The following is a 223,740-nucleotide window of genomic DNA, read 5'->3' as shown; positions in this document are numbered from 1 at the left end:
ACCCCTGCCTGGCCGACCGGATCGGAGAGCTGGCCGACGCGCTGTGACGCGGGGCGGGGAACGGCCCCGCCCCCTCTCCGCCGGCTCCCCACCAGCGGAAATCTCCGCGCTGCGGCGGCCGGGCCGATGGCATGCTGGGCCCGTGAAAGGACCCGACATCCCCTTCAGCTTCGCCCCCGCACTGCACCTCTTCCTCGCGGCGGGCCGCAGCGCCGACCGCACCCTCGTGACGACCGACGGATCGTCCACGCTCGGCCATGTCGTCGAGTCGCTCGGCGTACCCCTCACGGAAGTCGGACGGCTGCTCGTGGACGGCGCGGAGGTACCCGTCTCGCACGTGCCGCAGGACGGTGAGAGCGTCACGGTGCAGGCCGTCGCCAGGCCGCAGCGGATCCCCGGCGCCCCGCTGCGCTTCCTGCTCGACGTCCATCTCGGCACCCTCGCCCGGCGGTTGCGGCTGCTCGGCGTGGATGCCGCTTACACCAACGAGGACCCGGGCGACGCCGCACTCGCGAAGCAGTCGGCCCGGCAGCGCCGGGTCCTGCTCTCCCGGGACCGCGGGCTGCTCCAGCGGCGGGAGCTGTGGGCCGGCGCGTACGTCTACAGCGACCGCCCCGATGACCAACTCCGGGACGTAATCGGCCGGTTCGCGCCCGAACTCGCCCCCTGGACCCGCTGCACCGCCTGCAACGGCCCGCTCACGGACGCCGACAAGGACACGGTCGCGGAGCAACTCCAGGGCGGCACCCGGCGCACATACGACGTCTTCGCCCGGTGCACGGCCTGCGGACGCGTCTACTGGCGGGGCGCCCACCACAGCCGGCTGGAGGCGATCGTCGAGGAAGCGCTGCGGTACGGCGCCCGCTGAGGCCGGTACCTCAGGGCGCTTCTGACGGGTCTCCGCGGCGTCGCGGAGCGCCCTAGCACGGGGGCAGGTGCCGGTCGAAGAACGTCCGCACGTGCCGGCGGACCGCGGGCACCGATTCCCGCGGCGGGAGCGCGCCGACCAGCGCGGTCCGCCGGGCCGCGGACATCAGCCCGGCGGCCTGGAGTTGGGGCGCGACGGCGGCGTAGTCGGTGAAGACCCAGTGCGCGGCGTTGCCGATCAGTCCCCGTTCGGTGCGGCCTCCCGGCCGGGAGAGCATCGCCGACCAGGAACGTGCCAGCTGCGCCCGGCCGGCGAACCTCTCGGACCCGAGCAGCAGCAACGGGCGGTCCACCCCGTGCCGGGCGACGGGGAACAGCTCGCCTTCCTCGCCCGGCGCCTGCGGCGGATGGTCGAGGAAGCCCTCCAGGTTGACCGCGGCGCCGATCCTGCGGTCCTCGTACAGCGCCTCGGCAACCGCGGTGCCACCGGCCGAATGCCCGTAACCGCCCACCCGCCGCAGGTCCAGTGCACGCCCCAGACCCGTTGGCAGCGTGCGGCTGTCCGCGTCCGGATTCCGTCCAGCCGCCAGGAGTCCGAGCTGGTCGATGACGAACCGGAGGTCCGTGATCCGGGTGTCGATCGCGGTGCGGAACTGCCGCGGATCCGACCGGGGATCGCCCCGGAACACGGTCGGGCGGACCTTGTCCCGCTCCGCCGTCCCGGAGGGGAAATCGACCTCACTGGCGTCCCCGGGGTGGTCGACGGTGACCACCACGTACCCGTGGCTCGCCAGTTCCTCGGCGACCCCGGTGCCGACCGTGCGCGGATCGCCGCCCCCGGGGCTGTACAGCAGGACCGGCCGCCGCACCGTCTGCGCGGGCGTGCCCGGGTGCGCGTGCGTCAGAGTCGCCGCCCAGTCCACCCCGCTCCTGGGCAGCTCCGGGTGCACGGCGGTGTCGACCCGCGCGAACCACGGGGCGGCGTCCGCGGTCAACTGCGGTGCGCGCGGGCGGCCGTGGACGGTACGGGCCGGGTAGCAGACCGTCACCATCAGCTCGCGGACGCTGATGCCGTCCTCCCACGGGTCGCGCCGGGAGCGGTCGACGAGGTGCAGCGCGACGGACCCGACCGGGTGCGGCCCGGTGGGCGCGGGCAGCCGCAGGACCAGGCCGCCGACTGCCGGCGCCCGCCGGGCGCCACGGCCGGCGGCATCCGCCCGCGCACCGTCCGCACCGCCCGTGGCCAGCAACGCCGCGGCTGCGACCGCCGACGCGGCGACCGTACGGCGGCCCACCCCACCGCCCCGTGCCCCTCGCTCAGGCGCCGCCTCCCGGCCCTGCCGTCCCCTGCTGTCGCGCGCTGTGTTCCGCATGGTTCTCCTCCGACGCGTGAGCGGTGTGCTGCTTCCGGCGGCCCCTCATGGGAGTGCAGGGGCTCGACCTGCATGCTGGTGCCGAGCCGGTGGCCCGAGCGAGGATTCAGGGTCTGGCCGAAACGATGGCGCAGCGCGATGAGGGGGAGTAGTGATCCGGGTCCACGTCACGGCGGCCGATGTCGCGCGGGTCAGGTTCGCGCCCCGCCCGGCCCCGTTGCAGGAGTTGAACGTCGCCCTCGCGATGATGGTCAGCCGCGACGACGAACTGCTCTTCGGGCGCTGGCGCCGGCGGCTGCTCAGATCCCTGCCTGCCGCCGTCCTGCCGCTGCGGGACCTGGTACCTGGGCAGGAGGCGCCCGCCTTCTTCGACATCTTCGACGACCGTCTCGGCGACGGCCTCGACTCCGTCAGAGCCGCCGACCCGGCCTGGATACGCGCCGAGATCGAACGGGTCCACGCCGCGCGACCGGCCCCGCCGCCGCTCTGGATCCGCGACCTGCACCGGGGCGACCACGGCGCCTTCCAGCTGCTCCGCCGTGCCCAGCACGCGGCCTTCGAGACGGCGGTGCGGCCCGTCTGGCCGCAGGTCCAGGACCTGCACCACACGGAATTCACCCGCCACGCCCTGGCAGTCGCCGAGCACGGCATCGAGGCCGCCGTCGCCGAACTGCTGCCCGGCGCCCGGCTGCACGCCGGCGTGTGGGAATTCGACGGGCCCGACCGCGACGTCACGCCGGCGGGCCGCGGCCTGGTGCTGATGCCCACCTTCCACTGGCGGGGCCACCCCCTCGTCTCCGACCTGCCGGGCAGCCCGCCGGTCCTCACGTACCCGGCAGGTCCAGGACTGCCGCTGCCGCTCACGGGGGCGGGTGGCGCGGACGGGGCGCTGGCCGGGGTGCTCGGGCGGACCCGCGCCGACATCCTGCTGCTGCTCGCGGACGAGCACAGCACCGGCGGCCTCGCCCGGCGGCTGCGCGTCAGCAACGCCACCGCGTCGGCCCACGCCACCGCACTGCGCGGCGCCGGCCTGATCAGCACGGTCCGCGCCGGGCGCTCGGTGCTGCACCGGCGCACCGCGCTCGGCAGCCTGCTGGTCAGGGACGGCACGGCGCGGAGCACCGGCCGGTAGCCGCCCCGTCTGCCGACCGGCCGCTACGGCGTCACGCCGTGATGCACCGCGCACTGCTCGATCAGCTTGGCGCGGGTCGCCTCCAGGCGGTGCGCGAGGATTTCGGTGATCAGGCGGACCAGCGCGAAGCCGAGGGCCGGCTCCTCCTCGCACAGCGCCCGCACCGCGTCCGCGTCGAATTCGTAGGCGCGGACCGGGCTGAACGCCTCGGCGCCGAAGTCCCATTCGTGCGGCGGGAACAGCCAGGACCAGCCGAGCAGATCGCCGGGCCCCAGCGTGGCCACGGTGACGCGGCGGCGGCCCGGCACCTTCAGGTCCAACGAGACCGACCCCGAGCGCAGCACCCAGAACCGGTCGGCGATGCCCCGCTCCTCGAAGATCCGGGTGTCCTGCTCGAACAGGGCCTCGCGGGCCAGCGTCATCAGGCGGTCACGGTGGTCCTGCGGCAGCGCGGTCAGCAGTCGGGTCGCGAGGGTCATGGCCGGTGACCTCCTCCCCGGGGCAATCGCCCACGCCGGGCCGCGCGGGCGTGCGGACGTCCTCCTTCCATTGAAACCGTGCCGGGCCCTAGGGGCACCTTGAGGAGGCGGGGCCCGGTCAGAGCAGCGGAGCGGCGAAGAGTTCACGCAGCGAGCGGGCGCTCTCCGCGTCGCCAGGACGGCTCGTGCCGGACGCACAAGGGAAGAGCCGGCCCCAGGAACGGGCCCGGCCGATCGCGCCGAGCCGGCACGCCACCCCCGCGCCGCCCGCCGCAGCTCCGCCGCCGTGAGCCCTGCCCCCGTCCACGGCTCCAGATACGCGTCCCGCAGCCGCGGCAGCACCTCGGGCCCGCTAGGTCCTCTCGTTCGGGTCAGGCCGGGCTCGCGGGGGCCGGCACGCACATCTGCCGCGTTGTCGTCGGTCGCCAATGCTCCGCAGTGACTCCCTCCTCCGCCTTGCAGCTGCACGCACCGGCCCCTGCTCCCTGATCCGGCCTGACCCGAACGAGAGGACCTAGCGCTCGCGGGCCGCGAGAACAGGAACCAGCAGGCTGCAGAAGGGGTGGGACACCGCGGCGTCGCCCCAGTCGAAGAAGGTGAAACGGCCGGGACGCGAAGCGAAGAGCTGGCCGTCGTGCAGATCGGCGTGGTCGAGCGCGTCGGGGATCCCGGCGCCCGCCAGCTCCGTGCACCAGCCGACGAGCCGGGGCCGCTGCGCACGCAGTGCCGCGCGGCCGGCCGGACCCAGCGCGGTGTTCGCCGCGACGAGCCGGTCGAAGCCATCGGGCAGCGCTACCGTCGGGGCACCGGGCACGCCGAGCGTTCCGGATCTCCTCGGTGTACGGGACCAGAGCGCGCTGCATCTCGGCGTACTGCCCGAGCGGCGCTTCCCAGGCGCGCGGGCCGGATCCGCCGCGCCGGAGCACCTCGCGGAAGAGCGTGCCGCCGTCGGGGAGCAGCGACCAGCCGCGCCCGGCGTCGACGGCGAGCGGCTCCAGGACGTGCCCGGGAACCCAGCGGGCCAGCGCGGCGGTCAGGCCCGCCTCGAAGGCGCCGGCCGGCGGACCGGCCTTGAACCACACGGCGCGGTCCACCGCGACGGACATCCGCACCAGCACGGACCACGGCCGCACCCGCACCGCCCGCGGCCCCCGCTCGCGCAGCCCGTGCGCGTCCGCCCGCCAGTCCGCCCGCTCCCACGGTGTCACCGCGTCCCGGTATCGTCCCCGGTCCACCGTCTCGGGAATCTCATGTCGCATGCGGCCATCCCTACCACCGTGCCCCCGGAGCCGTCCGCCGCTTTTCCCGGGCCGGAGTGCCACCCGGCGCCCCGCCGGGACCGGTACGGAGACGGGCGGGGGAGCGGGCGGGGCCCGGCGCCCTGACGCGTGCAGGCCGGAGTCGGTTCCGTGAGGACCGTCACGCCGGTTTCTCGCGTCCGGTGTCGACCGGATGCCCCGTGCCGGGCGTATGAGGAGTGAAGCGAGAGATCCGGGAGTGGCTGTTGACCGTCGAGGAGTTCGAAGAGTTCTACGCCCAGGCGGTCGCGCGGCTCACGGGGCAGTTGTACGTGATGCTCGGCGACCTGCACGAGGCGCAGGACGTCGTGCAGGAGGCGTTCGTGAAGGGCTGGAGCCGGCGCAGGCAGCTAAACCGGGACGGCCGGCCCGAGGCGTGGGTCCGCACGGTCGCCTGGCGGCTGGCGGTGAGCCGCTGGCGGCTGCGGCGCCGTACGGCCGACGCCTGGCAGCGCAGTGGCGCCCCGCCCCATACCGAGGGGCCGGGGCCCGAGCAGGTGGCGCTGGTCGCCGCGCTGCGCGAACTGCCGGCCAAGCAGCGCCGCACGATGACCCTGCACTACGTCTGCGACCTCACCGTCGAGCAGATCGCCGGCGAGACCGGACTCTCCGCCAGCACCGTCAAGACACATCTGGTCCGGGGGCGGACCGCGCTCTCCCACCGCCTCCAGGATCCGCGTACGGAGGAGGAGCACGGTGCCTGAGTCCCACGACCCGCTGAGGTCCCTGTTCCGGGACGCCGCCGCCGCCGGGCAGTCCCACGCCCGCCCGGCAGCCGTCTCGGTCATCGGCGAACGCGGCAGGCGCGCGCGCCGGCACCGGCTGGCCGTGCTCGCCGCCGTGGCCTGCCTGGTTCTCGCGGGCGGCGGCGCAGCCGCGGCCACGCTGCTGCCCGGTAACCCGCCGCCGGTCCTGCCCGCCACCACTCCCGCTCCCTCCAGGCCCCCGGCACCCGTACCGACCGACAGCGCCCCGCCGACCGGTGCCCCGCTCCCGGGCACGAGCTGGAGCCCGAGCACGACAGGAGCCCCCACCGGGACACCCACCGCTTCCGACCCCCCGTACACCACCGGAGAGGCTTCCCGGGACACGACACCGCCCACGCTTCCCGCGCGCACCACCGCGCCGCCGACCTGACCCCCCACCGTTCCGCGACCCGCCCGCCGCCGGGCGATCCGGCACGCCCAGGAGAATGTGAAATGCCCGCTATATCCCACCGGTTGCGCGAGAAAGCACCGGTGCCCGCGCCACGGACCGCCGCACCGGAACACCCCCCGGCATCGCCAGGGGAGAGCACCGCAACCGGCCCCCGCCCCACCGGGACCGCATCCCCCGGCCACCGCATGTCCCGCCTCACCGCCCGCCTCACCCCCGCCGACCGCGAGGTGCTGTGGCTCTACCTCCTGAGCCGCATCGGCGTGGCCGTCACCGCCTACTGCGCCAGGTGGCTCTTCCCCAGCGACCGCGCCACCCGCACCGCCGCCTCCGTCCTCTCGCCCTTCGAACGGTGGGACTGGGGCCACTTCCTGCACATCGCGCGCGACGGCTACTTCCCCGGGCACGCGGGGCCCTGGCAGGCAGGCTGGGACAACCGGGAGGCGTTCTTCCCCGGCTTCCCGATGCTGCTCCGCGCCGTCCACGTCGTCGTCCCGTCCTGGGCCGCGGCCGGCCTGCTGATCTCCTTCGCCGCCGGTGCGGTGGCCGTCGTGGCGCTGGCCAGGATCGCCAGGCTGTACCTGCCCGAAGCGGGCGCGGGACGACGCACCGTGCTGTTCTTCCTGCTCTCGCCCTGCGCGATCTTCCTCGCCGCCGGATACACCGAGGCCCTCTTCCTCGCCTTCGCCCTGCCCGCCTGGCTCACCGCCCAGCGCGGCAACTGGCGCCTGGCGGCCACCCTGACCGCCCTGGCCACCACCGTCCGCATCAGCGGCGGCTTCCTCGCCGCCGCCCTCGTCCTGCAGTACGTACTCACCTTCCGCAGCCACCGCGACCTCCGCGCGCTGCCCTGGCTGGCGCTGCCCGCCCTGCCCGCCTTCCTCTACAGCTGGTACCTCCAGGCGCACACCGGCGACTGGATGGCCTGGAAGAGCGCGCAGGAACGCGGCTGGTTCCGGGACTTCCACACCCCCTGGGAGGCATGGCAGCACACCTGGCAGGCGGCCTTCGACCACACCCAGAGCACCGGGTACGCCGCGATGTTCCAGGCCGAACTCCTGGCCATGGCCGCCGGGCTGCTGCTGACCGGCCTGCTGATCAGGCGCCGCCGGTGGCCCGAAGCCCTCTACACCGGCCTCAGCCTGTGGGCGCTCGGCACCTCCTACTGGTACACGTCCATCCCCCGCGCCACCCTCCTGTGGTGGCCCCTGTGGATCGGTCTGGCCGCCTGGAGCCTGCGCAACCCGCGGATCAAGACCGTCTACCTGAGCCTGGCAGCACCCCTGACGACCGCCGTCGCCCTGACCTTCCTGACCGGCCGCTGGGCCGGGTGACGACGGGCCGGCCGGTGGCCTGCCGGACGGCGCCCGCTACGCGGCGACCTCATCCGGCAGGCCATCGGGACCGGACTCCTCGTCCTGCCCCAGCACCTGCTCCGCCCAGATGATCTTGCCGTCGGTGGTGTAACGGGTGCCCCAGCGGTGGGTGAACTGCGAGATCAGGAACAGCCCACGGCCGCCCTCGTCGGTCGTACGGGGATGCCGCAGATAGGGCGAGGTGCTGTTGCCGTCCCAGACCTCGCAGATCAGGGTGTGCTCCAGGATCAGCCGCAGCCGGATCGGCGCCGACCCGTACCGGATCGCGTTGGTGACCAGTTCGCTGACCACCAGCTCGGTGGTGAAGACCAGGTGCTCCAGGCCCCAGGCCGCCAGCTGCCCGGCGGCGGCCCCGCGCGCACGGGCGACGACCGAAGGATCGGCGGGCAGCTCGAACGAGGCCCAGCGGTCCGCGGCCAGCCCCCGGGTACCGGCCAGCAGCAGCGTGACGTCGTCGAAGGGCCGGGCGGACACCACACTGCCGATGACGCTCTCGCACAGCGCGGAAAGCGAGAGGCCCGGCGCTTCGAGCGCCCTGCGCAGCTGCCGCGCGCCGACCTCGTCGCTCCCGCCGGGTGCGCTCCCGGCGAGCAGCCCGTCCGTGTAGAGCGCGAGGACGCTGCCCTCGTCCACCGGGAACTCGACCGTCTCGAAAGGGAGTCCGCCGATGCCGAGGCGCGGCCCGACGGGCAGGTCGGCGAAGGCGGCGGTGCCGTCGGGGGTGACCACGGCGGGCGGCGGGTGCCCCGCGCTGGCCATGGTGCAGCAGCGGCCGACCGGATCGTAGATCGTGAACAGGCAGCTGGAGCCCAGCGCATCGGATTCGTTGCCCGGCCGGTGCGTCACCATCTCGCCCTCGGACACCCTGCCCACCAAGTCGTCCAGGTGGGCGAGGAGTTCGTCGGGCCGCAGGTCCAGGGCGGCGAGGGTCCGTACGGCGGTGCGCAGCCTGCCCATGGTGACGACGGCGTCGAGGCCGTGGCCCGATACGTCGCCGACCACCAGCGCGACCCGGGCGCCGGACAGCGCGATGACGTCGAACCAGTCACCGCCCGCGTCGGCCAGTTCGTCGGCGGGCCGGTAGGAGGTGGCGACGTCGACGGCCTCCTGCGGGGGCAGGCCGCGCGGCAGCAGGCTCTGCTGGAGGGCCAGGGCCGCCCCGCGCTCCCGGGTGTAGCGGCGGGCGTTGTCCATGCAGACGGCCGCGCGGGCGACGAATTCCTCCGCGAGCCGGAGATCGTCCTCGCCGAACGGCACGTCCTGCCGGCCGCGGAAGAAGGTGGCCACCCCCATCGTCACCTGTCCGACGCGGATCGGCACCACCATCGCGGTGTGCAGCCCGAGTTCACGGAACCTGGCGTGCCGGCTCGCGAGGCCGCCGACGGCCCAGTCGGGGCCCTGCGGATCCAGCCGCTCGGTCCGCCAGGACCGGCCGTCCGCCAGCGCGCGGACCGGCGGCGACCCGGCGCGGTAGGTGACCGGATCCCCGGTCCCCGCCACCGCCTCCGGAACACCCTCCCGCAGCGACCGCTGCCCGGCGCGCCGCAGCACCACCGTGTCCCCGTCGCCGGGCGGCCCGCCGGGCGGCTCCCCGCCGCTGGTCACCGCGTCCAGCAGGTCGACGGCGACGAAGTCGGCGAGGTGCGGGACCGCCACGTCCGCCAGGTCCTGTGCGGTCCGCAGGACGTCCAGGGTGCGGCCGATGTACCGCCCGGCCCGGTCGAGCAGCGTCAGCCGCTGCCGGGACCGGTAGCGCTCGGTGATGTCGATGACCGTGTAACAGACGCCGATGGCCTGCCCGTCGGCGTCGTCGAGGCGGACGAACGACATCGAGTACGCGCGCTCCTCGTGCGGGTCCGAACGGGGCCGCCCGACGTGCTCGTAGTCGAGCTGCGGCACCCCGCTCTCCAGGACCTGCCGCATCCGCGCCTCCAGGGCCTCGGTGTCGAGACCGGGCTGGATCTCGCCCAGCCGGCGCCCGATCCGCCCCTGCGGGCTCCCGCCGCCGAAGCGCTCCAGCGCGGAGTTGGACCACACGCACCGCAGGTCGGTGTCGACGACGGCCATGCCCACGGGCGACCTGTCCACGATCCGCTCCAGGACGGCACGGGTCATCGTCCACGCCGCTGCGGGCGGCGCCTCGCCCGCCAGGACCAGCCAGTGGGCCCGCCCGCCGCCGTCGGTGACCGGCGCCAGCTGCACGTCGACGCCGAGCGGGCTGCCGTCAGGACGCAGCGCCGACAGCAGCCCACGCCAGCCGCCGTGCGCCCGGCACTCCGCCGCCAGCGCCGGTACCCGGGCCGCGTCGTCCGGGGCGAGCAGCTCGCTGATGTCCGTACCCAGGACGCCGGCGGCCTCGCGGCCGAGCAGCCGTGCGGCCCCGGGGGACCAGCTCTGGATCAGCCCGCGCGCGTCGAGCAGCAGGACGGCGGCGTCGGCCAGGGCGAGTGGCCTCTCCTGTCCGGCGTCGCCGTTCGCCTGGAGCTTCACCATCACAGCTGCCCGTCTCTGCGGAATGCTCGCCTTTCAGTCTAGTTTTCCTATTTTGCTGGCGTTGTCGCGGTTCGGCACCTTACGCGCGGACCGGACCCCGGGACCGGGAGCGCCGGACGGCACGAGGCCAGGACCCCGGCTCTCAGCTCACCGCCGGTGGCCGCCGCAGCACGTACAGGCCGACGCACACCGCCACGGCGATGACGCAGCCCGCGAAGGTCAGGCCCGCGCCGCGCAGCCCCAGGCTCAGGGACAGCGCCCCGACCCCGACGACCGGCAGCGAGATGCCCAGGTAGGCGGCCAGGAAGAACGCCGAGATGGTGCCGCCCCGGTGTTCGGGCGGCGCGGCGTCGCTCACCGCGGTCAGTCCGGCGCGGAAGGCGAGGCCCTGGCCGATGCCGCCGCACACCGCCCCGGCGACCAGCACCGGAAGCGACTGCACCACGAGCGACGTGGCCACCAGCAACAACCCCGCCACCAGCACCAGGCATCCGGCGGGCAGCGCCCTGCGGACCCCCAGCCGCCCGGTCAGCGCCTGCCCCGCCGTCGACCCGAGGAACACCGTGAAGACGACCGCGCCGGAGACGGCCAGATTGCGCACGCCCAGCGTCTCGCCGACGAAGCTCGGCGCCACCGCGGTGAACAGCCCCAGCAGCGCGAATCCGGCGAACGCGGCGACCGCCGACGGCGCGAACACCCCACGTACCTCCGGCGGCAGCCGCAGCCCCTCGGGCCGCAGCCGCCGCGGTCGCCGGGGCGCCTCCACGGTCTCCGCCAGCCGCCAGGTCAGCACCGCTGCCACCCCCAGCAGCACCAGATGCACCAGGAACGGCAGCGTCAGCGGCCACGGCGCGTACTGGGCCAGCAGCCCCGAGAGCAACGGGCCGCAGCCGAGCCCGCCCATGTTCGCCGCCGTCGCGGCGAAACCGGCCCGCGCTCGGTGGCCTGGCCCGGCCAGCTCCAGCACGGCGGCGGTGGCCGCACCGCTGAACAGGCCCGCGGCGAACCCGGACAGCACCCGGCCGAGCAGCAGCAGCGGCAGCCCGCCCTCGCACACGAAGCACAGCGCACTGGCCGCGGAAAGCCCCAGCGCGCACAGCAGCACCGGCCGCCTCCCCACCTCGTCCGACACATTGCCGGCGAGCAGCAGCACGGTGATGACACCGACGGCGTACGCGGCGAAGACCACGGTCACCATCAGTTCCGAAAACCCCAGCTCGGCGCGGTAGAGCCCGTACAAGGGGGTGGGCAGTGTCGTGCCCGCCATGCCGATGGCGAACACGGCGGCGGCTGCCGCACAGCCCGGACGCCGGCCCTGACCTCTACGACTGATCATGGCCGCAACAGTAGGATCCACGCTCCGCGCCGTCGAGCGCCCGCCCGCGGACCCGGTGGCTCCGGGCCCGCGGACCGGGTCAGGCGGTCAGCAGCTCGTGCAGCGCCAGCGGCGTCACATAGCCGGGCCAGCGGCCGTCGTCGAAGAGATGCATCCCGGCGTCCTGGTAGCACTGGTCGACGAGTTGGGAGCAGATCATGTGCCCGGTGGCGGCGACGTAGCGGCGCAGCCCCGGGACGTTGAGGTGGATGCGGTGGGTGGCGATCGCCAGGTAGTCGAGGAAGCTGTACGGCACGCCCACGTACTTCAGGGCCGCGGCACAGACGTCCGCGCGGTGCTGCGGCGAGTATTCCGGCGGACTGACGTACAGCACGTCGGTGTCCGCGTACGAGTCGAGCCGGGCGATGCGCGCCCCGCCCGGTTCCGCTTCCAGGAGCTGTCCGTCGGGCAGCACCAGGAAGGCGTGCTGGTAGTCGGCGAAGCCGTTGCCGTTCAGCCACTGGCCGATGCGGATCAACCGGCCGGCCGTGCCGGGTATCTGGGTGAGCCCTATGTCGCCGGGCTGGGGTTCGGAATGAATCATGTGCGGCTCCGGGAGACCCGAAAAAGTTGGATTCCTGGAGGTCATACCCATATCCGTAGGTGATGGACCGTCATGGGAAGGATGGGGGCGTTGAGTTGGGCGGGCGCGAGGGGCCGCACGTGCCCGGCGTGACCGGTGAGGCCCGCCGCGCCCCCGCACCCCCGTGACCTGCGGATGCGGGCCCGGTGCCGCCGCCCTAGGCTCTCGATATGGTCATCGACCGGCGCATGCTGCTGCGCGGCATGGGCAAGGCGGTGGTGGTGGGCGCATCGGGCGCCGCTCTCGCCGTCGGTGCCTCGGCCGGGCCGTCCGGCGGCCGGGGCACGGACCCGGACCGCACCGGGGGCCTGCCCGACTCGCCGCTCGCCACGGCCCGCCCCGCCATCACGCCGCGCACGGCGTGGCAGGCAGCCGAACCGGTACGACGGGAGCACGCCGCGCTGCACGCCGACGCGGTGAAAGCCGTCTTCCTCCACCACACGGGCAACGTGAACGACTACGCGCGGCGGGACGTCCCCGGCCTCATCCGGGCCGTCTACGAGGACCACGTCGAGAGCCGCCACTGGGACGACATCGGCTACAACTTCCTCGTCGACCGCACCGGAACGATCTACGAGGGACGAGCCGGCAGCATCGAAGGGCCCGAAGTCGGCGCGCACACCGAGGGCTTCAACATCGGCACCGTCGGCATCGCGGCCATCGGCAACTACGCGGGCGACGCCGAGGTGCCGGGGGCGCTGCTGAACGCCGTGGCCCGGATCGCCGCGTGGAAACTCGGCATGTACGGGGTCGACGCCCGCGGCACGGCGGTCCTGTTCTCGTCGAACGACCGCAGCAGGTTCCCCAAGGGCAGCCGCTGCGTCTTCCACGCCATATCAGGACACCGCGACGGCTTCGTGACGACCTGTCCAGGCGCGGCCCTCTACGCACACCTGCCGCAGATCCGCGACCGGGCCGCCCGCCTCCAGCGGCGGGGCAGGCCGTCCGCCCGCCGCCCCGCCTGAGCGCCGGAGCAGGACCGGCGCCGGGGATCAAGACCCGGCGGTCACCGGTGAGTTGCCCTGGTCGCCCACCGAGTTCTTGCCCGCCGACTTCGGAATCGGCCGGTCCGCCCGCAGCGCCTTCCAGACCTGCTGCGACGCCTTGTCCAGCGGCAGCACCCGGTCCGGGTTCTGCGGGTCGTAGGTGACCGGCATCGTGACCATGTTCATGTTCTCGGGGCCGATGCCCTTGAGGTCCTTCGCCAGGCCCAGCAGCTTGCCGGTGGAGGCCAGACCTGAGTCGGCCCTGACCGTCCGGGTCGCCGTGTCCGCGAGGCCGTAGAGCTCGGCCGGGTTGCTGAACAGGCCGATGCTGTCGATCCGTTGGGTCAGCGCCTTGATGAACGCCTGCTGGAGCTGGATGCGTGCGAGGTCGCTGCCGTCGCCGACGCCGTGCCGGGTGCGGACCAGGCTCAGCGCCTGCTCGCCCTTGAGGTGGTGGGTGCCGGCGGTCAGGTCGAGCTTGCTGTTGGCGTCCTTGACGGCCTTCTGCGTGGTGACGTCCACGCCGCCCAACTCGTCGATGATCTTCTTGAAGCCGGTGAAGTCGACTTCCAGGTAGTGGTCCATGCGGACGCCGGACATCTTCTCGACCGTCTTCACGGTGCAGCCGGGGCCGCCCACCTGGTACGACTCGTTGAACATCGCCTGCCGGGCGGCCGGTGCGGTGCCGCCCTGCGAGGTCGGGCACTGGGGACGGTCCACCATCGTGTCCCGCGGAATGCTGACGACGCTCGCCTTGTGGTGGGACTTGTCGACGTGCAGGACCATCGTCGTGTCGGACCTGGCGCCGCTGACGCCGCTCCCGTACTCGCCGTGCGTGCCCGCCCGCGAGTCGGAGCCCAGCAGGAGGATGTTCATGGCGCCGTTGTGCGCCCCGCTGGGCCGGTCCTTGCCGAGTGCCGCGTCGATGTCGACGCCCTGGAGGTTGCCGTCGAGGTGCGCCCAGAGACAGGCGGCACCCGACCCTCCGATGACCAGGACACCCAAGGCGGCCCAGGCGGTGACCCGCAGTGCCTTGCGCCGCGGGCGCCGCCTCGTGTGCGGTCCGTCGCCGGCCGGCACGTGGCCGGCAGGCTCCGGGGTGTCGCTCCCGCTCTCGTGCGGCATCTGCAGTCCGTTTCTACGTACGCGTCACTGGGTGCGCGAAGGCTCAGTACGCCGAGTCGACGTTGTCGATGGAGCCGTACTTGTCGGCGGCGTACTGGGCAGCCGCGGTGATGTTGGCGACCGGGTCGGTCAGGTCGTTGGCGGTGCCGGAGACGTGGTACGCGTCGAAGGTCGGCTGGATGACCTGGAGCAGGCCCTTGGAAGGCGTGCCGTTCTGGGCGTTGACGTCCCAGTCGTTGGCCGCCTGCGGGTTGCCACCGGACTCGCGCATGATGTTGCGGTGCAGGCCCTCGTAGCTGCCCGGGATGCCCTTGGCCTTCATGATGTCGAGGGACTGCTGGATCCAGCCGTCCAGGCTGCCGGATGAGGAGCCCTGACCGGCCTTGGCGGCGGAGTCCGCCTGCGCGCTGACGCCGGCGGCGGAGACAGTGGCGGCGGCGACGCTGTGCGAGGCCGGCTCGGCGGCGTGCGCGGGGGAGGGCGCGACGGTGAGCGCGGCGGCTGCGGCACCCAGTGCGGCGACGCCGGTGACGGCGAGCTTACGGAAGCGCGTGCTGGTGGCGGTGCGGGTGGTGGCGGTCATGCAGCAGTACCTCTTCGTTCGGTGATGGGACGTGCCCCGGGTTCCGTGCGCCGGCGTCTTGCGCTGTACGCGGTGGGCCCGATCGGCAGCGGCGGGTGATTCCCGCCGGGTCCGGCGATCGGCTTCCCGGGACGTCAGCCATGGTTAGCGAACCGGACGGATCCGGGCAATGCCCGCCCGTACTACCCCATGACGTAGCGGAGGCCGTATGACGGACATCCACCCGCCGTGGGCCCCGGCGCCGTCCGCGCCCCGTCTACTACCGCGCTCCGTACGTGACGGACGACCTATGGGCGGGCTCACAGCCGACGGCCCCGACGAGCGTCTCCGGAGCCCCGGAATGTGGCCGTGCGTCGCTCCCTCGTCGCCCTCCGCATGCCGTGAAAGGACCCGGCAGCCGCCCCCGGGGCCACCGCTCGCCGACCCGCCCGCCGAACGAGGCGCGGGCCGGCCCCCGGGACGCCCCGGTGACCGGCCCGCACCCGGCGGATCAGGCGGTGGGAGCGCCGGAGACCCTGCGCTCGCCGCCGTTGCGCCGGTGCCACGCCCGGTACACGTCGGTGGCCGCCGTACGGGGCTCGTGCCGCATCGGCAGCCGCCGCTCGGTGTGGTCCTTGGCGAACTCGCCGTAGAAGGTGTCCAGTTCGAAGTACTTGCGGTCGTCGACGTAGTACGGCTCGTAGGCGTCGCGGGTGGTGAGGAAGACGACCTCGTCGGGGCTGCAGTAGTACAGCGAGCCCAGGCACATCGGGCACGGGTGGGCGAGGACATAGATCGTGCTGCCGGTCAGGTGCTCGGTGCCCAGGCTCCGGCACGCCTCGCGGATGGCGAGGATCTCCGCGTGCGCGGTGGGGTCATGGGTCTGGGCGACGAGGTTGGGGCTCTCGGCCAGGATCCTGCCGTCCTTGACGATGACGGTGGCGAAGGGGCGGCCACCTTCTTCGACGTTGCGGCGGGCGAGGTCGATGGTGCGCTGGGCGAAGTCCATGGGAAGTCTCCGGGATCGGGTCGTGGGGGCCGACCGGTGGCGGCCGGCGGCGGGGGAGCGGGCCGGGAGGGCGCCCGGCCCGCCCCGCATCGATCAGAACGGCTTGGTCGGCAGGTACTTGCCGTCGAGGGTGATCACCGCGCGCTCGCCGCCCTCCGGGTCGGCGACCTTCTTCACGTCGAGCTTGAAGTTGATCGCGCTGATGATGCCGTCGCCGAACTGCTCGTGGATCAGGGCCTTGAGGGTGGTGCCGTAGACCTGGAGCATCTCGTGGAAGCGGTAGATGGTCGGGTCGGTCGGCACGCCCGAGGGCAGCGAGCCGCGGGTGGGGATGGTCGCGAGCAGCATCGCCGCGTCCTCGTCCAGGCCGAGCAGCTCGGCGACGGCGGTGGCGGCGGGCGCGGGCAGGGCGTGCTGGCCCAGCACCGCGGCGGTGACGAACGCGACCGACAGGCCCGCGGCGTCGGCGAGTTGCTGCCAGGAGAGGTCCTTGCGGGTCTTGGCCTCCACGGCGGCGATGGCCAGGTTCTGCCGGGCGGTCGGGTCGAACTGTGCGTGGATCATGCCGGTTTCCTTTCGGGGTGTCCGGTCCGGCGGATCATGGTGCCGGGCCGGGGGTTCGGGGGGGGCGGAGCCGCGCCGTGGTCAGGGTGCGACGGGCTCCGGCCGGCCGCTCGCCGGGTCGAGTTCTTCGACGGTGCCGGTGGCGATGTCGTAGACCCAGCCGTGCAGGGAGACCGCGTGCCGCCGCAGGGCACGGGCCACCGAAGGGTGGGTGGCCAGGTTCGCGAGCTGGGCGATGACGTTCCGGCGTACCCACGCGGCCACTTGGTCCGCGTCGCCGTCCGGCTCCGCGCCCTCGGGTGCGGTGTCCGGCCGGGCGGCCTCCGCGTGACGCAGCCAGCCCGCGGTCATCGGCAGCGCCGTCATCTCGTGGCCGTCGGCGAGTGCGGTCATCGCGCCGCAGCCGGAGTGCCCGCACACCACGATGCCGGTCACCCCCAGCACCTCCACGGCGTACTCGATGCCGGAGGCCACCCCGTCCCCGCCCGGCGCATGGGCCGGTACGAGGTTGCCCACGGTCCTGATGACGAACAGCTCTCCCGGCTCGCTGTGCGTGATCAGCTCCGGTACGACACGGGCGTCGGAACAGCTGATGAACAAGGTGGTGGGCCGGTGCCTGCCGGCGAGCCCGGCGAACAGAGGGGCCTTGGCCGGGAAGACCTCCTGCTGGAAGGTCTTCACGCCCGCTGCGAGGTCGTGCACGGTGACTCCCTTCGGTGCGCACCGGTGGTGTCCGGTGGTTGTCGGCCCGAGCGGCTGACGAAATCCACCCTGCACGACCTGCGGCTATAGCGTCCAAGACGTAATAGCCATCGCACCTATTGATCGCATCTATGGCGAGGTCCGGTGCGGTCGGCTCCGGCCTGCCCGGCGCCGGAAGCCGCACGTCCGGTTCCTGGTTCACCGCCCGCTGTCGAGGCTTTTTCCCGTCTGGTCCCCGCCCGTCGAGGGCGGTGTGAAGGCACCTGTGTGCGGATGATCAAGGACCTTTTGCAGGTTTAAAACGATCACTGTCACTCGTCCGTGTTCATTGTCGCGGTGATCCCCGGATCCGTTTCCCGGGCGCCGGTTCCGGACCCTAGTGTGATCAACAGTTCAACGGGGTCCGCCCTGCCCGGCTCGCCCGCAGGCCCGCGCCCCCATACCCCCTACCTGCACATACTCAACTCCCGCCCGGTGTACGGGACTTGCCGTGCCCGCGGCACGGAGTGAGTGGTGCGCAATCGTCTTGAAGAGGAGCGTCGGATGTCGATCGATGCCGGCACCGAGGAACAGCACGGCCCGCAGCAAAGCCTGGGAACCGCGGCGGCGCGGAACCTCGCGACCACCACCAAGTCCGCGCCGCAGATGCAGGGAATCACCTCGCGCTGGCTGCTGCGGATGCTGCCCTGGGTGCAGACGGCGGGCGGCGCCTACCGGGTCAACCGGCGGCTGACCTACACGGTCGGCGACGGCCGCATCGACTTCAACCAGACCGGCTCCCGAGTCGCCGTCATCCCCCGCGAGTTGGGGGAGCTCGCCGCCCTGCGCGGCTACGACGAGGACGACGTGCTCGCCACGCTCGCCGGCCGGTTCGTCCAGCGCGAGGTCGAGCCGGGTGAGGTCCTGGCCGAGCAGGGCAGCCCCGCCGACCAGGTCTTCCTGGTCGCCCACGGGCGCGTCAACAAGCTGACCGACGGCCGCTACGGAGACCAGGCCGCCCTCGGCGTGCTCGCCGACGGCGACCACTTCGGCGCCGATGGCCTGCTCGACTCCGATGCGGTCTGGGAGTACACCGCCAAGGCGGCCACCGCGGGCACCGTCCTGACGCTGTCCCGCCGCGAGTTCGACGCCGTCCTGGACGGATCCCCGTCCCTCCAGGCCCACATCCGCGAGTTCCGCGCGCTGCCGCAGCAGCGGCAGAACAAGCACGGCGAGGCCGAGATCGCCCTGTCGTCGGGCCACGTCGGCGAACCGATTCTGCCCAGCACCTTCGCCGACTACGAACTCTCGCCCCGCGAGTACGAGTTGAGCGTCGCGCAGACCGTGCTGCGGGTGCACACCCGGGTCGCCGACCTCTACAACGAGCCGATGGACCAGACCGAGCACCAGCTGCGGCTGACCATCGAGGCGCTGCGCGAGCGCCAGGAGCACGAGCTGATCAACAACCGGGAGTTCGGCCTCCTCCACAACGCCGACTACCGCCAGCGCATCCAGACCCACTCCGGCCCGCCGACCCCGGACGACCTCGACGAGCTGCTCAGCCGCCGCCGCGGCTCGAAGTTCTTCCTCGCCCACCCGCGCACCATCGCCGCCATCGGCCGCGAGATGAACTCCCGCGGCCTCTACCCCGACCACGTCGACCTGAACGGCAACCAGGTCCCCGCCTGGCGCGGCGTCCCCCTGCTGCCCTGCAACAAGATCCCGATCACCAAGGAGCGCACCAGCTCCGTGCTCGTCCTGCGTACCGGCGAGGACGACCAGGGCGTCATCGGCCTGCACCAGACCGGCATCCCGGACGAGTACGAGCCCGGCCTGTCCGTCCGGTTCATGGGCATCAACGAGAAGGCGATCATCTCCTACCTCGTCAGCACCTACTACTCGGCCGCGGTCCTGGTCCCGGACGCGCTCGGCGTGCTGGAGAACGTCGAGATCGGCCGCGGCCGGGAGTAACCGGAGACCGCGGACGAGACGAACAGAGGTGAGGCGCAGATGACACAGCCCTTCAGGCTTCCGGAGTTCTACGAGCCGTATCCGGCACGGCTCAACCCGCATCTGGAGGCGGTACGCAGCCATTCCAAGGCGTGGGCCCGTGAGATGGAGATGATCGAAGGGTCGGGTATCTGGGACGAGCGTGACTTCGACGCCCATGACTACGCCCTGCTCTGCGCCTACACCCACCCGGACGCGCCGGCCGCGGAGCTGGCGACGGTGACCGACTGGTACGTGTGGGTCTTCTTCTTCGACGACCACTTCCTGGAGAGCTTCAAGCGGAGCCAGGACATGGCAGGGGCGAAGGCGTACCTGGACCGGCTGCCCGCCTTCATGCCGGTCGACCCCGTCGCCGCCGGACCCGAACCGGTCAACGCGGTGGAGCGCGGTCTGGCCGACCTGTGGCAGCGCACCGTGCCCGCCATGTCGCAGGACTGGCGGCGCCGCTTCGCCGAGAGCACCCAGCACCTGCTCGAAGAGTCGCTGTGGGAACTGGCGAACATCCAGGTCGGCCGGGTCGCCAACCCCGTCGAGTACATCGAGATGCGCCGCAAGGTCGGCGGCGCCCCCTGGTCCGCAGGGCTCGTCGAATACGCGGCGGGAGCCGAGGTCCCGGCCGCGGTGGCCGCCAGCAGGCCCCTGCGGGTGCTGAAGGACACCTTCTCCGACGCGGTGCACCTGCGGAACGACCTCTTCTCCTACCAGCGGGAGATCGAGGAGGAGGGCGAACTGTCCAACGGCGTCCTGGTCTTCGAGAAGTTCCTCGGCTGCACCACCCAGCAGGCGGCCGACGCGGTCAACGACCTGCTGACCTCCCGGCTCCACCAGTTCGAGCACACCGCGGTCACCGAACTGCCGCCGCTGTGCGCGGAGTACGCCCTGGACCCGGCCGCCTGTGCCGACATCGCCGCGTACGTCAAGGGGCTCCAGGACTGGCAGTCCGGCGGCCACGAGTGGCACCTGCGCTCCAGCCGCTACATGAACGACGCCGCGTCATCGGGTGCGGCAGCGCACCCCGGCGGGCTGTCCGCTCAGGGTGCCCGCGTACTGGGCGGCCCGACGGGTCTGGGGACGTCGGCGGCCCGGATCGCCGCCTCGCTGGCGGCCACGATGCCGGCCAGGGTCAGGCGCCACACCCACGTGCCGTTCCAGGTCGTCGGAGCGGTCGCCATCCCCGAACTGCACATGCCCTACACCACCCGGCTCAGCCCGCACCTGGCCGCCGCGCGCGAAAACGTCGTGGGCTGGGCGCATCGGATGGGCATGCTGGACGGCCTGCCCGGCACCACCGGGTCCGCCTCCGCCTTCCCCGAGCCCGGCATCTGGGACGAACACAAGCTCCGCGCCTTCGACTTCGCACTGTGCTCGGCAGGCATCCACCCCGACGCGTCCCTGGACGAACTCGACCTCACCACGGGCTGGCTCACCTGGGGCACCTACGGGGACGACTACTATCCCGCGGTCTTCGGACGTACCCACGACCTGGCGAGCGCCCAGCTCTGCACCGAACGGCTGTCGGCCTTCATGCCGGTGGACTCCGCGGGCGACGTGCCGCCACCGGCGAACGCACTGGAGCGCACGCTGGCCGACCTGTGGGCCCGTACGGCAGGACCCATGACCGTCGCGGCCAGGCGCACCTTCCGCCGCACCATCGAGGACATGACGGACAGTTGGCTGTGGGAGCTGGCCAACCACCGGGAGAACCGCATCCCCGACCCCGTCGACTACGTCGAGATGCGCCGCAAGACCTTCGGCGCCGACCTCACCATGAGTCTGTCGCGCCTCGGGCACGGCAGGACGGTCCCGCCCGAGATCTACCGCTCCCGCCCGATCCAGGCCATGGAGAACGCGGCGGCGGACTACGCGGGGCTGCTCAACGACCTGTTCTCGTACCAGAAGGAGATCCAGTTCGAGGGCGAGGTCCACAACGCGGTCCTCGTCGTCCAGAACTTCTTCGACTGCGGCCTCCAGGAGGCCATCGGCGTCGTCAACGACCTGATGACCTCCCGGATGCGCCAGTTCGAGCACATCGTCGGCGTCGAACTCCCGGCCCTGTTCGACGAGTTCCGTCTCGGCACCGCGGCCCGCGCCACGCTGACCGGTTACGCGGAGGAACTCAAGAACTGGCTCGCCGGGATCCTCACCTGGCACCAGGACTGCCACCGCTATGAGGAGGCGGAACTCCGCCGCCCCGTCGGCAGCCCGGTGCGCCGCCTCGCGGGACCGCGGGGCCTCGGCACCTCCGCCGCCCGCATCGGCAGGAGCACGCGGGTGCCGGTGCGGTGAGACCGGTGCGGATCCGCGGGCCCGGCAGGGCCTTACGGATCCGCACCCGCGGCCGGTCCCGGCAGCCGTCGCGGCACGGGGCGGGACGGCTACTGGCCGGCCGGGGCCAGCGGCGGGGGACCGGGCCGGGGTGCGGGCGGCGGCTGGTGAACGGCCGCCGCCCACGCCGCGAGCAGTTGCTCGTACTCGGCCTGTTCCTCGGGCCCCAGGGGCCGGCCTGCCCGGTCGGACATGAACGCCCTGATTTCGGCGTTCACGTCGGCCAAGGACCGGGAAGGAACCGGTCGCGATGCAGGAGTCGGGCACATGATGTGCATGGTATGTGGAGATTCGGTAAGAGGCCCAGTGGATATCGCGCCGAAGTGCATCGGCAATAACCGGCCTCGCTCACCGGCCCTGCCGATGGACCCGTCTCCCGCGCAACGAGCGACGCCCTAGAATGAGCGCTCCGGACGGACGGGGAGCGGCAGTGGTGATGGGCATCGAAGGCGAAGGCGGCACGGCGGACCCGTCCGCCGAGGTGCTGACCGAGGCAGCCGCGATGTTCGGGCTGCTGGCATCGCCCCCGCGGCTGCACATCGTGTGGGCGCTCGCGCAGGGGGAGAGCGACGTCAGCGGGCTCGCCGAGCGGATCGGCGGGGCGCTGCCCGCGGTGAGCCAGCACCTGACGAAGCTGAAACTCGCCGGACTCGTACGGTCCCGCCGTGAGGGCCGCCGGGTCGTCTACCTGGTCGACGACCCCGACGTCGTGGCGGTGGTGCGACTCCTCGTCGTGCAGCTGGCCGCCCGCGCCGGGCAGGCACTTCCGGCACCGCTCCGTGACGTCGGTGCCTGAGACATCCGAGGCGACCGGAACCGGCCCACCGTCCCGCGATCAGGCGCGGACGCGGCCGGTCACCGACCTGCCGGCCGACTCCGGAGCGAGCGGACCGGCCGCGCTCACCACCCACCACCTGATGCGGCTGCTGGACAGCGGGCCGCGCGGCCTGACCGAGCAGCAGGCCGACGAACGGCTGGTACGCGACGGTGAGAACACCGTCCCCGCCTGGCGGCCGATCTCCTGGCCGCGGCGCTTCCTTCGCAGCGTGCGCGACCCGTTCACCACGGTCCTGCTCTGCCTCGGCCTGGTGTCGGCGGCCGTCGCCTCCTGGGGCACCGCCTGCGTGATCCTGGTCCTCGTCGTGGTCAGCTGCGTCCTGCGCTCCGGCGGCGAGCACCACGCCAGCCGGTCGATGGCCGCACTGCGCGAGATGGTCGCCACCACGGCGTCCGTCCAGCGGCGCACGGGCGAGGCAACGCCGCCCGTGGCACGCGAGATCCCGGTGGAACAGCTCGTCGTCGGCGACGTGATCAGGCTGGGCGCGGGCGACCTCGTCCCGGCCGATGTGCGGCTGCTGCGGGCGAGCGGGCTGACCGTGCACCAGGCGGCGCTGACCGGCGAGTCCGTACCGGTGCCGAAGTACGCCGTCGACGATCCGGGGGGCGGCGACGCGGAGCCGGAGCCGGGGCACATGTGCTTTCAGGGCAGCAGCGTCGCGTCCGGGAGCGGGACGGCGCTGGTCGTGGCCACCGGCGCGGCCACCCGGTTCGCCGCCGCCTACCGCGGCGCCGCGCGGCGCCGCGGCGAGACGGCGTTCGACCGCTCGGTCCACGGCATCGCCTGGACCCTGATCCGCTTCATGCTGCTGACCCCGCCGCTGGTCCTGATGGCCGACGCCGCGGTGCGCGGGCGAGGGCTTGAGACCCTGCCGTTCGCGGTCGCGGTGGCGGTCGGGCTGACCCCCGAGATGCTGCCGGTCATCGTGACCGCCGCGCTGGCCAGGGGCGCGTCCGCGCTCGCCCGCACCAGCGCGGTGATCGTCAAACGGCTGCCCGCGCTGCACGACCTCGGGGCGATGGACGTCCTGTGCCTCGACAAGACCGGCACTCTGACGCAGGACCGGCCGGTGGTGGAACGGACCGTCGACGCACGCGGGTGCGCCGACCCCGGCGTGCTGAGCTGGGCGGCCGTCAACAGCTTCTGGACCCTCGAACTGGCCGAACTGCCCGCCCCCGACTCGCTGGACGAGGCGATCCTGGACGCCGCGGAAGAACACGGCGCCGACCCCTTGGCGTACGAGGGCGTGGCGGCCCTCCCGTTCGACCCGGCCAGGCGGCTCGCCACCGCCGTCGTCCGCCGCCCCGGCCGGCACGGCACCCGCACGCTCGTCGTCAAGGGCGCGGCCGAGGACGTCATCGACCGCTGCGGGCGGACCGCCGTCGACGGCGTGGAAGACCGGCTCGACGAGGCCGGGCGGGCGCGGCTGCTCCGCTTCGCCGCCGACGAGGCGGCCGGCGGCCTGCGCCTGCTCGCTGTCGCGCTCGCCGAACGGCCCGCCCGCAACGGCCCCTACCGGGACGCCGACCTGCGCGGCCTGGTCTTCATCGGCTTCGTCGCCTTCCGCGACGCCCTCGCGCCGTCCGCCGCCGACGCGCTGGGGGTCATCGCCCGGCGCGGCGTGACGGTGAAGGTGCTCACCGGCGATCACCCCGGTACCGCGGCGCGGGCCTGCCGGGATCTCGGCCTGGAGCCGGGCGAGGTCCTCACCGCCGACCGGCTCGGCCATCTGTCGGGGAAGCCGCTCGCCGAGGCCGTCGAAGGCGCCACGGTCGTGGCCCGCTGCACGCCCCGGGACAAGGCCCGCATCGTGGCCGCACTCCGGGAGAGCGGCCGGACCCCAGGCTTCCTCGGCGACGGCGTCAACGACCTGCCCGCGCTGCACGCGGCCGATGTCGGGATCTGCCCCCGGGGAGCGGTGACCGTCGCCCGCGAAGGCGCCGACGTCGTGCTCGCCGAGAAGGACCTCACCGCCATCGACCGCGCGATCACCGCCGGGCGCCGCAGCAGCGGCAACATCGCCGCCTACCTGCGCATCACCCTCTCGTCCAACCTCGGCAACGTCATCGCCATGCTCTCCGCCGGCCTGCTGCTGCCGTTCCTGCCGATGCTGCCGGCCCAGGTCCTGGTGCAGAACCTCTGCTTCGACGCGGCCCAGCTCGCCTTTGCCTTCGACCGCCCGGCGCCCGCCGCGGTCCGCAGGCCGTCCGCGCTGCGCCCGCGCCCCTTCCTCCGCTTCATCACCGCCTTCGGCCTGCTCAACGCCACCGCCGACCTGGCCACCTTCGCGGTACTCGCCTTCACCCTGCACACCACGGCGGGTTCCGGCGCCCCTGAGGTGTTCCACGCCGCGTGGTTCACCGAGAACCTCCTGACCCAGGCGATGGTGATGCTGCTGCTCCGCGGCGGGCGCCGTGCGGCGGAGGGCCGTACGGCGGGCCCGATCCAGATCGCCGTCACCGCCCTCGCGGTGATCGGCGTCCTGCTCCCGCTCTCGCCGCTGGGCCCGCTGCTGGAGATGGCGCCGCCGCCCGCGCTGTACTACCTGCTGCTGGCGGCGGTCCTCACGCTGTACGGCGCGGCGCTGGCGGCGGTCAGGGCCAGGTACGCGCGCCGCGAGGGCTGAGCTTGTGGAGACGTTCCCGCGTTTCGGCAGCGCTGGGCTCCGTCAGCGGCAGCGCTGCCGAGTTGCGGATCCGCGCTGCCGAGCCCGAGCTCAATCGGACGGCGCGACCGGGGACCACATGCCGAACCACTGCTCGGCGCCGTAGGCATCGAACCGCTCCACCTCGATGAACCCCAGCTTCGCCGCGAGGCGCATCGAGCGGACGTTGGCGGTCTGGGTGGCGAGCACCACTGGTTCGACGAAGGTGCCCCGTTTCTCTGGTGAGCAGGATCTGGCCGATCATCGGGCCCGTCAGCGATCAAGACTCGCGGACTGATCAACCCGCCGGCTCTGGCCCCGCCCTCACCAACAGACTTGCCTTGCCCGGCCCGTGCGCCGAACCCCACCAGACTCCGACCCTCACCAGTCGTCACCCCCGAAGCCGCCGCCGCTGTCACCGAAGCCGCCTCCGAAGTCGGCGGGATCGAAGCTCGCCCCGGAGAAGTCCCCGCCCTCGGTGCCGCTCTCCCCGTACGGGGAGTCGGCGAAGGCGGACGGGGCGCTGAGGAATGAGCCGAGCACGGTGCCGGCGACAAGACCGGTCAGCATGCCGCCGCCGAAATAGCCGCCGGCCCACGGTGTGTAGGCGGGCCCGGCGTTCCAGTAGGGCTGTGGTCCTTCCGGCGTCTGCACCGTGCGGGCCTGCGGCTCCTCGCCGGCGGACAGGCGGGTGGCGTCCGCGGTGCAGGCGGGCACGGTGCGCGGTGCGCCGCCGGTGGGCGCCCACTGCACGTCGACGGTGGACGGGCCGTGCCGCGGGTCGAAGAAGCAGGGGGCGCGGCGGACGGGCAGCGGTTCGCCGATGCGGCGCGAGGCGAGGGTCGCCAGCGCGAACCGCCCCTCGTCCAGCGCCTCGGTCACCGCCCGTACGTCCTCGGGGCGGCGCGCGGCGTCCATCGCGGACTTGGCGGTCTCGTACGCGTCCAGCGCGTGGGTGTAGTCCTGCCGCATGGCGTCGTCGGCCCCGGGCTCGGACGGATGGAAGTCGAGTCGTTCGAGCGCCTCGCCGAAGGCGGTGATGTCCTCGTCGACCACCAGCCGCAGGGCCTTGAGTTCGGCCTGCTCCCGCTCCTCGCGCTTCTTTCTGGTCCTGCGGTACAGCGCGTAACTGCCCGCGCCTGCGGCCACGATGATGGCGCCGCCGATGAGCAGCCCGCCCACGGAGTTCCTGTCGGTGTCGTCGTCGGCGTCCTCGCTCCACGAGGCGGGCGCGTGGCCGTGTGCCTGGGCGGCGGCCTGTCCGGCGAATTCGTCCACCGTGGCCCGGGTGTCGCCGGTGTGGGACCGCCGCGCCGCGCCCTTGAGGTTGGTCACCGCGTTGTGGGGCAGCACCTGCGGGTCGGCCCCGGCGTTGAAGCCGTCGTCGCCGAGGTGCACGGCGTACACACCGGCGATGCCGACCTTGGTGCGCAGGTCCTGGAGCAGGGTGCGGCGGGGGAACTCGGGCGCGTCCGGCAGCACCGCGACGAACACCGGCCGGTCCGCCTCCCTGATCTTCTTCGCCAGGGCGTCGGCGGCGGCCTCGGGGAACTGCCCGCCGACCCGCGGGTCGACGTACACCGGGCCCTTCTTGAGGGCGGCGGCCACCGCGTCGAGACCGCCCGCGGCGTGGGCGGGCCGCGGTACCACGGCGGCTGCGGCCACCAGTGTGAGGACGGCCAGGAAAACGGCCGGCAGGAGCCTGGGCAGCAGCGCCCGGCTGAGGGCAGACATGGACGGATCTCCTTCAGGAATGCGGGAGTTTGACGGCTGGGCCTAGCCGTACGACAGGTCCGAGCACGGGTTGTCGTCGGCGGAACGGGCCTTCTTGGCCAGGTCGGGCGGCACTTCGGTGGTGGAGGGTGACGGGCCCGCTGCCGGGGCCTGTGCGTAGGAGGTGCCGACGGTGACGTCGATGCCGGGGGTGGTGGCCTGCCGGGTCGTCGAGTCGGGGAAGAGGCGCGCGACGGTGTGGGCCTGGTCCTCCTGTCCCGGACCGTAGGCGATGACCGTGGTGGCGAGGTGCTGGGCCGAGGCGGTGGTGGTGCGGTCGACGGTGAAGCCGGAGCCCTTCAGTTCGTCGGCCGCGCGGGCCGCGAGCCCCGTGACGGTGGTGCCGTTGTAGACGCTGACGCTGATGCCCGCGCCTGACACCGAGGCGCTGGGGCTCGGATCGCCCTTGCCGCCGTCGTCCGCGTCCCCGCTCTTGTCCCCCCGGGCGTCCTCGCCGTCGATGGTGCGGTCCGCCCGCAGCGCCGCCCACAGCTGGTCGGCCTCCGGGTGCACGATGGCGACCCGCGCGCCCTGGTAACGCCAGGGCAGCGTCACGAACTTGGTGTTGTGCAGGTCGATGTCCCTCAGCTCCATCGCGAAGGAGATCAGTTTGTTCGCCGAGCCCAGACCGGGGTCGACGGTCAGCGACTCGGTGGCGGCGGTGGCCAGCGGCAGCAGCGCGGCCGGGTTCATCCCCTGCGACTTGACCTTCTTGATCAGGCTGGAGACGAACGCCTGCTGGCGCTTGATGCGGCCGATGTCGGAGCCGTCGCCGATGCCGTGCCGCAGGCGTACGTAGTCCAGGGCCTTCTGCCCCGAGACGGTCTGCGGTCCCTTCTTGAAGATGACCTTGCCGAGCGAGCCGCGGTTGGGGTTGAGATGGCCCTGGCGGACCTCGTTGGGCAGGCACACCGGGACGCCGCCGACGGCCGATGTCATCTTGGAGAACCCCTCGAAGTCGACCACCATGGTGTGGTCCACCCGCAGCCCGGTCAGCTTCTCGACCGTGTTCTGGGCACAGGCGGGATTGCCCTTCGGTGTCTCGCCGATGGTGAACGCGACGTTGAACATGGTGTCGGGCTTCGGCCGGCTCCACTGCCCGTCGGGGAGTTTGCACGCCGGTATGGTCACCAGCGTGTCCCGCGGTATGGAGACCGCCACGGCGTGCTTGCGGTCGCCGTAGACGTGCAGCAGGAACGCGGTGTCCGAGCGCCCCACCGCCCCCTCGCCGCCGCCCAGTTTGCTGTTGCCGCCCGAGCGTGAGTCCGAGCCGATGACCAGCACGTTGCTGCCGCCGGTCCCGGCGGCGGGCCGGTCGCGGCTCACCCCGTCGGCGCCGAACGTGGTGATCTTCCCGTCGAGGTGGACGTAGAACCACCCGGCGCCGGCGGCGAGCAGTACGAGGAACGAGACCACGGTGATCGCGGCTATCCGGACCTTGCTTCGCTTGCGCCGCCGCCCTCGGGCAGGCCCCTCGCCGCTGCGGCGTCCCACTCGTGCCGTATGGCTGCCTGTCACGTGTACACCCTCATCCGTGCGGGGTTTCTTGCAGGGGAAGGCGGCTGGCACCGCCTTGGTTATACAGTTGCGCAATGTAGCAAGTGAAATCCGGGGCCGGTTCCTGCGGGACGCCGGTCCACAACGAACTGGGAGGCGGGCACACGATGCTGCGCAACGGACTTGAGCCCTGGCACCTGCTGATCGTGGCGCTTGTGGTGATCCTGCTCTTCGGCTCGAAGAAGCTCCCGGACACCGCTCGCGCCCTGGGTAAATCGCTGCGGATCCTCAAGAGCGAGACCAAGGCCATGAAGAGTGACGGCACGGAACCGGCGGCCACGTACGAGTCCGGCGAGCCGGCGCGTCCGGAGCCGCACACGATCCACGCCATGCCGGGCGGTCCGGTCACGGGGCGCTCCGATGGAGTGGCCGATCCGGGGGCGTTCGGTTCCGGTGCGACGCGCGCGGGCGCCGGGCACCCGTCGCCGGAAAATCCGGAACGCCAGGAACGTCAGGAAACCGTGAACCGCCCCGGGGGGCACGCTTTCTGACGTTCCGTCATGAATGGCCTGATACGGGCTGCTCCCCGCCGGGCGCCGACCTGCTTCCGTCCATGGGTAATACTTTAGATATTGCGCAAGCAGGGAACCATCATGGAGGGCACCTCGACGGTTCCGCACGACGCCGGAGGGCTTGCCGTCCGGTCACCCATCGCAGGCAAGAGGAGAAGCAGCACCATGGGCGTCAGCCTCACCAAGGGCCAGAACGTCGTCCTCAACCAGGACGGCACCCCGCTCGCGGATGTCACGGTCGGCCTCGGCTGGGACGCCCGGCCCGTCGGGGACCGGGACGTCGACCTGGACGCCTCGGCAATAATCTGCGGCCCCGGCCAAAAGGCCGTGTCCGACCGGCACTTCATCTTCTACAACAACCTCGCGAGCCCCGACGGCGCGGTCCGCCACACCGGAGACAACACCACCGGTGACGGCGAAGGTGACGACGAGCAGATCCTCGTCGACCTCGACCGGCTGGACGCGCCGGGCGCCGAGGTCGAGCAGGTCGTCTTCACCGTCTCGCTGCACGACGCCGAAACGCGCGGCCAGAACTTCGGCCAGGTCGACGACGCCTACATCCGCGTCGTCGACAACCTCACAGGCCGGGAGATGTGCCGCTACGAACTCTCCTACGACGCCGCGGGCGAGACCGCCATGGTCTTCGGCGCCCTCTACCGCCGCGGCGGCGAATGGAAGTTCCGGGCCGTCGGCCAGGGCTACGCGTCCGGCCTGGCCGGCATCGCCACCGACTACGGGGTCGACGTTGGCTGACACCGGCGCCGCCCCACTCGCCCGCCCCTCTTCACCCGACTCGGGGGAACACGTGTATGAGCCCATCCGCTTAAGAGCGGAGGACGGACCCGACTTCGAGCAGCTGCTGGACCGCGCCCTGCGGACCCCGGAGGTCACCGACGCGCTGCGCCGCTGTGACGAGGGTGTCGACGCCGGGCAGTTGCGCGCCCAGGCGCTCGGTTCACAAGCCGCCATCGCCGCTGCGGCAGCGGCGGAGTACCGGATCTATCTCGCGCTCCGTACCGCCGGCGCCCGGCCTGGCCCCCTGCCGCATCGGCCCGGCCGGACGGCACGGGCCACCGGCGGACTGCTGCCCGCGCTGGGCGTGCTGGTGCCGGGACTGGCGGCCACCGCCGCCGCCATCTTCCTGCTCATCGGCTTCGGGCTACGCGCCGTCGGCATGTCGTCCCACCTCGCGGACGAGCTGGTGTTCGCCGGGGTGACGGCAGCCTGCATCGCGGCGGCGGCGACGCTGGCCGGGCTGTTCTGGATGCTCGTCGTGGCGGCGCGCAACCGCTCGGTGCCGGACGGCGGCGCCGAGCAGGACGCCCATGCGGCGCTGGTGCGGGCGCGTGAGGCGTGGCACGGTGCGCTGCTGGAGCGCGGCGTGCTGCCGTTCCTGCTCGGAAGGCTCGATACCGCACTCCCGTCCAAGAGCGCGGGCCCGGTCACCGGCCGGGTGCTGCCGGTGACCGGTGTGGACGACGCGAGGACGGCGGGCGCGGGCGACGGCCATCGGCGTCGGCGCGGCGGGCCCGGCTACAGCGCGCCCGACTTCGCGAGCCCCGACTTCAGCAGCCCGGACTTCACCGGGCCCGAGGCGCCGAGCCGGGAATGACCGGGCCGCGAGGCGGCAGGCGGCCGGCCTTCCGGCGGGGTGGGCGGCCGTGCGGCGGGCGGCGATGGACGGCCGCCTTCCTACTCGGCCGCCGGGGCCCGCTCGTCCTCGGGCACCGAGATCACCCAGTGCGTCGCCTGCCGCGGGCGGAGATAGGCCACCCAGTACAGGGCGGCCACGGCCACGATGACGCCGGTGATGACCAGGCTCTGGGTGCTCTGCTGACACAGCACCCACACGAGCACCGCGACGAGGGCCACCGGGACCACCGGCCACAGCGGCATGCGCCAGGCCGCCCGGTGCTTGTGCGCCCCGCGGCGGGACACCAGCGCGCCCAGCGCGACGAAGACGTACATCGCCGCGACCGCGACGCCGGTCACCTCGCTCAGGGTGTCGAGGTTGACGAAGCACAGGGCCGCACCGGGGATGCCCACGCCCAAGGTTGCCGCCCACGGTGACCCGAAGCGCCTGCCGACGTGCGAGAAGACGCGGTTGACCCGGTCCGGCCAGGCCGCGTCGCGGGCCGACGAGAAGACCACACGGGAGTTCTGGATCACCATCACGATCGCGGCGTTGATGATGGCCAGGGCGATGCAGAGGCTGACGAAGGTGCCGACACCCGAGTTGCTCCAGCCCGTCACCATGCCGGCGACGTCACCGGCGCCCAGGGTCGCCAGGTCCGGTGCGCCCAGCGTGATCGCGACCACCGGGATCAGGACGATGGCCGCGCCGATGCCGAGGGTCCACAGCACGGTGCGCGAGACGTTGCGGCGCGGATTGTCCATCTCCTCGGCGAGATACACGGCGGTGGAGAAGCCCTGGAGGATGAAGAGCGCGGTGGCCAGGCCCGTCACGATCAGGCCCGCGGTGACCGCGGTGCTGTGCCCGTGCCCCGCGTCGATCACGGGATGGATCAGCACCGAAGCGGGCCGGCCTGCGTGCCCGAAGCCGAGGAACGCGACGACCGCGCAGGCCACCACCTCAAGCACCAGGAAGATGCCGGTGATCCAGGCGTTGGCACGCAGGTCGAGCAGGCCCATGGCGGTCGCCAGCAGCATGACGGCGGCGGCGGTGAGCTGCGGATCCAGATGCACGAGCGGGGCCAGGTAGTCGGCGGTGCCCAGGGCGATGATCGGCGGAACGATCATGACGACGATCAGGGACAGCACGAAAACCAGCCACCCGGCGAGCCGCCCCATCAGCGTGCCGACCATGGCGTACTCGCCACCGGAGCTGGGCACCAGCGTGCCCAGCTCGGAGTAGGTGAAGGCGACGCCTATGCACAGCAGGGCCGCGACGGCGATGGTGAGCGCGGTCCCGGTGCCCAGGGTGGCGAACGAATCCGGCACGATCACGAACAACGACGACGCCGGTGTCAGGCAGGACAGGGTGAGCAGCGTGCCGCCCACCACCCCGATGGAGCGGTTCAGCTGGGGCGCTTCCCCGTCCGGCGCATGACGTGAATCCCGCTCGGGCGGCGTGGAAGCAACGGGTGCGGTGGGCGTCTGGGTCATCCGTGTCCCATCAGTGCTGGCGGCAGGAGGGGGCATCCTTTGGGGGGAGAGTGCCTCGAAACGGCCTTCCGGTGGATCGAGGGCGTCGCTTCGGTGACCGAATACAACCGCTGCCCGGCACATACGTCAAGGTCTCGTAAGGCTTCGCAGGCAACGAAATCCGTTGATGGGCGCCCGTCTTGAGGTCCTTATCCGTGCAGAGGATGTAAGACGCACGCGGAATCGGTTGCACTGCTGCCGTGTGGCCGGTCGCTTCGGATTCCTCCGTGGCCGGAACCAACTGCACGGCGCCGGAGTGTGAGTTCGCGATCCAGGCGGGTTCAGCGGGTGTCGTCCGGTGCGGGGACGCGGCCGGTCGGCTCGGTGCCAGCCGTCGGCAGGAAGACGCCGATGAGGTACTTGTACAGGCCGGCGCCGAGCACACCACCGATCAAGGGGCCGATGAGGGGCACCCAGAAATAGAGATTGCCCCACTGGTCCCGCCAGGCACCCCGGTAGCCGGTGAGGAAGCTGGCGAGCCGGGGCCCGAAATCCCGCGCCGGATTGATCGCGTAACCGGCGTCGGTCCCGAATGCCATACCGATCGCAACCACGACAAGACCGATGACGAATGCCGCCATATTGGCTCCGGGCGGCGTGTTCAGCAGGTCGGTGATCGCGAAGATGAGAAGCAACAGCAGGGCGGTACCGATCACTTGGTCGCGGAATGCGCCCCACTCGTGAATGCCCGCCGTGGTCGAGCCGTTCCCCGGCAGGGTGGAAAAGACGAACTGCGTCTTGAGGGAATGTGCCGGATCCGCCCTGGCCAGCACCTCGGTGTAATTCCAGCGCACCAGGAGCGCGGCGACGAAGGCACCGGCCGTCTGCGCGAGCGCATAGGGCACGACCTTGGCCCAGGAGAACCCCTTGAAGACCGCGAGTGCCAGCGTCACGGCCGGATTGAGGTGGGCGCCGCTGATCCGCGCCGCGACGTAGACACCGAGCGTGACGCCAAGCCCCCAGGCCCAGGCGATGCTGTCGTGGTCACCCAGACCGCCCTTGGGATCGGTGAGGGCGCCCCCGGCCACCACCTGGGCGACCACGCCGCACCCGAAGAGAATGAGCACCATCGTGCCCAGGAATTCCGCGGACATCTCGCGGATGATCCGGGACTGGGGAACCGGTTCGCTCATGGGATTCGGCGTCTCCTCGATGAATTCGGGGCCCGGCCTGCTCGCGTCGAGGCGTCCGCAATGATCGTCATTGCACCCCGGACCATCGCGCCACCCGGAATCCGTCCGGCCAGGCATAAATGATCCGGCCGGGTGGCGCGGCTGCGCCGTACGAGTTGCCGCACGGCAGAGGGAATCCCCGCCGACGTGGCGGCCCGCGAGCCACCCGAAAGCGAGGATTACGGTGCACAATCGCGGCGGAAGAAATCCCGCGACCCCCGCCCCCGCCCCCGCCGCCGCTCCCGGCGCGAAAAGAGAGCTGCCCGTGTCTCTGCTACTGACCCTGCTCGGCGGACTGAGCGGCGCCGCGCTCCGCTACGGCGCGGAACGCGGACTGCGCCGTAGCGGCCGTGACCTCGCCCGCTGGATCCCGTTCGCCCTGAACGCCGCGGGATGCTTCCTGCTCGGCGCCCTCGCGGGATGGGCGCATCTGCACCGGATGGTCAGTGGCCTGATCCTGCTCGCCGGCGCCGTCACCGCGTACAGCGTCGCCGGTGACGACAACGGGCGCCCGGTGCTGGGCGGCCGGCGCGGGCCCGCACTGCGCCACGTCCTGGCCGGGTGGTGCGTCGGCCTGCCCGCCGCGGCCATCGGCGCCTTCGTGACCCTGAACTGACGCCGCCCGCACGGCCGTTACGGGCGGGCCGCCCGCGCCGCCGACAGCCCGCCGACGCCTCTATGCGGCGGTGATGTCGATGCGGGCGTCATCCCGGGACACCTCACGCGGCAGCATCGCCACCATCTTCGGGTTCAGGGACCTGTCCCAGTACTGCCGGCCCGCATACCGCCCCGTGGACCATGACGGGAGAGTGAACGCCGGGCCCCGGTCATCGGCCGGAGTGAGCCGCCACAGCTCGTTCGGCGGGAACCGCGGCGGGAGGCCGGGCAGCGCGAGCAGCGGCCGGACCGTGAGCTGCTGGTCCTCCCCGTCACCAGGCGCCACCAGCCCTCCTTCGCCGGGCTCGGCCTCCACCGTGTGGACGTTCTGCCCCACGTGCGGCTGCCTCCTGATGATCCAGCGGGCGGTCCCGGGTGTGTCCAGCAGCCGTGCGTAGAGCCGCCCTTGGATCACCACCGCCGGAGCGCCGCCCACCGCGAGGATGACCTGCCGGTTACCCGTTCAACGAGGGCGGGGGCGGTGGGTGACCGACGCGTGCGGCGGCGCCCGGACAGGCCCGGCCCCGCCGTGACAGGTATCGCCGGCTGCCGCACCGCGCAGCCCACGGCACATCCGTCGGGACGCCTTCATGATTTCGACCATGTCGAAGACTTACGAACGCATCGACGGCCGGCTGCGCTCCTTCATCGAGGAGCAGCACATCTTCTTCACCGCCACCGCCCCCTTGGGAGGCGACGGCACCGTCAACCTCTCGCCCAAGGGCGTGACGGGATCATTCGCCGTACTCGACGACCGCACCGTGGCCTACCTCGACTTCGCCGGCAGCAACGCCGAGACGATCGCGCACCTCCGCGAGAACGGCCGCATCACCCTGATGTGGTGCGCCTTCACCGGCCCGCCCAACATCGTGCGCGTCCACGGCCGTGGCGAGCCGGTCTTCCGCGACGACCCGCGCTGGGACGGGCTGATAGCGCACTTCCGGGACATCGACCCGGCCCCGCACGGACTGCGGGCGGTCATCGTGGTGACCGCCGAACTCATCCGCGACACCTGCGGATACGCCGTCCCCTTCATGACCTACGACGAGGACCGCCCGCTCCACAGGTCACGCTTCGAGCGGGAGACCGACGCGTCGCTCGACACGTACTTCCACAAGAAGCCGCACATCGCGGCCAGCATCGACGGCCTGCCGGGGCTCCCCCTGCCGCTGCCCCCGCTGCCCGCCACGCACCGGGACTGACGGGCCGACGGCCGCCGCACGGTTCACCGGCGCCCGCACCCCGTCGCCGTGGCCCACCTTCCGTACCGGAGCGAAGAGTTGGTGCCCGAGGGACATGTCACGGCGGATGACGGGCATGGGGGTGGGTGACGGAGACCGAGCAACCGGCGGGAGCCACAACATGCGCCACACCGGAACGATCACGATGGACACCGCACACCTGGCGGGGCAGTACGCGCCGGAGACGGACGCCTTCGACGACCCGGTGGCACTGCCTCGCATCGAATCCCCCCGGACCGTCGCCCCAGCCGACGCCCGTGAGCTGTCGCGGTTGTTCTTCGAACGGCTCACGGTGCTGGAGGAGGGGACGCACGAGTATCAGTACGCGCGCAACACCCTCATCGAGATGAACCTGTCGCTGGTGCAGTACGTCGCACGCCGCTTCCGCAGCCGGGGGCAGGAGACGGACGACATCGTGCAGGTCGGCACGATCGGCCTGATCAAGGCCATCGACCGCTTCGACACCTCGCTGGAGAACGAGTTCACGACCTTCGCCGTCCCCTACATCAGCGGTGAGATCAAGCGGTTCTTCCGTGACACCACCTGGTCGGTGCGCGTGCCGCGCCGGCTCCAGGAACTCCGCGTCGACCTCGCCCGCGCCCGCGAGGAACTGGAGGGCGACGGCGTCCACGAGCCCGGCGTCGCCGACCTGGCGAGCCACCTCGGCCTGAAGGAGGAAGAGGTCAACGAAGGGCTCGTCGCCTGCAACGGTTACGACTCCGACTCCATCGACCGGCCCGTCCACACGCGGGGCAGGCAGCAGGCCGGGCTCGTCGCCGATCTCATCGGCCAGGAGGACCCGGCGCTCGCGCTGGCCGAGGACCTGCACGCGCTCAAGCCGCACCTCGCCAGGCTCGACGAGCGGGAGCGCACCCTGATCCGGCTCCGCTTCGGCGAGGAGATGACCCAGTCGGAGATCGGCGCGGAACTCGGCCTGTCCCAGATGCACGTCTCCCGCCTGCTCAGCCGCGCCTTCAGCACCCTGCGCGATGGCCTGCTGGCCGAGGAGTGAGCGACCGGGCCGGTCACCCTCGCCCGGTGCTCACCGGGCGAGGGTGGCCAGCAGGATCTTGCCGCCGCACGGGCGCGGCCGGATCGTGATGTCGCGGGCCAGGCTGCGCACCATGGGCCAACCGAAGCCGCCCGTCCGGCCCGTGAGGTCGGGACGGCGCTCCTGCGGGTGCGCGGGGCTGGGGTCCTCGACGCCGACCAGGATGCTGTCGAGATCCGCGGTCAGGTGCAGGGCCGTGACGGCGCCCGCGTGCCGCAAGGCGTTGGCGACCAGCTCGGACACCAGCAGGAGCAGGTTCTGGACGGTGGGCGCGGGCAGCTCGGGGCTGAGCGCGGCGACGAAGCCGGCGGCGAAGTCGCGGGCGTCCGCCGCCGTCCCGGGACGGCAGACGGGCAGGGCGGACCGGGCCGTGTGATCGTCCGTCGCAAGCTCATGCATCAGCGTCTTCACCCCTGTCGGCGGGGCCTCTCGTTCGGTTGCTTTCCCCCAGGCGTCCGCCTGCGTTCCAGGTCCGTCTACCCAGCGGAATCCGGGTGAAAAGGATGTGTGGCAGGCGCCCGTGAGAGATCCCCGGCACCGCCGTTCACGGGAGGTCCCGAACGGGACGGTGTGCGGCAGGGCCGGGATGTCGTCGGTGTCCAGAATATCGGTGCGCCGGGCCGCCGTGACGCCCGGCCCTCGGACAGGTCCGCCGGGTCGCCGGGCCGTCGGCCCGGCGCGGGAGAGGCCGTCATCGGCGCCGATGCGGGGAACGGAACCGGGTGCCACACTTGTCGTGCCGGCGCCGAGGCGGGTGGCGCACGCGGTCCGACGCGGGCGGGCGGTCCGCGGCCTGCTGGATCCGCGCCTCGCACCGGCGCAGACCCATGACCGCGACACCATCGGCGGGCCCGGATCAGCCGGTGGTTTCCCCACGCGTGGAGCGGACTTGTGATGCCTGATGGAGGGCAGTGGGACAGCGCCCTGTTCCAGGGAACCGCGGCCTACTACGAGCGCGGCCGGCTCCCGTACGCACCCGGATTCGCCGGGACACTGGTCACGGCCCTCGGTCTGGACGGCCGGGGCAGAATCCTCGACGTCGGCTGCGGACCCGGCACCGCGCTGCTTGCGTTGGCGCGGTACGTCACCGAGGCGGTCGGCATCGACCCGGACGCGGACATGGTGGCCGAGGCCGAGCGGCAGGCCGAACGTCGCGGGGTGACCAACGCGCGCTGGGCGGCGGTCTGCGCCGAGGACCTGCCTGCGGGTCTTGGCGAGTTCCGCGCCGTGGTGTTCGCCAAGTCCTTCCACTGGACGGACCGCGAGCGTGTCGCGGCCACCGTGCGGGAGATGCTGGAGCCGGGAGGCGCGTTCGTCCACATCAGCGACCTCGACGTGCCGCCCGACGCACCGACGCCGCTGCCGTGGCCCGCGCCCCCGTACGACCGGATCGGCGATCTGGTGCGCCGCTACCTGGGCCCGGTGCGCCGCGCGGGGCGGGGAGTGCTCGTCAACGGCACGCCGGACCGGGAGGACCTGGTCCTCGCTCGGGCCGGGTTCGTGCACTGCGAACGGCATGTCGTGGCTGCCGGGGGCGTGGCCGACCGCACCACGGACGACATGGTGGCGTGGGTGTTCTCCCGCTCCAACTGCGCGCCTCACCTGTTCGGCGACAGGCTGCCGGACTTCGAGCGGGACCTGCGCGCGGTGCTGCGGCAGGCGGCACCCGGGAACCGCTTCGCCGAACGGCTGCCGGCGACCGGCATCATGATCTGGCGCAAGCCCGAGCGGTGACACCGGGCGGGCGGACCGACGGCCGGTCCCGGGCCACGGGCCTGCCGGCGCCCGCGCCGGGCGGACCGCCGACCGCGGGCGTAATGTGGATCCGACGACCTCCGTGACCAGGGGCTTTTGTGAAGGCGGGCCCGGCCGACGCGCGTCCGGCGGGGCTCCGTACCGCCGCCGCGCGCACCCGATCCGCAGCATCCCGTACGCATCCTCAGCGTGCAGACGAGGAGGCAGTGCCATGCGACTCTCGCTCCTGCGGCCCGTCATCGATCGGACCGGCCCGTGGATATCCGTATACGCCGATGCCTCCTACGGCTCGGAAGACGCCGCCGCGCAGCAGGAGTTGTCGGCGAAGGCCGTCACGGACCGGCTGTTCGAGCTGGGTGCGGACGAGGCCACCTGTGGTGCGGTGCACGCGGCGCTGGTCACGCCGCCCGGCGGCGCGTCGGCCGCGGGCCGTGGCCGGGCGCTGTTCGCCGCCAACGGCGAGGTGGTGCTCGACCAGCGGCTTCCCGGGCCGCCCGTCGGCCCGTTCGCCACGTGGTCGCATCTGCCCCGGCTGACGCCGCTGCTCGAAGCCTTCGGTGACGACCCCGTCTGCCTCCTCGTGCACGTCGACCGGACCGGCGCCGACTTCGCGGTGCGGGACGACCACGGGAGCCGCGGCGCGGGCCGGGCCCACGGCACACCAGCGGCGGACTGGTCCGAGCGGCACTTCCGGACGCGGCCGGACAACACCTGGGAGCGGAACGCGGGCGAGATCGCCGCCGCGGCCGGTGCGGCGTTCGACAGCTGCGGGGCGGAGATCATGCTGCTGACCGGTGACGCACCCGAGCGCCGCGCCGTGTTCGACGGGCTCCCCGAACCGCTGCGTGCCGTGACCTACGAGACCGAACACGGCGGGCGGGCGCCCGGAGCGGAGAGCGAGCGGGTGGCGCGGGACATCGCCCAACTGCGGGCGGCCCGCGAACAGGAGCACGTCGATGAGGTGCTGGGGCGCTTCAAGGCGAGTGCCGGGTCCGAGGCAGGCGCAGCCCCCGACGCGGTGGCCGGCGTCGCCTCGCTCGTCGGCGCGGCGCGGGAGCACCGGATCGACACGCTGCTCATCAGCCCGGACGGCCCGGACGTGGGCAACGAGGTCTGGGTGGGATCACGAGCCGACCAACTCGCCGTCCACGGTTCGGAGTTGCATCGCCTGGGCGAGGCGCACCCGGCCCCGGCGCGCGCCGACGACGCGCTGGTGTGCTCGGCGGTCGCGGACGGCGCGGAGGCCGTGGTCATCCATGACGCCACGCAGGCACCGGCCGGCGGCCTCGGCGCCCTGCTGCGCCGGACGGGGTCAGCGCGGGGCTGAAGGGCGCGGCGCCCGGGGCGCGGCACGGTGGACCGCCTCGCCCGGTGGTCAGCGGGCGAGCCGGGGGAAGAGGGTTTCGGCGCTGCCACGGTTGATCGCCTCGGCCTGGCCGGGGGTGAAGTCGGGGTACGTCTCCAGGAAGTGGTTGTAGTAACTGCCGGCCTCCTGCGGGGCGAAGGGCCAGTCGCTGCCGTAGAGGACGTGCCCCGGCTCGGCGAACGCCAGCAGCGCGGGCAGCGCGCTGGGGCCGGCGGCCAGCGCGGTGTCGAAGTGGAAGCGCTTGAGGTCGCGGATGACGTCGTCGGCGGTGCGGCCGGTGTCGGTCACGGTCGAGGTCAGTCCGGCGAACCGGTAGGCCGCGTACGGCAGGAAGCCGCCGCCGTGCGACAGGATGACCCGCACCTTCGGGTGCCGGCTCAGTACGCCGTTGAGCAGCATGTTCAGGGCGGTGCGCGTGGTGTCGAAGACGTAGTCGACGAGCGGTGCCGGGGTGCCGGGGAGCAGCGCCATCGGGGGCTGCGCGGGGTGCACGAACACCACCGCCTCGCGCCGGTCGAGCTCGGCCCACAGCGGCTCGAAGTCCGGGTCGCCCAGGTAGCGGCCCCGGGCGTTGGACATCAGCACCACGCCGTCGGCGCCCAGGGTGTCCAGCGCGTAGGCCGCCTCCTCCAGGGCGCCGTCCACGTCCGGCAGCGGCACGGAGGCGAAGGAGCCGATCCGGCCGGGGTGGTCCTTGGCCATCTCGGCGCCGTACTCGTTGACGGCACGGGCCAGGGCGCGGGCCTCGGCGTCCTCGCCTCCGAGGTGCACACCGGGCGAGGTGACGGACAGGACGCCGGCGGCGATGCCCTGCTCGTCCATCATCGCGAGCGCGCCGGCCGCGCTCCAGGCCGGAACGGCCCAGCCGCCGGAGTCCAGGCCACGGGCTTCCAGGGCCGCCGCCCAGACGGGCGGAACCAGGTGCTGGTGAACATCGATGCGCGCGGGCAGGTCCATTTCATTGCCTCGCTATCAGTTAGCTTGCTAATGATTTCCTTGAGTAAGCTAACGGTCATGGAGGGAAGACACAACGAGGCCCAGGACGACAATGCGGGACCGGAGGCGTCCGGGGCATCGGCCGCCGGGGTGGACGAGCTGGCGCAGGCCGCCGACGCGCTCTTCTACGCCATGCGCCGCGCCCGCTCGGTCGCAGGTCAGGCGGGGTCCGGCCTGACCCTGGCGCAGCTGGCCCTGCTCGAACCGCTGGCGACGGATGACGAACTGCCGGTCGGCCGGCTGGCCGCCGCCGCCGGGGTCAGCGTCCCCACCGCCACCCGGATGCTCCAGCAGCTGGAGAGCAAGGGCAGCGTCACCCGTCACCGCTCGCCCGCCGACGAACGCCGGGTCCTGGTCGGCCTCACCGAAGAAGGGCTCCGCCAACTGACGGACGTACGCGCCCGGTTGCGCGAACGCCAGACCAGGACCCTCGCCCGGATCCCGTCCGGCGAACGCGCTCGGCTCACCCGCCAACTGCACGACCTGGCCGAAGCGATCACCGCCCTGGACGCCTGACGGGCAGCGGAACGGGCGCGTAGCTCGCCGAACTCCCGGCCCGCGGGCGCGAGATGCGGCACATGCGCTCTGTTGACATGCCAAAACCCGGTCGCTTTACTCCATGCAACGTCAGAGTTGATCACTCGGCGTCAGAGGTACGCCCAGCCGGTAACGCGGTCCATGAGCCGTCAGTCCGGCCTGAGTCGCCAGGATCCGCACGGCGCGTGCGGAGTCCGAGGCGGGGCCGTGCCCCCACACTGCGGAGCTGAAGATGCCCCACATCCCCCGTGTCAGGTCGCGTGGACACCTGCCCGTGGCAGCGGCCGTGGCGGCGGCGGTGATCACCCCGCTGTTCGCCACCCCCACCGCGAGCGCCGCGGCCCAGGCTGTGACCCTCCCGCCGGCCCACGCCGGCTTCGACTACCAGATCAACCAGCCCTACGCACCGCCCGCCGGGGTGCAGGTCGTCAGCCGCGACCACACCGCCGCACCCGCGGCGGGCCTCTACAACATCTGTTACGTCAACGCCTTCCAGGCCCAGCCGGGCGCCGAGAAGGAGTGGGGCGACCTGCTGCTGCGGGACGCGAACGGCGACATCGTCTACGACGGCCGTTGGGGTGAGGCCATGCTGGACGTCCGCACCGACGCGAAGCGCAAGCTGATCGCCGCCAAGGTGAACTCCTGGACCGACACCTGCGCGGGCAAGGGCTTCGACGCCGTCGAGCCCGACAACCTCGACACCTTCGACCGTACCGATCTGATCAGCGAGGACGACGCCAAGACATTCGTCAGGCTGCTCGCCGACCACGCCCACGACAAGGGCCTGGCGATCGCGCAGAAGAACGCCTCGGGGCTGTCCGCCGACCACAAGGAGACGGGCCTCGACTTCGCCGTCGCGGAGGAGTGCGGTGAGTGGAACGAGTGCGGTGACTACGCCAAGGGCTTCGGCGACCACGTGATCGTGATCGAGTACGAGGAGAAGTACCTCAAGAAGACGTGCGCCGCCTTCGGCGACCGGCTGAGCGTCGTGCTGCGCGACGTCGACGTCTCCGCCCCGGGCGACGACGCGTACGTCCGCAAGACCTGCTGAACCGGCCCGCCCGGATGACCTGAACCGGCGTGGTGCACCCCTCGCTTCCGGAGCGGCGCACCACGCCCCGCAGCGGCCGGGCCCGGCACCTGCTCGGCTCTCCCCATGTCGCGGGCGGCGCGCTTTCGGCGTGAAGTGGTGAGGGGAGCGGCCATGACCCCCGGGCGGCCGGGAGTGGTCAGGAACCTTCAGCGCTCGAAGACCGATCCGGCCGGGCACGGAAACAGGAGGCTGACGCCATGCCGACCGCGGAGTACGTCGCTCCCGTGCCGGGCGCTCCGTGCTGGGTGAGCCTGTCGACTCATGATCTGGGCAGCGCGCAGGACTTCTACGGTCCGGTGCTCGGCTGGACCTTCAGGCCCGGCAGCCTCGGCGACGACTTCTCCGTCGCGCTCGCCGAAGGGCAACCGGTGGCGGGCCTGGGCGCCGTCGCGCCGAAATGGCACCTGCCGGTCGTCTGGACCCCGTACTTCGCGGTCGAAGGCGCCGACGACACCGCGGCCCGGATCAGGGAACGCGGCGCCACCGTCGCCGTCGGCCCGCTCCGCCTGGGACACGGACGGGTGGCCCTGGCTGCCGACCGCGACGGCGCCAACTTCGGCTTCTGGGAGGGACGCACCCCCGCCTGGTCCGTCGGCCACGGTAGCGCGCCGCCACTCCTGGAACTGCGCACCCGCGACGCCTTCGACGCGGCGATCTTCTACGCGGAGGTCTTCGGCTGGGCATCAGGACACCCGGGCGGTTGCGACGTCGTGTACGCGGACGAGGAGGTCGTGGTGAGCGAGGGCGGCCGTACGGTGGCCACGCTGCGGGGCGGCGGGGTCGAATCCGCCCCCGACCCGCATGTGCGCCCGCAGTGGCACATCCACTTCCACGTCGCCGACGTCGAACGGACGGCTGCCGCCGCGGCTGCCGCCGGCGGCTTCGTGCTGCCGCTGCCGCCCACCGTCGGCACGTCAGGACCGCAGGCGGTCATCCGCGACCCGGACGGCGGGCTGTTCACGGTCTCCACCCCGTAGCGTGCGCAAGCCGTCACGGGCCGTCCGGGTGGCTGCCGGGCGCGGACGGGTCCACGCTGAGAAGTGCGGGGCCCGCCCCCGCCCTTCGTCAGCTTCGGAGCACGTCATGATCGTGATTCTCGGCCTCATCCTGCTGATCGCCGCGGTAGTCGTCGGGGTCGCCGCCGTCGTCACGAACGTCGGCACCGGGCACGAACTCACCCAGGTGTTCACGGTGTTCGGCTACCACGTGACCGGATCGACCGGCGCGCTGTTCCTCTTCGGCGTGATCGTCGGCGCGGTGGGCGTCCTGGGGCTGAGCATGCTGCTGGCCGGCCTGCGCCGCTCCCCGCGCCGCGAGAGGCGCGCCGTGCTGCGGGACGCCGACGCGCCGTCGGCCGACACCCGCCGTCACCGCCGCCCGCACCTCTTCGGACACCGGACCGCCCACCGGTAGCGGACGAGCGGGTCAGCGGCGCGGCGGCAGCGCCGCAGCGATGCGCTGTGCGCGTTCCCGCGGGGTGAGCGCCGCGGCGTCGACGACGAGATCGAAGTCGTCCGGCTCGCACACGTCGAGGTGGCCCCGGCTCAGCCCGCGGTACCGCGCGGGGAAGCGCGCCGCCTCCCTCTCCTCCAGTACCGCCAAGGGCGCGGTGAGATGTACCCACAACACGTCGTGGCCCCGGAGCGCACGCCGCCAGGCCGGCATGACTCCGGTGTCGATCGGCATCTCGTCGACGATGACGTTGTTCCCCTCCCGCAGCAGGCCGTCCACCGCCCGGCGCATACCGGCCAGCAGCTGCGCGCCGACCGCTCCGTAGCCGATCCGCAGGCGTGTGCGGCCGTCCCGCGTATCGGTGTCCCGGAGGTAGGAGAACCCCTCGGCGCTCGCCGTTCCCTCGCTGGTCCAGCGGTGCGGCAGCATGCCGAAGAAGGTGTCGAGGCCCAGGACGAGGAAGGCGTCCGGAAGAATCTCCTGGAGCTGCGCGGCCGTTGAGCTCTTGCCCGCTCCGGACGTCCCCGCGAGGACGACCGCCCGTCCCGGTGTTTTCATGATCGGCCTTCTCCGTTCTCGCTTCGGCTGCCGGTCCGGCGCCGGTGTGCGGCTCACACCGTTCGCCGGCGGAAGCTGCCGCAGGGGCTCGCCCGCACGCATGGATACTGATCACCATGCGTACCGACTTCGACCCCGCCGCCATGCCCCGCAACGATTTCTACCGCCTCCTGACCGCCGTGGTGGTGCCGCGCCCCATCGCCTGGGTCTCCACCGTCGGCCCGGAGGGCGCCGCGAATCTCGCGCCGCACTCCTTCTTCACCATCGCCAGTGTCGCCCCGCCCGTCGTCCAGTTCACGTCCGTGGGGCGCAAGGACTCGTTGCGGAACGTGGAGGCCACCGGTCAGTTCGTGGTCAACTTCGCGCCGGAGGGGATGTTCGAGCAGATCAACGACACGGGCACCAACTTCCCGCACGGCGTGAGCGAGTTCGCAGCGGCCGGTATCGAATCCGAGCCCAGCCTGCGGGTCAAGCCGCCGCGGGTGGCGGCCTCGCCGGTGGCGCTGGAATGCGAGCTGCACAGCACGGTCGGCATCGGCGACTCCACCCTCGTACTCGGCCGGGTGGTGCACGCGTCCGTGGCCGATGACGTACTGGTCGACGGGCACGCGGAGATCACCAAAATGCGGCCGTTGAGCCGGCTGGGCAAGGACGAATGGGGCACACTCGGCGACGTCCGGGAGATCGCCCGTATCCGGCACGCGGACTGGCAGGGGCCCGCGGGCGGCCGGTGACGGAGGGACGCCCGCCCCGGCAGCCGATCCGGCTCATTTCCCCCGGCCCTGGCCCGCACCGCGCGCCGGTGCCGGGGGAGTGGCCGCCCCGCGGACCCGGAGGCCGTCGAGGAGTTCCTGGGTGGCTGCCGCGACGGCGCCCACCGCCTGCTCGAAGACGGCACGGTTGTGGGCGGCCGGGGCGCGGAATCCGGACACCTTGCGCACGTACTGCAAGGCCGCGGCCCGGATGTCCTCGTCGGTGACATCGGGGGTGGCGGGCGGGCGGAGTGTCCTGATACTTCGGCACATGTGTCCAGTCTGCCTCCGAGAGCCGGCGCGGGCAGGCGGTCCGGTGGGACGCGGGCCGACCGCGGCATCGGCCGGGGCGCCGTGGGGAGTTGGCCCGCCCGGTGCCGGAGCGCTCAGGTGAGGCCGGTGACACGCATGGTGATGTTGAGGCGGCCGTGGGTGAGGCCGCAGGCCGGGTCGCAGGTGCCCGGGTGCACCTTGGGCACCCCGTGGTAGGCGAACCGGGAAGGCCCGCCGAAGACGAACAGGTCACCCGACCTCAGCTCGACGTCGGTGTACGGCTTGGTACGCGTCTCGGTATTGCCGAACCGGAAGACGCAGGTGTCACCGATGCTCAGCGACACCACCGGCGCCGCGGAGCGTTCCTCCTTGTCCTGGTGCATCCCGAGCTTGGCCTGGCCGTCATAGAAGTTGATCAGCGCGGTGTCGGGCGCGTAGCCGTCACCCGCCGACGCGTCGTCGTACGCATCGGCCAGCGCGCGACGCCCCCACGCGGCCAGCCAGTCGGGAAACTCCGGCACACGCGCGCCGTTGACGTCATCGGCGGTACGCGTATAGGCGTACGGCTGCCAGTGCCAGCCGATGCAGACGGTCTGGACCGACATCACGCCGCCACGGGGCAGCTTGGTGTGCCGGATCGGCACCGGGCCGGTCGCCCAGCCCCGGCAGGCGGCGACGAGCCGCCGCTGCTCCTCCAGGGACAGCCAGCCCGGCAGGTGGACGGCGCCCGGCGCGAGTACCTGGCGGCCCTGGCGTGACGGAGCCGCCGATCCGTCGGCGGAGCCGTCCCCGGGGACCGCACCGAGGCCGCCCAGGTCTTCGAAGCCGGGAAGTGGCGTGCTCATCGGTACCTCGGGTGCTTCGGGTGCGCTGCCGGTGAAGGCGGGGGCTGTGGCGGACGGGCCGCCCGAGGGCGGCGTCCCTCCCAGCGTGGCACGTTCACCGGCCCCGCCTCCCGCCCGTCCGTCTCCGATTCTCCGGCACCGGGCGCCATCGGTCCGGCGGAAAACCGACCTCACGACGGCGCCGGGACCGGGACCGGCCCGCGGCGGCTGCCGGTCACGCCTCGTTCAGGCACCGCCGTACCGCCGCCACCAAGCGGGTGGCCCGCGGGTCGCCGTGCCCGATCATCTTGTTGGCGACGTAGGCGAAACCGACCTCCTGCGCGTCGTCCGCGAAGCAGAACTGCCCGCCGGCGCCGTCGCTGCCGAGGCTGCGCGGGCCGAGCTGGGGGCGGAACGCGGAGTCGAGCAGGAAGCCCGATCCCCAGCGGGTGCCCATGTCGAAGCCCGACCACGAGGCGCCGGACGACACCTCCCGTGTCGCGTCGGTGACGGTGTCGGCATCGAGGAGCCGCGGCTGCCCGTCCACGCCGGTGAACGCCGCCGCGTAGACCGTCGCCAGGCCGCGCGCCGACGCGACCGCCCCGGCACCGGGCAGCTCGGCCCGCAGCAGGTCGGGGTCGTTCCAGCCATGGGGCTCGTCGACACCGGGGAAGGCCAGCGCGCCGTTCATCGTCACGATGCGCATGACCAGCGACGCGGCGTCGGGCATGGCGGGCCGGCCGTCGGCCTCGACGAGCCGCGCCAGCCTGCCCACCTCGTCCTCCGGCAGGCCGATCCAGCACTGCGCCCCCAGCGCGTCGCCGATGGCCTCCCGGAAGTACGCGCCGGGAGTGCGGCCGGTGATCCGGCGTATCACCTCGCCGACGAGGAACCCGAAGACATGACCGTGGTATTCGTACGCCTCGCCCGGCTCCCAGTAGGGCTGCTGTTCCTCGATGGCGCGGATCACCGGGGTCCACCCGACGACGTCGTCGAAGCTGAGCGCGCGGTCCAGGGCGGGCAGGCCGGCCCGGTGTCCGAGCACCATCCGCGTCGTGATGCGCTCCTTGCCCGCATGGGCGAATTCCGGCCAGTAGCGGCTCACCGGGGCATCGAGGTCCAACTGCCCGCGCTGCGCGAGGAGATGGGCGCAGATGCTGACGATGCCCTTGGCGCAGGAGAAGACCGGGATGACGGTGTCCTCCTGCCACGGCCTGCCCGTCCGCCGGTCCGCGACGCCGCCCCACAGGTCCACGACCTTGCGCCCCCGGACGAACACCGTGACTGCCGCGCCGAGTTCACCGAACTCGGCGAAGTTCCTGGCGAACTCGTCCGCCACCGCCCCGAACCGTTCGTCCGCCCCGCCGTTGTGCTCCATCGCCCGCATCTCTCCCGTGCCCGCATCCGTCTCGTCGCTGTGCCCGCGCCGGGACCTGACGCCCCCGCGCGACGTGTCACGGTACGTGGCCCGCACCCCCTCCCACGAGCGGTTTTCCGCGTCACGGACCGGGCGGCCGACGGCTGCCTTCAGGGCCTCGGCCACGGACGGTGGCGGACCGGAAAAACATGTGCGGATCAGGTATCCGGTTGACAGGCTGAGGCCATGAACTCTCAGCACGATCCCGCCCCCGGCCCCGCCACCCCGCACGGGGCAACGGACTGGATCACCACACCCCTCACCGCTGACCTCCTGCGCGGCGCGCTCGACGTGGAGCACACCGAACACGGAGTGCTGCCGCACCGGCTGCCCGCCCGTGCCCGTGCGCAGTACCTCGACGGGCAGCTGGCCACGGCGGAGGCCCAGCCGTCCGGCGTACGGCTGGCGTTCCGTACGCGGGCCACCGTCGTCGAACTGGACACGCTCCGCACCAAGATGGCCTACCGGGGCGCCCCGCCCCGCCCGGACGGCCTGTACGACCTGCTCGTCGACGGCCGACAGGCCGGGCAGGCGAGCGGGACCGGCGGCAACGTCCTGACGGTGGACATGGCCACAGGGCAAGCGGAAACCCAGCCGGGACCGGTCGGCACCGTCCGGTTCTCCGGCCTGCCCGACCGCGTCAAGGACGTCGAGATCTGGCTGCCGTACAACGAGATCACCCAGCTCGTCGCGCTGCGCACCGATGCGCCCGTCGACACCGTGCCGGACAACGGCCGCGCGGTGTGGCTGCATCACGGCAGTTCGATCAGCCATGGTTCCCACGCCGCGAGCCCCACCACGATCTGGCCGGCGCTGGCCGCCTCCCTCGGCGGTGTGGAGCTGATCAACCTCGGCTTCGGCGGCAGCGCCCTGCTCGATCCGTTCACCGCCCGCGCCCTGCGGGACACCCCGGCGGACCTGATCAGCATCAAGATCGGCATCAACGTGGTCAACATGGACCTGATGCGGCTGCGCGCCTTCACCCCGGCGGTGCACGGATTCCTCGACACCATCCGGGAGGGGCACCCCACCACTCCGCTTCTGGTCGTCTCGCCCATCCTGTGCCCCATCCACGAGGACACCCCGGGCCCCGCCGCCCCGGACTTCAGCAATCTCCGCGAGGGGCAGCTCCAGTTCAAGGCCGTGGGTGACCCCGCGGAACGGGCCGCAGGCAAGCTGACCCTCAACGTCATCCGGGACGAACTGGACCGCATCGTGAAGCAGCGGGCAACCGACGACCCGAACCTGCACTACCTGGACGGCCGCGACCTCTACGGCGAGGCGGACTTCGCCGAACTGCCGCTGCCCGACCAGCTCCACCCGGACGCCGCCACCCACCGCCGCATCGGTGAACGCTTCGCCGCGCTGGCCTTCGGCGCCGACGGCCCGTTCACCACCGAGCGCGGCTGAGCCGCCCGCGGCGCACCGTGCCGGAACGCCCTATGCCGCCTCGACGACCTCTGCCCGCACCGCGAACGTCCAGTTCTCCAGCAGCTCCGCGTACTCCGTCATGTCCTGTGCGGTCCATGACCAGCATCGCCTGGCGCGCACAAAACGTCGGATCGCTTCGTTCGCCTCGGAGGCAGGAAGGGACGGGCCCGGGTGGGCAGAGGGAGTTGGGGACATGTGAGACATGCTAGGGGCAGCCACTGACAACGCCTCACCTCGCGAACGCCCCCGGCCCGGCAGGGGCGTTGCCGCGGTCTCTCCTCTTCGCCCCGTCAACTCGCTGACCAGCAAAGACGTTCGAACACCAGGTGCGGTGGAACTGTCTGCATGTGTCCAGTCCCACACGCTCAGCGACCGTGGCACCGGCCGTCGGCCGGGTCGGTCGGCTGCCGGCTCAGCCCGCGGATTCGGCGGCGTGCGGGCTCAGGGCTCCGGTGGCGATCAGCGCGAACAGCGCGAGGCCCAGGAGGATCCGGTAGACGACGAACGGGAGGAAGCTCTTGCTGGAGACAAAAACCATGAACCAGGCGATGACCGCGTAGCCGACGGCGAACGCGATGACCGTGGCGAAGAGGGTGGGGCCCCAGGCGACATGGCCTTCGCCCGCGTCCTTCAACTCGTAGACGCCGGAAGCCAGTACGGCCGGTACGGCGAGGAGGAAGGAGTAGCGGGCCGCGGACTCGCGGGTGTAGCCCATCAGGAGGCCGCCGCTGATCGTGGCGCCCGAGCGTGAGACGCCCGGGATCAAGGCCATGGCCTGGCAGATGCCGAACAGCAGGCCGTCCTTGACGCCGAGATCGGCGAGGGTCTTGCGCCGCTTCGCCGCGCGGTGCCGGCCGCCCTTCTCGTCACGGGCGGCCATCCGGTCGGCGATGCCGAGCACGACACCGAGGACGATCAAGGTGGTGGCGATGAGCCGGAGATCGCGGAACGGCCCTTCGATGGCGTCTTTGAGGGTGATGCCGAGCACGCCGATCGGAATCGAGCCGACGATCACCAGCCAGCCCAACTGCGCGTCATGGTCATGCCGGAGGCCGCGGTTGACGAGTGAGCGGGCCCAGGTCGAGACGATCCGTGCGATGTCCTTGCGGAAGTAGATGAGTACGGCGGCCTCGGTGCCGATCTGGGTGATGGCGGTGAAGGCCGCTCCCGGGTCGTGCCAACCGGCGAACGCGGCGGTCAGCCGCAGATGCGCGCTGGACGATACGGGCAGGAACTCGGTCAACCCTTGGACGAGTCCGAGAACGAAAGAGGCAAACCAGCTCATGGAAGGAAGCAATCCAGGGATGATCGACCGCCGCCCCGGTCAGCGGCACGGGCGCACGGAAACGGGGGGCGGGAGCGGAGGGGGGATCCGCTGTGGCAGGTGGGCAGGGAACGGCGGGCGGGCCGGCCGGTGGCAATACCGGCCGGGGCGGGGGGAGTTGGGGGAGCGGATCACGAGGTAGTCGCGGCAGCGTAGCGCCGGGAGATGGCCAAAGGACTACGTTCCGTTGGCCATCAGGTGCCTGTGAGGAGAGCGGACGGGCAGGTGGGGGAGCGGGCAGGCCGGTGAGGGAGAGCGGGTAGCCCGGTGGGGCAGTTCGGCGCCGGGGCCCCGGCAACCCGGCGGCGTACGTGCTCAGGTTCCGCGCAGGGACTTCCGCTTGCACCACGCGACGATCAGGGCCGCCAGCCCGCTGACCGCGATGAAACCCATGGCGATGAGGAACGCCGGCGAGGTGGGGGACGAGGCCCGCGCCCCGGCGATGGCGTACGCGGCGGTGTTCGGCACGCTGCCGACCGCCGTGGCCAGGAGGAAGGGCAGCCAGCCCATGCGGGAGACCGCCGCACAGTAATTCGTCGCGCAGAACGGCAGGCCGGGGAGGAGGCGGATGGCCAGCATCGAGCGGAATCCGTGGTCGCTCAGCTGCCGGTCGGCGGCGGTCAGCCACCGTGCGCGCAGCAGGGGACGCAGCGCGTCCTGGCCGAGCAGGCGGCCGAGGCCGAAGGCGAGGCCGGAGCCGAGCACCGTCCCGGCGAGCGCGGTGGCGAGCCCTGCCTGGCTGCCGAAGAGCGCGCCGGCCGCGAGGTTCAGGACCGGGCGCGGCACGAACGCCGTGGTGCACACGCCGTACGCCACGGCGAAGACCACCAGGGCCGTCGGGCCCGACATCTGTGGCAGTCGGCCACCCGCCAGAAGGTGCTGCGGCTGCCACAGCAGCATCGCGGCGGCGGCGCAGCCGAGCAGGAGGAGGAGCAGGCCGAGCCGGGCCCAGGGGGAGAAGAGCACACGCGTGCAGCGCGCGGCGAGGCCGTCAGGCGTTGCGGCGGGTTCGAACACCCGGGGAGCGTAACCGACCGGGCCGCCCGGTGACCGTCATCCTGCCCGCACGGTCACCGGGGCGGCTCCGCCCCCCCCCGCGCGTACGCCTCCCGCCCGGGGCGACCCTCCGGCCCGGCCCCGGTAATTCACTCGACGCCCGGTCCCCGGCCCGGCACCATGGGCGTCATGTTCCGGCCCGCCTTCCTCCCGCTCCCGTCCGCCCTCGCGGACGTCGATGCGCTGAAGGCTGCCGCCGATGCCCCCGTCGCAGGCGGGGCGACCGCCGCCGCGGCACACGCCGTCGCCGTCTCCGTCGCAGCCGGCGGCACGCGAAGCTGACCCTCTCCGGATCGTCCGGCGGACCCCGCAGGGGGAGGGTCGGATGTTCTGAGGGGTCTCCACGGCGCCAAGTCGCCGTCAGCACCGCAGTGTTGCGAGGAAGAACAACGCCATGCCCAAGACGGCATACGTACGCACCAAGCCGCATCTCAACATCGGCACCATGGGCCACGTCGACCACGGCAAGACCACCCTGACCGCCGCCATCACCAAGGTCCTCAGCGACCGGGGGAGCGGCACCTTCGTCCCGTTCGACCGGATCGACCGGGCCCCGGAGGAGGCCGCCCGCGGCATCACCATCGCCCTCTCGCACGTCGAGTACGAGACCGGTACCCGGCACTACGCGCACGTCGACATGCCGGGCCACGCCGACTTCATCAAGAACATGGTCACCGGCGCCACCCAGCTCGACGGCGGGATCCTCGTCGTCTCGGCGCTGGACGGGATCATGCCGCAGACCGCCGAACACGTCCTGCTCGCCGAGCAGGTCGGCGTGCGGCACCTCGTCGTCGCCCTCAACAAGGCCGACGCCGGAGACCCGGAGCTGACCGACCTGGTCGAGCTGGAGGTGCGCGAACTGCTCAACGCGCACGGCTACGACGGCGAGCACGTCCCCGTCATCCGCGTCTCCGGGCTGCGTGCCCTGGAGGGCGACCCGCGCTGGACGGCGGCGATCGACGCGCTGCTTGACGCCGTGGACACCTACGTCCCGATGCCCGAGCGGTACGTCGACGCACCGTTCCTGCTGCCGGTGGAGAACGTCTTGACCATCACCGGTCGCGGCACCGTCGTCACCGGCGCCGTCGAACGGGGCACGGTACGCGTCGGCGACCGGGTGGCGGTGCTCGGCGCCGGGGCACAGACCACGGTCACCGGCCTGGAGACGTTCGGCAAACCGATGGAGTCCGCCGAAGCCGGGGACAACGTCGCGCTGCTGCTGCGCGGTCTGCACCGCGACCAGGTGCGCCGCGGGCACGTCGTCGCGGCACCCGGCAGCGTCACCCCGCGGCGCCGGTTCACCGCCGAGGTCTACGTCCTGTCCACCGAGGAGGGAGGCCGCCGGACGCCGCTGGCCACGGGCTACCGGCCGCAGTTCTACCTCCGCACCGCGGACGTGGCGGGCGATCTCGACCTCGGTGACAAGGCGGTCGCACGCCCCGGTGAGACGGTGACGGTCTCGGTCGCACTGGACCGGGACGTGCCGCTGGAAACCGGCCTCCGCTTCGCCATCCGCGAAGGCGGCAGGACGGTCGGCGCGGGCACCGTGCGCTCCGTCGAAGGCCGCGACTGACCGGCGCCGGGAGCCCGGAGCCGGCAGCTCGCGGCGGGTATTCCGCGCACCTGCCCGGCGCGTGAGGGCGGGCGGTACGGACACGGCGGCGTGTCCGTACCGCCCGCTTCACTCTCCCCGTGGGCGGCGCCTCGCCCCGACCGCCGTACACAACAAGGGCGAGGTCCGGCCGCCCCGGCCGACCGGCACAATGGGACGGTGGACGAAGCACCCGAGCCGATACCGGTCACCCGCGCCGTGGACTGCGGCACCGCCAAGCTGATGCCCGACGTCGACCGGCCGCGTGCCTGGCTGCTGACGGTGGACGGCGCACCGCAGTCGTACGTCGACCTCGACGCGCCCGACCACCTGGAATTCGAGTACGTCCGCAGGCTGGCCCACGTCCTGGACGAGGCCGCGGCCCCCGGCCGTCCGCTCGACGCCCTGCATCTGGGCGGCGGGGCGCTGACCCTGCCGCGGTATCTCGCGGCCACCCGTCCCCGCTCGCGTCAACTCGTCATCGAGACCGACCGCGGGCTCATCGGCCTGGTGACCGAGCGGCTGCCGCTGCCCGCCGGGTCCGGTGTCGCCGTGCGGGACCAGGACGCAAGGAGCGCCCTGGAAGCGGCGGCGGACGACAGCGCCGATGTCATCGTCGGCGACGTCTTCGGCGGCTCCCGGGTGCCGGCGCACCTCACATCCGTCGAGTACGCCCGTGCCGTGGCACGCGTGCTGCGGCCGGACGGCATCTACGCGGCGAACCTCGCCGACAGCGCGCCGTTCGGCTTCCTGCGCGGCCAACTCGCCACCTTCGCCACGGTTTTCGCGCATCTCGCGCTGATCGCCGAGCCGTCCGTGCTGCGTGGCCGCCGCTTCGGCAACGCGGTGCTGGTCGCCTCGTGCGCCCCGCTGCCGCTGGCCGAACTGGCCCGTCGGGCGGCGGGCGACGCCTTCCCCGCCCGCGTCGAACACGGCGCGGCGCTGCGGAAACTGATCGCGGGCGCGGCCCCCGTCGGGGACGCGGACGCGGTCGCCTCACCCGTGCCACCGGACGGCGCCTTCAGCATCGGCTGACCCGGCGGGGCCGACGGCCGCCGCTACCCCGCGGGCTCGGCGACCCCCGCCGCGGACCCGGCCGGCTCGTCCGCCCGCCCCGGCTCCTGCGGCGGACGACGGGTGAGGTGCCGCACGTCGGGCACGCACAGCACGGCCGCCGTGAGCAGGGCGATCAGCGCGGAGCAGCCCCACAGGGCGGCCTTCCGGCCGATGAGGTCCTGGACCGGTCCTGCCAGCGCGGTGGCCAACGGGACCATGGCCAGCGACCCGAGCCAGTCGTACGACGAGACGCGGGAGAACTTGTCCTCCGGAATCTCCTGGTGCAGCGCCGTCATCCACGTCACGGCGAAGACCTCGACGGCGACACCGGTGGCGAACATGATCGCGGTCAGTCCCGCCGCGGGCAGCGGCACGGCCAGCGCGGCCGACGGGAGCGCGAGCGGGAAGACGCAGAGGGAGCCGACGAACAGCAGGCGGCGCGGGGTGAGACGGGTCATCAGCAGCGCACCGCCGACCGTGCCGGCGCCGAACGCGGCGAGGGCGATCCCCCAGGGCCCGGGGCCGCCCAGATACTCGTCGGCGACCATCGGCCCGTAGACCGCCTCGGCCGCCACGATCACGGCGTTGACGGCGGAGAACTGCACCACCACCGCCCACAGCCAGGGCCGCGAGACGACCTCGCGCCAGCCGTCGCGCAGATCGTGCAGCAGGCCGGCGCCGGGCGCCCGCTCGGGCACGCCGCTCACGTCGAGGAACGCGCGCAGCGCACCGGCGAGGGCGAAGCAGAGCGAGTCGATGGCGAGGACCCAGCCGGGCCCGACGGCGGCGACCAGCGCGCCGCCGAGCGCCGCCCCGCCGATGTTCGCGCCGTTCATCCCCATCCGGAAGACGGCGAACGCCCGGCCGGAGTGCGCGCCGGAGACGCTGGCGAGCACCATGCCTTCGGACGCGGGCGCGAAGAATGCCTGCCCGGTGCCGCCGAGCGCCGCCAGCACCGCCATCTGCCACAACTCCGCCCGCCCGGCCAGGACCAGTGCGGCGAAGGCGCCCTGGGAGAGGCAGCTGAGGGCGTTGGCGGCGACCATCACGCGGTGCCGCGGCAGCCGGTCGGCGAGCGCACCGCCGACGAGCAGGAACAGGACGAGCGGCACCGTCCGCGCGGTGGCGACGAGTCCGACGTCGGTGGCGGAGCCGCCCGCGCCGAGCACCGCGAAGGCGGACGCGATCAGGGCGCCCGAGCTGCCGAGCCCGGCGATCACGGTGGCCGCCGTGAGGAGGGTGTAGTTGCGTCCCGCCCAGGCGGGACGGGCGATCACCAAGACCGGCCCCGTCGCACGGCTGCCGCCGCCGGCCGGGAGGCGGACCGGCGCCCGGCCTCCGCTCCGCTGTGCCCCGGGTGCGGATGCCTCTCGTCCCCGGGCTGCTGCTGTCCTGACCACATGGGGATCAACGATATGCGCGCGGCGGACCGGCGGTCACCGCCCTTCCGGCCAATCGCTCTTCCGCCGATCCCGGGCGGCCCTTCCCCACCAAGCTACCGATAGGTAACATGCTGGCATGGCTTCTGAGACCCTGCCGTCCATCGGCGAAATGATGGCGGCATCCGTGCCGATGGTGCGCACCCTCAACCTCGAATTCACCGAGACCACCGCCGAGCGCGCCGTGGTCCGGCTGCCCGACAGGTCCGACTTCCACAACCACGTCGGCGGCCCGCACGCCGGAGCGATGTTCACCCTCGCCGAGTCGGCCAGCGGCGCGATCGTGATGACGGCCTTCGGCTCCGAACTGGGCCGCGCGGTGCCGCTCGCGGTACGTGCCGAGATCGACTACAAGAAGCTCGCGATGGGCCCGGTCACCGCGACCGCGCAGCTCGGCCGGCCGGTCGCCGATGTGATCGCCGACCTCGACGCGGGCGAGCGCCCGGAATTCCCGGTGAACGTCTCCCTCACCCGCGAGGACGGCGCGGTGACCGGCGAGATGACGATCGTCTGGACCCTGCGCCCCAACGGCTGATCCCGGGGCCGACAGGAGCCGCTTCCCTCCGTGCGGCCGGTGTGACCGAGGTGTCCCTGCACGCGCGTTGGCGGCGTCGTGCGGGAAGGGCGATCGAGTACCCTTCCCGGGCGCGCTGTCCGGCGCGCGGGGGAATCCGCCGGCACCGGCTTCGGTGACACCGGCCAGCGGCCCACGGGGGCCCGACATCGTGCGGAGGAAGCGGCTTTGCATATCCAGGAGTGGCTCGGGACGGTACCGGCCGTGAGTGTCTACCTCCTGGTGGGGGTGGTCATCGGGGTGGAGAGCCTGGGCATCCCGCTGCCCGGCGAGATCGTCCTCGTCAGCGCGGCGATCCTCGCCGCGACCCAGGACCACATCGACCCCGTCGTGCTGGGCGCGTGCGCGTCGGCCGGCGCGATCATCGGTGACTCCATCGGGTATCTCATCGGCCGCAAGGGCGGCCAGCCGTTGCTGGACTGGGCGGGCCGCAAGTTCCCCAAGCACTTCGGCCCCGACCACGTCGCGATGGCCGAGGAGAAGTTCGAGAAGTGGGGCATGTGGGCGGTCTTCTTCGGCCGCTTCATCGCGCTGCTGCGCATCTTCGCCGGACCGCTCTCCGGCGTCCTGAAGATGCCGTACTGGAAGTTCCTGATCGCCAACGTCCTGGGCGGCATCGTCTGGGCCGGCGGGACGACCGCGCTGATCTACAGCGTCGGCATCGTCGCCGAGCCCTGGCTCAACCGGTTCTCCTGGCTCGGGCTCGTCGCCGCCCTGCTGTTCGGCATCGGCTCGTTCGTGGTCATGAAGCAGCGGGCGAAGAAGGCCGCCGCGGAACGCGAGGCCGCCGAGGCCCCGGTCTCCGCCACCGTCGACTGACCCGCGTCGGACGCCCCCGCACCGGCCGACCACCGGGAGCGGCGGCCACCTGACCACACCGGCCCGGCAGTCCTGCGCTGCCGGGCCGTTGCCGTTGCCGTCAGGGCGTGTACCAGATGTCGGGTCCGCCGTCGCGCCACTCGAAGACGCCGGTGTCGTCCCAGGCCAGATGCGCCGCGGGGAATCCGGCGCGGCGCAGGAACGCGGCCACGTCACCGGGGCGGCGGGCCCGTCCGAGGTCCTGCCCGCGGAGCGTGACACGACGCCCGCCTGAGCAGGGAGGGTGCACGATCACAGGTGCGCGCTTCATGACACCAGGGTGCGACCGGCCCGGCATGATCGCATGCCGAACGTGAGGTCCTGGTCACCTTCGGTGAGGGGCTCCCGCGGCTACGCCCCGCTCCGCAGCCGCGAGAAGAACCGCGCCTTCCGGTCACCGTCCCCGGCCTCCCGCTGCCACCAGCGCGGCCCGTCGTCCGCCTCCGCCGGATAGGCCGCGCCGCCCCGGCCGCCCGTCCGCAGGTTCGCGACGTGGAATTCGGCGCCCTTGACGAGCAGCGGATCGCCGACGACCTTCTTCGCCGCCAGCGCCTTGCGCCAGGCCCGCAGGGCGGCCTCGCGGCTGCCGTGCGCCTGCTCGATGAGGGCCCTGGCGTACAGCACGTTCGAGTGCAGCCAGAAGTCCCCGTCGCAGTGCCGTCCCTCCCAGGCCCGGCGGGCAGCGTCGCGTGCCTCGTCCGGCGCGGTGGGCGCCAGCGCCATCGACAACAGGGCGCGGCTGTGCGCGGGACCGGGGCCGAACCAGACGTCCAGGGACCGGTGTCCGGACGCCTCCTCCAGGCACGCCACGGCCGTCGCGCTGTCCCCGCGGTAGAGCGCCACCACGGCATGCGCATGGGCGACACGGGCCAGACCGTCGGAGTCACCGTGTATCACGGCCGCCGCCCACGCCTGGTCGAGCAGCGCGTCCGCGGTTCCCAGCGCGTGCTCCTGCGCCGCGAGCCAGCCCGCCAGCCACAGCGCACGTGCGCGCAGCGCCGTGTCGTCCCGGGAGAGCAGCAGCAGCCGGTCGAGATGCGCCCGGCCCTCGCTCCGGAAGCCGCACGCCCCCCACCGGAACCACAGGAACACCGCGATCTCCAGCGCGCCGAGCGCGTCCTCGGCGTCCAGCGGCGGGCGGGTCAGGGCCGCGTCGAGATGGTGCTGTTCGTCCTCCACCAGCCGGACGGCGACCTGCTGGTCCTGCCCCTGCCAGGCGATCTGCGCCTCGGCCGCGAGCGCGGCGACGGCCTGCCGGAAGCGGCGCAGCGCGGCCGGTTCCTCGCCCGCCTCGCGCAGCTGGGTGCGCCCGAAGTCCCGGGCGCCGCGCGGGAGTCGGTAGCGGGGCGGCAGTGCGGCCCGGCTGTCCGGCGGCCCGCCACCCGCGTCCCGTACGCGTTCCAGGACGGACGCGGATCCGAGCCGTTCCAGGGCTGCGTCCACCTCGGCCGCAGGAACGTCACTGCTGCTGCATACGCAGCCCGCGAGCCACGGATCGAAGTCGCCGGGCAGCACCGAGAGCCGGGCCCAGACGCGCCGGTCGACGGGGGAGCAGAGGGCGTAGCCCGCGGCGTGCGCGGCGTACAGCGAGGTGTGCCGGACCGTCGCGGCGGGACCGGAGTGGAACAGCGGGCCTTCGGAACCGGCCTCCGCCGCGAGTTGCGGCAGCGACATCCGGTCCAGTTGGCGGGCGGCCAGCGCGATGGCGAGCGGCGAGCCCTCCAGCGCCTCGCAGACCGCGACGAGCAGTTCCGGCGCCGCCGGTCCTGTCCGTTGGGCGAGCAACTCGACGGCGGGGCCCGCGATCCCCTCGCCCAGCGTCACCGGAAGCGGCGCGAGGGACATCACCTGTTCCCCGGCGAGCCCCAGCGGGCGCCGCGACGTCACCACGATGCGCAGGTCGGGCCCGGCCCGCAGCAACCGCTCGACCAGCCGGGCACATTCGGCGGACACCGGATCGCAGTCGTCGAGCAGCAGCGTGGCACGCTCCGTCGCGCAGTACGCGGCGAGCGCGGCGACCCCGCTCCCGGGCACTCCGTTCGTGCCACCCGTCGCCCCGGCCCCGGACGTCGCATCGGCGCCGTCCAGGCCCGCCGCGTGCAGCAGTGCGTCCGCCAGTCCGCCGTCGGCCAGACCGTCCCAGCAGCCGACCCGGACCACGGTGCCGTCCAGGCGCGCGGCGCGGTCCTCCAGCACGGCGTGTGCCAGCAGGCTCTTGCCCACACCTGCCGGTCCGGTGAGGGTCGTCAGGGGCGCGCCGTCGACCAGCTCGGACACCACCTGCTGCTCAACGGCCCGCCCCACCATCTCGGGCAGCGGCCGGTGATCCGCCCACGCGCTCATCGGTCATCCCCGTTCACGGCACGGCGCCGCGCCCATCCTCGTCGGCTCACCACGATGCCAGAACCGGCCGCTGGGCAAACCATGGCGGCGGACATCTATCGAGGGAATGGCGCGTGGCGTGCTTGACGTGACCCGGCCGGTTGCGTGACGGGTCGGCGGGCCGGATGCGCGGGCCGTGCCCGAAGCGCCACCGTCTGACGCCACATCGGCGGACCGCGGCATCCGGAGCACTCGTGTTGCCGCCGCCGGATGATCCACAACAATGGACCCGTGATCCGGCCACCCGCGGTGCGTCCGGGGTTCGTGGCAGGTCCGGCAGGAGGAAAGCTGTGAGGTATCTGCGGGCTGTCGGCCTGGCGTTGGCCGGCATGGCGCTGCTGGCCGGTGGGCTCGCCGCCGGCGCGCACTGGATGCTCGACCGGTATGCGACCAGCAAGGTGGACCGCGTCAGCCACTCCGTTCCGGGTACCGAGGTCGCCTCGTCGATCGCCGGGCACCTCTCGCTGCCGCTGATCCCCAAGGGTCCGCGCTCGGTCGACTGCCGCGGCGCCCTGCGGGCCGTCAAGGGAGCGCGCGTCCACTGCACGGCCCACTACCTGCGCGGCACGGACCGCGGGATGACCGTACGGGTCGTCAGGGTCGGCCGCGGACGGATCACGTACGTGCACGACGCACCGCACCCCTGACCTTCTGGCCGGACCCCTCCCGCCGACTCCCGCCCGTGGCCCGTCGCTTACTGTGCACCCGGCGCGATCACGTACGGACGAAGGAGAACGGCAATGGCGCAGGGCGCACTCATCGCCGGTGTGGGCGGCACCGCACCGAGCATCGACCCGACGGCCTTCACCGCACCGACATCGGTCGTGGTGGGTGAGGTGACGCTGGGCGCCGGATCCAGCGTCTGGTACCACGCGGTGCTGCGCGCCGACTGCGGACCGATCGTCCTGGGGGCGGACAGCAACATCCAGGACAACTGCACCGTGCACGTCGATCCCGGGTTCCCGGTGACCGTCGGCGACCGCGTCTCGGTGGGCCACAACGCCGTGCTGCACGGCTGCACCGTCGGGGACGACGTCCTGGTCGGCATGGGCGCGACGGTGCTCAACGGCGCGCACATCGGCGCCGGTTCGCTGATCGCCGCGCAGGCGCTGGTGCCCCAGGGGATGGTCGTGCCGCCCGGCTCGCTGGTGGCCGGGGTGCCCGCCAAGGTCAAGCGGGAGCTGACCGATGAGGAGCGCGATGGCATCAAGGTCAACGCCGCGATGTACCGGGAACTGGCGGATGCGCACCGCGAGTCCGTCACCGGCTGACTCCGGGCGCGCCGGGGCGGCGCACGGTGGGGCGAAGATCACAGGGCGGTGCGCGGCCGGTCGCGTTGTGTGCTGAGTACGGTGTCCGGGTGCCGTCGAACCAGAACGTGTTCTCATCCTTCGTGGCCTGGCGGCGCCGGGCCGTATCGCGCCTCGTCCACCGCGGCACGCGCTGGGTGCGGCAGGCCGCGGCCGTGACCGCCGAGCGGCCGGGCCCTTACCGCTTCCGCCGCATCGGCACCGGCGCCCGGCTGGCGTACCCGCAGGGGACGGTGTTCGGCGACCCGTGGATCGAGATCGGCGATCACTGCATCATCGCCCAGGACGTGACGCTGACCGCGGGCATGATGCCCGATCTCGATCTCGGTCCCGACCCGATCCTCACGCTGGGCAACGGCGTGGTGCTCGGCCGCGGCAGCCATGTGATCGCCGATGTCCGGCTGACGATCGGCGATGACTGCTTCTTCGGCCCCGGGGTCTACGTCACCACCACCAACCACAGTTACGACGACCCGGACGTGCCGGTCGGCAAGCAGTGGCCGCGCACCGATCCGGTCGAGATCGGTTCTGGCAGCTGGATCGGCACCGGAGCGGTCATCCTGCCCGGCGCCAGGCTCGGCCGGAACGTCGTGGTCGCGGCGGGCGCGGTGGTACGCGGCGAGGTGCCCGATCACGCGGTGGTGGCCGGGGCGCCCGCGAAGGTCGTAAGGCGCTGGGATCCGCGGGCCGGGTGGCAGCCGCCGCTGCGCACCCCGGCGCCGGTGCCGATCCCCGAAGGGGTCACGCCCGAGCAGCTGTTGGCGCTGTCGGCTGACGAGCGCTCCGCCGCGGACGCCGGCTGAGCCGGTCAGCCGGCGGATGCCAGCAGGACCGTGCCCAGCAGGGCCAGCGAGGCGCCCGCCGCCTGGACCGTGCGCAGCCGCTCCTTGAGGATGCCGAGCGCGGCGAGCGCGGTGACGACGGGGTAGAGCGAGGCGAGTACGGCGGCGACGGTGATCGGGCCGTGCTGCGCGGCAAGCGCGTAGGTGCCGTTGGCCGCGACATCGGCGATGCCGACGAACGCGAGGGCGGGCAGCGCGCCCCGCAGCGCGGGCAGCCCGTCGCCGGGCAGCGCGGGGGTACCGCGCCGCACCGTGGCGTACAGGGCGGCGCCACCGACCGCGACATTGCACAGGCGCTGGACGAACAGGGCGAGGAAGAGGCCGGTGACGTTCGTCGACGCCTCGGCTATCAGTGCCATCACGGCTCCGAAGCCGAACGCCGAGACCAGGGTGAGCGCGATCGTCCGGCGCGGCACGGACACGCCGCCCATCCGCTGCCCGCCGGCCAGCACGACCCCCGCCACGGCCACCGCCATGCCCACCGCCTGCATCGCGCCCGGCCGCTCGCCCAGGGCGACGCCGACGCCGAGCGGGACGACGACGGTGCCCAGCGAGCCGAGGGGGGAGACCACGCCCATCGGGCCGAGCGCCAGGGCGCGGTAGAAGCAGAGCATCGCTGCGGGGCCCACGACACCGGCGGCGACCGCGAACCACAGCGAACCGCCGGCCTCCCGCCAGCCGCCGGTGGCGAGCACGACGGCGCCCAGGACCACGGCGGCCAGGGTCTGCGAGACCACGACCACGGTCAGCGCGTGCAGGCGCCGGGTGAGCAGTCCGCCGCCGAAGTCGGCGAGCCCCCACAGCAGGCTCGTGGCCAGGGCGAAGACCGCAGTCATGGTGAAACCTCGCAGTACTGTGGGTTGAACGCTGAAGTGCAGCACACCGTAGTTCAATAATCGCGACTATGGCATTCAATATATTGGACGGACCGTGACGGACCTCGACCAGATCACGCAGTCGCTCGCCCGTAACCTCAAGCGCTGGCGCACCGAACGCGGCTACACCCTCGACGCGCTGGCCGCCCGCGCCGGAGTCAGCCGCGGCATGATCATCCAGATCGAACAGGCTCGTACGAACCCGAGCGTGGGCACCACCGTCAAGATCGCCGACGCCCTCGGCGTCAGCATCGTCACCCTCCTCGACCACGAACAGGGGCCGCAGGTACGGGTGGTGGCCCCCGGCGAAGCCATCCGCATGTGGTCGACCGAGGCCGGCAGCCACACCTCCCTCCTGGTCGGCGCCGAGGCCCCCGGGCCCTACGAACTCTGGGACTGGCTGCTGATGCCGGGCGACACCAGCCAGTCGGACCCGCACCCGCCCGGCACCGTCGAACTGCTCCACGTCCGCACCGGCACCCTCACGCTCACCGTCGACGGCACCGACCACACCGTCCCCGCCGGCGCATCGGCCACCTTCGAGGCCAAGGTCGTCCACGGCTACCGCAACGACGGCGCCGAACCGGTCGAGATGACCATGTCCGTACTCATCCAGCCCGCCCACTGACCCGCAGACCGCGGCCCCTCTCGCCCCCTGAGACGGGCCGCTGCCGGGCCCGTGGTGCCTGCTAGCTTGGCGGCATGCCCGTGCCCATGGATGCCTTCGACGATGTCCGGCCCGCGATCGAGTGCCTGGACCTGCTGCCCGATCCCGTGGCCGCCGCCCTCCGCGACTGGCGCGGATCCGTGCCGGTGGAGGAGATCCGCTACGCCGACACCGACCCGGCGATCGCGGACACCGCGCTGCTCGTCGAGCACTACGGCGCCTGGCTGCTGGAGCAGTCGGCGAACTGCGTCGTGGTGGCGGGCAAGCGCGGCGGCGAGGTCACCCTGGCCGCCTGCCTCGTGCTGTCGCACACCAGGGCCGACGTCAACGGCGTGGTGCGCCGCCAACTCGGCGCCCGCAAGGCGTCGTTCGCGCCGATGGACACCGCTGTCGGCGACAGCGGCATGGAGTACGGCGGCATCACCCCGATCGGCCTGCCCGGCAACTGGCCGGTGCTGGTGGACGCCGCCGTCGCGGACATCCCGTACGCGCTGATCGGCAGCGGCCGGCGACGCGGCAAGATCATCGCGCCCGGCAAGGCACTGGCCGAACTCCCCGGCGCCACGGTCATCGACGGGCTGGGCGTGGCCTGACGGTCCACATCCGGGGCGGCCCGGCCCCGCTCACCCGGCGCCCGACGAACGGGACCGCAGGTCCAGGGAGAGCGCCGTGGAGTGCTCGGTGAAGCCCAGGCTGCGGTACAGCGGTTCCGCGTCGTCCGTGGCGTGCAGGTCGACCCGGGTCACGCCCAGCTCGGCGAACCGGTCCAGCAGCGCCTCCGTCGTCGCCCGCGCGTGACCGAGCCCCCTGTGACCGACGTCCGTACAGATGTTGAAGACGAAGGCGAACCGGCCCGATGGATGGCCGGGCGCGGGCAGCCGCTGCTCGACCGTGCCCACCGCGCAGGCCACCAGGCGCGGTGCACCCTCCCCGGCGGGGCCGTCCACCACGAACGCGACGAGCGGCCCCTGAGGATCCGCGAGCTGACGGCGCGCCACCTCCTCGGCGTGCCGCTCCCATTCCCCCGGCTCGTCGCGGCCCTTCATCGCGGAGAACATCAGGCGGCGCAACCGGACCAGTTCGGCGGCGTCTTCGGGCACGGCGGGACGTGGCGTGATCATGCCCGGACGCTAGCGCAGCGGCCACCCGGGCCTGAACGGGGTATCCCAAGGGCCGGACGGCCGCCCGAACCACCGCTCCGGCCACGCCTGTTGGGATGCCGACCGCCGGCCGACCGGTCGCGGAGAACCCCCTGGTCACACGCCCGGCCCCGCGCGATACCGTCACGCCCGTGACATCAACCTCATGGGACATCGTGCTGCTCGGCGGGGCTTCCGGTGTCGGCAAGAGCCGCCTCGCCGCCCGTCTCGCCGAGGAATCACAGGGCTTCGTCGTCGAGTTCGACGACGTCGTCAGCGCCGTACAGGCGATCACCACGGCCGAACAGCACCCGGACCTCCACCACTTCGACCACGACACCGACCCGGCCCGACTCCCCGCAGGACAGGTCCTCGACCGCCAGATCGCCACCGCACAGGCCCTGGAACCCGCGGCGCTCGGCGTGGTACGCAACCGCCTGACCGTCGACGTACCCGCCGTGATCGAGGGCGACTACCTCACCCCGGCCGCCGCCACCCGGGCCGTCCGGGAGGGAACGGCGGCCGGCCGCCGCGTACGTGCGGTGTTCCTGCACGAAGCGGACCCCGAGCAGATCACCGCCAACTACGCCTCCCGGGAACCGGACCTCGCGGCGCAGACAGACCGGGCGCAGGTCAGCGCTGAGTACTCACACTGGCTCAGCCACCAGGCCGGCCTGCACTCCCTGCCGGTGGTCACCGCCCGCCCGTGGCACACCCTCGCGGCCCGCACCCGGCAGGCCATCGGCTGAGCGGCGGACGAACGCTCAGCGCAGCCGCGGTATCTCGATCGCCGGGCAGCGGTCCATCACCATGTCGAGGCCCGCGTCGCGCACCCGATGCCAGGCCGCTTCGTCCACGACCCCGAGCTGGAACCACACACCCCGCGCGCCGACCGCGACGGCTTCGTCGGCGACGGCACCTGCCTGCCCGCCGTTGACGAACACATCGACCACGTCGACCGGGAACGGTATCTCCGACAGCGACGCGTACCCCTTCTCGCCGTGCACCGTCTCGGCCTTCGGATGCACCGGCACGACCCGCTTGCCGTGGCGCTTCAGCACCTCCGCGACGCCGTACGCGGCCCGCTGCTGATTCGACGACAGGCCCACGACGGCCCAGGTGTCACCCAGCTCGGTGAGCATTCTGCGGATCGTTGCGGGATCGCCGTACACGCGCTGCCTCCTGCGGAAGGGAAGTCTCCTGCCCGGGAAACGGACGGCCCCGCGCAGGGATTCCCGATCCGAACGTATTTCCCCGGCCGCTTCGCCCCGCCGCCCTCCCCGCGCAGCCGCCCGGTTCCTCCGCGATGCCCCCGGGCAGCGGAACGCCCCGCCCGAAGGGGAAGACGGGCGGGGCGGGATCGTGTGCCGGAATGTCAGCCGGTGCTGCCCCTCGCGCCGCTGCTCGCCATTCCGGCGCCGACGGCCGCGGTACGGGCGGGCTTGCCGATCGGCAGTCCGCCGGCCGGGCCCGCGACGCCGTCCGCACCCTCGGAGCCGTCCTCGGGATGCGTGCCCACCGGCTCCGCGCCGCCCGCCGCCGTACCCGGACGCCGGGGCGCCGCCGGCCCGTCCACCAGGGCGAAGCCGCCGTCCGCTGCGTCGTCCTCATCCGCGGCCCCCGCCCCGGCCGCCGCCAGGGCGGCGTGCAGCTCCTCCATGTCCACCAGCATGCTCACCGGACCCGTCGGGTTCAGGTACATCGCATGGCCGGGCGGCAGCTGCCCGACGAGTTCCGCCACCGGGCGCCGGTCGTAGAGCAGCCGTCCCACGGACTCCAGGTGGCTGTCCGACGTGTACACGGGCACCACCGGAGTGCCCTCGGGCGACGCCGCGGCCAGCGGGCTGCCGGTCGCGCTGACCAGGACCGACACCTGCGCGCGCGCGAGCGCGTCCGGCACGTCCTGGGCCGGTCCGTACCCGGTCGCGGCGAGCTGCACGGCCTGGTCCACCGGGTCCGTCGGGTCCGCCCAGTCCAGCATCTGCGGGGACGGCCGGTACTCCGGGTTGTCACGCCACTCCTCGATCTCGCCGGTCGGGCCCGAGCGCCACTGCCCGATCAGCGCCCAGCGCGGCGGCGGCCCCTCGCCGGTCCAGGTGAGATCGACCATCGCCAGCCAGTGGTCCGGCGCGCTGCGGGCCGCCTCGATCACCTCGGGGGGCGGATCCGGCATCTCCTGACCCGTCACGGGAACACCTACCGCCACCGTCGTCTGTGTGCTGTCGTCCATGAAGCCCTCCGCCAACCCGCCGTACGGTTTCTGGGTACGCGACCGGGCCCCGTCCACGAGGCCGTCGCCCCGGTCACAGTGCCCACGGTCGGCCCGCACGTCTGCCCGACGCACCGGAGGGGCCCCGGGGATACGCCGCCTGGCCGTGCGCGGAGCCCCCGTACGGCGGACACCCGCAGCGCGGCGCGGGCCCGGGGCCGTCGGACCGGCCGGTGCCTGGCCGCGCGGACCGGCCGCATAGGCTGGTGCGATGCAGGAGCAGTACCGGACCCTCGCCCGCGCGGGCGTGCACGAGATCGAGATCAACAAGTCCCGCTTCCTCTGCGCGCTCGCACCCGTGGCGACCGAGGCCGAGGCCCAGGACTTCATCGCGGCTGTCCGCAAGGAGCACCCGGGCGCCCGCCACCACTGCTTCGCCTACGTGCTGGGCGCCGACGGCGGCGTCCAGAAGGCCAGCGACGACGGCGAACCGGGCGGCACGGCCGGAGTGCCGATGCTCCAGATGCTGGTGCGCCGCGAGGTGCGCTACGTCGTCGCCGTCGTCACCCGCTACTTCGGCGGCGTCAAGCTCGGCGCCGGCGGGCTGATCCGCGCCTACGGAGGCGTCGTCGGCGAGGCGCTCGACACCCTCGGCACGGTCACCAGGCAGCGCTACCGGCTGGCGACGGTCACCGTCGACCACCAGCGCGCCGGCAAGGTGGAGAACGACCTGCGGGCCACCGGACGGGTCGTGCGCGAGGTCACCTACGGCGCCGACGTCCGCATCGAGGTCGGCCTGCCGGAGGCGGACATCGACGGCTTCCGCGCCTGGCTGGCCGACGCCACCTCCGGCACGGCGGGTCTCGACCTCGGCGGCGAGGCGTACGGGGACGCCTGACGCCGACGGGTGGCATGGCTCATCGGTGGACGCCTCAGCCGACGGGGGCGGGGGCCTCCGGCGCAGGGAACGTCCGTGTGGCCAGTGCCCACCGGGTGAGCGGCCGGGTGGCGAGGCCGCAGAGCGCGAGGATGACGCCGAGCACCACCCAGCCGGGCCTGCCCCATTGGAGGCACAGCGTGGTGAGCACCACCGGTGACGCTGCCCGCACCACGCCGTCGGCGAGGTTGAAGGTGCCCTGGTACTGCCCTTGGGCGTGTTCCGGGGCCAACGTGAAGCTGATTTCGAATGCCCCTGCCGCCAGGCCGAGTTCACCCGACGACAGCAGGAGTACGCCGACGAGCAGCAGGGCCGCGGCGACGGGGGCGGAAACCCCCGAGGCGAAGGCGAGGACCGTACAGCCGGCGAGGGACAGGAATCCTGCTCCGCGCAGTGCGGTGGCGGCGGGCAAGGGGCCCCGCACGCCGCGGGTGGCCCTGACCTGGAACAGAACGACCACCGCCGTGTTCACCACCAGCAGTGCGGAGAGCCACCACCGGGGCGCCTCGGTGTGCGACACCAGCCAGAGCGGCAGGATCAGCGACACCACGTCGTACTGGAAGGCGATGGCCCCGCACAGCAGCGACAGGGCGAGGTACGGCCTGTCCCACATGGCCTCCATGCGCCGCGTGCCCGGGGGGCGTGGCACCGGATCCACGGAGGGGATCATCAGCAGCAGCCCGGCCGCCGCAAGGAAACTCAGTCCGTTCGCCAGGATGAGAAGGGTGTAGCCCGCCGTCGAGTTGAGCTGGAGCGCGATGCCGGCCGCGGCGGCACCGATGCCGAGGCCAAGGTTGGTGACGGCTCGCAGATAGCCGCGCACGCGGGTGCGTTGACCGGGCTCGCTGAGCCGCGCGATGAGGGCGCCGCTGACCGCCTGGGCGCCGCGTTGTCCGATGGCGGCGACGGTGACCAGTGTGAGAAAACCGGCGAAGGAGTGTGCCGTCGGAAACAGGAACATCGCCACTGCCTGGATTCCCTGGGTGGCGACGTACAGCCCCCGGGGTCCGACGCGATCGGCCACGGCGCCGAGGGGGAGGCCCGACAGGAGGCCGACGAACGTCGAGACGGCGAGGCCGGCGCTCACACCCGTCACGCTCAGCCCGACGACGCGGGTGAAGAACAGCATGCTGCCCGCGAGGTAGAGCCCGCTGCCGACAGTGGTGATGAAACTGGCGATCGTCAGGACACGTACGGGGCCGCGGGGTATGTCGGTGTTCATGCACGTCTCCGTGAAGCGCCGTTGGTGTCCTGCTCGCACACGTCACTTTCCTTTGAACCTGGTTCGGGACTCCGCACGAGGGCTGTCGGTACGTGGACAGAGGGGGTCTGCATCTCCGCGATGACCGCTACCGGCGGGCCAGTTCCGTGCGCAGGGCCGACAGACACTCGCGCCGGTACGCCGCCAGACCCGGTGCTGCTGCGCGCTTCCTGCGGTTGAACTCCCCGCTGTTCACCCAGGCAACGATCAGGTCGGCCAGGGATGAGACGCCGTTGTACCGTTCCGTCATCCCGTTCGTATGGCCGCTCATCGGGTAGAACGCCGGCATGAGCGCGGGGAGACCGAACCGGACCATGTCGTTGATGTTGCCCGTGACACAGGTCCGACCACGTCGCTCGGTGATGCCGTTACGCGTGAGGTATTCGGAGACCGGCACTATGAGGAAGTCCGTCTCCGCGAGAGTCCGGTCGAATTCTTCCTGGGCGACGTAACCAGGGTGATCCCGCAGTTCGACCGCGGGAGATACCGCCTTCGCCGCCGCGTCGACGGCGACCTGGGACTCCTCGCCGGCGTGCTCTCCCAAGAAGTCGACCCGAAGTGGCCTCGCCAACCGTGGGGAGGCGAGTTCCAGCGCGGACAGGACCTCGTCGTGGTTCCTGCCGCCGTACATTCTCCCCGGGATGCAGCACCGCACCTCGTCCCGCATGAACGCGGTGGGCGGGCGCTGCGGGTAGGCGATGTTGATCGCTCGGTCCCGCAGCGGGGCGCCGGGTGTCATGAGCCGGAGGTCGGGAAGAAGGACATGCGCCGCACCGTGGAGAACGAGCTTCGCGATGGCCGCGCTGGGCCGGTTCTCGTCGGGCGAGGTGAACGTGTTGAGGTTGTGTACCAGGCAGTGGTAGGCGGGTTTCCCCGCCCTCTCGCCGGACAGCAGGCCGCACAGGGCATCGACCGGGGTGACGATGAATACGTGATCCTGTGAGCTGATCGAGGGTCTGCAACGTTCCATGAATTCGGCGTACGGAACATTCGGTGTGCATATCCGCCACTCAACTTCCGCAGTGGAAGCGGAATTCAAGGATTCGGCGCAGAACGCGTTGGTGTAGACGGTCGGTTTCCCGCCGATGTCGATGATCTGCCGGATGAGGCTGTCGAGAACCTCGCTGTGTGCGCTGAGTTCGATCAGGCCGATGTTCATCGCGTGATATTCCATCAGCCCCGGTGGGACAGGTCTTCCAGGAGGAGCCCCTCTTCGACGAGCAGCCGCAGCAGCGGGGCGATGTCTTCCGCCGGGTCGAATTCGGGTGCCCAGCCGCTGGCTTCCTCGAAGGTGAACGCATCGTGGCGGATGAGGTTGTCGATCAGCTCATCCGGGGCACCGTCGAGTGTGATCTTCCTCGTGCCGAAAAGAATCCGGTGCTGCTCGGACTCGGCGTCGTAATCAACCCTGACGGGGGTGAACTTGGCCCGCCGCAGACGTGTGTCGCCCTTCACGGAGAGCGGCTGGAAGCCCGACTGGCTCGGCAGGCTGATCTCCCGGTGGCGACTGTCCTGTGAGGTCAGATGGTTGGCGATGTACGCCTCCACCAGCCGCTCGTCGTCGGCCAGCGTGGCGAGCCTGCCCAGCAGCGCGCGGACGTGGCCGGCCAGCTCGGTGGTGTCACCCCGGACGACGGGCGGCAGGTTACGCCTCCACTCCGCCTCGTCCATCAGCTCGTCCGCGAGCCACTTCAACCAGTAAACGCCGGTACGGCATGTCACCCCGAGCGTCAGGTGCAACGAGGGTTCGTCACAGGCCACCGCGTAGTGCCAGTGTCCCCGCGGAATGTAGAGCACGTCCCCCGGGTGGAGTTCGGTCTCGATGTAAGGGGATCCCTTGGGTTCGCCTGTGTCGCCGGAATTGTTGGTGTACTTGTCGAGCGGGTATTTGTACGTCTCCTCGGAGACGACCCACCGCTTCGTCCCCTCGATCTGCAGGATGAAGACCTCGTGGTCGTCGTGGTGCTGGTCGAACCCTTGCTGCTCGGGCCAGGAGCAGTACATGTTGACCTGGCTGCGGTGGCCGAGCCCGCGCTCGATCGACGATGCCAGTTCGGCGATCACGGGAAGCCGCGCCTGCAACTGGTTGATGATGAGGGTGTAGCCGTCCTGGCAGTGCTTGATCCATTCCTCGGGCGTCTCGGGCTTCTCGGAGAGTTTTCTGCCTATTGCCGCGAGGCGGATCTCTTCGCCGAAACGGAGACGATGGAAATTGAGAAGGTGGTTGAGCTGATCCCATGAGAAGAGCGGACGGAAGCGGTCCCGGTCCTGCCCGCGAAACACGACGCCCCGGGTTGTCCAGTTCTCGTGAAGGAATTGATCGAGTGGCATCGGGGCAAGCAGGGATTCGAGATCGAACACGCTGGTCCTTACGGTTCAAAGGGGCGGGCGCCCGGTGGCTCCTGGAGCCACCGGGCGGGTCGGATCCTGGACGGATTCCTTCCCTTACACGTCCTTCTGGTCGACCTCGAGGTTCGGCACGCTCTTGACCTGGGCCGTCTTCACCGTCTCCACGGAGAACCCGATCCGCTTCGGCTGACGGCCCGCGTGGACCTCGCGCTTGGGTGTCGCGTGCATCTTGGCCATGATGACTCCTTGGCTGAGGGGCTTTTCCTTACCTCCTTCTTCTTCCTACCGAAAGTAGTGTGAAAAACGTGCCAAAAATCATGAGTGTGTGGCAAACCGGGTTTGTCAAAGCATGTGAAACTCTTGGTAGTTGCGTGACGTGAGGGGTGGGTGAGCCGGAAGTGGCAGACGGGGGCTTCGATGGATTTCCCACGGCAGTAGGGTCTGCGGCGTGATCGAGCCGTTCCACCTGAGCGAGACCCGGACGTCGTACGACACCGTTGCCGTCGACTACGCCGAGCTGGTGCCTCCCGCGTTCGAGAACGACCTGTTGGGGCGCGCGATGCTGGGGGCGTTCGCGGAGTTCGTGCGGGCCGCCGGTGGCAGCCCGGTCGCCGATGTGGGGTGCGGTCCTGGCCATGTGACGGCGCATCTCCATGCCCTCGGGCTGGCCGCGTTCGGTGTCGAGCTGTCGCCGGGGAGGCACTCGACGTCTACCTGTCGCCCACCGGCCGCGTCGCCGAACTGGCGACCCGCGCCGGGCTGACCGTGCAGGCCACGCTCGTCGGGCAGCCGGAGAACCTGCGTGATCCGCAAGCCTGCCTCCTGGTCCGCAAGCCGGTGAAGTCGTGATCGTCATGGGCGAGTTGGCTGCGAAAGGGACACTGGCCACGACGGGAAGACCCTGCTCGTCATGGGCGGCGCCCGCGCGGCCGGTTAACCTACTTGCATGAGTGCGCAAGTCATGTCGTGGGATTCGGCCGGCGCCGACCGTGCGGTCGCGGTGCTCAAGGCGGTGGCGGATCCGTCGCGCTACCGGCTGCTGTGGGCGCTGACCCAGCAGGAGCTGCCGGTGAGCGCACTGGCGGAGCTGCTCGGTGCGCATGTGGCGGCGACCTCGCAGCATCTGGCGAAGCTGCGGGTGGCCGGGCTGGTGGACTCCCGTCGTGAGGGCACGCGCATCTACTACCGGGCGGGCGAGCGTGTTCGGAGCCTGCTGGAGGAAGCGACTCTGGTCGCGAACGACGTGCGGGAAGAGGGCGGCGGCTCCGACGGGGCGCCGCCCGAGCCCGCCGCCGTCACGCGGGAGCGGACCGCGTGCCCGGCCAGGACGGCGCGCATCCGGCGGCCGGCGGCCGAGCACTAGGCGCGGTGGCCCCTGGCTCAGGCGCTGTGCCCCGCCCCCTTGTCGGGTTCGTCCAGGCGGTACTCCTGCGGGTCGGCGTCGTAGGAGTACAGCTCGGCGTAGCGGCCCCAGCCGGTGGCGGTTTCCAGCTGCTGGGTGACCTGTTCGCTGGTGTAGTGGTGGGCGAGTACGTCGCGGAAGAAGCCGGCGCGCAGGGTGCCGTCCGGGTTCTGGTGCAGGCTGCTGGTGATCAGCCTGACGAGGGGGACGTCCGCAGCGGCCTCGGCGAAGATGGTCTTGGACTGCTGGACGTCGGCGCCCGCGAAGGCGGTGCCGCGGTCGGTGAGGAGCAGGTCGGCGTCGCTGACTTTCGCGAAGCCGAGCAGGTCGAGGGCGTCGACCAGGGGCAGGACGTCGTCGATCTCCAGGCCGAGGTCGTCGGCGAGGTCGGCGAGATCGCAGCGGCCACCCCGGTGGGCGACCATCTCGGCGAGACCGGACAGGCCGTCGACACCGGCGTGCGGCAGCGGGGTGTTGGCCGGGGTGCGCCTGTCGGGGCCCGCGCCTTCGGGACGGCCGGGGATCCGGGTCTCCTTGGCGCGTCCTGTCATGATCCGGTAGACGCGGTCGATGAGTTCTTCGAAGGCGGGCGCGTTGCGGTCGCGGGGGCGGTCGAGGCCGACGTCGATGGTTTCGCGGATGGTGCCGTAGGGGCGGGAGCCGAGAACGACGATGCGGTCGGCCATCAGGACGGCTTCTTCGATGTTGTGGGTGACCAACAGGATGGCGCGGGTGGGGAATTGGCCGGACTCCCACAGTTCCATCAGCTCACCGCGCAGGTTCTCCGCGGTGAGGACGTCGAGGGCGGAGAAGGGCTCGTCCATCATCAGGACGTCCGGTTCGACGACGAGGGCGCGGGCGAAGCCGACGCGCTGGCGCATGCCGCCGGAGAGTTCCTTGGGGTAGGCGGATTCGAAGCCGTCGAGCCCGATCAGGTCGATGGCCTGCCGGGCGGCGTCCGCCCGCTCGTCGGCGGGGACGGCGCGGGCTTCCAGTCCGAGTTCGACGTTCTGCTGGACGGTGAGCCAGGGCAGCAGGGCGAAGGTCTGGAAGACCATCGCGGTGCCGGGGTTGGCGCCGGTCAGGGGAGTGCCGCGGTAGGAGACGGCGCCGGAGCTGGGCGGTACCAGGCCGGCCAGGCAGCGCAGCAGGGTGGACTTGCCCGAGCCGGACTTGCCGAGCAGGGCGACGACTTCACCGGCCCTGACCTCCAGGTCGATGCCGCTCAGGACGGGCAGTTCTCCGTCGGCGCCCGCGTAGGTCTTGGTCAGGCCGGCGGCCTCCAGGAGGACGTCGCCGTCGGCGGCGCGGGGCGGCTCGGCGGGGAGGCCGGCGGCGGTCTGACCCGTCCGGGCGAGGCCGAGGGCCCGGGGGAGTGCGGTGCACAGGGTGCGCAGGGTGTTCAGCGCCATGGGTGGCTCCGGAATCGCGTAGGGAAGTTCAGGGAGGAGTTCAGAGGGCGTAGCGGGTGTCGGCGAGGCGGTGGAGGCGGCGCCAGAGGAGGCGGTTGAGACCGACGACGTACAGGCTCATCACCGCCACACCCGCGAGGAGGTGCGGGAAGTCGCCCGCTGCGGTGGCCTTGGCGATGTAGGCGCCCAGGCCGGTGGCGGTCAGGGTGGTGGGCCCAAAGGTGACGACCTCGGCGACGATGGAGGCGTTCCAGGCGCCGCCGGACGCGGTGATGCCGCCGGTGACGTAGGAGGGGAAGATCCCGGGGAGTATCAGCCGCTTCCAGCGCTGCCTGCCGCGTACGCCCAGGTCGTCCATGGCCTCGCGCAGGTCACTGGGGATGGACATGGCGCCCGCGATGGTGTTGAAGAGGATGTACCACTGGGCGCCCAGCGCCATCAGCAGGATGCCGCCGATGTCGAGGGACAGCCCGGTCTTGAGGAAGAACCAGACGGCCAGCGGGAAGAGGAAGTTGGCGGGAAAACTGGCCAGGACCTGGACGACCGGCTGGGCGATCCGGGTCAGCCGGGGCGAGAAGCCGATCTTCACGCCGATCGGCACCCAGATGACCGTCGCGGCGGCGACGAGGACGATGACGCGGGCGAGGGTGGCGAGCCCCAGCAGCAGCGGCTCGCCGAACACCCCGAGTCCGGTGCGGTCGTTGAGGTATCCGCCGAGGTCGGTCAGGCCCCACAGGATCAGGCCGCCCGCGATGACCGTGAAGGTGATGTCGCCGGTGCGTCGGCGGGCCGGGTCGATGGCCAGGGGCCGGTCGTCGGTGCCGAGTACCCGGCCGACGGTGCCCAGCGCGCGGCCCACGGGGCGCAGCGCGCCGCCGATCAGTTGCGGCCAGTGGGAGCGGCGCAGGAAGTCCAGGACGACGGAGCGCTGTACCTCGCTCGCCTCGGACTGCTCGTTCTTGAACTTCTCGGCCCAGGCGGTCAGTGGCCGCCAGAAGAAGAAGTTCACGCCGATGACCATGACCGCCATGGTGAGGATGGCCCAGCCGACCTTCGTCAGGTCGCCGTCGGCGATCGCGGCTCCCGCGTAGGAGCCGACACCGGGCAGCGCGTAGTCCCTGTTGTCGACGCTGATCGCCTCGGACGCGACCAGGAAGAACCAGCCGCCGCCGAAGCTCATCATGCCGTTCCAGACCAGCCCGATCATCCCGGACGGCAGCTCGACCTTCCAGAACCGCATCCACCTGGTGAACCGGAACGACCGTGACAGCTCGTCGAGTTCACGTGGCAGAGAGGTGAGCGCGGAGTGGAAGGCGAAGGTCATGTTCCATGCCTGCGAGGTGAAGATCGCGAAGATCGACGCGCACTCCAGGCCCAGCATCGAGCCGGGGAACAGGGCGAGGAACCCGGTCACCGCAACGGTCAGGAAACCCAGCACCGGTACGGACTGAAGGATGTCGAGCGCCGGGATCAGGATCCGTTCCAGCCGGCGGCTCTTGGCCGCGGCGTAGGCGTAGACGAAGGTGAAGACGGTGGACAGGACCAGCGCGACGAACATCCGCAGCAGCGAGCGCGCCGCGTCGTACGGCAACCGGCCGGGGCCGGTGTCCACCGTGACGGAGTGGCTGGGGGAGAAGCGGACGGTCGTGCCCTGCCCGACTCTCAGGACGAGGTAGCACAGGACCAGGACGGCCGCGGCGACGACCACGTCCACCCAGGTCATGCGGGACAGGCGGCCGGTGAACCGGGAGCGGAGCGAGGCCCCGGAGGGGGCGGCGGGACTCGTCGTACGGAACGACATCACAAAACCTCCGGCCACACCGGGCACGGCGGGCTCCGGGCATGAGCGCGCACGCCGGGCCACGCCGGCCCGGCGTGGAGGAAAAGGAAGAAACGGGACCGCCGTGGGCGGGCATCCGGTGCCCGTGCGGCGGCAGCGCCCGTGGCACGGTTCGGTCAGCCGTGGCGGCGCACAGAGGTCAGAGGCTGCCGGTGAGGCAGCGCGGACTGGGTGGGTCTTCGCCCATGGCTGCCTCCTCCAGTGATGCGGTTCGATCCGGTGCGACACGGCCTCGCCCGCACGGCGCGGCGGGCGGCTCGACGGGGGAAAGTCTGCCGTTTGTTGCGTCTGTACGCAAGTATCGGGAGCTGCTTATGTGCGTCTCTGTGCAAATTCGGTGGGTGGCTTCAGAGTTCGGGCTGCGAGGGAGGTCCGCGGCACCGGCCGCCCGGCGAGCGGTGTCACGCCTCGGACCGGGCCTTGGCCGGGCCTGCGACACGCGGTACCTTCGGTGCGATATCGACGACGGCACGACGGAAGCCGGTGGAAAACCGGCACGGTCGCGCCACTGTGTGCACACCCGCCCCGTCCCCGTGGACGGGGCGGGTGTGTGAGTCAGACCCGTGGCCGTCGTCCTGTGCACCACCGAGTTGGGACGCGAACTCCCAGAGGAGGCCACGACATGGCGCAACACGTCGCCCAGCCGACCGCCACACCCCCGGCCGTACCGGTCAAGCTGCCGCTGAAGGCGGTCGCTCCCTGGGCGGTCTTCTTCGGCATCCTGATGCTGGTCCTGCTGTACTTCGTCGGCGCCGAACAGGGCGCCACCTCCGTGTTCAGCGGCGCGGAGGTCCATGAATGGGTGCACGACGCCCGCCACCTGCTCGGCTTTCCCTGCCACTGACGCGAGGGGCGCCGCATACCCATGAACTCCGCAACGGTAAGAAACCTGCTCGTGCGGGGCATGCTCGCCGGCCTCGGCGCCGGCGTGCTCGCCCTGATCGTCGCGTACCTCCTCGGGGAGCCGAACGTCGACAGCGCCATCGGCTTCGAGGAGGCCCACGCGGGTCACTCCCACGAACACGAGGTCGAACTCGTCTCCCGGGGCGTGCAGTCCACCGCTGGACTCGCCACCGGCGTCCTGGTGTACGGCATCGCCTTCGGCGGAATCGCCGCACTCGTCTACTGCTTCGCCCTGGGCCGCGTCGGCCGTTTCGGCCCGCGGGCCACGGCACTGCTGCTGTCCGGCTGCGCCCTGCTCGCGGTGTACGTCGTACCGTTCCTGAAGTACCCGGCCAACCCGCCCGCCGTCGGCAACCCCGACACCATCGGCAAGCGGACCGCCCTGTACTTCCTGATGATGGTGCTGAGCGTGCTCCTCGCCGTCGCCGCGACCCTCCTGGGCAAGCGGCTCGCCCCGAGGACCGGCACCTGGTACGCCACGGTCGTGGCCGTCGCGGCCTTCGCCGTGGTCGTCGGCCTCGCATTCGCCTTCCTGCCCGCGATCAACGAGACGCCGGAGCACTTCCCCGCGGCCCTGCTGTGGCGCTTCCGGCTCTCCGCCCTCGCCATGCAGCTCACCCTGTGGGCCGGATTCGGCCTGCTCTTCGGCGAGTTGGCGCAGCGGTTGCTGCGCCCGGCGGCGACGGCGGTGCCCGGACGGGCGGTGTCTGCCGGGCAGTGACGGACCGACCGGTACGAGGGCCCGCGGAACCGTCCGGGGGCCCTCGCGCGTTCCTGCCGCGCCGTCATCGGAAGGCGGCCCCGAAGGCGGCCCCGAAGGCGGCGCACCGCGTGCCTCAGGCGGCGGCGAGCGGACCCCCGAGCCGCACGTTCCATCGCCCGGTCCGTCCGCTGAGTTCGGTGCAGGTCAGCGGCGGCACGTCGAAACGCCAGAACGCGGCGTCGGGCGCCCCGGTCGCGTGCACGGCCGCGGCCCGCACCACCTCGGGCTCCACCACGGCGACGACCCGCCCCGCCGGACGGAGCGCGTCGAGCCAGTGCGCCACCCGCTCACACACGGCGGCCACCGACTCCCCGCCGGGCGCCGCCGTCCGCGGATCGGCGAGCCAGCGGGCCACCGCCTCCGGATCGGCCGCGCTCACCTCCTCCAGCGTCCTGCCGCGCCAGCGCCCCGCGTCGAGACCGGCCAGCTCCGGCGGCGCGTCACCGGCGTCGAGCCCGAGGGCGCGGGCGGTCTCCCGGCAGCGGACGCTCGGTGAGGTGACGACGGCGGCCGGCACGGTCAGCGAACCGGCCGCCGCGCGGGCCCGCGCCGCACCCGCGGTGTCGAGCCGGTCGCCGTCGTCGAAGGCCGCACGGCGCAGCGACGCGGTCGTGGCGGGCGAGACGAGCAGGACACGGCTGGTCACAAGGGCTCCTTCGGGCGTGGTGCGGTCAGGTGGCGCGGTGGACGACGGGATAGGGGACGTACGTGCGGCGGTCGGGGTCGATGGCCAGCCGCCCGCCGGCCGGGGGCCGTGCCCGCTGCGCGCAGTCGCGGCGCTCGCAGATCCGGCAGCCCAGGCCGATCGGGGTGGCCGCGCGGGCGCCGTCCAGCGCGACGCCGTCGGCGTAGACGAGACGGTGCGCATGGCGTAGTTCGCAGCCGAGTGCGAGGGCGAACTCGGCGCGCGGGGCGCGGTGGCCGTATCCGCCGCGGGTGAGGGTCCGCGCGATCCAGAAGTACCGCTTGCCGTCCGGCATTTCGGCGACCTGCGTCAGTATCCGGCCGGGCGCGGAGAACGCCTCGTACACCGTCCACAGCGGGCAGGTGCCGCCCAGCCGGGAGAAGTGGAAGTCCGTAGCCGACTGCCGCTTGGAAATGTTTCCGGCCCGGTCGACCCGCAGGAAGGAGAACGGCACGCCCCGGCGGCCGGTGCGCTGGAGGGTGCTCAGGCGGTGGCAGACCGTCTCGAAGCCGACGCCGAAGCGCGCCGACAGCAACTCGATGTCGTAGCCCACCTCTTCGGCCGCCGCGTGGAAGACGGCGTACGGCATCAGGAGGGCGCCCGCGAAGTAGTTCGCCAGACCGATGCGGGCCAGCGCCACCGAATCCGGCGAGGTCAACTCCGGGGCGCTGAACGCGAGTTGACCGAGCAGTGGCCCCTGCTCCAGCAGGGCAAGCTGGGTGGCGAGCTGGAAGGCGCGCCGGCCGTCGCTGAGCCACGGGGACAGGAACAGCAGGCCGGTGTCCCGGTCGTAGCGCCGGGCGTCGGACGAGCGCTGCGCGGCGGCCCTGACCACCCGGACGCCGTGCCGTTCGGCGAGGCGCGCGGTGAGCGGCACGGACGCCCGGCCAGGCGCCAGTTCCATGGCGCCTGCGATGCGCTCCGCCTCGGCGTCCAGCGCGGCGAAGTGGTTGTGGTGGGCGTAGAAGAAGTCGCGGACCTCGTCGTGCGGCTCGCCCGGGAGCAGCGGCGCGTCGGACGCGTCCGGCGCGGCGAGCACGGCGGTCCGTTCGGCGGCGTCGCGGTAGCGGCGGTGCAGGGCGACCAGGGCACGGGCCACCTCCGGGTGGTCGCGGGCCGCCTCGGTGATCACCTCGGCGGCGGGCGGCGGCGCCCCGCACGCCTCGTCCGCGAGGGCGGTCCGCAGATCGGTGGCGAGGCGGTCCTCGTCGGCCTCGGAGAAGAACTCCGTGTCGACGCCGAAGACCTCGGCGATCCGCAGCAGCACCGGAACCGTCAGCGGGCGCTGGCTCTGTTCGATCTGGTTGGCATAGCTGGTGGAGATGCCCAGCGCGCGGGCCATGTCCACCTGGTTCATGCCGTGTTCCCTGCGCAGGCGGCGCAGCTTGGCGTGCGCGTAGACCTTGCGGCCTGCCGGTCGCCCGGCCATGGCGGACCTCCCCGTCGTGAGCCGCGGGACGGCGGTGCCGCGGCGGCTGTGGAGGTGAACGTAGCATCCGCAGAATTCGCAACTTCCGCAGATTCGCGACCCGGCCGGGTGCGGATTCCGCACCCGGGAACGGTGTCCCACCGGCCGCCCACCGGGCAGTCTCACTCCTGTCACCACCACAGGAACACCGGCCCACGAGGAGTCCCGTGATCGAGCACCACGTCCGTGTCCGCCCCAGCGCCGACCGGCTGCCGCGCGAGGAGCAACTCGCCTGGAAGCTCGCGTCGGTGGCCACCGCGACCGACGAGCTGGACGCAGGCAGCGTCACCATGGCCGTCAACCGGGTCATCGACAACGCCGCGGTGGCCGCCGCCTCCCTGACGCGCCGCCCGGTCGCCGTCGCCCGCGCCCAGGCCACCGCCCACCGCGCCGCCGCCCCCGGCGCCGCGGTCTTCGGCTCCCGCGCCAGGGTCTCGCCGGAGTGGGCCGCCTGGGCCAACGGCACCGCCGTGCGGGAACTCGACCACCACGACACCTACTTGGCGGCCGACTACTCCCACCCGGGCGACAACATCCCGCCGCTGCTCGCCGTCGCCCAGCACACCGGCCGCACCGGCGCCGACCTGCTGCGCGCCGTCGTCGCCGCGTACGAGATCCACGTCGCCCTGGTCAAGGGCATCTGCCTGCACGCGCACCGCATCGACCACATCGCCCACCTCGGCGCCGCCACCGCCTGCGGCATCGGCGCCCTGCTGCGGCTGCCGACGGAGACGGTGTACCAGGCCGTGCAGCAGACGGTGCACACCACCACCGCGACCCGGCAGTCCCGCAAGGGCGAGATCTCCAGCTGGAAGGCGTACGCACCCGCCTTTGCCGGCAAGGCCGCCGTCGAGGCCGTGGACAGGGCGATGCGGGGCGAGACCTCCCCGTCCCCGGTCTACGAGGGCGAGGACGGCTTCCTGGCCTGGATGCTCGAAGGACCCGGCGCCGACTACACCGTCAGCCTCCCGGAACCGGGCGAACCGCGCCGCGCGATCCTCGACACGTACACCAAGGAGCACTCCGCCGAGTACCAGGCCCAGGCGGTCATCGACCTGGCACGGCGGCTGCGCGAGAGGACCGGCCCCCTGGAGCAGGTGCGCTCGGTCGTCCTGCACACCAGCCACCACACCCATCACGTGATCGGCTCCGGCGCGCGGGATCCGCAGAAGTACGACCCCACCGCGAGCCGCGAGACCCTCGACCACTCCGTGCCCTACATCTTCGCCGTCGCCCTCCAGGACGGCGCCTGGCACCACGAGCGGTCCTACGCCCCCGAGCGCGCCCGCCGCCCGGACACGGTCGAGCTGTGGCAGAAGATCACGACGGTCGAGGACCCGGAGTGGACCCGCCGCTACCACGACCCCGACCCGAGCCGCCGCGCCTTCGGCGGACGCGCGGTGATCACCCTCGACGACGGCACGGTCATCGAGGACGAACTCGCCGTCGCCGACGCCCACCCGGCAGGCGCCCGGCCCTTCGACCGCCCCGCCTACGAAGGCAAGTTCCGCACCCTCGCCCACGGCATCGTCACGCCGGACGGCCAGGAACGCTTCCTGGCCGCCGCCGCCCACCTGGCCGAGCTGACCGCCCCCGACCTCGACGGGCTGTTCCCTGCCGTCGACACCGACGCCGTCGCCGCGTACGACGCGGGCCTGCCGAAGGGACTGTTCTGATGCTGCACACCCGCACCACCCCCGCCGAGCGCCGCCGCGCGCTGCGCGAGCGGCTGGCCACCGGCCGCCTGCTGACCATGCCGGGCGCCCTCAACCCGCTCTCCGCCCGCCTCATCCAGGACACCGGCTTCGAGGCCGCCTACCTCTCCGGCGCCGTACTCGCCGCCGACCTGGGCCTGCCCGACATCGGCCTGACCACATCCACCGAGATCGCCGCCCGCGCCCAGCAGACGACCCGCGCCACCGACCTGCCCGTCCTCATCGACGCCGACACCGGATTCGGCGAACCGATGAACGCGGCCCGCACCGTCCAGCTCATGGAGGACGCAGGACTGGCCGGACTCCACCTGGAGGACCAGGTCAACCCCAAGCGCTGCGGCCACCTCGACGGCAAGACCGTCGTACCGCGCGAGGAGATGACCCGCCGCATCCGGGCCGCCGTCGACGCCCGCCGCGACCCCGGCTTCCTGCTGATGGCCCGCACCGACGCCCGCGCCGTCGAGGGCCTGGACGCGGCGATCGACCGGGCGAAGGCGTACGTCGACGCCGGCGCCGACGCGGTCTTCCCCGAAGCCCTCGCCGACGAGGCCGAGTTCGCGGCGTTCCGCGAGGCGGTCCCGGTGCCCCTGCTCGCCAACATGACCGAGTTCGGCAAGGGCCGCCCGCTCGACGCACGCACCCTGCAAAACCTCGGCTACGACATCGCCCTCTACCCGGTCACCCTGCTGCGCCTGGCCATGGGCGCCATGGAGGACGGCCTGCGCACCCTCGCAGCCGACGGCACCCAGGAATCCCTGCTGCCGCGCATGCAGACCCGCTCCCGGCTCTACGAACTCCTCGGCTACGAGACGTACACCGCCTTCGACGCGGCCGTCTTCGACTTCACCCTCCCGCCCGGCACCTGACGCACCGGAGGCACCCACCATGACCACCGTCACGCCCCAGATCCACCGGGGGCTCGCCGGCGTCGTCGCCGACACCACCGGCATCTCCACCGTCATCCAGGAGACCAACTCCCTCACCTACCGCGGCTACCCCGTCCAGGACCTGGCCGCGCACCGCTCCTTCGAGGAGGCCGCCCACCTGCTGTGGTACGGCGAACTCCCCGACCCGGCACGGCTGCGGGAGGTGGGGAGCCGCCTCCCTTGGGCCTCTCTGGTCTCGTATGGGGCGGGAGTTACCCCGTGAGGGCGAGGTTGTGCAGCCGGGCGATGCCGAGCATGTCGGTGTGAAAACCGTCGCCTTTCAGACGGCAGTCACGAAGGATCTTCCGTGCCTTCATCCGCGCGAAGACGTGCTCGACGCGGGCCCGGACCTTGCGGTGGGAGGCATTGTGCTCCTCTTTCCAAGCTGGCAGTTCGGTCTGGCCGCGTTCACGGCGGTGCGGGATGAGCAGGCCGGTGCTCCGGTAGCCGCCGTCCGCGATGACCGTGGCCCGACCGGCGGCGGCCTTCGCACCGGAAAGTTCCCACGCCTTGCAATCGTTGCGGTTGCCCGTGACCGGCTGGCCGACGGCGACGGCGACGGCGACGGCGACGATGAGTCGGGAGTCGGCGTCGATGACGACCTGGCGGTTGGTCGAGTACCGGTAGTTCTTCGATTGCTGGGCAACCGTATGACCCGCGTGGGCACTAGGGTGCCGTCGACGATCAGCACGGCGTCCTTGCGGAACCGCTGACGGGGCTGAAGCGCAAGCGACGGTCCGAGGTGGCCGATGATGCGGTTGGCGGCCGGCTTCGACACCCCGAACAGCGGGGCGAGCTGGCGCAGCGTCAAGTTCGTACGCCGGCAAGCCGCTACGAGCAGGATCCGGTCCTCCGGAGTCAGGCTCCACGGCCGGCCCTTGTGTGCCTGGTCCGTACCTTCGCTCCGCAGTGACCAGCTTGCCGAACTGCCGCGGGTTCAGCCGGTGAACGGGACTGTCCAGGATGGCTCCAACGCCGTGATCAGACCGGCATGGCAAGATCATCTGTTACGGAACAGTCCTTAGGGAGGCCCCTCGTTGACCCGACTCAACTCCATACCCCGGCGCCGGCCCGGACCCGAGGTGGCGCCCGGCTACAAAGCCGGGGCTTTCGGCCATCAGAGGACCGGTGAGCAGGGGCGGCTGCATGCACTGGAGGACCTGTGGGATCCGTTCACCGAGCACTACTTGAGACAGGCAGGCGTGCCCGCCACGGCCCGCTGTCTGGAAGTCGGGGCAGGCTCTGGGTCGGTGGCCCGGATGCTGGCCCGGATCTGCCCGAGCGGTGACGTCACCGCGACCGATATCGACACCCGCTTCTTCGAGGAGCTCGCGGCCGAAGAGCGCATCACCGTCCTGTGCCACGACGTGACCCAGGACGGCTTTCCCGCCGGCTCCTTCGAGGTGATCCACGCCCGGATGGTCCTGTGCCATCTGGCCGACCCCGCACAGGTGTTGGCTGCCATGGCTGAGTGGCTGCGGCCCGGTGGTCTCCTCCTGGTCGAGGACCTCGACCTGGGGCCCGCCGACGCCTCACCCCACCCGGTGATGCGTCAGGGATTGCACGTTGCCGAGCGGACCCTTGGGGTCTCCCAGGGCAGCGATCTCCGCCTGGGCCGACGGTTGCAAGCCCTGGTGACCGACGGCGGCTTCACCTTGGGCGGCATGGGGGTGCAGCCGGTGATGATTGGTGACGGCGGTCCCGCGGATGAGTTCTGGCGTCTGTCGTTCGCTCAACTCCGCGACTTCCAGGCCAGGAACAGCTCCCCCCTGACCGGCGAGCTGGACGCGGCGCTGTCCTTGATCGACCATCCGGACTTCACGGATCTCGGCATGCACGCCGTCTCCGTATGGGGCCGGAAGCCCGTGCAGCCGACTGGGTAGCCCCTCGGCCTGACAGCTCCGGGGGAGTGGACGCCGCCGCCCCGGCCCGTGCACCTCCCTCAGCACTTGAGCGCTGTCCCGACACGCCCCGTTGTCGCCTCACCCTTCCTGAGATTCGAACCCGCGCCGGTTACGTGGAGGCATTCATGGCTGAACCCCGTCCTTCCTCTCCCTACCCCTCCACCGCCTCCGACCCCGCCTCGCTGCCTGCTGATGCGGTGGCGGTGATCGGGGTGGGCCTGCGTCTGCCGGGCGGCATCCACCGACTGGACCAACTCGGCCATGCCCTGCATGAAGGGCGCGACCTGGTCGGCACCATGCCCGCGGACCGTTTCGATATCAGTGCCCATCAAGCCCGTCGTCCGGGAACGCCGGGCAAGTTCCACTCCATAGCGGGCGGTTTCCTGCCCGAGCCGGAAGTCACCGGCTTCGACGCCTCGTACTTCGGCATCGCTCCCAAGGAGGCATCCCGCATCGACCCGCAGCAGCGTCTGCTGCTCGAGTGCGCGGTCGAGGCCCTCGACGACGCCGCCCTCGACACCGATGCCCTGGCCGGCAGCGAAACCGCCGTCATCACTGGCGTCTCCACCCACGACTACGCCGACCTGCAGGCGCGCCGCCTGCGTTCGAGCAATCCCTACACCACGACCGGCGGATTGCTGTCGATCACGGCCAACCGCGTCTCGTACGAACTGGATCTGACCGGCCCGTCCAGCGCCGTGGACACCGCCTGTTCCTCCGGCCTGACCGCGCTGCACCAGGCGTGCGAGCATCTGCGCACCGGCCGCAGCCCCCTCGCCCTGGCCGGCGCGGTGAACCTGATGCTGTCGCCGGGCCCCTTCATCGGCTTTGCCCAGGCCGGAGTGGTCTCACCGACGGGGCGTTGCCACCCCTTCGGAGCCGCAGCCGACGGCTTCGTACGCTCCGAGGGCGCCGTGATGCTCGTCCTGAAACCCTTGGCCGCCGCGTTCGCCGACGGCGACCGGGTGCATGCCGTCATCCTGGCCACCGCACTCAACTCCGACGGCCGCACCGTGGGTCTGTCCGCGCCGAGTTCACGCACCCAGGCCGCTCTGCTGCGCCGGGTGTACGCCACCGCCGGCATCGATGCGCGCGACGTTTCCTATGTGGAGGCGCACGGCACTGGCACCCTGGTCGGCGACCCGGTCGAGTGCGCGGCGCTGGGGGAGGTGCTCGGCAGCCACCGGGCCGGCACACCGCTGCCGATCGGTTCGATCAAGTCCAATCTCGGGCACCTGGAAGCGGCGGCCGGGATGGCGGGAGTCCTGAAGTCGTTGGTCGTGATCAAATCCCGTTCCATACCGAGGACTTTGCACGCCGATCCACCCAATCCGAAGATCGACTTCGACCGCCTCGGTCTGCAGCCGGTGCTCGCCGCCCGCCCCGTTCCCGGCAACAGCCGTGTCGTGGTCGGCATCAACTCCTTTGGTATCGGCGGTGCCAACGCGCACGCCGTCCTGGCCGCACCGCCTGTGCTGTCGGCGGAACCGGACCGGGCTGCTACCGCCGACAGCGCCGCAGTGAGCGACGTAGCCGCCGCGCCGGTCGTCAGCACGGCAGCGCGACCGGTGCCGGTCATCGTTTCTGCGCATACGCCCCAGGCGCTGACCGCCGCCCTGGAGTCCTGGGCGGAGCACTTCACCGCTATGGCCGCCGACTCCTCGCAGGGGCCCGGGGCCCTGTACGACGCCGCCTTCACCTCATGCCGGCGACGGACCCGGCGCCGCCACGGTATGGCCTTCTTCGCAACCGGCCCCGCCCAAGCCGCCGACGTCCTGGGCCGGGCGGCACAAGGACAGGACGTCGGCACTGCTACCGAACGCCTGGCGGGCGGAGGCCGGATCGGCTTCGTCTTCTGCGGGAACGGCTCGCAGTGGGCGGGCATGGGAGCCGAACTCCTCGACCAGGACGGGGCGTTCACCGCCGAAGTCGAAGCCGTCAGCAACGAACTCGAACCCCTGCTCGGCTGGAAAGTCCGCGACGAGCTGGCCTGCGCCGACGCCTCCCGTTGGGACCGTACGGAAGTCGCGCAGCCGATGCTGTTCGCTGTTCAGGCGGGCCTGGTTGCCACCTTGTCCGCCCGGGGCGTTGATCCGCACGCCGTGATGGGACACAGCGTCGGGGAAGTGGCCGCCGCGTACTGTGCGGGTGGCCTCACCCGGGCCCAAGCCTGCCGCGTCATCGCCGCCCGCAGCCTCGCGCAGGCCGCCACCGCGGGTTCGGGAGGCATGGCCGCGGTGGGCCTGAGCGAACACGCCGCCAGGGAACGGCTCAAGCAGGCTCAGCTGAACGACCGCGTGGAGATCGCCGCGATCAACTCCGACCAGGACGTCACCCTCGCGGGCTCGCACGAGGACCTCGCAGCCCTTGGCGCCGCACTGGATGCCGACGGCGTCTTCTTCCGGGACCTGCGCCTCGACTACGCCTTCCACACAAAAGCCATGGACCCCGTGCGTGACCAACTGGCTCGTGCACTGAAATCCCTGGCCCCCGGGTCCTTCCGCATTCCGATGATCTCCACGGTGACCGGCCGCGCCGGGTCCGGGGACGCCCTGGACGCCGGGTATTGGTGGGCCAACATCCGCCGCCCCGTCCGCTTCCACCAGGCCGCCACCGAATTGACAGCCGGGGACGCCGCCTGCGACGTCCTGGTCGAGATCGGCCCTCACCCCGTGCTGACTGCCTACCTGCGACGTGCCACCGCCGGCGCTTCCGCCCCCGGCACGATCGTTCCCACACTGTCCCGGACGTTCGCCGGCGTGGACGCTCTGCAACAGACCGTCCTGCGCGTACTCGCCGCCGGGGCAGCGGTGGACTGGGACAGCTACTTCCCCCGTCCCGGCGCGGTAGCCGACCTGCCGGCGGTGGCGTGGCAGCGCGAGCGGCACTGGAACGGCGACGCGTCCTGGTGGCAGGAAGACGCCCCCAGCGAGGACACCGCCGGTGTCCACCCCCTTCTCGGCTCCCGCCAACCCGGACCGGAAGCAACGTGGCTGAACCGTCTGGACGCCGACCGGCTGTCGTGGATGGAAGACCACCGGGTCACAGACGCTGTCGTATGGCCCGCCGCAGGCTTCGTGGAGATGGCTCTGGCCGCCGCGCGGAGCCGGCACGACGAACCACTCGAAATCACCGGCCTGTCCATCGACCGAGCCCTGACCCTCGACTGGAGCGCCGACTCGGCAAGCCCCACGGACGGGGACGACGTCCACCTGGCCACCCACCTTGCCCAGGACGGCCGGCTCACCATCCGAAGCCGCACGGGTGCACAGGACTGGACCGAGCACGTCCGCGCCGGCGTGCGGAGTCTGCTGCGCCCACAGCGCCCCTGCCTGGACATCGCCGCCCTGAAACGCCGCCTGCCGAACAAGCATCTCGCCCTCGATCACTACGCAGCCGCCCATCAGGCCGGTCTTGACTACGGACCGGCATTTCGGACCGTCACACACCTGCACACCGGGCCGGAAGAAACCGTAGGACGCTACGAGTTCACCGCACCGGTTCAGCCCGAGACCGAGATCATCGCCCACCCCACGCTGGTGGACGGCGCCCTGCAGACCTGTCTGCCGCTGATGTTCACCGCGGACCGACCCGCCCCGTTCCTGCCCGCCCGCATCACCACCATCCGCAGCTGGCGGGCCCTGCCCTCCTCCGGCTTCACCCACGTCACCCGCGCCACCGGCCCCGACGCCCTGTGGGACATCGCCGTGTGCGACGACGACGGTGTCGTGTGCATGGAACTGCTCGGCTGCGAACTGCGACGCTTCGAAACCGCGACCGTCGACGAGCAGGACCGCCTCACCGAAGTCCTGCGCGCGGCGCCCGTACCCGGCCAACCTGAGCCCGGCCGGAGCCCGCTGCCTGCCCCGCAGTCACTGCCGGACCTGGTCGGAAGGCGGAATGACGCCCATCTGGGCCGGCTGCACCAGATCAGCGACGCGCTCCAGCCGCGGCTGCTCGAAGTCTGCGCCCACTTCACGGCCCAGGCCATGCGCCACCTGCTCCCAGCCGCGAAGCACTCCTCGTTCGGCCTGGCCGACCTCATCGACGCAGGAGTCGAGGCCAAGCACGCGAAGCTTCTCGACGTCCTGCTGCTCCAGGCCGTCAGCCACGGCGTCCTCACCGCCACCGGGCCCGACGCCTGGAGCATCACGGCCGCGCCACGCCCCGAGGAACTGTTCAGCCGACTGCTCGAGGACTTTCCCGGTCAGAGCGTCACCGTCCTCACCTACGGTGTGTGCGGAGGCCGCCTCGCCGAGGTTCTCACCGGTGACGCCAACCCTCTGGAGCTCCTCTTCTCCGAGTCCGACAACCTCGTCCAACGGTTCTACGAGGCCAGCACCTTCTTCGCCCCGCACACCCATGCGCTCGTCGGCTGGATCCGCAACATCGTCGATGGCTGGCCCGCCGACCGGCCGCTGCGCATCCTCGAGGTCGGTGCGGGCACCGGCGCCACCACCGCGGCCCTGCTGCCACACCTGCCGCCCGAGCGCGTCCACTACACCTTCACCGACGTGTCACCCGCGTTCTTCCCCGCCGCCAAGAAGCGCTTCCACACCTACGACTTCCTCATCCACCAGGTGCTGGACGCAGGCAGTGACCCCGTGGCCCAAGGCTTCGAGCCAGGTGCCTACGACCTCGTCATCGCCGCGAACATCCTGCACGCCACGAGCGACATCTCCCGCGCCCTGCGCTCCATGGCCACCTTGCTCGCCGACGGCGGCCACCTGGTCGCCCTGGAAACCCACAGCGTGGAACTCCTGGCTCCGGTGTTCGGCCTGCTGGACTCCTTCTGGCTCTCCACCGACCAGGGCGTCCGGCCCGACGGTCCACTGGTGCCCTACGACCGCTGGCCCGAGCTCCTCGCCGACTGCGGCTTCGCGACCACGGAACAATATGACGACACCGCCGCGGACCGGCCCTACGTGTCCCTCATCGTCGCAGAGCGCGGCGCCCACGCCGTCCCCGACAAGGCAGCGGACCGTACTTCTCCCGGCGCATGGGGCGTCGCGTTGCCGAACGCCACCTCAACGGCGCTCGACAACGCGACGCAACGGTCCTGGCTGCTGAGCACGCCTACCGCCGACGCCCCCACCGAGTTGACGCACCGGCTGACCCGAGCACTGCTCACCGCATACCCCAACGACCGCGTCCACCACGTCGCGGAGGCAACCGGTACCGACTCCTGGACGCGCGAACTGACCGGTGCGGCAGACGGTCCCAAGGCGCACCGGCCGGTGAGCGACGTGATCCTCCTCGCCGAACCAGCCGACGAAACAGGGCCACAGCACCACACCGACCACGGCGTACGGCAGCTTGCCGCGCTGCGTGACCTCACCCGTGCCTGGAGCCGGAGTGCGCAGTCACGCGAAGGGAACCTGCGTGTCTGGATCATCGACGCCGACAGCCAGCAGCCACCCACCCCGCCACCCTCACCCCATGGCGCCCCCCTGTGGGGCGCCGCGCGAAGCCTGGCGAACGAACAGCCCTCACTGAGCGTACGCCGCATCGCCTTGACCGAACCCGGCAACGACGACACCTTCAAGCGTCTCCTGCACGAACTGCACCATCTTCAGGGCAGCGCAGCCGCGGCGGGCAGCCCCGAGGGGCTCGTCGACGACGAGGTGGTCCTCACGCCGCATGGGCGCTTCGCCACGCGTGTCACACCACTGCCCGACACCGAGATCACATCCGAATCCGAGCCCCACTACGCGCTGCACGTCGATGCCCCCGGACGACATCCCCTCTTCACCTGGCGCGCCACCACCGCGCTCCATCCGGCCGAAGGGGAGGTCCTCATCCGTACCGCGGCGGCAGCGCTGAACCACCACGACCTGCTGACCGCAACCGGTCACAGTTCCCTGCCTGCGGCCCGGCGCCACGGATTCCTCGGCCTTGGCCTGGACTGCGCGGGCACCATCACCGCAGTCGGCCCCGGTGTCACCCATCTCGCACCGGGCGACCGCGTCGCGGCCATGGCCCACACCGCCCTGGCCTCCCATGTCCTCGCTTCCAGCGATCACGTCATACCGCTGCCCGGCACCATGGAATTCACCGCGGCAACCACCCTGCCCACCGCGTTCCTCACCGCACACCACGCCCTCCAGCGGTGCGCTGTCCTGACCGAGGACGACACCGTCCTCGTGCACGCCGCTGCCGGGGGCGTCGGGTTGGCCGCCCTGCAACTCGCACAGCGAGCCGGCGCGCGCGTCATCGCCACGGCCGGTACCCCCGCCAAACGGAGTCTGCTGCGCCTGCTGGGCGTCGAGCATGTGCTGGACTCGCGCACCCTGGACTTCGCCGAGCAGGTCGCAGACCTGACCGACGGCCGCGGCGTCGATGTCGTCCTCAACTCTCTGCCCGGCGAGGCCCGCCTGCGCAGCCTGCGCCTGCTCGCCCCGCAGGGGCGCTTCATAGAACTCGGCCGACGCGATGGGGAGCGGGACAATCCACTGCCCGTGTCCCCGCCGGCCCGCAACGTCTCGTTCTTCGACGTGGACACCCTGGACCTGCACGATCGGCAAACGCCCGTGGTACGGCGCCACTTCACGGAGCTGGCCGAAGCCGTCACCACCGGCCACTGGAGGCCGGTGCCCCATCACACGTTCCCCGCGCACCGCTTTGGGGAGGCCTTCGGTCTGCTGAGCCACGCCCGGCACATCGGGAAGATCGTCATCAGTTTCGACGCCCCACCGCCGGTCGTCGGCTCCGGGCTGACGAGCGCACTCGACGCCGACGCCGCTTACGTCATCACCGGTGGCCTCGCGGGATTCGGCGCCGTCACGGCCCGCCACTTCGCCGCACGCGGCGCCCGCCACCTCCATCTCGTCGGACGCCGAGGCGCCCGAACGCCCGGCGCTGCGAACCTGCTTGACGAGCTGCGCGCCGCGGGAGCCGAGGTCACCGTGCACAGCGCCGACATCACCCGGCCCGGCACCCTCGACCCTGTGCGCACCGCCCTGCGGGAACGGCGCCTGGGCGGTGTCGTGCACGCCGCCATGGTCCTCGCGGACGCCCCCTTGGCCGACTTCACCGACACCCACCTGGAAACCGTCCTTGCCCCCAAGATCACCGGACTTCATGCGCTCGCCGCTCTCGCTGAGGGCCACGATCCCGACTTCTTCCTCGCCTACAGTTCCATAGCCGCCCTTGACGGCAACATCCAGCAAGCGCCCTACGTCGCCGCCAACGCGGCGATGGAAGCGCTGATCCGAGCCCGGCACCGACGCGGCAGCCCCGCCCTCGCCGTTCAATGGGGTGTCATCGCGGACGCCGGATACGTTCACCGCACCGGGCGCCTCGACGAGATGGCCTCCTACGGCATGGCCCCCGTCACCGCCACCGACGCGCTCACCGCACTCGACCGGCTTCTCGACACCCGAACGGGGCCCGTCGTCGCGCTGGGCCGCTTCGACTGGGACAGCATCAGCCGCGTCCTGCCCCGTCTCAAGGCGCCCAGGACCGGCGCACTGCTCCAACAGCATCACGTGAGCACCGACAGTCTCATCACCTTGCGCAGCAAAGTTGCCAGGATGAGCAACGGCGAGGCCATCGTCTTGATCGAGGACAAGGTCGCCGAGCTCGCCGCCGCCGTCCTGCACACCCCCGTGGACCGCCTCGACCGCACCTGCCGCCTGGACCTGCTCGGCATCGACTCCCTGATGTTCCTCGAACTCTCCACGGCACTGCGCCAGCACCTCGGCTGCGACATCCCCACCCTGGAGCTGATGGGCGCCGCCCACCTCCCCGACATCGCCAAGCGAGCCCTGCACCGCATCCAGCAGCAGGGTTCCCCCGATTCCACCAAGACGGTCGCCGTCCCGGAGCGGAGTGAACACGTATGAACGTCAACGGCCCGACGGACAGTTCGGCCCGCCTCACCACCGCCATCGACCAACCGGACTTCGTCGCCCTCCGCCCGGCCACCGGCGGCGAACACCTCCTACGCCTTTACTGCATGCCGCCCGCAGGGATGAACGCCCCCTACTTCCAAGCCTTCACCCGCTACCTGCCGACCACCGTCAGCTTGCACGCCCTGCAACTGCCCGGACGCGGACGCGCCACCGGCACGCCGGTGCACACCAACCCGCAGCGCCTCGGACAGCTCCTCGCAGAACGCATCCGCCAGGGCGACGACGGCCACCCGTATGCCGTGTTCGGTCACAGCGTGGGATCACTCATCGCCTATGAGACCGTCAAATGCCTTACCCGGCAGGGGCACCGCCCGCCCACCCTGCTCGCCTTGTCCGCCATGGCTGCCCCCCACCACCCCGACTTCACCGCAAAGGCTCCGGATGTCCTGCTCGGCGGCCGAAAGGGAATCGAGAAGCTCTTCGGCCGCCTACCGAACCACGCCGGCCAAGACGACCCCAGGGCGCTGGTCAACGCGTGGATTCCGATGCTCGCCGATCTTCTGCTCGCCCTGCAATCCTCGCCCCACCAGGGGCCACCGCTGGACACCCAACTCGCCCTCTACGGAGGCGAGGACGACCCCGTCATCTCCCCAGAGGCATTGGCCGGCTGGAACGACATCAGCAGCCAACCGGCCACCCCGCGGCTCTTTCCCGGCAATCACACCTACCCCCTCGACAACGTCGAAGCCCTCAGCTCCCGGCTCACCGCCGACCTCGCCACCTCCCTGCGAGGGTGGGTGTGTCCGGTCAACGGCCCCGGCTCACATTCCGGGGAGTGCCCAGTTGGCAATCTTCGGAACAGAGCTTGATCGTGATCCGCGATCGTGTGCCCGAGTAGTCGGGCTTAAGGGCCGATCTCGGTGGTCGTGGCGATGAAGCTTCCGCTGCCACTCCGGGGGCGGTAGCTACGTCCCGTAGCTCATGCGGGCCGGTTCGCGGCCGACCAGTGACCTGAGTCAGAGGCTCGGTGGCAGCAGGCGGCGGCTTTCGGGTGGTGGGCCCGGGCGTGGCCGGCCAGTGCTGCGACCGCATCGGGCCGCGCCGCCGCGGCGCACCGGAAGTGCCGTGTTCACCGCCGGACTGCTGTTGGCGGGGACCGCCGGGAAGATGGCGGTGTTCGTGGTGGGCCGGGGCACGCAGGGGATCGGCGTCGGCCTCGCCTCGATCGCGGTCCTCCAGCGCGTGGCCCTCGCCTGCACGGCCGGCCTGCGGCCCAGGGCGCTGGCCGTCATCTCCGCGGCCTATGCGCTCCCGGGGCTGGCCGGGCCGGTCACCGCGCCCGCCGGGTGGCGTTGGATGTCCTCGGCCTGGTCCCGCTCGTGCTGAGCGACGGGCTGACGGGCTGACGGGCTGCAACGCCTCGGCGTTCCAGATCGGCGACGTGACGGCGGCCGGGTCAGGCACGGGCCCGGCCGGGGTGCCCGTGGGCGCGACCGCGGCGCAGAGCCGGGCCGACTACCGGGCGACGCACGAGTACCTCACCGGGGCAGCCCGCTGGACGCCGTTGGCGGCGCCGATCCTCACCGCCCGCGGCACAAAGGACCGGACCGTCTCGGCGGCGAACCTCGCCGCATGGTCGGCGCTGACGACGGGCGGGCACACGACCGCGGCGCTCACCGCCGGGCACAACCTGCTGCGCGACCGCCCGGAGCAGCCGGCCGCTACCCTCCGGCAGGCGCTTCCCTGACCGCCGGGCGCCGCGGCCCGTCAGGGCCTGCGGTGCACGGACACCGCGTACGGGCCGCCGGCGTAGGGCTCGCGCGACCAGGTCGCATACCTGGCCTCCGGCACGAGCCCCGCCGCGCGGCAGTGTGCGGCGTAGTCGTCGAGACCGTAACCGCGGTCCAGGGAGAACCCGGCGACGAGGTGCCCCCCGGGCCGGACGTGCCGGGCCGCTCCGGCCACCAGGTCGGCCTCCGTCCCGGGCGGCGTGAACAACGGGACGTTGCCCGCCATCACCACGACGTCGAAGGTCGGCCCCAGATCGAGGCCGACCAGGTCCCGGCGGTGCCAACGGATCTCCGCCGCCCGGCGCCGAGCGGTGTCGAGCATCGAGGCATCGGCGTCCACGCCCGTCACATCGATACCGTGCCGGGCCAGCTCCACGGCCACCCGCCCCGTGCCACAGCCCGCATCGAGCACACTCGCCGGATCGAAGGCCCGGACGAACACGGCCTCACCGTGCACGTCCTCCCCCTCGGCAGCCATCCGGTCGAACCGGGCCTGGTAGTCGTCACCGTTCCACGTCATATGCCCCACCTTGGCACACCGGTCACCGCCGCCACAGGGGCCTTTCCCTGTCATGGCCGCGGGCCCCGGTGCGGCGCCCGATCACGGCGGCGAGCCCGCTGCTCGATCGGAATCCGGGCGACCGTCCGGACAGGCATGTGCCGATAGGAGTTTCGGCGAGACGAACCTCCAGTACACCTCCGGCACCACCGGCAGCCCCAAGGCTGTCTGCTGCCGCACCGCTACTGGCTTTCCCTGGCCGGCAGCCTCGTCGGCGAGTTCCTCCACCTGGGGCCGGGCGACTCTCGCAGCCTTCCCGCAGCCGCAGACAGTAGCGTCGACGTCGACAGCATCAGCCACAAGCCGGTGTGGCGCGAAGACCACGAGCCGCTGTATCGCAACGACAGCCGTCATCCCCAGGAGATCTTCGACCAGGGTCTCCATCCACGCGACTCGTCCAACGCAGACCTTTATGGTCATGTGGAGGGAAACCAGGCGTCGGCTTTTGTGGGCACCACCAAGGACGCCGCCGGGCTCGACCACGGTCCAAGGTCCCGTGCCGAACAGCTCGGCGGCCGGAGTGCGCACCATCGCGGCGGCCAGGGCGTCGAGGGCGGACTTCATGCGGTGGTCCGTCTGGTGGCCGGTCAGTGCAGGGTGGCTTCCAGCTTCGCGAGGTGCCCAGGTCGGGCAGCACTTCCCCGCGCAGCGTGCGGCCGATCGTGGTCTGCCCGAGACGGGTCAGCGGGGCGGGGGAGCGTTTCGGCTCGGGTGCTGAGCTCTGTCGCGGGTGGCGGGTGTGGTTGAGGTGGTCGCCTAGCCGGACTATGACCGGTGGTGCTGCCGGTAGAGGCCACTGGGGTAGATCGATTCGTCGATCGCCTCTTCAAGCCGCGCGATGCTGGCGAGGTCGGGGTAGACCTCCCCGCGCACGATGCGGCCGACAGAGTTGGGCGCGAGACCGGCGGCGAGGGACAGCGCGCGGTGAGAGATCTCGCGGCGTGTGCACAGGACGTCGAGGGTGCGGGCCATGGACAGGCTGTAGTAGACGGGCAGCGGCGCGTCGTCGCCGGGGACGGCGTCGTGTGGCCACGTGCCGGTGGTGTATGCCCAGGGGAGCCGGTCGCCGCGCACGCCGCCCTCCTCCTCGTACCACTGCGCCAGTGTCTCTGCGCTCATGATCCCGCGTCCTCCCCGCTCGGCCGCACGCACCACCCTGCGTGATGCATATATGTACTAGCAGGGAGGGGATGCGCGGATGCCGCGCTGGTGGGCCGGGGGCGACTGGTCACAGAACATGCAGGACTGCGCCATCGTGAACGCGCGCGGCGAGGTCGTCCGCCACCTCCGTATCGAGGAGAGCCGGGAGGGGACGAACTCCTCGCCGTGCGGCGCGGGCTCAGTCGCTCCCACCACCCACTCCCGCACCAGGTCCCTATTGTGATCGAGGACGGCGGACGGCTGCTGGCCGTCGAGCTGCGTCGTCGCGGGCCATGGCGCCGCCCTGTCGATGCCCTGACCGTCGCGTGGGCGGGGACTTCGTGAGCGTGCATCAGGAGTCTGTGGCGGCCTGATCGGTGAGGTTCGCGACTTGGCGCAGTACCGGGAGGACGCGATCAGCAACTTCGACTGCCCGGTACAGGGTGACCCAGCGCAGGCCCTCCAGGCCAGGATCGCCAGCCGGGGCGGTGACGCTCACCGGGGGAGGGAAATCCAGGGCTCCAGGCTGGTCGCAGGCCCCGGTTGCCCGGCACGAACGTCCCGGACTTCGCCGGAGGACCGGCGATGTCCGGGACCTTGACCCGAGCCTGGGCAATGATTTCGACGCCGTCCTCGCCCGCGCCGTCGATGAAGGCGCGCTCAGTGAGGCGCACCGTGTAGTGGTGGTGTGCGAACTCCGCTGGCTCGGTCGTGCTGCGGCGGATCGGCGGGCGCTCACCCTCTGCAGGGCCGCCGCTGAAGGGTTGGCGTCAGTGCCAGCAGCAGGAGCGGGGCGTTGGTGAAGATGCCGCGCAGTGCCAGGACCGTGGCACACCCAGGCCGGCAGCGAACATGGTGGCCGCGATGAAGATGACGGTGACGGCGTTGAGTGCCAGGTGCAGGGTCTCCGTCGGGTGCCCCGCGGGCCCATCGGGCGTTCCCTCACGCTGTCAGTCGTGAAGGTCACCGAGCCAGCGCAGAGCGGTCAGGCTCGGCAGGAAGCAGTACTCGCCTCCTCGGGTGATGACGAACCGGGGCAGCGGGGCGAGCCGTCGGCGCAGCGGCTGCCGGGGAACGGTGAAGCGGTCGGCGCCGTCGTGGGATCCGGTGATGGGGTCCTTCGCGTCGTTCGCACCGAAGAAGACGCCGTCGTTCATCCACTGCGACTGGACGAACTCGAACTGCCGCCCCAGATGGGCGCCGACGAACGCGAACATTAGGCCACGGTCGGCTCCGTCGTCCTCCAGCACTCCCTCGGGCAGCGGCGGACCGTAGACGGCGCCGCGGCGGATCATGCGGTGCAGCCGCACTTCCCCTGCCACCTTGGCGTCGCGGGGATTGGCCCGGCGGATGTGGCAGCCGCCGGGCGTCGTGAAGCCCGCCGGGTCGTCGCTCTCGTACAGGAAGGTGTTACGGCGGTCCGGGTCGGCGCCGAGCGCGGGATCGTCGGCTTGCGGAGCCAGTGCCAAGGGGGCGCCACTGCGCCAACGTCCCATGATTTTCGCGGCGATCAATTCCTCGTCCTGGGGCCCGGTGGCGTTGTCCCTCAGATAGCGCCGAAATGCGGCGACATTCTGGTGGAGCTTGCGGAAGACCGCGTAACTTCCGTTGCGGCCCAGGACATTCGGCTGCGGGCTCTGTATGCCGCCTATCTCGTCCTGGTGTCCCAGGACGAATTCACCGGCTTTGAGCGGCACATCCAACCGGTTGGAACCCGGTATCCCGCTGCCTTCGACAGCTGGATGGCTGATCCCGTCGCGATAGCCGAAATGTTCGGTCTCGGTGGGCAGTGCGCAGCATTCCTGCCGCCATATCGCCGTCACGCCGGACAGTCGGTCGTACGCCGGGCGTGCCCGGTCGATGGCCGCCTCCAACCGGTCGGGGTCCGGTGCGACCGCCGTGAACACCACATGGATGTCCGGGCCGCCCAATGGCGTTTCCCAGTGCTCGGGGCCGCTCTCGCCCACATCGCCCAGCGCTCGGGCACGGGCGGCCATCCCCTGCCGGAACTCCCAGGCGAACGTGGACAGCGCACTGCTCGGTGCCCCCAGTGCCTCGAGGCCGCGGCAGGTGACGGCCACACTCACCCAGGTGTCCCCGAGCGGGCTGACCGAGTCCGCCGCAGAGGTCACCGTCGTACTCGCGCGCCGCATCAACTCCCGCCCGTGATCCCGGTCGTCGATGCGGAAGGCGAGGTAGGTCGCCGCGTAAGGGGTCGGCCTGGGGCTGAGAACTCCACGCTGAATGTCGTCGAGTTCCAGCGCGACGTCCGTGTGCACACTCACGGTTGACCTCCTCGCTGTCTTACCGGGAGACGAGGTTGCGCCAGAAGTTCCGCAGGCTGCTGTCCCCGCCGAACAAGGAGCTGAAGATCGTCGAGTCCGCCAGCAGCAGATCGGCCGCGCGGTCGCCGTCGGGCGGCATCCACAGAAACATGGTGAACTCCGTGTTGCCGGCCTCGGTGAACGGATGCGGTCGGGACATGTCGATCGGCTGCCTGGCCAGCACGCGGACGGCGTCCGGGGCGTCGGCCGTCACGTCGTAGTGAGGCAGATGCAGGTGGAAGTTGAAGTGCGTCACCCCGTCGAGCCAGCCCTTCGGGTCAAGGTCCCTGATAGCGGAGAGCGGGGCGATCCGGTTGCCCTCGCGCGTTGCCGGACGAAGCCCGTACCGGTTCATGACCGGCACCCCGAGGCCCCGCATGACGTCCCGGACGTAGGTGGCGAAGCGCTGCTGCCGGGGTACCAGGGGATCGCCGTGATGGCGGTACTCCATCTCCCGGACCTTAGGGTCGTCCGAGGCACCGACGTCGTGGTGCGGGCCCAGGACGAGACAGGCGTCCTCCCGCCGGAGGAACGCCCGCAGGGCCTCGATCTCCCCGGGCCGGGCCTCCTGTTCGGTGACCGCGTGGTCCAGCCCGAACACGAACAGCACGTCCGTGTCGTCGAGCACCCGCTCGTCGAGCGGCGTGAAGAAACCGGCCTGGTCGATGCGCTGATACACCGGTACGGGATGTCCCGTGATCTCCTCGGCGCACTCCTGGAACGGCACCCAGGCCCGGAAGAACAGCTCCAGCGACCCGGCGATGCCCTGCTGGAACCGATAGGGATCCGACCACTGAGGGTCTTCGTAGGCCGGCCATGCCACCCGCCTGACCTCGGTCATCGTGGAGAAGCGGTTGTCCAGCTCGGCCGCGTTGCGACCGGCCTCGGCCGGATAGCTCCACGAGACGTAGACGCTCACCCGCCGCCCGCCGGGCGTGTACGCCCGCGGAATGTGCCGCTGGTTGTACGTGCGCGCGGTCCTGGCCTCGCTCATTTCGATCGTCTCACTGCATCTGGTCGAGCATCTCCGACAGGGCGCTCTTGATCCGCAGGGCCTTCTTGATCTCGTCCGCCGTCACATATGGATACTCGCCGTACTCGATGAAGCTCGGGCAGTGGTGTTCCCGTACGAAGCGCACGAACGCCTCTGGGTTCGTCCGCCAGTCCTCGGGAAACCCTTCGAGATTCTCGAAGGTGGTGCTCACACCGGCTTTGGAGAACAGCGCGACGGCGTCCTCGGTGTACTTGTCGAAGTCGGTGTCGAAGATCCCCTGGTACATGAACCGTGTGTCGTCATCGAAGAGAACCCAGCGCAGATAGTGCAGCTTCAACGGCGCGAGAAGATACGGGTCCTGCTCCAGCGCCTTGGCCAGGGCATGGCCGTGCTCCCGCACGGCCGCGGCCCTGCCTGGCTTGACCTTAGCGACGATGGTGAACCCGTAGCAGGCCGGAGTCCTCGGAAAAACCGGGCCGTATTTCCCCTGTTCCAGATGATCGGTCTCTTTGGGAATGACGGCTGCCTGCGGTCTGATCTCCATATCCGCTCCTCACATTCACAGGCCGGAGCTCATCTCCAGCGTGACACCGGACGGCTGGGCACGCCCGGTGAGAGAGGAGGCCGACGGGTCCGCCACAGGGTGAGATCAACGCGGAGCGCCCAGTTGGCGGCTTCCAGGCCAACGTGGGGGATGTGGGCTGGGCGTGGGTGAGGGCGGCGGTCACGGCGCTGGGGTGCGTGGGTGGGTGTCGAAGCGGACGTGCGCGTCAACGGAGGCGGTCATGAATCAGCGGCTCTTTCTCAAAGGCGGGGAGAACGACAAATACCGCAGGGTCGTGTTCCGTGCCCGGCAACCCAGCTCGTGGCGCAGCGCCGCCACATGCACGTCGAGCGTGTCTCGGCGGAACCGAATCAGTTCTCGTCCCATACGTCGCTCATCAAGTCCTCCCGCTTACCGCACGGCCAACGGAAGTGGCCAGCCGGACGAGGAGGTCGATCTCCCTGGGCCGCAGTTCCACCTCGCCAGTCGGGATCAGGCAGCGCCGGGCAGTGCGGCCGAACAGCAGGGCGCCGTGCCGGATCCGGCCGGGGCTACCTTCCTGGCTCGGCACGTCGTAGACGGGCGGCGATCCGCGCCTGCAGCTCGGTGAGCCGGAATGGCTTGGTCGGATACTCGTCGGCGCCCGACTCCAACGCCTGGATCACGTCCATCTCACCGGTACGTGCCGTCAGCATCACGAGTACGATCCCCGGCAGACGCTCTCTGAGGCTCCGGCACAGTTCAAATCCGTCCGCGTCCGGCAATCCGAGAACCAGCAGCACCAACTCGGCGGGGCCTCGCCCGGCGCGGGCCAGCGCCGCCGCTCCATCAGGGCGCCAGCCGCAGTCGTGGCCCTGGGCTTGCAGCGTCGTGGCACGCCTGTCTCCGATGGCGTCGTCGCCCTCGGTGATCACAATCCGTGCCGCGCCATCACGCTAACTGGGGGCACGGCTCCGTACGACCCGGTGGCGATACGCATGGCAGACATGGCTCGCCCGGGGACGGTACGGGCGAGGGCGACGGCGCACTTCGGCCTGGGACTGGACGCGGTGTGGAGCTTCTGGATCGCTTACATCCTGACCCGGCCGCTGGGCGCTTCGATCGGCGACTACCTGTCCCAGCCGACCGCCGACGGCGGGCTCGGCCTGGGCACCGTGATCACCAGCGTGCTGTTCCTGGCCGTCATCCTCTGCCTGGTGGTGTTCTTGACGGTCACCCGGCGGGACGCGGCCGATCCGGAGCGGCATACCTCGCACGCGGGCTGACCACGGATTCCGCCCCGGCAGGAGGCCCTGGACCGCCTGCTGGCCCGCGCCGCCGCCCCCGAAGCCACCCGTCTCGGCGCACTCCACGGCGTCCTGCGCGCCGCCGTGCTCGCCCGGAAGGACATCCACCCGAACCTCGACTACCCGGCGGGCCTGGCCTACCACCTGATGGGCTTCGACACCCCCACCTTCACCCCGCTCTTCGTGATGAGCCGCATCACCGGCTGGAGCGCCCACATCACGGAACAGCTGGCCCACAACGCGCTCATCAGGCCGCTCGCCTCCTACGACGGCCCGGGGCAGCGGGCCGTACCGGTCGCCCCGTAGCGCGCCGGCCGGTCTCCGGCGCGGGCGGCAAACCGAGGTCGGTGACGGGCCCGGCGGCACCCGGCGCTAACGTGGTCGGTGCTGACCGCGGTACCCGTGCAGGTTCCGTGCGGGGCACGGAACAGGAGGAGCGGTAAATATGCAGGTCGGAGCGGTGTTGTGAGGATTCTGCACACCTCCGACTGGCATCTGGGCCGCGCCTTCCACCGCGTGAGCCTGCTGGACGCCCAGCGCACCTACCTCGATCACCTCGTGGCGACGGTCCGCGACCGCGCGGTCGACGCGGTGCTCGTCGCCGGGGACGTCTACGACCGGGCCGTGCCGCCGCTCGCCGCCGTCGAGCTGTTCGACAGCGCCCTGCACCGCCTCGCCGGTCTCGGCGTCCCCACCGTCATGATCTCCGGCAACCACGACTCCGCCCGCCGGCTGGGCGTCGGCTCGGGGCTCATGGAAAAGGCCGGCATCCACCTGCGGACCGACCCGGAACACTGCGCCGACCCGGTACTCCTCGACGACGCGCACGGCCAGGTCGCGTTCTACGGACTGCCCTACCTGGAACCCGCCCTGGTACGCGACACCCTCGGCGCCCCCCGCGCCGGGCACACCGAGGTCCTGGGCGCCGCCATGGACCGGGTGCGCGCGGACCTGGCCGCCCGGCCGGCCGGGACGCGGTCCGTGGTGCTCGCGCACGCCTTCGTCACCGGCGGCACCGTCAGCGACAGCGAGCGCGACCTCACCGTCGGCGGCGTCGCCTCCGTCCCGGCGTCCGTGTTCGACGGCGTGGACTACGCGGCGCTCGGGCATCTGCACGGCTGCCAGGCGCTCACCGACCGCGTCCGCTACTCAGGATCCCCGCTCGCCTACTCCTTCTCCGAGGCCGGCCACCGCAAGTCCTCCTGGCTCATCGACCTCGACGCGGACGGCACGGTGCACGCCGAACGGATCGACTGCCCGGTGCCCCGCCCGCTGGCCCGCGTCCGCGGCCCCCTGGAAACCCTGCTCGACGACCCGGACCTGGACCGCCACACAACGGCATGGGTGGAGGCGACGCTCACCGACCCGGTACGCCCGCACGAGCCGATGGCCCGCCTCACCGAGCGCTTCCCGCACATCGTCAGCCTCGTCTTCGACCCCGACGAGGGGCCCGCCACCTCGCTCGCCTCGTACGCCCAGCGGCTGCGCGGACGCAGCGACCAGGAGATCGCCGAGGACTTCGTGGAACACGTGCGGTCAGGGCGCGCCGCCGACGCGCAGGAGCGCGCCGTGCTGCGGTCGGCCATCGACGACGTACGGCTCGACGACGCGGTGAACGAGGTGGCCCGATGAGGCTGCACCGGCTCGCCGTCACCGCCTTCGGGCCGTTCGGCGCCACCCAGACCGTCGACTTCGACCGGCTCTCGCGGGACGGCCTCTTCCTCCTCCACGGGCCGACCGGAGCGGGCAAGACCTCCGTCCTGGACGCCGTGTGCTTCGCGCTGTACGGCTCGGTGCCGGGCGCCAGGCAGAGCGGCCAGGCGCTCCGCAGCGACCTCGCCGACCCGTTCACGCTCACCGAAGTCGTCCTCGAACTGACCGTCGCGGAACGCCGGCTGGAGCTCACCAGGCTGCCCGAGCAGACCCGCCCCAAGAAGCGCGGCACCGGCACGACCAGGGAGAAGGCGCAGAGCCTGCTGCGCGAGTACGTGCCAGGACACGGGGAAGGAGCGGCGGGCCACTGGAAGGCGCTCAGCCGGTCCCACCAGGAGATCGGCGAGGAGATCGGCCAGCTCATCGGGATGAGCAAGGAACAGTTCTGCCAGGTGGTGCTGCTGCCGCAGGGCGACTTCGCCCGCTTCCTGCGTGCCGACGCGGAATCCCGCGCCCGGCTGCTCGGCCAGCTCTTCGACACCCGCAGGTTCGCCGCGCTCGAAGAGCGTCTTGCCGCCCGCCGCAAAGCCGCCGCCGACCGCGTCGCCGCCGGTGACGACCGGCTGCTGGCACTGGCCCACCGCCTCACCCAGGCGGCGGGCGACTGCGCCGACCTCGCCGACCCGTCGCTCCCCGCACCGGGCGCCGCGGCCCCCGCCCCCGCCGCACGGGACCGCTCCGGCGGCCGGACACGGCAACCTGCGGGCGCGCGCATCCCCGGCCAGGCCGCTGCCGGTGGCCGCCCCTCGTCCCGTACCGCCGCCGCACCGGCACCCGAAGCCGCGCCGGGCCCGGGAGAGCCGGGCTTCGCCGAAACCGTCCTCGTCCGCGCCGCGGTCGCCAGGGTGAGCGCACGCGAACGGCTGACGGGCGCGCACACCGCCGTACGGGCGGCGGAGACGGCGGAGCGGGCCGCCGCGGAGCGGTTCGACGAAGCCCGCGAACGCGACCGGCTCCAGCAGCGGTACGCCGCCGCCCGCCGCCGCGCCGCGCAGCTCGACGCCACGGCCGACGCCTGCGAGCACGCCCGCACCCGGCTGGCGCGCGCCAGGGCCGCCGCCGATGTCGCGCCCGCACTCGCCCTGCACGACGCCGCCAGGAGGGAACACGACACCGCCCTGCGCACCGAACAGCACTGCCGCTCCCTGCTGCCCGCCGACCTCGCCCGCGCCGATGGCGACCGGCTCGCCGCCCTGGAACGCCGCTCGCGCGAGGACCTCGGCTCGCTCGCCGCGGCCCGGCGCGCCGAACGCCGGGCCGCGGACATCGCCGCAGAGCGCGCCGGAATCGACCGCGAGGCACGCGCCGACGACCAGGCGCTGCTGGACGCCGCACAGTGGCTCACCGGCTGGGACACCACCCGCCAGGCACTCAGGCGCCGCATCGAGACGGCCCAGGAAGCCGCCGCCCGCGCCGAACAGCTGCGGGCCCGCATCGACCCCGCCCAGGAACGCCTGGACGCGGCCCGCAGCCGCGACCGGCTGGCCGGTGACGTCCGCACCGCCGATGCGGAACTGCTCACCGCCAGGGAACGGTCGGCCGCCGCCCGCGAGCACTGGCTCGACCTCAAGGACCGCAGGCTGCGCGGCATCGCCGCCGAACTCGCCGACGGGCTGCGCGACGGCGACCCCTGCGCGGTGTGCGGCGCCACCGCGCACCCCGCGCCCGCTCGCGCCGGCGCCGGGCACGTCGACCGGGCGGCCGAGGAAGCCGCGCTCGCCGCCCACCACACCCGTGAGGAGTCGCGTCAGGAGGCCGAGCGGCACCGGCAGGCCGTCAAGGAGGCGCTGGCCGGCGCCACCGCCACGGCGGGCGACACCCCGGCCGCTGAACTCGCCGCGCACGTCGAGCAGTTGCGGGCCGACCACGCACGGGAGCACGCCGCCGGCGCCGACCTGCACGCCGCACGCGAAGCGCTCGACCGCGCCGAGAGCGAATACGAACGCCGACGCGCCGCACAGCAGCAGGCCGAACGCAGAGCCGCCGCCCGCACCTCGCAACGTGAGGCGCTGGACCGCGAAGGCGCGGCCCTGGACGAGCAGTTGACGCAGGCGCGCGGGGACTGCGCGAGCGTCGCCGAGCGGGCCCACCGCCTGGAGAGCCGGGTGGCGCGGCTCGCCGACGCCGCGGAGGCCGCCCGCGCCGCCGGCCTGGCGTCCGCCCGTCTGGAGGAGACCAGAGCGGCCCTGACCGACGCCGCGGGGCGGGCCGGCTTCGACACCCCACGGGCCGCGGCCGACGCGCAGCTGACGGACACCGAATGGCGCGCCCTCCAGGAACGCGTCGACGCCTGGCAGGCAGAATCGACCGCCGTCCACGCCGAGTTGGCCGATTCGCAGGCCGGGTCGGCGGCTGCGCTGCCCGCCGCCGACCCGGACGCCGCGCGCGACGCACTGGAGCGCGCGGGCCACCGGCTGCGGGCCGCCACCGCGGCGTACGAGGCCGCCCGCGACCGCTGCGCCGAACTGGACCGGCTCTCCGCACGGGCCACCGCCGACACCCGCCAACTGGCCCCGCTGCGCGCCGACTACGACCTCATCGCCCGGCTCGCCACCCTCACCTCCGGCACATCGGCCGAGAACGAGCGGCGGATGCGCCTGGAGTCGTACGTCCTGGCCGCCCGGCTCGAACAGGTCGCCGCAGCCGCCGGTGCCAGGCTGCACAAGATGTCATCCGGGCGCTACACCCTCGTGCACTCCGACGAACGCTCCGGCGGCACCCGGCGCTCCGGACTCGGCCTGCACGTCATCGACGCCTGGACGGGGCAGGAACGGGACACCTCCAGCCTCTCAGGCGGCGAGACCTTCTTCGCCTCGCTGGCGCTGGCACTCGGCCTGGCCGACGTCGTCACCGACGAGGCGGGCGGCACCCGTCTCGACACCCTCTTCATCGACGAGGGGTTCGGCAGCCTCGACGAGCAGACCCTGGACGAGGTACTTGACGTCCTCGACGGGCTGCGCGAACGCGACCGCAGCGTCGGCATCGTCAGCCATGTCGCCGACCTGAAGGGCCGCATCCCCGCCCAGCTCGAAGTCGTCAAGAACCGGTCGGGATCGACCGTCAGGCACCGGGTGCCCGGCGCGGCGGCGCAGGTCAGCCGCTGACCTGACAGCGGGGGAGCGGCGAGGAGCGGACGACGCCGGGCCCGGCGTACGTGAAGGCCCGCAACTCCTCGCGCATGCCGTCCGGGCGGAAACCGGCCCGCTCCAGGACCCGTTGCGAGGGCACGTTGTCCGGTTCGGTCGTCGCGCACACCGTCCGCACCTCGGGCCGGCCCGCGGCCCAGCCCGCCAGCAGCCGCGCCGCGTCCGTCGCCCAGCCGGCGCCACGGGCCGAAGGGGAGAGGTCGTAGCCGATCTCCACACGGCCGTCGGCGTCCGGCGGGCCGTGGAAGCCGATACTGCCCAGCGCCCTCCCGTCGGCGGCGTCGGTGAGGACGAAGACGCCCCAGCCCGGCCGGTGGCGCCCGGCGACCGCGGCGGCCACGACGATCCCGGCGCCGCCCGACGTATCGTCCGACGGCGCGCCGTCGATCCAGTCGAAGCCCGCGCCCTCGCCGTCCGCCACCCGTGCCGCCGCGCTCGGCAGCAGCGCCCGCAGCGCCACCCGGCCCGCCGCGAGCGTCAGCGGAAAGCCCGCGCCGACGGTCACCAGCGCCTCGAACAGCGGCCCCGCCACCGCCTCCGCGGGCAGGCCGCTGACCTGCCCGTCGCCGACCTCCACCACCCGCCACCCGCCGTCGCTGCGCCGCGCCAGGTCCGTCGTCACGAACGGCAGCCCCAGCGCCGCGACGGTCGGCGCCACCGACGTCAGATCGGGCACCGGCACCGGCAGCGGCTCAGGCGTATCGGGACGGGCGCAGGTCAGCACCGGCTCACCTGCCACCCACCACACCCGTGCCTCGCCCGCGCCGAACGGCTCGCAGGCGCGCAGCACCGCACCACCGGCCGGCGTCACCGCACCGCGGAACATGCCGTCCCCGCCCGGGAGTTCGTGCGCCGTGCGGTACGCGGCGGGGGACGTCACCAGCGTGCGGCCCCGAGCCTCCAGCGCCGCGGCCAGCTCGGCGTAGCGCGCGGCGGGCAGCATCCGGCCGCGGTACCAGGCCGGGCCCGTGCCGCGGGGCACCCGCGCCACCGCCCCTTCGGCGTCCCCGGAGAGCAGTTCCTCCACGCCGATGAGCGCGACCGCAGCGCCGGCCGCCCGCGCCGCCCCGGCCTCACCGGCGAACCGCGGATCCGTCCGGCGGGGCCCCAGCGGATCGGCAGGCAGCACGAACAGCGGTCGCTCCGCCGCGATGTCCTTCGTCATGTCAGCGGACACTACGGACGGCGGCGGCCGGCCACCATCGGGTATCCGCACATCCGCCCCGATGGTGGCCGGCCCGCAGCTCAGAGCGCGGACAGCTCGACGAGCAGGTCGTCAAGGCCCAGCGACCCCTGGGACAGCGCCGCCATGTGCCACGCCTTGAGGTCGAAGTCCGCGCCGTGCCGGGCCCGCGCCGCCTCGCGGCCCTGCAGCCAGACCCGCTCGCCGAGCTTGTAGCCGATGGCCTGGCCGCCGATGCCCTGATAGCGGATGATCTCGCTCTCCACGAAGTCAGCCGGGCGGCTGCAGTGGGACGCGAGGAAGGCGTGCGCCAGCTCGGGGGTCCAGCGCTCGCCGGGGTGGAAGGGCGAGTCGGCGGGAATCTCCAGCTGGAGGTGCATGCCGATGTCGATGATGACCCGCACCGCACGCATCATCTGCGCGTCGAGGTACCCGAGCCTGCGCTCGGCGTTGGCGAGGAACCCCAGCTCGTCCATCAGCCGCTCGGCGTACAGCGCCCAGCCCTCGGCGTTGGCGCTGACCATGCCCACCGTCGTCTGGTAGCGCGACAGTTCGTCCGCGACGTGCGCCCACTGGGCCAGCTGGAGATGGTGTCCTGGCACGCCCTCGTGGTACCAGGTGGAGACCAGGTCGTACAGCGGGAAGCGGGTCTCGCCCATGGTCGGCAGCCAGGTGCGGCCGGGCCGGGAGAAGTCCAGCGACGGCTGGGTGTAGTACGGCGCGGCGGCGCTGCCGGCCGGCGCGATCCGTGACTCCACCCGGCGTACCCGCTCGGCCAGTTCGAAGTGGGTGCCGTCCAGCTCCGCGATGGCCTGGTCCATCAGGTCCTGGAGCCACTGCCGGGTCTCCTCGACCCCCTCGACCATCTCGCCGTTGTCGTCGAGCCAGGCCAACGCCTCCCAGGGGGTCCTGGCCCCGGGCAGCACCTTCTCGGCCTCCGTCTCCATCTCCGCGAGCAGCCGGTGGAACTCCGACCAGCCGTAGCGGTACGCCTCGTCCAGGTCGAGGTCGGCGCCGTTGTAGTAGCGGGCGAGGCGGGCGTAGCGTTCCCTGCCCAGCACGTCGGGGGCGCCTTCGACGGCCGGCGCGTAGTGGGTGCGCAGCCAGTCCCGCAGCTCCACGAGCGCGCCCGTCGCGACCTCGGCCGCCGCGTCGAGTTCCTCGCGCAGCGTCTGCGGCCCGCCGTCGGCGAACTCGGCGAACCAGCTGCGGTCCGTGCCGATCCACTCGTCCAACTGGCCGAGCACGGTGGTCACTTGGAGCGGACCTGCGGGCAGCTCACGCCGGAGTCCCGCGTCGAGGGAGGCGCGGTAGCCCTCCAGCGCGCCGGGGACCGCCCGCAGTCGCTGCGCGATGGCCGCCCAGTCCTCGTCGGTCTCGGCCGGGGTGACGGTGAACACCTCGCGTACGTGGTGCAGCGGCGAGCCCAGATTGCTGACGGCCCGCAGGCCCTCGCCCGCTTCGTGGACGGCCAGTTCGGCGGTCAGCCGCTCCCGCAGCAGCCGGGCGCAGCGCTGCTCGGCGGCGTTGTCCGCGCCCGGCAGCGCCTCGGCCTCGGTGAGCCGGTCGAGCGTCGTACGGGCGAGCTGGGCCAGCGCCTCCTGGCCGGTCGGCGACAGATCGGGGAGCCTGCCCGAGCTTTCGGGGATGCCGAGGAAGGTGCCGGTGATCGGGTCCAGCTCGATGAGGGCGTCGACGTAGGCGTCGGAGATCTGGCGGGGCAGCTGCCCGCCGGAAGCTTGGTTCTGGGACATGCCGCCATCTTCGTACGGATGGCCCCTCCGCGTCACACCAAGTGGCCCGGCGTTCCGGTCGTTTTACCGTGTGGCGGGGTTCCCCGGCACCCGGCTCAGGCCCGGTGTGCCGCGAGATACGTGTCCTCGGCGCCGTAGCGGAACATCCGGCGGAAATACGGGTCGTCGGCGGCGGGCAGGATCCCGGCGCGGTCCCCGGTCCTGGCGGCCTCGACGAGCCAGTCCAGCTCGGCGGCGACGGTGGTGGCGAAGTCACCGGCCGGACGGTAGCCGAGCTTCTCGGCGGCGGAGGTGTCGAGCACGACCGGGTGCGGCGCGTCCCAGGGAGTCCTGCCGAGGTCGGTGTCGCCGTCGTCGTCGAGCAGTACTTCCGTCCAGTCGTGGCCGAGGTGCCGGGCGACGGCCCGGGAGATGTCGAGCGCCGTCGGCGCGTCGGGGTCGGCGCTGTTGAGGATGCGGGCTCCCGGCCTGCGGGCGACCGTTTCGATGAGGGCGGCGATGTTGGCCGCCGCCGTCGGGTGCACGGTGCCGGTGCCACGGCGGGCGAGCAGCACACCGGCGCGCCGGTCGAGGACCCGTTTGACGAAGGCCCAGGTGCGCGGCCTGGCCGCGCCGGCGCCGTGGACCAGGGACGGGCGCAGCACGCTGATGGGCAGCCCGCTGTCGAGGGCGACGTGTTCGGCCGCGACCTTGTTGGGGCCGTAGCCCTCAGGGGAGCGGTGGTCGATGTCGCTCGGGGCCAGGGTGGCCTGGCTCTCGTGGACCGGCCCGCCGTAGTCGGGCGGCGTGGCGGAGTTGGAGTGATAGCCGTGCTCGTCGACGTAGACGGCCTTGCTGGAGATCAGCACCGTGGAGCCGGATTCCCTGGCCAACGGGAGCAGCAGCCTGGCATCGGCCGCGGTGTAGCAGACGCAGTCCACGAGCAGGTCGGTGCCGTCGCCGACGACGTCCCGCATCCGGCCGGCGTCCGCACGGTCCGCGCGCCGGAAACGGGCGCCCGCGGCGGCGAGTTCGGGCGGCAGGTGGCCGGGGTCGCGGCCGGTGACGTCCACCTGCCAGCCGGCGGTGAGGAGACGGAGTGCGGTGGCACGGCCGATCATGCCGGTGCCGCCGATGATGAGCGCGTGAGGCATCGGGAAAGCCTAAGCGCCCTAGCCGAGCGGCCCGGGGGCGGGGGCCGTGGTGAGGTAGCGGGTGAGCATCGCGACGAGTTCGTTCTCGAAGCGGGGGACGTCGACGGGGGCGGGCGGGGCGACGAGCTGGTGGACGAGGAGTTCTCTCGTCGAGACGACGAGGCGGGCCGCGGTGTGCGTGTCACCGACCCGGACCTCGGGATGACGGCCGAGCAGCGCCTCGACGAAGGCGACGCTCGCCTCCTCGTACGCGTAGATCTTCGCCATCAACTCGGGGGTGCGCGGGGCCCGTTCCAGCAGGACGCGCAGCAGCTGGGGGTGGCCGGTGTGGTTGCCGATGGTGGTCCGTACGAAGACGCGGATGATGTCTTCGAGTGCGTCGGGCAGTGTGTCGGCCCGGAGGCGTCGGGCGGCGGCCATGCCGGAGTCGATGTGGGCGGTCGTCAGCGCGAGGAGGAGGGCGTCCTTGCTCGGGTAGTACTGGTACAGGGAGCCGATCGACACCCCGGCGCGGGCGGCGATCCGGTTCGTGGTGCCCGCCGCGTAGCCGTGGTCGGCGAAAACGTGAGCAGCCGCCTCCAGGATGCGCTGCCGGGTGAGTTCGGCACGCGCCTGCCGGGGCTGCTTGCGAGGTTGCAGCCGCTGCCTGTCCGAGGCCATGGGGGCTCCTGGGGTGAGGGGAATGCGAGTAGCGCCCGAAGCGAGTAATTGCTCATAATTGTGCCGTGACCTGGGCGCTGCCTGGCACCCGTATCAGTACGGCAGCCATGTGCGGCATGGCTCGGAGGGGATCGAGTACCCGTGACCAGAGTGCTACGCGATGAATCCGAACTCCGCGCATACGTCCGCGAACCGATGCGGGCCGTCGTCGAGAAGAACATCGACCACATCGACCCGGAGTCCCGCCGCTTCATCGAGGCCAGCCCGTTCTTCCTCCTGGCCACCGCCGACGACGAGGGCGCCTGCGACGTCTCGCCGCGCGGGGATCCGCCCGGCAGCGTCCTGGTGCTCGACGATCACACCCTGGCCTTCGCCGACCGCAAGGGAAACCGGCGCCTCGACAGCTTCCGCAACATCCTGCGCCGCCCGCAGGTCGGCATGCTGTTCCTCGTCCCCGGCGTCGGCGACACGATACGGGTCAACGGAAGCGCCCGGATCGTCGCCGAAGCCCCCTACCTGCCCCGGCTCGCCGTGCAGGGCACGGTCCCCGAACTCGCCGTCGAGGTACGGGTGGAGGAACTCTTCCTGCACTGCAGCAAGGCGTTCGTGCGCTCGGCGCTGTGGGACCACGCCGCGTGGCCGCAGAAGGGCGCGGTACCGAGCGCCGGACGGATCGTCCGCAGCCAGAGCGGCACCAAGATCCCGGCACGGGCCATCGACGCGGCACTCCGCAGGGACGCCCGCGTCAACCGGTACTGAACCCGGAGACGGGGGACGGCCGGGCCGGGCCGTTGCGGCCGGCGGCCCGTCACCGGTCGGCGTTCAGCGTCCCGCAGGGCCGTCCTGGGCGGGCGCCGCCGCGTCGCGCAGCGCCGGAACACCCTTCGGGCGCGCGGTGATCACCAGCGTGCCCTCCTCGACCTGGTAGTCGAGCGGCAGCCCCAGGCCCCGCATCGCCGCCACCATGCCGGTGTTGGACGCCTGAGTGATCGCGTACACGCTCTCGCACCCGGCGTCGGACGCCATCGCCATCAGCCGGCGCAGCAGCTCAGCGCCGATGCCGCGCCGCTGCCAGCCGTCCTCCACCAGCAGCGCCACCTCGGTCTCGTCGCCGTCCCACAGCAGATGGCCGAGCGCCACCAGCCGTCCCGACGCGCTCTCCACGGCGAGGGTGCGCCCGAACCGCGGGCTGAGCAGATGCCCGAGGTAACTGTCGGCGTCCCTGACCGGGCCGTGATAGCGCAGCCCGAGGGTCGCGGCGGAGCAGCGGTCGTGCATCTCCACGGCGGCCTGCCGGTCGGCCGGGTCGGCGCGGCGGATCGTCAGCGCGTTGCCCTCGGGCAGCGTCAGCACGTCACGCCGCGGCGGCACCCGGTGTCCGAGCCGGGTGTCCAGTTCGATCAGCGCCCGCACCCGTGCGAACTCGGTGGGAGTGAACGGCAACTGCGGCCTTTCGACGGTCAGGGAACCCCCGGAGGGAGCCCGGAACCTCATGATGTGGTCCTCCAGAACGCCCTCGGCAGGCACCTGTTCGGCCGCCGGGCGGCCGGGGAGCGAGCGTGCGGGCACCGAATGAATCGTGCAACGTCCCAGCAACTGGCGCAAAGCCAGCGGAAGTTCGGCGGAATCCAGGGCCGTACGCGTCGCCAGGCCCAGCATCCGGGCCGGCACGTCCACCAGGTCGTGCGCGTCGGCCCGCTCCAGCCAGGTGTGCGTGCCACCCGCGCCCGCCACCGTACGGGTCAGCCCGGCGGGCTCCAGCGTGTCCGGCGCGCGCAGCAGGAACTCGTCGACCGTGCCGGCCGACAGGGGATGGGTCTGCAGACTGAGGATGTCCACGCCCCGCCCGGCCAGCGCCGTGCACAGGGAGGCGAGGCTGCCCGGAGTGTCCTGGACGGTGGTGCGCATCCGCCACAGCGCCGTTCCCTGCGCGGCTGCCCGGGGGGCCGTCGCGGGGGACGGCGCCGTGGCGCCGGTATCGGTCGCCGGCGGCGCGTGGCCGTGGCGGCGTGACCACCACACGTGGAAGCCGGCCGTGGCCAGCAGCGCGGTCGCGGCGACGCACAGCATCACCGGGCCCGAGGGGCCGTGCGCCACGGTGTTGGCGACGGCGTCGGCGACGGCGACCGCGGTGAACAGGGCCGCAAGCTCGACGAGGTCCCGGCGCCAGTGCGGGCGGCGGGCGGACGTGGCAGAGGTGGATCGAGTCATGCGGACAGCCTTGCCGACCGGTGTTGCCTGGTCGCCAACGTATTGTGTCCGACGGGTAAAAGACGCAATCGACGCATTGGCCTCTACTGTCCTACCCGTCCTGGTTGCAGCACCTTGCTGAACAACACCTTCCCACCCTCCTGCCGCAGCCGTACGGTCAGCTCCCCGCTGCCGCCGTCGATGTCGATCTCACCGAAGTACTGCGGACTCTCGTCCGGCGAGGTGTTGGCCCGGTCCGGCGCCTTGACGAACGGCTGGTCCGGACCAAAGGTTCCGTCCAGCTTCACCGCCGGAAAACCACCGGCGTTCAGCGGGCCCGAAACGAACTCCCAGAACGGCGCGAAGTCCTTGAACGCCGCCCGCTCCGGAGCGTAGTGCTGCGCCGACGTGTAGTGCACGTCCGTCGTCAGCCAGACCGTGCCGGTCACCCGCGCGTGCTTGATGTGCCGCAGCAGCTCCGCCAGTTGCAGCTCCCGGCCCAGCGGCGCACCGGGATCGCCCTGCGCCACCGCTTCGACATTCTCCTTGCCGTCCGGTACGACGAGACCGAGCGGCATGTCGGATGCGATCACCTTCCACACCGCACGGGAACGCGACAGCTCACGCTTGAGCCAGCGGAGCTGCTCGGCGCCGAGGATGCCCTGCGGGTCGTCGGTCTGGCGTCCCGGCGAGTTGGCGTTGCGGTAGCTGCGCATGTCCAGCACGAACACGTCGAGCAGCGGGCCGTACCCGACCACGCGGTAGACCCGGCCGCCGCGGTCGGGGCGGAGCGTACGGATCGGGAAGTACTCGCCGAACGCCCGCAGCGACCGCGCCGCGAGGACGTCCGCGTCCTTGACCGTGTACCGGTCGTCGTCCAGCAGCTGCCCCGGATACCAGTTGTTGTGCACCTCGTGGTCGTCCCACTGCGTGATCGTGGGCACCTGCGCGTTGAACCCGCGCAGATTGCGGTCCAGCAGGTTGTAGCGGAACGCGCCGCGGAACTCCGCGAGCGTCTCGGCGACCTTCGCCTTCTCGTCGGTCGTCACGTTCCGCCAGATCCGGCCGTCCGGCAGCGTCACCTTCGCCTCGATCGGACTGTCGGCGTAGATGTTGTCGCCGCTGCACAGGAAGAAGTCAGGATCGAGCCGCCGCATGTCCTCGTAGACGCGGTAGCCGCCCCGGTCGGGGTTGATGCCCCAGCCCTGGCCCGCCAGATCGCCCGACCACAGGAAGCGCACCCCCGCACGCCGGCCGCGGTGCGCAGGAGCGGTCCTGAAGGTGCCGGTGACCGGCTCGCCGGTACGCCGGGGGTCGTCAGGGTCGGCGAGCAGCACGCGGTAGTGGATCTGCTCGCCCGGCGGCAGGCCGTGCAGCGCCGTCACACCCGTGAAGTCCGTGCCGGACCCGACGACAGGCCCCGTCCAGGTCCTGGCATTGCGGAACGCCTCGGTGGCCGCCGTCTCCACGACCATCCGGGCCCGCCGGTCGGACCGCACCCACACCAGGCCGGACGACGTCGTCACGTCGCCGACCTGCGCGCCCCACTCGGCGGCCGGCCGGCCGCTGCGGGCCTGCGCGGGCGCGGCACAGGACAGGGCGGGCAGCGCCAGCGCCGCGGAACCGGCGGCGCCGCCCCGCAGCAGCGCCCGCCGACCGAAGCCGCCGCCGAATCCCTGCGCCATCTGGTACCTCCACAACTCGAACCGTCTCCGGGTGACGCTCCGTTCGTACAGCGCCCCGGTTCCCGGCCGCCCAACACCCGGTGAACACCGCCCGTCCTACGCCCCGCGACCGAGAGGCGGGGCCATGGTCGCAAGACCACCGGCCGATCGCCAGGACAGCGGCCCGACGTTTACGGTCCTGCTACGCGGCGCCCGTCGGGTCGCCGCACACAACCCCTACTGGGACACCTGGGGCGTCACCCTGGAGGCCCCCGACGGCTACCGGCTGGTGCTCTGCCGCCGGGCCTGGGCCCCTGCCTGAGCGGCCTCCTGGCCCACCGTGCCGAGCACCACCCGCGTCACCAGCGCCGGATCGTCGTTCATCGGCACATGACCGCAGCCCGGTAGCCGCACCAGCCGGGCACCGGGAATCGCGGACTTCGCGCGCACCCCCTGGCGGCGCGGCAGCAGCCGGTCCCGGCTGCCCCACGCGATGGTCACCGGCACGTCCGGCACATCGCCGGTGAACCGCACCCCGCGGCCCGCCCGCAGCGTCGGCCCAAAGCCGGGCGCCTCGCGCAGCGCCCGGGTCTCGGCCGCCACCGCGTCGGCCGAACGCCGCCCCGGGTGCGCGTAGATGCCCCCGGTCAACGCCACCCGGCCGACGGCCGACCTGGCCAGCGCCGCCACCACCGGCTCCGGCAGCGCCCGCGCACCGGCCCGCATCCCGCGCAGCAGACCGAAGGCGTAACGCCGCTCGGCCGGTGTCCAGAACCCTGCGGGGGACAGCGCGGTGACGGACCGTACGGCCCCCGCGCGCCCCAACTCCAGGGCGAGCAGCCCGCCCAGGGAATTGCCCACCACATGCGGCCGTTCGACCCCCAGCTCCGCGAAGGCCGCGGTGAGCAGCGGCAGCACGCTCTCCAGGCCGTAGGACGTGCCGCCCGGCAGCGCGGGCGAGACGCCGAAACCCGGCAGGTCCAGGGCGATGACCTCGTGCGAGGCGGCCAGGATGTCGCAGACCGGCCGCCACGCCTGGAGGTGATGGCCGACGCCGTGCAGCAGCACGATCGGTTCGCCCGCGCCCTTGCGCTCGTAGGCCACCGTGAACGGCGGGCGCCCTGCGGGGCTGACGCGGGCGAAGGAGACCGGGACGGCCATGGCAACTCCTCGGAGAATCGCGGCGGTTCGTGGGGGCACACCATGCCAGCAAGAGCTACTGGGCGGTACGGCGGGTGGCGGGCCCGGCCGTGAGGCGGCGGGCACTGTGCCGAACACCACGTGGCCACGCCCCGCCCTGCCACGATTTCCGCTGGACACGGCGTCCGCGGGACGCTGGGATGAAGGAGTGCTGACCGACCACGCGACCGAAGTCTTCGAAGACCACCGCCCGGTGCTGCACGGCGTCGCCTACCGCATGCTCGGCCGGGTGGCCGACGCCGAGGACGTCGTCCAGGAAGCCTGGCTGCGCTGGTCGGCCACCGACCGCTCCGACGTCCGCGAACCGCGCGCCTATCTGGTGCGCGTCACCACCCGGCTGGCCATCGACCGCCTGCGGCAGGTCCAGGCACGCCGCGAGTCGTACGTCGGACCCTGGCTGCCCGAACCGCTGGCCACCGACAGCCGCGTGGCCGCGCCCGACACCGCGGAGCGCGCGGTGTTCGCCGAATCCGTCACCCTCGCCCTGCTCGTCGTGATGGAGTCGCTCTCCCCGCTGGAGCGCGCGGTGTTCGTACTGCGCGAGGCGTTCGGCCACCCCTACGCGGAGATCGCCGCCGTCCTCGACCGCAGCGAGCCCGCGGTGCGCCAACTGGCGGGCCGGGCCCGGCGTCACGTCGAGGACGGCAGGCCGCGCTTCGACGTCGACCCCCAGCGGCAGCGTGACCTGACCGAGCGGTTCATGGCGGCGGCGGCCGGCGAGGACCTGGCCGGTCTCGTCGGACTGCTGGCCGAGGACGCGCGACTGGTCGGCGACAGCGGCGGCAAGGCCAAGGCGCCGCTGCGGATCATCGAAACCGCGGACAAGGTGAGCCGCTTCCTCATCGGCGTCACCAGGACCGGACTGGCCGGCATGGAGTACGCACTCGTCGAACTCAACGGCGGCATCGCGATCCTGGCCCACCGCGGCGGCCGGCCGGACTCCGTCATCCAGCTCGACGTCGCCGAAGGGCGGATCCAGACCGTCTACGTCGTCCGCAACCCCGACAAGCTCGTCTCGCTCACCCGAACCTGACCGGCCGCGGGCCGCCGTCGGCCCCACCGCGCCCGCCGTCCCGCGCCCGCCGTGCCGCCGCGGCGACCGCCGTCGCCCGCACACCCCTCGCCGTCACCGGGGCGGCCGATGCGCGCAGCCACGCCCCCTGACCGGCGGCCGGCCGGCGGCCCCGGTGCGCTCACCCGCCCTGTCCGCGTAACGGATCCCGTATTGGTCTTGACCAAGGGTGAGGGCGCACATATCGTCGGCATACTGCAACAACCTTTAATAAAGAAGCGCTCATAACCGGACCGCCCCTGGGCGGGGACCTCTCCGGGGAGCGCAGCCCCGCGGGGCAACGGCCGATGCGGAGGACAGGGTGGGGACCACGCAGCTCGAAACAGCGCCGGAGCCGAAGTACTGGCACCTCAAGACCGTGCTCAGCGAGGCACTGGACTCGGAGTTCGCGGTAGGCGAGATCCTGCCCAACGAGCGGGAACTGGCGGCGCGTTTCGGCGTCGCACGGGCCACGCTGCGGCAGGCGCTCGAACAGCTGGAGCTGGAGGGCAGACTGCAGCGCAGGCGCGGTGTGGGCACCACCGTCGCCCCGCCGCGGGTCGGCGTCGCCGTCGACCCCGCCCGCCACACCTGGCCCGGCGCCCCCGGCGACGACTGGCAGGCGGTCGACGCCGTCACCTCGCAGTCGGTCCCCGTGGCCGTCGCCCGCCTCCTGGAGACGGCACCCGGCGAAAGCGTCCACATCGTGCGTCGCAACCGCGTCACGCACGACCAGCCCGTCGCCGCCGAGCTGCTGTACGTCCCCTCGTCCGCGGTACCCGGCTGCTCCGAACTCGCCGCCGTCAGCCCCACCGCCCGCGCCCGCGCCGTCCTGCACGCGCTGCACGCGCAGGAGCTGGAGGGCCAGGACCGCACGGTCGAACTGGGCTCGGCCCGCGCGGAGGACGCCAAGGCGCTCGACCGGCTGCCCGGCGCCCCCGTCCTGATCGTCACCACCCGCTACGTCGCGGCCGACCGCACCACAGCCGTCGCGGTCTCCACCTACCGCGCCGACACCTGCCGGCTCACCTTCGGGGAGAGCGAAGCGGTGTCCCTGCTGGCGGGCTGACCCCGCAGCACGCCGTCCGGGCCCGCGCCGCGCAGCACGCCGCCGCGGGCCCGCCGCGTACCGCGCCCCGGCCGGTCACCTGCGGCCGGTCACCGTGCTCTCCACGGCGAATAGTTCACCCTCGACGTGATCCAGGGCGAGCCGCAGCGCGCCGGTCGCCACCGCCGCCTCGCCCAGCGCCGACAAGGTCACCTGCGGCGGACGCAGGCAGTAGCGCGCCAGCTCGTCACGCAGCGGATCGAGGATGCCGGCCAGCTCGGCCGCCCAGCCGCCGATCACCACCAGCTCCGGATCGAGGGCCAGCACCAGCGCCGCCACGTCGTGCACCAGCCGCTGGAGGAACCGGTCCATCGCGTCCCGCGCCTGCAGGTCGCCCTCGCGGGCCAGTGCGAACACCTCGGCGACCTGCGCCTCGTCCAGCGGGTGCACGGGCTTTCCGGTCGTCGACAGCAGCTTCTCCGGGGTCACCTCACGCCCCAGCAGATGCAGCGCGCCGATCTCGCCGGCCGCCCCGCCGAACCCCCGGTGCAGCCGCCCGCCGATCAGCGCGCCCGCCCCCGGACTCAGCCCCGCAAGAACGAACACGACGTCGTCCGAACCGGCCGCCGCGCCCTTCCAATGCTCGGCCACCGCAGCCGCGTTGGCGTCGTTCTCGACCAGCACCGGGCAACGGAACGAGCGCCGCAGCCGCTCGCCCAGACGCAGCCCGGTCCAGCCCGGCAGCGCGGTGCCCAGCCGTACGGTGCCGTCCGCGTCCACGATGCCGGGGCTGCCCACCCCGACGGCCCGCAGTGAACTGCGCGGCACCCCGGCACGGCGCAGCAGTTCGGCGACCACGGCGCGCACCCGCTCCAGCCGTTCGTCGGCCTGCGCCCGTTCGTCCACCGGCCGCTGCGCGGACTCGTGCACCTGCCCGCCCAGATCGGACAGCAGGGCGGAGACGCGGTGCGGGCCGATCTCGATGCCCAGCAGATGCCCGGCCTCGGCGCGGAAACGGAACCGGCGGGCCGGCCGCCCCTGGCGCCGCGCTTCGCCCTCATCGGCGGTGGCCTCCGTCACCAGGCCCGTCTCCATGAGCCCCTCGACCACACCCTCGACCGTCGGCCTTGACAGGCCGGTCACCTGGACGAGGTCGGTGAGCGTGGGGGAGTCCGCGGCGCGCAGTGCGTGCAGCACCACCGCCGAGTTGATCCGTCGCAGCAGGGAGGGATCCCCGCCGGTGAGCCGCCCCAACGTCGTCTCCCTCGCCTCGCGTGTGTGGCGGATCGTAGCCGGTCAGCGGGTTGCGCGGCGAGCCCCGGCGGCTCCGGGGAACGCGCCGGGCCGCCGCGCGGGACGGCTCTGCGGCCCCTCCGGCCGCCCCGCGCTCGCCCGGCCGTCGTCCTGACGGGCGGCCAATTGTCAGACCCCCGCTGTTTACTGAGGGCATGACGAACGAAGCGTGGCCTCACCACCCCACCGCCCGCGGCCTCGCGGAGCTGGACCGGCTCAGGCAACGGCCGTTCCCCGAGGGCAGGGAGCGGTCCCCGACGGGCGAGAGCGGGCCCGGCTTCCATCTGACGAGTCTGTGGACCTGCCCTCCGGCGTGGGACGCCGATCCGGCGGATGCGCAGGGGATACGCGAGGACGGCACGGCCCAACTGGAGGCGCTGACCGCCGTCCTGTCCTTACGGTGGGGCGAGCCCGAGGAAGTGGACCTGACGGGAACCCTGGAGAGGGTGGCGCAGGGCCTGCCGGTCCGGCCGCCGCTCGACGTCCTGAGCGCGGCGGCCGACCGGCTGTCGGTCTGGCAGGCCGGCCGCCGCTGGGTGGCGCTCGGCGCCGGCTACGGCGGTCCCGAGCTGCCGGCCCAGGTGCTGGCGGCCACGGGGGAGGGGAGGCTCGGCGCGGCCGACAGACCCTGGATATTCAGGGATCCGGGGCGGTCTCCCCTGCGGTGACTATGCGTCGCGGTCATTGCGCAGGGCCTGGACGAGCCAGGGATACACCGGGGTCAGGTTCGGTACCACCTGCCAGCCGTTGACGATCCACACCAGCCGCCAGTACCGGTCCACCCTGGGGTCGTGCGCTTCTTCGAACCGCTGGGCCATCCAGTCCCGGAATTCCGTGTCAGGGGTGCGCGCGAACACCTCGGCGAAGCGGTGCACGAGGTCGTCGATGACGGGTGCGGCCCTGTCGCTGAGCGGGTCGATGCCCGACTCCATGGCCTCGGCCGCCTTCTGGCGGGTGAACTCCATCAGTTCCCCGCCGGCCTCGCTCTCGATGCCGAGCGTGCGCCCGGCGGCCTGACACCTGGCCGTCCGGCGCATCCGGGCCCGGAAGTCCTCGTCGCCGACCAGCTCGGCGAGCTCCACCCACGCGGCGACCTGCTCGCCGGACGGATCGTCGGGGAGGTCGGGAGTGGCAGCGCGAACCATGGCCACCGCGGCGGGGTCGGCAGCCACCGTGCCGAAGGTGCCCTCCACGAAATCGTCGATCACACGCCGGCGTTCCTCGCCGGACAACTGCGTGAGCCTGTGCATGAGCTTGGTCTCCTCGGGATCGGACCCGCGTCCGGCCACGACGCGCAGAACGCTCCGACGCAGTTGCAGCACCCGGATCTGGACGTCCATGGCGTCGGCGTGCGCCGCGGCGACTTCCGCCACCGAGAGCTCGCGGTCCAGTACCCGTTGAATCGTGGCCAGGTCCATGCCCAACTCGCGCAGTGTGCGGAGGAGTTCCAGACGATGCAGTGCGTCGACGTCGTAGAGCCGGTAACCGGCGGGACTTCGGGTGGTCGGCGCCACCACCCCCGAATCGGAGTAGAACCGGATGGTCCGCACGGGCAAGCCGGTCCGCCGGGAAAGCTCCCCGATCGAGTAGAGGGTCGTCGCGTTCATGTCCCCCACTCTGCTGTCTCCAGTCACTGGAGACTCAAGGCCATGCCCCGGCCGGGCCGCGAACGGGACGTCCACCGACGGCCCGTGGCTACGAGCCCTCGGCCCCGTGCATCTGGTGCGGCACGGGTTCCCCGTCGCCGAAGGCCGCCGCGCGCAGCCTGCCGTACTCATCGGCCATGGCCGCGAGCGTCCAATGGGCGTTGAGGCCGCTGGGGTTGGGCAGCGCCCAGATGCGGGTGCTGCCCAGGGTCCGCTGCTGGGGACCGATCGCGGCGTGCTTGTCGCCGAAGGCGACGCGGTAGGCGGTGACCCCGGCGACGGCCAGCCACTGTGGCCGCAGCCGGGCGACCTTCTCGGCCAGCAGCCGCCCGCCCTCGCGGTACTCGGCCGCCGTCAGCTCGTCGGCCTTGGCGGTCGCCCGCGCCACGACGTTGGTGATGCCGAGGCCGTAGGCGGGCAACTCGCCCTGCTCGGCGGGCTTGAGGACGCGGGGCGTGAAGCCCGCCGCGTGCAGGACGGGCCAGAAACGGTTGCCTGGCCGGGCGAAGTGGTGCCCGGTGACCGCCGTCATCAGCCCGGGGTTGATGCCACAGAAGAGAACCCGCAGGCCGCTCGCCGTCACGTCAGGAACGAGACGGTCGCGAGCGGCCTGCAGCTCTTCGGGGGAGTAGCCCATGTCAGAGATGGTCCTCGCCGGCGGGCCGGATCAGAGGATCGATCCGGGGGTGTAAGCGGCGGCCTCCGGGTGCCGCTCGGTGATCTCCGCGATGCGGCCCACGACGGACGCCACCTGGTCGGCGGCGGCGCCGGTGAAGGACAGCTTGTCCGCCATCAGCGCGTCCAGCTGCGCCTTGTCGAGCGGGATGCGCGCGTCGGCGGCCAGCTTGTCGAGGAGTTCGTTGCGCTCGGCACCCTGCTCGCGCATGGCCAGCGCCGAGGCGACCGCGTTCTCCTTGATCGCTTCGTGTGCCTCCTCGCGGCCCACACCGGCGCGCACGGCGCCCATCAGGACCTTGGTGGTGGCGAGGAACGGCAGGTAGCGGTCCAGCTCGCGGGCGACGACGGCGGGGAAGGCACCGAACTCGTCGAGCACCGTCAAGAAGGTCTCCAGCAGACCGTCCAGGGCGAAGAACGCGTCCGGCAGTGCGACCCGGCGGACCACGGAGCAGGACACGTCGCCCTCGTTCCACTGGTCACCGGACAGCTCACCGGTCATCGACGCGTAGCCGCGCAGGATCACCATCAGGCCGTTGACGCGCTCGCAGGAGCGGGTGTTCATCTTGTGCGGCATCGCCGACGAGCCGACCTGGCCGGGCTTGAAGCCCTCGGTGACCAGCTCGTGCCCGGCCATCAGCCGGATCGTCTTGGCGAGCGAGGACGGCGCGGCGGCGAGCTGGACCAGCGAGGTGACCACGTCGTAGTCGAGCGAGCGCGGGTAGACCTGGCCGACGGAGGTGAACGCCCGGCCGAAGCCGAGGTGGCCCGCGATCCGCTGCTCCAGATCGGCGAGCTTGGCGGAGTCGCCGCCCAGCAGGTCGAGCATGTCCTGGGCGGTGCCGACCGGGCCCTTGATGCCGCGCAGCGGGTAGCGCGACAGCAGGTCGTCCAGCCGTCCGTACGCCACCAGCAGCTCGTCGGCGGCGGTCGCGAAGCGCTTGCCGAGTGTGGTGGCCTGCGCGGCGACGTTGTGCGAGCGGCCGGCCATGACCAGCTCGGCGTGCTGGGCGGCCAGCGAGCCGAGACGGGCCAGCACGGCGACGCTGCGGTCGCGCATCAGCTCAAGAGAGAGCCGCACCTGGAGCTGCTCGACGTTCTCGGTCAGGTCGCGGGAGGTCATGCCCTTGTGGACCTGCTCGTGGCCCGCGAGGGCGTTGAACTCCTCGATCCGCGCCTTGACGTCGTGCCGGGTGACCTTCTCGCGCTCCGCGATCGAAGCCAGGTCGACGTTGTCCAGGACCCGCTCGTAGTCCGCCAGGGCCTGCTCGGGAACCTCCACCCCCAGGTCCTTCTGGGCACGGAGTACGGCAAGCCACAGCTTGCGCTCCAGCTTGACCTTGTACTCGGGGGACCACAGCACGGCCAGCTCCGTGGAGGCGTAGCGGCCGGCCAGGACATTGGGGATGCGAGGCTTCGCAGACACAGTCACGTGGCCAGAGTCTACTGGCGGTTCAGAGGTGCCCACACAAGGGGCACCCCGGTCCCGGCTGTACGTTCCTCCAGGTCCGGGGCCTGCCCGCCGGGTGCGGGCCCGTTCGCCCGGCACGGATCCGGGCCGCCGCCGGTCGCAGCGGCTGGCCCTGGATCAGCCTTCGTACGGCACCAGTTCGGGCCGCTTGGCCGGCCGGCCGTCGCCCGACGAGCGCCCGCTGAGCCGGCGGCCGATCCACGGCACCAGATGCTCGCGGGCGAACCGCAGGTCAGCGGAGCGCCGGGCACGCCAGCCGGGCGGCAGGGCGGCGGGCAGCGGTGCGTCCCAGTCCGCGGCGGCGTCGAGGCCCAGCGCCTGCCAGACGGCCTCCGCGACCCTGCGGTGCCCCTCGGCATTGAGGTGCAGCCGGTCGTCGGCCCACATCCGCGGGTCGGCCAGCGCCCGGGACGCGTAGAGGTCCACGACCACCGCGCCGTGCCGTTCGGCCACCGCGTCGATGTGCGCGAACAGCTGCTCCATCCGCGGCCGGAAGCGTTCCAGGACCGGCCCCTGGCGGCCGGGGCTGCGCATCAGCACCATCTGCCCGCCGCCCCCGGCCAGCACCTGTGCCGCCGCGGCGAACCGCTCGCAGACCTGGTCCACATCGCACTTCGGGCGCAGCACGTCGTTGAGGCCGCCGACGAGTGTGACCAGGTCGGCGCCCATGGCCGCCGCGGGCCCCGCCTGGTCGTCGAGGATCTGTCCGATGAGCTTGCCGCGTACGGCGAGGTTGGCGTACCGGAATCCGGGGGCGCGGGCGGCCAGCCGGGCGGCGAGCAGGTCGGCCCAGCCGCGGTAGGAGCCGTCCGGCAATCCGTCGGACATTCCCTCGGTGAAGCTGTCGCCGACCGCGACGAAACTGGTGTAGTGGGCATTCATCTCCATGGCGCGGAGATCCTATCCCGCGGTGTACGGTCGGCTGTCGTCCGGTGCGCGCCCACCAGCACCGGCGTACGAGAAAGACAGAGGGTGGGTTCGCGACGACGCCCCGCCGCGGCGCGGAGAGCGGTACGCCGTCCTTCACCGAGCAGGCCCGCAAGCAGCAGCTGATCGAGTGCACCATCGATCTGATCTCCACCCGCGGCTACCCGGCGACCTCGCTCGCCGCCATCGCCGAACGCGCCGGCCTCTCCAAGGCCGCCGTCCTCTATCACTTCTCCTCCAAGGACAACCTCACCGGCGCCACCCTGGCCCAGGTACTCGACCGCTTCGGCGCGTACGTGTCCGAGCGGGTGGCACGCGAGAGCGACCCCCTGGACGCGGTGGTCGCCTACGTCCGCGCGATGATCGGCTACCAGCAGGCCAACCGGCGCCACGTCCGCGTGATCACCGAGATGCTGCTCGACGACGAGGGCGGCACCCGGCTGAAGACCCCCGGGTCGCACGACACCCACGCGCGCTGGCAGACCCTCGCCGCGCTGCTCGCGGCAGGCCAGGAAGCCGGCCGGCTGCGGCAGTTCGACACCCGGGCCGTCGCCCTGGCCATCGGCGGCGCGATCGACGGCGTGATCGCACACTGGCTGGTCCACCCCGACCTCGACCTGGACGCCGCCGCCGACGAGCTGGAGACCTTCACCCTCTGCGCGATCGAGCGCCTCTCCTGACCGGTGCGCCGCCCGGCCTGGCGAAGCCCGGCGCGTGCTCGGGGCGTACCCCGATGGCGCCCAGGTGGCCGGTGACCGTGCGCAGCGGCGGCACCCGGCGCAGCAGCCGGAGCATCACCGGCAGCCGGTGTTCGTCGAGGGTGCCGTCCAGGGCGGCGGAGATCAGCGCGTGTTCGGTCTGCTGGGCCTTCTGGGCGACGGTCAGCGGGGACTCCCGGCGGCGCTGTACGCGGGCCAGCTCGCGGGTGCCGACGGTGCCCGCGCGCAGCGGTCCTGCGAGGATCCTGGCTGTGGCCACCGCGTCCTGCAGCGCGAGATTGACGCCGACGCCGCCGACCGGCGACATGGTGTGCGCCGCGTCCCCGAGGCACAGCAGCCCCGGCCGGTACCAGCGCCGCAGCCGCCCGAAGGTGACCTGGAGCAGCTTCACGTCGTCCCAGGACCCGATCGTGCCGGTCACCTCGTCGCCCCACCCGAAGAGCGCGCCGAGCCGCTCCCGCAGCCACTGGATGTCCTGTGCGCGCAGATCGGCGTCGCGGCCCTTGCGGGATCAGGTACGAGGTCTGGAAGTACGTGCCCCGGTCCATCGTCACGGCCGCCTGCCCACCGCCGAACCCGGCGAAGACCCGGCCGGCCTTGAGCGCGTCGGGCGGTGCGTCCACCCGCAGCTGCCAGACGTCCATCGGCACGTCGAAGCTCTCCTGGCGCAGCCCCGCCGCGGTGCGTACCACCGAGTCCCGGCCGTCGCAGGCGAACGTGAGGTCGGCGGCCGGCTCGCCCGGCCTGCCGTCCTCGTCGAGGTAGCGGACGCCGGTCACCCGGCCGTCCGCGGTGCGCAGCGCGGTGACCTGCGTCCGCATCCGCAGTTCGAACGACGGTTCCTTGGCGGCGGCGCCGGCCAGCAGGCTGAGGAAGTCCCACTGCGGGTCCATCGCGATGTACGGGTGTCGGCCGGGGAGGTGCCGCAGGTCGGCCATCACCACCGTCGTGCCGCCGATCTGGTGGCGCATCTCCGCGAGCCGCGGGAACGGGATCCGGGCGAACTCCTCGCCGAGACCGAGTTCGTCGAGCAGGCGCAGGGTCGACGGGTGGACGGTGTCGCCGCGGAAGTCGCGCAGGAAGTCCCGGTACTTCTCCAGGACGGTCACCCGGATCCCGGCCCTGGCCAGCAGCAGGCCGAGCATCATCCCGGCGGGCCCGCCGCCCACGATGCAGCATGTCGTGCGTTCCACGTGTGCCCCCTCGCCTCGGTCCCGTCGCCGGAGTCCCGGGACGGGTGACCGGCGGTGTGACGGCGGCACGTCCAACCGATCGGTCAGTAAACCAACCGATCGGTCAGACGGGGGGTGGCCCGGGGCGGCACGGGGGCGGTGCCACCCCGGGCGGGGTCAGCCGGCGGGCCGCTGGAGCACCAGCTCGCGCAGCACGTCCTCCATCGACACCAGACCGGCCAGCGTCCCGGCGTCGCCGATCACCGCGGCCAGGTGCGTCCGCGAGCTGCGCATCGCGGTCAGCACGTCGTCCAGCGGCGTCGCGGCCCGCACCCGGGCGATCGGGCGCATGGCGCCGACCGGGAACGGCACCTCGCGCGGAGTGGCGTCCAGCGCGTCCTTGACGTGCAGATAGCCGAGGATGCGGCCGGTGTCGTCGACGACGGGGAACCGCGAGAAGCCGGAGGCGCCGGCCAGCCGCTCCAGACCGTCGGGGGTGATGCCAAGACCCGCCGACACGACCTTCTCGACCGGCAGCACCACATCGCGGACCGGGCGGCGGCCCAGCTCCAGGGCGTCCCGCAGGCGCTCCTTGGCCCGGTCGTCCAGCAGCCCGGCATCGCGCGAGTCCTCGACCATCTTCGCGAGCTGGTCGTCGGAGAACGTCGCGGCGACCTCGTCCCTGGTCTCCACCCGCAACAGCTTGAGCAGCCCGTTCGCCAGCGTGTTGACCGTGAAGATCGCCGGCCGCAGCGCCCGGGTCAGCGCCACCAGCGGCGGGCCGAGCAGCAGGGCGGTGCGCACCGGCTCCGCCAGCGCCACGTTCTTCGGCACCATCTCGCCGAAGAGCATGTGCAGATACGTCGCGACCGCCAGCGCGATGACGAACGAGATGGTGTGGATCAGCGCGTCCGGTACGGACACGGCGTGGAACAGCGGCTCCAGGAGATGCGCGATGGCAGGTTCGGCGACCGCGCCCAGCACCAGGGTGCACAGCGTGATGCCCAGCTGCGCGGCGGCCAGCAGCGCCGAGACGTGCTGGAGGCCCCACAGCACGCTCGTCGCGCGCCGGTCGCCCGCGTCGGCGTGCGGTTCGATCTGGCTGCGGCGGACCGAGATCAGCGCGAACTCGGCGCCGACGAAGAAGGCGTTGACGACCAGGGTCAGCAGGCCGACGAAGAGTTGCAGCGCGGTCATCGGGCCGCCTCCTCGTCGTCGGCTTCCCCGCTCCCGGCGGGCGGCGCGTGCAGCAGCACCCGCGCCGCGCGGTGGCCCGACGCGTCCAGCACGTCCATCGTCCAGTCGGCCACCTCCAGGGTGTCGCCGGACGCCGGGATGCGGCCGAGTTCGGTGGCGATCACGCCGGCCAGCGTCTCGTACGGCCCGTCGGGCAGCCGCAGACCGATGCGCGCGAGCTGGTCGGTGCGGGCGGCGCCGTCGGCGTGATAGACGTCGCGGCCGTCCGCGTCGGTGCCGGCCGCGGCCAGGTCGGGGGTCTCCAGCGGGTCGTGCTCGTCGCGTACCTCGCCGACGACCTCCTCGACGATGTCCTCAAGCGTCGCCACGCCGGCCGTGCCGCCGTACTCGTCGATCACCACGGCCATCGTGCGCTTGCCGGACAGCCGGTCGAGGAGGCGGTCGACGGGCAGGGTCTCGGGTACCAGCAGTGGTTCGCGCAGCAGCTCGGACACCGGGCGGCGGCGGCGCAGCTCGGCGGGGATGGCGAGGACGTCCTTGATGTGGGCGACGCCGACGACGCTGTCCAGGCTGCCGCGGTAGACGGGGAAGCGGGACAGGCCGGTCGCCCGGGTCGCGTTCGCGACGTCCTCGGCGGTGGCCTGCACCTCCAGGGCGGTCACCTGGACCCGCGGTGTCATGACGTTCTCGGCCGTGAGGTCGGAGAGGTTGAGGGTGCGGACGAACAGCTCGGCGGTGTCCGGCTCCAGGGCGCCCTCCTTCGCGGAGTGCCGGGCGAGCGCCACCAGTTCCTGCGGTCCGCGGGCGGAGGCCAGCTCCTCGGCGGGCTCCAGGCCCATCCGGCGCACCATGTGGTTCGCGGTGGTGTTGAGGTGGGCGATCAGCGGGCCGAAGGCCGCACTGAACGCGCGCTGGGCGCCGGAGACCCGCTTGGCGAGGGCCAGCGGGCTGGAGATCGCCCAGTTCTTGGGCACCAGCTCGCCGATCACCATCAGGACGACGGTGGAGAGCACGGTGCCCAGGACCAGTGCCGCCGAATCCGCGGCGGAGCGCGGCAGCCCCGCCGAGGTGAGCGGCCCGGCGAGGAGAGCGGCGATGGCCGGCTTGGACAGCATGCCGATGACCAGGCCGGTCACGGTGATGCCGAGCTGCGCGCCGGAGAGCTGGAAGGTGAGGCGGCGGACGGCCTTGAGCGCACTGTCCGCGCCGCGCTCGCCGCGCTCCACGGCGCGTTCGAGGTCGCTGCGCTCGACGGTCGTCAGCGAGAACTCGGCCGCGACGAAGACGCCGCAGGCCAGAGTCAGGAGGAGCGCCAGGGCCAGGAGAAGCAGCTCGGTCATCGGGTCACCTCCGTCCCATGATCGAACAGGATCGGGAGGTTCGCGCTCTGTCGCAAGCGTGCTCGGCAACTGGGAGGTTCGCCCATGGCTGGACGCTCACACACCTTTCACTGGGGGAGGGGAATCCCCTTTCCTCGGCGGAATGGGGATCCCACCATGGTAAAGGACCAGCAAAGTGAGGCCGGTGTGACGAGTTCCCGGTGGTCGGGCGGGGCCCCGCGGGACGGATCCGGAACGCCGGGCGGGCACCGGTCGGCGCCGCCCGGCGGGGGTGACGACGGGCGTCCGGTTCAGGCGTTGCTGCCGACGCCGTGTGCCTCCGGCTCGGTTTCCGGTCCCTTCGGCGGCCCTCCGGGAGCGGTCAACTGCGGTACGGCGGCGCTCCGCTCGGCCTTCTCCGGCGCCGCCGTGGCCACCCTTCGGTCCTGAGGGCTCATGCCGCGGGTGAGGTGGCGCCGCAGCATCCGGCCGACCGGCCCGTCGACCGTGCGGTAGATGGCGGCCGAGAGCAGCAGGGAGAAGGCGAGGGCGACCGCTATCGACGGCAGGGGGCCGAGTGCGGGAACCACCTTCAGGAGTCCCTTGGCCACGGGTATGCCGATGCTCTGGTGCACCAGATAGAAGGGGTAGGTCAGCGCGCCCGCCGTCACGAGCCAGCGCCACCGTATGCGGGCCAGCGGGCCGAATCCGGCGAGCGCGAGCACGACGAGGAAGAGGGTCAGCAGGGCGGCGCAGACGGCCCAGGAGAGCGCGCCTCCCTCGGCGGGCTTCGCCGCGTGGCCGGCCACCCGGTCGTTGAGCACGGTGAGTTCGAAGCACCAGGCGAATCCGGCGAGCAGCCACAGCACCAGGTTCTGCCCGAACCTGTGCATCAGATAGAGCGCCGTTCCCGTGATGAACAGGCCCGCGTACTGGCTGATGACGAACTCGTCGAGCACCGGCGAGTGGAGTTCGCGGGCGATGATCGCGAGGGTGAGCCAGGCTCCGCAGAAGGCGATCATGCGGCGGTAGGTGAGCCCGATGAAGAGCATGGCCGCGATCAGCAGGTAGAAGCGGGCCTCCACCCAGAGGGTCCAGGCGACGCCGTCGATGAGGGAGAGCCCCAGCGGGCCCGGGGCCATCGTCAGGTTGCCGAGGACCGTCCGCAGGTCGATGGGGGTGGCGGCCTCCAGGTGGCTGACCCGGGCCGTCAGGACCAGGGCTATGACGAGCAGCACCGCGCACCAGTAGGCGGGGAACAGCCGGGAGACGCGTGAGACGACGAACTGCGCGGGGGTGCGCCCCCAGCAGCTCATGCAGATGACGAAGCCGCTGATGATGAAGAACGCCTCGACGCCCAGCCAGCCGTAGCGGCTGATGTCGTGCAGTGCGGGGGCGAAGTCGCCGAGTTCGTCCTTGCCCCAGAAGTGCGGGGTGGTGGTGCCCAGGTAGTGGTAGGCGGCGACCGCGACGGCTGCCACCAGGCGCAGCCCGTCGATGGCGGCCAGTCGTGCGCCCCGGCCGCTCCCCCCGGCGTCCGGCACCTCGCCGGGACGGTTTCTCTGCCGGGCGAGAAGCTTCGAACTGGCCCTGAGCACGTGGATCCTCCGGATCGAGTGACATCGAGTGACGAGGTGCGCCGGACGGCGAACCCGCTGACTATGTGCAGCATGTATACACTCGATGTTTAGGCGGAGGGCGGGCAGGGGTCCGCAGGGGAGGGTGTGGGCGGTGTTCTTCGGGAGACGGCGGCGGGGCTCCGCTCCTTCGTGCAACGGAGCCCCATCGGCTCCTAGAGCGGTTTCACCCAGCGCCGCCAGTGGTCCTCGCGGTGGTAGCCGCCTGCCGCCCATGCGTGGTGCGCCCGCTCGTTGGCCTCCAGGACCATGGCGTCGACGCGCCGCCCGCCCAGGGCGGTGAAGCGCTGTTCGGCCGCTTCCCGCAGGGCGGTGGCTATGCCCTGCCGACGGAAGTCCGGGTGCACGGCCAGCCGGTAGGCGGAGCACCGCCAGCCGTCGAATCCGGCGATGACCGTTCCCACGAGCGACCCGTCGCGCTCGGCGAGCAGCAGGGCTTCGGGGTCTCTGGTCAGAAGCCTGGTCATCCCGTCGTGGTCGTCGCTGATGCTCGTCCCCTCCGCGGCGCTGCGCCAGAACTGCAACACGGCGTCGATGTCGGAGAGATGGGCGTGACGGATGTGAAGATCGCTCATCCGGCGAGCCAACCAGAGCGCCGACGCGTCGGGCGAATGATTTCCGTACGGAGGGGGAGGGGCGGCGGGGTGCGCTCGCGCCGCCTTCTCCCGTCGCGCTCAGCTGCCCTGGAGTTCCGCGATCACCGGGGCGAATGCCTCCATGAACGGGTCCAGGACGGTGATGTAGGAGAAGCCGTACCGCTCGCGGCGTTCCCGCAGCTGATCGGCCATCTGCTCCGGGGTGCCGATCAGCACGGTCGGGGCGTGCAGCACCTGGTCCTCGTCGAGACCGACGCCGTGCGCCGCGAACTCGCGGGCGGCGGCCCTGCGGTCGTCGGTGACCAGCACCTGCTGCACGAGGATGTTCAGCTCCGCCGGCTCGGCACGGTCTGCCGCGAACTCCTGGTACCTGGCCACCGATGCGGCCACCTGCTCGGCGGAGAGCAGTTCCAAGGTGCCTTCGGGCTTTCCCGGCGCCTGCCGTCCGCCGCTGAACGCCGCGATCTGGGCGTGCTTCGCGGCCAGCCGCAGCATCCGCGGGCCGTTGCCGCCGATGAGCAGCGGGGGACGGGGCCGCTGGGCGGACTTCGGCGCGTATGCGGGGTCGCCGAGCAGCCGGTCCAACTCCTCGACGGTGTGCGTCAGATGGTCCACACGCTCACCGGGTGAGCCCCAGGGCAGCCCGGCTTCGTCGTGCTCGGCGCGTATGTACCCGGTACCGAGGCCCAGTTCGAGACGTCCGTCGGTGAGCGCGTCGGTGGTGGCCACCTCGCGGGCGAGCAGCGCGGGGTTGAAGAAGCCGGTGTTGAGCACGAAGGTGCCCACACGCGGCCGTTCGGTCGCCTCGGCCGCCGCGACCAGCGCGGGGAACGGCGCGGGGCAGCCGAGGTGATCGGGAACGAGCAGCACGTCGTAGCCCAACTCCTCGCCCCTGCGGCACTTCTCGCGCCAGGCGGGACCGGAGTCGATGCTGAGTATGTTGAGGCCGAAGCGGAACGGACGTGACATGAGACCCCCTGGGAATGTGACGCCCGCGACCCTTGGTGCCGCGGACTGCCGCGCCCATGGAACCATGCCGCGACGGAAAACCGGAGGCCGCCCCCGGATATGCCGTCCGGATCCGGCCGCGGGTGCCGGGCCCGTCCGCGGGCCTCACCCCGTCAGTTCCAGGCCACCCCAGATCTCGCCCGACAGCTCCACGGCCTCGTCCGTCGCCCCCGCCGCGCAGGCCGCGATCAACGCGTCGTGCCGCGCGGCGGACGCGCGCGCCGCGGCACCGGAGAAGCGCCGCCGCTCCAGCCTGCGCAGCAGCGGGGTGTAGCGGCCGATCGTCTCGGCGAGCGCGCGGTTGCCGCACACCTCGATCGGGACGGCGTGCAGCGCGTCGTCCGCGGCGATGGCCGCCGACGCGTCCTCGGCGTCCAGTGCGCGCACGAACGCGTCGTTGGCGTCCCGCATCCGCGTCAGATGTGCCTCGGTCAGACGCGGGACCGCCTCGCGTACGGCGAGCGCGTGCAGCGCCCGGACGACCGCGAGCGCGTCGCGGATCTCCTGCTCGACGACCGGCGCCACCCGTGTGTAGCTCTGCGGTTTGGAGACCACCAGGCGCTCGTCGGCCAGCCGGGCGAGTGCCTGCCGGACGGGGGCGCGGGAGAGGCCGAGCTGCTCGGCGAGCTGGGCGTCGCTGAGCTTCTGCCCGGGGGAGAGTTCGCCGGAGACGATGGCTTCCAGCAGCGCGTCGTAGGCCCGGTCGCGCAGCAGCCTTCTCGGCACCGGTTCCAGTGCGGTCACGCCCCGATCCTAAGTTGTGGCCGCCGCCCGCAGGACCGGCCACCCCGCCGCCGGAGGCCCGTGAAGGCCAACTAACATTTCAGATGTCAATCGGCGGGTGAGCAGCGCCCGCCGTCCGGCGAAGGACAGCGGGAGACGCGGTGCCGATATCCGCCCATGACCATGGCGCGGCCCCCGCGCCCGTCCGCAGGGGCGGCGTGGCCGGCCCCATGGTGCTCGGCATCGTCGCCGCCGCCTGCTTCGCGACGACCTTCGTGCTCAACCGCTGGATGAGCGTGTCCGGCGGATCGTGGCTCTGGAGCACCAGCCTGCGCTACTTGTTCATGGTCGTCCCGCTGACCGTCCTGGTCGCCGTGCGCGGCGGGCTGCCCGGCGTCCTGCGCAGCCTGCGCGCCAGGCCCGCCGTCTGGCTCATCTGGTCGACGGTCGGCTTCGGCCTCTTCTACGCGCCGCTGACCTGGGCGGGCGAGGCGGGTGCCGGCTGGCTGGTCGCCTCCACCTGGCAGTTGGTGATCGTCGCGGGCATCGCCATCGGCGCACTCGGCGGTGGCCGGGTGCCGCTGCGCACCGTCGGCGTCTCGGCCCTGATCGTCGCCGGTGTCGTCCTGGCCCAGCTCCAGCACGCGGAAGGCACCGGAGCGCTCACCGCCCTCAAGGTCGTCCTGCCGGTCGCGGTCGCCGCCGTCGCCTACCCGCTGGGCAACCGCAGACTGCTCGGCCTCGACGGGCTCGACGGCGTCCAGCGCACCCTGGCGATGACACTCGGCTCGCTCCCGCTGTGGATCGTGCTGGCGGGCACGGCGGCGGCGACGCAGGGACCGCCGCCCGGCAGCCAACTGGTGCAGTGCCTGATCGTCGCCCTGGTCTCGGGAGTCGTGGCCACCACCCTCTTCTTCCGCGCCACCGACCTGGTGCGCCACGAACCCGCCGCACTGGGCGCCGTCGAGGCGACCCAGGCGGCCGAGGTGCCCTTCACCCTGCTCGGCGAGGCCCTCGTGGTGGGCATCGCGGCGCCCGCGCTCACCGGCTGGCTCGGGCTCGCGCTCATCGTCGTCGGCCTGTGCGTGCACGCGCTGGCCAGGACACCGGGCGGCGCCGGCACCCGGCCGCGGGACGACGGAGACGAGCGCGAAGGCCACGGACCCGCCGCGGCGCACACACCGCACACCGCGGAAGCCGCGGCCGGCCCGGCGGAGCGCCTCCAGTACGCGGGGGAGCGGCACCGCCCATGAGCCGCGGCGCACCGCCGCCCCACCTCCAGGGCGTGCCGCCGGTGATCCGCGCCCTGCGCACGGGACCGAGGGCCGCCGGTCGGCACCGCTTGCCCGTGCTAGCGGATGCGCGCTAGCTTGGGAGCGTGGCGAAGACACAATTGAACGTCCGTGTGGACGAAGCCACCGCCGAAGCGGCCCGGGAGCGAGCCCTGCAGCGGGGAGTCAGCGTGAACCGCTATATCGAAGAACTCGTCCTCAAGGACGCGGGAGAAGTCGGCCAGACCTTCGTCGAGGCGGCATCCGACTTCATGAAGCAGTACGAGCGCGTCTTCGCCGAAGAATTCGGCCTCGATCCGGCCGTCGGCAGCAGCCACGGCAGGACCCAGGGCCGGGAAGGACATCCGGGCAAGAAGTGACCCTGCGCATCGACCTCGCCTGGCTCCTCCTGATCGCCGAACAGCACACCCCGGGAGACCCCCCGATCACCGACTGGGGCGCCCTGGTGGCCGCCGTCAGCCGCCACGAGGCGGAGATCCTCGGCGTACCCGTCTACACCGACCCCCAGGACCGGGCCGCGGCCCTGCTCCAACTGCTGCTGCGCGTACCGGCGTTGGACCGCTCGAACGCGATGTTCGCGACCGCCGTGGCCTACGGCTACCTCGTCGCCAGCGGCCTGAAGGTCACCACGTCACCGGAGCGCGTCCGCGACCTCGCCCGCCTGGTCAAGGACGGCACCACCGAACTCCCCGCCATCGCCGACGAACTGCGCAGCTGGACGGTCTGACCGGCCGGAGGACGAGCGGAGCGCGGACCGGTGCTGGATTCCGCCTCCCCGCCGCTTGCTCCCGCCCACCGCTCCCGCTCAGCCGACCGGCCGTCGCGCCGTACCCAGCACCGCGGGCGAGGTCGGCAGGGTCGGCCCGCGCTCCGGTACCTTCAGCCGCCGGACGTGCACCACTTCGAAGCCTGCCGCCCGGATCTCGGTGAGCGGATCCCGCCAGGTGTGACAGCCGCCCATCAGTGTCGGCCAGACCGTATGGTCCAGCGTCCACTGCACCGCCGAAAGCCCGCCGCCCGCCGCCCGTACGTGCTCGAAGAAGCGCAGCTCACCGCCGGGCCGCAGCACCCGCCGCAGCTCCGCCAGGGCCCTGCGCACGTCCCGCACCGAACACAGCACCAGCGAAGCCACCGCCACATCGAACGCCTCGCTCTTGACCGGCAGCGCCTCCGCGACCCCGGGCACCGGATCCACCGGCACGTCAGCCCGCACCGCCGCGTCCCGCGCCAGCCGCCGCAGGGTGGCCTCCGGCTCGACCGCCACCACCTCCGACACCGTCCCGGGATAGTGCGCGAAGTTCAGCCCGGTGCCCGCACCGACCTCGATCACCCGGCCGGTGGCACCCGACAGCAGCGCACGCCGCAACTCCGCCACCCCGGCCCGCTGATCGGCCGCGGCACCGCACCGCGCGTAGCAGCGCGCGAACAACGGATGGTGCACGGCGTCCCGCGAGACACCCCTGCGCTGCGACATGACGACCCCTTTCACCCGACGGCCGGCCCCGCTGCCAGTCTCCCCTCCCGGAGCGCGGGACGCCGGGAAACGCGGGCGGCGAGCGTGATGATCTCCGGGCTCGACTCCGTCAGCGGGCTGCGGTCCCAGTCGCCGTACTGCGCCACGGCCGTCAGCCCCGCATCGGTCAGGCACGAGGACAGCGCGGCGGGTGGCAGGAACCGCAGTGTGCTGCGGCCGGTCCGGGGCCGTTCCCGGCCGGATGTGGTGAACGTGGTGGTGAAACGCACCAGTTCGCCGTCGACGGGTGTTTCGACGTGGTGCTCGATGCGGCAGGTGACGCCGTCCGGACGGGTCACTTCCACGGCGTGCTCCGGGGTCCACCGCTCCCACGGACGTGCCGACGGGTGGCGGGTCTCGAACGCGAACCGGCCGCCATCGGCGAGCGCGCCGCGCACGAACGCCAGCGCGTGGTGCAGCGCCGTGTCGTCGAGCAGTACCTGGAAGGCGTGGCCGGTCATCACGATCAGGTCGAACCCGCGGCCCCGCCCGGAGCCGCGGAGCGCGCCGGGGCCGAGGCCGTCGCCGAGGCCGCCGTGTACCCACTCGATCCCGGTACGTCCCCTGGCGCGTGCCCGGTCGAGCATCGCCGCGGCCGGGTCGAGACCGCACAGTCTGCCCGTGTGGCCGCGTTCCCGGGCGCGGTGCAGCAGCGTGCCCGTGCCGCAGCCGACGTCCAGGACGGCGCCCGCTGACATCACCAGGTTGAGGGAGAAGTCGTCCGACGCGCCCCAGGGGTTGAACGTGTCGTACCACACGGCGAGTTCGGGATCGGCGTATGCGTCATCGGCCATGGGGGGAGTGTGCCAGGGGCGTGCCGGGCGGTCCGGTGGATTTTTTCCGGCGGCTTTCCCGTGGGCGCGTCAGGCCGGTAGCCGGAAGGCGTCCGTGCCGCCCAGCCTTGGTGCCAGCCAGTCCGGTGCCGCGGCGCGGAACGCGGGGGGCGGCAGGCTGCCGGCGCCCTCGGGAATGGCTCCGAGCAGCGGGGCGCCGGCGGCGTCCGGCAGGTCGGTGAGGTTGCAGCGGGACGCGAGATCGGGGGTCGCGGGCCAGCTGCCGACGATCACGCCGGGGCAGTCGAGGCCGTACGAGCGCAGGGCGAGCGCGGTGAGCGCGGTCGCGTTGAGGGTGCCGAGGCCGGCCGGGGCGACGACGAGGACGGGGGCGTCCGCAAGCCGCGCGGCGTCGGCGAGGGTGCCGCCGGATCCGTCGAAGCGGACCAGCAGGCCGCCGGCGCCCTCGACCAGGACCAGGTCGTGCGAAGCGGCGAGTTTCGCCGCGGCCTCCGCGACGTCCTGGGGCAGGACCGGCGTCATCCCGGCGCGTGCCGCCGCGGTCGCGGGCGCCAGCGGCTCGGGAAAGCGGCCCAGTTCGGCCGTGGTCACGGCGCCGGCCAGTCGCTCGACCTCCGCGACGTCGCCGGGTTCGTCGGCGCCGACTCCGGTCTGCGCGGGTTTGAGTACGGCCACCGAACGGCCCTGGGCGAGTGCGGTCGCCGCGAGGGCGGCCGTTGTCACGGTCTTGCCGATCTCCGTGCCGGTGCCCGTCACGAAAAGCACCGTCATGGTGCACCTCCGAGTGGTGTCTTGCGAGGAACAGGGGAGTGGGGGAAGAGGAGGAGAGCAGGTGCGCCGACGCGGCGGAGCCGGGGCGATCCGGCTCCGCCGCGCGGCAGTTCAGCCCTCCCGGGCCGCCGCGCACACCGCGGCGCAGATCCGCGTCACGTCGTCGTCGCCCGTGATGTACGGCGGCATCGTGTAGACGAGGTCGCGGAAGGGGCGCAGCCATACGCCCTCCCGTACGGCGGCGGCGGACGCGGCGGCCATGTCGACCTCGTGATCGAGCTGGACCACGCCGATCGCGCCCAGCACCCGCACGTCACGGACACCAGGCAGCTCCCGGGCCGGTGTCAGGCCCGCCCACAGGCCGGTCTCGAGCCGTTTGACCTCCTGCGCCCAGTCCTGCCCGAGCAGCAGCTCGATGGAGGCGTCGGCGATGGCGGCGGCCAGCGGATTGCCCATGAATGTCGGGCCGTGCGCCAGCACCGGCACCTCGCCGCCGGAGATCCCCTCAGCCACGTCCGATGTGCACAGCGTCGCGGCCAGCGTGAGGTAGCCGCCGGTCAGGGCCTTGCCGACGCACATCACGTCCGGTGAGACCCCGGCGTGCCCGGCGGCGAAGAGCGAGCCGGTGCGGCCGAAGCCGGTGGCGATCTCGTCGAAGACCAGCAGCACGCCGTGCGCGTCGCAGGCTTCCCGCAGCACCCGGAGATAGCCGGGGGAGTGGAACGTCATCCCGCCCGCGCCCTGCACCACCGGCTCGACGATCACCGCGGCCAACTCGTCGGCGTGCCGGGCGATCAGCTCGCGCAGCCGTGCCGCGTACGCCGGGTCCGGTTCCGCGTCGAAGCCGGGCGGCGGTGCGTCCGCGAAGATCTGGCGGGGCAGCACGCCCTGCCACAGCTCGTGCATCCCGCCCTCCGGGTCGCACACCGACATCGGCTGCCAGGTGTCGCCGTGGTAGCCGCCCCGCCAGGTGAGCAGCCGCTGCTTGCGCGGCCGACCGAGCGAGCGCCAGTACTGGAGGCACATTTTGACGGCGACTTCGACGGACACCGAACCGGAGTCCGCGAGGAAGACGTGCCGCAGGGGTTCCGGCGCGATGTCGACCAGCCGTTTGGCGAGCCGTACGGCGGGCTCGTGGGTGAGCCCGCCGAACATCACATGGCTCATCCGCCCCAGTTGGTCGTGCGCGGCGTCGTTGAGTACGGGGTGGTTGTACCCGTGCACCGCCGACCACCAGGACGACATCCCGTCGATCAACTCCGCGTGGCCACCGGCGGGTTCGGCCAGCCGCAGCCGGACGCCGGCGGCCGACTCGACCAGCAGCGGTGTGCTACGGCCCGGCATCGGCCCGTAGGGGTGCCACACGTGCTGCCGGTCGAGTGCGAGCAGGTCGCCCGGCGAGAACACCTCAGGCATTGGGCGGCAGTTCGGTGCCGGCGCCCCGGCGGCGTACCGAGACCAGGCCGCGGCGGGCCTCGTCGGACGGCGCGGGCGCGGTGGCGGCGGGCGGCGCGTCCTGGGCGGGGTGGCAGGCGCCCGGCGTCCCGTCGTGGCAGCCGCCCTCGTCGCCGCAGCTTTGGACGCGGTGTCCGGGCAGGGTGGTGGTGTCCGCGCCCTCCACTTCGAAGCCCGCGTCGGCGATCATCGCGAGGTCGTCCTTGCCCGCCTGGCCCTCGCTGGTCAGATAGTCGCCGAGGAAGATGGAGTTGACGAGGTGCAGCGCCAGCGGCTGCATGCTCCGCAGATGCACCTCACGCCCGCCCGCCAGCCGTACCTCGACGTCCGGGCAGACGAAGCGGGTCATGGCCAGGATGCGCAGCGCGCGCTGCGGCGTGAGGTTCCACTCCTCGGCGAGCGGGGTGCCTTCGAACGGGATGAGGAAGTTCACCGGCACCGAATCGGGGTCCAGCGCGCGCAGCGCGAAGACCACGTCCACCAGGTCGGCGTCGGTCTCACCCATCCCGGCGATCAGCCCGGAACAGGCCGACAGGCCGGCCGCCTGGGCCTGTTGCACGGTCGTCACGCGGTCCGAGAAGTCATGGGTGGTGCAGATGTCGCCGTACGTGGCTTCCGAGGTGTTGAGGTTGTGGTTGTAGGCGTCAGCCCCGGCTTCCCGCAGCCGCCCGGCCTGGCCGTCGGAGAGCAGTCCGAGGCAGGCGCACACCTCGATGCCCTCGTTCTGCTCCTTGATGGCGGAGATGGTCTCCGACACCCGGTCCACATCCTTGTCGGTCGGCCCGCGGCCACTGGCCACCAGGCACACGCGCTTGGCGCCGCCCGCCACCCCCGCGGCTGCCGCCTTCGACGCGTCATCGGGCTTGATCCAGGTGTACTTGAGGATCTCGGTCTTCGACCCGAGGCGCTGCGAGCAGTACGAGCAGTCCTCGGGGCACAGGCCCGACTTGAGGTTGACGAGGTAGTTGAGCTTCACCCGCCGTCCGAACCACTGACGGCGCACCTTTCCGGCCGCGGCCACCACATCGAGCAGTTCGTCATCGGACGTCGCCAGTACGGCGAGGGCCTCTTCACGGGTCGGCAGCTCACGCCGCAGCCCCTTGTCCACCAGAGTGTTCAGCAGCTCCATGGCGTTGATCCTGACGTACGGCACCGCCCCGGGCCAAGGAGGATTCCCACAACGACCCTGGCTCGGAGTGTGGGTATCACCACACTGTGGGCGGGTGTAACGACCGCTAACGTCTATCGACAGCCCACAATCGAGAAGGATGCCGATGCCGCAGGACACCGCACCGCCGCAGACCCGGGACGCACGCGCCGTGCCGCCCGCCGACCTCGCAGCGGCCCCCGTACGCGAGACGTTCGGCGCGGCATTCGACTGGCTTGATACGGCGCGTGCCGAGCGGCAGCGGGCGGGCCTGGTCCGCACCCTGCGCCCGCGCTCCGCCGATTCCGCGCTGCTGGACCTGGCCTGCAACGACTACCTCGGATTCGCCAGGCACCCCGAGGTGACCCGCGCCGCAGCCCAGGCCGCGCACCGCTGGGGCGCGGGCGCCACCGGCTCCCGGCTGGTGACCGGCAGTACCGAACTGCACGCCAGGCTGGAATCCGAACTCGCCGCCTTCTGCGGCTTCGAGGCCGCCCTGGTGCTGTCATCCGGCTACGCCGCGAACCTCGCCGCCGTCACCGCGCTCACCGGGTCCGGCGCCCTCGTGGTCTCCGACGCGGGCAACCACGCCTCCCTCATCGACGGTTGCCGGCTCTCCCGGGCCCGTACCGCCGTCGTCCCGCACGCCGACCCGCGGGCGGTGGCCGCCGCGCTGGCGGACCACGAAGGCCGGGCGCTCGCGGTGACCGACGCGGTGTTCTCCGTCGACGGCGACGCGGCCCCGCTGCCCGCTCTCGCCGGCGTCTGCCGGGCGTACGGCGCGGGTCTGCTCGTCGACGACGCGCACGGACTGGGCGTACTGGGCGACGGCGGGCGCGGCGCGACGGCCGCCGCGGGCCTTGCCGGTGACGCCGACGTGGTCGCCACCCTGACCCTCTCCAAGTCCCTCGGCGGACAGGGCGGCGCGGTCCTCGGCCCGGCCCGCGTCATCGAGCATCTGGTCAACACCGCGCGGACGTTCATCTTCGACACCGGCCTGGCACCCGCGGCGGTCGGCGGCGCACTGGCCGCGCTGCGGCTGCTCCGCCGCGAACCCGCGCGCGTCGACCGGGTGCGTACCGTCGCCACGCAGCTGCACCGCCGCCTCACCGCCGCGGGCCTGACCGCCGTACGCCCGGACGCCGCCGTGGTCTCGGTGCGCGCCCCGTCCCCGAAACAGGCCGTCCGCTGGGCCGCCGGCTGCCGGGAAGCCGGGCTCGTCGTCGGCTGCTTCCGCCCCCCGTCCGTGCCGGACGGCATCTCCCGGCTGCGGCTCACCGCCCGTGCGGACCTGACGGACGCGCAGATCGACAGCGCCGTCGAGACGGTCGTGGCCGCCGCGCCCCGAGGCTGACGCCGCCGCACGCCCCGGAGGTGCTGCCCCTCTCCAGAGGTTTACCGGCACCGCCCGGCGAGTATGAGGCGGGTACAGCGTTCGTCGGTGCCGCAGGGGGGCCGGTACCGACGGGCCGGCGTGCGGTCCCGCCGCCCAAATCCGTTCTCGCGTAGCAGAGTTCACCGCATTGAGCGACAGATATGGGCATATCGTGGTGGATCGGCGTCATACCAGCAGCATGGATGGCAGTCTGACGCACAGCAGCAGTCCGAGGCCGAATCGGTGTCCGATCGGCAGCTCGCTCCCTGGTCGGTGCGCCGGAATCGAGCCTCGGTGGGAAAAGGACGGCGTCGCGATGGCAGACCACCAGGAATCCTCACTCACGCTGCCGAGCGAGCCCGCCTCCGTGCGGCTGGCCCGCGGTTATGTGAGCGATGTGCTCGGCGAATGGGGTCTGCCGGCGCACGCGGTGCGCGCCGATACCGTCCGGCTGATCGTCTCCGAACTCGCCACCAACGCCGTCCAGCACACCCTGGGCCGCTCCCCGGTCTTCACCGTGGAGCTGCGGCTCGACCGCGACGAACAGCTCCGCATCGGCGTCACCGACAGCCATCCGCGGTGGCCGCAGCGGCTGCCCGCCGCGGTGCAGCAGGACAACGGACGCGGCCTGGTCATCATCCGCTTCCTCGCCGCGGAAGCCGGCGGCCGGCTGAGGGTCGAACCCACCCACCAGGGCGGCAAAACGGTCTGGGTCTCCCTGCCCTGGACGGCAACCGGACCCTGACCACCCGCCTCCTGACCACCCGCCCGCCACCGGGCAGGCCGCCGCACGGCCTCACTGCACGGAGCCGCCACGGGTGAACGCGCCGCGCAGCAGCGCCCGCAGGGTGTCGGCGGCCGGGGAGCCGCCACCGGGGCGGTAGGCCACCGAGACCGTGCGGTGCAGCTCGGGCGGCTCCAGCCGGCGGACACCCAGCGGTGTCACCGAACCGGTCGCCATCATCTCCGGCACCACCGCCACCCCCAGGCCCGCGCTCACCAGCGCACACACCACCTCGTACCCCGGTGACTCGCAGCGCACCGCCACGCTCGCCTCGGCAGCCGCGAGCGCCGCCTCCACCCCGCGTCGGTGAGGGTTGGCGGGCGCCATGCTGACCAGCGGCTGTCCGGCCAGACCGGACAGCGGCAGCCGTCCCTGGCCCGCCGACAGGGCGTGCCCCGGAGCCGTGACGAGCACCAGTTCCTCGGTCAGCAGCGGCTCCAGCCGCAGCCCCTCGGGCGTGGGCATCGGGTCGCCAGGCGCGTAGGCGTGCGTCAACGCCAGATCCACCTCGCCGAGCGCCACCGCCCGCATGCCGAGCGGCGGTTCGTACTCCGTGACGCTCAGTTCCACATCCGGGTGCGCACGGCGGAACGCACTCAGCGCGGGCGGCAGCAGATGTGTACCGGCCGTCATGAACGTGCCCACCCGCAGCCGGCCGCCGGACAGGCCCGCCAGCTGCGCCAGCTCGTGCCGCGCCAGATCCAGCTCGTCCAGCGCCCGCCGGGCCCTGACCAGCAGCAGTTCCCCCGCGGCCGTCAGCCGCGCCCCGCGGTGGTGGCGCACCAGCAGCGTCGTCCCGGCCTCCCGCTCCAGCTTGGCGAGCTGCTGGGAGAGCGCGGGCGCGGTGTAGCCGAGCCGGTCGGCGGCCCGTGAAATCGAACCGGCCTCCGCGACCGCCACCAGAGCGGCCAGTCGCGTGGGGTCGTACATAAGAACCTCTTTAGCCCGACGAAGAAGATTGCCACTCCCCATTAAAGGCTCTGACCAGCGAGGATTGCCTCATGGACGGACAGCTGATCACCTTCACCGGAGTTGCGGCCGGCATGGTCGCCATGCCGGGCGCGGACTTCGCGGTCGTGGTGCGCAACGCACTCGGTTCGCGCCGGGCGGGGGTGGCCTGCGCGGTCGGGGTCGCGGGCGGGCTGCTCGTGCACACCGCCCTCGCGGTCGCCGGGCTCGCCGCCGTGCTCGTCGCCGTGCCCGTGCTGTTCGGCGCCGTTCAGGTACTCGGCGGCGCCTATCTGCTCTACCTCGGAGGCCGCGCACTGCTGGCCGTCGTACGCGGTCCTGCCGACGCGGCGCCCACGGCGGACGAGGACGCCGCGGCACGTCCCGGGGATGAGGCCGCCGAGCAGCAGGAAGCGCGCACCGGCGTCGGACGGAGCCTGCGGCAGGGCTTCCTCACGAACGCGCTCAACCCCAAGGCGCCGGTGCTCTTCCTCAGCCTGCTCCCGCAGTTCGTCCCCGAGGGGCAGCCCGCGCTGCCGCGCACCCTGTTGCTCGCCACGATCGTCGTCGCGATGGCGCTGGTGTGGTTCCCCGCCGTCGCGCTGCTCGTCGACCGCCTCGGCAACTGGCTGCGCCGCCCGCGGGTCACCCGTGCCCTGGAGGCCACCACCGGCGCCCTGCTGACCACGCTCGGTGGCGTCCTCCTCGTCGAGGTGGCGCTCGCCTGACCGCGCCGCACACACGCGGACGGCCGCCGCCGAGCGCCTCCCGGAAAGCCAACGGCGGGCAGATGTAAGGGAGTTCGGCTATCTCAACGCGGTGCGGGTGGCGGGCGACCGCTCACCTGACCCGCCCGTACCAGACGGCCTTGCTCCAGATCTTGTCCAGGCGGACGACGGTGCCGGTCCTGGGCGCGTTCCAGATGCGGCCCCGTCCGGCGTAGATCCCGACGTGGTAAACGCCCCTGCCCGCATGGAAGAAGACCAGATCGCCGACCCTGCGGGACGAGGCGGGCAGGTGCCGGGTGCGGTTGTACTGCGCAGCCGCGGTGCGCGGCAGCTTCTTGCCCGCGTGCTTGAACGCATACTGCGTCAGCCCCGAGCAGTCGAATCGGTGGGGGCCCCGGGCGCCGTACTGGTACGGCGCCCCCTTCTTGGAGGCGGCGATCCGCAGCGCCGCGGACGAGACGCTCGACGCTTCGGCGTCGGTGGTCCCTCCGGGCGTCGGGATGATGCCGCCGACGGTGGCCAGTGCCAGAGCCGAAATCGTTCCGGCGCGGGCCACTGCTGTCGGTACGTGCCTGCGTACAGCCATGAGCGAACCCTTCGTCAGTCGCCTGCGAAGGAGGACCTGTCGGGTTCGGGCAGGCGAAGATGCCCGGCCGTGCGTACGGCTTCACCCCAAGGAGCCCGTCGGCCGTGGCGGCCGTGGCCCCGTCGTGCTCGGGTCCTCCGCTCCTGCCGTTCCAACCACGTCGACCGGACATCCGGGACGGCGGCAGGATTAGGCGCCCGTCCGGACCGCCCCGTCGCTGTGGCGGGGTCTTGTCGTCGAAGGGATCGTTACGCATGCGGCGCCCGAAATAAGCGCTGAAATGACCCCATGTGACATTCGTCACATGGGGGCCATGTGGTGAGTCGTGCCGTTCGCGGTGTGCGGGAGCGTCCGGGGTCAGGGCCGGGACCAGGTGTGGAACCCGGTGCGGCGCCGGGGTCAAGGCGACGTGCCGCAATCCGGGCGCCGTTCGTCGCGGACTTCGGTGCTAGCCCTTCCGGGCGAGCCGGGCGGGGGACGTGTCGCACGCCCGGTGCCCGGCGACACCGTGTGCGGTCCCGGTAGGTGGCCGCCGCCTCACGTGTCATCGGGCGGCACCGAGACGAGCCGGGCCCGGCGCTCGCCGTCGAGTGTCCGCAGTGCCCGGCCGAGCGTCCCGCCGTGCAGTTCGCTCTCGCCCCGCTCGTGCATCAGCGCCAGCGCGTCCCGCAGTCCGGCGGCCCTGCTCGCCAGCGCCTGGGCGGCCCGCAGCCCGCCGTAGGTGTGCCCGCCGCGCGCCGGGTTGATCCGGCCCAGCAGGTCCAGGACTTCCAGGTATCGGTCGATCAGTTCGCCCTCGGCCCGGGTCAGTGCGGGCAGCGGAGGGAGTTCGGGCGTCGGCACCCGACGTCACCGTGCGCCGGTCGCCGCGGAGGTCTTGCGGGCGCGGGTGACCCCGTCGATCAGGCCGTACTCCTGGGCGGCGCCGGTGTCGAAGATCTTGTCCCGCTCGATGTCGGCGGCGATCCGTTCGCGCGGCATGCCGGTGTGCCGTTGCAGCAGTTCCTCCAGCTTGTCGCGGGTGCGCAGCAACTCGTCCGCCTGGATGCGCAGATCGGTGGCCTGGCCCTGGACCGGCTCGCTCAGGGCGGGCTGGTGGATCAGCACCCGGGCGCCCGGCAGCGCCAGCCGCTTGCCCGGGGCGCCGGCGGCCAGCAGTACCGCGGCGGCGGACGCGGCCTGGCCCAGGCAGACCGTCGCGACGTCGCAGGTCACGTACTGCATCGTGTCGTAGATCGCGGTCATCGCGGTGAACGAGCCGCCGGGGGAGTTGATGTAGAGCGAGATGTCCTGCTCGGGGGCGGCGTGTTCGAGGTACATGAACTGCGCCATCACGTCGTTGGCCGAGGCGTCGTCGATGGGGGTGCCCAGGAAGACGATGCGCTCGCCGAGCAGCTTCGAGTAGGGATCCATCGTGCGCGTGCCGCTGCTGGTGCGCTCGGTGAACTCCGGCAGGACGTAGCGGGCAGTGGGGTGCGGTGCGTACGGCATGACTGCTCCTCTCTCCGTAAAAAATGTACAGGACGTACATCCCGTTAGAATGGGGAGCATGGCCTACGAGATTCCGGTGACGCAAGCCCGCGCCGAGCTGGCGGATCTGATCAACCGTGTCGTCTACGGCGGGGAGCGTGTGGTGGTCACCCGCCACGGCAAACCGCTCGTCGCGCTGGTTTCGGCCGCTGACCTGCAGCTGCTTGAGGAGCTTGGGCGGTCTGCCGGGGACGCGGAGGAGGAGCAGGTGATCAGCACGGTCTCGACCGTGCGGCCGGGCGCGTCCGCTCCGGGCGAACGGCGGCGGTTCGGTATCGCCGCGGAACACCGCGACCCGGCCGCCGGGGATCGGCGACCGGGTCGGGAGGGCTGACCGTACGGCGCTGCGGCCCGCCCGCGCCGGAGCGGCGGCGCGGGCCATGGGCGGCGGCTGCCCGGCGCCGGTGGGCGCGCGGGTCAGCCGGTGAGCTGCCGGGTGCGGGTCAGGAGCTGAGCTGCCACAGCGCGTTGGCGATGGCGTCGGTGTTGTTGTCCAGTGCGGTGTCGTCGATGTTCTTCGACGTGTCGCAAGCGGCGTGGTAGCAGGCGTCGAACGCCTTGCCCGCCTCGCCGCCCCATGCCTTGGCCTGCTCGTCGGTCTTGATGTAGTCGGCGCCGGAGAAGAGGCCGCCCACCGGGACGCCGGCGTCCTTGAACGGCGCGTGGTCGGAGCGGCCGTCGCCCTCGGTCTCGATCTCGGTCGCGATGTTCTTGGTGGCGAACCAGTCCTTGAAGACCTTCTCCAGGCGCGCGTCGTCGTCGTAGACGAAGTAGCCGGGGTTCGGCGAGCCGATCATGTCGAAGTTGAGGTACGAGTCGAGCTTCGCGGTGTCGCCGCCGAGGGACTCGACGTAGTTCTGCGAGCCGATCATGCCGTCCTCCTCGTCGCCCCACCAGCCGAAGCGCAGGTGCTTGGTGGGCTTGAGGTCGGCCTTGGCGACCGCGAGTGCGACCTCCAGGATGCCGGCCGAGCCGGATCCGTTGTCGTTGATGCCGGGGCCGGCGGGGACGGAGTCGAGGTGGGCGCCGGACATCACGGTCTTGCTCTCGTCGCCGCCGGGCCAGTCGGCGATGATGTTGTAGCCCTTCGCGCCGCCGCTGTTGAACTCCTGGAGCTTCGTGGTGAATCCGGCGGCGTCGAGCTTGCCCTTGATGTAGTCGACCGACGCCTGGTAACCGGCGGTGCCGTGGGCGCGGTTGCCGTCGTTGGCGTCGGCTATGGACTGGAGCTTGGCGAGATCGGCCTTGACGTCCGCCACCGGGATGTCGGGCGCGGCGAGCGTGTCGGGAGTGGCCTGTGCCGAGGCCGCGGTGCCCAGGAGGGCGACGGCGGCGGCGCAGGCGCCGGCGGCCAGGACGGCACGGCGGGTACGGGCAGAGCGAGTCACAGTGTGGCTCCGATGCTGGTGTGGGGGGTGGTGCGGAGCTGTTTGACGCGCACATGAGGATCGTGACCATTGGAGGCGCCGTCAAGAGCGCATAACGGACAGCCGCGTCCGGGGAGCGGGTCATGTCCGTTATGAGTGGAAAGTCGACGGCCATTGCCCGTACTTCCGGTCGCCGCGCGGGGATTGCGGCCCTTCCGGAGTGTGGAATTCGCCACCGCTTTCCTGTGAGTCGGAGAAACCCGGCGGGGAAGAGCGGCCCGGGAATTCGGTCGCCGTTCGGTAACGCCGGGTAATGGGCGGCGTGTTACCCCCAGGCGTGAGAAGGGTTCTGTATCTGTCCGCGCTGGTAACGCGTACGAAATCCCGGCGAACTAGCCTCTGATCGGCGGGTTGTTGATGGTCTTCCGCTGACGGGTGGTTTGCTCGTCCTTTAATTACTGTGTGATACATCTACCAATACAGGTGTGTGGACGCCTGTGACCTGGGTGAACGTCAAGCCCGGGGCAGACTGTGAGGTGGAACGTATGCAACTGACCCCGCATGAGCAGGAACGCCTGATGATTCATGTGGCGGCAGACGTGGCCGAAAAGCGACGGGCTCGGGGGCTGAAGCTCAACCATCCGGAATCCATTGCCCTGCTGACCGCTCACATCCTCGAAGGCGCGCGGGACGGCCGTACGGTCGCCGAGCTCATGTCCTCCGGGCGCAAGGTGCTGAGCCGGGACGATGTCATGGAAGGCGTCCCGGAAATGATTCACGACGTGCAGGTCGAGGCGACGTTCCCCGACGGCACCAAGCTCGTCACCGTTCACGAACCCATCAACTGACCGCGGGAGAGCAGAAGATGATCCCGGGACAGATCCTCTACGCCGAAGAGCCGGTGCGCCTCAACGATGGCCTCCCCCTCACGCGCATGACCGTCCTCAACGCCGCCGACCGCCCCGTGCAGGTCGGCTCCCACTACCACTTCGCCGAGGCCAACCCCGGCCTCGAATTCGACCGCGCGACCGCGCACGGTCAGCGGCTCAACGTCCCCGCCGGATCCGCCGTGCGCTTCGAGCCCGGCATCCCCACCGAGGTCGAACTCGTCCCCATCGGGGGCAAGCGGATCGTCGCAGGACTGCGTGGCCAGACCGGAGGCTCCCTCGATGGCTGATCTGACGCGCCAGGCGTACGCCGACCTGTTCGGCCCCACCACAGGCGACCGCATCCGGCTCGCCGACACCGACCTCGTCATCGAGATCGAGGAAGACCGCTCCGGCGGCCCCGGCAGGGCGGGCGACGAAGCCGTCTTCGGCGGCGGCAAGGTCATCCGCGAATCGATGGGCCAGTCCCGCACCACCCGCGCCGAAGGTGCCCCCGACACGGTGATCACCGGCGCCGTCGTCCTCGACCACTGGGGCATCGTCAAGGCCGATGTGGGTATCCGCGACGGCCGGATCGTCGCCCTGGGCAAGGCCGGCAACCCCGACACCATGGACGGCGTCAACCCGGACCTCGTCATCGGCCCCGAGACCGAGATCATCGCCGGCAACGGCAAGATCCTCACCGCGGGCGCCATCGACACCCACGTCCACTTCATCTGCCCCCAGCAGGTGGACGAGGCGCTGGCGTCGGGTGTCACCACCCTCGTGGGCGGCGGCACCGGACCCGCCGAAGGCAGCAAGGCCACCACCATCACCCCCGGCGCCTGGCACATCTCCCGGCTGCTGGAGTCGATGGACTCGCTTCCGGTCAACATCGGCCTGCTGGGCAAGGGCAACACCATGTCCGTCGCCTCGATGCGCGACCAACTGCGGGCCGGCATCCTCGGCTTCAAGATCCATGAGGACTGGGGCGCCACCCCCGCCGTGCTCGACGCCTGCCTGAACGTCTGCGAGGAGAGCGGCGCCCAGCTCGCGATCCACACGGACACCCTCAACGAAGCCGGATTCCTCGGCGACACCCTCGCCGCCATCGCCGGGCGCTCCATCCACGCCTTCCACGTCGAGGGCGCGGGCGGCGGTCACGCCCCCGACATGATCGCGATGGTCTCCGAGCCGAACGTGCTGCCGGCGTCCACCAACCCCACCCGGCCGCACACCGTCAACACCGTCGAGGAACACCTCGACATGCTGATGGTCTGTCATCACCTCAACCCCGCGGTCCCCGAGGACCTCGCCTTCGCCGAGTCCAGGATCCGGCCCTCCACCATCGCCGCCGAGGACATCCTGCACGACCTCGGCGCCATCTCGATCATGTCGTCCGACGCCCAGGCCATGGGCCGGATCGGCGAGGTCGTGATGCGTACCTGGCAGACCGCGCACGTCATGAAGAAGCGCCGCGGCACCCTCACGGGCGACGCCGGCGCCGACAACCACCGCGCCCGCAGGTACGTCGCGAAGTACACCATCAACCCGGCCGCGGCCCAGGGCATCGACCACGTCATCGGCTCGGTCGAGGACGGCAAGCTCGCCGACCTCGTCCTGTGGGATCCGGCGTTCTTCGGCGTCAAACCGCTGCTCGTCATCAAGGGCGGCCAGATCGCGTACGCGCAGGTGGGCGACGCCAACGCGTCCATCCCCACCCCGCAGCCGATCCTGCCCCGCCCGATGTTCGGCGCGATCGGCAAGGCCCCCGGCAGCAACTCCGTCAACTTCGTCTCCCCGCAGGCCGTCGAGGACGGCATCGCCGAGCGGCTCCCGCTGGCGAAGGCGTACGAGCCGATCCGCAGCACCCGCGGCGTCACCAAGGCGTCGATGCGCAACAACGACGCCCTGCCGCGGGTCCACGTCGACCCGGACACCTTCACGGTGACCATCGACGGCGAGACCGTCGAACCGGCCCCCGCCGCCGAACTCCCCATGGCCCAGCGCTACTTCCTCTTCTGATGCGGTCACGATGAACACCCCCGTCAACCCCACGCACCGCCCGGACCGCCGATGAGCCGGGCCGCCCTGCTCGTCCTCGCCGACGGCCGGTTCCCCGCCGGAGGGCACGCCCACTCGGGCGGCGCCGAACCCGCCGTCACCGCGGGACGCATCAAGGACGCCGCCACCCTGGAGCGGTTCTGCCGCGGCCGGCTGCACACCGCGGGACTGGTCGCGGCCGGCCTCGCCGCGGCGGCTGCGGCCGGCGCCGACCCGCTCCTCCTGGACGACGCAGCCGACGCCCGTACGCCCGTACCCGCGCTGCGGCAGGTCGCCAGGCGGCTCGGCCGGCAGATGATGCGGGCCGCCCGCGCCACCTGGCCGTCCGACGCGCTCGACGCGCTCGCCGCGGCCCGGCCGCGCGGCGCCCACCAGCCCGTCGTCCTCGGCCTCGCCGCCAGGTCGGCGGGCCTGACCCCGCTGGACGCCGCGTACGCGGTGGCGTACGAGAACATCAGCGGCCCGGCGACCGCCGCCGTGCGCCTGCTGAGCCTCGACCCCTTCGACGCCACCGCCGTCCTCGCTCACCTCACCGCCGACCTGGACCGGGTCGCCGCGCAGGGAGCCGAGGCCGCGGCGCGCGTCGCCACCGAAGGAACCGACGCGCTGCCCACCGCTTCCGCGCCGCTGCTCGATATCACCGCCGAACAGCACGCCGCCTGGCCGGTACGGCTCTTCGCCTCCTGACCGGCCCCACCACCGCGCCGCACACCGCGCGGCGCACGCACTACGGAGTGACCATGCACCTCGACCACGAGCTCGACGAGATCTTTCCTCAGCGCCACACCCACAGCGCCGCCGCCCCGGAGCGTTCCGACGGTTCCCGGCGGGCGTTGCGTATCGGTCTGGGCGGGCCGGTGGGTACCGGCAAGACCGCCACTGTCGCCGCGCTGTGCCGGGCGCTGCGCGATGAACTGTCCATCGCCGTCGTCACCAACGACATCTACACGCGTGAGGACGCCGAGTTCCTGCTCCGTGAGGCGGTCCTGCCCGCCGACCGTATCCAGGCGGTGGAGACCGGTGCCTGCCCGCACACCGCCATCCGCGACGACATCTCCGCCAACCTCGAAGCCGTCGAGGACCTGGAAGAGGCGGTCGGCCCGCTCGATCTGATCCTCGTCGAGTCCGGCGGCGACAACCTGACCGCCACCTTCTCCAAGGGCCTGGTCGACGCCCAGATCTTCGTCATCGACGTCGCGGGCGGCGACGACATCCCCCGCAAGGGCGGCCCCGGCGTCACCACCGCCGACCTCCTCGTCATCAACAAAACCGACCTCGCCCCCTACGTCGGCGTCGACCTGGAGGGCATGGCCCGCGACGCCAAGGCCCAACGCGGCGAACTCCCCGTCGCCTTCACCGCGTTGAAGAAGGAGAACGGCGTCAAGCCGATCTCGGACTGGGTGCGCGGGCGGCTCGCCGACTGGACCGCGGGCCCGGCATGACGACCGCGCCCACCACGCTCGCCCGGCCGCCGCGCACGCCGATGCCGGCGGCGGGGCTGCACGCCACCGCCCGCATCACCGCCCGCACCGACGCGCACGGCATCACCCGGCTGCCCGTCCTGGACGGCGCAGGGCCGTTCGCGCTGCGCCGGATCGGCAGGCCGGGACCGCAGGCCAGGGTCTGCGTGGTGGGTGCCATGAGCGCCCCGCTCGGCGGCGACCGGCTGGCCATCGACGCCACCGCGGACGCCGGCGCAGCCCTGCACCTCACGGCCGCCGCCGCGACGGTCGCGCTGCCCGGCCGCACCGGCGATGCCGCCACCTACGACGTCCGGCTGACGGTCGGCGACGGCGCACGGCTCGACTGGCTGCCCGAACCGCTGATCTCCGCGGAGGGCAGCGACCTGTGGATGACCACCACCGTCGAACTCGCGCCCACCGCCCGCCTGGTGCTGCGCGAGGAACAGGTCCTGGGCCGCACCGGCGAGCACACCGGAACCCTGCACAGCCGGCTGACGGTACGGCGCGCCGGACGCACACTGCTGGACCAGGAGACCGCCTACGGCCCCGGCGTCCCCGGCTGGGACACCTCCGCGGTCCTCGACGCGCAGCGCGCCGTCGGCCAACTCCTCGTCGTGGAGCCCGCGTTCGATGAACAGTCGGTGGCGGTGCGGCTGCTCGGCGACGCCGCGGGCGGGCCGGGGCAAGAGCCCGCGGGACAGGGTGTACTGGCGCCGCTGGCGGGCCCCGCAGCGCTCGTCACCGCCGTCGCCCCGGACGCGTTGCGGCTGCGGCGTCTCCTGGACGACGCGGCGCGGGACGTTGCGGCGGGCTGAAACCGGACCGGCGGGCGGGGGCGGAAGGCCGCGCCCCCGCGCCGGTCACACCTCCAACTCGGCCTCCAGCTGGGCGAGTCGGCGCCGGGCCAGCGCGAGGTTGGCGCGCTTGCGGTCCAGCACCAGGTACAGGAAGAGGCCGTTGCCCTTCCTCCCGGTCAGCGGGCGCAGCAGGTGATACTGCGAGGTCAGCGTGATGAGCATGTCCTCGATGGAACCCTGGAGTTCCAGCATTTCCATGGTGCGCAACTTCGCCCGTACGACATCGGTGATTCCGGCCGCCGCGGCATCGATGTCCAGGGCGTGGTTGTCCCCCAGGGTGGCCAGCGACATGCCGCTGGTGTAATCGACGAGGGCGATACCGATGGCGCCGTCGATGTTCGACATTGCTTCGGAGAGTGCGGATTCCATCTGAGCCATGGCGGATGGTGACCTTTCCATCGACAGGGTGGGACAGGGTTTTCGGGAGGGGTCAGGCTTCCGGCGCGGTGTCCACCAGCGTGCCGATGCGTGCCGCGGTCTGGCGGGCCTGGAGGTGCAGCCGTCCCACGTTGGTCTCGGGGCTCGCGACGGCGGTGAGCACCGCGCCGGCGCCGGCCGCGTAGACGGCGATGTATCCGGTGGCGCCGCGGGTCAGAGTCTCCTCGAAGGCCCCTTGTCCGGTCGCCTCCGAGAGGCGCTTGGCGACGCCGATGGCCGCGGCGGTGAGCGCGGCGAGGCCGTCCGGCTCGATGTTCCGCAGGTCGTGCGCGATGACCATGCCGTCGGTGCTGGCCACCATGCCGCCCTGAAGATGGCGCACCTGATCGCGCAGCGTGTGCAGTTCCTCCCGCACGCGGGGTTCGATCGTCATCAGTCTCCTCTTTTCCGCGCGCTTTCTGAGCGCGTGCCTCATGGCAGGGTTTCGCAAGGGCTCACAGGTTCTCCTCCAGTGCCGTACGGAGGCGGACGAGGAGGTCGACATCCGGTTCGGGGGTGGTCTCCAGTTCGGGCACAGGTAAGTGCCAGGAAGCCGTGGGCCGTTCCGCGCCGTCACCGGAAGCGTGCTCGTCCAGATGCGCCCCGGGGCGCCGCCGGGGGAGGGCGCCACCCGGAGGGTCACCGGCCGTGCGTCGTGGCATCTGCACCAGACCGGCCGCGGCGAGCCGGCGGGTCTCCAGCAGCGTCAGGAACGCCGACTGCCCCAGGAGGCGGGCGATGTCCTGCGGGGTGCGCCGGCCGTCGGCACGGGCGAGCAGCCGCCGCTGCTGCCAGGTGGTGACGTGGTTCCTGCCGCGGTCCGGGCGGGCGACGGTCACCGGTGCGGTGTCCACGGCGGCCCAGGACTGCCACGCGTCGAGCAGGGCGCGGCGGCGCGCGGTCGCCCGCAGCAGCGCCTCGACGCCGATCCGCTGCACCGGGCCGAGCCAGTGTGCGGCGCCCGGCGTGAACGAGGTGCCGTCGGGCGGCAGAGGCAGCAGGAAGAACGCCGCGTCCAGCAGCGCCGCCAGGTGGCAGATCTCCAGCTCGCCCAGGGTGAGCCGGCCCGCGCCGACCAGGAACCGGCCGCCGTCGGGCCGGGTTCCGTCCGCGCCGGCCGCCTCCTGCGCCTCCTGCACATGGCGTGCCGGTACGCGCCCCGCCGCGGTGAGCCGGACGTCGACCCCGGGGGCGGCGCTGCACTCCACGCAGTAGACCGCGCCGTCGAGCAGGTAGACGCAGCCGCCGGGACCGTGCAGCGCTCCGGTGACACGGTCGGCGGCCAACCGGTCGAGTACCCCGGCGGATTCGGGCGGGGGAGGAGGTGCGGGCAGGCCCATGGCTGTTCCCTAACCGTTGGGGCGGTGCGGCGGGCTGCGGCAGGGCGGCGGGCGCCCGCGCGCCGCCGGATGCGCGCGGGGCCGTGCGGCGTGTCACCGGGACCGGCTGACACGCCTGTACCGCGGTCAGTCGGCGACCAGTCCGGCCGCCAGGTCACGCAATCGCATCCTTGCCATTGCGAGGTTGGCGCGCTCACGGTCCAGCCAGAGGTACAGGTACGTCTGGCTGTCGAACGCGGTGTGCACGAAGCGGATGAGGTGGTAGCCGCCGGCCGTCGTGAGGATGAGGTCCTCCGTGCCGGGGTCGTCGGCTCCCGCGCTGTCGAATGTGGCGTTGCGCATGACGGCTTGGACGACTTCGGAGGTGTCGGCGGCGGTGGCGTCGTGGTCGTCGTGCGGCGCCCGGCCCGCCGTACCGAGCGTCAGCCCGCTGGTCCAGTCGATCAGACCGGTCCCGAGCACACCGGGGATTTCCATCGCCTGGGACAAAGCCTGATCGATACCCGGCACCACGGAACTCCTTCTCGACAGCGGGAAACTGAGGCGAAAACGCCGACAGCCCTCCCTCGTAGCCGCACGTGGGAGAGCCTGTACGGAAGGTTACTCATCGTGGCGGCTCCGGCACATGCCCCAAGGGCATGTGCCGGGCAATTGACGCGTTCTCGACCCTCGGCCGCGCACCCGCCCCGGTGAGGAGCAACCCCGGCGTACCGCACACAGAACACATACCCGCCATTGCGCCGGACGGCACCCTTCCGCACCCCGAAATCCCGGCAGGTTACGGCCCGTTGGCAGGGATACGCAGCAGTGCGGCGGCGGGCACCCGGCGACTTCCGGCCGCCCGCCCGCCGCTCCGCGCCCCTCGTGCCTCCTGCGTCCCGCAGGCCCCATACGGCGATCCGGGGCCGTCCGGGCGGGGGGTCCTGCGGAGACGCATACCGGAGCATTTCAGTTCCACCCAAGAGCGGCCGGAATCCTACAGATTGGTAAAGAATTGGTGGTCAAACCTGTTCAGACACGGACGGGAGACGACAGGATCCCCCTGTAGCTCTGTGATCATCGCCGCCACGAGCGGCGCACCATGCAGGGGGAACCACCTCGTGAGAAGAACAGCAGCACTCGGCGCCGCCGGCACCCTGGTGACCGGCACGCTCCTCGCCGGAGCGATAGCCGCCACCCCCGCCAGCGCGGGTGAGCGGCAGCACGGCGCATCGGCCGAAGCGCGCGGCGTACGGACCGCCGCCGCACGTGCGGCCACCCAGGGCATCGACTGGCAGGACTGCCCAGCCGACTGGGACCTGAAGACCCCCATCCAGTGCGGGTACGTCACCGTCCCCGTCGACTACGCCAAGCCCGACGGCCGCACCATCAAGATCGCCGTCGACCGGGCCCGCAACACCGGCGGCAAGGAAGAGCGCCAGGGCTCCCTCCTCTACAACCCCGGCGGCCCCGGCGGCTCCGGCATGCGCTTCCCGGCCCGGAGCACCGGCGACAGCGCGCTGTGGAAGAAGACCGCAGCCGCCTACGACTTCGTCGGCTTCGACCCACGCGGCGTCGGCCACTCCGCGCCGATCTCCTGCGTGGACCCGCAGGAGTACGTCAAGGCGCCCAAGGCCGACCCGGTGCCGGACAGTGAGGCGGACAAGCGCGCCCAGCGCAAGCTCGCCAAGGAGTACGCCGACGGCTGCGCCGAACGCAGCGGCGGCCTCCTGCCGTACATGACGACCCCCAACACCGCCCGCGACCTGGACGTCATCCGCGCCGCGCTCGGCGAGAAGAAGCTCAACTACCTCGGCGTCTCCTACGGCACCTACCTCGGCGCCGTCTACGCCACACTCTTCCCCGACCACGTCCGCCGGATGCTCGTCGACAGCGTCGTCAACCCCTCGCGCGAGAAGGTCTGGTACCAGGCCAACCTCGACCAGGACGTCGCCTTCGAGACGCGCTGGGGCGACTGGAAGAAGTGGGTCGCCAAGAATGACGCGACCTACCACATCGGTGCCACCCCGCAGCAGGTCCAGGCGCAGTGGGAGAAGCTGCGCGCGACGGCCAAGAAGAACCCCATCGGCGGCCTCGTCGGACCGGCCGAGCTGACCGGCTTCTTCCAGAACGCGCCGTACTACGACTCGGCGTGGGCCACGGTCGCCCAGGTCTGGAGCGCCTACCTCGCGGGCGACGAGAAGCCGCTGGTGGAGAACGCGGGGCCGGACCTCAAGGACACCGCGGGCAACATCGCGTCCGAGAACGGCACCGCCGTCTACACCGCCGTCGAGTGCGCCGACGCCAAGTGGCCCACCAGCTGGAAGAAGTGGGACCGCGACACCACCCGGGTGCACGCCGAGGCGCCGTTCATGACCTGGGCGAACGCCTGGATGAACCTGCCGTGCGCGACCTGGCAGGCCAAGCAGCACAAGCCGGTCGACGTCAAGACCGGCAAGGGCCTGCCGAGCGTGCTGATCGTGCAGAGCACCCGTGACGCCGCCACCCCCTACGAGGGCGCCGTCGAGCTGCACAAGCGGCTGAGGGGATCCCGCCTGATCACCGAGCGGGACGCCGGCTCGCACGGCGTCACCGGCCAGGTCAACCCCTGCATCAACGACCGGGTGGACGCCTACTTCCTGCACGGGAAGACGGACGCGCAGGACGTGACCTGCGCCCCGCACGCCACACCCGAACCGGCCAAGGCGAAGGCCGCCACTTCCTGACACCCCGTCACCACGGGACACCGCGCACGGGCGGCCAGGACACCACCTGGCCGCCCGTGCCGCGTCCCGGCCCCCGGCCCCGCCGCCCGGCGGACCCCCGCGCGGGCCGTACGGGCGAGCGCACGGCGTGGCCGCTTGCCCCTCCGCGGCGTACGGGATGCCCTGACCCCGTACGGGCGGGGGCCCACTCCGGTACCGGACGGTGGCGTCCCCGCACCGGCACTCGAACCCACCGAGCGCTCCAGGAGACCCACCATGTCCGTCAGCCGCCGACGCCGCCTGGCCCGTGCCGCAGCGACCACCGCAGCCGCCGTCGTGACCGTACTGTCCGTCGCACCGGCCGCCCCCGCCGACGCCGCCGAACCGCGAGCGGATGAGGGGCTCTTCCTGACCATCTCGGGCGTGGAGGACACCTGGATCCGCGGTGTGCTGCTGCGCTGCCCGGACACCACGGGCCACCACCCGCACCACGACGCCGCCTGCTCCGAGCTGATCTGGGCGCGCGGCGACCTCGACGCGCTGCGCGGCGAGCCGCACGCCTGCACCAAGGAGTACGACCCGGTGACCGTCGCGGCCCGCGGCACCTGGCGCGGCGCGCCCGTCGAGTGGCGCCGGACCTTCGCCAACGCCTGCACCATGGATGCCGCCACCGGGTCCGTCTTCCGCTTCTGAACGGGCGGCCCCGTCACGCGACCGTGCTCAGGCCCGGCGCGCCGCCACCATCCCCGCGGTCGCCAGAGCCAGCACCACCCAGGCGAACCAGACCCAGCCGTTGCCGCCCAGCGCCACGGTGTAGGCAGTGGCCACCACCAGGCCGGCCACCGTGCACACGGCCATCGTTCTCGCAGATCCGGGCATACCCGCAACCTCCTCACGGCGGCCCGTGGCGGCAACGCCACGGGCCGCGGCCATGGGACCATCGTCCCCGGCCGCGGCCCGTACCGCCAGCTTCCGCCCGAGCGCAGGTCAGCGGCTGCGCGTGTGCAGGGAAGCCAGATACGCGTTGTAGTCCGCCAGGTCCTTGTCGCCGTTGCGGTCGGCGGCCCGGTCGGTGCGCAGCGACTGCCGCTCCTCGGACTTGTACCACTGGAAGACCAGCGCGATCAGCACCACCACCGACGGGATCTCGCTGAACGCCCAGGCGATGCCGCCCGCGGCCGTCTGGTCGGACAGCGCGTCGATCCCCAGCGACAGCGGCGGATGTGTGTACGTGCTGACCATCGGCTCCGACGCCATCATCAGCGCGATGCCGAAGAACGCGTGGAACGGCATACCGGCGAAGAGTTCCAGCATCCGCATCACGTAGCCCGGCCGGTGCGGCCCCGGGTCGACACCCATGATCGGCCAGAAGAACACCAGGCCCACCGCCAGGAAGTGCACCATCATCGCGATGTGCCCGGCCCGCGACTGCATCAGGAAGTCGAAGAGCGGCGAGAAGTACAGCGCGTACAGGCTCGCGATGAACAGCGGGATGGTGAACGCGGGGTGCGAGATGATCCGCATGTAGCGGCTGTGCAGCAGCGCCACCAGCAGCTCGCGCGGGCCCTTGCTGCCGCGTGCCGCGGTCGGCAGCGCGCGCAGCGTGAGCGTGACCGGCGCGCCGAGCAGCAGCAGGATCGGCGACAGCATGCTGATGACCATGTGCTGCACCATGTGCACGCTGAACATGGCCATGCCGTAGTCGTTGAGCTTGGTGCACATGACCAGCGCCACGGTCAGCACACCCACGACCCAGGCCACGATCCGGCTCACCGGCCAGGCGTCGCCGCGCCTGCGGAGCCGCAGCACCGCCCAGCCGTACAGCGCGAGGCCGACCAGGCAGCCGACGAGGAAGAACGGATCCCCGCCGAACTCCAGCCCCCGCCCCAGCGTGAACGGCGGTAGATCCATATTCATGCCGTGCCCGCTGTGATCCATCCGCTCGCTCCTGATTCGTACCGATACTCCGGCGACCAGACTAGAACCGCCCCCGGCCGGAGCATCGGCCGGGGGCGGTTCGTGCAGCGTGGAACTACCGCAGGTCGGGCGCGTCGGTCACAGCACGCACTCCGCCTCGGCGTAACGGTCGTCGGGCACGGTCTTGAGCGTCTCGACCGCCTCGGCGAGCGGCACCAGCGTGATGTCCGTGCCGCGCAGCGCCGTCATCATCCCGAAGTCGCCGCGGTGCGCGGCCTCCACGGCATGCCAGCCGAAGCGGGTCGCCAGCACCCGGTCGTACGCGGTCGGCGTCCCACCGCGCTGCACGTGCCCCAGGATGACCGGACGCGCCTCCTTGCCGAGCCGCTGCTCCAGCTCCAGGGAGAGCTGCCGGGCGACACCGGCGAACCGCTCGTGCCCGTACACGTCCTTGCCGCCGACCTCGAACTGCATCGAGCCCTCGCGCGGCTTGGCGCCCTCGGCCACCACCACGATCGCGAACTTCTTGCCCGCCGAGAACCGCTCGCCGACCCGCTCGGTCAGCTCCTCGATGTCGAACGGACGCTCCGGCACCACGATCGCGTGGGCGCCCGCGGCCATCCCGGAATGCAGCGCGATCCACCCGGTGTGCCGCCCCATCACCTCGACGATCAGCACCCGCTGATGCGATTCGGCGGTCGTCTTGAGACGGTCGAGCGCTTCGGTGGCGACGCCGACCGCGGTGTCGAACCCGAAGGTCACGTCCGTGACGGCGATGTCGTTGTCGATGGTCTTGGGGACGCCGACGATCGGCAGCCCGGCGTCCGACAGCAGCCGCGCGGCCTTGAGGGTGCCCTCGCCGCCGATCGGGATGATCGCGTCGAGGCCCAGCTCGGCGACGTGGCCGCGGGCGCGTTCGACGCCGTCCCGCAGATGGGCGGGCTGCACACGGGACGACCCGAGGATCGTGCCGCCGCGGGCGAGGATGCCGCCGACCGCGTCGAGGTCGAGCTTGCGGTAATCGCACTCCAGCAAGCCCTTCCAGCCGTCGCGGAAGCCGATCACCTCATCGCCGTGATCGGCTGTGGCGCGGTGGACGACGGAGCGGATGACGGCGTTGAGACCGGGGCAGTCGCCGCCGGAGGTGAGCACACCAATACGCATTGCCAGCAAAACCCTCTGCAACTCAACCGGGGGCCCGGACCCCGTCGTCCGGTTGGATCCCGCTCACCCTACAAGCGCGCGGGCCCCTGGCACAGATACGCCCGCAGTGCGGGACTGCGGGCGTACCAAAGGGGGCTATTACGGGATAAAAGTCCCGAACAGGCCGTTATGCGGGCTGCGTTGCCGCGGCGATCCGCTCCTGGCGCAGCGCCTCGTACCACCGGTCGTCGGCCGGCGGCAGCGCGTTCACGTCCAGCGCGAGCTTGATCAGCAGATCCGCGATGTGCGGGTTGCGCGCCATCACAGGACCGTGCATGTACGTGCCGAAGACGGTGTCGTTCCAGGCGCCTTCGTAGCCGTCGCCCACGCCGTTGCCCTTGCCGAACCGCACCTTCGCGAACGGCCTGGCCGTCTGGCCGAGGTGCGTCACACCCTGGTGGTTCTCGAAGCCGGTCAGCGGCGGCAGCCCCAACCGCGGGTCGATGTCGGCGAGTACGTCACCGACGCACCGCTCCGCCTCGCCGCGGGTGCTCACCACGTCGAGCAGCCCCAGGCCCTGCTGCTGCTCGCCGAGGTCGTTGATGAACTCGTGGCCGAGGATCTGGTAGCCGGCGCACACCGAGAAGACGATCGCGCCGTTGGACACCGCCCGGCTCAGACCGCCGTCGCGGATCAGCCGCTCGGCCGCCAGGCGCTGCGGCCTGTCCTCGCCGCCGCCGATCAGGTAGATGTCGCCCGACGTGGGAATCGGCTGGTCGGACCGCACGTCAAGACGCTGCACGTCCAGACCGCGCTGCCGCGCCCGCCGTTCCACCACCAGTGCGTTGCCCTGGTCGCCGTACGTGCTCAGCAGGTCCGGATAGATCCACACCAGCCGCAGGCTGTTGTCACTCATTCTCGCTCGTCCTTGTCCGTGCATCGCCATCAGTTGCCCACCCGCCGGCGCAGATCCTGGAAGGCCGTGTAGTTGGCGATGATCTCGATCCGTCCCGGCGGCGCCATCCGCACCGCGTCGTCGAGGCTCTCGCACACCTCGAAGTCGAGCCCCGCGACCTCCAGGCGGACCGCCAGGTCCAGCTTGCGGTCGCCGAGCACGAACAGCGGGTGCCCGGCCAGCCTGGTGTAGTCGACGTCCCACAGCCAGGACGTGTCCGTGCCGTCCGCACCGCGGGCGTTCACCGACATGATCACCGGGGTCGGCGGCGGGTCGATCAGCGAGAACGTCTCCAGCCAGCCGGCCGGGTTCTTCGCCAGCAGCAGCCGCAGCTCCCGCTCCATGAACGTCACCACGTCATAGCGCCCGGCCACCGCCTGCACGCTGTACATCCGCTCCAGCGCGACCTGCGGCGGCACCCCGAAGGCGGCGGCGACGGCGGCGGACGTCGTCGCGTTCGCCTTGTTGGCGCGGCCGGGCAGCTGAAGCTTGATGGGCCAGGCACTGCCGTGCGGGTCCAGGACGTAGTCGCCGGAGAGCGCCCAGCTCGGCGTCGGACGGCGGAAGCCGCACTCGCCGCAGAACCAGTCGTCCCCGGGACGCTGCATCACGCCGCCGCACGACGGGCACGACCAGGCGTCGTCCTTCCATTCCTGGCCCGCCGCGACCCACACCACATTCGCCGACGACGAGGCCGCCCAGACGATCAACGGGTCGTCGGCGTTGGCGATGATCAGCGCCTTGGAACCGGCGAGCCCCTCGCGCCAGTGCTCGGCCAGCATGCGGGTCTCCGCCGCGCGGTCGAGCTGGTCACGCGAGAGGTTCAGCAGCGCTATGGCCTTCGGCGTGACGTCCCGCGCCACACCGGCGAGGTACTTCTCGTCCACCTCGATCACGCCGAACTTGGCGTCGGATCCGCCCGCGAGCGCCGAGGTGATACCGGCCGGCATGTTGGCGCCCAGCGCGTTGGATACCACCGGGCCGCCGGCCCGCAGGGCCTCGGCGATCAGCCGGGTCGTGGTCGTCTTGCCGTTGGTCGCGGACACCAGAATGACGTCCAAGTGCCGTGCCAGCCGGGCCAGCAGGTCGGGGTCGAGCTTGAGTGCCACCCGGCCACCGATCACCGATCCGCTGCCGCGGCCCGCCGCGCGCGATACCGCCGCCGCGGCTTTGCCCGCCGTCACGGCCAGCTTGGCCCGCGGCGACAGCGGCTCCGTGTTGCCTGCCATCGTCCTTGATCCTCCTTGCATCCGGCGCCCTCCTGCCCAGTGGGCTGCCGGTGGAACGCCCCCTCCGCGGTCGATGACCGGCCGGAGGCTTCGGTCGGGGATCAGCCTATCGATGTCCGGCAGCTGCCCCGAACCCCGCCACCCGTGACGCGACATCCGGCTCACCCCGGACCGTACGCTTGCCCCATGCCCTCCCGCACCATCCCCGGCGCCACCGGCCGCCCCCGCCCCATGCGCCTCCTCGGCGATCCGGCCCTCGAAGCGCCATGCCAGGAGGTCACGGCCTTCGACGACGGCCTGTCCCGGCTGATCGAGGACATGTTCGCGACGATGTACGCCGCCAGGGGCGTCGGTCTCGCGGCCAACCAGATCGGCGTCCCGCTACGGGTGTTCGTCTACGACTGCCCCGACGACGAGGACCGCCGCCACCTCGGCCACCTCGTCAACCCGACGCTCACCGCCGCTGAGGGGCCGGTCGTCCGCGGCCCCGAGGGCTGTCTCTCGCTCCCCGGCATCGAGGCCGGCACCCCGCGCCACGACGAGGCGGTGGTCGAGGGCTTCGACGCGAGCGGGGCACCGCTGCGGGTGCACGGCAGCGGATTCTTCGCCCGCTGCCTCCAGCACGAGTGCGACCATCTCGACGGCGGCCTCTACGTCGACCACCTCACCGGGCTGCGCCGCCGCCGCGCACTGCGTGCCGCGGCCCGCGCGCCCTGGGCGACGGCCCGCTAGGGCTCAGAACCCGGGGCCGTCCGCCCGGTCCTTGACCGCGGCCAGCTGCCCCCACAGCAGGTCGGTGAGGTGCTGCACCAACTGCTCGCGTGAGCAGGGGCGTTCGCGCAGCCACCAGTCCCCGGCCGCGTGCATCATGCCGACGATTCCGTGCCCCCAGACGCGGGCCTTCTCCTCGCCTTCGGGGCCGAGGTCGAGGCGCTCGCGGATCACCTCGGCCAGTTCCTCGCCGAGCCGGCGCAGCAGCGGAGCGGAGTGCCGCCCCACGTCGAATCCGGACTCCGCCGGGTTCTCCTCGTCGGCGGGGTGCATCAGGAACCGGTACACCTGCGGCCGGGTCTCGATCGCGACGAGGTAGGTGTCGAGGGTGGACTCGACGCGGTCGCGCCGCAGTACGGGGGCGTCAAGCGCCGCCCGCAGGCCGGCCAGCAGCGCGTTGGTGTGCCGTACGGCCAGGGCGCGGTAGAGGCCGCCCTTGTCCCCGAAGTGGCGGTAGAGGATCGGCTTGGTGATCCCCGCCTCGGCGGCGATGGCGTTCATCGACGCCCCCGGCCCGTCGCGCAGGACGATCCGTTCCGCGGCCTCCAGCAGCTCCCGCTTGCGGCGCTCGGTCGACGTCGCCCGCCGGCCGTCCTGCCGTGTGCTGTCCATGGTCGTGCTCCCCACCCTTGTGAATCCGTGGTGCTCGCGCAACGTAACACCCATGCCGCATGCGGAAATCGAGGCCGAGGGGAGTTGACATTCCTTACTGGCGAGTAACAGACTCTTGTTACCGTAAGTAACGCTTGAAGGTACCGTACCGCTGGAGGGGACATGGCCGAGTTCACCATGGAGCTCAACGACGAGCAGAAGGAAGTCCGGGACTGGATCCACGGCTTCGCCGCCGACGTCATGCGCCCCGCGGCAGCGGAATGGGACGAGCGCGAGGAAACGCCCTGGCCGGTCATCCAGGAGGCGGCCAAAATCGGCCTGTACTCCCTGGACTTCTACGCCCAGCAGTTCTTCGACCCCACCGGCCTCGGCATCCCGATGACCATGGAGGAACTGTTCTGGGGTGACGCCGGCCTCGCCCTGTCGATCGTGGGCACGGGACTGGCCGCCGTCGGCGTCCTGGCGAACGGCACCGAGGAGCAGATCGGCACCTGGGTTCCGCAGATGTACGGCGACGCCGACGACGTCAAGGTCGCCGCCTTCTGCTCGTCCGAGCCCGACGCCGGATCCGACGTCGCCGCGATGCGCACCCGCGCCGTGTACGACGAGGCCAAGGACGAGTGGGTGCTCAACGGCACCAAGACCTGGGCGACCAACGGCGGCATCGCCAATGTCCACGTCGTCGTCGCGGTCGTCGACCCGGACGTCGGCTCCAAGGGCCACGCCTCCTTCATCGTCCCGCCCGGCACCCCGGGCCTTGCGCAGGGACAGAAGTTCAAGAAGCACGGCATCCGCGCCTCGCACACCGCCGAGGTCGTCCTGGAGAACGTCCGCGTGCCGGGCCACTGCCTGCTCGGCGGCAAGGACAAGCTCGACGAGCGGCTGGCACGGGCCCGCGAGCGCGCCAGGAACGGCGGCGGAGAGCGCGTGAAGAACGCGGCGATGGCGACCTTCGAGGCGTCCCGTCCCGCCGTCGGCGCGATGGCGGTCGGCACCGCGCGCGCGGCGTACGAAGAGGCGCTGGAGTACGCCAAGACGCGGACCCAGTTCGGCCGCCCGATCATCGACAACCAGGGCGTCGCCTTCCAGCTCGCCGACATGCGCACCCAGATCGACGCCGCCCGCCTGCTGGTGTGGCGCGCCTCCTGGATGGCGACGGCCGGCAAGCCGTTCACCTCCGCCGAGGGGTCCATGTCGAAGCTGTTCGCCAGCGAGGTCGCCAAGAAGGTCACCGCGCAGGCCGTGCAGATACTCGGCGGGAACGGCTTCACCCGCGAGTACCCGGTGGAGCGGATGCACCGCGACGCGGCGATCTACACCATCTTCGAAGGCACCAGCGAGATCCAGCGGCTGGTCATCGCCCGCACCCTCTCGGGCATGCCGATCCGCTGACCCGGCGGCCCTGGCGTGGGGCGGGCCCGGGGTCCGTGTCCTACGCCAGGGTGGCAGCGGCAGCGCGGGCGAAACCGTCCGGGTTGTCCAGCATCATGTTGTGACCGCAGCCGGCCAGCGCCGCCAACGAGACCCCGGCAGCGGCCAGTTCGCCGGCCCCGGGGAGCGGCCCGTCGGCGGCGGGATACAGGAACGTCCGGGGGATCGGCAGGCCGAGCAGCAGGGTGCGCATGTCAGGACTGCTGCCGCGTACCAGGCCCACCGCGCTGCGGTACAGCGCCTCAGGACCCGCCAGACGCATCGTGGCCCACCACTCGGCGCCCGCCGACTCCCGCACCTCGTCCCGGCCGTGGGACAGGAACTCCTCCTCGGTGTACGCGGCGATGCCGCGGCTGCCCGGGGCACCCCGCCGCGGCTCCAGCGGATCGAGATTGGCGTCGGCGAGCACCAGCCGCGACACCAGCAGGGGATGCCGCGCGGCGAGCACCAGTGCCACCGAGCCGCCCATGCTGTGCGCGATCACCTCGGCACCCGTCACCCCTGCCGCGTCCAGCGCCGCGGCCAGCGCGTCGGCGTGCGATTCCAGCGTGTAGGCGAAGGCCGCGGGCCGGTCGCTGAGGCCGAAGCCGAGCAGGTCGACCAGGAGTGAACGCGGCCCGGCGAGCAGCGGGTGCGCCGCCGTCCCGCTCCAGTAGGCCGACGAGGTGGCGCCGAGCCCGTGCAGATAGACGCGTACGGGTCCGGCCGTTCCGTTGCCCGGATGCTCGATCCAGCGGATGCGGTCGCCTTCGGCCGTTACGGCGGCACTGCGCACGGCGCTTACTCCTGACGTCGATGAGGCCCGGCCTGCCGCCGGGCCGCGGCCCGGGGTGGCCGCGCGTGAGGCTATCCGGTGTTCCCGTCCGGCAGGGCGGCGGGGCGTGCGTGCGCATCAACTCCCTTCGCCTCAGCTGTAGTTGGCCCGGCGCACGCACCTGCGCCCGGGGGCCTCCGCGGGGCCGCCCGGTGCCCGTAGCGCGGATCGCCGGCGTCTCCCTCGGGCGGCATCCCTCTCGGCTCCCCTTGACGCGCACACCCCTGCGCTCTACTTTCCTTCCATAAAGCAAAACATTGATTCCATAATGCGGAATTTAAGTCTTCTGGCCTCCCCGGCCTGACCACGCCCCTGACAGATCGACGCAGGAGTACCTCGATGCCTCGCATGACAGCCGCCCGTGCCGCAGTGGAGATCCTCAAGCGAGAGGGCGTGACCCACGCCTTCGGAGTGCCGGGTGCGGCGATCAATCCCTTCTACGCGGCGCTCAAGGGCGGCGGCGGGATCGACCACACACTCGCCCGCCACGTCGAGGGCGCCTCGCACATGGCCGAGGGCTACACCAGGGCCAACCCGGGCAACATCGGCGTCTGCATCGGCACGTCGGGACCTGCGGGCACCGACATGATCACCGGCCTCTACTCCGCGACCGGCGACTCCATCCCGATCCTCTGCATCACAGGCCAGGCGCCGGTCGCGGTGATCCGGAAAGAGGACTTCCAGGCCGTCGACATCGCCTCGATCGCCGGGCCTGTCACCAAGGCGGCGACCACCGTCATGGAAGCCGCGCAGGTCCCCGGCGTCTTCCAGCAGGCATTCCACCTGATGCGCTCCGGCCGGCCAGGGCCCGTCCTGATCGACCTGCCGATCGACGTCCAGCTGACCGAGATCGACTTCGACCCCGAGACGTACGAGCCGCTGCCCGCCTTCAAGCCGGCCGCGACCCGCGCCCAGATCGAAAAGGCGATCACCCTGCTCAACGCGTCCGAGCGCCCGCTGATCGTGGCCGGCGGCGGCATCATCAACGCCGACGCGCCCGAGCTGCTGGTCGAGTTCGCCGAGCTGACCTGCACCCCGGTCGTCCCGACCCTGATGGGCTGGGGCATTGTCGCCGACGACCACGAGCTGAACGCGGGCATGGTCGGCCTGCAGACCTCGCACCGCTACGGCAACGCGAACTTCCTGGAGTCCGACTTCGTCCTCGGCATCGGCAACCGCTGGGCCAACCGCCACACCGGCAAGCTGGACGTCTACACGCAGGGCCGCACGTTCGTGCACGTCGACATCGAGCCCACCCAGATCGGCAAGATCTTCGCCCCCGACTACGGCATCACATCGGACGCCAAGGCCGCGCTGGAACTGTTCGTCGAGGTGGCCAGGGAGCTGAAGGCCGCGGGCAAGCTGCCGGACCGCAGCGACTGGGCCGCCGCCACCCAGCAGCGCAGGGCCGAACTCCAGCGCCGTACGCACTTCGACGACGTGCCGATGAAGCCGCAGCGCGTCTACGAGGAGATGAACAAGGCGTTCGGCCCGGAGACCCGCTACGTCACCACCATCGGCCTCTCCCAGATCGCCGGCGCGCAGCTGCTGCACGTCTACAAGCCGCGCCACTGGATCAACTGCGGCCAGGCGGGCCCGCTCGGCTGGACCATCCCCGCCGCGCTGGGCGTCGCCACCGCCGACCCGGAGACCCCCGTCGTCGCGCTCTCCGGCGACTACGACTTCCAGTTCATGATCGAAGAACTGGCCGTCGGCGCGCAGCACAAGATCCCGTACGTCCATGTCCTGGTGAACAACGCCTACTTGGGCCTGATCCGCCAAGCGCAGCGCAACCTCGACATCAACTTCCAGGTCAACCTGGAATTCGAGAACATCAACACCCCCGAGCTGGGTGTCTACGGCGTCGACCATGTCAAGGTCGCCGAGGGCCTGGGCTGCAAGGCGATCCGGGTCACCGAGCCCGGCCGGCTGCTCGCGGCCCTGGAAGAGGCCAAGAAGCTCGCCGCCGAACACCGCGTGCCGGTCGTCGTCGAAGCGATCCTGGAACGGATCACCAACATCTCGATGAGCGGCAGCGACCTCGCCGGCGTGCAGGAGTGGGAGGAGATCGCGACCGAGCCGGGCCACGCGCCGACCGCGATCAAGCCGCTGAAGGTCTGACGCCGGCGCCCGGCCCGGACGGCGGGAACGGGCGGCATACCGGTAACGGCCTTCCGGGAACTTCTCCGGGAGGCCGTTACTCGCGAGGGAACGCCGTTGGGTGACGCGTCCTGGGGATGTCCCGCCGCCGGTCGCTCTCCTGCCTGAAAGTTGGTGAATCGCGCGTACCAACTCGGGCCATGTGTACCAGAATTGGGTACATCTGATGGCTTCGTGCGCAGGCGTGCGCACTGGCGGGAGGCGGATCTTCATGGGCGCGGACGGCAGCAGCGGCACTGTCACCCAGGTGGGCGGAAACCCGTACCACCACGGCCGATGAAGTGCATCAGGAAGCTCCGGCGCCCGGACGCGGCTCCGCGCTCCGGCTCACCGGGGGCCAAGGCGCCCGTCGGCAACACGACGCGGCAGAAAGCGTGGGCCGAAGGTCACGGCTCCGTGCAGCAAGTCGGGGGAAGCCAGTACAATTTCCACTTTCCCGCGCGCACCCTCACATTCAATTTGCCCCTGCCGATGCTCGCCGTGGCGCTGGTTCTCTACTTCGCGGTGAATCCCGAGAACCCTGCCCCCGCCCCTTCGGACCCCATTCCCCCTGTGAGCGTCAAGTCCGTTCGAATGGAGGCAGTTCCGGGGCAGTGCATCGTCTACCAGGACACCGCAGGGGAAAACCGGGCGGTGCTCGGCGACTGCGGAGACGGCAATCCGGTATGGCGCATGGCCCGCTTTCCCAGTGGTTACGTCCGATTCGACATCCCGGCCCATCCCGACCGCTGTCTGGGGGCATCCGGTAACGGCGGGACGGTCGGCACCTGGAACTGCCATGACAACAATTCTGCCTGGTCGGTGGATTCTCAGGCGGACGGCTCCGCTCAGCTGCACACGCAGGAGGGAGACGACAGGGGGTGGTCGGCGAACTGCCTCATTCACCAGGGGAAGATACTGCGGCTCGCCCCGTGCAAGGATGCTTCCGGCGGGGACTCTTTCGCTTATCGGTGGAAGGTCGAGTAAGTCCCGGACGCGTGAACCGGAATGGTCCGTAATGGTGTTGGTTCTGCCGGTTCTCTTGGTTCAGTTGGTTCTCTTGGTTCGGCCGGTTCTGTCGGTTCATGAGGAATCGCATTCGCCCTGGACCGGTGCCCTCAAGGGATTTCCGCCCTGGGGAACCGTAGCGCCGATATCCTTTGCGGCCATTTCGTCCGAGAGGAAATGCACTGAGTGAAGGGCAGGCGAGGCGCGAATGGGGCTGTCGGGCTACGTATGCGCACCGTCACTGCCGCTGCTCCGCGCTTCCCCGGTGGCCGGCGCCGCCTCCGGACCCAGTGCCACCGGGAGGCGCGCGGGCCCGTGCATCAGCCGGGTGCGCCGCCAGGTGACGTCGTCCGGGGTGCCCGCCGGACGCATCCCGGGGAAGCGGTCGAGCAGCACGCCGAACGCGATCCGGGCCTCGACGCGGGCGAGCGGGGCGCCCAGGCAGTGGTGCGGGCCGTGGCCGAAGGCCAGGTGTCCGGCCGCGCGGCCCGGCCGTACGGCATCGGGATCGGCGAAGCGGGCCGGGTCGCGGTTGGCGGCGCCGGGGGAGACCAGCACGACGTCGCCTGCCTCGATCCGTACCCCTCCGAGAGCGAACGGCACCGTCGCGTAGCGGAACGTCGCGGTGGTGACCGGAGAGTCGTGACGCAGGAATTCCTCCACGGCCGCGGGCAGCAGCGTGGTGTCCGCACGGAGCCGGGCGCGCAGCGCGTCGTCGTGCAGCAGCACCAGCATCCCGTTGCCGATGAGGTGGGTGGTCGTCTCGTGCCCCGCGACGACCAACAGGACGGCCAGGGAGACCAGTTCCGGTTCGGTGAGCCGGTCCTCCGCATCGCGCGCGGCGATCAGGTCGCTGAGCAGGTCGTCGCCCGGTGCCGCCCTGCGCTTGGCGATCAGCTCCGTCATGTAGTCGCTGATGGCGTGGGACGCGCGGTCGACGGTATCCGGTGCGGCGGCGGCGAACAGGTCGTGCGACCAGTGCCGCACCGCCGTGCGGTCGCCTTCCGGGACGCCCAGCAGCTCGCTGATCACCGCGATGGGCAGGGGGACGGCGAACTCCTCGACCAGGTCGGCGCGGCCGGGACCGGTGGTGACGGGATCCGCACCGGGACCGGTGGTGGCGGGATCCGCGCCGGGATCGGTGGCGGGGACGGTGGCTGCGGGGCGGGATGCCGACCCGGCCCTCATCTGGTCCGCCAGCCGCTGTGCGATCTCGTGGATACGGGGCTCCATGCGGGCCACGGCCGCCGGGGTGAACGCCTTCATCGCCAGCCTGCGCAGACGTCCGTGGTCCGGCGGATCGGTGGCGAGCATCGTCCGGCTGACGGCGGGCGCCAGGTTCCGGGAGGAAGGGCGGTCGGCGAAGTAGCGCCCGGTGTCCTTCGACAGTCTGGCATCGGCCAGCGCCGCGCGCGCCTCGGGCCACCCGGTGACGATCCAGGTGGTCCGGCCTTCGGATGCCCGCACCCGCTGCACGGGGCCGCTACGGCGCAGGGCGGCGAGCGTGGGATAGGGGTTCCTGGAGAACTCGGCTGAGTCCATCGGGCTGTTCGCGGTCGACGTCATGGCTCCATGATCCGTGCCGGGCCGCGGTCGGCACACGCCGGATCCGTCTCCGAACACGCCGGATCCGCTTCCGACGTGCGCGGGTGCGGCGCCCGGCGCACGCTGGACTCATGACCGAGCATCCGCCAGTCATCGTGCATCCGCCGACCCCCTCCGGTGGGCGGCGGGTCACCGTGCGCGGACAGATCGTCGGCCTCGCCCACGGACGCGGCGATGTGGCCGAGTTTCTGCGCCGGGCGGGCCTCTGCGAGCCGTCCGCTGACATCGCGCTCGACGACCCCCGGCTGATCGAGTGGCGCGGCGGCGACCTCGACGCATGGCCGATGCCCCCGGCTTGACGGCTGACGCCGACGAGCGGGCCGCGGCTGGGGCGGCGTGATGGGGTGTGCGTGGCTGTTGTCAACAGGTGGGGCCCTGCTGCCTTCGCGGGGGTGTCTGTCGAGATCCGGACGTCGTGATCCGGGCATCGTGTTCCGGACGGCCTTCGCGGGGCCCTGGCCGGTGACGAGAGGGATGTGTGAGGGCAATGGTGCGGGCGGGACCACGTCGGTAGGGGCAGGCCCATGCCGTACGGCTGTTGTGGGTCCGGCCGGGAACCGATTGTCAGTGGTGTGCTGTTGACTGGAGCCATCGTCTTCACGGGCATCCGGACGGGCGCGGGCATCTGACGGTGCGCGGGCGGCGGAGGGGATGTCCGGGCAGGCGCAGGAGCGGAGTCACCAGCGACGCCGAAACCGGGGGAGTAGCGATGAATGACGGAAATGTGGCGGTGCTGTCCGGGGTGCTTGGAGTGCCCCTGCATGTCCCTGGCGGTGATCGAGATCACCGGCGTCTCACGACGCGGAGACGGCTACATCGGAATACCGGGCTGGCGTAAAACGTTCGGCATGCACGTACCACGGCATGCAGATGCCAGGCGCTCAGAACCCTAGACACCGCGGCACCGAAGTCCGCAGCGCACCACACGCTTCCCATTCCGCGAACCACTCACCTCACTGTTGCCCGTCCCGTGCTCCGGCCCTGCACTCCGGGGGCGCGCGGTCGGCCGGTGTCCCGCCGTCGGCCTGCCATGTGACGGCGTGTGCACCACGGCCCCGCCGCCGTCCGGCCCCAACTCCGTGAGCAACCCGGACCTTTGCCCTGCCGCCGTACCCGCTCCACCCGACCCGACCCCGATCCGCTCCCGATCCGCTCCCGATGCCCCGGAGGCCGCACGCATGACCCAGACGACAACGGAACAGCCGCCCGGGAGGACGGCGACCACCGCCGCCACGCTCCCGGTGACCGACCCTGCCGGGGGCCGGCACCGGAGATCCGGTGGCATCGTCCCCGTTCTCGCCTTCTCCGGCATCGTCGTCGCCGTGATGCAGACACTGCTCGTGCCGGTCATCAAGGACCTGCCGACGCTGCTCAACACGGCTCCGAGCAACGCCACATGGGTCATGACGGCCACCCTCCTCGCCGGTGCCGTCGCCACCCCCATCATGGGCCGGCTCGGTGACCTCTCCGGCAAGCGGCGGATGCTGCTCGCCAGCCTCGCCGTCATGGTCGTCGGCTCGCTGATCTGCGGTTTCACCAGCGACCTGATCACCATGATCGTCGGCCGCGCCCTCCAGGGCTTCGCCATGGGTGCCATCCCGCTCGGCATCGGCATCATGCGCGACGAGCTGTCGCGCGAGCGGCTCGGCTCAGCGATGGCCCTGATGAGCTCGTCGATAGGCGTCGGCGGCGGCCTCGCCCTGCCCGCCGCTGCCCTGATCGCCCAGCACGCCGACTGGCACGCCCTGTTCTTCGGCGCCGCCGGCCTGGGCGTGCTGTCGATGCTGCTCACGCTCTTCTTCGTCCCCGAGACCGCCGTCCGGGCCCCCGGACGCTTCGACGTACTCGGCGCCATCGGGCTGTCGGCGGGTCTCGTCGCTCTCCTGCTGCCCATCACCAAGGGCAGCGACTGGGGCTGGAGTTCGCCCACCACCCTCATCCTCTTCGGCGTCGCCGCACTCGTCCTGGTGCTGTGGGGCGTGATGGAACTGCGCATCACCGACCCGCTCGTCGACCTGCGTACCACCGCCCGCCGCGAGGTGCTGCTCACCAACATCGCCTCCATCACCGTCGGCGTGGCCTTCTACGCGATATCCCTGGTGCTCCCGCAGCTGCTGCAACTGCCCACGTCGACCGGCTACGGCCTCGGCAAGTCGATGGTGGTCGCCGGTCTGTGCGTGGCACCGCTCGGCCTGACGATGATGCTGATCGCCCCGTTCTCCGCGCGCATCGCCGCACGTCGTGGACCCAAGGTCTCCCTGCTGCTCGGCATGCTGGTCATCGGGATCGGCTACGGCGCCGGCATCGGACTGATGAACGCGGCCTGGCAGACCGTCATCATCGCGGTGATGGTGGGCGCCGGCATCGGCCTGGCGTACTCCTCGCTGCCCGCGCTGATCATCGGGGCCGTCGACCCGTCGGAGACCGGCGCGGCCAACGGCCTGAACACCCTGATGCGGTCGATCGGCACCTCCGTGTCGAGCGCCGTCATCGGCATGGTGCTCGCGCACATGTCCCAGCCCATGGGGTCCGTAGCGGTGCCCACGATGGGTGGCTTCCGGGTCTCCTTCATGATCGCCACCGCCGCGGTCGTGATCGGCCTCGTCGTCGCCGCGTTCCTGCCCTCGCCGCGGAAGGCATCCCGCCCGACCCTGGTCGCACAGAGCGTGGACGAGACGGACGACGACACCGGCGTCGCGGCTGCCCCTTCCGCCTCGGGATCCGTTCCTGTAACCACCGGCGAAACCCCCTTCCCCGGCCAGGAGACGGGCGCCGGCGCAGCGGCTCACCCCGGCTTCGGCGGGCGGGTGCTGGACTCGGCCGGTGCGCCCGTGGCCAGGGCGAGTGTCACACTCATCGACCGGCAGGGCCGGCAGGCCGGCGTCACCACGACCGGCGGAGACGGCTGCTTCACCGTCGCCGCGCCCCTCCCGGGCACCTACGTCCTCACCGGCGCCGCAGCCGGGTACACCCCGCATGCCGTATCGGTCGGCCACCCGCCGCACGGCGCACCGGCCCCCGTGGAACTGGTCCTCGCGGGCGCCGGACGGCTGGGCGGCACCCTGCTCGGCGGCCAGGACGGCACCGCGCTCGCCGGCGGCAGCGCCGTCGTCACGGACACCGCCGGGGAAGTGGTGGCGCGGGCGACCACGGACGCCGAAGGCCGCTGGGAGGCCGGCGAACTCCCGCCCGGCGCCTACACCTTGGTGCTCAGCGCCCCCGGCCATCAGCCGGAGGCACGCCCTGTCGATCTCACGGCCGGCGTCCCCGAGCGGCAGGAGACCCGGCTCCGGCCGACGGCCACCGTGCGCGGCACGGTCCGCGGCCCGGACGGCGCCCCGGTGACCGACGCCGCCGTGACCCTCCTGGAGGACGGCACGGTCACCGCTCACCTCGTCACCGGCCCGGACGGCGTCTTCGCCTTCTCCGAGCTGAGCGGGCGCGATTACACTCTGACCGCATCCGGCTATCCGCCGCAGGCCGCGTCCCTGTCCGTCACCGCGGGCGGCCACCACGCCCTCGATCTGGACCTGATACAGCCGTCCCGCGAGGCCGGCTGAGGCGGCCGTTCCGGGGTGCGGCGTTCCGGACCGGGGCACCCCGAGCAGCCGCACCCCCGACCGCCGCACCCCGGAACGACGCGGTCGCCGTCCCGTCCCGCGTTCCCGCCCGCTGCCGCTGCCGCTGTCGGCGCCGCACGATGGGATCGGGACCGGGCGCAGGGGCGGACGGCGGGGAGACCTGCCGGGCCGATCCGTCCCCGTGGACCGCTCCGGTCGGCTCGGACCACAGGGTCGGCTCGTCCCACGCGTCGGTCTCTCAGGCTTGGTACTCGGTCAGGTCGATGGCGTGGAGCTGCAACGGGTGGCCGTACGTGGGGTGGGTGATGGTGCGCTCCGGTGTCATGCCGAGCTTGCGGGCCACGTTCCCGGATGCGGTGTTGCCCGTCTGGTTGAGAGCGATGACGCGGTCGAGTCCGCGGTCCTGGAGGGCGAATTCCAGGACCGCGTGGGCCGCTTCGGACGCGTAACCCTGGCCCCAGAACTGGCGGCCGAAGCGCCAGCTGATCTCGATCTCGTGGGCGATCTCCGGAAGGTCGTGGGGCACGGAGAGGCCGGCGACCCCGGCCAGTTCTCCCGAGGCGAGGAGTTCGACGGCGAACAGGCCGAAGCCCTCCTCGTCCCATTCCTCCTCCCAGCGCTCGATGGCGTCCGCCGTCTCGTCGAGGCCGAGCACGCTGCCGTCGCCGATCCACCGCATGACCGCCGGGTCGGCGTGCATCTCGGCCAAGGGGGCGAGGTCGTCGTCGTGCCAGTGACGCAGGATGAGGCGGGGGGTGCGGATCTCGGTCATGCCGCCCATCCTGTCGAATGCCGGGCCACAGCGGTAATCGGCCACCGTGCCACCTGTCGGCACTGCCTGCCGCCCCCGCGCGTAGCCCCTCCGCGCCGCCGTCGTGCCTCGGCGCGGGCGGCCCCTTGACCGGTCGTCTGCGCCGAGGCGGCCGACCCTCCGACACCGAGGCGGCCGGCCCTCCATCCGGCCTTCTATCCGGTCGTGCGTCCGCCGTCCGCCGTCCTCACCCGATGCCCCGGTGATGTCAGTGGTCCGTCAACTGCGCCAGCGTCGCGTCGAGTTCGATCTCCAGGGCGCGGCTCGCTCCGTCGGCGTCGCCTCGGATGACGGCGTCCACCAGCTCGGCGTGGTGGGTGTCGCCGTGCTGGGGGTCATCGTCGCGCAGACCGAGCAGGTCGACGAGGTCGATCAGGCCCTGGCGCAGCGCGGGCGCGAACTCCGTGAACAGGTCGGTCAGCACGGGGTTGTGCGCGGCATCGACCACGGTGGCGTGCAGCGCGATGTCCGCGTCGACGAATGCCGCGTTGTCGGGCCCGCCCGCCGCCGTCCGACGTGCTTCAAGAGCCGACCGCAAGGCAGTGGCGTCGGCATCGGTGCGCCGGGCCGCGGCCAGGCGGGCCGCCTGGACCTCGACCATCGCCCGGACCTCGTATACATCGGCGACGGCCGCCCGGCGCAGGCGAGTGGGCCAGTCCTCGGCCGGTTCGGTCGCGATCACGAAGACCCCCGCACCCTGGCGTGGTTGCAGCAGCCCGGCGCCGGCCAGCGCGCGGACCGCCTCGCGCACCGTGGAGCGGCCCACGCCGAGGGTCTTGGCCAGGGTGGTCTCGCCGGGGAGCTTGGTGCCCACCGGCCAGTGCCCGTCGGCGATGTGGTCGCGCAGCCGCTGAGCGGCCTGTTCGACCAGCGGACTGGGGCGGAGGGCATCGAGCGGCATGCGCTTCACCTCTCAGGTTGTCTGAGGAGTTATTCCGTGGTTAGTGTACCCGGCATGAAGCTGCGTGGTCTCCTTCTCGGCCGCCGCGGCGGGGCCTGACGCGACCGGCACCCCGCCGCGGGGTTCGGTGCTGCCGGTCCGCCCCCGGAACCGACAGCTCCGAACAGGACGTTCCCATGCCTGCCATTCCTCGCACCCCCGGTGTCCCCAACAGCCCCGCCGGCCCCGTCGATCAGTCCGGTACACAGCCCGGCACACCCGCGGCCACCGGCCTCACCGACCCCGGCGTGACGAGCGGGCGCGCCGCCTCCCTCGCCAACCTCCGCACGCCCCGAGGGCCCGTGCCTGTCGGCGCGCCCGGCTGGAATCCGCAACGCACCAGCACCATGCCCGCCCACAGGTACCGGCCCGCCCACGAACGCGTCGACGTGCCGCTGGCACCGGCCGAGCGGACCTGGCCCACCGCACGGATCGAGCGCGCCCCGCTGTGGGTGCCCGTCGACCTCCGCGACGGCAACCAGGCACTGGCCGAACCGATGGACACCGCACGCAAGCGCCGGATGTTCGACCTGATGGTCGCCATGGGCTACAAGGAGATCGAGGTCGCCTATCCATCGGCGAGCCGTACCGACTTCGCGTTCGTGCGCCATCTCGCCGAGAGCGGCGAGGTGCCCGACGATGTGACCGTCGTGGTCTTCACCCCCGCCCGCCGCGACCTGATCGAGCGGACCTTCGAGGCCATCGACGGCCTGCCGCGCACCGTGGTGCACCTCTACACCGCCACCGCCCCCACCTGGCGCGACGTCGTACTCGGCCGCAGCGCCGCCGAAGTGCGGGCGCTGGTCGACGAGGCAGCGGCCACCATGGCCAGGCTCGCCGATGCCCGCCCGCACGCCGACATCCGGTTCCAGTTCTCGCCCGAGGTCTTCAACCTCACCGAGCCGGACCTCGTCCTGGACATCTGCAACGGGCTGACCGCGCTGTGGGACGCCTCGCCCGACCGTCCCGTCACCCACAACCTGCCGGCCACGGTCGAGATCGCCACCCCCAACGTCTACGCCGACCAGATCGCCTACATGCACCACCACTTGGAGCGGCGCGACGCGGTGATCCTCTCCGTGCATCCGCACAACGACCGTGGCACCGGCGTCGCCTGCGCCGAATTCGGTCTCCTCGCCGGCGCCCAGCGCGTCGAAGGCTGCCTCTTCGGCAACGGCGAGCGCACCGGCAACGTCGACCTCGTCACCCTCGCCCTCAACCTGCATACCCAAGGCGTCGACCCGATGATCGACTTCTCCGCGATCGACACCGTCCGCGACATCGTCGAGGACTGCATCCGCATCCCCGTCCATCCGCGCCATCCCTATGCGGGCGACCTCGTGCACACCGCCTTCTCCGGTACCCACCAGGACGCCATCAGCAAGGGCCTGGCCCATCACGAGCGGGCCGCCGCCGCACTCGGCGTCAGTCCGGCCGACGCGCCCTGGGCAGTGCCCTACCTGCCCATCGACCCGGCGGACCTGGGCCGCAGTTACGAGGCGGTGATCCGGGTCAACAGTCAGTCGGGCAAGGGCGGTATCGCCCACCTCCTGCACCGCCACCACGGCCTGGACCTGCCCCGCGAGATGCGTCCCGACGTCTCCCGCACCGTGCAGCAGGCCACGGACGACAGCGGGCGCGAAGTCACTCCCCAGGACCTCTGGGAGCTGTTCCGCAGCACCTATCTCGCACCGGGACACGACGGTCCGGTGACCCTCGACTCCTGGACCACCACCGAGACCGGTCCTGGCGAGCACCGGGTCGCCTGTGCACTGCGCACCGCGGGCGCCCCGGGCCACGAGGACACCATCCGCCCCTGCGAAGGCAAGGGCAACGGCCCCCTCGCCGCCTTCGCCGACGCACTGGCCGCCGCCGGGCACCCCGTCGACATCCTCGGCTACGCCGAACACGCCACCGCCACCGGACCGGACAGCCCCGCGATGGCGTACGTCCGCTGCCGCATCGGCGACGCCACGGTCTGGGGCGCGGGCCAGGACACCTCCGTGCTCACCGCTTCGGTGCACGCCGTCATCGCCGCCGTGAACCGCGCCATCGCGACGGCGTAGCCACCGCTCCGTACGCCGCCCGACGCCCTCGCGCAGCCGGTGCACGAACCGGCGTAACGCGGCCACCGCGCCCGGCCGGCCCGCCCCCACCGGGAGGGCCGGCCGGGCACCGCCGCTCCCCACCTGAGTCCCCTCATCACCGCACCGCATCACCGATACCTCCCCCTCGACACCTGCCCGTCGAGGAAGCCACGGCGTACGCACGTCATCGGGCGCCGAAAGACTTCCTCAGGAAAGTAGACGCTCGCCAACTCCGAAACGTGAGATCGCCGTTCGGCGGAGTGCGCCGGTCACGGTGCCCCCTCCCGCCTCACGTGCTTCGTCCTCCGTCCCACCGGTGGCGTAATCGAACGCCGCAGCGGAGGCGCCCGCGCGCGGTTCGGGCCATACTGCCCACGGCGATTCGGGGCGCGGCGGGCGGTCATGGCGCGTTTCCCGGTGCCGTTAGTGAGGCGTTAGCGCTTCATTAGCGGGCCGGCAGCACCCTGGGTCACGCTGGAGACGCAACGGGACGAACCGTACGCACCCGCGCAACGAGGGTACGCACCCACCCACGAGGGGGAGACCCATGTCGCTCACCACCACTTCCCTTGGCCGAGGCCGCCGCGTGGCAGCCGGATCGTTGATCGCCGTCGCGGCGCTCATGCTCACCGCGTGCCAGAACGGATCGGATACGGCCTCGCGCGCCCCCTCCGCGCCGGCCCCCTCGAGCGCCGGGAGCGAAGGCGGCGGCGAGGTGGCGCAGCCGTCCGCGAGCACGGCGGGCCCGTCCGGTGAAGCGCAACGTCCCTCCTCCGGTGGGCAGCAGCCCTCCACAGGCGTCCGGCAGCCGTCCGCCGGCCACGACGCCGCCACCGACCCGACCGCGAAGAAGCCGGAACGCCCCGCTCCGACGTCCGCGTCCAACCGCTGTACCGCGGACTCCATGTCGCTGCGCCTGGGCACCGCCGACGCAGGGGCGGGCAACATCCGCTTCCCCCTGGTCTTCACCAACCACGGCAAGAAGACCTGCACCCTCAGCGGCTACCCCGGTGTCTCCCTGATCTCCCGGGACGGTTCGACCGTCGGCAGGCCCGCCACCAGGGAGGGCGGCGCGGGCAAGGCCGTCACGCTGAAGCCGGGGCAGAGCGCCCACGCCCTCCTGCACACGCTCAACGAAGGGGTCAACGACACCGCTTGCTGGTCGGGCGCGCAGATCGTCTACGTCTACCCGCCCGGCTCGAAGGAGTCGATGACCACGCACAGCGGCAAGCTGCGGGTGTGCGGCGGACGCTTCACCGTCACCTCCGTCGAGGCCGGTTCGCTGGGCTGACCCCGCCGTGCCCGGCGTCCCACGGGGCGGCGTGCGCCCCCGTGTCACATTCTTCCCCGCGGGTTCCGTCAGAGCAGTGAAGACGGAACCCGAAGGAGAACGATCATGCAGGCACGTATGAAGAACCCGGTCGAGGTCATTCCCGAGGCGATGCAGCCGATCCTGGGTGTGCTGGAGGCCGCGAAGAAGGGCGGTGTGCCCGAGCGGACGCTGGAGTTGGTACACCTGCGGGCGAGCCAGATCAACGGTTGCGGCTACTGCGTCGACGGGGGCGCACGGCTCGCCAAGAAGGCGGGGGAGACCGACGAGCGCCTGTTCACCGTGGCGGCCTGGCGGGAGGCGCCCTACTTCACCGATGCCGAACGCGCCGCCCTGGCACTCGCCGAGGCCGCCACCCGGCTCGCCGACCGGCCCGACCCGGTGCCCGACGACGTCTGGGACGACGCCGCGGACCACTTTGACGAGAAGCAACTCGCCGCCCTGATCCTCTGGATCGGCGTGACCAACCTCTTCAACCGCATCAACGTGACCACCAAGCAGGTCGCGGGCGCGGCCTGGTAAGCCCACCGGACGCCGGACGGACGGCGCGGCCACCGCACGCAGCAGGCGGTGGCCGCGCCGTTTCGCGTGGTGCCGGTCCCTGTCACCCGGGTGCGCACGGCTGGTTTTGACTCCCCGCCACGTGCCGCCGGTGATGTCACGGCTCCCCGGAAAGAGACCATCCATGTTTTTTCCGCAGCACGCGACGAGATCCGCCGATAAATACAAACCGCATGGTACGGAATCGAAGTCGCGCGCTGCCCGATTTGTCGATCCTTAAGAGGGGGCGAGGGTGATTCCGAGTGCATGTGGATCGGGCGGAATCGCGGAATCGCGGGGGAATCAGGGCGGGCCGGCGCTTGCGACGCGGCCGTCGCCGGAGCGGCGATCAGGGCGGAAGGAGACCGCCCGAAAATTCATGTTCGCCCCCGTGGCAGAATGCCACCCCGTGACTATCAAACAAGGTCTACTCGTCGGTAAAATCGTTCTGATCACGGGGGCGAGCAGCGGCATCGGAGCCGCCGCCGCGCGGGTGTTCGCGGCGGAAGGTGCGTCGCTCGTGCTCGCCGCCCGTCGGGAGGAGCGGCTCGCTGACCTGGCCTCTGAGCTGCGCGGCAAGGGCGCTCAGGTGGTGTACACGAAGATGGACGTCGCGCTGCCCGACGATGTCGCGCGGGCCGTGGACCTGGCGGTCGAGACCTTCGGGCGGCTGGATTCGGCATTCAACAATGCGGGAATCGGCGGAGACCAAAATGCCATGCACCTCATGGATGACTCCGTATACGACTCGATTATGGATACCAATGTACGGGGCGTATGGAATTGCCTGCGTCATGAAATTCGAGTGATGCTGAATAACCCCGATGGTGGCTCCATCGTGAATAACAGCAGTGTGGGCGGATTGCAGTCCATTCCTGCTGCCGCACCGTATGTCGCGTCGAAACACGCGGTGGCAGGTCTGACGAAGGCGGCGGCTGCGGAATACGCACGGCACGGAATTCGCGTCAATAGCGTGGCGCCCGGGACCACGCGCAGTGAGAACATCAATGACTGGTTCGAGCGGAATCCTGAGCTGGAGGCCCAGTTGCATGCGGCCACCCCTCAGGGGCGTACGGCGAGGGCCGAGGAGATCGCGGAGGCGGCGGCCTGGCTGTGCAGCGACCGGGCGTCGTTCGTCACCGGTGTGGTGGTGCCGGTGGACGGCGGATTCACGACGGTATGAGCGGAGCCTGACGCTCCGGTACAGCGAGGGGCGGCGGGCCCGGCATCCGCCGTCCCGCCGCTTCCACTTCCCTCAACGGCGCCCGGCGCCGATGAGTTCCGTGGTGAAGACGAGGCTGTCGCCCTGGTGCCCCGTGACCGACACCCGGACGCCGCTCTCGGCTCCGGCTCCGTCGTCATCGACCTTCGCCTCGATCCAGCACGGTGCGTCGAACTCCACGTAGTGGTCGAAGGACGTCCTCGCCGACGTGGGGTGGAACGTACCGGGAGCGCCGCCGGCCTCGAGCAACTGGGCGGCCTGGTGGGCGGCTTCGATCATCACCAGTCCCGGGACGTGGTCGACCGGGTGGTCGTAGAGGATGGTGTTGGAGAAGTCGCACCGCAGCTGCCAGCGCCGCGGGTCAGCGGTCGGCGCGATCGCGACCTCGTCCTCGCGGTGGCGGCCGACCAGGCCGGGCGCCACCGGCTCGGCCAGCGGCGGCTGTTCGCTGACCGCGGCGGCGTGCGTGTCACGGAGTCTGCGGTAGACGCGGGGGTCGATCCACTCGAAGTCCGTGGCGCCGGTGCCGATCAGGACGCCGTCGAAGGAACGGATGTCCATGTGCAGGTGCAGCCCGGTGAGGCGCTTGCCGCGGCGGCCCATTTCCGCGCACGAGACGTGCAGGGTGACGTCGATCGGTGCGTCCTGCGGCGGCTGGTAGTCCGCCTCGACGGTGAAGTCGAAGGTCCGCAGGAGCACCGCGTGATCCATCGGTGCGCCGAACTCACCGTGCGCGAGCAGCAGTCCGGCCTGGCGGATGGTCCGGGCCACCACCTGGGGGTCGTGCCGTACGCCGTCGCCGGTGGCGGTGGCCGTGAAGCCGGGCCAGCGCGCGGTGAGGGTGAATTCCATGTCGGCCAGCCGCCGCCAACCGGTCAGCAGGACGGATTCATCGAAGCGCAGATGGAGGAATTCCTTGCGGACCTCGCGTACCTCGTTCATCTCGGAGGCCACCCCTTCCAGGGTTGCCGATCGCCGTGTGCCGTGCGGCAGTTCGGGCTTGTCCGAGTGTTCCGGTATGCGCAACATGTGGAATTCGACTCCCCTGGGGCGGTGGTCTTCGTGCCGAACCGACGATACCGGTCCGATGCTAAGATACGTACTGCCCGGTTTTATTTTCAATGCGTCGATGAAGTTAATTAGAATTTCCGTGCTTCAGTCCGCCGGGGCACGAGCTCGACAACGGCAACATATGAATGAGGTGTCCTGATGGCGCAGCAGGCACGGGCGATCCAGACTCGTCGCACGATTCTGGAAGCGGCCGGCGTGGTCTTCGATGAGCGTGGGTACGACGCGGCGACCATCGCCGAGATCCTGAACCGGGCCGGCGTGACCAAGGGCGCCCTGTACTTCCACTTCACCTCGAAAGAGGACCTCGCCCGGGGAGTGCTCGCCGAGGCGCTGACGATGGAGGGCGTGCTTCCGCAGGACTCCAAGCTCCAGGAATGGGTCGACGTCGGCATGGTGCTCGCGCACCGGCTGCCGCGCGAGCCCCTGCTGAGCGCGGCGATCAGACTCTCGGCCGACCAGCACGCCCGCGAGTTGTTCGGTACTTCGTGGCCGGGCTGGATCGGCTTCATCACCGCCCAGCTGGAAGAGGCGAAGCGGCAGGGCGAACTGCTGCCGCACATCGACCCCGAGGAGACCGCGTCGCTGTTCGTGGGCGCCTGGACCGGAGTCGAGATCGTGAACTCCGCACTGTCGCTCGGTCGTCTGGAGACGAAGATCGCGTCGCTCTACGACCACATGCTGCCCGGCATCGGCGTCCCCGGCGTGCTGAGCCGCCTGGACACCACACCGGGCCGCGGCGCCCGGATCTGGGAAGTTCACCAGCAGCACGGCCGCGAGGACAGCTCGCTCACCAACGCCTGAACGGCCCGGCCGCCGCCCGGTGGTCACCCCTGGCGGCCCGCCGTCGCGGCGCTGGGCGGCGGGCTATCGCAGGGTCGACCGGTCCGGCGCGCGGTCGGTCCTGTGCTGGGCGCGGGTCAGGGGGTGGGTGCCGGACGGCTCCGGCCGCTTCGACGCGTCGACGACGAGGAGCGGCAGGAGTGACTGCCAGAGGCCGGTGACCGAGGACGCCGAGAGCCAGCTCCGGTCCTCGCGGGCGAGCACCTCGAATCCGACCGTCGCGCCGACGATCGACCCGGCCGGCTCGGCGACCGGCGCGTCGGGATCCAGTGACCCCTGCGTCCGGGCGCGGGTGAGCAGGTCGGTCACGCAGGCGTGCCAGCGCAGGCGCAGATCGGCGCCGGAGCGGTGTGCGGCCTGGCAGTTGAGCCGGAATCCGGCGCGTACCACCACATCGTCGCTGAACTGCTGCGCCAGGACATGGGTGGTGTCGATGAGCGCCTGGAGAGAGTTCGGGCTCTGCCGCTGAACGGTGCGGGCGAAGGCGTACAGGGTCCGTGTCGCCTCGGCCTCGACCGCTGCGGCCACCGCCGCCTTGGTGTCGAAGTGGAAGTGCAGCGCACCCGTGCTCACGCCCGCCCCTGAGCTGATCGTGGAGAGTTTCGCCTGGGCGTAGCCGTGCTCGTCGAAGGACTGCGCGGCGGAGCGGATCAGCGCGTGGCGGGTGCGCTCGGAGCGTCCCTGACGGGTCACCGGTCCCTCCCGGTGCGCAGACAGGGCGCGTTGGCGGTGTGTGAGGGGAGGGCGGCGGTGGTTGGTTGTGGAGATGAGCGTGGACTCTTCATAAGAGATATAAAACCAACTCACTGGTTTTATATCCAGACCTGGGGAGGCGTCAGGTAGGGCGCCTGTGGGGGAAGGGTGAGGGATGGTGCTCAAGTGGCGTATAAATTCGGCCACTTGTGAGGGCGGGGTGGACTCGCCTGCGCCTCGCGCCCGCACGGTCTGCTCGATCGCCTGAATACTCCTAAACCGCCACTCCGGTTTTTTAACCGTCAACACTCCGTGCCGCGCCGCACCGCGGTTCCGGAGGGGTTCAGAGCAGGGGAGCCGCCTCGCACCGGGACCGCGGGGGAGCCGCGGAACCGGTGGCGCAGGCACTCAAGTCAGGGAGCTTTCCGGCTGTTTCACCGTCGGCCGGCAGGCACGAAACCATGGTGACCCCGGGTGCGTCGACGGCCGCCAGCTTCACGTAGTCGAACGTCAGCCGCCCCAGCCGGGGATGGTCGAAGACCCTGCGCGACGGATGGAAATCCGCCACGTCGTGCGTGTCCCACCAGTCGCGGAACTCCGCGCTCTGTGCGCACAGACCGGCGGTCAGGCGCGCGAACTCCGGGTCACCGACGTGCAGGTCCGCACTCGCGCGGTACTGCTCCAGCAGCGCACGGGCCTGACCGGGCCAGTCGACCAGGAGCGTACGGATCCTGGGCTGGGTGAACACCAGCCGCAGCAGGTTGCGTTCGGACAGACCGCCATCGGACGGATCGCCGATGAGACCGGCCTCGGAACGGTTCCACGCCAGCAGGTCCCAGTTGGGGGCGAGCAGATAGGCCGGGTGCGGATCGAGCGCGTCCACCAGGCGCTGCAACGCCCGCCCGCCGCTTCGCCCGGGGGCGGACGGCGGCAGGGTCTGGCCCGCCAGGGTGAACAGATGGCGGGTCTCGGCGGGCGACAGCCGCAGCGCCCCGGCCAGGCTGTGCAACACCTGGCCGCTCACGGTGATGTCCCTGGCCTGTTCCAGCCAGGTGTACCAGGTGACGCTGACCCCGGAGAGCAGGGCAACCTCTTCGCGGCGCAGGCCCGGGGTGCGTCGCCGCGGCCCGGCCGGGAGACCGGCGTCGCCCGGACCGACCCGCTCCCGCCGTGTGCGGAGGAACTCCGCCAGGACCCGGCGCCGTTCCCGATCAGCCATTGAACCTCTCCGCAACGAACCGTCCCGCGCGCACTCTACTGTCCCTGTGCCGCCCGCAAGGGCCCCAGGGTGGTACCACGGCCACCAGCATGATCTGCCCCTGTTGCGTCATCTGGCCCTGGACCAGGCTCAGGACCATGACTCACGCCCGGCCGTCGGCCGATTCCGTACACCCCGCCCCGATACACCCCGTCCCACCCGAACCCGCCACCGCGGCGCCCCCGGGGCACTCGCCGTGGCGCGCCCTGTCCGTCGTCCTGCTGGGCGTCTTCATGGCCGTGCTCGACACCTTCATCGTGCTCGTGGCCGCCCCGGCCATCCAGGACGACCTGCGCGCATCGGACGCCGACGTCCAACTCATCCTGGCGGGATACCAACTCACCTACGCCATCGCGCTGATCACCGGCGCCCGGCTCGGCGACCGGTTCGGCCGCAAGCGCTGCTTCCTCACCGGCATGGCCGTCTTCACCCTGGCGTCCGTGGCCTGCGCCGCCGCACCCGGGCCCGGCGCGCTGATCGCCGCCCGGCTCCTGCAAGGGCTCGGCGCCGCGGTGATGTTCCCGCAGGTCTTCGCGACGATCCAGGTGCTGCTGACACCGGAGCAACGGCCCCGCGCCTTCGGCGTGCTGGGCGCGGTCATCGGCACCGCCGGAGTCGCGGGCCAACTGCTCGGCGGCCTGCTCGTCTCCGCCGACCTCTTCGGCGCGTCCTGGCGCCCGATCTTCTGGGTCAACGTCCCCGTCGGCCTGGTCACGCTGCTTCTCGCCGCCGTGCTCGTCCCCGAGTCGCGGTCCCCCGACAGCCGTCGGCCGGACCTCGCGGGCATGGCCGTACTGACCCTCGCCCTCGTCCTCCTCGTGGTCCCCCTGGTCGAGGGCAGGGAGGCCGGCTGGCCTTCGTGGACCTGGTTCAGCCTGGCGGCCGGGGTGCTCGCCCTGTTCGGCTTCGCGCTCGTGGAACGCCGTGTCGAAGCGTCCGGCGGTGCCCCGCTGCTGCGGCCTGGACTGATCCGTGAACGCTCCTTCGCCATCGGCATGGTGCTGGTACTCCTCGCCTACTTCGGCATCAACTCCTTCTTCCTGGTGCTGTCCGTCACCGTGCAGGACGGCCTGGGCCTGGACACGCTGAGCGCCGGAGTCTTCTACCTCCCCTTCGCCGCCGCGTTCTTCGCCGGCAGCGTCATCGCCGGACGGATGGCCCGGTACGGCCGGCGCCTGCTCCAGGCCGGCGCGCTGATCCTCGCCATCGGCCACGCGGTCACCCTCACCGTGGTGCTCTGCGCCGGAGCCTCGCTCACGGCGTGGTCGCTCGCCGCTCCGCTGCTCGTATCAGGACTGGGCAACGGCGTCCTGGTCACCCCGCTGCTGAACGCCGTGCTGTCACGCATCCGTCCCACGGAGATCGGCATGGCATCGGGCGTGCTCTCCACCGGCCAGCAGGTCGGCGGCGCGGTCGGGGTGGCCGTACTCGGCGTCATCTTCTACGGCACGCTGAAGGGCGCCGCGCACGGTGACGTCACGGCGTACGGGCACGCACTCGCCGCCTCCCTCGGCTTCAACCTCGCCCTGGCCGCGGCCCTCTCGGCCCTCCTCCGCCTGCTGCCGCGCACGGCCGGTTCCCGGCACTGAGGCGTACTGCGCCGGGTGCCGCGGGATCTCCGCCGGCCGGCGGATCAGCGGGTCAACGGCGAGGCACGGGACACGAACGCTTCGATCGCCTGCCGCGCCAGGGCGTCCAGCGCGTCCCGCTCCGCCGGTCCTGCGCGGTCGACACGTCCCGCGTGCACCGATAGGCGTGCTCGGCCGCGAGGATCACCTCCCGGTCGTCGGTGAGCAGTTCCACCCGGTAGAGCACCTGCCGTGTCACCGTCCTGAGGCGGTGTGCTTCATCGCGTGCCGTGATGAAGGGTGCTCCGTCCGGGTCCTGCTGCCTGCGGTACCAGCGGTCCGCCTGGCCGTGGCGGTAGTCCTCCACCGCCGCGGCGAACGCGCTGAACGCGGAAACCCGCTCCTGCCGGAGTGCTTCGGACCGCGCGAACAGCTCACCGCGCCGGGACGCGAGGCGCTGGAAGATGTGCGTGATCACGGCGCCCATGAGGGTGCCCCCGACGGCTACGACGCTTGTCCATATCGCTTCCACGGCCGCAGCCGATCACACCGGACGCCGGTGCGTCGCCGGCTCCGCCCGGCCGCCCACGGAAAATGTGGTGCGGCCCAACACCCGTGCCGCGTAGCGTCGTTGACATGACTCCTTCCCGGATCCGTCCTCCGTTCGACGCCGACGAACGGACGCAACTCACCGGCTGGTTCGCCATGCAGCGGGCCATCATTCACTGGAAGTGCGAGGGACTGTCGGAGGCGGACGCGCACCGCGCCGTCCTCCCGTCCTCGCCGCACATGACGGTGGCGGGGATCGTCTCCCATCTGCGGTGGGCCGAAAACACCTGGTTCGAGGTCCTGTTGCTGGGCCGCCCCGACGACGGGCCGCAGTTCCAGGACGCGCCCGAGGACGCCGACATGCGCGTCGATGGCGAATCCCTCGACGGGCTGCTCGCCGCCTACGAGCGGCAGTGCGCGGTATCGGACGAGATCATCGCGGCCCACTCGCTCGACGTCGTGGGCCGGCATCCCGACTACCGGTCATCCGCCGCTTCCCTGCGCTGGATGCTGATCCACATGATCGAGGAGACCGCCAGGCACGCCGGTCACCTGGATGCCATACGCGAACTGCTGGACGGCGAAGTCGGCTATTACTGACGGTGGTTGCCGCTCCGCGGTGCGCCGGTACGCGGTGACCAGGAGGACCCGGCCGTTTCACCTGCGGCGGGCTCCGCGGTCTGCCCTTGCGGACAGGGTCCGTGCGTCCGGGAGGGCAGACTCACGAAAACCTCGCGAAGGCTCGAACTTTTGCCGCAGGGCCTGCATCTCTGCTCATGCAGGACGCGCAGAGTCAACGGCCTGGCCGGCCATGGCACTTCGAAGAGAGCTGCGCGTGAGAAGTGCTGAAGACGGCCCTACCGCATGGAGGACTTATGAAGTCGTGGCGTTCCCGTATCGGTGTCGGTCTCGCAGTCGGTGCTGCGGCGGTCGCCATTCCGCTCTCCGCCACCAGCGCCTTCGCCGCCCCGCCCCCCGGTGACGGCTGGGTTCCGGTCGGTGCCGAGCGGTACCCGTCGAAGGCGGCGTGTGAAGCGTCGGAGCTCCCGAATGCCCAGGCGAACGGGTACCACGAGGTGTGGTGCGACGACAGCAAAGAGATCATGCCCATCTTCAACCGCTGACCGGTCTCCGCTCGGCGGGGAATCGTCCCGCTGACGTAGTGCCGAGAAGGTCCGCTGCCCCGGTGTGCCGCACCGGGGCAGCGGACTTTCCGCTTCGCGGGGCCGCATGCCCTGCGGTGTGTCCGACGTCCACGCCGGATCATGACGCTACGGACATTTCGGGCATGGTGCTGCGAGCATGACGCATGCTCTTTCGACAGTTGATCAATCTGCGGGGACGACGGGGCCTCACGCCGGTGCTGGTACTGATCCCGGTCGCGCTCGTCTGTGCCGTCTTCGTGATCGACACCCTGTTCCCGCCCGAGGTGCATCTGGGGCCGCTGCTGGTCGCCGCCCCCACCTTCACGGCGGCGTTCGCGGGCCCGCAGCTCACCGCCGTGGTCGGCGTGCTCGCCCTCGCCGCCCAGTTCTTCATCGGCGTGGTCAGCGGTGACGCCACCTCGCAGAACCACCAGGTCCAGCTCGTCGCGCTGCTGCTGGTCAGCACGCTCGTCGTGCTCTTCGCCGGGGTGCGCGACCGGGTCGAGCGGCGGCTGATGAAAAGCCGTTCGGTGGCCGGGGTGGCACAGCAGGTCCTGCTGCGGCCACTGCCGCAGCGGAGCGGACCGCTGCAGATCGCGTCGTTCTACCTCGCTGCCGAAGAAGAGGCCGAGATGGGCGGTGACCTGTTCGCCGCGGTCCGTGCCGAGGGCGCCACCCGGTTGATCATCGGCGACGTACGCGGCAAGGGCCTGCCCGCGTACAGTCACGCCGCGCTGATCCTCGGCGCCTTCCGGGCCGCCGCGCACGAGCAGGCGACGCTGCCGGGGCTCGCCGCCCACCTCGACGGCGCGATGCGCTGGGAGGCCGGGCAATGGGACGGCGAGGAAGCCGGCGCCGAGGAGGCGTTCGCCACCGCGACGCTGCTCGACATCCCCGACGAGCGGCTCGAGCTGCACACCGTCACCTGCGGGCACCCGCCCGCCCTGCTGCTCAGCGGCGGTCGCGTCCGCACCCTGCACGCCGCGCACACCGCGCTCCCGATCGGCCTCGGCGGCCTCCCCGGCGCGACCGGCCACGCGGTCGACACCCATCCCTTCGAGCCCGGCGACCTGCTGCTCCTCTATACGGACGGCGTCACCGAGGCCCGGGACCACAGCGGCGCCTTCTATCCGCTCGCGGAACGCGCCGCGGCCTGGAGCGCGGACACCCCGCACGACGTGCTCCGGTGCCTGCGCGCCGACCTGCGGGCGTACGCGCGCGGCCGGCTGGGGGACGACGCCGCGGCGATCGCGATCCGGCGGCTGTCGTCCGACGGCGGGTAGCGGGGGCGATCCCCACACCGGCCCGTACCGGCCCCGACCGGCCCGTTTTCCCCCGGCCTGATCACCCCGGCCGGTCAACCAACCCGAAGGAACCCCCTCATGACCTCTGTGCCCGACGTCACCCTCAACAACGGAGTGACGATCCCGCAGCTCGGCTTCGGCGTCTTCCAGGTGGATGACGACAAGGCGACCGCCGCGGTGCTCACCGCCCTGGAAGCCGGATACCGCAGCATCGACACCGCCGCGATCTACGCCAACGAGCCAGGCGTCGGCCGCGCCCTGGCCACCTCAGGCGTCCCCCGCGACGAGCTGTTCCTCACCACCAAGCTGTGGAACGACGACCAGGGCTACGACTCCACCCTCAAGGCGTTCGACGCCAGCCTCGCCAGGCTCGGTCTCGACCACGTGGACATGTACCTCATCCACTGGCCCACCCCGGCCCGCGACCGCTACCTCGACACCTGGCGCGCGATCGAGAAGCTGTACGCCGACGGCCGGGTCCGCACCGTCGGCGTCTCCAACTTCCAGCCCGACCACCTGGAGCGGCTGCTGGAGAACACCGACATCACCCCGGCGGTGAACCAGATCGAGCTGCACCCCCACCTCCAGCAGGAGCGGCTGCGGGCCTTCCACCGCGAGCACCGCATCGCGACCGAGGCGTGGAGCCCGCTGGCGCAGGGCGCCCTGCTCCAGGACTCGGCGATCACCTCGCTCGCCGAGCGGCACGGCAAGTCGCCCGCCCAGGTGGTCCTGCGCTGGCACCTCCAGCTCGGGAACATCGTGATCCCCAAGTCCGTCACCCCCACCCGCATCCGGGAGAACATCGACGTCTTCGACTTCTCCCTCGCGGACGACGAGATGGCCGCCCTCGCGGGACTCGACCGCGGCGAGCGCACCGGGCCGGACCCCGACACCCTCAACTAGCCACGGCCATAAGCCGGTTCACGGCTTGCGGCCCCTTGCCCTCGGTGACACCGGAGGCAAGGGGCCGAGGCCGTTCAGGGGGCGTTGTGCCGGTCCTGGGCCGCGGCGAGGCGGTGCTGGAGGGGGCCGGTCGCCGTCCGCAGTTCCTGGTAGGCGGCGTAGCGGTCGTCGAAGAGTTCCCTGGTGGCGTCGGACGGAGCGAGGACCTGGGCCGGGCGGTTCCAGCGGGCGCCGGGCGGGACGGCGCCGATGGCGAGCGCGGCGAACTTGGCGTCGCCGTAGCTCGCCCCGCAGCGCTCGTGCGGATACTCCTGCGCGACACCGGTGACGTCGGAGACGATCTGCGGCCACAGGGGGTGGGTGGTGCCGCCGCCCACGGCGACGACGCGGCCGGGGGCGAAGCCGGCATCGGCGAAGGCGTCGAAGTGGTGCCGCACGGCCAGCGCGGTGGATTCGAGCAGCGCGCGGTAGACGTCGCCGCGGGTGTGGCGCAGGGTCAGGCCGGCGATGATGCCGCGGGCCTGGGGATCGGCGACGGGGGTGCGCTCGCCGGCGAAGTACGGCAGCGCGAGCAGCCCGTCGGCGCCCGGGGGAGAGGCGGCGGCCTCGGCGGTGAGCTGCGGGAACGCGGCGCCGCCCGTGAGGTCGCTGAACCACTGTGTGATGCTGCCCGAGCTGGCCATGCCGGCCGCCAGCGTGTGCTGGCCCGGGTGGTTGCCCGCGGTCGACCACAGGGCGGGCGAACGCACCGGCGTGGAGGTGACACCCACGAAGAACATGGTCGAGCCGTACATCAGCATCAGGTCACCGGGATCCAGGACGTCGACGCTCTCCGCCTCGGCCCAGGCGTCGATGGTGCCGACCGCGACGGGCGTGCCCGCGGCGAGTCCCGTCTCGGCCGCCGCGCCGGCTGTCACATGGCCGGCGATGTCGGCGGGCCAGGCCAGCTCGGGAAGTGCCAGGCCCGGGGCCACGGCCTGCGCCCACGGCTCGTACCAGGCTCGGGCCGCGAGGTCGTAGAGCGGCGCGTACTGGCTCGCCGTGTGGTGGTCGAGGACGTAGGCGCCGGTCAGCCGGTGTGTGAGGTAGGAGTGGGCGGTGAAGACCTTGGCGGTCGCCGCCCAGACCTGGGGCTCGTGGTGGCGCAGCCAGGCCAGCTTCGGGCCCGCCGACTGGGAGCTGAGCCGTGATCCGCAGCGCGCGAGCACCGCGTCCTGGCCGCCGAGTTCCCGCTCGATCCGCTCGGCGATGGGCACCGCCCGGGTGTCCACCCCGTAGAGGAGGGCGGGGCGCAGCGGGCGTCCTTCGGCGTCGGCCGGCAGCACGCAGGGGCCGATGCCGCTGACGCAGACCGCACGGATCCGCTCGGGGCGCGACGGCAGCAACTCCCGGATCAGCGCGTGGACATCGGCCCACCAGACCCCCTCGACGTCGTGCTCGGCCCAGCCGGGGCGGGGCAGCGACGTGGAGTGCTCGCGCCGGGCCTGCCGCACGATGCCGCCGTCCGGTGTGCACAGCACCGCTTTGGTGCTGGCCGTACCGATGTCGATGCCCAGCACGTAGGAGGGCGCTTCGGCGGTGGACGGCGTCACGGCGGGTCTCCTGGCGTTGCGGGGCTGACCGGTGGCGCGGTGGTGGCGTGGCGGTCGGACGGCATGCCCATTGTGGCGGTGGCGCGCGGCGTGGTCGGGGGTGGGGCCTCGCGGTGCGCCGCCGTGCCGAGGAGGGCGGCGCGCTCCGGTCAGGGGGCCGCCCGTTGTGTACGCCCTTGTGGGGCCGCCCGGTGCGCCCTCATGGGATCCGGGGCGCCCGGCGGATCGCCGGGCCTTCCGCTTCCTGGAGCCTCCCGCGTGTGCCGACGCGGTGGCTCCCGGTGCCTTCGTCCCCGTGTCCGGCCGGGGTGCCGGACCGTCAGGGGAGCAGACGCAGGTAGGGCGGTGCGGGGGGCGGGGGTGAGGTGTTCTCCTCGGGTTCCTGTTGCTGTTCCTGTTCGGATTTCTGTTCGGGCTCCGGCTCTTCGCCGTCGGGTATGGGGTGGCCTTGGAGTGCGGCCAGGGCGCGTTCCAAGGGTTCTTTCGTGATCTGCATCCGGATTCTGGCCAGCCGTTCCAATTCGCTTTGCGACACGGTGTCAGCGTAAGGGTGCCGCGTCACGCTGTCCCTGATCAGGCGCAATTCGACGGGCGGTAGGGGAGGTTGGGCATTCTCCGGACACGCCGGGGCAACCGCCTGTAAGGGCGTGTGCGCGGTGCGTGGATTTCCGGGGGCGGCGAGCCGATGGCGGGCGGTATGCGGAACTCCCCTCACCGCAAAGGGTGTTCGGTTGTGGAGAACCATCGGGGGGCGGGGGGATTCTGCTTGACTGTTTGCGGGGCGGTGCGTCGGTGCCGTGCCGGACGGCGCCGAACCGCCCCGCATGCGGTGGATCCCCGGCGGGCCGCTGAGCCTGCTGCCGGTCCACGCGGCCGGGCATCACGGCTTCGGGGCCGCCGGGCGGGAGCGGCGCACCGTGCTGGACCGGGTGGTGTCCTCCTGCACGCCGACGGTGCGCGCACTCGGCCACGCCAGGGAACGGGCCGCCGCGCGGTCCGCCACGACCGGGCGCTGATCGTTGCTATGCCGACGACACCGGGCGCCGATCCGCTGCCCTTCGCCGCGCGCGAGGCCGAAGCCGTCCGCCGCCACTACCCGCACCACCGGCTGCTCACCGCCGCCCCCGACACCGCGTCCCGGTTTCCCACCAAGGACCGGGTACTCGCCGAGCTGCCGTACTGCGCCATCGCCCACTTCGCCTGCCACGCCCACGGCGACCCGGCGGACCCGTCCCAGGACCGCCTGCTGCTCCAGGACCACGGCACGGCCCCGCTCACCGTCGCCGAACTGACCCGGCACTGCCTGGACCGCGCGCAGCTCACCTACCTCACCGCCTGCCGGACGGCCCTGCGCCCCACGGCACGGCTGCTGGACGAGTCCACCCACCTCGCCTCCGCGTTCCAGCTCGCCGGATATCCGCACGTCATCGGCACGCTGTGGGAGGTGGTCGACGAGCACTCCGCCGCCGTCGCCGACCGCTTCCACCACGCCATCGCCGCCGAGCCGGGACGGATCCGCACGGAGCGGTCCGCCCGCGCCCTCCACGACGCGGTGCGCGCCGCACGCGACCAGCTGCCCCGCACCCCCACCCGCTGGGCGGGCCACGTCCACTTCGGCACCTGAACGCAGCGTCCGCGCCCCCGGAACGCGTCCCCTCCGGAACACGTCCCCTCCGGGCCGTCCCGCGAATAGGACGCCAACCGACCTATACGGAGGGCACCTTCAGAGGCTACGGATGCCGGGCGCACTCCGCGCACCGCATCCTCCGTTCCCCTCTCCGCACGAAGGACACCTCAGCGATGACGACCACCGGCACACCCGCGAGCGCACCCACCGGCACCCTGCTGGGCACCGGCTTCTGGGCCCCCGACGGCAAGGCCCTCGCGGACTTCTACGCCGCCGCCCTGGGCTGGGAGATCCAGCAGGAACTCCCCGACGAGCAGGGCAACACCGCCGCCCACCTGATCAGCGACGGCACCCAGTCCCTGGTCTTCTACACCGCCCGCGACTTCAAGGCCCCCGACTGGCCCCGGGACGAACTCCCCTTCCACGTCGACCTCGCCTTCGACGACGCGCAGGCCGCCGAAGAGCGCCTGCTCGCCCTCGGCGCCACCAAGCCCGCCCACCAGCCGGGCCGGGGCCGGTGGACCGTCCTGCTCGACCCCGCGGGCCAGCCGTTCTGCGTCAGCGCGGGCCAGGCGGGCTGAACCGCGGCCCCCACCGGTACGGACCGGCGGATGAAGCTGATCTGTTGCGGGGCTTAAGAAATGATCGATGGACGGGGAAGGCGCCCGCGCGGCAGATTGATCTCCGCCCGGCGTGATCGTCCGCAGCCGCTCCCGGCTCGGCGCCTCGCGGGCTTTCCCCGCCCGGCCCTTGCTCCCGCAGCGCCCGGGTTCGCTTCCGTAGGGAGTCTTATCCGTGAAAGCGCTGGTGAAGGACAAGGCGGAGCCCGGCCTGTGGCTGCGGGACGTACCGGAGCCCACCGTCGGCCCCGGTGATGTGCTGATCAAGGTCCTGCGGACGGGTATCTGCGGCACCGATCTGCACATCAGGTCCTGGGACGGCTGGGCCCAACAGGCCGTCGCCGCGCCGCTGGTGGTCGGGCACGAGTTCGTCGGCGAGGTCGTCGGGACCGGCCGGGACGTCGTCGACATCACGCCGGGCGACCGGGTCAGCGGCGAGGGCCACCTGGTGTGCGGCAAGTGCCGCAACTGCCTGGCGGGGCGGCGCCACCTGTGCCGCGCCACGGTGGGCCTCGGCGTCGGCAGGGACGGCGCGTTCGCCGAGTACCTCGCGGTGCCCGCGTCCAACGTGTGGGTCCACCGTGCCCCCGTGGACCTCGATGTCGCCGCGATCTTCGACCCGTTCGGCAACGCCGTGCACACCGCGCTGTCCTTCCCGCTCGTCGGCGAGGACGTGCTGATCACCGGCGCCGGACCGATCGGCCTGATGGCCGCCGCGGTGGCCCGGCACGCCGGCGCCCGCAACGTCGTCATCACGGACGTCAGCGAGGAACGCCTCGACCTGGCACGCAAGATCGGGTGCAGCCTCGCGCTCAACGTCGCGGACGCGACGATCGCCGAAGGCCAGCGCGCACTCGGGCTGCGCGAGGGCTTCGACGTCGGCCTGGAGATGTCAGGACGCCCCGAGGCGATGCGCGACATGCTCGCCAACATGACGCACGGCGGCCGGATCGCGATGCTCGGACTGCCCGCCGGGGAGTTCCCGGTCGACTGGTCCCGGATCGTCACCTCCATGATCACGATCAAGGGCATCTACGGCCGCGAGATGTTCGAGACCTGGTACGCGATGTCGGTGCTGCTCGAAGGCGGCCTCGACCTCGCGCCCGTGATCACCGGACGCTACGGCTACCGCGACTTCGACGCGGCGTTCGACGACGCCGCGAGCGGCCGTGGCGGCAAGGTCATCCTCGACTGGGCCGCCTGACCCGCCCGTACCGCCTTTCCCGCCCGCCCTCCTGACACCAAAGGACCCGGACATGTTCGACTCCGTACGCGACGGCCTGTGCGCCGACCTCGACGAGATCCGCACCGCAGGACTGCACAAGCCCGAACGCGTCATCGACACCCCGCAGTCCGCGACCGTCAACGTCACCGCGGGCGGCCGGCCGGGCGAGGTCCTCAACTTCTGCGCCAACAACTACCTCGGCCTCGCCGACCACCCCGACGTCATCGCGGCGGCCCACGAGGCCCTGGACCGCTGGGGCTACGGCATGGCATCCGTACGCTTCATCTGCGGCACGCAGGAGGTGCACAAGGAACTGGAACGCCGCCTGGCGGCCTTCCTCGGCCAGGAGGACACCATCCTCTACTCCTCCTGCTTCGACGCCAACGGCGGCGTCTTCGAAACGCTGCTCGGCGCGGACGACGCGGTCATCTCCGACGCCCTCAACCACGCGTCGATCATCGACGGCATCCGCCTGTCCAAGGCCCGCCGCTTCCGCTACGCCAACCGCGATCTGACGGACCTGGAAAAGCAGTTGAAGGAAGCCGCCACGGCCCGCCGCCGTATCGTCGTCACCGACGGCGTCTTCTCCATGGACGGCCACGTCGCGCCCCTGCGGGAGATCTGTGACCTGGCCGACCGCTACGACGCCATGGTCATGGTGGACGACTCGCACGCCACCGGCTGCGTCGGCCCCGGTGGCCGCGGCACCCCCGAACTGCACGGCGTCACGGACCGCGTCGACATCCTCACCGGAACCCTCGGCAAGGCACTCGGCGGCGCATCGGGCGGATACGTCGCCGCCCGCGCCGAGATCGTCGCCCTGCTGCGTCAGCGCTCCCGCCCCTACCTCTTCTCCAACAGCCTCGCCCCGGTGATCGCCGCCGCCTCGCTCAAGGTCCTCGACCTCCTGGAGACCGCGGACGACCTGCGCGACCGGCTCGCCGCGAACACCGCGCTCTTCCGCTCCCGGATGACGGCCGAGGGCTTCGACATCCTGCCGGGCGACCACGCCATCGCCCCCGTCATGATCGGCGACGCGGCCGAGGCCGGACGGATGGCGGAACTGCTCCTGGAACGCGGCGTGTACGCGATCGGCTTCTCCTACCCCGTGGTGCCGCACGGCCAGGCCCGCATCCGCGTCCAGCTGTCCGCAGCCCACTCCCCGCAGGACGTCGAGCGCGCGGTGGCCGCCTTCGTCGACGCCAGGGCGGCCCTGGCAGAATGACGACGTGATCGACGCTCGGCGGCTGCGCACCCTCCAGGCGGTGGCGGACCACCGCACCGTGACGGCCGCCGCAGCCGCCCTCTACCTCACCCCGTCCGCCGTCTCCCAGCAGATCGCCGCGCTGGAGCAGGAGACCGGCCACAAGGTCCTGGCCCGCGACAACCGCGGCGCGCGGCTGACAGCGGTCGGCGAGATCCTGCTCCGGCACGCCGGGGCCGTCATCGCCGAACTGGAGCGCGCCGAGGCCGAGGTGGCGGCGTACACGTCGGGCGCGGCGGGCGAGGTCACCGTCGCGGCCTTCGCCACCGGAATCTCCGTGGTGCTGGCCCCGGCGATCACCGCACTCGGCGAGACGTCCCCCGGCATCCGGGTCCGGGTCCGTGACGTCGAGGGGGACGAGAGCCTGCCCATGGTGCTCGACGGCCGCGCCGACATCGCCGTGGCCGTCGAGTACCGCGGTGCGCCGAGCGCGGGCGACCGGCGGCTGGTGCGCGTGCCGCTCTACGCCGAGCCGTTCGACGCCGTCCTGCCCCGCAGGCACCGGCTGGCCGGCGTCGGCGCCGTCCCGGTGGCCGCGCTCGCCGACGACCTGTGGATCGGCCCGTACCCCGGCAATCCGTGCCACGACGTGATGGTCCTCGCCTGCGAATACGCCGGATTCCGGCCCCGGTTGGCGCACTCGTCCGACGATTTCCGGGCCGTCGTCACGCTCGCCGCCGCGGGCGCGGGAGTGGCCCTCGTGCCCCGTTCCGCGCTGCGCGACATGGACCTGTCGCAGGTGGCGGTGCGGCCGGTCGACGGTGTGGTGGCGACCCGCCGGGTCTTCGCGGCCGTCCGGTGCGGCGCCGAGGAACACCCGCTGTTCCGGCCCGTCCTGGAGGCGCTCGGCGCCGCCGCCGAGAGGGTTCCGCCGGGCGACCCGGTGACCGCATAGCGGCCCACGGGTCACCCGGGTCGGCTCAGCCGATCGGCTCGGGCATCGGCACCACGTCGTAGGCCAGCTCGATGACCCGCCCGGTGGCCGGGTCGCCCAGCTCCACGCGCCAGCGGCCCGCGAACTGGTCGACGCCTTCGCGCATAGGGATCGTCCCGGAGATGAGCACCGTGCCGGGCTCCAGCTCGCCGCGCTCGCGCAGCGCGTCGGCCCAGTGGCGCGGCGGGAGCAGTTCGCCGGCGGTGCCGTCCTGGATGAGGACCTCGCCGCTCTCGCCGGCCGGGGTCACCCAGGCGCGCAGGGTCAGGCTGTCGAGGCGGTCGGCGACGTCGGACAGCCGCCAGGCGTCGCGGGCCAGGACGTCGGGGCCCGCGTTCTTGCTCCAGGCGACGCCGTGCGCCTCCAGAGCGCGGTCGGTGTGGTCGCAGGCCGCCGTCAGCAGCAGGTCACCGGTGGAGTCCACGACGAGGGCCCATTCGGCCTCGCCCGAGGTGCGGGCGTGCTGGACGGGAACCGTGCCGGTCTGCTGGGCGAGGTAGGGCGCCACGGGGTACAGGGCGGGGATGGTGGACGGCGCGGGTACGCCGATCCCGGCCAGCTCCGCCACGTGCGCGGCGACGTCCGCCTGGCTGCGGCCCGCGTATCCGGCGTTCAGCAGCCGGGCCACGGTCACCTCGCGCTGTGTTCCGTCGGGAAGTTCGAAGATCAGGACGGCCATGGTTCCTCCAGGTCACATCGGTTGCGCAGGAGTGATTCCCCTCGAAAGGTTGCGCATACGACCTGTATACAGCAAGTATGCCGAGGAGCAGCAACGGAGAACGAGGTGGCCCTGACCATGCACAACGAACAACGCGGGGGAGCGAAGCCCCTCGGAGCGACGGCCGCCCCCGGCCGCGGCGCGATGGTGCGCGCCTTCATCGCCAGCCTGACCGGCACCTCGCTGGAGTGGTACGACTTCGCGGTCTACTCGGCGGCATCGGCGCTCGTCTTCGGGAAGCTCTTCTTCCCGTCACAGGACCCGCTGACCGGCACCCTGCTGGCGTTCTCCACCTACGCCGTCGGGTACCTCTCGCGCCCCCTCGGCGGATTCCTCTTCGGCCGGCTCGGAGACGTCATCGGCCGCAAGAAGGTGCTGGTGGCGACGCTGGTGCTGATCGGGACCGCCACCTTGCTGATCGGGCTGCTGCCCACCCAGGCCGTCATCGGCCCGGCCGCCCCGATCCTGCTGGTCGTGCTCCGCTTCGCACAGGGCGTCGGCGTCGGCGGCGAATGGGGCGGTGCCGTCCTGCTCACCAGCGAGTACGGCGACGCGCGGCGGCGCGGCTTCTGGGCATCGGCCGCCCAGATCGGCCCGCCGGCCGGAAACCTGATGGCCAACGGCGTGCTGGCCGCACTCGGCGCGCTGCTCACCGAACCGCAGTTCCTCGCCTGGGGCTGGCGGATCGCGTTCCTGCTGTCCGGCGTGCTCGTGGCCTTCGGGCTGTGGATCCGGGTGCGGCTGGAGGAGACGCCGGTCTTCCAGGCCATGGAGGCGAGCGGCGACCGGCCGCAGGCACCGATCCGCGAGGTGTTCACCACCCAGCCGCGTGCCCTGGCAGCCGCCGTCCTGTGCCGGGTCGCACCGGACGTCCTCTACGCGATGTTCACCGTCTTCGTACTCACCTACGCCACCGAGCAGCTCGGCATGGAACGCGGCAAGGCGCTGGCCGCCGTCCTCATCGGATCGGCGCTGCAAATCGTGCTGATCCCGCTGGCCGGCGCGCTGTCGGACCGCTGGAACCGGCGCCGGATGTACCTCTGGGGCGCCGTCGCCGCCGCCGCGTGGCCCTTCGTGTTCTTCCCGATGGCCGCCGGCGGCTCGTGGCCCCTGCTCGCCGTGGGCGTCCTGGTGGCGCTGGTGATCCACTCGTTCCTCTACGGACCCCAGGCCGCCTTCGTCGCCGAGCAGTTCGGCCCCCGGCTGCGGTACACCGGCTCTTCCCTGGCGTACACACTGGCCGGGGTGATCGGCGGCGCCGTGGCACCGTTGCTGTTCACCGCGCTGCTGGGCGCGTTCGGGACGTGGCTGCCGCTGGCCCTGTACCTGGCGGCCACCGCTGTGGTCACCATCGTGGGGGTGCTGCTGGGCAGGGAGGCGGACCACGACGAGGATGAGGAGTACACCAGGAACGCCGCCGTACGGGCGGCGGACGCGGCACCGGTGGGCCGTACCTGACCCGGCGGCGCACCCGCCGGCCACACCACCAACGCCCCAGGGCTGAACAGCAGCACGACACGAGAGGAAGCGGAACCGGATATGCGTATCGCACTCTGCCAGATGACTTCGTCGACGGAACCGAAGGAGAATCTCGCGACGGTCCAGGACCACGTGCGCCGCGCGGCACACGAAGGCGCGCGCCTCGTGGTCCTGCCGGAGGCGGCCATGGCGTGCTTCGGGATTCCGCTCGCCCCGCTGGCCGAACCGCTGGACGGCCCCTGGGCCGACGGCGTCCGCGAGGTCGCCCGCGAGACCGGTGTCACGGTCGTCGCCGGCATGTTCACCCCCGCCCCCGACGGCCGGGTCGCCAACACCCTGCTGGCGACCGGCCCCGGTGTGGAGGACTCCTACGACAAGATCCACCTGTACGACGCGTTCGGCTTCCGCGAGTCCGACACCGTCGCCGCGGGCGACCGGGTGGTGACCATCGACGTCGACGGGGTCAAGGTCGGCCTGGCCACCTGCTACGACCTGCGGTTCCCCGAACTGTTCCGGGCGCACGCGGACGCGGGGGCCACCGTCAGCGTGCTGCCCGCCTCGTGGGGCGCGGGCCCCGGCAAGCGCGAGCAGTGGGAACTCCTGGTGCGGGCACGGGCGTTGGACGCCACCGTCTGGCTGGCGGCCGTCGGCCAGGCCGCTCCCGGCCCTGACGCGGACCCGGAGCAGCCCACGAAGGCGCCCACCGGCATCGGCAACAGCATCCTCGCCGCCCCCGACGGCACGGTACGCGTACGCCTCGACATGGCCCCCCGCCTGCACGTCGCCGACATCGACACGGAGGAGACGACACGCGTCCGCCGGGCCGTCGCGGTGCTGGACAACCGCCGCCTGTAGAGCCTGTGCACAGGGGCGCCCCGCCGGGTCGTACGGACTCCGGCAGGGCGCCCCTGCGCGCAGGGCGGTCGGCGGTGCGGCTGCGTCCTGGCTGTCCGCCTTTGCTGCGTCCTAGGAGGACAGCAGGATGCGCTGGGTGGCCTCGATGTGGCTCTCGATCGCCGTGCAGGCGCCCGCGGCGTCGCCGGCCGTCAACCGCTCCAGGATCCGGCGGTGTTCGGCGAGCACCTCGCCGCGCCGGTCGCCGGACTGGTACAGCGCGATGACACCCGCCCGGATCTGGCGGCTGCGCAGAGCGTCGTACTGACGGCTCATCAGCGTGTTGCCGACGGCGGCCACGAGAGTGGCGTGGAAACGGTGATCGGCGGCGATGAACTCCTTCGCGCTCTCCTCGCCCCGCAACGTCTCCTGGAACGCCAGCACTTGGGCCATCTCGGCGAGCGGCGCGCAGCCGCGCGCGGTGGTGTGCCCGGCCGCGAACTTCTCGATGAGGCCGCGCATTTCCATGAGTTCACTGATCTCACGTGCCGTCAGCGGCGCGATGTGCGCCCCGCGCTTGGGAACGAGACGCACGAGGTCCTCGGCGGCGAGCAGCAGCAGCGCCTCCCGGATCGGGGTGCGCGAGACGCCGATCCGGTCCGCGATGTCCTGCTCGGAAAGAAACCGGTCCTGCATCTCCGGATCGGTCAGCACGACATCCTTGAGATACGCGTATGCCTTCTCTCGCCCCGACTGCACCGTTCCCCATTTCCTGATCCCGTGTGCATACACTTTGTATACAAATTTAGCACGCGCGGAGCGGGCGAGGATGCCGCCGGAGCGTCGGTTGCACCGAGGGATGCGGGGCCCAACACTGATCGTTAAAGCGAACACTCTCTCCAAGAAGAGTGTTCGGTAAACCGAACGACAGTGACATGAAGGAGAGCGATGTGAGTGTTTCCGAGGGCTCGGTCAGGGACATGGTGGCGGCCAACCTCAAACGGGCCAGAACCCAGCGCGGGCTCTCGATCTCCGAGCTGTCCCGGCGCTCCAAGATCGGCAAGGCGACGCTCTCCCAACTGGAGTCGGGCACCGGGAACCCCACCATCGAGACGGTCTTCAACCTGTCCCGCGCCCTCGAAGTGCCGGTCTCCGACCTCCTGGACACCCGCCCGCCCAAGGGCCTGACCGTGGTGCGCGCGGGCCAGGTCGAGGTGCTCAGCGGCGAGGGCGTCGAACTGCGCCCGCTGCACCGGATCGAGTCGGGCGACGCCATCATCGAGGTCTACGACCAGCAGGTGCAGGACGGCACCCGGCGGGACTCGCTCGGCCACGTCGGCACCGAGCACACCATCGTGCAGGCCGGCAGGCTCGGCGTGACGGTGGACGGGCACGAGGTGGAGCTGGGCCCCGGCGACTACGTCGGCTTCGATGCCGCCCTGCCGCACACCTACGCGGCGCCCGAAGGGGCCGTCCGCTCGGTCCTCCTGCTGGAATACCGGGCGGACCAGCAACTGCATCCGAAGGAGCCGCACGCGGTGCCAGGCACCCCGCAATAGCGCCCCTCCCGGAGCCCCGCGGCATTCCTGTACGGACCATTGACATGCCCCGGACCCCGCCATAGCCTCATCGCGTTCGTTAAAGCGAACGAAAGGGATGGCGATGTACGGAACGCGTGTGACCGTGCTGGGTGCCGGCATCGTCGGCGCCGCCTGCGCCCGTGAGCTGGCGCACGCCGGCTTCGACGTCACCGTCGTCGACCGCGGCGGCCCCGCCGCCGCGACCACCTCCCACGGCGAGGGCAACGTCCTCGTCTCCGACAAGGGCCCTGGCCCCGAACTCCAACTCGCCCAGCTCTCCCGGAAGTTGTGGCCCGAGGTGCTGGCCGCCGTCGCCGAAGGGTCCGCCCGCGGCGCCGAAGCCGCCGCATCGGCCGAGTGGGAACCCAAGGGCGGCATCGTCGTCGCGACCACCGAAGCGGGCGCCCGGGAACTGTCCGCCTTCGCCGCCGCCCAGCGCGAGGCGGGTGTACGGGCCGACGTCCTGGACGCCGCCGCGCTCGCCGACGCCGAGCCCTACGTCACCCGCGACCACACCGCGGCCCTGCACTACCCCGACGACGCCCAGGTACAGCCCGCCGCCGCGGCCACCGCCCTGCTCACCGACGCGCTCGCGGCCGGCGCGGTGCTGCGGACCGGCTGCGACGTGCTCGGGGCGCTCACCCGGGGCGGCCGTCTCACCGGGGTACGCACCTCGACGGGACACCTCGGCACGGACCTGTGCGTCAACGCAGCGGGACCGTGGTCGGGCGAACTGGCCGCCCGCCTCGGCGCACCGGTGGACGTCAGGCCACGGCGCGGCGACGTCCTGGTCACCACCCCGCTGCCCCCGACGGTCTTCCACAAGGTCTACGACGCCGACTACGTGGGCGCCGTCGGCAGCAGCGCCGAAGATCTCCAGACCTCCGCGGTGGTGGAAGCCACCCGGGCGGGCAGTGTCCTGCTGGGCTCCTCACGCCGCCGTGTCGGCTTCGACGACCGGCTGCGGCCCGAAGTGCTGTCGGCCATCGCCGCCAAGGCGCTGCGGCTGTTCCCCCGCCTGGCCGGCGTCCCGGTGATGCGCGCCTACGGCGGCTTCCGCCCCTACGTCCCCGACCACCTGCCCGTCATCGGCGCCGACCCGCGCCTGCCGGGACTCTGGCACGTCAGTGGCCACGAAGGCGCCGGCATCGGCCTCTCGGTGGGCACCGCGCGACTGGTGCGCCACCTGATGCTCGGCCGGCCCACGGAGATCGACCCCGTCCCCTTCCGGGTGGACCGCCCGGCCGTACTGAACGCCACCGCACAGCACGGCAGTTGAGGAGACGGCATGAGCCCCCGACGCGTACCCGCCGGGTCCGACGCCACCGGACGGCGGGACCGGCCGCTCCGGATCACCGTCGACGGTGAACCGGCCGACGGCATCGCAGGCCAGACCATCGCCGGATTGCTGCTCGCCGCCGGCCGCCTGGCCTGGCGCCGCGGCCCGTCCGGCGCCCCCCGCGGGGTGTTCTGCGGCATCGGCGTCTGCTTCGACTGCCTGGTCACCGTCAACGCCGAGCGCGACGTACGCGCCTGCCGCCGCCGCGCCCGGGACGGCGACGAGATCACCACCCAGTCCCGGTCCGCCGAACCCACCCCGCCACCTACGGACTCCCGTACGCCAGGAACGGAGGAGCGATGACCACGCGGACACCCCGCCATGTCGCCGTCGTCGGCGCAGGACCCGCGGGCCTCGCCGCGGCCGAAGCCGCGCTGGGCGCCGGGGCCCGCGTGACGCTGATCGACTCGGCGGAGCAGCCCGGCGGCCAGTACCACCGGATGCTGCCCGACGCCTACGCCGCCGCACACCCCGAGCGCCTCCAGCACGGCTGGCGCGCCTTCGACCGGCGCCGCCGACGGGTGCAGGACCACCCGCGCTGCACCTGGCTGCCGGAGACGACGGTGTGGGCACTGGAGCGCCAGGACCCCGAAGGGACCGGGCCGCCGCGGATCCACCTGCTGCGCGGCCCCGCCGACGGCGCCGGGCGCACCCGCCACACCCTGGATCCCGACGCGCTGCTGCTCGCCGTCGGCGCGCACGACCGCGTACTGCCGTTCCCCGGCTGGGAACTGCCCGGCGTGTTCACCGCGGGCGCGGCCCAGGCACTGGCCAAGGGGGAGCGGGTGGTCGTCGGCGACCACGTCACGGTCGCCGGCACCGGCCCTTTCCTGCTCCCGGTGGCGGCATCCCTGCTGGAGGCCGGCGCCCGGGTCTCCGCGGTCCTGGAGGCCAACCGGCCGTCCACCATGGCGCGCGGCTGGTCCCGGCGCCCGTGGGAACTGGCCGCGCAGGCCGGCAAGACCGGCGAACTCGCCGCCTGTACGGCCGCGTTGCTCCGCCACCGGGTGCCCTACCGCACCGGCCGCACCGTCATCGAGGCGCGCGGCGACGGCCGCGTGGAGGAGGTCGTCAGCGCACGGCTGCGCCCCGACTGGTCGGTGGTCCCGGGCAGCGCCCACACCACCGCGGCGGACGCCCTGTGCGTCACCCACGGCTTCAGCCCGCAGCTCGAACTCCCGCTGGCGGCCGGCTGCACGCTCCGCACCACCGCCGCTGGCACCTTCGTGGACACCGACGACGACCAGCGCACCAGCCGCCCCGATGTGTACGCGGCCGGCGAGATCACCGGCATCGCGGGCGCCCCCGCGGCGCGGGCCGAAGGCGCCGTCGCCGGCTGGATCGCGGGCGGCGGCGACCCCACGGCGCCCGTCGTACGACGGCTGCGCCGCCGCCGGGACCAGGGCCTGGCCTTCGCCGCACGCCTCGCGCTGGCCCACCCCATCGGCGCCGCCTGGCCCGGATGGCTGCGCCAGGAAACCGTCATCTGCCGCTGCGAGGAGACCGATTACGCCGCGCTCCGCCGGGCCGCCGGCGACCCGGCCGGCGGGGCACCCCGCGTCGCCAAGCTGACGACCCGGGCCGGACTCGGCCCCTGCCAGGCCCGGATCTGCGGCCCCACGGTCGCCGAACTCCACACCCGGCTGAGCGGAGATCCGGCCGAGCGGCCGGTCGAAGGACTGCCGGTGGCAGGACCGCACCACCGCCCCGTCGCCCAGCCCGTCCGCCTCGGCGAACTCGCCGCCCCGCCCACACCACTTCCGCACCATGCACCGCCAACTCCCCGGAAAAAGGAGAGCAGTTCATGAGCGCCACCACGCAGCAGACCAGCGGCCTCGGCGGAGTCGTCGTGGCCACCGCGCTGCCCTACTACGAGAAGGCGTCCGCCCCCGCCGGGCTGGCCGTGGACCTCGACCGCTACGCCGAACACTGCCGCTGGCTGATCGACAACGGCTGCCACGGCGTCGGCCCGAACGGCTCGCTTGGCGAGTACTCGTCGCTGACCGACGAGGAGCGCCGCGCCGTGGCCCGTACCGCCATCGCCGCCGTCGAAGGCCGCGGCACCGTCGTCGTCGGCGTACACGGCGTCGGCTCGCACCAGGCCAGACAGTGGGCCGAGGCCGCGGCCGATGACGGCGCCGACGGCGTGCTGTGCCTGCCGCCGACCCTGTACCGGGCCAACCGCGGCGAAATCCTCGCCCACTACGAGACGGTGGCAGCCGTCGGCCTGCCGGTGATGGTCTACAACAACCCCATCGACACCAAGGTCGACCTGACACCCGGCCTGCTCGCCGAGATCGCGCAGATCGACAACGTCGTCGCCGTCAAGGAGTTCTCGGGCGACGTGCGGCGGGTGCTGGAGATCAAGGAAAAGGCACCAGGACTTGACGTCATCGGCGGCGCCGACGACGTCGTCCTGGAAAGCCTGCTGATGGGGGCCACCGGCTGGTTCGCCGGCTTCCCGAACGTCTTCCCCGCCGCGTCGGTCCGCCTCTTCGAACTGGCCGCATCCGGCAAGGCGGCGCAGGCCCGCGCCCTGTACGAACCGCTCGTCGCCGCCTTCCGCTGGGACTCCCGCGTCGAGTTCGTGCAGGCCATCAAGCTCGGCATGGAACAGGTCGGCCGCTTCGGGGGCCCCTGCCGGCCGCCGCGCGGACCGCTGACACCCGACCAGCACGCCCAGGTCACCGACGACATGGCCCGCGCCGTCGCCGCCCTCGACAGCGGGTCCTTCTGATGCGCGCGACCCGGACGGTCAGCGCCGTCGACTCCCACACCGAAGGCATGCCCACCCGCGTGATCACCGGCGGCGTGGGCCCGATCCCCGGCGCCACCATGGCCGAACGCCGCCGGTACGCCGTGGAACACCTCGACCCGCTGCGCCGCTTCCTGGTCGACGAGCCGCGCGGCCACTCCGCCATGAGCGGCGCGATCCTGCAACCCCCCACCCGCACCGACGCCGACTGGGGCGTCCTCTACATCGAGGCCAGCGGCTTCCTGCCGATGTGCGGCCACGGCACCATCGGTGTGGCCACCGTCCTGGTGGAGACCGGCATGGTCACGGTGACGGAACCGGAGACCATCGTGCGCCTCGACACCCCGGCCGGCCTGGTGGAGGCGCGGGTGGCGGTGCGCGACGGCGTCGCCGAGCAGGTCACCCTGCGCAACGTGGACTCCTTCGCCGTCGCCCAGGACGCGACGGTGGACGTCCCGGACCTCGGGACCGTCCGCTACGACATGGCCTACGGCGGCAACTTCTACGCCATCGTCGAACTGGACCGGATCGGGCTGCCCTTCGACCGGACCCGCAAGGACGAGATCCTGGCCGCAGGACTGAAGATCATGCGGGCCGTCAACGCGCAGCACCGCCCGGCCCACCCCGTCGACCCGCTGATCAACGGCTGCAAGCACGTGCAGTTCCTCGCACCGGGCTCCACCGCACGGCACTCGCGCAACGCCATGGCCATCCACCCCGGATGGTTCGACCGCTCACCGTGCGGCACCGGGACCTCCGCCCGCATGGCACAGCTGCACGCCCGCGGCGAACTGCCGCTGCACACCGACTTCGTCAACGAGTCCTTCATCGGCACCCGTTTCACCGGCCGCCTGGTCGCCACCACCCGAGCGGGCGGCCTGCCCGCCGTCGTCCCCGAATTCACCGGACGCGCCTGGATCACCGCCACGGCCACCTACCTGCTCGACCCCGCCGACCCGTTCCCGCACGGATTCGTCCTCTAGGACACGTCGACGGGGGCGGATCCCGCGGGGCCGCCCCCGTGGCCCGCGCCGCGGGTGCGGGCGCGGAAGGCGGCCGGTGTCTCACCCGTCCGCAGGCGGAAGAACCGGGTGAAGACCGCGGCGGAGGGGAAGCCGATGCGCTCCCCGATCGCACCGGCGGTCAGGTCGGTGTGCACCAACTGCCGCTTGGCCTCCAGCAGGACCCGGTCGTCGAGGAAACGTTTGGCGCCGCAGCCGATGGCCGCGTCGGTCGCGCGGGTGAGGGTACGCACGCTGTAGCCCAGCGCGGCGGCGTAGTCATCGACGCGATGGGTGCGGGTGAAGTCGCGTTCCACCGCCCGCTGGAAACGGCGGAACGCCTCGCTGCCGGCGGCCTCGTGCCGCTGCCCGCCCGGCAGGTGGGCCAGCCGCAGGACGAGCACGGCCAGCAGGTGCCGGACGACCTCGACGTGGACCTCCAGGGGCAGGTCGGCGAGCCGCCGGTACTCGTCATCCAGCATGCTCAGAGCGCGCCGCACCGGGCCCCCGGCGGCGCCGTCCGGCGTCAGCGGCAGCCGCCACGCCCGCCGGTCAAGCCGCGCCGCGGCGACCGTGGCCGCCCCGAGGAAGCTCGGCTGGAAGAACACCGCGGTCCCCTCGGCCGCCCCGAGGTCGGAACTGAACCGCAGGACCTGGCCCGGCCGCACCCACAGCCAGCTGTCCTTCCTCACCGCACACGCGACGAGATCCACGGAGCAGAGCACGAAACCGGACCGCACGGTGATCAGCAGATGGAAGGCAGGACGGAACGGCGCGTACGCGTCGGCGCCCTTCCCGCGCGCGAGCGACGAAAGCCCCGCGAGACCGGTGATCTCGACTCCCGGCGGGCCACCCGGAGAGGCGGGGAAGGGAACGTCCGCGATGCCGGCCTGTCTGTTTTTGCACATATCTCGTCCTCGGAGTGCGGCCGGACGGCCCGGATCCGTCCGTAGCGTGGTTCACGAACCAGGCGGCAGCACCGTACGAACCGGACGGGCCCCGGTGCAACTGCCCGCAGGAACCGCCGCCCGGCCGGCCGCCCTCGAACCCTGACCGAAAATGCGCCCGCCAGGCCCGGCATCCCCGACGCACCCGGCCGCCGGGCCCGCGCCGGACACCCGAAAGGAACCCCGCCCGTGACCCAGCACGGCCCCGCACTGAACTTCCGAGACTTCCTCGACGCACTCCTCACCGCAGGCGACGCGGTGGCGATCGACGTACCCGTCGACCCCGAACTGGAGGTGGGCGCCCTCACCCGCCGGGTCTACGAGACCAAGGCACCCGCGCCGCTCTTCACCACCCTCGCCGGCTCCGCACCCGGATTCCGCATCCTGGGCGCGCCCGCCGGACTGAGCACCCCGGACAAGGGGCAGTACGGCAGGCTCGCCGCCCACGTCGGACTGCCACGGCACAGCACCCCGCGCGACATCGTGGAAAAACTGATCGACGCCATGCACGCCGCACCGCTTCCCCCGGTCGTCACCACCCGGGCACCCTGCAAGGAGAACGTCCGCACCGGCGACACTGTCGACCTGGAGTCCCTGCCGGTCCCGCTGCTGCACCAGGAGGACGGCGGTCGCTACCTGGGAACGTACGGATTCCACGTCGTACGCAGCCCCGACGGCACCTGGACGAGCTGGTCGGTCGCCCGCGCCATGCTGCACGGCCGCACCACCCTGGTCGGACCCGCCATGCCCCAGCAGCACATCGGCATGATCCACGAGATGTGGCGGGAGAGGGGCCTGCCGACCCCATGGGCCATGGTCTTCGGCGCCCCGCCCGCCGCGCTCGCCGCCGCCGGCATGCCGCTCCCCGCCCACGTCAGCGAGGACGGCTACGTCGGCGCGCTCACCGGCAGCCCGGTCGAGGTGGTCAGGACGGAAATCCACGACCTGTACGTGCCGGCCAACGCGGAGATCGTCCTGGAGGGCCACATCAGCCCCGACGAAACCGGGTGGGAGGGGCCGATGGGGGAGTACCACGGCTACGCCTTCGCGGAGCGCAAGCGGCAGCCCGTCTTCCACGTCGAGGCACTGACCCACCGCGACGACCCGGTCCTGCCGGTCTGCGCGGCCGGCCTGCCGCCGGAGGAGAACCACACCATCTGGGGGACGATGATCTCCGCGGCGAGCCTGGACCTGCTCCGCTCGTCCGGCCTGCCCGTCGACTTCGCCTGGTGCTCCTACGAGGCGGCCACCTGCTGGATCGTCCTCGCCATCGACATCGAACGACTGGCCCGACTCCACCTCACCGAAAGGGAGTTGGCTGACCGCGTGGCCGACGTGCTGTTCGCCTCGCACCCGGGCTGGCTGGTGCCCAAGGTGATCCTCGTCGCCGACGACATCGACATCACCGACATCGGCCAGGTCGTCTGGGCGATGGCCACCCGCCACCACCCCGGCACGGGCCGGTACGACTTCCCCGACGCCCCCGGCATCCCGATGGTCCCCTACCTCACCCCCGAAGAGGCCGCCGCAGGACGCGGCGGCAAGGCGGTGATCAGCTGCCTGCAACCCGCCCAGTTCCACGGAACCACCCACGGCTCGACCGCCTCGTTCCGCACCTCCTACCCCCGCAGCCTCCAGCAGCACGTCATCGACAACTGGGCCCGCTACGGGTACCGGTGACGGCTGCACGGGCGGACGGGGTGTGTGCCCGCCGCCCGCCCCCTCAGCCCGCCGGCTCCTCGGCCTCGTACGCGGCGCCGGCCACGGCGAGGTCTTCCCAGGCCATGCCGACGCTCTTGAAGAACCGGGGGCGTGCCGGGTCGGCGGACGCGCGTCCGGTGACCAGGTCGGCGAGCGGGACCAGCGCGTCCAGGTCGAGACGGCCGCTCTCCAGGTCCGGGATGAGGTCGCCCGCCTCCCGGGCGGCGGTGGACGGGGACTCGACGACGACGGTGGAGCCGCGGACGGTGGCGTCGTCGACCTCGCGTGCGTCGGGTTCGTGGGAGCCGACCGCCATCACCGTCGCGTGCGGCGCCAGCAGGGTGCCGTCGAACAGGGGCGTGCGGGCGGTGGTGCAGCAGGCGACGAGGTCGGCGGTGGCGACGGCGGACGGGTCACCAGGCTCGACGGTGATGCCGGTGTCACGGCGGGCGGTTTCGGCGAACCTTTCGACCCGCTCGGGGGTGCGCCCCACGACGGTGACATGGGTGAGCGGGCGGACCGCGCGCAGCGCGTCCAGGTGCCCGCGCGCCTGCGGCCCGGTGCCGAAGACCACCAGGCGGGCGGCGTCGGGGGCGGCGAGATGGTCGGCGGCCAGCGCGGAGAGGGCCGAGGTCCGCACGGTGGTCAGCGCGATGCCGTCGAGCAGGGCGAGCGGCGCGAGCGTGGCCGCGTCGAACAGCAGGTACTGGCCCTGGACACGGGCGAGTCCGGCGGCCGGATTGCCCGGTGCGACGGTGGCGACCTTGACCCCCGCGTACCGGCGTTGCTGAGCCGGCATCAGGAGCAGCTGACCGTGCTCGACGGGCACGATGGTGCGGGGCGGATCCGCCGCGGGATCCGTCCCCTCGCGCAGGGCCGTACGCAACGCGTCGATGGCCACGGCCATCGGCAGGGCGCGCAGGACCTCGGTCCCGCTGAGGATCCGGGGAGCTGTCGTCATGCGAAACCTCCTGGTGGGGGAGCGGTCTTGGCCACGATCACCGTATACGCGCGGCATGCGCCGCCACTCTGGGGCGGGCTGGTCCCGGCCCTTCATCCGGCTGGGACCAGCCCGCCCCACCGCTCACTTCCAGCCAGATGGGCGACGTGGTAAGGGAGTTGGCAGGTCCGCCGGGCCCGCGGCGATCGTGCGTTCCGCGCCGCGTGAGCCCGGAGTGATCTTCTAGTCTCGGGAGAATGAACAGGACCGAAAGGGAACTCCTCGCGCTTGAGGTGGACGCGATTCACGGCCTCGAAGAGGGGGCGGCCGGCATACCGGCGACGGTCAAGGACCCGTCCGTCCTGGCCGTGTACGCCTGGTCACCCCACGCCCGGCTGCTCGCCCTGGGCGCGAACACCGAGAACCCGGGGCACGTCGGCGTCGAGGCGCAGCCGTACGTGCCGGGCGAGCCGCCGCGCGTGCTGACCCAACTGGCGGGAAACATCAAGGACTTGGGGCAGCAGACCGTCTCCGTCGAAGGCGGTCCCAGCTACCTCTTCCCCGAGCGGCTCGCGCCACGGGCACCGGCTCCGCTGCCCGTCATCGCCTCCGACAGCGCAGGGCGGCTCGCGGCAGCCGACCTCGTCCGGCCGGACAACTGGCAGCCCGGGGAGTGGGCGGAGCTGATCTCCGGGGCGGTGGGGGAGTGGGCGATGGCCGTACACGACAACACCCCCGTGTCGATCTGCTTCTCGCCGGCCGCGAACACGCTCGCGGCGGAGGCAGGCACCTGGACCCGCGCGGACTTCCGCGGCCGTGGACTCGCCCCCGCGGTCGCCGCCGCCTGGTGGCACCGCGAACGCCGCAACAAGCAGGTCCTCTTCTACAGCACCACGGCCGCCAACCACGCCTCGCAGTCGGTGGCCCGCGCCCTGGGGCTGGCCCCGCTGGGCTGGATCTGGACGGTGCGCTGAACGGCCGCCCCGGGCAGGCGCGCCCCGGACCGTGACTGTGGCGCACGAGACAACGGCAGGTGGATGACGGCGCCGCCCCTCCGTGTTGCGCACAGTGACACGCCGGACGCCCATGTGCGGGCGGCGTTCCGTGCCCACGTTCCAGCCGAGGAGATCCACACGTGAACACCAGCGACCCCGCCGCGCGGGCGGCCCGGGTACTTTCCCGTCCCTTCAGCCTGGGCGGGCTCACCGTGCCCAACCGGATCGCCATGGCGCCGATGACCCGTGAGTTCTCGCCGGGCGGCGTCCCGGGCGCCGATGTCGCGGACTACTACGCGCGCCGTGCCGCCGGCGGCGTCGGCCTGATCATCACCGAGGGCACCTACGTCGACCACCCGGCGGCCGGAACCAGCGGCGCCGTCCCGCGCTTCCACGGCGACGACGCACTCGCCGGCTGGGCAGGCGTGGTGACGGACGTGCACGCGGCAGGCGGGACGATCATGCCGCAGCTGTGGCACGTCGGCATGGCCCGCACGGCAGGCGCGCCGCCGTTCCCTGACGCCCCGCCCTCCGGCCCGTCCGGGCTCACCATCGACGGCACCCCCTCCGGGCACGCCATGACGCGCAGCGACCTCGACGCCGTCATAGCGGCGTTCGCCGGCGCGGCGGCCGACGCCGAACGCCTCGGCTTCGACGGAATCGAGCTGCACGGAGCGCACGGCTACCTCATCGACCAGTTCCTCTGGTCGGGCACCAACCGGCGCACCGACGCCTACGGCGGCAGCCTCACCGCCCGTACCCGCTTCGCCGCCGAGATCGTGGCGGCCTGCCGGGAAGCGGTCGCGGCGGACTTCCCGATCCTGCTCCGGATGTCCCAGTGGAAGATGAACCACTACGAGGCCCGCATCGCCGACACACCGGAAGAGCTGGACGCTCTCCTGGCACCGCTGACCGAAGCGGGTGTCGACGCCTTCCACTGCTCCACCCGCCGCTACTGGCTGCCGGAGTACGAGGGCGCTGACCTCAACCTCGCAGGCTGGGTCAAGAAGCTGTCCGGCAGGCCGACGGTCACCGTCGGATCGGTCGGCCTCGACAAGGAGTTCTCCGGCGGACGCCGCATGGAGCGGGGCGGCGTCGCGGACATCGACGGTCTGCTGGACCGGCTGGAGCGCGACGAGTTCGACCTCGTGGCCGTCGGACGGGCCCTGCTCGGTGACCCGCAGTGGGCCGCCAAGATCCTCGAAGGCCGCACCGGCGAACTCCTGCCGTTCGACCCCGCCATGCTGGGCACGCTGAACTGACCAGGACGCGGGTCAGCCCGCTTCCGGCGCCGCCGACAGGTCACGGACCTCATCCTCCGTCGTCTCCCGCAGATCCTCGCCCAGCAGCAGCCAGCGGGTGATGCCGATGGACGCGAGGAACGGCAGGTCGTGACCGGCGACCAGCAGGGCGCCCTCGTAAGCGTCGAGGGCGCCCGCCAACTGCCGCACGCCGGCGGTGTCGAGGCTGTTGGTCGGCTCGTCCAGGATCAGCAGCTGCGGGGCGGGCGCGGCCAGCATCACGGCCGCGAGCGTGGCGCGGAGGCGTTCGCCGCCCGACAGGGTGCCCACCGGCTGCTCCGCCCGCGCTCCCTTGAACAGGAACCGCGCGAGCTGGGACCTGATGTGGTTGTCGGTGACGCCGGGGGCAAGCCGCGCCGCGTTCGCCGCGACGCTCAACTCCTCGTCCAGGACGTCGAGTCGCTGCGGCAGGAACCGCAGCGGTACGAACGTCTCGGCGCGGCCCGAACGCGGCGCCAGCTCCCCGGTGAGGGTGCGCAGCAGGGTGGTCTTGCCCGCGCCGTTGCGGCCGACGAGTGCGATCCGCTCGGGCCCGTGCACGTGCAGGTCGCCCTGGACCAGCGAGCCGAACGCGGGGCGCAGCGCCTCCAGACGCAGCACGGTGCGGCCCGCGGGCACGGCGGTGTGCGGCAGGCTCACCCGGATCTCGGCGTCCTGCCGGATCGCGTCGGCGGCCTCCTCGCGCCGCTCGCGCGCCTCGCTGAGCCGGTCCTGCTGGAGGCCGCGGAGCTTGTCGGCGGACTCCTGCGCGGAGCGCTTCTTCTCGCCGGCGACGATCCGCGGGGCCCGCCGCTGGGCGTCCATCTTCTTGCTGTGCCGCTGGCGGCGGGCCAGCTTCACCTGGGTCTCCGCCAGCTCGCGCTGCTGCCTGCGCACGTCCGCGTCGGCCGCCCGCAGGGTCCGCCCGGCCGCCTCCTGCTCGGTGGCCAGGGCCTCTTCGTAGGCCGACCAGCCGCCTCCGTACCACCGCACGGACCCGGCACGCAGGTCGGCGATCCGGTCCACCCGTTCCAGGAGTTCCCGGTCGTGGCTGACCACGACCAGGACGCCGGAGCGCCAGGAGTCGACGGCTTCGTAGAGACGGCGGCGCGCGAACAGGTCGAGGTTGTTGGTCGGTTCGTCCAGGAGGAGGATGTCGGGACGCGTGAGGAGCAGCGCGGCCAGCCGCAGCAGCACGGTCTCCCCGCCCGACAACTGGCCGACGGTACGGTCCAGTTCGATGCCGCCGAGGCCGAGGGAGCCCAGTGTCGCCAGGGCGCGTTCCTCCACGTCCCAGTCGTCGCCGATCGTCTCGAAGTGCCGCTCGTGCACGTCTCCGGCTTCGATGGCACGCAGCGCGGCGCGCCGCTCGGCGATGCCCAGGGCCGCCTCGACGCGGAGCGCCGTGTCGAGGGTGAGGTCCTGCGGCAGGTAGGCGAGGCTGCCGCTGACGGTCACCGACCCCTGGGTGGGGCGCAGGCGGCCGGCCAGCAGCCGCAGCAGGGTGGACTTTCCGGTGCCGTTGGTGCCGATGAGCCCGGTGCGGCCCCGGCCGATGCCGAGGGAAAGACCGTCGAAGACGGTGGTGCCGTCCGGCCACCGGAACGTCAGGGCGGAGCAGGTGAGGGAAGTGCTGGGAGTGACGGGTGTCGCCATGGAAATTCTCGCAGTCGTGAGCGCGGTGGACGGGGGCTTCGCAGGCGAACACCACGCGGCGACCAGGCCAGGAGAAAGGGGGCACCAAGGTCCGGAAGGAAGAGGGACGGCTCGGGCACCGAGGTCGCATCCACGCAGGTCACGGGCGGCATGAAGAGCCGCAGCAAGCGTGACGGGCGTACGGCGAAGGCCGTACGGCGCGGTGATCGCGAACCTCAGATGCGCAACGTTCACCTCAATCGGAGACAACAGGACCGCGCACCACGCTAACGCCCCGGACGGCGGAGGGCAAAGGAATTAGCGGGCGGCCCGTCGGCACCGGAGACCGTCCGGCACCGGAGACCGTCCAAGACCGGCGGCGTACTTTTTCGGACACCGCCACGTGGCGCCGCCCCTCGGCCTCTTCCATGGGGCGGAAAATCCACGCCGCCCGCCCGTGGCGGTACCGGGTCGCCGCTCCGTATGGTGTGCCGGGGCGTCCACCGCTGTTCACCCGCCGTACGCCCGGGTGTGCAGGCGCCGTTGGTGGCGGCCTTGGAAGTTGTTGCGCGACACCGGAGCCGTCGAAGGGCACACCTCGTGCGCAAGCGTCTTTCCCCGTCCACCCGCCGGATACCGCTCGCCGCAGGCGCGGCCCTCGCCATCGGCGCTCTCGGCGTCGGCGGCACCGCGCTCGCCGCCACCGCCGACCCGCCGGACATCTCGCTGTCGGCCGGCTACCTCACCGGCGCCGTGGGCGCCACGGGCGACCCCTCCATCACCGTCACGGTGTCCCAGAGCGGCGGTGACGCGTCGGATCTCACCGTCGCGGCGGCCTCCAGCTCCAAGCCTTCGGTCGCCGGTACCGGTGACGTCACCGTCAGCGGGAGCGGCGCCAAGCGCACCCTGAAGGTCGCCGCGCAGGGCGTCGGCTACACCGACATCAAGCTCAAGGTCACCGGACGCGACGGCGCGTCCGCCACCAAGACGCTGCACTACGCCGCGTCCGCCGACGTCCAACACGCCGCGGACACCCGCTACTTCACGGGGTCGAGCGACGCGTCGGCCGCCGTCGACGCCGGAGACGGCTACGTCATCATCGCCGACGACGAGTCCAACGTGCTGCGCCTCTACGACCGCCGCACCTCGGGCGGCCCGGTCAAGACCTGGGACTTCAGCTCGAAACTCGGCGTCTCCAAAGAGATCGACATCGAGGCCGCGGCCAGGGTCGGCGACACCATCTACTGGACCGGCTCGATGGGCAACAACAAGAAGGGCAGCTACCAGCCCGACCGCGGCACGCTCTTCACCACCAAGGTCAGCGGATCCGGCGCCGGCACCGGCCTCTCGCTCGGCGGCTCCTACCAGAAGCTGCGCGACGACCTCGTCGCCTGGGACCAGGACCACGACGACAAGTACGGCTTCGCGGACGGCACGGCCGACGGCCAGGTGCCCAAGCAGATCGACGGGTTCAACGTGGAGGGGCTGGAGTTCGCGCCCGGCTCCACCACCACCGCCTACGTCGGCTTCCGCGCCCCGCTGGTACCGCCGAAGAAGGGCGGCAAGGCGCTGCTGGTGCCCGTCACCAACATCGACAAGGTCATCGGCGGCGCGCACGCCACCTTCGGCAAGGCCATCGAGCTGGACCTCGGCGGCCTCAGCATCCGCGACATCCGCAAGAACGCCGCCGACCAGTATCTGATCGTGGCCGGCTCCTGGGCCGCCGACGACAACAGCGACCCCTACACCCTGTACTCGTGGGACGGCGTCGCCGGGCACGCCCCCGCCAAGGTGCAGTCCCTGCCGACGGACGACGCGGGCGGCTGGGAGGCGGTGGTGGACGTGCCCGACCTCACCGCACCCGGAGCCCGCGCCCAGCTCATCACCGACGACGGCTCCGCCGACCTCTACGACGACGGGACCGAGGCCAAGGACCTCCCGCACGACGAGTGGAAGAAGTCCCGCGCCACCTGGTTCACCGTCAGCCCCAAGGCCCGGCGCTGACCCTCGGCGCGGAAGCACGGGGCGGGCCGCGGACCGTAGCGCCAACTGCATCAAACGATCCCGCGTGCCCGCCCCGGTCCGGTGAAGCCGGCTTCGTCCGCCGCCGTACCGGCCGCCGCTCGCGGAAGAATCCGCGCCATGACCACACCAGCCAAAGCGCAGGACCCCCTCACCGCCGGTGTCGCCGCCCGCAGCGGTACGCCGCTCACCTACGAGCAGGCAGCGGCACGCCTCCGCAAAGGCGGCGACCCCTACTGGAGGATGCTCGACCGCGGCCACCGGGCCGTAATCGAAGCGCTCGACGCGCTGCGCAGGCGGGCCGCCCGGCCGGGCGAGCAGGCACGCTTCCACGGGGCCCTGCGCGACGTCCGGCGGCACGACGTCCCCGAGTGGGTCATCCGGCCGGTCAACGCCTACTGGGCCGAGCGCTACGAGGCGGAGTGCGCAGCGGCAGCGGACACCCTGGACGGCCGCGCCCAGCGCCTCGGCGCCTACGACGCCGTCTCGTCCCTCCACGAATACCTCTGGCCCGGCTGCCAGGACGACTACCTGACCTGCATGCGCTGACTTCCCGCGCGGCGGCCGGTGGCGCCGGACCCGGCCGCCGGCTGTCGGCGACGGCCCGCGCCTGCGCACTCCGCCCGTACGGGCACAACTCGATACCGCGTCACCGCTGCGCGTGCCAGAATCCCGCGCATGACAGTCCGCTTCCCGCGCCCCCTGCGCCCCGGTGACCGCATCGGCGTCACCTCCCCCTCCAGCGGAGTCCCGAAGGAGCTGGGCGCACGCCTCGACGCGGCGATCCGCGCCGTGGAGGCGCGGGGGTACGAGGTGGTCGTCGGCCGCTGCATGGACGGCGCCGGACACATCAGCGCCCCGGCGCCCGACCGGGCGGCCGAGCTGATGGCGATGCTGACGGACCCTCATATCAGGGCCGTGGTGCCGCCGTGGGGCGGGGAGACCGCGATCGACCTGCTGTCACTGCTGGACTGGGAGCGGCTGCGGGCGGCGGAGCCGACCTGGCTCGTCGGCTTCTCCGACATGTCGACCGTCCTCACACCGCTGACCCTCCTCACCGGCATGGCGACCGTGCACGGAAACAACCTCATGGACACCCCGTACCAGGTGCCCGAAGGGCTGGTGTCCTGGCTCGACATCGCCGCAGCGCCCCAGGGACACCGCTTCACGCAGACATCACCGGGCCGCCACCGGTCATCGGGCTGGGACGACTACCGCGCCCACCCCGAGGTGTCCACCTGCACCCTCGACACCGCCGGCAGCTGGACCAGGCTGGACGCCGACGCCGACGTGGAGGCCGAAGGACGCCTGATCGGCGGCTGCATCGAGACGCTCTGCAACATCGCGGGCACGCCGTACCTCGACGTCTCGTCCTTCGCGCGGAACGAGTCGGCGGACGGACTGCTGGTGTACGTCGAAGCGGCGGACGACGACGCCTTCACCATCTGCCGGAACCTGCACGGGATGCGGCTGGCCGGCTTCTTCGACCGGGCCAACGCGGTACTCTTCGGCCGCACTTGGGCCCCCGACGCGGACTCGCTCACCCAGCATCAGGCCGTCCTCGACGCGCTCGGCCCGTTGAACCTGCCCGTCATCGCCGACGTCGAGTGCGGTCACGTCCCGCCGTACCTGCCCCTCGTCAACGGGGCGCGCGCCCGGCTCGTGCACACAGCGAGCCGCAGCGAACTCACCCAGACCCTGCGCTGCCCCCCCGGCCGCGCTCCGTGAGCAACTGTGCCAGGCCGTCCACGAATACGGTGAGCCGGTCGAGCCGCGCACCGCCGCGGGCGATACGGAATCCGTGGCGGCGGCCCCAGAACGCGGCCTGGACGGCGTGGAACTGGGCCCAGCGCCGGACGCGTTCGCGGTCCAGTTCCGCGGCTTCGGCGAAGACGTCCAGGGTGCGGTGGACGGCCCGGCGCAGGTCGTCCGCTTCAATGAGGGCCAGGGCGCGTGACTTGAGCAGCGTGCCGCCGTCGTAAGCGGGGTCTCCCGCGTATCCCTTGGGGTCGACGGCCAGCCACGGCTCACGGTCGGCGGGCAGGATGTTCCTGGGGTGCAGGTCGCCGTGGATGAGGGTGTCAGGGCGGTCGGGGGCCAGCTCGCGGGCGGTCGCCACGGCGGCGTCCACCACGTGAGGCGACAGCGCGTGCGCCAACTCGTCGGCGTCCTTGCGCAGTTGTTCCTCCCAGGCAGCCGCCCGCTCCCGCAGCCGGGGCAGGCCGGGCGGCGCGGGGACGGCCAGCCGGCGATTGAGCCGCCCCGCGACCGTCACCACCTCGTCGCCGTCCTCGACCTCGGCCAGGGTCGACGTCCCGACCCGCTCCAGCAGCATCGCGAACCGCGCGTCGTCCCGTTCGCGCAGCAGCACGGCACCGCGCCCGCCCCACACCGCGAACGCGTCCGGCTCGTGGACGTTGCCAGGATGCGGAAAGGACACCTTCAGCACCGCGGCCCCCTCGGCCCGCCGCACCACCGGCACGATGACACCGACCCCGCCGTGCAGGACCCCGCCGTCCGGCACGCACCCCCAGCGCTCCAGCAACGCGTCCACGATTGCGGGCAGTTCGGCGAGCCACGCCGCTCCGGGTCGCCCCTCGCGCTCGACGGTGCTCCGCGAGAAAGCCTCCGGGATACCGATCATCCAGGCCATCCGGGCACCCTACGCGCGCGCCCGGCGCCCTTGCCATCCGATGCGGGGGTCGACGCAGGCGCTCAGTGCAGCGTGTAGCCGCCGTCCGGGTACAGGGTGGCGCCGGTGGTGAACCCGTTGGTGAAGAGGAACAGCACGGTCTGGGCGACCTCGTCCTCCGTGCCGAGGCGGCCGAGTACGGTGTCCCTGCGGTACTGCGCGAACGCCGCCTCCCGGTCCTGCTCCGGCCGGTGCGCCCACAGGTTTCCGTCGATGGTGCCGGGCGAGACGACGTTGACCCGGACCGGCGCCAGTTCCACCGCCAGGCCCCGGCCGAGCCCTTCGACCGCGGCGTTGCAGGCCGCGTAGGCGGGCGCGGCGGCCGGCGGGCGTGCCCCCGCGGCGCCGGACATCAGGACGACGGATCCGTCCTGTGCCAGCTTGGGCGCGGCGTACCTGACCGCGTGGTATTGGCCCCAGAACTTGGAGACGAACGGGCTCTCGGCGTCCTCGTCGCTCAACTCCCGCATCGGGCCGACGCGGTAGGAGGCCGCGGAGGTGAACAGGTGGTCGACGCGGTCGAGTTCCGCGAAGAACGCGGCGAGCGAGGAGCGGTCCGTGGTGTCCACGGTCCGCCAGGTGGCGCGGTCGCCCAACTCCTGTGCCGCCGCGGCGAGACGCTCGGGGGTACGGCCGCCGATGACGACGCGGGCACCGGCCGCGACCGCCTGGTGGGCGACGCGCAGGCCGATGCCCGAGCCACCGCCGATCAGGACCACGGTGCGTCCGTCGAGCGCCCCAGGACCGGGGAGGCCGGCGGGATGGCGGACGGCGGAAGGCGGCTCGTTCATGGCGGATGACTCCGTGAGATGTGCGGGGTGCGTGGGCAGTTGATCACCCGTCCCAGCGCACCGGCCGAGCACGGTATTCCCGCCTCCGTACGCGGCCGGGCCGCACCGGTCACCCCCGGGACGCCCGCCCAACTCCCCTCTAAGTCGGTTGACTTAATCGTGGGCCGGGTTTTTACTGCTGGCACGAACCCCTGAGCCGGGAGGCCGCTGGTGACCGATGTCCAGGACGCGGAGTCCTTGAACTACCCGATCTCCGCACCGGCCGTGCTGGAGCCACCGCAGCAGTGGGCGGACCTGCGGCGCACCTGCCCGGTCGCGCCGGTGACGCTGCCGAGCGGCGACCGTGCCGTGCTGCTCACCCGCTACGAGGACGTGAAGACGGCGCTCTCCGACCCGCGTCTGAGCCGTGAGGGGCTGGCCCTGCCCGACGCCGCCCGGGTGGCGGCAGGCGAATCGGACGGCATCTTCAGCAGCCCGATGGCGAAGGCGCTCAACGCCGAGGGGCACGGGCGCTGGCGGCGCATGGTCGGCAAGTGGTTCACGGCGAAGCGGATGTCGGCGCTGCGGCCCGGCATGGAAACCATGGCCGATCAGCTCGTCGACGCGATGCTGGAGCACGGGCAGCCGGCGGATCTGGTGACGCATCTGGCGTTCCCGCTCCCGGTGTTCGTGATCTGCCGGATGCTCGGCGTGCCCGAGAGTGACCGGGACAGGTTCAAGAGCTGGTCGGACACCTTCTTGAACACCACCCGGTACACGCGGGACGAGACGGCGGCGGCGCACCAGGAGTTCGCGGACTACATGTCCGGCCTGATCGCGGGCAAGCGCGCACGGCCCGGAGACGACCTCCTCAGCCTCCTCCTGGCCGGCACGGACGCCGACGGCGAGCCGATGTCCGAAGCCGGGCTGGTGGCCACCGGGCAGGCGCTGCTGCTCGCCGGACACGAGACCACCGCCGGATTCCTCGCCATGATGGTGGCCCACCTGCTGTCCGACCGCCGACGCTGGGAACGGCTGCTTGCCGATCCGTCGCTGATCCGCCCGGCCGTCGAAGAGACGCTCCGGTTCGACCCGAACGGCAGCGGATTCGGCATGCTCCGCTACGTGCACGAGGACACGGAGCTCTCCGGCGGCACGCTCGCCCGCGGCACCACCGTGGTGTGCAGCATGGCCGCGGCCAACCGTGACGAGCGCGCCTGGGACGCCGCGGACGACATGGACGTGAGCCGCAGCCCCAATCCGCACCTCGCCTTCGGCGTGGGCCCGCACTCCTGCCTGGGACAGCTGCTGGCCCGCACGGAGTTGCAGGCGGCCCTCACCGTGCTGCTGCGCAGGCTGCCCACCCTCGATCTCGGCGTCGCCGTCCAGGACCTGCGACGCCACGAGGGGCTGCTGACCACTCCGCTGCGCGCACTGCCGGTGACGTGGTGAGCGGCGGCGGGGCCGTGCGCGCCGGCCGTGCCGCCGGAACCCGTGAGGTGATCATGGCATCCGCGGAACGGCTCTTCGCCGAGCACGGCCTGTCGGCGGTGTCGAACCGGCAGATCGGCGAGGCGGCGGGCCAGGGCAACGTCACGGCCGTCAGCTACCACTTCGGCGACCGGACCGGCCTGGTACGCGCCCTCATGACCAGGCACGGCGAGGCGATCGAACAGATCAGGGGACAGCGCCTGGCGGACGTCGGCGACAGCCACGACATCCGGGACTGGGTCGGCTGCCTGGTACGCCCCGTGCCCCAGCATCTGGGCGCGCTCGGCAGCCCCTCCTGGCACGCCCGCTTCGCCGCCCAGGTCATGACCGACCCCGTGATGCGCGCCCTCATCACGGACGAGGCCCTGACCAGGAAGTATCTGCGGCAGACCCTCGACGGTCTCGGCCGCTGCCTCGCCGCACTGCCCGACCGGGTACGGGCCGAACGCGGCGACATGGCACGCCACTTGATCACCCACACCTGCGCGGAGCGGGAACGCGCCCTGGCGGACGGCACCGCCCCGCTGCACTCCTCCTGGGAGCACACCGCCGACACCCTGACCGACGCGATCGTCGGCCTGCTCACCGCACCCGTCACCGTCACCGACCGTGCCCCGGAGCCGGACGGCTCCTGAGGAGCGCGGCGGTCCGTATGCCGCCCGAACCGGCCGTTCAGGTGCGGTGGTTGTGCGTGCCGGGCGTGTAGCCGAACGCGCGGTGGAAGACGTCGATGAAGGCGCTGGCGGACGACCAGCCGCAGCGGTGGGCGACGCCGGTCACCGGCACACCGTCGGCCAGCATGCGCAGCGCGTGGTAAAGACGCAGCTGGGTGCGCCACTGCGGGAAGCTCATGCCCAACTCCCGCCGGAAGAGGCGGCTGAGGGTCCGTTCCCCCGCTCCGGTGGCGGCGCCGAGCGAGGCCAGCGTCCGCGGGTCGGCGGGGTCGCGGCGCAGGAGATCACAGACCGCCGCCAGACGGGGATCGGCAGGGGCGGGCAGCCGGAAGGGCTGCTGCGGCGAGGCACGCAGCTGGTCGAGGAGTACGGCACGCAGCCGCCGCCGCTCGGGAGTGTCGCCGAGCGGTCCGCGGGTGTAGCCGATGATGAGTTCGCGCAGCAGGGGGCTGACGGCCAGGACGGTGGGGACGTGCAGCCCCAGCGGGTTGGTGCGGGCGGGCAGCCCCAGCAGATGCAGGTCGAGGTGGCCGTAGGCGCGGTGGGCGTGGACGCAGCCGGCCGGTACCCAGATGGCGCGGGTACCGGGGGCGAACCAGGTGCCGGCGTCGGTGGTGACGGCCAGGACACCGGAGCCCGCGTAGACGATCTGGTGCTCGTCGTGGCGGTGCGCGTCGATGCTCTCGCCCGGAGCGAGCGCCTGGGCACGGGTGGGCGCCGCACGCATATGGCGGATGTCCGGCATACTTTGGCACTTTATCGGAAGCGCGCCACACCGTCCCGCGGTGACGATGGCCAGGTGCCCACCCACCAGACCTCCCGCACCGGCCGCCCGATCACGCTGCTGTCCCTGGGACACTCCTGCGTGGACGTCTACCAGGGCGCGGTGGCCGCGCTGGTGCCGTTCTTCGTCTCCGAACGGGCCTACACCTACGCCGCCGCATCCGGCATCGTCCTGGCCGCGTCCCTGCTGTCCTCCGTGGTGCAGCCCCTGTTCGGGGCGCTCACCGACAAGTGGGCCATGCCCTGGCTGCTGCCCGCCGCCACCCTGGTGTCAGGAACCGGCGTCGCACTCGCCGGCGTCAGCGGCTCCTACGCCCTGACCCTGGCGGTCGTCGCGATATCCGGGATCGGCGTCGCCGCCTACCACCCGGAAGCCGCCCGCGTGGCACGGGGCGCCAGCCGCGGCAGCCACACCGCGATGGGCTGGTTCTCCCTCGGCGGCAACCTCGGCTTCGCCGCCGCCCCGTTGCTGGTCTCCGCCGTCATCGCCACCGGTGGCCTGCGCGCCTCCCCGCTGCTGATCGTCCCCGCCCTCGCCGGCACGGCACTGTGCCTGGCCGCGCTGCCCGGCCGAACGGCACGCCCGGCCGCGGCGGCGGCCACCGGCCCGGACCGCCGCACCGCCAGGGACGACTGGACCTCCTTCGCGAAACTCTCCGGCGCCATCATGTGCCGCTCGGTCGTCTTCGTCGGCCTGAGCGCGTTCATCTCCCTCTACGTACGCCAGCGCACCGGGGGAGGGGACGCCGCGGGCGCCGTCGCGCTGTTCGTCCTCTACCTCGGCGGCGCGGTCGGCACCGTGGCCGGCGGCCGGCTCGCCACCCGCTTCGGCCGTCTCCCCGTCGTCCGGTGGTCCTACGCGCTGACCGTCCCCGCCGTGGCCGGCCTCGTCCTCGTCCCCGGCCCGCTGCTCTACCCCCTCGTCGCCCTCACCTCGGCCGGGCTGTACGTCCCCTTCTCGCTGCACGTCACTCTCGGCCAGGACTACCTGCCCCGCCGTATGGGCACCGCCAGCGGCGTCACCCTCGGCCTGACCGTCAGCGTCGGCGGCCTCGCCAGCCCCCTCATCGGCGCCCTCGCCGACGCCACCTCCCTGCACACCGCCCTCACCCCGCTGATCGTCATGCCCGCCGTCGGCTGGCTCCTCCTGCGCCGTCTGCACGAACCAGAGCACCCCGAAACCGCCGCCGCACAGCCCGAGTTGCCCGCCGACGACACCGCGTCCCGGCCGTGAACCGCCCCCGCGCCCGCCGGTCTGCTGTGCTGTCCCGCATGTCAACGAACCTCGGAGTACCCCGGCCCGACCAGGCCGCCTACATGCTGCGGGTCGCCGCCACCGACGCGGGCCGCGCGTACAAACAGCAACTCCTCGACCTGCTGGACGTCGGCGCGGGACAGACCGCGCTCGACGTGGGCTGCGGGCCCGGCACCGACCTCGGTGCCCTCGCCGAACGCGTCGGCCGCGACGGCACGGTGATCGGTGTGGACCGCGACCAGGCGATGCTCGCGCAGGCCCGCCGCCGCACCTCGGGCCTGCCCGCCGTCGAGGTCCGCGAGGGCGACGCACACGCGCTCCCCGTCGAGCCGGGCAGCGTGGATCGGGCGCGGATCGACCGGGTCCTGATGCACGTCGCCGACCCCGCCGCCGTCCTCGCCCAACTGCGCCGGGTCACCCGGCCCGGAGCCCTGCTCGGGCTTGCCGAACCCGACTGGGACACGCTGGTCGTCGACGCGGACGACCTGGAAACCAGCCGGGCGTTCACCCGCTACACCACATCCGTCGCCGTCCGCAACGCCACCATCGGCCGCCGTCTCGCCCGCCACGCCGAACGGGCCGGCTTCACCGTCCTGACCGTGCTGGCCACCACCCCGGTCTTCCGGGACTTCCCGGCCGCCGACCACACCCTGGGACTCGGCCGCAACACCCAAAAGGCCATCGCCACCGGCCATATCGACGAGGAGCACGGCCGCCGCTGGTTCGCCTCCCTCGCCGAAGGCCCCTTCCTGGCCTCCTTCAGCCTCTTCACCGTGCTCTGCGCCCGCTGAAGCGGGGGAGCGGGGCGCGAGCCCGTGGAACGCCCGTACCGGGAGCGGGCGTTCCACGGGCCGCCGTCGGCAGGGCGGCGGCCCGCGGAACGGGCGGATCAGCGGGTGGTGTAGCCGCCGTTGAGGAGCAGCGTCTGGCCGTTGGCCCACCAGCCGTCGGTGAGGAGATGACGGACCCACGGCACGATGTCCTCGATCTTGGTGAGCTCGCCGTTCATCGCCGACGACTTGTGGAAGGCGACGGCGCCGTCGTCCTCGGCGGGGTAGAAGAACGAGGTGTCCATCGGGCCGGGAGCGATGGCGTTCACCGAGATGTTGCGGCCGTACAACTCCTTGGACAGGGCCCGGGTGAAGTGCTCGACCGGCGCCTTGCTGCCGGCGTAGGCGGAG

Annotated in this window: 214 protein-coding genes, 11 pseudogenes and 2 riboswitches (2 of these 227 cut by a window edge); of the genes and pseudogenes, 115 read left to right on the top strand and 110 right to left on the bottom strand. The window is 72.1% G+C overall.

Features of this window, described 5'->3' with window-relative positions; genetic code table 11:
- Both ACGFNI_RS05380 and ACGFNI_RS05375 read left to right on the top strand, forming a co-directional pair.
- A protein-coding gene (locus tag ACGFNI_RS05380) for a hypothetical protein (RefSeq protein ID WP_393680791.1) crosses the window boundary here: on the top strand, positions 1-47 show its final stretch. It extends 637 nt beyond the left edge of the window; the window shows 47 of its 684 coding nt (coding positions 638-684); its start codon lies off the left edge, out of view; the stop codon is at positions 45-47.
- A gap of 95 nt (positions 48-142) precedes the next feature.
- The gene (locus ACGFNI_RS05375; protein WP_393680789.1) at positions 143-868 is read left to right on the top strand and encodes a Mut7-C RNAse domain-containing protein; all 726 of its coding nucleotides are present in this window, start codon (positions 143-145) and stop codon (positions 866-868) included.
- 52 nt (positions 869-920) lie between these two features.
- Here ACGFNI_RS05375 and ACGFNI_RS05370 read toward each other — a convergent pair whose 3' ends face one another.
- Entirely contained in the window at positions 921-2,240 is a 1,320-nt protein-coding gene (locus ACGFNI_RS05370; RefSeq protein WP_393680787.1) for an alpha/beta hydrolase, read from the bottom strand.
- A 151-nt stretch (positions 2,241-2,391) separates the two neighbouring features.
- Between ACGFNI_RS05370 and ACGFNI_RS05365 the strand changes: the two genes are divergently transcribed.
- On the top strand, positions 2,392-3,372 hold the full coding sequence (locus ACGFNI_RS05365) for an ArsR/SmtB family transcription factor (RefSeq protein ID WP_393680785.1): 981 nt from the start codon (positions 2,392-2,394) through the stop codon (positions 3,370-3,372).
- Between the two features lie 23 nt (positions 3,373-3,395).
- Here the strand turns inward: ACGFNI_RS05365 and ACGFNI_RS05360 are convergent, their stop codons facing one another.
- The 3 genes and pseudogenes from ACGFNI_RS05360 to ACGFNI_RS05350 all read right to left on the bottom strand — a co-directional run.
- On the bottom strand, positions 3,396-3,851 hold the full coding sequence (locus tag ACGFNI_RS05360) for a cyclic nucleotide-binding domain-containing protein (RefSeq protein WP_393680784.1): 456 nt from the start codon (positions 3,849-3,851) through the stop codon (positions 3,396-3,398).
- Between the two features lie 118 nt (positions 3,852-3,969).
- Positions 3,970-4,202, bottom strand: a pseudogene (locus ACGFNI_RS05355) (aminoglycoside phosphotransferase family protein); the annotation flags it as partial.
- 165 nt (positions 4,203-4,367) lie between these two features.
- Positions 4,368-4,945, bottom strand: a pseudogene (locus tag ACGFNI_RS05350) (aminoglycoside phosphotransferase family protein); the annotation flags it as partial.
- Positions 4,946-5,355: 410 nt separating this feature from the next.
- Here ACGFNI_RS05350 and ACGFNI_RS05345 point away from each other — a divergent pair.
- The 3 genes from ACGFNI_RS05345 (at position 5,356) to ACGFNI_RS05335 (ending at position 7,638) form a co-directional block, all read left to right on the top strand.
- On the top strand, positions 5,356-5,853 hold the full coding sequence (locus ACGFNI_RS05345) for a SigE family RNA polymerase sigma factor (RefSeq protein WP_393681447.1): 498 nt from the start codon (positions 5,356-5,358) through the stop codon (positions 5,851-5,853).
- Positions 5,846-6,286 carry a hypothetical protein gene (locus ACGFNI_RS05340; protein WP_393680783.1) on the top strand — a complete coding sequence of 147 codons (441 nt, stop codon included), beginning with the start codon at positions 5,846-5,848 and terminating at the stop codon, positions 6,284-6,286. The genes ACGFNI_RS05345 and ACGFNI_RS05340 overlap by 8 nt, the downstream gene beginning before the upstream one ends.
- Before the next feature lie 62 nt (positions 6,287-6,348).
- On the top strand, positions 6,349-7,638 hold the full coding sequence (locus tag ACGFNI_RS05335) for a mannosyltransferase family protein (RefSeq protein WP_393680781.1): 1,290 nt from the start codon (positions 6,349-6,351) through the stop codon (positions 7,636-7,638).
- Positions 7,639-7,674: 36 nt separating this feature from the next.
- Here ACGFNI_RS05335 and ACGFNI_RS05330 read toward each other — a convergent pair whose 3' ends face one another.
- The 3 genes from ACGFNI_RS05330 to ACGFNI_RS05320 all read right to left on the bottom strand — a co-directional run bounded on the left by ACGFNI_RS05330 (position 7,675) and on the right by ACGFNI_RS05320 (position 12,092).
- Positions 7,675-10,173 (bottom strand): SpoIIE family protein phosphatase, encoded by a 2,499-nt coding sequence (locus ACGFNI_RS05330; RefSeq protein ID WP_393680780.1) that lies wholly within the window; start codon positions 10,171-10,173, stop codon positions 7,675-7,677.
- Positions 10,174-10,315: 142 nt separating this feature from the next.
- Entirely contained in the window at positions 10,316-11,509 is a 1,194-nt protein-coding gene (locus ACGFNI_RS05325) for an MFS transporter (protein WP_393680778.1), read from the bottom strand.
- Between the two features lie 79 nt (positions 11,510-11,588).
- Positions 11,589-12,092 carry a hypothetical protein gene (locus ACGFNI_RS05320; protein WP_393680776.1) on the bottom strand — a complete coding sequence of 168 codons (504 nt, stop codon included), beginning with the start codon at positions 12,090-12,092 and terminating at the stop codon, positions 11,589-11,591.
- 209 nt (positions 12,093-12,301) lie between these two features.
- Here ACGFNI_RS05320 and ACGFNI_RS05315 point away from each other — a divergent pair, with 209 nt between their 5' ends.
- Positions 12,302-13,096, top strand: a complete 795-nt coding sequence (locus ACGFNI_RS05315) for an N-acetylmuramoyl-L-alanine amidase (protein WP_393680774.1) — start codon at positions 12,302-12,304, stop codon at positions 13,094-13,096.
- Positions 13,097-13,123: 27 nt separating this feature from the next.
- On the opposite strand, the gene ACGFNI_RS05310 is transcribed toward ACGFNI_RS05315, so the two are convergent.
- The 5 genes from ACGFNI_RS05310 to ACGFNI_RS05290 all read right to left on the bottom strand — a co-directional run bounded on the left by ACGFNI_RS05310 (position 13,124) and on the right by ACGFNI_RS05290 (position 17,079).
- Positions 13,124-14,242, bottom strand: a complete 1,119-nt coding sequence (locus ACGFNI_RS05310) for an LCP family protein (protein WP_393680773.1) — start codon at positions 14,240-14,242, stop codon at positions 13,124-13,126.
- 43 nt (positions 14,243-14,285) lie between these two features.
- On the bottom strand, positions 14,286-14,825 hold the full coding sequence (locus ACGFNI_RS05305; protein WP_393680772.1) for a transglycosylase SLT domain-containing protein: 540 nt from the start codon (positions 14,823-14,825) through the stop codon (positions 14,286-14,288).
- A gap of 490 nt (positions 14,826-15,315) precedes the next feature.
- The gene (locus ACGFNI_RS05300; RefSeq protein WP_393680770.1) at positions 15,316-15,813 is read right to left on the bottom strand and encodes a nucleoside deaminase; all 498 of its coding nucleotides are present in this window, start codon (positions 15,811-15,813) and stop codon (positions 15,316-15,318) included.
- Between the two features lie 93 nt (positions 15,814-15,906).
- Complete coding sequence (gene cynS / locus ACGFNI_RS05295; RefSeq protein WP_393680768.1) at positions 15,907-16,377, bottom strand: cyanase; 471 nt, start codon at positions 16,375-16,377, stop codon at positions 15,907-15,909.
- Positions 16,378-16,458: 81 nt separating this feature from the next.
- Positions 16,459-17,079, bottom strand: a complete 621-nt coding sequence (locus ACGFNI_RS05290) for a carbonic anhydrase (RefSeq protein WP_393680766.1) — start codon at positions 17,077-17,079, stop codon at positions 16,459-16,461.
- Between the two features lie 543 nt (positions 17,080-17,622).
- Between ACGFNI_RS05290 and ACGFNI_RS05285 the strand changes: the two genes are divergently transcribed.
- Positions 17,623-19,029 carry a family 2B encapsulin nanocompartment shell protein gene (locus ACGFNI_RS05285; protein WP_393680765.1) on the top strand — a complete coding sequence of 469 codons (1,407 nt, stop codon included), beginning with the start codon at positions 17,623-17,625 and terminating at the stop codon, positions 19,027-19,029.
- 39 nt (positions 19,030-19,068) lie between these two features.
- Positions 19,069-21,354, top strand: coding sequence for a family 2 encapsulin nanocompartment cargo protein terpene cyclase (locus ACGFNI_RS05280; RefSeq protein WP_393680763.1), 2,286 nt, complete (start codon positions 19,069-19,071; stop codon positions 21,352-21,354).
- 89 nt (positions 21,355-21,443) lie between these two features.
- Here the strand turns inward: ACGFNI_RS05280 and ACGFNI_RS05275 are convergent, their stop codons facing one another.
- Positions 21,444-21,611: a hypothetical protein gene (locus ACGFNI_RS05275; protein ID WP_393680761.1), complete on the bottom strand. Its 168-nt coding sequence runs from the start codon at positions 21,609-21,611 to the stop codon at positions 21,444-21,446.
- Positions 21,612-21,793: 182 nt separating this feature from the next.
- Between ACGFNI_RS05275 and ACGFNI_RS05270 the strand changes: the two genes are divergently transcribed.
- Positions 21,794-22,189: an ArsR/SmtB family transcription factor gene (locus ACGFNI_RS05270; RefSeq protein ID WP_393680760.1), complete on the top strand. Its 396-nt coding sequence runs from the start codon at positions 21,794-21,796 to the stop codon at positions 22,187-22,189.
- Positions 22,173-24,857 (top strand): magnesium-translocating P-type ATPase, encoded by a 2,685-nt coding sequence (gene mgtA, locus ACGFNI_RS05265; protein ID WP_393680758.1) that lies wholly within the window; start codon positions 22,173-22,175, stop codon positions 24,855-24,857. The genes ACGFNI_RS05270 and mgtA overlap by 17 nt, the downstream gene beginning before the upstream one ends.
- A 90-nt stretch (positions 24,858-24,947) precedes the next feature.
- Here the strand turns inward: mgtA and ACGFNI_RS05260 are convergent.
- The 3 genes and pseudogenes from ACGFNI_RS05260 to ACGFNI_RS05250 form a co-directional block, all read right to left on the bottom strand.
- Positions 24,948-25,094: pseudogene (locus ACGFNI_RS05260) on the bottom strand (GNAT family N-acetyltransferase); the annotation flags it as partial.
- A 162-nt stretch (positions 25,095-25,256) separates the two neighbouring features.
- Positions 25,257-26,609, bottom strand: coding sequence for a hypothetical protein (locus tag ACGFNI_RS05255; RefSeq protein WP_393680756.1), 1,353 nt, complete (start codon positions 26,607-26,609; stop codon positions 25,257-25,259).
- A 42-nt stretch (positions 26,610-26,651) separates the two neighbouring features.
- Positions 26,652-28,166 (bottom strand): LCP family protein, encoded by a 1,515-nt coding sequence (locus tag ACGFNI_RS05250; protein ID WP_393680754.1) that lies wholly within the window; start codon positions 28,164-28,166, stop codon positions 26,652-26,654.
- Positions 28,167-28,249: 83 nt separating this feature from the next.
- On the opposite strand from ACGFNI_RS05250, the gene tatA reads away from it, so the two are divergent.
- From tatA to ACGFNI_RS05235, 3 genes are all read left to right on the top strand, one after another.
- On the top strand, positions 28,250-28,696 hold the full coding sequence (gene tatA, locus ACGFNI_RS05245; RefSeq protein ID WP_393680752.1) for a Sec-independent protein translocase subunit TatA: 447 nt from the start codon (positions 28,250-28,252) through the stop codon (positions 28,694-28,696).
- 186 nt (positions 28,697-28,882) lie between these two features.
- Positions 28,883-29,470, top strand: coding sequence for a TerD family protein (locus ACGFNI_RS05240; protein WP_393680750.1), 588 nt, complete (start codon positions 28,883-28,885; stop codon positions 29,468-29,470).
- Positions 29,471-29,522: 52 nt separating this feature from the next.
- Positions 29,523-30,329 carry a hypothetical protein gene (locus ACGFNI_RS05235; protein WP_393680748.1) on the top strand — a complete coding sequence of 269 codons (807 nt, stop codon included), beginning with the start codon at positions 29,523-29,525 and terminating at the stop codon, positions 30,327-30,329.
- An 80-nt stretch (positions 30,330-30,409) separates the two neighbouring features.
- On the opposite strand, the gene ACGFNI_RS05230 is transcribed toward ACGFNI_RS05235, so the two are convergent.
- Together ACGFNI_RS05230 and ACGFNI_RS05225 are read right to left on the bottom strand one after the other, a co-directional pair.
- On the bottom strand, positions 30,410-31,843 hold the full coding sequence (locus tag ACGFNI_RS05230; RefSeq protein ID WP_393680747.1) for an APC family permease: 1,434 nt from the start codon (positions 31,841-31,843) through the stop codon (positions 30,410-30,412).
- Between the two features lie 320 nt (positions 31,844-32,163).
- On the bottom strand, positions 32,164-33,015 hold the full coding sequence (locus tag ACGFNI_RS05225; RefSeq protein WP_393680745.1) for an MIP/aquaporin family protein: 852 nt from the start codon (positions 33,013-33,015) through the stop codon (positions 32,164-32,166).
- A gap of 304 nt (positions 33,016-33,319) precedes the next feature.
- On the opposite strand from ACGFNI_RS05225, the gene ACGFNI_RS05220 reads away from it, so the two are divergent.
- Entirely contained in the window at positions 33,320-33,670 is a 351-nt protein-coding gene (locus tag ACGFNI_RS05220; RefSeq protein ID WP_393680743.1) for a hypothetical protein, read from the top strand.
- A gap of 60 nt (positions 33,671-33,730) precedes the next feature.
- On the opposite strand, the gene ACGFNI_RS05215 is transcribed toward ACGFNI_RS05220, so the two are convergent.
- Positions 33,731-34,156, bottom strand: a complete 426-nt coding sequence (locus ACGFNI_RS05215; protein ID WP_393681446.1) for an I66 family serine proteinase inhibitor — start codon at positions 34,154-34,156, stop codon at positions 33,731-33,733.
- A gap of 157 nt (positions 34,157-34,313) precedes the next feature.
- Between ACGFNI_RS05215 and ACGFNI_RS05210 the strand changes: the two genes are divergently transcribed.
- Together ACGFNI_RS05210 and ACGFNI_RS05205 are read left to right on the top strand one after the other, a co-directional pair.
- Positions 34,314-34,913: a pyridoxamine 5'-phosphate oxidase family protein gene (locus ACGFNI_RS05210; RefSeq protein WP_393680741.1), complete on the top strand. Its 600-nt coding sequence runs from the start codon at positions 34,314-34,316 to the stop codon at positions 34,911-34,913.
- Positions 34,914-35,073: 160 nt separating this feature from the next.
- Complete coding sequence (locus ACGFNI_RS05205; RefSeq protein WP_393680739.1) at positions 35,074-35,964, top strand: SigB/SigF/SigG family RNA polymerase sigma factor; 891 nt, start codon at positions 35,074-35,076, stop codon at positions 35,962-35,964.
- A 30-nt stretch (positions 35,965-35,994) separates the two neighbouring features.
- Here the strand turns inward: ACGFNI_RS05205 and ACGFNI_RS05200 are convergent, their stop codons facing one another.
- Positions 35,995-36,402 carry an ATP-binding protein gene (locus tag ACGFNI_RS05200; RefSeq protein ID WP_393680737.1) on the bottom strand — a complete coding sequence of 136 codons (408 nt, stop codon included), beginning with the start codon at positions 36,400-36,402 and terminating at the stop codon, positions 35,995-35,997.
- Positions 36,403-36,897: 495 nt separating this feature from the next.
- Between ACGFNI_RS05200 and ACGFNI_RS05195 the strand changes: the two genes are divergently transcribed.
- Positions 36,898-37,737: a class I SAM-dependent methyltransferase gene (locus ACGFNI_RS05195; RefSeq protein WP_393680736.1), complete on the top strand. Its 840-nt coding sequence runs from the start codon at positions 36,898-36,900 to the stop codon at positions 37,735-37,737.
- A 232-nt stretch (positions 37,738-37,969) separates the two neighbouring features.
- The gene (locus ACGFNI_RS05190) at positions 37,970-39,085 is read left to right on the top strand and encodes a hypothetical protein (protein WP_393680734.1); all 1,116 of its coding nucleotides are present in this window, start codon (positions 37,970-37,972) and stop codon (positions 39,083-39,085) included.
- Positions 39,086-39,133: 48 nt separating this feature from the next.
- On the opposite strand, the gene ACGFNI_RS05185 is transcribed toward ACGFNI_RS05190, so the two are convergent.
- On the bottom strand, positions 39,134-40,081 hold the full coding sequence (locus tag ACGFNI_RS05185; RefSeq protein WP_393680732.1) for an amidohydrolase family protein: 948 nt from the start codon (positions 40,079-40,081) through the stop codon (positions 39,134-39,136).
- A gap of 57 nt (positions 40,082-40,138) precedes the next feature.
- On the opposite strand from ACGFNI_RS05185, the gene ACGFNI_RS05180 reads away from it, so the two are divergent.
- The 4 genes from ACGFNI_RS05180 (at position 40,139) to ACGFNI_RS05165 (ending at position 43,163) form a co-directional block, all read left to right on the top strand.
- Positions 40,139-40,636 carry a MarR family winged helix-turn-helix transcriptional regulator gene (locus ACGFNI_RS05180; protein ID WP_393680730.1) on the top strand — a complete coding sequence of 166 codons (498 nt, stop codon included), beginning with the start codon at positions 40,139-40,141 and terminating at the stop codon, positions 40,634-40,636.
- Between the two features lie 253 nt (positions 40,637-40,889).
- Positions 40,890-41,708 (top strand): endo alpha-1,4 polygalactosaminidase, encoded by an 819-nt coding sequence (locus ACGFNI_RS05175; protein ID WP_393680728.1) that lies wholly within the window; start codon positions 40,890-40,892, stop codon positions 41,706-41,708.
- 239 nt (positions 41,709-41,947) lie between these two features.
- Complete coding sequence (locus tag ACGFNI_RS05170; protein WP_393680727.1) at positions 41,948-42,727, top strand: VOC family protein; 780 nt, start codon at positions 41,948-41,950, stop codon at positions 42,725-42,727.
- 106 nt (positions 42,728-42,833) lie between these two features.
- Entirely contained in the window at positions 42,834-43,163 is a 330-nt protein-coding gene (locus ACGFNI_RS05165; protein WP_393680726.1) for a hypothetical protein, read from the top strand.
- Positions 43,164-43,175: 12 nt separating this feature from the next.
- Here ACGFNI_RS05165 and ACGFNI_RS05160 read toward each other — a convergent pair whose 3' ends face one another.
- Positions 43,176-43,760, bottom strand: coding sequence for an AAA family ATPase (locus tag ACGFNI_RS05160; RefSeq protein ID WP_393680724.1), 585 nt, complete (start codon positions 43,758-43,760; stop codon positions 43,176-43,178).
- A gap of 116 nt (positions 43,761-43,876) precedes the next feature.
- Between ACGFNI_RS05160 and ACGFNI_RS05155 the strand changes: the two genes are divergently transcribed.
- Complete coding sequence (locus ACGFNI_RS05155) at positions 43,877-44,494, top strand: flavin reductase family protein (protein WP_393680722.1); 618 nt, start codon at positions 43,877-43,879, stop codon at positions 44,492-44,494.
- A 33-nt stretch (positions 44,495-44,527) separates the two neighbouring features.
- Here the strand turns inward: ACGFNI_RS05155 and ACGFNI_RS05150 are convergent, their stop codons facing one another.
- From ACGFNI_RS05150 to ACGFNI_RS05140, 3 genes are all read right to left on the bottom strand, one after another.
- Positions 44,528-44,785 carry a DUF2277 domain-containing protein gene (locus tag ACGFNI_RS05150; protein WP_393680720.1) on the bottom strand — a complete coding sequence of 86 codons (258 nt, stop codon included), beginning with the start codon at positions 44,783-44,785 and terminating at the stop codon, positions 44,528-44,530.
- 113 nt (positions 44,786-44,898) lie between these two features.
- Entirely contained in the window at positions 44,899-45,630 is a 732-nt protein-coding gene (locus ACGFNI_RS05145) for an alpha-ketoglutarate-dependent dioxygenase AlkB family protein (RefSeq protein ID WP_393680718.1), read from the bottom strand.
- A 214-nt stretch (positions 45,631-45,844) separates the two neighbouring features.
- Positions 45,845-46,987 (bottom strand): serine hydrolase domain-containing protein, encoded by a 1,143-nt coding sequence (locus tag ACGFNI_RS05140; RefSeq protein WP_393681444.1) that lies wholly within the window; start codon positions 46,985-46,987, stop codon positions 45,845-45,847.
- A 225-nt stretch (positions 46,988-47,212) separates the two neighbouring features.
- Here ACGFNI_RS05140 and ACGFNI_RS05135 point away from each other — a divergent pair, with 225 nt between their 5' ends.
- Entirely contained in the window at positions 47,213-48,436 is a 1,224-nt protein-coding gene (locus ACGFNI_RS05135) for a GDSL-type esterase/lipase family protein (protein WP_393680716.1), read from the top strand.
- Positions 48,437-48,869: 433 nt separating this feature from the next.
- Here the strand turns inward: ACGFNI_RS05135 and ACGFNI_RS05130 are convergent, their stop codons facing one another.
- Both ACGFNI_RS05130 and ACGFNI_RS05125 read right to left on the bottom strand, forming a co-directional pair.
- A complete protein-coding gene (locus tag ACGFNI_RS05130) occupies positions 48,870-49,742 on the bottom strand; it encodes an undecaprenyl-diphosphate phosphatase (protein ID WP_393680715.1) in 873 nt (290 codons plus the stop codon).
- A gap of 354 nt (positions 49,743-50,096) precedes the next feature.
- Positions 50,097-50,798 (bottom strand): TVP38/TMEM64 family protein, encoded by a 702-nt coding sequence (locus ACGFNI_RS05125; RefSeq protein WP_393680713.1) that lies wholly within the window; start codon positions 50,796-50,798, stop codon positions 50,097-50,099.
- Between the two features lie 168 nt (positions 50,799-50,966).
- On the opposite strand from ACGFNI_RS05125, the gene ACGFNI_RS05120 reads away from it, so the two are divergent.
- From ACGFNI_RS05120 to ACGFNI_RS05110, 3 genes are all read left to right on the top strand, one after another.
- Positions 50,967-51,119: a hypothetical protein gene (locus tag ACGFNI_RS05120; protein WP_393680711.1), complete on the top strand. Its 153-nt coding sequence runs from the start codon at positions 50,967-50,969 to the stop codon at positions 51,117-51,119.
- Positions 51,120-51,231: 112 nt separating this feature from the next.
- Positions 51,232-52,410 carry an elongation factor Tu gene (gene tuf, locus ACGFNI_RS05115; RefSeq protein ID WP_393680710.1) on the top strand — a complete coding sequence of 393 codons (1,179 nt, stop codon included), beginning with the start codon at positions 51,232-51,234 and terminating at the stop codon, positions 52,408-52,410.
- Between the two features lie 261 nt (positions 52,411-52,671).
- Positions 52,672-53,463, top strand: coding sequence for a spermidine synthase (locus ACGFNI_RS05110; RefSeq protein ID WP_393681442.1), 792 nt, complete (start codon positions 52,672-52,674; stop codon positions 53,461-53,463).
- Positions 53,464-53,486: 23 nt separating this feature from the next.
- Here ACGFNI_RS05110 and ACGFNI_RS05105 read toward each other — a convergent pair whose 3' ends face one another.
- Entirely contained in the window at positions 53,487-54,764 is a 1,278-nt protein-coding gene (locus ACGFNI_RS05105; protein WP_393680708.1) for an MFS transporter, read from the bottom strand.
- 238 nt (positions 54,765-55,002) lie between these two features.
- On the opposite strand from ACGFNI_RS05105, the gene ACGFNI_RS05100 reads away from it, so the two are divergent.
- Both ACGFNI_RS05100 and ACGFNI_RS05095 read left to right on the top strand, forming a co-directional pair.
- Complete coding sequence (locus tag ACGFNI_RS05100) at positions 55,003-55,458, top strand: DUF4442 domain-containing protein (RefSeq protein ID WP_393680706.1); 456 nt, start codon at positions 55,003-55,005, stop codon at positions 55,456-55,458.
- Positions 55,459-55,665: 207 nt separating this feature from the next.
- Positions 55,666-56,316, top strand: a complete 651-nt coding sequence (locus tag ACGFNI_RS05095; RefSeq protein WP_393680704.1) for a DedA family protein — start codon at positions 55,666-55,668, stop codon at positions 56,314-56,316.
- Positions 56,317-56,416: 100 nt separating this feature from the next.
- Here ACGFNI_RS05095 and ACGFNI_RS05090 read toward each other — a convergent pair whose 3' ends face one another.
- Together ACGFNI_RS05090 and ACGFNI_RS05085 are read right to left on the bottom strand one after the other, a co-directional pair.
- The gene (locus tag ACGFNI_RS05090) at positions 56,417-56,626 is read right to left on the bottom strand and encodes a hypothetical protein (RefSeq protein WP_393680702.1); all 210 of its coding nucleotides are present in this window, start codon (positions 56,624-56,626) and stop codon (positions 56,417-56,419) included.
- A gap of 80 nt (positions 56,627-56,706) precedes the next feature.
- Positions 56,707-58,698 carry an ATP-binding protein gene (locus ACGFNI_RS05085; protein ID WP_393680700.1) on the bottom strand — a complete coding sequence of 664 codons (1,992 nt, stop codon included), beginning with the start codon at positions 58,696-58,698 and terminating at the stop codon, positions 56,707-56,709.
- A gap of 329 nt (positions 58,699-59,027) precedes the next feature.
- Here ACGFNI_RS05085 and ACGFNI_RS05080 point away from each other — a divergent pair, with 329 nt between their 5' ends.
- The 3 genes from ACGFNI_RS05080 (at position 59,028) to ACGFNI_RS05070 (ending at position 60,850) form a co-directional block, all read left to right on the top strand.
- Positions 59,028-59,384 (top strand): DUF4333 domain-containing protein, encoded by a 357-nt coding sequence (locus ACGFNI_RS05080; protein WP_393680698.1) that lies wholly within the window; start codon positions 59,028-59,030, stop codon positions 59,382-59,384.
- A 93-nt stretch (positions 59,385-59,477) separates the two neighbouring features.
- Positions 59,478-60,008 carry a gamma carbonic anhydrase family protein gene (locus ACGFNI_RS05075; protein WP_393680697.1) on the top strand — a complete coding sequence of 177 codons (531 nt, stop codon included), beginning with the start codon at positions 59,478-59,480 and terminating at the stop codon, positions 60,006-60,008.
- A gap of 89 nt (positions 60,009-60,097) precedes the next feature.
- The gene (locus ACGFNI_RS05070) at positions 60,098-60,850 is read left to right on the top strand and encodes an acyltransferase (RefSeq protein ID WP_393680695.1); all 753 of its coding nucleotides are present in this window, start codon (positions 60,098-60,100) and stop codon (positions 60,848-60,850) included.
- Between the two features lie 5 nt (positions 60,851-60,855).
- Here the strand turns inward: ACGFNI_RS05070 and ACGFNI_RS05065 are convergent, their stop codons facing one another.
- The gene (locus tag ACGFNI_RS05065; RefSeq protein WP_393680693.1) at positions 60,856-61,725 is read right to left on the bottom strand and encodes an EamA family transporter; all 870 of its coding nucleotides are present in this window, start codon (positions 61,723-61,725) and stop codon (positions 60,856-60,858) included.
- A 94-nt stretch (positions 61,726-61,819) separates the two neighbouring features.
- Here ACGFNI_RS05065 and ACGFNI_RS05060 point away from each other — a divergent pair, with 94 nt between their 5' ends.
- Together ACGFNI_RS05060 and ACGFNI_RS05055 are read left to right on the top strand one after the other, a co-directional pair.
- Entirely contained in the window at positions 61,820-62,392 is a 573-nt protein-coding gene (locus ACGFNI_RS05060; RefSeq protein ID WP_393680692.1) for an XRE family transcriptional regulator, read from the top strand.
- Positions 62,393-62,466: 74 nt separating this feature from the next.
- A complete protein-coding gene (locus ACGFNI_RS05055) occupies positions 62,467-63,024 on the top strand; it encodes a YbaK/EbsC family protein (RefSeq protein WP_393680690.1) in 558 nt (185 codons plus the stop codon).
- A gap of 30 nt (positions 63,025-63,054) precedes the next feature.
- On the opposite strand, the gene ACGFNI_RS05050 is transcribed toward ACGFNI_RS05055, so the two are convergent.
- The gene (locus ACGFNI_RS05050) at positions 63,055-63,552 is read right to left on the bottom strand and encodes a GNAT family N-acetyltransferase (RefSeq protein WP_393680688.1); all 498 of its coding nucleotides are present in this window, start codon (positions 63,550-63,552) and stop codon (positions 63,055-63,057) included.
- Between the two features lie 170 nt (positions 63,553-63,722).
- Here ACGFNI_RS05050 and ACGFNI_RS05045 point away from each other — a divergent pair, with 170 nt between their 5' ends.
- Positions 63,723-64,319, top strand: a complete 597-nt coding sequence (locus ACGFNI_RS05045) for an AAA family ATPase (RefSeq protein ID WP_393680686.1) — start codon at positions 63,723-63,725, stop codon at positions 64,317-64,319.
- 15 nt (positions 64,320-64,334) lie between these two features.
- Here the strand turns inward: ACGFNI_RS05045 and ACGFNI_RS05040 are convergent, their stop codons facing one another.
- Together ACGFNI_RS05040 and ACGFNI_RS05035 are read right to left on the bottom strand one after the other, a co-directional pair.
- Positions 64,335-64,742 (bottom strand): CoA-binding protein, encoded by a 408-nt coding sequence (locus ACGFNI_RS05040; protein WP_393680685.1) that lies wholly within the window; start codon positions 64,740-64,742, stop codon positions 64,335-64,337.
- 203 nt (positions 64,743-64,945) lie between these two features.
- Positions 64,946-65,800, bottom strand: a complete 855-nt coding sequence (locus ACGFNI_RS05035) for a type VII secretion system-associated protein (protein ID WP_393680683.1) — start codon at positions 65,798-65,800, stop codon at positions 64,946-64,948.
- 250 nt (positions 65,801-66,050) lie between these two features.
- On the opposite strand from ACGFNI_RS05035, the gene ACGFNI_RS05030 reads away from it, so the two are divergent.
- Complete coding sequence (locus tag ACGFNI_RS05030; RefSeq protein ID WP_393680681.1) at positions 66,051-66,677, top strand: YigZ family protein; 627 nt, start codon at positions 66,051-66,053, stop codon at positions 66,675-66,677.
- Between the two features lie 34 nt (positions 66,678-66,711).
- Here ACGFNI_RS05030 and ACGFNI_RS05025 read toward each other — a convergent pair whose 3' ends face one another.
- The 4 genes from ACGFNI_RS05025 to ACGFNI_RS05010 form a co-directional block, all read right to left on the bottom strand.
- Positions 66,712-67,938, bottom strand: a complete 1,227-nt coding sequence (locus ACGFNI_RS05025) for an MFS transporter (RefSeq protein WP_393680680.1) — start codon at positions 67,936-67,938, stop codon at positions 66,712-66,714.
- A 127-nt stretch (positions 67,939-68,065) separates the two neighbouring features.
- Positions 68,066-69,136, bottom strand: coding sequence for a hypothetical protein (locus ACGFNI_RS05020; protein ID WP_393680678.1), 1,071 nt, complete (start codon positions 69,134-69,136; stop codon positions 68,066-68,068).
- A 14-nt stretch (positions 69,137-69,150) separates the two neighbouring features.
- The gene (locus tag ACGFNI_RS05015; RefSeq protein ID WP_393680677.1) at positions 69,151-70,260 is read right to left on the bottom strand and encodes a cupin domain-containing protein; all 1,110 of its coding nucleotides are present in this window, start codon (positions 70,258-70,260) and stop codon (positions 69,151-69,153) included.
- A 162-nt stretch (positions 70,261-70,422) separates the two neighbouring features.
- Positions 70,423-70,563 (bottom strand): hypothetical protein, encoded by a 141-nt coding sequence (locus ACGFNI_RS05010; protein WP_393680675.1) that lies wholly within the window; start codon positions 70,561-70,563, stop codon positions 70,423-70,425.
- A 211-nt stretch (positions 70,564-70,774) separates the two neighbouring features.
- Between ACGFNI_RS05010 and ACGFNI_RS05005 the strand changes: the two genes are divergently transcribed.
- Together ACGFNI_RS05005 and ACGFNI_RS05000 are read left to right on the top strand one after the other, a co-directional pair.
- Entirely contained in the window at positions 70,775-71,089 is a 315-nt protein-coding gene (locus tag ACGFNI_RS05005; RefSeq protein WP_393680673.1) for a hypothetical protein, read from the top strand.
- A gap of 183 nt (positions 71,090-71,272) precedes the next feature.
- Positions 71,273-71,689, top strand: a complete 417-nt coding sequence (locus tag ACGFNI_RS05000; protein ID WP_393680671.1) for an ArsR/SmtB family transcription factor — start codon at positions 71,273-71,275, stop codon at positions 71,687-71,689.
- A 17-nt stretch (positions 71,690-71,706) separates the two neighbouring features.
- Here ACGFNI_RS05000 and ACGFNI_RS04995 read toward each other — a convergent pair whose 3' ends face one another.
- Both ACGFNI_RS04995 and ACGFNI_RS04990 read right to left on the bottom strand, forming a co-directional pair.
- Positions 71,707-73,140: a nitrate/sulfonate/bicarbonate ABC transporter ATP-binding protein gene (locus ACGFNI_RS04995; RefSeq protein ID WP_393680669.1), complete on the bottom strand. Its 1,434-nt coding sequence runs from the start codon at positions 73,138-73,140 to the stop codon at positions 71,707-71,709.
- 40 nt (positions 73,141-73,180) lie between these two features.
- Positions 73,181-74,941, bottom strand: a complete 1,761-nt coding sequence (locus ACGFNI_RS04990) for an ABC transporter permease (protein ID WP_393680667.1) — start codon at positions 74,939-74,941, stop codon at positions 73,181-73,183.
- 514 nt (positions 74,942-75,455) lie between these two features.
- A riboswitch (cobalamin riboswitch) is annotated at positions 75,456-75,541 on the top strand.
- 61 nt (positions 75,542-75,602) lie between these two features.
- Here ACGFNI_RS04990 and ACGFNI_RS04985 point away from each other — a divergent pair.
- Positions 75,603-75,824, top strand: coding sequence for a CbtB-domain containing protein (locus ACGFNI_RS04985; protein WP_393680665.1), 222 nt, complete (start codon positions 75,603-75,605; stop codon positions 75,822-75,824).
- Positions 75,825-75,845: 21 nt separating this feature from the next.
- Complete coding sequence (locus ACGFNI_RS04980; RefSeq protein WP_393680664.1) at positions 75,846-76,604, top strand: CbtA family protein; 759 nt, start codon at positions 75,846-75,848, stop codon at positions 76,602-76,604.
- Between the two features lie 115 nt (positions 76,605-76,719).
- Here the strand turns inward: ACGFNI_RS04980 and ACGFNI_RS04975 are convergent, their stop codons facing one another.
- Positions 76,720-77,292 carry a histidine phosphatase family protein gene (locus tag ACGFNI_RS04975; protein WP_393680663.1) on the bottom strand — a complete coding sequence of 191 codons (573 nt, stop codon included), beginning with the start codon at positions 77,290-77,292 and terminating at the stop codon, positions 76,720-76,722.
- Positions 77,293-77,401: 109 nt separating this feature from the next.
- Positions 77,402-78,760 (bottom strand): annotated as a pseudogene (locus ACGFNI_RS04970) (short-chain fatty acyl-CoA regulator family protein); the annotation flags it as partial.
- A 206-nt stretch (positions 78,761-78,966) separates the two neighbouring features.
- On the opposite strand from ACGFNI_RS04970, the gene ACGFNI_RS04965 reads away from it, so the two are divergent.
- The 3 genes and pseudogenes from ACGFNI_RS04965 to ACGFNI_RS04955 form a co-directional block, all read left to right on the top strand.
- Positions 78,967-80,475 carry an MmgE/PrpD family protein gene (locus ACGFNI_RS04965; RefSeq protein ID WP_393680661.1) on the top strand — a complete coding sequence of 503 codons (1,509 nt, stop codon included), beginning with the start codon at positions 78,967-78,969 and terminating at the stop codon, positions 80,473-80,475.
- Positions 80,475-81,380 (top strand): methylisocitrate lyase, encoded by a 906-nt coding sequence (prpB, locus tag ACGFNI_RS04960; RefSeq protein ID WP_393680660.1) that lies wholly within the window; start codon positions 80,475-80,477, stop codon positions 81,378-81,380. The genes ACGFNI_RS04965 and prpB overlap by 1 nt, the downstream gene beginning before the upstream one ends.
- A 19-nt stretch (positions 81,381-81,399) precedes the next feature.
- Positions 81,400-81,615 (top strand): annotated as a pseudogene (locus ACGFNI_RS04955) (citrate/2-methylcitrate synthase); the annotation flags it as partial.
- A gap of 37 nt (positions 81,616-81,652) precedes the next feature.
- Here ACGFNI_RS04955 and ACGFNI_RS04950 read toward each other — a convergent pair.
- Positions 81,653-82,425 (bottom strand): annotated as a pseudogene (locus ACGFNI_RS04950) (transposase).
- Positions 82,426-82,522: 97 nt separating this feature from the next.
- On the opposite strand from ACGFNI_RS04950, the gene ACGFNI_RS04945 reads away from it, so the two are divergent.
- The 5 genes from ACGFNI_RS04945 (at position 82,523) to ACGFNI_RS04925 (ending at position 92,944) form a co-directional block, all read left to right on the top strand.
- Positions 82,523-83,323, top strand: coding sequence for a class I SAM-dependent methyltransferase (locus ACGFNI_RS04945; RefSeq protein ID WP_393680658.1), 801 nt, complete (start codon positions 82,523-82,525; stop codon positions 83,321-83,323).
- Between the two features lie 146 nt (positions 83,324-83,469).
- Positions 83,470-91,188, top strand: coding sequence for an SDR family NAD(P)-dependent oxidoreductase (locus tag ACGFNI_RS04940; protein ID WP_393680656.1), 7,719 nt, complete (start codon positions 83,470-83,472; stop codon positions 91,186-91,188).
- Positions 91,185-92,066, top strand: coding sequence for a thioesterase II family protein (locus tag ACGFNI_RS04935; protein WP_393680654.1), 882 nt, complete (start codon positions 91,185-91,187; stop codon positions 92,064-92,066). The genes ACGFNI_RS04940 and ACGFNI_RS04935 overlap by 4 nt, the downstream gene beginning before the upstream one ends.
- A 256-nt stretch (positions 92,067-92,322) precedes the next feature.
- On the top strand, positions 92,323-92,583 hold the full coding sequence (locus tag ACGFNI_RS04930; RefSeq protein WP_393680653.1) for a hypothetical protein: 261 nt from the start codon (positions 92,323-92,325) through the stop codon (positions 92,581-92,583).
- Between the two features lie 97 nt (positions 92,584-92,680).
- The gene (locus ACGFNI_RS04925) at positions 92,681-92,944 is read left to right on the top strand and encodes a hypothetical protein (RefSeq protein ID WP_393680651.1); all 264 of its coding nucleotides are present in this window, start codon (positions 92,681-92,683) and stop codon (positions 92,942-92,944) included.
- Between the two features lie 20 nt (positions 92,945-92,964).
- On the opposite strand, the gene ACGFNI_RS04920 is transcribed toward ACGFNI_RS04925, so the two are convergent.
- The gene (locus ACGFNI_RS04920; protein WP_393680649.1) at positions 92,965-93,507 is read right to left on the bottom strand and encodes a class I SAM-dependent DNA methyltransferase; all 543 of its coding nucleotides are present in this window, start codon (positions 93,505-93,507) and stop codon (positions 92,965-92,967) included.
- A 345-nt stretch (positions 93,508-93,852) separates the two neighbouring features.
- Here ACGFNI_RS04920 and ACGFNI_RS04915 point away from each other — a divergent pair, with 345 nt between their 5' ends.
- Positions 93,853-94,293 (top strand): hypothetical protein, encoded by a 441-nt coding sequence (locus ACGFNI_RS04915; protein ID WP_393680647.1) that lies wholly within the window; start codon positions 93,853-93,855, stop codon positions 94,291-94,293.
- An 18-nt stretch (positions 94,294-94,311) separates the two neighbouring features.
- On the opposite strand, the gene ACGFNI_RS04910 is transcribed toward ACGFNI_RS04915, so the two are convergent.
- From ACGFNI_RS04910 to ACGFNI_RS04880, 7 genes are all read right to left on the bottom strand, one after another.
- On the bottom strand, positions 94,312-94,665 hold the full coding sequence (locus tag ACGFNI_RS04910; RefSeq protein ID WP_393680645.1) for a hypothetical protein: 354 nt from the start codon (positions 94,663-94,665) through the stop codon (positions 94,312-94,314).
- 57 nt (positions 94,666-94,722) lie between these two features.
- On the bottom strand, positions 94,723-94,899 hold the full coding sequence (locus ACGFNI_RS04905) for a hypothetical protein (RefSeq protein ID WP_393680643.1): 177 nt from the start codon (positions 94,897-94,899) through the stop codon (positions 94,723-94,725).
- Positions 94,900-95,038: 139 nt separating this feature from the next.
- The gene (locus ACGFNI_RS04900; protein WP_393680641.1) at positions 95,039-95,185 is read right to left on the bottom strand and encodes a hypothetical protein; all 147 of its coding nucleotides are present in this window, start codon (positions 95,183-95,185) and stop codon (positions 95,039-95,041) included.
- Between the two features lie 451 nt (positions 95,186-95,636).
- Positions 95,637-96,971, bottom strand: a complete 1,335-nt coding sequence (locus ACGFNI_RS04895; RefSeq protein WP_393680639.1) for a Dyp-type peroxidase — start codon at positions 96,969-96,971, stop codon at positions 95,637-95,639.
- A gap of 19 nt (positions 96,972-96,990) precedes the next feature.
- Positions 96,991-98,004, bottom strand: coding sequence for a hypothetical protein (locus tag ACGFNI_RS04890; RefSeq protein WP_393680637.1), 1,014 nt, complete (start codon positions 98,002-98,004; stop codon positions 96,991-96,993).
- A gap of 10 nt (positions 98,005-98,014) precedes the next feature.
- On the bottom strand, positions 98,015-98,548 hold the full coding sequence (locus ACGFNI_RS04885; protein ID WP_393680635.1) for a hypothetical protein: 534 nt from the start codon (positions 98,546-98,548) through the stop codon (positions 98,015-98,017).
- Positions 98,549-99,099: 551 nt separating this feature from the next.
- Positions 99,100-99,462, bottom strand: coding sequence for a response regulator (locus ACGFNI_RS04880; RefSeq protein WP_393680633.1), 363 nt, complete (start codon positions 99,460-99,462; stop codon positions 99,100-99,102).
- Between the two features lie 90 nt (positions 99,463-99,552).
- Here ACGFNI_RS04880 and ACGFNI_RS04875 point away from each other — a divergent pair.
- The 4 genes and pseudogenes from ACGFNI_RS04875 to ACGFNI_RS04860 form a co-directional block, all read left to right on the top strand.
- Positions 99,553-99,813: pseudogene (locus tag ACGFNI_RS04875) on the top strand (hypothetical protein); the annotation flags it as partial.
- Positions 99,814-99,816: 3 nt separating this feature from the next.
- A pseudogene (locus ACGFNI_RS04870) lies at positions 99,817-100,140 on the top strand (citrate/2-methylcitrate synthase); the annotation flags it as partial.
- A gap of 159 nt (positions 100,141-100,299) precedes the next feature.
- Entirely contained in the window at positions 100,300-101,466 is a 1,167-nt protein-coding gene (locus tag ACGFNI_RS04865) for an exonuclease SbcCD subunit D (protein WP_393680631.1), read from the top strand.
- Positions 101,463-104,651, top strand: a complete 3,189-nt coding sequence (locus ACGFNI_RS04860; protein WP_393680629.1) for an AAA family ATPase — start codon at positions 101,463-101,465, stop codon at positions 104,649-104,651. The genes ACGFNI_RS04865 and ACGFNI_RS04860 overlap by 4 nt, the downstream gene beginning before the upstream one ends.
- Here the strand turns inward: ACGFNI_RS04860 and ACGFNI_RS04855 are convergent.
- The 4 genes from ACGFNI_RS04855 to ACGFNI_RS04840 all read right to left on the bottom strand — a co-directional run bounded on the left by ACGFNI_RS04855 (position 104,641) and on the right by ACGFNI_RS04840 (position 109,423).
- The gene (locus tag ACGFNI_RS04855; protein ID WP_393680627.1) at positions 104,641-105,858 is read right to left on the bottom strand and encodes a GNAT family N-acetyltransferase; all 1,218 of its coding nucleotides are present in this window, start codon (positions 105,856-105,858) and stop codon (positions 104,641-104,643) included. The genes ACGFNI_RS04860 and ACGFNI_RS04855 overlap by 11 nt on opposite strands.
- 80 nt (positions 105,859-105,938) lie before the next feature.
- Positions 105,939-107,630, bottom strand: coding sequence for a DUF885 domain-containing protein (locus tag ACGFNI_RS04850; protein WP_393680625.1), 1,692 nt, complete (start codon positions 107,628-107,630; stop codon positions 105,939-105,941).
- A 95-nt stretch (positions 107,631-107,725) separates the two neighbouring features.
- Positions 107,726-108,763: an NAD-dependent epimerase/dehydratase family protein gene (locus tag ACGFNI_RS04845; protein WP_393680623.1), complete on the bottom strand. Its 1,038-nt coding sequence runs from the start codon at positions 108,761-108,763 to the stop codon at positions 107,726-107,728.
- Between the two features lie 18 nt (positions 108,764-108,781).
- On the bottom strand, positions 108,782-109,423 hold the full coding sequence (locus ACGFNI_RS04840) for a TetR/AcrR family transcriptional regulator (RefSeq protein WP_393680621.1): 642 nt from the start codon (positions 109,421-109,423) through the stop codon (positions 108,782-108,784).
- A gap of 141 nt (positions 109,424-109,564) precedes the next feature.
- Between ACGFNI_RS04840 and ACGFNI_RS04835 the strand changes: the two genes are divergently transcribed.
- The gene (locus ACGFNI_RS04835; protein WP_393680619.1) at positions 109,565-110,182 is read left to right on the top strand and encodes an MSMEG_1061 family FMN-dependent PPOX-type flavoprotein; all 618 of its coding nucleotides are present in this window, start codon (positions 109,565-109,567) and stop codon (positions 110,180-110,182) included.
- 63 nt (positions 110,183-110,245) lie between these two features.
- On the opposite strand, the gene ACGFNI_RS04830 is transcribed toward ACGFNI_RS04835, so the two are convergent.
- On the bottom strand, positions 110,246-111,634 hold the full coding sequence (locus ACGFNI_RS04830; protein ID WP_393680617.1) for a GNAT family N-acetyltransferase: 1,389 nt from the start codon (positions 111,632-111,634) through the stop codon (positions 110,246-110,248).
- An 83-nt stretch (positions 111,635-111,717) separates the two neighbouring features.
- Positions 111,718-113,298 (bottom strand): alkaline phosphatase D family protein, encoded by a 1,581-nt coding sequence (locus ACGFNI_RS04825; protein WP_393680615.1) that lies wholly within the window; start codon positions 113,296-113,298, stop codon positions 111,718-111,720.
- A 124-nt stretch (positions 113,299-113,422) separates the two neighbouring features.
- On the opposite strand from ACGFNI_RS04825, the gene ACGFNI_RS04820 reads away from it, so the two are divergent.
- A complete protein-coding gene (locus ACGFNI_RS04820) occupies positions 113,423-113,599 on the top strand; it encodes a hypothetical protein (protein WP_393680613.1) in 177 nt (58 codons plus the stop codon).
- Here the strand turns inward: ACGFNI_RS04820 and ACGFNI_RS04815 are convergent.
- Positions 113,557-114,438, bottom strand: a complete 882-nt coding sequence (locus tag ACGFNI_RS04815; RefSeq protein WP_393680611.1) for an alpha/beta fold hydrolase — start codon at positions 114,436-114,438, stop codon at positions 113,557-113,559. The two genes, ACGFNI_RS04820 and ACGFNI_RS04815, sit on opposite strands and share 43 nt — an antisense overlap.
- A 187-nt stretch (positions 114,439-114,625) precedes the next feature.
- Between ACGFNI_RS04815 and ACGFNI_RS04810 the strand changes: the two genes are divergently transcribed.
- A complete protein-coding gene (locus tag ACGFNI_RS04810; RefSeq protein WP_393680609.1) occupies positions 114,626-115,510 on the top strand; it encodes an RNA polymerase sigma-70 factor in 885 nt (294 codons plus the stop codon).
- A gap of 340 nt (positions 115,511-115,850) precedes the next feature.
- The gene (locus tag ACGFNI_RS04805; protein WP_393680607.1) at positions 115,851-116,597 is read left to right on the top strand and encodes a GntR family transcriptional regulator; all 747 of its coding nucleotides are present in this window, start codon (positions 115,851-115,853) and stop codon (positions 116,595-116,597) included.
- 75 nt (positions 116,598-116,672) lie between these two features.
- Here the strand turns inward: ACGFNI_RS04805 and ACGFNI_RS04800 are convergent, their stop codons facing one another.
- Positions 116,673-117,830 carry an ROK family transcriptional regulator gene (locus ACGFNI_RS04800; RefSeq protein ID WP_393680606.1) on the bottom strand — a complete coding sequence of 386 codons (1,158 nt, stop codon included), beginning with the start codon at positions 117,828-117,830 and terminating at the stop codon, positions 116,673-116,675.
- A 194-nt stretch (positions 117,831-118,024) separates the two neighbouring features.
- Here ACGFNI_RS04800 and ACGFNI_RS04795 point away from each other — a divergent pair, with 194 nt between their 5' ends.
- On the top strand, positions 118,025-118,537 hold the full coding sequence (locus ACGFNI_RS04795) for a hypothetical protein (RefSeq protein ID WP_393680604.1): 513 nt from the start codon (positions 118,025-118,027) through the stop codon (positions 118,535-118,537).
- On the opposite strand, the gene ACGFNI_RS04790 is transcribed toward ACGFNI_RS04795, so the two are convergent.
- The 4 genes from ACGFNI_RS04790 to ACGFNI_RS04775 form a co-directional block, all read right to left on the bottom strand.
- Entirely contained in the window at positions 118,538-119,476 is a 939-nt protein-coding gene (locus tag ACGFNI_RS04790) for a MerR family transcriptional regulator (protein WP_393680602.1), read from the bottom strand.
- An 88-nt stretch (positions 119,477-119,564) separates the two neighbouring features.
- On the bottom strand, positions 119,565-120,152 hold the full coding sequence (gene mug, locus ACGFNI_RS04785) for a G/U mismatch-specific DNA glycosylase (protein ID WP_393680601.1): 588 nt from the start codon (positions 120,150-120,152) through the stop codon (positions 119,565-119,567).
- A gap of 30 nt (positions 120,153-120,182) precedes the next feature.
- Positions 120,183-121,616, bottom strand: a complete 1,434-nt coding sequence (gene purB / locus ACGFNI_RS04780; RefSeq protein ID WP_393681440.1) for an adenylosuccinate lyase — start codon at positions 121,614-121,616, stop codon at positions 120,183-120,185.
- Positions 121,617-121,778: 162 nt separating this feature from the next.
- A complete protein-coding gene (locus tag ACGFNI_RS04775) occupies positions 121,779-122,549 on the bottom strand; it encodes an SGNH/GDSL hydrolase family protein (protein WP_393680599.1) in 771 nt (256 codons plus the stop codon).
- Between the two features lie 44 nt (positions 122,550-122,593).
- On the opposite strand from ACGFNI_RS04775, the gene ACGFNI_RS04770 reads away from it, so the two are divergent.
- The gene (locus ACGFNI_RS04770) at positions 122,594-123,268 is read left to right on the top strand and encodes a TetR/AcrR family transcriptional regulator (protein ID WP_393680597.1); all 675 of its coding nucleotides are present in this window, start codon (positions 122,594-122,596) and stop codon (positions 123,266-123,268) included.
- Here ACGFNI_RS04770 and ACGFNI_RS04765 read toward each other — a convergent pair.
- The 8 genes and pseudogenes from ACGFNI_RS04765 to ACGFNI_RS04730 all read right to left on the bottom strand — a co-directional run bounded on the left by ACGFNI_RS04765 (position 123,237) and on the right by ACGFNI_RS04730 (position 130,980).
- Positions 123,237-123,728, bottom strand: a complete 492-nt coding sequence (locus ACGFNI_RS04765) for an FAD-dependent monooxygenase (RefSeq protein ID WP_393680595.1) — start codon at positions 123,726-123,728, stop codon at positions 123,237-123,239. The two genes, ACGFNI_RS04770 and ACGFNI_RS04765, sit on opposite strands and share 32 nt — an antisense overlap.
- Positions 123,729-123,957: 229 nt before the next feature.
- Positions 123,958-124,452, bottom strand: a pseudogene (locus ACGFNI_RS04760) (FAD-dependent monooxygenase); the annotation flags it as partial.
- A 204-nt stretch (positions 124,453-124,656) separates the two neighbouring features.
- Entirely contained in the window at positions 124,657-125,676 is a 1,020-nt protein-coding gene (locus tag ACGFNI_RS04755) for a hemolysin family protein (RefSeq protein ID WP_393680593.1), read from the bottom strand.
- Positions 125,673-127,016, bottom strand: a complete 1,344-nt coding sequence (locus tag ACGFNI_RS04750; protein WP_393680592.1) for a hemolysin family protein — start codon at positions 127,014-127,016, stop codon at positions 125,673-125,675. The genes ACGFNI_RS04755 and ACGFNI_RS04750 overlap by 4 nt, the downstream gene beginning before the upstream one ends.
- A gap of 290 nt (positions 127,017-127,306) precedes the next feature.
- Positions 127,307-128,593, bottom strand: a complete 1,287-nt coding sequence (locus tag ACGFNI_RS04745; protein ID WP_393680590.1) for an acyltransferase family protein — start codon at positions 128,591-128,593, stop codon at positions 127,307-127,309.
- 194 nt (positions 128,594-128,787) lie between these two features.
- Complete coding sequence (locus tag ACGFNI_RS04740) at positions 128,788-129,207, bottom strand: GNAT family N-acetyltransferase (protein WP_393680588.1); 420 nt, start codon at positions 129,205-129,207, stop codon at positions 128,788-128,790.
- A gap of 99 nt (positions 129,208-129,306) precedes the next feature.
- On the bottom strand, positions 129,307-130,197 hold the full coding sequence (locus tag ACGFNI_RS04735) for an LLM class F420-dependent oxidoreductase (protein ID WP_393680586.1): 891 nt from the start codon (positions 130,195-130,197) through the stop codon (positions 129,307-129,309).
- A 144-nt stretch (positions 130,198-130,341) separates the two neighbouring features.
- Positions 130,342-130,980 (bottom strand): GntR family transcriptional regulator, encoded by a 639-nt coding sequence (locus ACGFNI_RS04730; RefSeq protein WP_393680584.1) that lies wholly within the window; start codon positions 130,978-130,980, stop codon positions 130,342-130,344.
- 140 nt (positions 130,981-131,120) lie between these two features.
- Between ACGFNI_RS04730 and ACGFNI_RS04725 the strand changes: the two genes are divergently transcribed.
- From ACGFNI_RS04725 to ACGFNI_RS04715, 3 genes are all read left to right on the top strand, one after another.
- Complete coding sequence (locus tag ACGFNI_RS04725; protein WP_393680582.1) at positions 131,121-132,212, top strand: multidrug resistance efflux transporter family protein; 1,092 nt, start codon at positions 131,121-131,123, stop codon at positions 132,210-132,212.
- A 125-nt stretch (positions 132,213-132,337) separates the two neighbouring features.
- Positions 132,338-132,610 carry a hypothetical protein gene (locus ACGFNI_RS04720; protein ID WP_393680580.1) on the top strand — a complete coding sequence of 91 codons (273 nt, stop codon included), beginning with the start codon at positions 132,338-132,340 and terminating at the stop codon, positions 132,608-132,610.
- A complete protein-coding gene (locus ACGFNI_RS04715) occupies positions 132,607-132,978 on the top strand; it encodes a fic family toxin-antitoxin system, toxin component (protein ID WP_393680578.1) in 372 nt (123 codons plus the stop codon). Before ACGFNI_RS04720 ends, ACGFNI_RS04715 begins: the two co-directional genes overlap by 4 nt.
- Before the next feature lie 78 nt (positions 132,979-133,056).
- Here ACGFNI_RS04715 and ACGFNI_RS04710 read toward each other — a convergent pair whose 3' ends face one another.
- From ACGFNI_RS04710 to bioB, 5 genes are all read right to left on the bottom strand, one after another.
- Entirely contained in the window at positions 133,057-133,725 is a 669-nt protein-coding gene (locus ACGFNI_RS04710; protein WP_393680576.1) for a class I SAM-dependent methyltransferase, read from the bottom strand.
- Between the two features lie 11 nt (positions 133,726-133,736).
- Positions 133,737-134,558: a class I SAM-dependent methyltransferase gene (locus tag ACGFNI_RS04705; protein WP_393680574.1), complete on the bottom strand. Its 822-nt coding sequence runs from the start codon at positions 134,556-134,558 to the stop codon at positions 133,737-133,739.
- A 69-nt stretch (positions 134,559-134,627) separates the two neighbouring features.
- The gene (gene bioD / locus ACGFNI_RS04700; protein ID WP_393680572.1) at positions 134,628-135,329 is read right to left on the bottom strand and encodes a dethiobiotin synthase; all 702 of its coding nucleotides are present in this window, start codon (positions 135,327-135,329) and stop codon (positions 134,628-134,630) included.
- Between the two features lie 111 nt (positions 135,330-135,440).
- Entirely contained in the window at positions 135,441-136,745 is a 1,305-nt protein-coding gene (locus ACGFNI_RS04695; RefSeq protein WP_393680570.1) for an adenosylmethionine--8-amino-7-oxononanoate transaminase, read from the bottom strand.
- Positions 136,738-137,913 carry a biotin synthase BioB gene (gene bioB / locus ACGFNI_RS04690; RefSeq protein WP_393680568.1) on the bottom strand — a complete coding sequence of 392 codons (1,176 nt, stop codon included), beginning with the start codon at positions 137,911-137,913 and terminating at the stop codon, positions 136,738-136,740. The genes ACGFNI_RS04695 and bioB overlap by 8 nt, the downstream gene beginning before the upstream one ends.
- A 145-nt stretch (positions 137,914-138,058) precedes the next feature.
- Here bioB and ACGFNI_RS04685 point away from each other — a divergent pair, with 145 nt between their 5' ends.
- Together ACGFNI_RS04685 and ACGFNI_RS04680 are read left to right on the top strand one after the other, a co-directional pair.
- Positions 138,059-139,285: an 8-amino-7-oxononanoate synthase gene (locus ACGFNI_RS04685; RefSeq protein WP_393681438.1), complete on the top strand. Its 1,227-nt coding sequence runs from the start codon at positions 138,059-138,061 to the stop codon at positions 139,283-139,285.
- 337 nt (positions 139,286-139,622) lie between these two features.
- Complete coding sequence (locus tag ACGFNI_RS04680; RefSeq protein WP_393680566.1) at positions 139,623-140,051, top strand: ATP-binding protein; 429 nt, start codon at positions 139,623-139,625, stop codon at positions 140,049-140,051.
- Positions 140,052-140,102: 51 nt separating this feature from the next.
- Here the strand turns inward: ACGFNI_RS04680 and ACGFNI_RS04675 are convergent, their stop codons facing one another.
- Positions 140,103-141,020 (bottom strand): LysR family transcriptional regulator, encoded by a 918-nt coding sequence (locus tag ACGFNI_RS04675; protein ID WP_393680565.1) that lies wholly within the window; start codon positions 141,018-141,020, stop codon positions 140,103-140,105.
- Between the two features lie 71 nt (positions 141,021-141,091).
- On the opposite strand from ACGFNI_RS04675, the gene ACGFNI_RS04670 reads away from it, so the two are divergent.
- Entirely contained in the window at positions 141,092-141,766 is a 675-nt protein-coding gene (locus ACGFNI_RS04670; protein WP_393680563.1) for a LysE family translocator, read from the top strand.
- A gap of 112 nt (positions 141,767-141,878) precedes the next feature.
- On the opposite strand, the gene ACGFNI_RS04665 is transcribed toward ACGFNI_RS04670, so the two are convergent.
- The 3 genes from ACGFNI_RS04665 to ACGFNI_RS04655 all read right to left on the bottom strand — a co-directional run bounded on the left by ACGFNI_RS04665 (position 141,879) and on the right by ACGFNI_RS04655 (position 143,843).
- The gene (locus ACGFNI_RS04665; RefSeq protein WP_393680561.1) at positions 141,879-142,352 is read right to left on the bottom strand and encodes a C40 family peptidase; all 474 of its coding nucleotides are present in this window, start codon (positions 142,350-142,352) and stop codon (positions 141,879-141,881) included.
- Positions 142,353-142,356: 4 nt separating this feature from the next.
- A riboswitch (cyclic di-AMP (ydaO/yuaA leader) is annotated at positions 142,357-142,558 on the bottom strand.
- A 331-nt stretch (positions 142,559-142,889) separates the two neighbouring features.
- Positions 142,890-143,195: a hypothetical protein gene (locus tag ACGFNI_RS04660; RefSeq protein WP_393680560.1), complete on the bottom strand. Its 306-nt coding sequence runs from the start codon at positions 143,193-143,195 to the stop codon at positions 142,890-142,892.
- 6 nt (positions 143,196-143,201) lie between these two features.
- The gene (locus ACGFNI_RS04655) at positions 143,202-143,843 is read right to left on the bottom strand and encodes an ATP-dependent Clp protease proteolytic subunit (RefSeq protein WP_393680558.1); all 642 of its coding nucleotides are present in this window, start codon (positions 143,841-143,843) and stop codon (positions 143,202-143,204) included.
- A 58-nt stretch (positions 143,844-143,901) separates the two neighbouring features.
- Between ACGFNI_RS04655 and ACGFNI_RS04650 the strand changes: the two genes are divergently transcribed.
- The gene (locus ACGFNI_RS04650) at positions 143,902-144,216 is read left to right on the top strand and encodes a type II toxin-antitoxin system Phd/YefM family antitoxin (protein WP_393680556.1); all 315 of its coding nucleotides are present in this window, start codon (positions 143,902-143,904) and stop codon (positions 144,214-144,216) included.
- A gap of 109 nt (positions 144,217-144,325) precedes the next feature.
- Here the strand turns inward: ACGFNI_RS04650 and ACGFNI_RS04645 are convergent, their stop codons facing one another.
- Positions 144,326-145,270: a M28 family metallopeptidase gene (locus ACGFNI_RS04645; RefSeq protein WP_393680554.1), complete on the bottom strand. Its 945-nt coding sequence runs from the start codon at positions 145,268-145,270 to the stop codon at positions 144,326-144,328.
- 524 nt (positions 145,271-145,794) lie between these two features.
- Here ACGFNI_RS04645 and ACGFNI_RS04640 point away from each other — a divergent pair.
- From ACGFNI_RS04640 to ACGFNI_RS04615, 6 genes are read left to right on the top strand one after another with little or no spacing between them, the layout of a single operon-like run.
- The gene (locus ACGFNI_RS04640; protein ID WP_227047501.1) at positions 145,795-146,097 is read left to right on the top strand and encodes an urease subunit gamma; all 303 of its coding nucleotides are present in this window, start codon (positions 145,795-145,797) and stop codon (positions 146,095-146,097) included.
- Positions 146,098-146,114: 17 nt separating this feature from the next.
- On the top strand, positions 146,115-146,426 hold the full coding sequence (locus ACGFNI_RS04635; RefSeq protein WP_393680551.1) for an urease subunit beta: 312 nt from the start codon (positions 146,115-146,117) through the stop codon (positions 146,424-146,426).
- Positions 146,419-148,140, top strand: a complete 1,722-nt coding sequence (locus ACGFNI_RS04630) for an urease subunit alpha (protein WP_393680549.1) — start codon at positions 146,419-146,421, stop codon at positions 148,138-148,140. The genes ACGFNI_RS04635 and ACGFNI_RS04630 overlap by 8 nt, the downstream gene beginning before the upstream one ends.
- Positions 148,141-148,191: 51 nt before the next feature.
- Positions 148,192-148,866 carry an urease accessory protein UreF gene (locus ACGFNI_RS04625; protein WP_393680548.1) on the top strand — a complete coding sequence of 225 codons (675 nt, stop codon included), beginning with the start codon at positions 148,192-148,194 and terminating at the stop codon, positions 148,864-148,866.
- Positions 148,867-148,919: 53 nt separating this feature from the next.
- Positions 148,920-149,621: an urease accessory protein UreG gene (gene ureG, locus ACGFNI_RS04620; protein WP_393680547.1), complete on the top strand. Its 702-nt coding sequence runs from the start codon at positions 148,920-148,922 to the stop codon at positions 149,619-149,621.
- Positions 149,618-150,457, top strand: a complete 840-nt coding sequence (locus ACGFNI_RS04615; protein WP_393680546.1) for an urease accessory protein UreD — start codon at positions 149,618-149,620, stop codon at positions 150,455-150,457. The genes ureG and ACGFNI_RS04615 overlap by 4 nt, the downstream gene beginning before the upstream one ends.
- Positions 150,458-150,502: 45 nt before the next feature.
- Here the strand turns inward: ACGFNI_RS04615 and ACGFNI_RS04610 are convergent, their stop codons facing one another.
- The 4 genes from ACGFNI_RS04610 to ACGFNI_RS04595 form a co-directional block, all read right to left on the bottom strand.
- Complete coding sequence (locus ACGFNI_RS04610; RefSeq protein WP_393680545.1) at positions 150,503-150,877, bottom strand: hypothetical protein; 375 nt, start codon at positions 150,875-150,877, stop codon at positions 150,503-150,505.
- A gap of 52 nt (positions 150,878-150,929) precedes the next feature.
- The gene (locus tag ACGFNI_RS04605) at positions 150,930-151,310 is read right to left on the bottom strand and encodes a roadblock/LC7 domain-containing protein (protein WP_393680544.1); all 381 of its coding nucleotides are present in this window, start codon (positions 151,308-151,310) and stop codon (positions 150,930-150,932) included.
- A 61-nt stretch (positions 151,311-151,371) separates the two neighbouring features.
- Positions 151,372-152,256 (bottom strand): hypothetical protein, encoded by an 885-nt coding sequence (locus ACGFNI_RS04600; RefSeq protein ID WP_393680543.1) that lies wholly within the window; start codon positions 152,254-152,256, stop codon positions 151,372-151,374.
- Positions 152,257-152,382: 126 nt separating this feature from the next.
- On the bottom strand, positions 152,383-152,766 hold the full coding sequence (locus ACGFNI_RS04595; protein ID WP_393680542.1) for a hypothetical protein: 384 nt from the start codon (positions 152,764-152,766) through the stop codon (positions 152,383-152,385).
- 590 nt (positions 152,767-153,356) lie between these two features.
- Here ACGFNI_RS04595 and ACGFNI_RS04590 point away from each other — a divergent pair.
- Positions 153,357-154,961, top strand: coding sequence for an alpha/beta hydrolase (locus ACGFNI_RS04590; protein WP_393680541.1), 1,605 nt, complete (start codon positions 153,357-153,359; stop codon positions 154,959-154,961).
- Between the two features lie 255 nt (positions 154,962-155,216).
- On the top strand, positions 155,217-155,633 hold the full coding sequence (locus ACGFNI_RS04585; RefSeq protein ID WP_393680540.1) for an SSI family serine proteinase inhibitor: 417 nt from the start codon (positions 155,217-155,219) through the stop codon (positions 155,631-155,633).
- A gap of 27 nt (positions 155,634-155,660) precedes the next feature.
- On the opposite strand, the gene ACGFNI_RS04580 is transcribed toward ACGFNI_RS04585, so the two are convergent.
- The 5 genes from ACGFNI_RS04580 to ACGFNI_RS04560 form a co-directional block, all read right to left on the bottom strand.
- The gene (locus ACGFNI_RS04580) at positions 155,661-155,819 is read right to left on the bottom strand and encodes a hypothetical protein (protein WP_393680539.1); all 159 of its coding nucleotides are present in this window, start codon (positions 155,817-155,819) and stop codon (positions 155,661-155,663) included.
- 108 nt (positions 155,820-155,927) lie between these two features.
- On the bottom strand, positions 155,928-156,878 hold the full coding sequence (locus tag ACGFNI_RS04575; RefSeq protein WP_393680538.1) for a cytochrome c oxidase assembly protein: 951 nt from the start codon (positions 156,876-156,878) through the stop codon (positions 155,928-155,930).
- 117 nt (positions 156,879-156,995) lie between these two features.
- Positions 156,996-158,021: a 6-phosphofructokinase gene (locus tag ACGFNI_RS04570; protein ID WP_393680537.1), complete on the bottom strand. Its 1,026-nt coding sequence runs from the start codon at positions 158,019-158,021 to the stop codon at positions 156,996-156,998.
- A gap of 166 nt (positions 158,022-158,187) precedes the next feature.
- Entirely contained in the window at positions 158,188-158,916 is a 729-nt protein-coding gene (locus tag ACGFNI_RS04565; protein ID WP_393680535.1) for a type 1 glutamine amidotransferase, read from the bottom strand.
- A gap of 29 nt (positions 158,917-158,945) precedes the next feature.
- Positions 158,946-160,184 carry a MurT ligase domain-containing protein gene (locus tag ACGFNI_RS04560; protein ID WP_393680533.1) on the bottom strand — a complete coding sequence of 413 codons (1,239 nt, stop codon included), beginning with the start codon at positions 160,182-160,184 and terminating at the stop codon, positions 158,946-158,948.
- Between the two features lie 186 nt (positions 160,185-160,370).
- Between ACGFNI_RS04560 and def the strand changes: the two genes are divergently transcribed.
- Positions 160,371-160,916 carry a peptide deformylase gene (gene def, locus ACGFNI_RS04555; protein WP_393680531.1) on the top strand — a complete coding sequence of 182 codons (546 nt, stop codon included), beginning with the start codon at positions 160,371-160,373 and terminating at the stop codon, positions 160,914-160,916.
- A 3-nt stretch (positions 160,917-160,919) separates the two neighbouring features.
- Here the strand turns inward: def and ACGFNI_RS04550 are convergent, their stop codons facing one another.
- Positions 160,920-161,567, bottom strand: coding sequence for a TetR family transcriptional regulator (locus ACGFNI_RS04550; RefSeq protein WP_393680530.1), 648 nt, complete (start codon positions 161,565-161,567; stop codon positions 160,920-160,922).
- A 162-nt stretch (positions 161,568-161,729) separates the two neighbouring features.
- Here ACGFNI_RS04550 and ACGFNI_RS04545 point away from each other — a divergent pair, with 162 nt between their 5' ends.
- The gene (locus tag ACGFNI_RS04545) at positions 161,730-162,959 is read left to right on the top strand and encodes an acyl-CoA dehydrogenase family protein (RefSeq protein WP_393680529.1); all 1,230 of its coding nucleotides are present in this window, start codon (positions 161,730-161,732) and stop codon (positions 162,957-162,959) included.
- Between the two features lie 40 nt (positions 162,960-162,999).
- Here ACGFNI_RS04545 and ACGFNI_RS04540 read toward each other — a convergent pair whose 3' ends face one another.
- Positions 163,000-163,773 (bottom strand): alpha/beta fold hydrolase, encoded by a 774-nt coding sequence (locus tag ACGFNI_RS04540; protein WP_393680527.1) that lies wholly within the window; start codon positions 163,771-163,773, stop codon positions 163,000-163,002.
- A gap of 378 nt (positions 163,774-164,151) precedes the next feature.
- Here ACGFNI_RS04540 and gcl point away from each other — a divergent pair, with 378 nt between their 5' ends.
- Together gcl and ACGFNI_RS04530 are read left to right on the top strand one after the other, a co-directional pair.
- Entirely contained in the window at positions 164,152-165,933 is a 1,782-nt protein-coding gene (gene gcl, locus ACGFNI_RS04535) for a glyoxylate carboligase (RefSeq protein WP_393680525.1), read from the top strand.
- A gap of 315 nt (positions 165,934-166,248) precedes the next feature.
- Positions 166,249-166,938, top strand: a complete 690-nt coding sequence (locus tag ACGFNI_RS04530; protein WP_393680523.1) for a hypothetical protein — start codon at positions 166,249-166,251, stop codon at positions 166,936-166,938.
- Between the two features lie 243 nt (positions 166,939-167,181).
- On the opposite strand, the gene ACGFNI_RS04525 is transcribed toward ACGFNI_RS04530, so the two are convergent.
- Positions 167,182-168,525 (bottom strand): cytochrome P450, encoded by a 1,344-nt coding sequence (locus tag ACGFNI_RS04525; RefSeq protein ID WP_393680521.1) that lies wholly within the window; start codon positions 168,523-168,525, stop codon positions 167,182-167,184.
- A 110-nt stretch (positions 168,526-168,635) separates the two neighbouring features.
- Between ACGFNI_RS04525 and ACGFNI_RS04520 the strand changes: the two genes are divergently transcribed.
- Both ACGFNI_RS04520 and ACGFNI_RS04515 read left to right on the top strand, forming a co-directional pair.
- Complete coding sequence (locus tag ACGFNI_RS04520) at positions 168,636-168,863, top strand: hypothetical protein (RefSeq protein WP_393680519.1); 228 nt, start codon at positions 168,636-168,638, stop codon at positions 168,861-168,863.
- Positions 168,864-169,742: 879 nt separating this feature from the next.
- Complete coding sequence (locus tag ACGFNI_RS04515; protein ID WP_393680517.1) at positions 169,743-172,124, top strand: MFS transporter; 2,382 nt, start codon at positions 169,743-169,745, stop codon at positions 172,122-172,124.
- A 259-nt stretch (positions 172,125-172,383) separates the two neighbouring features.
- On the opposite strand, the gene ACGFNI_RS04510 is transcribed toward ACGFNI_RS04515, so the two are convergent.
- Together ACGFNI_RS04510 and ACGFNI_RS04505 are read right to left on the bottom strand one after the other, a co-directional pair.
- Positions 172,384-172,917: a GNAT family N-acetyltransferase gene (locus tag ACGFNI_RS04510; RefSeq protein ID WP_393680516.1), complete on the bottom strand. Its 534-nt coding sequence runs from the start codon at positions 172,915-172,917 to the stop codon at positions 172,384-172,386.
- A gap of 247 nt (positions 172,918-173,164) precedes the next feature.
- On the bottom strand, positions 173,165-173,857 hold the full coding sequence (locus ACGFNI_RS04505) for a FadR/GntR family transcriptional regulator (protein ID WP_393680514.1): 693 nt from the start codon (positions 173,855-173,857) through the stop codon (positions 173,165-173,167).
- A gap of 386 nt (positions 173,858-174,243) precedes the next feature.
- Between ACGFNI_RS04505 and ACGFNI_RS04500 the strand changes: the two genes are divergently transcribed.
- From ACGFNI_RS04500 to ACGFNI_RS04485, 4 genes are all read left to right on the top strand, one after another.
- Positions 174,244-175,962 (top strand): 2-isopropylmalate synthase, encoded by a 1,719-nt coding sequence (locus tag ACGFNI_RS04500; protein WP_393681437.1) that lies wholly within the window; start codon positions 174,244-174,246, stop codon positions 175,960-175,962.
- Positions 175,963-176,698: 736 nt separating this feature from the next.
- Positions 176,699-177,274, top strand: a complete 576-nt coding sequence (locus tag ACGFNI_RS04495) for a DUF4232 domain-containing protein (RefSeq protein WP_393680512.1) — start codon at positions 176,699-176,701, stop codon at positions 177,272-177,274.
- Between the two features lie 105 nt (positions 177,275-177,379).
- A complete protein-coding gene (locus tag ACGFNI_RS04490; RefSeq protein WP_393680510.1) occupies positions 177,380-177,835 on the top strand; it encodes a carboxymuconolactone decarboxylase family protein in 456 nt (151 codons plus the stop codon).
- Positions 177,836-178,232: 397 nt separating this feature from the next.
- The gene (locus tag ACGFNI_RS04485; protein ID WP_393680508.1) at positions 178,233-179,036 is read left to right on the top strand and encodes an SDR family NAD(P)-dependent oxidoreductase; all 804 of its coding nucleotides are present in this window, start codon (positions 178,233-178,235) and stop codon (positions 179,034-179,036) included.
- A gap of 72 nt (positions 179,037-179,108) precedes the next feature.
- Here ACGFNI_RS04485 and ACGFNI_RS04480 read toward each other — a convergent pair whose 3' ends face one another.
- Positions 179,109-180,104 carry a ScbA/BarX family gamma-butyrolactone biosynthesis protein gene (locus tag ACGFNI_RS04480; RefSeq protein WP_393680507.1) on the bottom strand — a complete coding sequence of 332 codons (996 nt, stop codon included), beginning with the start codon at positions 180,102-180,104 and terminating at the stop codon, positions 179,109-179,111.
- A 180-nt stretch (positions 180,105-180,284) separates the two neighbouring features.
- Between ACGFNI_RS04480 and ACGFNI_RS04475 the strand changes: the two genes are divergently transcribed.
- On the top strand, positions 180,285-180,947 hold the full coding sequence (locus ACGFNI_RS04475; protein WP_393680505.1) for a ScbR family autoregulator-binding transcription factor: 663 nt from the start codon (positions 180,285-180,287) through the stop codon (positions 180,945-180,947).
- Positions 180,948-181,010: 63 nt separating this feature from the next.
- On the opposite strand, the gene ACGFNI_RS04470 is transcribed toward ACGFNI_RS04475, so the two are convergent.
- Positions 181,011-181,679, bottom strand: coding sequence for a ScbR family autoregulator-binding transcription factor (locus tag ACGFNI_RS04470; protein WP_393680503.1), 669 nt, complete (start codon positions 181,677-181,679; stop codon positions 181,011-181,013).
- Between the two features lie 343 nt (positions 181,680-182,022).
- Positions 182,023-182,898, bottom strand: coding sequence for a helix-turn-helix transcriptional regulator (locus ACGFNI_RS04465; protein ID WP_393680502.1), 876 nt, complete (start codon positions 182,896-182,898; stop codon positions 182,023-182,025).
- Positions 182,899-183,035: 137 nt separating this feature from the next.
- On the opposite strand from ACGFNI_RS04465, the gene ACGFNI_RS04460 reads away from it, so the two are divergent.
- Positions 183,036-184,526: an MFS transporter gene (locus tag ACGFNI_RS04460; RefSeq protein WP_393680500.1), complete on the top strand. Its 1,491-nt coding sequence runs from the start codon at positions 183,036-183,038 to the stop codon at positions 184,524-184,526.
- A 44-nt stretch (positions 184,527-184,570) separates the two neighbouring features.
- On the opposite strand, the pseudogene ACGFNI_RS04455 reads toward ACGFNI_RS04460, so the two are convergent.
- Positions 184,571-185,037, bottom strand: a pseudogene (locus ACGFNI_RS04455) (hypothetical protein).
- Positions 185,038-185,141: 104 nt separating this feature from the next.
- Here ACGFNI_RS04455 and ACGFNI_RS04450 point away from each other — a divergent pair.
- The 4 genes from ACGFNI_RS04450 to ACGFNI_RS04435 all read left to right on the top strand — a co-directional run bounded on the left by ACGFNI_RS04450 (position 185,142) and on the right by ACGFNI_RS04435 (position 188,406).
- Positions 185,142-185,654 (top strand): DinB family protein, encoded by a 513-nt coding sequence (locus ACGFNI_RS04450; RefSeq protein ID WP_393680499.1) that lies wholly within the window; start codon positions 185,142-185,144, stop codon positions 185,652-185,654.
- Between the two features lie 275 nt (positions 185,655-185,929).
- A complete protein-coding gene (locus ACGFNI_RS04445; protein ID WP_393680497.1) occupies positions 185,930-186,178 on the top strand; it encodes a hypothetical protein in 249 nt (82 codons plus the stop codon).
- Between the two features lie 185 nt (positions 186,179-186,363).
- Positions 186,364-187,482, top strand: a complete 1,119-nt coding sequence (locus tag ACGFNI_RS04440; RefSeq protein WP_393680496.1) for a PP2C family protein-serine/threonine phosphatase — start codon at positions 186,364-186,366, stop codon at positions 187,480-187,482.
- Between the two features lie 99 nt (positions 187,483-187,581).
- On the top strand, positions 187,582-188,406 hold the full coding sequence (locus tag ACGFNI_RS04435; RefSeq protein ID WP_393680494.1) for an aldo/keto reductase: 825 nt from the start codon (positions 187,582-187,584) through the stop codon (positions 188,404-188,406).
- Positions 188,407-188,480: 74 nt separating this feature from the next.
- Here ACGFNI_RS04435 and ACGFNI_RS04430 read toward each other — a convergent pair whose 3' ends face one another.
- Together ACGFNI_RS04430 and ACGFNI_RS04425 are read right to left on the bottom strand one after the other, a co-directional pair.
- Positions 188,481-189,998, bottom strand: a complete 1,518-nt coding sequence (locus ACGFNI_RS04430) for an FGGY-family carbohydrate kinase (RefSeq protein WP_393680492.1) — start codon at positions 189,996-189,998, stop codon at positions 188,481-188,483.
- Between the two features lie 319 nt (positions 189,999-190,317).
- Positions 190,318-190,533, bottom strand: coding sequence for a hypothetical protein (locus ACGFNI_RS04425; RefSeq protein ID WP_393680491.1), 216 nt, complete (start codon positions 190,531-190,533; stop codon positions 190,318-190,320).
- A 289-nt stretch (positions 190,534-190,822) separates the two neighbouring features.
- Here ACGFNI_RS04425 and ACGFNI_RS04420 point away from each other — a divergent pair, with 289 nt between their 5' ends.
- From ACGFNI_RS04420 to ACGFNI_RS04395, 6 genes are all read left to right on the top strand, one after another.
- Positions 190,823-191,014 carry a hypothetical protein gene (locus tag ACGFNI_RS04420; protein ID WP_393680490.1) on the top strand — a complete coding sequence of 64 codons (192 nt, stop codon included), beginning with the start codon at positions 190,823-190,825 and terminating at the stop codon, positions 191,012-191,014.
- An 8-nt stretch (positions 191,015-191,022) separates the two neighbouring features.
- Positions 191,023-191,622 (top strand): CHAT domain-containing protein, encoded by a 600-nt coding sequence (locus ACGFNI_RS04415; protein WP_393680488.1) that lies wholly within the window; start codon positions 191,023-191,025, stop codon positions 191,620-191,622.
- Positions 191,623-191,798: 176 nt separating this feature from the next.
- Entirely contained in the window at positions 191,799-192,206 is a 408-nt protein-coding gene (locus ACGFNI_RS04410; protein ID WP_393680487.1) for a VOC family protein, read from the top strand.
- A gap of 214 nt (positions 192,207-192,420) precedes the next feature.
- Positions 192,421-193,449 (top strand): L-threonine 3-dehydrogenase, encoded by a 1,029-nt coding sequence (gene tdh / locus ACGFNI_RS04405; RefSeq protein ID WP_393680485.1) that lies wholly within the window; start codon positions 192,421-192,423, stop codon positions 193,447-193,449.
- A gap of 52 nt (positions 193,450-193,501) precedes the next feature.
- Positions 193,502-194,695 (top strand): glycine C-acetyltransferase, encoded by a 1,194-nt coding sequence (locus tag ACGFNI_RS04400; RefSeq protein ID WP_393680483.1) that lies wholly within the window; start codon positions 193,502-193,504, stop codon positions 194,693-194,695.
- Positions 194,696-194,699: 4 nt separating this feature from the next.
- On the top strand, positions 194,700-195,629 hold the full coding sequence (locus tag ACGFNI_RS04395) for a LysR family transcriptional regulator (protein WP_393680482.1): 930 nt from the start codon (positions 194,700-194,702) through the stop codon (positions 195,627-195,629).
- Positions 195,630-195,654: 25 nt separating this feature from the next.
- On the opposite strand, the gene ACGFNI_RS04390 is transcribed toward ACGFNI_RS04395, so the two are convergent.
- Positions 195,655-196,347 (bottom strand): DUF2848 domain-containing protein, encoded by a 693-nt coding sequence (locus tag ACGFNI_RS04390; RefSeq protein WP_393680481.1) that lies wholly within the window; start codon positions 196,345-196,347, stop codon positions 195,655-195,657.
- A gap of 183 nt (positions 196,348-196,530) precedes the next feature.
- Between ACGFNI_RS04390 and ACGFNI_RS04385 the strand changes: the two genes are divergently transcribed.
- Together ACGFNI_RS04385 and ACGFNI_RS04380 are read left to right on the top strand one after the other, a co-directional pair.
- The gene (locus ACGFNI_RS04385; protein WP_393681435.1) at positions 196,531-197,844 is read left to right on the top strand and encodes an MFS transporter; all 1,314 of its coding nucleotides are present in this window, start codon (positions 196,531-196,533) and stop codon (positions 197,842-197,844) included.
- Between the two features lie 81 nt (positions 197,845-197,925).
- Positions 197,926-198,720 (top strand): carbon-nitrogen hydrolase family protein, encoded by a 795-nt coding sequence (locus ACGFNI_RS04380; protein ID WP_393680480.1) that lies wholly within the window; start codon positions 197,926-197,928, stop codon positions 198,718-198,720.
- Between the two features lie 111 nt (positions 198,721-198,831).
- Here ACGFNI_RS04380 and ACGFNI_RS04375 read toward each other — a convergent pair whose 3' ends face one another.
- A complete protein-coding gene (locus ACGFNI_RS04375; RefSeq protein WP_393680478.1) occupies positions 198,832-199,458 on the bottom strand; it encodes a GntR family transcriptional regulator in 627 nt (208 codons plus the stop codon).
- A gap of 191 nt (positions 199,459-199,649) precedes the next feature.
- Here ACGFNI_RS04375 and ACGFNI_RS04370 point away from each other — a divergent pair, with 191 nt between their 5' ends.
- The 6 genes from ACGFNI_RS04370 (at position 199,650) to ACGFNI_RS04345 (ending at position 205,356) form a co-directional block, all read left to right on the top strand.
- Positions 199,650-200,258, top strand: coding sequence for a helix-turn-helix domain-containing protein (locus ACGFNI_RS04370; protein WP_393680477.1), 609 nt, complete (start codon positions 199,650-199,652; stop codon positions 200,256-200,258).
- Between the two features lie 103 nt (positions 200,259-200,361).
- Entirely contained in the window at positions 200,362-201,558 is a 1,197-nt protein-coding gene (locus ACGFNI_RS04365; protein ID WP_393680475.1) for an NAD(P)/FAD-dependent oxidoreductase, read from the top strand.
- A 9-nt stretch (positions 201,559-201,567) separates the two neighbouring features.
- Positions 201,568-201,921 (top strand): (2Fe-2S)-binding protein, encoded by a 354-nt coding sequence (locus ACGFNI_RS04360; protein WP_393680473.1) that lies wholly within the window; start codon positions 201,568-201,570, stop codon positions 201,919-201,921.
- Positions 201,918-203,426, top strand: coding sequence for an FAD-dependent oxidoreductase (locus tag ACGFNI_RS04355; RefSeq protein ID WP_393680471.1), 1,509 nt, complete (start codon positions 201,918-201,920; stop codon positions 203,424-203,426). Before ACGFNI_RS04360 ends, ACGFNI_RS04355 begins: the two co-directional genes overlap by 4 nt.
- Positions 203,423-204,355 (top strand): dihydrodipicolinate synthase family protein, encoded by a 933-nt coding sequence (locus ACGFNI_RS04350; protein WP_393680469.1) that lies wholly within the window; start codon positions 203,423-203,425, stop codon positions 204,353-204,355. The genes ACGFNI_RS04355 and ACGFNI_RS04350 overlap by 4 nt, the downstream gene beginning before the upstream one ends.
- Positions 204,355-205,356: a proline racemase family protein gene (locus ACGFNI_RS04345; protein ID WP_393680468.1), complete on the top strand. Its 1,002-nt coding sequence runs from the start codon at positions 204,355-204,357 to the stop codon at positions 205,354-205,356. The genes ACGFNI_RS04350 and ACGFNI_RS04345 overlap by 1 nt, the downstream gene beginning before the upstream one ends.
- On the opposite strand, the gene ACGFNI_RS04340 is transcribed toward ACGFNI_RS04345, so the two are convergent.
- Complete coding sequence (locus ACGFNI_RS04340) at positions 205,353-206,282, bottom strand: helix-turn-helix domain-containing protein (RefSeq protein ID WP_393680466.1); 930 nt, start codon at positions 206,280-206,282, stop codon at positions 205,353-205,355. The genes ACGFNI_RS04345 and ACGFNI_RS04340 overlap by 4 nt on opposite strands.
- 228 nt (positions 206,283-206,510) lie before the next feature.
- On the opposite strand from ACGFNI_RS04340, the gene ACGFNI_RS04335 reads away from it, so the two are divergent.
- Positions 206,511-208,001, top strand: a complete 1,491-nt coding sequence (locus tag ACGFNI_RS04335) for a UbiD family decarboxylase (RefSeq protein WP_393680465.1) — start codon at positions 206,511-206,513, stop codon at positions 207,999-208,001.
- A 43-nt stretch (positions 208,002-208,044) separates the two neighbouring features.
- Here ACGFNI_RS04335 and ACGFNI_RS04330 read toward each other — a convergent pair whose 3' ends face one another.
- Positions 208,045-208,983: an ornithine cyclodeaminase family protein gene (locus ACGFNI_RS04330; protein ID WP_393680463.1), complete on the bottom strand. Its 939-nt coding sequence runs from the start codon at positions 208,981-208,983 to the stop codon at positions 208,045-208,047.
- Between the two features lie 236 nt (positions 208,984-209,219).
- Here ACGFNI_RS04330 and ACGFNI_RS04325 point away from each other — a divergent pair, with 236 nt between their 5' ends.
- Positions 209,220-209,936, top strand: a complete 717-nt coding sequence (locus ACGFNI_RS04325) for a GNAT family N-acetyltransferase (RefSeq protein WP_393680462.1) — start codon at positions 209,220-209,222, stop codon at positions 209,934-209,936.
- Positions 209,937-210,097: 161 nt separating this feature from the next.
- On the top strand, positions 210,098-211,219 hold the full coding sequence (locus ACGFNI_RS04320; protein WP_393680461.1) for an NADH:flavin oxidoreductase: 1,122 nt from the start codon (positions 210,098-210,100) through the stop codon (positions 211,217-211,219).
- Positions 211,220-211,231: 12 nt separating this feature from the next.
- Here ACGFNI_RS04320 and ACGFNI_RS04315 read toward each other — a convergent pair whose 3' ends face one another.
- Positions 211,232-212,893 (bottom strand): ABC-F family ATP-binding cassette domain-containing protein, encoded by a 1,662-nt coding sequence (locus ACGFNI_RS04315; RefSeq protein WP_393680459.1) that lies wholly within the window; start codon positions 212,891-212,893, stop codon positions 211,232-211,234.
- A 579-nt stretch (positions 212,894-213,472) separates the two neighbouring features.
- Between ACGFNI_RS04315 and ACGFNI_RS04310 the strand changes: the two genes are divergently transcribed.
- From ACGFNI_RS04310 to ACGFNI_RS04300, 3 genes are all read left to right on the top strand, one after another.
- Entirely contained in the window at positions 213,473-214,876 is a 1,404-nt protein-coding gene (locus ACGFNI_RS04310) for a DUF3616 domain-containing protein (RefSeq protein WP_393680458.1), read from the top strand.
- 138 nt (positions 214,877-215,014) lie between these two features.
- On the top strand, positions 215,015-215,443 hold the full coding sequence (locus ACGFNI_RS04305) for a hypothetical protein (RefSeq protein WP_393680457.1): 429 nt from the start codon (positions 215,015-215,017) through the stop codon (positions 215,441-215,443).
- 129 nt (positions 215,444-215,572) lie between these two features.
- On the top strand, positions 215,573-216,622 hold the full coding sequence (locus tag ACGFNI_RS04300) for a S66 peptidase family protein (protein ID WP_393680456.1): 1,050 nt from the start codon (positions 215,573-215,575) through the stop codon (positions 216,620-216,622).
- Here the strand turns inward: ACGFNI_RS04300 and ACGFNI_RS04295 are convergent.
- Complete coding sequence (locus ACGFNI_RS04295; protein WP_393681433.1) at positions 216,582-217,538, bottom strand: aminoglycoside phosphotransferase family protein; 957 nt, start codon at positions 217,536-217,538, stop codon at positions 216,582-216,584. The genes ACGFNI_RS04300 and ACGFNI_RS04295 overlap by 41 nt on opposite strands.
- A gap of 71 nt (positions 217,539-217,609) precedes the next feature.
- The gene (locus tag ACGFNI_RS04290; protein WP_393680454.1) at positions 217,610-218,377 is read right to left on the bottom strand and encodes an SDR family oxidoreductase; all 768 of its coding nucleotides are present in this window, start codon (positions 218,375-218,377) and stop codon (positions 217,610-217,612) included.
- A gap of 210 nt (positions 218,378-218,587) precedes the next feature.
- On the opposite strand from ACGFNI_RS04290, the gene ACGFNI_RS04285 reads away from it, so the two are divergent.
- Together ACGFNI_RS04285 and ACGFNI_RS04280 are read left to right on the top strand one after the other, a co-directional pair.
- Complete coding sequence (locus ACGFNI_RS04285; RefSeq protein WP_393680453.1) at positions 218,588-219,808, top strand: cytochrome P450; 1,221 nt, start codon at positions 218,588-218,590, stop codon at positions 219,806-219,808.
- A gap of 53 nt (positions 219,809-219,861) precedes the next feature.
- Positions 219,862-220,482 (top strand): TetR/AcrR family transcriptional regulator, encoded by a 621-nt coding sequence (locus ACGFNI_RS04280; RefSeq protein WP_393680451.1) that lies wholly within the window; start codon positions 219,862-219,864, stop codon positions 220,480-220,482.
- Between the two features lie 37 nt (positions 220,483-220,519).
- Here the strand turns inward: ACGFNI_RS04280 and ACGFNI_RS04275 are convergent, their stop codons facing one another.
- Positions 220,520-221,266 (bottom strand): AraC family transcriptional regulator, encoded by a 747-nt coding sequence (locus ACGFNI_RS04275; RefSeq protein WP_393680449.1) that lies wholly within the window; start codon positions 221,264-221,266, stop codon positions 220,520-220,522.
- 54 nt (positions 221,267-221,320) lie between these two features.
- On the opposite strand from ACGFNI_RS04275, the gene ACGFNI_RS04270 reads away from it, so the two are divergent.
- Positions 221,321-222,538 carry an MFS transporter gene (locus ACGFNI_RS04270; RefSeq protein ID WP_393680447.1) on the top strand — a complete coding sequence of 406 codons (1,218 nt, stop codon included), beginning with the start codon at positions 221,321-221,323 and terminating at the stop codon, positions 222,536-222,538.
- A gap of 38 nt (positions 222,539-222,576) precedes the next feature.
- On the top strand, positions 222,577-223,350 hold the full coding sequence (locus ACGFNI_RS04265; RefSeq protein ID WP_393680445.1) for a methyltransferase domain-containing protein: 774 nt from the start codon (positions 222,577-222,579) through the stop codon (positions 223,348-223,350).
- A gap of 98 nt (positions 223,351-223,448) precedes the next feature.
- Here the strand turns inward: ACGFNI_RS04265 and ACGFNI_RS04260 are convergent.
- Positions 223,449-223,740 (bottom strand): annotated as a pseudogene (locus ACGFNI_RS04260) (SDR family oxidoreductase) (its annotated part continues 422 nt past the right edge of the window); the annotation flags it as partial.

This window comes from Streptomyces sp. NPDC048644, from assembly GCF_043199105.1.
Lineage (GTDB): Bacteria > Actinomycetota > Actinomycetes > Streptomycetales > Streptomycetaceae > Streptomyces.
The sequence above is the reverse complement of the archived record's forward strand: the minus strand, read 5'-3'. Positions and strand labels throughout refer to the sequence as shown.

Coding starts and splice junctions, on each gene's coding strand:
- ACGFNI_RS05370 (WP_393680787.1), bottom strand. CDS start 2,240: ATGCGGAACACAGCGCGCGACAGCAGGGGACGGCAGGGCCGGGAGGCG.
- ACGFNI_RS05360 (WP_393680784.1), bottom strand. CDS start 3,851: ATGACCCTCGCGACCCGACTGCTGACCGCGCTGCCGCAGGACCACCGT.
- ACGFNI_RS05335 (WP_393680781.1), top strand. CDS start 6,349: ATGCCCGCTATATCCCACCGGTTGCGCGAGAAAGCACCGGTGCCCGCG.
- ACGFNI_RS05330 (WP_393680780.1), bottom strand. CDS start 10,173: ATGGTGAAGCTCCAGGCGAACGGCGACGCCGGACAGGAGAGGCCACTC.
- ACGFNI_RS05325 (WP_393680778.1), bottom strand. CDS start 11,509: ATGATCAGTCGTAGAGGTCAGGGCCGGCGTCCGGGCTGTGCGGCAGCC.
- ACGFNI_RS05320 (WP_393680776.1), bottom strand. CDS start 12,092: ATGATTCATTCCGAACCCCAGCCCGGCGACATAGGGCTCACCCAGATA.
- ACGFNI_RS05315 (WP_393680774.1), top strand. CDS start 12,302: ATGGTCATCGACCGGCGCATGCTGCTGCGCGGCATGGGCAAGGCGGTG.
- ACGFNI_RS05310 (WP_393680773.1), bottom strand. CDS start 14,242: ATGCCGCACGAGAGCGGGAGCGACACCCCGGAGCCTGCCGGCCACGTG.
- ACGFNI_RS05305 (WP_393680772.1), bottom strand. CDS start 14,825: ATGACCGCCACCACCCGCACCGCCACCAGCACGCGCTTCCGTAAGCTC.
- ACGFNI_RS05300 (WP_393680770.1), bottom strand. CDS start 15,813: ATGGACTTCGCCCAGCGCACCATCGACCTCGCCCGCCGCAACGTCGAA.
- cynS (WP_393680768.1), bottom strand. CDS start 16,377: ATGATCCACGCACAGTTCGACCCGACCGCCCGGCAGAACCTGGCCATC.
- ACGFNI_RS05285 (WP_393680765.1), top strand. CDS start 17,623: ATGTCGATCGATGCCGGCACCGAGGAACAGCACGGCCCGCAGCAAAGC.
- ACGFNI_RS05280 (WP_393680763.1), top strand. CDS start 19,069: ATGACACAGCCCTTCAGGCTTCCGGAGTTCTACGAGCCGTATCCGGCA.
- ACGFNI_RS05270 (WP_393680760.1), top strand. CDS start 21,794: ATGAGCGCTCCGGACGGACGGGGAGCGGCAGTGGTGATGGGCATCGAA.
- ACGFNI_RS05255 (WP_393680756.1), bottom strand. CDS start 26,609: ATGTCTGCCCTCAGCCGGGCGCTGCTGCCCAGGCTCCTGCCGGCCGTT.
- ACGFNI_RS05240 (WP_393680750.1), top strand. CDS start 28,883: ATGGGCGTCAGCCTCACCAAGGGCCAGAACGTCGTCCTCAACCAGGAC.
- ACGFNI_RS05230 (WP_393680747.1), bottom strand. CDS start 31,843: ATGACCCAGACGCCCACCGCACCCGTTGCTTCCACGCCGCCCGAGCGG.
- ACGFNI_RS05225 (WP_393680745.1), bottom strand. CDS start 33,015: ATGAGCGAACCGGTTCCCCAGTCCCGGATCATCCGCGAGATGTCCGCG.
- ACGFNI_RS05210 (WP_393680741.1), top strand. CDS start 34,314: ATGTCGAAGACTTACGAACGCATCGACGGCCGGCTGCGCTCCTTCATC.
- ACGFNI_RS05205 (WP_393680739.1), top strand. CDS start 35,074: ATGCGCCACACCGGAACGATCACGATGGACACCGCACACCTGGCGGGG.
- ACGFNI_RS05200 (WP_393680737.1), bottom strand. CDS start 36,402: ATGCATGAGCTTGCGACGGACGATCACACGGCCCGGTCCGCCCTGCCC.
- ACGFNI_RS05195 (WP_393680736.1), top strand. CDS start 36,898: ATGCCTGATGGAGGGCAGTGGGACAGCGCCCTGTTCCAGGGAACCGCG.
- ACGFNI_RS05190 (WP_393680734.1), top strand. CDS start 37,970: ATGCGACTCTCGCTCCTGCGGCCCGTCATCGATCGGACCGGCCCGTGG.
- ACGFNI_RS05185 (WP_393680732.1), bottom strand. CDS start 40,081: ATGGACCTGCCCGCGCGCATCGATGTTCACCAGCACCTGGTTCCGCCC.
- ACGFNI_RS05180 (WP_393680730.1), top strand. CDS start 40,139: ATGGAGGGAAGACACAACGAGGCCCAGGACGACAATGCGGGACCGGAG.
- ACGFNI_RS05175 (WP_393680728.1), top strand. CDS start 40,890: ATGCCCCACATCCCCCGTGTCAGGTCGCGTGGACACCTGCCCGTGGCA.
- ACGFNI_RS05170 (WP_393680727.1), top strand. CDS start 41,948: ATGCCGACCGCGGAGTACGTCGCTCCCGTGCCGGGCGCTCCGTGCTGG.
- ACGFNI_RS05165 (WP_393680726.1), top strand. CDS start 42,834: ATGATCGTGATTCTCGGCCTCATCCTGCTGATCGCCGCGGTAGTCGTC.
- ACGFNI_RS05160 (WP_393680724.1), bottom strand. CDS start 43,760: ATGAAAACACCGGGACGGGCGGTCGTCCTCGCGGGGACGTCCGGAGCG.
- ACGFNI_RS05155 (WP_393680722.1), top strand. CDS start 43,877: ATGCGTACCGACTTCGACCCCGCCGCCATGCCCCGCAACGATTTCTAC.
- ACGFNI_RS05150 (WP_393680720.1), bottom strand. CDS start 44,785: ATGTGCCGAAGTATCAGGACACTCCGCCCGCCCGCCACCCCCGATGTC.
- ACGFNI_RS05145 (WP_393680718.1), bottom strand. CDS start 45,630: ATGAGCACGCCACTTCCCGGCTTCGAAGACCTGGGCGGCCTCGGTGCG.
- ACGFNI_RS05140 (WP_393681444.1), bottom strand. CDS start 46,987: ATGGAGCACAACGGCGGGGCGGACGAACGGTTCGGGGCGGTGGCGGAC.
- ACGFNI_RS05135 (WP_393680716.1), top strand. CDS start 47,213: ATGAACTCTCAGCACGATCCCGCCCCCGGCCCCGCCACCCCGCACGGG.
- ACGFNI_RS05130 (WP_393680715.1), bottom strand. CDS start 49,742: ATGAGCTGGTTTGCCTCTTTCGTTCTCGGACTCGTCCAAGGGTTGACC.
- ACGFNI_RS05120 (WP_393680711.1), top strand. CDS start 50,967: ATGTTCCGGCCCGCCTTCCTCCCGCTCCCGTCCGCCCTCGCGGACGTC.
- tuf (WP_393680710.1), top strand. CDS start 51,232: ATGCCCAAGACGGCATACGTACGCACCAAGCCGCATCTCAACATCGGC.
- ACGFNI_RS05110 (WP_393681442.1), top strand. CDS start 52,672: ATGCCCGACGTCGACCGGCCGCGTGCCTGGCTGCTGACGGTGGACGGC.
- ACGFNI_RS05100 (WP_393680706.1), top strand. CDS start 55,003: ATGGCTTCTGAGACCCTGCCGTCCATCGGCGAAATGATGGCGGCATCC.
- ACGFNI_RS05090 (WP_393680702.1), bottom strand. CDS start 56,626: ATGAAGCGCGCACCTGTGATCGTGCACCCTCCCTGCTCAGGCGGGCGT.
- ACGFNI_RS05085 (WP_393680700.1), bottom strand. CDS start 58,698: ATGAGCGCGTGGGCGGATCACCGGCCGCTGCCCGAGATGGTGGGGCGG.
- ACGFNI_RS05075 (WP_393680697.1), top strand. CDS start 59,478: ATGGCGCAGGGCGCACTCATCGCCGGTGTGGGCGGCACCGCACCGAGC.
- ACGFNI_RS05065 (WP_393680693.1), bottom strand. CDS start 61,725: ATGACTGCGGTCTTCGCCCTGGCCACGAGCCTGCTGTGGGGGCTCGCC.
- ACGFNI_RS05055 (WP_393680690.1), top strand. CDS start 62,467: ATGCCCGTGCCCATGGATGCCTTCGACGATGTCCGGCCCGCGATCGAG.
- ACGFNI_RS05050 (WP_393680688.1), bottom strand. CDS start 63,552: ATGATCACGCCACGTCCCGCCGTGCCCGAAGACGCCGCCGAACTGGTC.
- ACGFNI_RS05035 (WP_393680683.1), bottom strand. CDS start 65,800: ATGGACGACAGCACACAGACGACGGTGGCGGTAGGTGTTCCCGTGACG.
- ACGFNI_RS05030 (WP_393680681.1), top strand. CDS start 66,051: ATGCAGGAGCAGTACCGGACCCTCGCCCGCGCGGGCGTGCACGAGATC.
- ACGFNI_RS05025 (WP_393680680.1), bottom strand. CDS start 67,938: ATGAACACCGACATACCCCGCGGCCCCGTACGTGTCCTGACGATCGCC.
- ACGFNI_RS05020 (WP_393680678.1), bottom strand. CDS start 69,136: ATGAACATCGGCCTGATCGAACTCAGCGCACACAGCGAGGTTCTCGAC.
- ACGFNI_RS05010 (WP_393680675.1), bottom strand. CDS start 70,563: ATGGCCAAGATGCACGCGACACCCAAGCGCGAGGTCCACGCGGGCCGT.
- ACGFNI_RS05000 (WP_393680671.1), top strand. CDS start 71,273: ATGAGTGCGCAAGTCATGTCGTGGGATTCGGCCGGCGCCGACCGTGCG.
- ACGFNI_RS04995 (WP_393680669.1), bottom strand. CDS start 73,140: ATGGCGCTGAACACCCTGCGCACCCTGTGCACCGCACTCCCCCGGGCC.
- ACGFNI_RS04990 (WP_393680667.1), bottom strand. CDS start 74,941: ATGTCGTTCCGTACGACGAGTCCCGCCGCCCCCTCCGGGGCCTCGCTC.
- ACGFNI_RS04985 (WP_393680665.1), top strand. CDS start 75,603: ATGGCGCAACACGTCGCCCAGCCGACCGCCACACCCCCGGCCGTACCG.
- ACGFNI_RS04980 (WP_393680664.1), top strand. CDS start 75,846: ATGAACTCCGCAACGGTAAGAAACCTGCTCGTGCGGGGCATGCTCGCC.
- prpB (WP_393680660.1), top strand. CDS start 80,475: ATGCTGCACACCCGCACCACCCCCGCCGAGCGCCGCCGCGCGCTGCGC.
- ACGFNI_RS04940 (WP_393680656.1), top strand. CDS start 83,470: ATGGCTGAACCCCGTCCTTCCTCTCCCTACCCCTCCACCGCCTCCGAC.
- ACGFNI_RS04935 (WP_393680654.1), top strand. CDS start 91,185: ATGAACGTCAACGGCCCGACGGACAGTTCGGCCCGCCTCACCACCGCC.
- ACGFNI_RS04920 (WP_393680649.1), bottom strand. CDS start 93,507: ATGACGTGGAACGGTGACGACTACCAGGCCCGGTTCGACCGGATGGCT.
- ACGFNI_RS04910 (WP_393680645.1), bottom strand. CDS start 94,665: ATGAGCGCAGAGACACTGGCGCAGTGGTACGAGGAGGAGGGCGGCGTG.
- ACGFNI_RS04890 (WP_393680637.1), bottom strand. CDS start 98,004: ATGAGCGAGGCCAGGACCGCGCGCACGTACAACCAGCGGCACATTCCG.
- ACGFNI_RS04885 (WP_393680635.1), bottom strand. CDS start 98,548: ATGGAGATCAGACCGCAGGCAGCCGTCATTCCCAAAGAGACCGATCAT.
- ACGFNI_RS04860 (WP_393680629.1), top strand. CDS start 101,463: ATGAGGCTGCACCGGCTCGCCGTCACCGCCTTCGGGCCGTTCGGCGCC.
- ACGFNI_RS04855 (WP_393680627.1), bottom strand. CDS start 105,858: ATGACGAAGGACATCGCGGCGGAGCGACCGCTGTTCGTGCTGCCTGCC.
- ACGFNI_RS04850 (WP_393680625.1), bottom strand. CDS start 107,630: ATGTCCCAGAACCAAGCTTCCGGCGGGCAGCTGCCCCGCCAGATCTCC.
- ACGFNI_RS04845 (WP_393680623.1), bottom strand. CDS start 108,763: ATGCCTCACGCGCTCATCATCGGCGGCACCGGCATGATCGGCCGTGCC.
- ACGFNI_RS04840 (WP_393680621.1), bottom strand. CDS start 109,423: ATGGCCTCGGACAGGCAGCGGCTGCAACCTCGCAAGCAGCCCCGGCAG.
- ACGFNI_RS04830 (WP_393680617.1), bottom strand. CDS start 111,634: ATGACTCGATCCACCTCTGCCACGTCCGCCCGCCGCCCGCACTGGCGC.
- ACGFNI_RS04825 (WP_393680615.1), bottom strand. CDS start 113,298: ATGGCGCAGGGATTCGGCGGCGGCTTCGGTCGGCGGGCGCTGCTGCGG.
- ACGFNI_RS04820 (WP_393680613.1), top strand. CDS start 113,423: ATGGTCGCAAGACCACCGGCCGATCGCCAGGACAGCGGCCCGACGTTT.
- ACGFNI_RS04815 (WP_393680611.1), bottom strand. CDS start 114,438: ATGGCCGTCCCGGTCTCCTTCGCCCGCGTCAGCCCCGCAGGGCGCCCG.
- ACGFNI_RS04795 (WP_393680604.1), top strand. CDS start 118,025: ATGACGAACGAAGCGTGGCCTCACCACCCCACCGCCCGCGGCCTCGCG.
- ACGFNI_RS04790 (WP_393680602.1), bottom strand. CDS start 119,476: ATGAACGCGACGACCCTCTACTCGATCGGGGAGCTTTCCCGGCGGACC.
- mug (WP_393680601.1), bottom strand. CDS start 120,152: ATGGGCTACTCCCCCGAAGAGCTGCAGGCCGCTCGCGACCGTCTCGTT.
- ACGFNI_RS04775 (WP_393680599.1), bottom strand. CDS start 122,549: ATGGAGATGAATGCCCACTACACCAGTTTCGTCGCGGTCGGCGACAGC.
- ACGFNI_RS04755 (WP_393680593.1), bottom strand. CDS start 125,676: ATGACCGCGCTGCAACTCTTCGTCGGCCTGCTGACCCTGGTCGTCAAC.
- ACGFNI_RS04750 (WP_393680592.1), bottom strand. CDS start 127,016: ATGACCGAGCTGCTTCTCCTGGCCCTGGCGCTCCTCCTGACTCTGGCC.
- ACGFNI_RS04740 (WP_393680588.1), bottom strand. CDS start 129,207: ATGAGCGATCTTCACATCCGTCACGCCCATCTCTCCGACATCGACGCC.
- ACGFNI_RS04735 (WP_393680586.1), bottom strand. CDS start 130,197: ATGTCACGTCCGTTCCGCTTCGGCCTCAACATACTCAGCATCGACTCC.
- ACGFNI_RS04710 (WP_393680576.1), bottom strand. CDS start 133,725: ATGTCGCAGCGCAGGGGTGTCTCGCGGGACGCCGTGCACCATCCGTTG.
- ACGFNI_RS04705 (WP_393680574.1), bottom strand. CDS start 134,558: ATGGCCGATGACGCATACGCCGATCCCGAACTCGCCGTGTGGTACGAC.
- bioD (WP_393680572.1), bottom strand. CDS start 135,329: ATGACGGTGCTTTTCGTGACGGGCACCGGCACGGAGATCGGCAAGACC.
- ACGFNI_RS04695 (WP_393680570.1), bottom strand. CDS start 136,745: ATGCCTGAGGTGTTCTCGCCGGGCGACCTGCTCGCACTCGACCGGCAG.
- bioB (WP_393680568.1), bottom strand. CDS start 137,913: ATGGAGCTGCTGAACACTCTGGTGGACAAGGGGCTGCGGCGTGAGCTG.
- ACGFNI_RS04685 (WP_393681438.1), top strand. CDS start 138,059: ATGCCGCAGGACACCGCACCGCCGCAGACCCGGGACGCACGCGCCGTG.
- ACGFNI_RS04680 (WP_393680566.1), top strand. CDS start 139,623: ATGGCAGACCACCAGGAATCCTCACTCACGCTGCCGAGCGAGCCCGCC.
- ACGFNI_RS04675 (WP_393680565.1), bottom strand. CDS start 141,020: ATGTACGACCCCACGCGACTGGCCGCTCTGGTGGCGGTCGCGGAGGCC.
- ACGFNI_RS04670 (WP_393680563.1), top strand. CDS start 141,092: ATGGACGGACAGCTGATCACCTTCACCGGAGTTGCGGCCGGCATGGTC.
- ACGFNI_RS04665 (WP_393680561.1), bottom strand. CDS start 142,352: ATGGCTGTACGCAGGCACGTACCGACAGCAGTGGCCCGCGCCGGAACG.
- ACGFNI_RS04655 (WP_393680558.1), bottom strand. CDS start 143,843: ATGCCGTACGCACCGCACCCCACTGCCCGCTACGTCCTGCCGGAGTTC.
- ACGFNI_RS04650 (WP_393680556.1), top strand. CDS start 143,902: ATGGCCTACGAGATTCCGGTGACGCAAGCCCGCGCCGAGCTGGCGGAT.
- ACGFNI_RS04640 (WP_227047501.1), top strand. CDS start 145,795: ATGCAACTGACCCCGCATGAGCAGGAACGCCTGATGATTCATGTGGCG.
- ACGFNI_RS04635 (WP_393680551.1), top strand. CDS start 146,115: ATGATCCCGGGACAGATCCTCTACGCCGAAGAGCCGGTGCGCCTCAAC.
- ACGFNI_RS04630 (WP_393680549.1), top strand. CDS start 146,419: ATGGCTGATCTGACGCGCCAGGCGTACGCCGACCTGTTCGGCCCCACC.
- ACGFNI_RS04625 (WP_393680548.1), top strand. CDS start 148,192: ATGAGCCGGGCCGCCCTGCTCGTCCTCGCCGACGGCCGGTTCCCCGCC.
- ureG (WP_393680547.1), top strand. CDS start 148,920: ATGCACCTCGACCACGAGCTCGACGAGATCTTTCCTCAGCGCCACACC.
- ACGFNI_RS04615 (WP_393680546.1), top strand. CDS start 149,618: ATGACGACCGCGCCCACCACGCTCGCCCGGCCGCCGCGCACGCCGATG.
- ACGFNI_RS04610 (WP_393680545.1), bottom strand. CDS start 150,877: ATGGCTCAGATGGAATCCGCACTCTCCGAAGCAATGTCGAACATCGAC.
- ACGFNI_RS04605 (WP_393680544.1), bottom strand. CDS start 151,310: ATGACGATCGAACCCCGCGTGCGGGAGGAACTGCACACGCTGCGCGAT.
- ACGFNI_RS04600 (WP_393680543.1), bottom strand. CDS start 152,256: ATGGGCCTGCCCGCACCTCCTCCCCCGCCCGAATCCGCCGGGGTACTC.
- ACGFNI_RS04585 (WP_393680540.1), top strand. CDS start 155,217: ATGTCCGTCAGCCGCCGACGCCGCCTGGCCCGTGCCGCAGCGACCACC.
- ACGFNI_RS04580 (WP_393680539.1), bottom strand. CDS start 155,819: ATGCCCGGATCTGCGAGAACGATGGCCGTGTGCACGGTGGCCGGCCTG.
- ACGFNI_RS04575 (WP_393680538.1), bottom strand. CDS start 156,878: ATGGATCACAGCGGGCACGGCATGAATATGGATCTACCGCCGTTCACG.
- ACGFNI_RS04570 (WP_393680537.1), bottom strand. CDS start 158,021: ATGCGTATTGGTGTGCTCACCTCCGGCGGCGACTGCCCCGGTCTCAAC.
- ACGFNI_RS04565 (WP_393680535.1), bottom strand. CDS start 158,916: ATGAGTGACAACAGCCTGCGGCTGGTGTGGATCTATCCGGACCTGCTG.
- ACGFNI_RS04560 (WP_393680533.1), bottom strand. CDS start 160,184: ATGGCAGGCAACACGGAGCCGCTGTCGCCGCGGGCCAAGCTGGCCGTG.
- def (WP_393680531.1), top strand. CDS start 160,371: ATGCCCTCCCGCACCATCCCCGGCGCCACCGGCCGCCCCCGCCCCATG.
- ACGFNI_RS04550 (WP_393680530.1), bottom strand. CDS start 161,567: ATGGACAGCACACGGCAGGACGGCCGGCGGGCGACGTCGACCGAGCGC.
- ACGFNI_RS04545 (WP_393680529.1), top strand. CDS start 161,730: ATGGCCGAGTTCACCATGGAGCTCAACGACGAGCAGAAGGAAGTCCGG.
- gcl (WP_393680525.1), top strand. CDS start 164,152: ATGCCTCGCATGACAGCCGCCCGTGCCGCAGTGGAGATCCTCAAGCGA.
- ACGFNI_RS04530 (WP_393680523.1), top strand. CDS start 166,249: ATGAAGTGCATCAGGAAGCTCCGGCGCCCGGACGCGGCTCCGCGCTCC.
- ACGFNI_RS04525 (WP_393680521.1), bottom strand. CDS start 168,525: ATGACGTCGACCGCGAACAGCCCGATGGACTCAGCCGAGTTCTCCAGG.
- ACGFNI_RS04520 (WP_393680519.1), top strand. CDS start 168,636: ATGACCGAGCATCCGCCAGTCATCGTGCATCCGCCGACCCCCTCCGGT.
- ACGFNI_RS04515 (WP_393680517.1), top strand. CDS start 169,743: ATGACCCAGACGACAACGGAACAGCCGCCCGGGAGGACGGCGACCACC.
- ACGFNI_RS04510 (WP_393680516.1), bottom strand. CDS start 172,917: ATGACCGAGATCCGCACCCCCCGCCTCATCCTGCGTCACTGGCACGAC.
- ACGFNI_RS04505 (WP_393680514.1), bottom strand. CDS start 173,857: ATGCCGCTCGATGCCCTCCGCCCCAGTCCGCTGGTCGAACAGGCCGCT.
- ACGFNI_RS04500 (WP_393681437.1), top strand. CDS start 174,244: ATGCCCGCCCACAGGTACCGGCCCGCCCACGAACGCGTCGACGTGCCG.
- ACGFNI_RS04490 (WP_393680510.1), top strand. CDS start 177,380: ATGCAGGCACGTATGAAGAACCCGGTCGAGGTCATTCCCGAGGCGATG.
- ACGFNI_RS04485 (WP_393680508.1), top strand. CDS start 178,233: ATGTTCGCCCCCGTGGCAGAATGCCACCCCGTGACTATCAAACAAGGT.
- ACGFNI_RS04480 (WP_393680507.1), bottom strand. CDS start 180,104: ATGTTGCGCATACCGGAACACTCGGACAAGCCCGAACTGCCGCACGGC.
- ACGFNI_RS04475 (WP_393680505.1), top strand. CDS start 180,285: ATGGCGCAGCAGGCACGGGCGATCCAGACTCGTCGCACGATTCTGGAA.
- ACGFNI_RS04465 (WP_393680502.1), bottom strand. CDS start 182,898: ATGGCTGATCGGGAACGGCGCCGGGTCCTGGCGGAGTTCCTCCGCACA.
- ACGFNI_RS04460 (WP_393680500.1), top strand. CDS start 183,036: ATGACTCACGCCCGGCCGTCGGCCGATTCCGTACACCCCGCCCCGATA.
- ACGFNI_RS04450 (WP_393680499.1), top strand. CDS start 185,142: ATGACTCCTTCCCGGATCCGTCCTCCGTTCGACGCCGACGAACGGACG.
- ACGFNI_RS04445 (WP_393680497.1), top strand. CDS start 185,930: ATGAAGTCGTGGCGTTCCCGTATCGGTGTCGGTCTCGCAGTCGGTGCT.
- ACGFNI_RS04440 (WP_393680496.1), top strand. CDS start 186,364: ATGCTCTTTCGACAGTTGATCAATCTGCGGGGACGACGGGGCCTCACG.
- ACGFNI_RS04435 (WP_393680494.1), top strand. CDS start 187,582: ATGACCTCTGTGCCCGACGTCACCCTCAACAACGGAGTGACGATCCCG.
- ACGFNI_RS04420 (WP_393680490.1), top strand. CDS start 190,823: ATGCGGTGGATCCCCGGCGGGCCGCTGAGCCTGCTGCCGGTCCACGCG.
- ACGFNI_RS04415 (WP_393680488.1), top strand. CDS start 191,023: ATGCCGACGACACCGGGCGCCGATCCGCTGCCCTTCGCCGCGCGCGAG.
- ACGFNI_RS04410 (WP_393680487.1), top strand. CDS start 191,799: ATGACGACCACCGGCACACCCGCGAGCGCACCCACCGGCACCCTGCTG.
- ACGFNI_RS04400 (WP_393680483.1), top strand. CDS start 193,502: ATGTTCGACTCCGTACGCGACGGCCTGTGCGCCGACCTCGACGAGATC.
- ACGFNI_RS04390 (WP_393680481.1), bottom strand. CDS start 196,347: ATGGCCGTCCTGATCTTCGAACTTCCCGACGGAACACAGCGCGAGGTG.
- ACGFNI_RS04385 (WP_393681435.1), top strand. CDS start 196,531: ATGGTGCGCGCCTTCATCGCCAGCCTGACCGGCACCTCGCTGGAGTGG.
- ACGFNI_RS04380 (WP_393680480.1), top strand. CDS start 197,926: ATGCGTATCGCACTCTGCCAGATGACTTCGTCGACGGAACCGAAGGAG.
- ACGFNI_RS04365 (WP_393680475.1), top strand. CDS start 200,362: ATGTACGGAACGCGTGTGACCGTGCTGGGTGCCGGCATCGTCGGCGCC.
- ACGFNI_RS04360 (WP_393680473.1), top strand. CDS start 201,568: ATGAGCCCCCGACGCGTACCCGCCGGGTCCGACGCCACCGGACGGCGG.
- ACGFNI_RS04355 (WP_393680471.1), top strand. CDS start 201,918: ATGACCACGCGGACACCCCGCCATGTCGCCGTCGTCGGCGCAGGACCC.
- ACGFNI_RS04350 (WP_393680469.1), top strand. CDS start 203,423: ATGAGCGCCACCACGCAGCAGACCAGCGGCCTCGGCGGAGTCGTCGTG.
- ACGFNI_RS04345 (WP_393680468.1), top strand. CDS start 204,355: ATGCGCGCGACCCGGACGGTCAGCGCCGTCGACTCCCACACCGAAGGC.
- ACGFNI_RS04340 (WP_393680466.1), bottom strand. CDS start 206,282: ATGTGCAAAAACAGACAGGCCGGCATCGCGGACGTTCCCTTCCCCGCC.
- ACGFNI_RS04330 (WP_393680463.1), bottom strand. CDS start 208,983: ATGACGACAGCTCCCCGGATCCTCAGCGGGACCGAGGTCCTGCGCGCC.
- ACGFNI_RS04325 (WP_393680462.1), top strand. CDS start 209,220: ATGAACAGGACCGAAAGGGAACTCCTCGCGCTTGAGGTGGACGCGATT.
- ACGFNI_RS04315 (WP_393680459.1), bottom strand. CDS start 212,893: ATGGCGACACCCGTCACTCCCAGCACTTCCCTCACCTGCTCCGCCCTG.
- ACGFNI_RS04305 (WP_393680457.1), top strand. CDS start 215,015: ATGACCACACCAGCCAAAGCGCAGGACCCCCTCACCGCCGGTGTCGCC.
- ACGFNI_RS04300 (WP_393680456.1), top strand. CDS start 215,573: ATGACAGTCCGCTTCCCGCGCCCCCTGCGCCCCGGTGACCGCATCGGC.
- ACGFNI_RS04295 (WP_393681433.1), bottom strand. CDS start 217,538: ATGATCGGTATCCCGGAGGCTTTCTCGCGGAGCACCGTCGAGCGCGAG.
- ACGFNI_RS04290 (WP_393680454.1), bottom strand. CDS start 218,377: ATGAACGAGCCGCCTTCCGCCGTCCGCCATCCCGCCGGCCTCCCCGGT.
- ACGFNI_RS04280 (WP_393680451.1), top strand. CDS start 219,862: ATGGCATCCGCGGAACGGCTCTTCGCCGAGCACGGCCTGTCGGCGGTG.
- ACGFNI_RS04275 (WP_393680449.1), bottom strand. CDS start 221,266: ATGCCGGACATCCGCCATATGCGTGCGGCGCCCACCCGTGCCCAGGCG.
- ACGFNI_RS04265 (WP_393680445.1), top strand. CDS start 222,577: ATGTCAACGAACCTCGGAGTACCCCGGCCCGACCAGGCCGCCTACATG.